Annotated in this window: 201 protein-coding genes, 1 pseudogene, 5 riboswitches and 1 other annotated feature (2 of these 208 cut by a window edge); of the genes and pseudogenes, 162 read left to right on the forward strand and 40 right to left on the reverse strand. The window is 28.5% G+C overall.

What is annotated here, in order from left to right:
- The 17 genes from rpsU to glyS form a co-directional block, all read left to right on the forward strand.
- Positions 1–12 carry the 3' portion of a 30S ribosomal protein S21 gene (rpsU, locus tag KGF46_RS04075; RefSeq protein ID WP_003416618.1) on the forward strand. Its footprint begins 168 nt before the window's first position, so the window shows 12 of its 180 coding nt (coding positions 169–180); the start codon falls outside the window, past its left edge; its stop codon occupies positions 10–12.
- A gap of 29 nt (positions 13–41) precedes the next feature.
- Positions 42–485, forward strand: coding sequence for a GatB/YqeY domain-containing protein (locus KGF46_RS04080; protein WP_227828215.1), 444 nt, complete (start codon positions 42–44; stop codon positions 483–485).
- 110 nt (positions 486–595) lie between these two features.
- Complete coding sequence (locus KGF46_RS04085; protein WP_227840729.1) at positions 596–1,093, forward strand: TspO/MBR family protein; 498 nt, start codon at positions 596–598, stop codon at positions 1,091–1,093.
- Between the two features lie 215 nt (positions 1,094–1,308).
- Positions 1,309–1,872, forward strand: a complete 564-nt coding sequence (gene hpf, locus KGF46_RS04090; RefSeq protein ID WP_227828217.1) for a ribosome hibernation-promoting factor, HPF/YfiA family — start codon at positions 1,309–1,311, stop codon at positions 1,870–1,872.
- A 215-nt stretch (positions 1,873–2,087) separates the two neighbouring features.
- Positions 2,088–2,324, forward strand: a complete 237-nt coding sequence (locus KGF46_RS04095; RefSeq protein ID WP_227432590.1) for a YabP/YqfC family sporulation protein — start codon at positions 2,088–2,090, stop codon at positions 2,322–2,324.
- Positions 2,325–2,336: 12 nt separating this feature from the next.
- Positions 2,337–3,680 (forward strand): sporulation protein YqfD, encoded by a 1,344-nt coding sequence (gene yqfD / locus KGF46_RS04100; RefSeq protein ID WP_227828218.1) that lies wholly within the window; start codon positions 2,337–2,339, stop codon positions 3,678–3,680.
- A 37-nt stretch (positions 3,681–3,717) separates the two neighbouring features.
- Entirely contained in the window at positions 3,718–4,734 is a 1,017-nt protein-coding gene (locus KGF46_RS04105; RefSeq protein ID WP_227482837.1) for a PhoH family protein, read from the forward strand.
- A 56-nt stretch (positions 4,735–4,790) separates the two neighbouring features.
- Positions 4,791–5,252 (forward strand): rRNA maturation RNase YbeY, encoded by a 462-nt coding sequence (ybeY, locus tag KGF46_RS04110; protein WP_227828219.1) that lies wholly within the window; start codon positions 4,791–4,793, stop codon positions 5,250–5,252.
- A 5-nt stretch (positions 5,253–5,257) separates the two neighbouring features.
- Entirely contained in the window at positions 5,258–5,977 is a 720-nt protein-coding gene (locus KGF46_RS04115) for a diacylglycerol kinase (protein ID WP_227828220.1), read from the forward strand.
- A gap of 118 nt (positions 5,978–6,095) precedes the next feature.
- The gene (locus KGF46_RS04120) at positions 6,096–6,497 is read left to right on the forward strand and encodes a cytidine deaminase (RefSeq protein ID WP_227432595.1); all 402 of its coding nucleotides are present in this window, start codon (positions 6,096–6,098) and stop codon (positions 6,495–6,497) included.
- A gap of 64 nt (positions 6,498–6,561) precedes the next feature.
- Entirely contained in the window at positions 6,562–7,455 is an 894-nt protein-coding gene (era, locus tag KGF46_RS04125; RefSeq protein ID WP_227828221.1) for a GTPase Era, read from the forward strand.
- Between the two features lie 11 nt (positions 7,456–7,466).
- The gene (gene mgtE / locus KGF46_RS04130) at positions 7,467–8,846 is read left to right on the forward strand and encodes a magnesium transporter (protein WP_227842148.1); all 1,380 of its coding nucleotides are present in this window, start codon (positions 7,467–7,469) and stop codon (positions 8,844–8,846) included.
- A 72-nt stretch (positions 8,847–8,918) separates the two neighbouring features.
- Positions 8,919–9,074, forward strand: coding sequence for a YqzL family protein (locus KGF46_RS04135; protein ID WP_227828222.1), 156 nt, complete (start codon positions 8,919–8,921; stop codon positions 9,072–9,074).
- Positions 9,040–9,813 carry a DNA repair protein RecO gene (gene recO, locus KGF46_RS04140; protein WP_227840734.1) on the forward strand — a complete coding sequence of 258 codons (774 nt, stop codon included), beginning with the start codon at positions 9,040–9,042 and terminating at the stop codon, positions 9,811–9,813. Before KGF46_RS04135 ends, recO begins: the two co-directional genes overlap by 35 nt.
- Positions 9,806–10,405, forward strand: a complete 600-nt coding sequence (locus tag KGF46_RS04145; protein ID WP_227842150.1) for a DUF4342 domain-containing protein — start codon at positions 9,806–9,808, stop codon at positions 10,403–10,405. Before recO ends, KGF46_RS04145 begins: the two co-directional genes overlap by 8 nt.
- A 159-nt stretch (positions 10,406–10,564) precedes the next feature.
- Positions 10,565–11,443 (forward strand): glycine--tRNA ligase subunit alpha, encoded by an 879-nt coding sequence (glyQ, locus tag KGF46_RS04150; protein ID WP_227432601.1) that lies wholly within the window; start codon positions 10,565–10,567, stop codon positions 11,441–11,443.
- Positions 11,443–13,509, forward strand: coding sequence for a glycine--tRNA ligase subunit beta (glyS, locus tag KGF46_RS04155; RefSeq protein WP_227861806.1), 2,067 nt, complete (start codon positions 11,443–11,445; stop codon positions 13,507–13,509). The genes glyQ and glyS overlap by 1 nt, the downstream gene beginning before the upstream one ends.
- A gap of 58 nt (positions 13,510–13,567) precedes the next feature.
- Here the strand turns inward: glyS and KGF46_RS04160 are convergent, their stop codons facing one another.
- On the reverse strand, positions 13,568–15,115 hold the full coding sequence (locus tag KGF46_RS04160; RefSeq protein ID WP_227856275.1) for a nitrite/sulfite reductase: 1,548 nt from the start codon (positions 15,113–15,115) through the stop codon (positions 13,568–13,570).
- Positions 15,116–15,392: 277 nt separating this feature from the next.
- Here KGF46_RS04160 and KGF46_RS04165 point away from each other — a divergent pair, with 277 nt between their 5' ends.
- The 25 genes and pseudogenes from KGF46_RS04165 to KGF46_RS04280 all read left to right on the forward strand — a co-directional run bounded on the left by KGF46_RS04165 (position 15,393) and on the right by KGF46_RS04280 (position 42,594).
- Entirely contained in the window at positions 15,393–16,160 is a 768-nt protein-coding gene (locus KGF46_RS04165) for an IclR family transcriptional regulator (protein ID WP_227828226.1), read from the forward strand.
- Between the two features lie 291 nt (positions 16,161–16,451).
- Complete coding sequence (locus KGF46_RS04170) at positions 16,452–16,649, forward strand: 4Fe-4S dicluster domain-containing protein (RefSeq protein WP_227432605.1); 198 nt, start codon at positions 16,452–16,454, stop codon at positions 16,647–16,649.
- A gap of 29 nt (positions 16,650–16,678) precedes the next feature.
- A complete protein-coding gene (gene vorB / locus KGF46_RS04175) occupies positions 16,679–17,755 on the forward strand; it encodes a 3-methyl-2-oxobutanoate dehydrogenase subunit VorB (RefSeq protein WP_227828227.1) in 1,077 nt (358 codons plus the stop codon).
- 2 nt (positions 17,756–17,757) lie between these two features.
- Positions 17,758–18,477: a thiamine pyrophosphate-dependent enzyme gene (locus KGF46_RS04180; protein WP_227432607.1), complete on the forward strand. Its 720-nt coding sequence runs from the start codon at positions 17,758–17,760 to the stop codon at positions 18,475–18,477.
- Between the two features lie 12 nt (positions 18,478–18,489).
- A complete protein-coding gene (locus KGF46_RS04185; RefSeq protein ID WP_227828228.1) occupies positions 18,490–19,029 on the forward strand; it encodes a 2-oxoacid:acceptor oxidoreductase family protein in 540 nt (179 codons plus the stop codon).
- 158 nt (positions 19,030–19,187) lie between these two features.
- A complete protein-coding gene (gene buk / locus KGF46_RS04190; RefSeq protein ID WP_227828229.1) occupies positions 19,188–20,246 on the forward strand; it encodes a butyrate kinase in 1,059 nt (352 codons plus the stop codon).
- Positions 20,247–20,263: 17 nt separating this feature from the next.
- Positions 20,264–21,157 (forward strand): bifunctional enoyl-CoA hydratase/phosphate acetyltransferase, encoded by an 894-nt coding sequence (locus KGF46_RS04195; RefSeq protein ID WP_227828230.1) that lies wholly within the window; start codon positions 20,264–20,266, stop codon positions 21,155–21,157.
- A gap of 28 nt (positions 21,158–21,185) precedes the next feature.
- A complete protein-coding gene (locus KGF46_RS04200; protein WP_227828231.1) occupies positions 21,186–22,394 on the forward strand; it encodes a PLP-dependent aminotransferase family protein in 1,209 nt (402 codons plus the stop codon).
- Between the two features lie 23 nt (positions 22,395–22,417).
- The gene (locus tag KGF46_RS04205; RefSeq protein WP_227828232.1) at positions 22,418–23,680 is read left to right on the forward strand and encodes an MFS transporter; all 1,263 of its coding nucleotides are present in this window, start codon (positions 22,418–22,420) and stop codon (positions 23,678–23,680) included.
- 649 nt (positions 23,681–24,329) lie between these two features.
- A complete protein-coding gene (locus tag KGF46_RS04210; RefSeq protein ID WP_227828233.1) occupies positions 24,330–25,793 on the forward strand; it encodes an alanine/glycine:cation symporter family protein in 1,464 nt (487 codons plus the stop codon).
- 376 nt (positions 25,794–26,169) lie between these two features.
- A complete protein-coding gene (locus tag KGF46_RS04215; protein WP_227828234.1) occupies positions 26,170–27,309 on the forward strand; it encodes a M20 family metallopeptidase in 1,140 nt (379 codons plus the stop codon).
- A 23-nt stretch (positions 27,310–27,332) separates the two neighbouring features.
- Positions 27,333–28,751, forward strand: a pseudogene (locus KGF46_RS04220) (YfcC family protein).
- A 315-nt stretch (positions 28,752–29,066) separates the two neighbouring features.
- The gene (locus KGF46_RS04225; protein ID WP_227828235.1) at positions 29,067–30,185 is read left to right on the forward strand and encodes a C45 family autoproteolytic acyltransferase/hydolase; all 1,119 of its coding nucleotides are present in this window, start codon (positions 29,067–29,069) and stop codon (positions 30,183–30,185) included.
- Between the two features lie 153 nt (positions 30,186–30,338).
- On the forward strand, positions 30,339–30,665 hold the full coding sequence (locus KGF46_RS20275; protein ID WP_413927274.1) for a helix-turn-helix transcriptional regulator: 327 nt from the start codon (positions 30,339–30,341) through the stop codon (positions 30,663–30,665).
- A gap of 41 nt (positions 30,666–30,706) precedes the next feature.
- Positions 30,707–31,210, forward strand: coding sequence for a GyrI-like domain-containing protein (locus tag KGF46_RS20280; RefSeq protein ID WP_413927275.1), 504 nt, complete (start codon positions 30,707–30,709; stop codon positions 31,208–31,210).
- Between the two features lie 379 nt (positions 31,211–31,589).
- Positions 31,590–32,135, forward strand: coding sequence for a PTS glucitol/sorbitol transporter subunit IIC (locus tag KGF46_RS04235; RefSeq protein WP_227828237.1), 546 nt, complete (start codon positions 31,590–31,592; stop codon positions 32,133–32,135).
- Positions 32,136–32,147: 12 nt separating this feature from the next.
- Positions 32,148–33,161: a PTS glucitol/sorbitol transporter subunit IIB gene (locus KGF46_RS04240; protein WP_227828238.1), complete on the forward strand. Its 1,014-nt coding sequence runs from the start codon at positions 32,148–32,150 to the stop codon at positions 33,159–33,161.
- Positions 33,162–33,381: 220 nt separating this feature from the next.
- Entirely contained in the window at positions 33,382–35,355 is a 1,974-nt protein-coding gene (locus tag KGF46_RS04245; RefSeq protein WP_227828239.1) for a BglG family transcription antiterminator, read from the forward strand.
- Positions 35,356–35,405: 50 nt separating this feature from the next.
- Complete coding sequence (locus KGF46_RS04250; protein ID WP_227828240.1) at positions 35,406–35,765, forward strand: transcriptional regulator GutM; 360 nt, start codon at positions 35,406–35,408, stop codon at positions 35,763–35,765.
- 28 nt (positions 35,766–35,793) lie between these two features.
- Complete coding sequence (locus tag KGF46_RS04255; RefSeq protein WP_227828241.1) at positions 35,794–36,150, forward strand: PTS glucitol/sorbitol transporter subunit IIA; 357 nt, start codon at positions 35,794–35,796, stop codon at positions 36,148–36,150.
- Positions 36,151–36,188: 38 nt separating this feature from the next.
- The gene (locus KGF46_RS04260; RefSeq protein ID WP_227432625.1) at positions 36,189–37,481 is read left to right on the forward strand and encodes an NAD(P)H-dependent oxidoreductase; all 1,293 of its coding nucleotides are present in this window, start codon (positions 36,189–36,191) and stop codon (positions 37,479–37,481) included.
- Positions 37,482–37,940: 459 nt separating this feature from the next.
- Positions 37,941–38,579: a helix-turn-helix transcriptional regulator gene (locus KGF46_RS04265; protein WP_227828242.1), complete on the forward strand. Its 639-nt coding sequence runs from the start codon at positions 37,941–37,943 to the stop codon at positions 38,577–38,579.
- 6 nt (positions 38,580–38,585) lie between these two features.
- On the forward strand, positions 38,586–39,428 hold the full coding sequence (locus tag KGF46_RS04270) for a pyruvate, water dikinase regulatory protein (RefSeq protein ID WP_227432627.1): 843 nt from the start codon (positions 38,586–38,588) through the stop codon (positions 39,426–39,428).
- Positions 39,429–39,491: 63 nt separating this feature from the next.
- A complete protein-coding gene (ppdK, locus tag KGF46_RS04275) occupies positions 39,492–42,119 on the forward strand; it encodes a pyruvate, phosphate dikinase (RefSeq protein ID WP_227828243.1) in 2,628 nt (875 codons plus the stop codon).
- Positions 42,120–42,348: 229 nt separating this feature from the next.
- Positions 42,349–42,594, forward strand: a complete 246-nt coding sequence (locus KGF46_RS04280; RefSeq protein ID WP_227432629.1) for a hypothetical protein — start codon at positions 42,349–42,351, stop codon at positions 42,592–42,594.
- Between the two features lie 165 nt (positions 42,595–42,759).
- On the opposite strand, the gene KGF46_RS04285 is transcribed toward KGF46_RS04280, so the two are convergent.
- Genes KGF46_RS04285 through KGF46_RS04295 form a run of 3 tightly spaced genes read right to left on the reverse strand, consistent with a single transcriptional unit; the run spans position 42,760 to position 48,458 of the window.
- The gene (locus KGF46_RS04285; RefSeq protein WP_227861807.1) at positions 42,760–44,076 is read right to left on the reverse strand and encodes a TolC family protein; all 1,317 of its coding nucleotides are present in this window, start codon (positions 44,074–44,076) and stop codon (positions 42,760–42,762) included.
- A gap of 22 nt (positions 44,077–44,098) precedes the next feature.
- Positions 44,099–47,230, reverse strand: a complete 3,132-nt coding sequence (locus KGF46_RS04290; protein ID WP_227861808.1) for an efflux RND transporter permease subunit — start codon at positions 47,228–47,230, stop codon at positions 44,099–44,101.
- Between the two features lie 4 nt (positions 47,231–47,234).
- Positions 47,235–48,458 carry an efflux RND transporter periplasmic adaptor subunit gene (locus KGF46_RS04295; RefSeq protein WP_227828246.1) on the reverse strand — a complete coding sequence of 408 codons (1,224 nt, stop codon included), beginning with the start codon at positions 48,456–48,458 and terminating at the stop codon, positions 47,235–47,237.
- Between the two features lie 254 nt (positions 48,459–48,712).
- On the opposite strand from KGF46_RS04295, the gene KGF46_RS04300 reads away from it, so the two are divergent.
- On the forward strand, positions 48,713–49,198 hold the full coding sequence (locus KGF46_RS04300; RefSeq protein ID WP_227828247.1) for a MarR family winged helix-turn-helix transcriptional regulator: 486 nt from the start codon (positions 48,713–48,715) through the stop codon (positions 49,196–49,198).
- A gap of 115 nt (positions 49,199–49,313) precedes the next feature.
- Here the strand turns inward: KGF46_RS04300 and KGF46_RS04305 are convergent, their stop codons facing one another.
- A complete protein-coding gene (locus KGF46_RS04305; RefSeq protein WP_227828248.1) occupies positions 49,314–51,554 on the reverse strand; it encodes a type IA DNA topoisomerase in 2,241 nt (746 codons plus the stop codon).
- 112 nt (positions 51,555–51,666) lie between these two features.
- Between KGF46_RS04305 and dut the strand changes: the two genes are divergently transcribed.
- Together dut and KGF46_RS04315 are read left to right on the forward strand one after the other, a co-directional pair.
- Entirely contained in the window at positions 51,667–52,098 is a 432-nt protein-coding gene (dut, locus tag KGF46_RS04310) for a dUTP diphosphatase (RefSeq protein WP_227828249.1), read from the forward strand.
- Between the two features lie 261 nt (positions 52,099–52,359).
- Positions 52,360–53,550, forward strand: a complete 1,191-nt coding sequence (locus KGF46_RS04315; protein WP_227861028.1) for a C40 family peptidase — start codon at positions 52,360–52,362, stop codon at positions 53,548–53,550.
- A gap of 256 nt (positions 53,551–53,806) precedes the next feature.
- Here the strand turns inward: KGF46_RS04315 and KGF46_RS04320 are convergent, their stop codons facing one another.
- Genes KGF46_RS04320 through KGF46_RS04330 form a run of 3 tightly spaced genes read right to left on the reverse strand, consistent with a single transcriptional unit; the run spans position 53,807 to position 54,883 of the window.
- Positions 53,807–54,379: a manganese catalase family protein gene (locus KGF46_RS04320; RefSeq protein ID WP_227828251.1), complete on the reverse strand. Its 573-nt coding sequence runs from the start codon at positions 54,377–54,379 to the stop codon at positions 53,807–53,809.
- A gap of 28 nt (positions 54,380–54,407) precedes the next feature.
- Positions 54,408–54,674: a spore coat protein CotJB gene (locus KGF46_RS04325; protein WP_021385274.1), complete on the reverse strand. Its 267-nt coding sequence runs from the start codon at positions 54,672–54,674 to the stop codon at positions 54,408–54,410.
- Positions 54,674–54,883, reverse strand: a complete 210-nt coding sequence (locus KGF46_RS04330; RefSeq protein ID WP_227432638.1) for a spore coat associated protein CotJA — start codon at positions 54,881–54,883, stop codon at positions 54,674–54,676. The genes KGF46_RS04325 and KGF46_RS04330 overlap by 1 nt, the downstream gene beginning before the upstream one ends.
- 268 nt (positions 54,884–55,151) lie before the next feature.
- Here KGF46_RS04330 and KGF46_RS04335 point away from each other — a divergent pair, with 268 nt between their 5' ends.
- From KGF46_RS04335 to KGF46_RS04360, 6 genes are all read left to right on the forward strand, one after another.
- A complete protein-coding gene (locus KGF46_RS04335; protein ID WP_227828253.1) occupies positions 55,152–56,012 on the forward strand; it encodes a tRNA 2-thiocytidine biosynthesis TtcA family protein in 861 nt (286 codons plus the stop codon).
- A 37-nt stretch (positions 56,013–56,049) separates the two neighbouring features.
- A complete protein-coding gene (locus KGF46_RS04340; RefSeq protein WP_227842160.1) occupies positions 56,050–57,087 on the forward strand; it encodes a 3'-5' exonuclease in 1,038 nt (345 codons plus the stop codon).
- A gap of 373 nt (positions 57,088–57,460) precedes the next feature.
- Positions 57,461–57,967, forward strand: a complete 507-nt coding sequence (locus tag KGF46_RS04345; protein ID WP_227842162.1) for a flavin reductase — start codon at positions 57,461–57,463, stop codon at positions 57,965–57,967.
- A gap of 360 nt (positions 57,968–58,327) precedes the next feature.
- On the forward strand, positions 58,328–58,999 hold the full coding sequence (locus tag KGF46_RS04350; protein ID WP_227861809.1) for a hypothetical protein: 672 nt from the start codon (positions 58,328–58,330) through the stop codon (positions 58,997–58,999).
- A gap of 158 nt (positions 59,000–59,157) precedes the next feature.
- A complete protein-coding gene (locus tag KGF46_RS04355; protein ID WP_227861810.1) occupies positions 59,158–59,664 on the forward strand; it encodes a 3'-5' exonuclease in 507 nt (168 codons plus the stop codon).
- A 127-nt stretch (positions 59,665–59,791) separates the two neighbouring features.
- Positions 59,792–60,802, forward strand: coding sequence for a biosynthetic peptidoglycan transglycosylase (locus KGF46_RS04360; protein ID WP_227829294.1), 1,011 nt, complete (start codon positions 59,792–59,794; stop codon positions 60,800–60,802).
- 560 nt (positions 60,803–61,362) lie between these two features.
- On the opposite strand, the gene KGF46_RS04365 is transcribed toward KGF46_RS04360, so the two are convergent.
- The gene (locus tag KGF46_RS04365) at positions 61,363–61,539 is read right to left on the reverse strand and encodes a hypothetical protein (RefSeq protein ID WP_227842167.1); all 177 of its coding nucleotides are present in this window, start codon (positions 61,537–61,539) and stop codon (positions 61,363–61,365) included.
- A 48-nt stretch (positions 61,540–61,587) separates the two neighbouring features.
- Positions 61,588–61,684, reverse strand: a riboswitch (cyclic di-GMP riboswitch).
- A gap of 698 nt (positions 61,685–62,382) precedes the next feature.
- Between KGF46_RS04365 and KGF46_RS04370 the strand changes: the two genes are divergently transcribed.
- From KGF46_RS04370 to KGF46_RS04380, 3 genes are all read left to right on the forward strand, one after another.
- On the forward strand, positions 62,383–62,757 hold the full coding sequence (locus tag KGF46_RS04370; protein ID WP_255612733.1) for a BlaI/MecI/CopY family transcriptional regulator: 375 nt from the start codon (positions 62,383–62,385) through the stop codon (positions 62,755–62,757).
- Entirely contained in the window at positions 62,750–63,775 is a 1,026-nt protein-coding gene (locus tag KGF46_RS04375) for a M56 family metallopeptidase (RefSeq protein WP_227861811.1), read from the forward strand. Before KGF46_RS04370 ends, KGF46_RS04375 begins: the two co-directional genes overlap by 8 nt.
- A 74-nt stretch (positions 63,776–63,849) precedes the next feature.
- Positions 63,850–64,443 carry a peptidoglycan-binding domain-containing protein gene (locus KGF46_RS04380; RefSeq protein ID WP_227861812.1) on the forward strand — a complete coding sequence of 198 codons (594 nt, stop codon included), beginning with the start codon at positions 63,850–63,852 and terminating at the stop codon, positions 64,441–64,443.
- A 209-nt stretch (positions 64,444–64,652) separates the two neighbouring features.
- On the opposite strand, the gene KGF46_RS04385 is transcribed toward KGF46_RS04380, so the two are convergent.
- On the reverse strand, positions 64,653–65,669 hold the full coding sequence (locus KGF46_RS04385; protein WP_227861813.1) for an alpha-hydroxy-acid oxidizing protein: 1,017 nt from the start codon (positions 65,667–65,669) through the stop codon (positions 64,653–64,655).
- 331 nt (positions 65,670–66,000) lie between these two features.
- Positions 66,001–66,183, reverse strand: coding sequence for a hypothetical protein (locus tag KGF46_RS04390; RefSeq protein ID WP_227829288.1), 183 nt, complete (start codon positions 66,181–66,183; stop codon positions 66,001–66,003).
- Between the two features lie 323 nt (positions 66,184–66,506).
- Here KGF46_RS04390 and KGF46_RS04395 point away from each other — a divergent pair, with 323 nt between their 5' ends.
- The 11 genes from KGF46_RS04395 to KGF46_RS04445 all read left to right on the forward strand — a co-directional run bounded on the left by KGF46_RS04395 (position 66,507) and on the right by KGF46_RS04445 (position 80,570).
- A complete protein-coding gene (locus KGF46_RS04395; RefSeq protein WP_227842174.1) occupies positions 66,507–66,926 on the forward strand; it encodes a DUF3785 domain-containing protein in 420 nt (139 codons plus the stop codon).
- A gap of 340 nt (positions 66,927–67,266) precedes the next feature.
- On the forward strand, positions 67,267–68,898 hold the full coding sequence (locus KGF46_RS04400) for a GGDEF domain-containing protein (protein ID WP_227854518.1): 1,632 nt from the start codon (positions 67,267–67,269) through the stop codon (positions 68,896–68,898).
- Between the two features lie 83 nt (positions 68,899–68,981).
- A complete protein-coding gene (locus tag KGF46_RS04405) occupies positions 68,982–70,808 on the forward strand; it encodes a diguanylate cyclase domain-containing protein (RefSeq protein WP_413894727.1) in 1,827 nt (608 codons plus the stop codon).
- A 12-nt stretch (positions 70,809–70,820) separates the two neighbouring features.
- Complete coding sequence (locus KGF46_RS04410; protein WP_227839279.1) at positions 70,821–72,821, forward strand: sigma 54-interacting transcriptional regulator; 2,001 nt, start codon at positions 70,821–70,823, stop codon at positions 72,819–72,821.
- A 261-nt stretch (positions 72,822–73,082) separates the two neighbouring features.
- Positions 73,083–74,342: an aminotransferase class I/II-fold pyridoxal phosphate-dependent enzyme gene (locus KGF46_RS04415; RefSeq protein ID WP_227842180.1), complete on the forward strand. Its 1,260-nt coding sequence runs from the start codon at positions 73,083–73,085 to the stop codon at positions 74,340–74,342.
- Between the two features lie 60 nt (positions 74,343–74,402).
- Entirely contained in the window at positions 74,403–76,190 is a 1,788-nt protein-coding gene (iorA, locus tag KGF46_RS04420; protein WP_227829282.1) for an indolepyruvate ferredoxin oxidoreductase subunit alpha, read from the forward strand.
- Position 76,191: 1 nt separating this feature from the next.
- The gene (locus tag KGF46_RS04425) at positions 76,192–76,767 is read left to right on the forward strand and encodes an indolepyruvate oxidoreductase subunit beta (protein ID WP_227829281.1); all 576 of its coding nucleotides are present in this window, start codon (positions 76,192–76,194) and stop codon (positions 76,765–76,767) included.
- Between the two features lie 53 nt (positions 76,768–76,820).
- The gene (gene buk, locus KGF46_RS04430) at positions 76,821–77,891 is read left to right on the forward strand and encodes a butyrate kinase (RefSeq protein WP_227829280.1); all 1,071 of its coding nucleotides are present in this window, start codon (positions 76,821–76,823) and stop codon (positions 77,889–77,891) included.
- Between the two features lie 217 nt (positions 77,892–78,108).
- Positions 78,109–78,810 (forward strand): YczE/YyaS/YitT family protein, encoded by a 702-nt coding sequence (locus KGF46_RS04435; protein WP_227829279.1) that lies wholly within the window; start codon positions 78,109–78,111, stop codon positions 78,808–78,810.
- A gap of 60 nt (positions 78,811–78,870) precedes the next feature.
- Entirely contained in the window at positions 78,871–79,377 is a 507-nt protein-coding gene (locus KGF46_RS04440) for an NUDIX hydrolase (protein WP_227829278.1), read from the forward strand.
- A 170-nt stretch (positions 79,378–79,547) separates the two neighbouring features.
- The gene (locus KGF46_RS04445; RefSeq protein ID WP_227829277.1) at positions 79,548–80,570 is read left to right on the forward strand and encodes an AI-2E family transporter; all 1,023 of its coding nucleotides are present in this window, start codon (positions 79,548–79,550) and stop codon (positions 80,568–80,570) included.
- A 141-nt stretch (positions 80,571–80,711) separates the two neighbouring features.
- Here KGF46_RS04445 and KGF46_RS04450 read toward each other — a convergent pair whose 3' ends face one another.
- From KGF46_RS04450 to KGF46_RS04460, 3 genes are all read right to left on the reverse strand, one after another.
- A complete protein-coding gene (locus KGF46_RS04450; protein ID WP_021385244.1) occupies positions 80,712–81,020 on the reverse strand; it encodes a DUF1540 domain-containing protein in 309 nt (102 codons plus the stop codon).
- Positions 81,021–81,081: 61 nt separating this feature from the next.
- Complete coding sequence (locus KGF46_RS04455) at positions 81,082–81,510, reverse strand: hypothetical protein (RefSeq protein WP_227829276.1); 429 nt, start codon at positions 81,508–81,510, stop codon at positions 81,082–81,084.
- A gap of 224 nt (positions 81,511–81,734) precedes the next feature.
- Entirely contained in the window at positions 81,735–83,192 is a 1,458-nt protein-coding gene (locus KGF46_RS04460) for a carbon starvation protein A (RefSeq protein WP_227829275.1), read from the reverse strand.
- A 420-nt stretch (positions 83,193–83,612) separates the two neighbouring features.
- Here KGF46_RS04460 and nadA point away from each other — a divergent pair, with 420 nt between their 5' ends.
- The 12 genes from nadA (at position 83,613) to saoL (ending at position 93,280) form a co-directional block, all read left to right on the forward strand.
- Positions 83,613–84,527 carry a quinolinate synthase NadA gene (gene nadA / locus KGF46_RS04465; RefSeq protein WP_227829274.1) on the forward strand — a complete coding sequence of 305 codons (915 nt, stop codon included), beginning with the start codon at positions 83,613–83,615 and terminating at the stop codon, positions 84,525–84,527.
- Between the two features lie 12 nt (positions 84,528–84,539).
- The gene (locus KGF46_RS04470) at positions 84,540–85,841 is read left to right on the forward strand and encodes an L-aspartate oxidase (protein WP_227829273.1); all 1,302 of its coding nucleotides are present in this window, start codon (positions 84,540–84,542) and stop codon (positions 85,839–85,841) included.
- The gene (nadC, locus tag KGF46_RS04475) at positions 85,822–86,658 is read left to right on the forward strand and encodes a carboxylating nicotinate-nucleotide diphosphorylase (RefSeq protein ID WP_227829272.1); all 837 of its coding nucleotides are present in this window, start codon (positions 85,822–85,824) and stop codon (positions 86,656–86,658) included. The genes KGF46_RS04470 and nadC overlap by 20 nt, the downstream gene beginning before the upstream one ends.
- Positions 86,659–86,940: 282 nt before the next feature.
- Positions 86,941–87,273 carry a DsrE-related protein SaoD gene (saoD, locus tag KGF46_RS04480; RefSeq protein WP_227829271.1) on the forward strand — a complete coding sequence of 111 codons (333 nt, stop codon included), beginning with the start codon at positions 86,941–86,943 and terminating at the stop codon, positions 87,271–87,273.
- An 86-nt stretch (positions 87,274–87,359) separates the two neighbouring features.
- Entirely contained in the window at positions 87,360–87,617 is a 258-nt protein-coding gene (saoT, locus tag KGF46_RS04485) for a thioredoxin-like (seleno)protein SaoT (protein WP_255287729.1), read from the forward strand.
- A gap of 26 nt (positions 87,618–87,643) precedes the next feature.
- Positions 87,644–88,729: an efflux transporter SaoE gene (saoE, locus tag KGF46_RS04490; protein ID WP_227829269.1), complete on the forward strand. Its 1,086-nt coding sequence runs from the start codon at positions 87,644–87,646 to the stop codon at positions 88,727–88,729.
- Positions 88,722–89,180 (forward strand): Cys-Cys-COOH (seleno)protein SaoC, encoded by a 459-nt coding sequence (gene saoC, locus KGF46_RS04495; RefSeq protein ID WP_227829268.1) that lies wholly within the window; start codon positions 88,722–88,724, stop codon positions 89,178–89,180. Before saoE ends, saoC begins: the two co-directional genes overlap by 8 nt.
- A 36-nt stretch (positions 89,181–89,216) precedes the next feature.
- Positions 89,217–90,305, forward strand: coding sequence for an ABC transporter substrate-binding subunit SaoX (saoX, locus tag KGF46_RS04500; protein WP_227829267.1), 1,089 nt, complete (start codon positions 89,217–89,219; stop codon positions 90,303–90,305).
- A gap of 4 nt (positions 90,306–90,309) precedes the next feature.
- Positions 90,310–91,107 (forward strand): ABC transporter substrate-binding (seleno)protein SaoB, encoded by a 798-nt coding sequence (gene saoB, locus KGF46_RS04510; RefSeq protein ID WP_255287728.1) that lies wholly within the window; start codon positions 90,310–90,312, stop codon positions 91,105–91,107.
- Positions 91,068–91,874 carry an ABC transporter permease subunit SaoP gene (gene saoP / locus KGF46_RS04515; RefSeq protein WP_255611287.1) on the forward strand — a complete coding sequence of 269 codons (807 nt, stop codon included), beginning with the start codon at positions 91,068–91,070 and terminating at the stop codon, positions 91,872–91,874. The genes saoB and saoP overlap by 40 nt, the downstream gene beginning before the upstream one ends.
- On the forward strand, positions 91,874–92,626 hold the full coding sequence (gene saoA, locus KGF46_RS04520) for an ABC transporter ATP-binding protein SaoA (protein WP_227829263.1): 753 nt from the start codon (positions 91,874–91,876) through the stop codon (positions 92,624–92,626). Before saoP ends, saoA begins: the two co-directional genes overlap by 1 nt.
- 12 nt (positions 92,627–92,638) lie before the next feature.
- The gene (saoL, locus tag KGF46_RS04525; protein ID WP_255287726.1) at positions 92,639–93,280 is read left to right on the forward strand and encodes a MerB-like organometallic lyase SaoL; all 642 of its coding nucleotides are present in this window, start codon (positions 92,639–92,641) and stop codon (positions 93,278–93,280) included.
- A gap of 136 nt (positions 93,281–93,416) precedes the next feature.
- Here saoL and yidA read toward each other — a convergent pair whose 3' ends face one another.
- Entirely contained in the window at positions 93,417–94,238 is an 822-nt protein-coding gene (yidA, locus tag KGF46_RS04535; protein WP_227829260.1) for a sugar-phosphatase, read from the reverse strand.
- A 508-nt stretch (positions 94,239–94,746) separates the two neighbouring features.
- Here yidA and KGF46_RS04540 point away from each other — a divergent pair.
- The 11 genes from KGF46_RS04540 to KGF46_RS04590 all read left to right on the forward strand — a co-directional run bounded on the left by KGF46_RS04540 (position 94,747) and on the right by KGF46_RS04590 (position 107,386).
- Entirely contained in the window at positions 94,747–96,441 is a 1,695-nt protein-coding gene (locus tag KGF46_RS04540) for a M3 family oligoendopeptidase (RefSeq protein WP_227829259.1), read from the forward strand.
- A 318-nt stretch (positions 96,442–96,759) separates the two neighbouring features.
- A riboswitch (glycine riboswitch) is annotated at positions 96,760–96,871 on the forward strand.
- A gap of 103 nt (positions 96,872–96,974) precedes the next feature.
- Positions 96,975–97,346 (forward strand): GrdX family protein, encoded by a 372-nt coding sequence (locus KGF46_RS04545; protein WP_227829258.1) that lies wholly within the window; start codon positions 96,975–96,977, stop codon positions 97,344–97,346.
- Between the two features lie 97 nt (positions 97,347–97,443).
- On the forward strand, positions 97,444–98,391 hold the full coding sequence (gene trxB, locus KGF46_RS04550) for a thioredoxin-disulfide reductase (protein ID WP_227432680.1): 948 nt from the start codon (positions 97,444–97,446) through the stop codon (positions 98,389–98,391).
- Positions 98,392–98,467: 76 nt separating this feature from the next.
- On the forward strand, positions 98,468–98,785 hold the full coding sequence (gene trxA / locus KGF46_RS04555) for a thioredoxin TrxA (protein WP_227432681.1): 318 nt from the start codon (positions 98,468–98,470) through the stop codon (positions 98,783–98,785).
- Between the two features lie 267 nt (positions 98,786–99,052).
- Positions 99,053–100,339, forward strand: coding sequence for a glycine/sarcosine/betaine reductase component B subunit (locus KGF46_RS04560; protein ID WP_227829257.1), 1,287 nt, complete (start codon positions 99,053–99,055; stop codon positions 100,337–100,339).
- A gap of 134 nt (positions 100,340–100,473) precedes the next feature.
- Positions 100,474–100,947, forward strand: a complete 474-nt coding sequence (gene grdA / locus KGF46_RS04565) for a glycine/sarcosine/betaine reductase complex selenoprotein A (RefSeq protein WP_227829256.1) — start codon at positions 100,474–100,476, stop codon at positions 100,945–100,947.
- Between the two features lie 31 nt (positions 100,948–100,978).
- Positions 100,979–102,289, forward strand: coding sequence for a glycine reductase complex selenoprotein B (gene grdB / locus KGF46_RS04570; protein WP_227829255.1), 1,311 nt, complete (start codon positions 100,979–100,981; stop codon positions 102,287–102,289).
- 253 nt (positions 102,290–102,542) lie between these two features.
- On the forward strand, positions 102,543–104,075 hold the full coding sequence (grdC, locus tag KGF46_RS04575) for a glycine/sarcosine/betaine reductase complex component C subunit beta (protein ID WP_227847085.1): 1,533 nt from the start codon (positions 102,543–102,545) through the stop codon (positions 104,073–104,075).
- A 10-nt stretch (positions 104,076–104,085) separates the two neighbouring features.
- Positions 104,086–105,231, forward strand: a complete 1,146-nt coding sequence (gene grdD / locus KGF46_RS04580) for a glycine/sarcosine/betaine reductase complex component C subunit alpha (protein ID WP_227829253.1) — start codon at positions 104,086–104,088, stop codon at positions 105,229–105,231.
- 353 nt (positions 105,232–105,584) lie between these two features.
- Positions 105,585–106,664: a M24 family metallopeptidase gene (locus tag KGF46_RS04585; RefSeq protein ID WP_227829252.1), complete on the forward strand. Its 1,080-nt coding sequence runs from the start codon at positions 105,585–105,587 to the stop codon at positions 106,662–106,664.
- 113 nt (positions 106,665–106,777) lie between these two features.
- Complete coding sequence (locus KGF46_RS04590) at positions 106,778–107,386, forward strand: hypothetical protein (RefSeq protein ID WP_227829251.1); 609 nt, start codon at positions 106,778–106,780, stop codon at positions 107,384–107,386.
- Between the two features lie 186 nt (positions 107,387–107,572).
- Here KGF46_RS04590 and KGF46_RS04595 read toward each other — a convergent pair whose 3' ends face one another.
- Entirely contained in the window at positions 107,573–108,445 is an 873-nt protein-coding gene (locus KGF46_RS04595; protein ID WP_227829250.1) for a LysR family transcriptional regulator, read from the reverse strand.
- Between the two features lie 355 nt (positions 108,446–108,800).
- Between KGF46_RS04595 and KGF46_RS04600 the strand changes: the two genes are divergently transcribed.
- The 9 genes from KGF46_RS04600 (at position 108,801) to KGF46_RS04640 (ending at position 120,221) form a co-directional block, all read left to right on the forward strand.
- The gene (locus KGF46_RS04600) at positions 108,801–110,204 is read left to right on the forward strand and encodes a hypothetical protein (protein ID WP_227829249.1); all 1,404 of its coding nucleotides are present in this window, start codon (positions 108,801–108,803) and stop codon (positions 110,202–110,204) included.
- Positions 110,205–110,230: 26 nt separating this feature from the next.
- Positions 110,231–111,775 (forward strand): acetyl-CoA hydrolase/transferase family protein, encoded by a 1,545-nt coding sequence (locus KGF46_RS04605; RefSeq protein WP_227829248.1) that lies wholly within the window; start codon positions 110,231–110,233, stop codon positions 111,773–111,775.
- Between the two features lie 31 nt (positions 111,776–111,806).
- A complete protein-coding gene (locus tag KGF46_RS04610; RefSeq protein WP_227829247.1) occupies positions 111,807–113,198 on the forward strand; it encodes an aldehyde dehydrogenase family protein in 1,392 nt (463 codons plus the stop codon).
- Between the two features lie 175 nt (positions 113,199–113,373).
- Positions 113,374–114,870 (forward strand): 4-hydroxyphenylacetate 3-hydroxylase family protein, encoded by a 1,497-nt coding sequence (gene abfD / locus KGF46_RS04615; RefSeq protein ID WP_227829246.1) that lies wholly within the window; start codon positions 113,374–113,376, stop codon positions 114,868–114,870.
- 127 nt (positions 114,871–114,997) lie between these two features.
- Complete coding sequence (locus KGF46_RS04620) at positions 114,998–115,273, forward strand: hypothetical protein (protein WP_227861814.1); 276 nt, start codon at positions 114,998–115,000, stop codon at positions 115,271–115,273.
- A 16-nt stretch (positions 115,274–115,289) separates the two neighbouring features.
- The gene (locus KGF46_RS04625) at positions 115,290–116,606 is read left to right on the forward strand and encodes an acetyl-CoA hydrolase/transferase family protein (RefSeq protein ID WP_413840205.1); all 1,317 of its coding nucleotides are present in this window, start codon (positions 115,290–115,292) and stop codon (positions 116,604–116,606) included.
- 19 nt (positions 116,607–116,625) lie between these two features.
- Complete coding sequence (locus KGF46_RS04630; RefSeq protein WP_227829244.1) at positions 116,626–117,744, forward strand: 4-hydroxybutyrate dehydrogenase; 1,119 nt, start codon at positions 116,626–116,628, stop codon at positions 117,742–117,744.
- Positions 117,745–118,027: 283 nt separating this feature from the next.
- Positions 118,028–118,945 (forward strand): 5-bromo-4-chloroindolyl phosphate hydrolysis family protein, encoded by a 918-nt coding sequence (locus tag KGF46_RS04635; protein WP_227829243.1) that lies wholly within the window; start codon positions 118,028–118,030, stop codon positions 118,943–118,945.
- Between the two features lie 118 nt (positions 118,946–119,063).
- A complete protein-coding gene (locus KGF46_RS04640; RefSeq protein WP_227829242.1) occupies positions 119,064–120,221 on the forward strand; it encodes a toxic anion resistance protein in 1,158 nt (385 codons plus the stop codon).
- Between the two features lie 77 nt (positions 120,222–120,298).
- Here the strand turns inward: KGF46_RS04640 and KGF46_RS04645 are convergent, their stop codons facing one another.
- Positions 120,299–121,798: an IMP dehydrogenase gene (locus KGF46_RS04645; RefSeq protein ID WP_227829241.1), complete on the reverse strand. Its 1,500-nt coding sequence runs from the start codon at positions 121,796–121,798 to the stop codon at positions 120,299–120,301.
- A 621-nt stretch (positions 121,799–122,419) separates the two neighbouring features.
- Between KGF46_RS04645 and KGF46_RS04650 the strand changes: the two genes are divergently transcribed.
- The 7 genes from KGF46_RS04650 to KGF46_RS04680 all read left to right on the forward strand — a co-directional run bounded on the left by KGF46_RS04650 (position 122,420) and on the right by KGF46_RS04680 (position 132,367).
- Positions 122,420–123,841, forward strand: coding sequence for a PTS mannitol transporter subunit IICBA (locus tag KGF46_RS04650; RefSeq protein ID WP_227829240.1), 1,422 nt, complete (start codon positions 122,420–122,422; stop codon positions 123,839–123,841).
- Between the two features lie 36 nt (positions 123,842–123,877).
- Positions 123,878–126,007 carry a BglG family transcription antiterminator gene (locus KGF46_RS04655; RefSeq protein WP_227861815.1) on the forward strand — a complete coding sequence of 710 codons (2,130 nt, stop codon included), beginning with the start codon at positions 123,878–123,880 and terminating at the stop codon, positions 126,005–126,007.
- Positions 126,008–126,037: 30 nt separating this feature from the next.
- Complete coding sequence (locus tag KGF46_RS04660; RefSeq protein ID WP_227432702.1) at positions 126,038–126,460, forward strand: PTS sugar transporter subunit IIA; 423 nt, start codon at positions 126,038–126,040, stop codon at positions 126,458–126,460.
- A gap of 18 nt (positions 126,461–126,478) precedes the next feature.
- Positions 126,479–127,630 carry a mannitol-1-phosphate 5-dehydrogenase gene (locus tag KGF46_RS04665; protein ID WP_227842202.1) on the forward strand — a complete coding sequence of 384 codons (1,152 nt, stop codon included), beginning with the start codon at positions 126,479–126,481 and terminating at the stop codon, positions 127,628–127,630.
- A 106-nt stretch (positions 127,631–127,736) separates the two neighbouring features.
- A riboswitch (purine riboswitch) is annotated at positions 127,737–127,838 on the forward strand.
- A gap of 187 nt (positions 127,839–128,025) precedes the next feature.
- A complete protein-coding gene (locus KGF46_RS04670) occupies positions 128,026–128,598 on the forward strand; it encodes a xanthine phosphoribosyltransferase (protein ID WP_227861816.1) in 573 nt (190 codons plus the stop codon).
- A 57-nt stretch (positions 128,599–128,655) separates the two neighbouring features.
- The gene (gene fsa / locus KGF46_RS04675; RefSeq protein ID WP_003423115.1) at positions 128,656–129,306 is read left to right on the forward strand and encodes a fructose-6-phosphate aldolase; all 651 of its coding nucleotides are present in this window, start codon (positions 128,656–128,658) and stop codon (positions 129,304–129,306) included.
- 136 nt (positions 129,307–129,442) lie between these two features.
- Complete coding sequence (locus tag KGF46_RS04680; protein ID WP_227861817.1) at positions 129,443–132,367, forward strand: sigma 54-interacting transcriptional regulator; 2,925 nt, start codon at positions 129,443–129,445, stop codon at positions 132,365–132,367.
- Between the two features lie 507 nt (positions 132,368–132,874).
- Here KGF46_RS04680 and KGF46_RS04685 read toward each other — a convergent pair.
- Positions 132,875–134,353, reverse strand: coding sequence for an arylsulfotransferase family protein (locus KGF46_RS04685; protein WP_227861818.1), 1,479 nt, complete (start codon positions 134,351–134,353; stop codon positions 132,875–132,877).
- A gap of 487 nt (positions 134,354–134,840) precedes the next feature.
- Between KGF46_RS04685 and KGF46_RS04690 the strand changes: the two genes are divergently transcribed.
- From KGF46_RS04690 to KGF46_RS04740, 11 genes are all read left to right on the forward strand, one after another.
- Positions 134,841–135,299: a PTS sugar transporter subunit IIA gene (locus KGF46_RS04690; RefSeq protein ID WP_227841403.1), complete on the forward strand. Its 459-nt coding sequence runs from the start codon at positions 134,841–134,843 to the stop codon at positions 135,297–135,299.
- Between the two features lie 67 nt (positions 135,300–135,366).
- Positions 135,367–135,642, forward strand: a complete 276-nt coding sequence (locus tag KGF46_RS04695) for a PTS sugar transporter subunit IIB (protein WP_021385190.1) — start codon at positions 135,367–135,369, stop codon at positions 135,640–135,642.
- Positions 135,643–135,699: 57 nt separating this feature from the next.
- Positions 135,700–136,974, forward strand: a complete 1,275-nt coding sequence (locus tag KGF46_RS04700) for a PTS galactitol transporter subunit IIC (protein WP_227482790.1) — start codon at positions 135,700–135,702, stop codon at positions 136,972–136,974.
- 130 nt (positions 136,975–137,104) lie between these two features.
- Entirely contained in the window at positions 137,105–138,157 is a 1,053-nt protein-coding gene (locus tag KGF46_RS04705; protein ID WP_227432710.1) for a galactitol-1-phosphate 5-dehydrogenase, read from the forward strand.
- Positions 138,158–139,189 carry a zinc-binding dehydrogenase gene (locus KGF46_RS04710; protein WP_227432711.1) on the forward strand — a complete coding sequence of 344 codons (1,032 nt, stop codon included), beginning with the start codon at positions 138,158–138,160 and terminating at the stop codon, positions 139,187–139,189. It begins immediately after the preceding gene.
- A gap of 91 nt (positions 139,190–139,280) precedes the next feature.
- Entirely contained in the window at positions 139,281–140,093 is an 813-nt protein-coding gene (locus KGF46_RS04715; RefSeq protein WP_227829233.1) for a transketolase, read from the forward strand.
- A gap of 2 nt (positions 140,094–140,095) precedes the next feature.
- Complete coding sequence (locus KGF46_RS04720; RefSeq protein WP_227829232.1) at positions 140,096–141,016, forward strand: transketolase family protein; 921 nt, start codon at positions 140,096–140,098, stop codon at positions 141,014–141,016.
- 139 nt (positions 141,017–141,155) lie between these two features.
- On the forward strand, positions 141,156–141,602 hold the full coding sequence (rpiB, locus tag KGF46_RS04725) for a ribose 5-phosphate isomerase B (RefSeq protein ID WP_227829231.1): 447 nt from the start codon (positions 141,156–141,158) through the stop codon (positions 141,600–141,602).
- A gap of 32 nt (positions 141,603–141,634) precedes the next feature.
- Positions 141,635–142,300 carry a ribulose-phosphate 3-epimerase gene (locus tag KGF46_RS04730; protein ID WP_227829230.1) on the forward strand — a complete coding sequence of 222 codons (666 nt, stop codon included), beginning with the start codon at positions 141,635–141,637 and terminating at the stop codon, positions 142,298–142,300.
- A 107-nt stretch (positions 142,301–142,407) separates the two neighbouring features.
- The gene (locus KGF46_RS04735; RefSeq protein ID WP_227829229.1) at positions 142,408–143,910 is read left to right on the forward strand and encodes a phosphomannomutase/phosphoglucomutase; all 1,503 of its coding nucleotides are present in this window, start codon (positions 142,408–142,410) and stop codon (positions 143,908–143,910) included.
- A gap of 392 nt (positions 143,911–144,302) precedes the next feature.
- Positions 144,303–144,977, forward strand: a complete 675-nt coding sequence (locus tag KGF46_RS04740; protein ID WP_227829228.1) for a diguanylate cyclase — start codon at positions 144,303–144,305, stop codon at positions 144,975–144,977.
- Between the two features lie 225 nt (positions 144,978–145,202).
- Here KGF46_RS04740 and KGF46_RS04745 read toward each other — a convergent pair whose 3' ends face one another.
- The 6 genes from KGF46_RS04745 to KGF46_RS04770 form a co-directional block, all read right to left on the reverse strand.
- On the reverse strand, positions 145,203–146,801 hold the full coding sequence (locus tag KGF46_RS04745) for a sensor histidine kinase (RefSeq protein ID WP_227861819.1): 1,599 nt from the start codon (positions 146,799–146,801) through the stop codon (positions 145,203–145,205).
- A complete protein-coding gene (locus KGF46_RS04750; RefSeq protein ID WP_227861820.1) occupies positions 146,770–147,486 on the reverse strand; it encodes a response regulator transcription factor in 717 nt (238 codons plus the stop codon). Before KGF46_RS04750 ends, KGF46_RS04745 begins: the two co-directional genes overlap by 32 nt.
- Positions 147,487–147,670: 184 nt before the next feature.
- Positions 147,671–148,471, reverse strand: a complete 801-nt coding sequence (locus tag KGF46_RS04755) for a PIG-L family deacetylase (RefSeq protein WP_227830472.1) — start codon at positions 148,469–148,471, stop codon at positions 147,671–147,673.
- A gap of 544 nt (positions 148,472–149,015) precedes the next feature.
- Complete coding sequence (locus tag KGF46_RS04760; RefSeq protein ID WP_227830471.1) at positions 149,016–150,215, reverse strand: hypothetical protein; 1,200 nt, start codon at positions 150,213–150,215, stop codon at positions 149,016–149,018.
- Between the two features lie 30 nt (positions 150,216–150,245).
- Complete coding sequence (locus tag KGF46_RS04765) at positions 150,246–150,848, reverse strand: DUF3794 domain-containing protein (RefSeq protein WP_227830470.1); 603 nt, start codon at positions 150,846–150,848, stop codon at positions 150,246–150,248.
- A gap of 26 nt (positions 150,849–150,874) precedes the next feature.
- On the reverse strand, positions 150,875–151,447 hold the full coding sequence (locus KGF46_RS04770) for a DUF3794 domain-containing protein (protein WP_227830469.1): 573 nt from the start codon (positions 151,445–151,447) through the stop codon (positions 150,875–150,877).
- A gap of 198 nt (positions 151,448–151,645) precedes the next feature.
- Between KGF46_RS04770 and KGF46_RS04775 the strand changes: the two genes are divergently transcribed.
- Positions 151,646–152,251: a DUF3794 domain-containing protein gene (locus tag KGF46_RS04775; RefSeq protein ID WP_227830468.1), complete on the forward strand. Its 606-nt coding sequence runs from the start codon at positions 151,646–151,648 to the stop codon at positions 152,249–152,251.
- Positions 152,252–152,760: 509 nt separating this feature from the next.
- On the opposite strand, the gene KGF46_RS04780 is transcribed toward KGF46_RS04775, so the two are convergent.
- Positions 152,761–153,558, reverse strand: coding sequence for a hypothetical protein (locus KGF46_RS04780; protein WP_227861821.1), 798 nt, complete (start codon positions 153,556–153,558; stop codon positions 152,761–152,763).
- A 165-nt stretch (positions 153,559–153,723) separates the two neighbouring features.
- Here KGF46_RS04780 and KGF46_RS19975 point away from each other — a divergent pair, with 165 nt between their 5' ends.
- Positions 153,724–153,858: a hypothetical protein gene (locus KGF46_RS19975; protein WP_255640444.1), complete on the forward strand. Its 135-nt coding sequence runs from the start codon at positions 153,724–153,726 to the stop codon at positions 153,856–153,858.
- A 217-nt stretch (positions 153,859–154,075) separates the two neighbouring features.
- Here KGF46_RS19975 and KGF46_RS04785 read toward each other — a convergent pair whose 3' ends face one another.
- Positions 154,076–154,252, reverse strand: a complete 177-nt coding sequence (locus KGF46_RS04785; protein ID WP_003416990.1) for a hypothetical protein — start codon at positions 154,250–154,252, stop codon at positions 154,076–154,078.
- A gap of 52 nt (positions 154,253–154,304) precedes the next feature.
- Positions 154,305–154,401, reverse strand: a riboswitch (cyclic di-GMP riboswitch).
- Positions 154,402–154,610: 209 nt separating this feature from the next.
- Here KGF46_RS04785 and KGF46_RS04790 point away from each other — a divergent pair.
- From KGF46_RS04790 to KGF46_RS04800, 3 genes are all read left to right on the forward strand, one after another.
- Positions 154,611–154,988, forward strand: coding sequence for a BlaI/MecI/CopY family transcriptional regulator (locus tag KGF46_RS04790; protein ID WP_227861822.1), 378 nt, complete (start codon positions 154,611–154,613; stop codon positions 154,986–154,988).
- A 667-nt stretch (positions 154,989–155,655) separates the two neighbouring features.
- On the forward strand, positions 155,656–156,348 hold the full coding sequence (locus tag KGF46_RS04795; RefSeq protein ID WP_227828911.1) for a response regulator transcription factor: 693 nt from the start codon (positions 155,656–155,658) through the stop codon (positions 156,346–156,348).
- A 195-nt stretch (positions 156,349–156,543) separates the two neighbouring features.
- Positions 156,544–158,631 (forward strand): sensor histidine kinase, encoded by a 2,088-nt coding sequence (locus KGF46_RS04800; RefSeq protein WP_255640445.1) that lies wholly within the window; start codon positions 156,544–156,546, stop codon positions 158,629–158,631.
- Positions 158,632–159,036: 405 nt separating this feature from the next.
- On the opposite strand, the gene KGF46_RS04805 is transcribed toward KGF46_RS04800, so the two are convergent.
- Positions 159,037–159,624 carry a DNA-3-methyladenine glycosylase I gene (locus KGF46_RS04805; protein WP_227828909.1) on the reverse strand — a complete coding sequence of 196 codons (588 nt, stop codon included), beginning with the start codon at positions 159,622–159,624 and terminating at the stop codon, positions 159,037–159,039.
- A gap of 313 nt (positions 159,625–159,937) precedes the next feature.
- Here KGF46_RS04805 and KGF46_RS04810 point away from each other — a divergent pair, with 313 nt between their 5' ends.
- The 3 genes from KGF46_RS04810 to KGF46_RS04820 are packed head-to-tail and all read left to right on the forward strand — an operon-like array spanning position 159,938 to position 161,703.
- Positions 159,938–160,360, forward strand: coding sequence for a hypothetical protein (locus KGF46_RS04810; protein WP_227828908.1), 423 nt, complete (start codon positions 159,938–159,940; stop codon positions 160,358–160,360).
- Positions 160,353–160,943, forward strand: coding sequence for a TetR/AcrR family transcriptional regulator (locus KGF46_RS04815; protein WP_227854519.1), 591 nt, complete (start codon positions 160,353–160,355; stop codon positions 160,941–160,943). The genes KGF46_RS04810 and KGF46_RS04815 overlap by 8 nt, the downstream gene beginning before the upstream one ends.
- Positions 160,936–161,703 (forward strand): DNA alkylation repair protein, encoded by a 768-nt coding sequence (locus KGF46_RS04820; RefSeq protein ID WP_227828906.1) that lies wholly within the window; start codon positions 160,936–160,938, stop codon positions 161,701–161,703. Before KGF46_RS04815 ends, KGF46_RS04820 begins: the two co-directional genes overlap by 8 nt.
- Before the next feature lie 329 nt (positions 161,704–162,032).
- On the opposite strand, the gene KGF46_RS04825 is transcribed toward KGF46_RS04820, so the two are convergent.
- Positions 162,033–163,121 carry a DUF2185 domain-containing protein gene (locus tag KGF46_RS04825; protein ID WP_227828905.1) on the reverse strand — a complete coding sequence of 363 codons (1,089 nt, stop codon included), beginning with the start codon at positions 163,119–163,121 and terminating at the stop codon, positions 162,033–162,035.
- A gap of 353 nt (positions 163,122–163,474) precedes the next feature.
- On the opposite strand from KGF46_RS04825, the gene KGF46_RS04830 reads away from it, so the two are divergent.
- From KGF46_RS04830 to KGF46_RS04845, 4 genes are all read left to right on the forward strand, one after another.
- Entirely contained in the window at positions 163,475–165,394 is a 1,920-nt protein-coding gene (locus tag KGF46_RS04830; protein ID WP_227842218.1) for a BglG family transcription antiterminator, read from the forward strand.
- Positions 165,395–165,406: 12 nt separating this feature from the next.
- Complete coding sequence (locus KGF46_RS04835; protein ID WP_227828903.1) at positions 165,407–165,685, forward strand: PTS sugar transporter subunit IIB; 279 nt, start codon at positions 165,407–165,409, stop codon at positions 165,683–165,685.
- A gap of 131 nt (positions 165,686–165,816) precedes the next feature.
- On the forward strand, positions 165,817–167,076 hold the full coding sequence (locus KGF46_RS04840) for a PTS ascorbate transporter subunit IIC (protein WP_227828902.1): 1,260 nt from the start codon (positions 165,817–165,819) through the stop codon (positions 167,074–167,076).
- Positions 167,077–167,078: 2 nt separating this feature from the next.
- On the forward strand, positions 167,079–167,819 hold the full coding sequence (locus tag KGF46_RS04845; protein ID WP_227861824.1) for an SIS domain-containing protein: 741 nt from the start codon (positions 167,079–167,081) through the stop codon (positions 167,817–167,819).
- Between the two features lie 252 nt (positions 167,820–168,071).
- Here the strand turns inward: KGF46_RS04845 and KGF46_RS04850 are convergent, their stop codons facing one another.
- Positions 168,072–168,494: a DUF3284 domain-containing protein gene (locus tag KGF46_RS04850; RefSeq protein ID WP_227828900.1), complete on the reverse strand. Its 423-nt coding sequence runs from the start codon at positions 168,492–168,494 to the stop codon at positions 168,072–168,074.
- 484 nt (positions 168,495–168,978) lie between these two features.
- Between KGF46_RS04850 and KGF46_RS04855 the strand changes: the two genes are divergently transcribed.
- The 9 genes from KGF46_RS04855 to KGF46_RS04895 all read left to right on the forward strand — a co-directional run bounded on the left by KGF46_RS04855 (position 168,979) and on the right by KGF46_RS04895 (position 178,970).
- Complete coding sequence (locus KGF46_RS04855) at positions 168,979–171,876, forward strand: sigma 54-interacting transcriptional regulator (protein WP_227828899.1); 2,898 nt, start codon at positions 168,979–168,981, stop codon at positions 171,874–171,876.
- Between the two features lie 31 nt (positions 171,877–171,907).
- Positions 171,908–172,354: a PTS sugar transporter subunit IIA gene (locus KGF46_RS04860; RefSeq protein WP_227828898.1), complete on the forward strand. Its 447-nt coding sequence runs from the start codon at positions 171,908–171,910 to the stop codon at positions 172,352–172,354.
- Positions 172,355–172,473: 119 nt separating this feature from the next.
- On the forward strand, positions 172,474–172,776 hold the full coding sequence (locus KGF46_RS04865; protein ID WP_227432742.1) for a PTS sugar transporter subunit IIB: 303 nt from the start codon (positions 172,474–172,476) through the stop codon (positions 172,774–172,776).
- Positions 172,777–172,977: 201 nt separating this feature from the next.
- Positions 172,978–174,384 (forward strand): PTS galactitol transporter subunit IIC, encoded by a 1,407-nt coding sequence (locus KGF46_RS04870; RefSeq protein WP_227828897.1) that lies wholly within the window; start codon positions 172,978–172,980, stop codon positions 174,382–174,384.
- Positions 174,385–174,735: 351 nt separating this feature from the next.
- Positions 174,736–175,794 carry a galactitol-1-phosphate 5-dehydrogenase gene (locus KGF46_RS04875; protein WP_227828896.1) on the forward strand — a complete coding sequence of 353 codons (1,059 nt, stop codon included), beginning with the start codon at positions 174,736–174,738 and terminating at the stop codon, positions 175,792–175,794.
- Between the two features lie 20 nt (positions 175,795–175,814).
- Complete coding sequence (locus tag KGF46_RS04880; protein ID WP_227856255.1) at positions 175,815–176,630, forward strand: transketolase; 816 nt, start codon at positions 175,815–175,817, stop codon at positions 176,628–176,630.
- A 2-nt stretch (positions 176,631–176,632) separates the two neighbouring features.
- Positions 176,633–177,550, forward strand: a complete 918-nt coding sequence (locus KGF46_RS04885) for a transketolase family protein (RefSeq protein ID WP_227861825.1) — start codon at positions 176,633–176,635, stop codon at positions 177,548–177,550.
- Between the two features lie 68 nt (positions 177,551–177,618).
- Complete coding sequence (gene araD, locus KGF46_RS04890) at positions 177,619–178,305, forward strand: L-ribulose-5-phosphate 4-epimerase (RefSeq protein WP_227828893.1); 687 nt, start codon at positions 177,619–177,621, stop codon at positions 178,303–178,305.
- A gap of 17 nt (positions 178,306–178,322) precedes the next feature.
- Entirely contained in the window at positions 178,323–178,970 is a 648-nt protein-coding gene (locus KGF46_RS04895; RefSeq protein WP_227828892.1) for a class II aldolase/adducin family protein, read from the forward strand.
- A 180-nt stretch (positions 178,971–179,150) separates the two neighbouring features.
- Here the strand turns inward: KGF46_RS04895 and KGF46_RS04900 are convergent, their stop codons facing one another.
- A complete protein-coding gene (locus tag KGF46_RS04900) occupies positions 179,151–180,518 on the reverse strand; it encodes an alanine/glycine:cation symporter family protein (RefSeq protein WP_227828891.1) in 1,368 nt (455 codons plus the stop codon).
- Positions 180,519–180,705: 187 nt separating this feature from the next.
- Positions 180,706–180,794: riboswitch (glycine riboswitch) on the reverse strand.
- 424 nt (positions 180,795–181,218) lie between these two features.
- Here KGF46_RS04900 and KGF46_RS04905 point away from each other — a divergent pair.
- Together KGF46_RS04905 and KGF46_RS04910 are read left to right on the forward strand one after the other, a co-directional pair.
- Complete coding sequence (locus tag KGF46_RS04905) at positions 181,219–183,336, forward strand: DNA topoisomerase III (protein WP_227828890.1); 2,118 nt, start codon at positions 181,219–181,221, stop codon at positions 183,334–183,336.
- A 107-nt stretch (positions 183,337–183,443) separates the two neighbouring features.
- On the forward strand, positions 183,444–184,697 hold the full coding sequence (locus tag KGF46_RS04910) for a flagellar protein FliS (protein ID WP_227828889.1): 1,254 nt from the start codon (positions 183,444–183,446) through the stop codon (positions 184,695–184,697).
- A 66-nt stretch (positions 184,698–184,763) separates the two neighbouring features.
- Here the strand turns inward: KGF46_RS04910 and ytvI are convergent, their stop codons facing one another.
- Positions 184,764–185,825 (reverse strand): sporulation integral membrane protein YtvI, encoded by a 1,062-nt coding sequence (ytvI, locus tag KGF46_RS04915; protein ID WP_227828888.1) that lies wholly within the window; start codon positions 185,823–185,825, stop codon positions 184,764–184,766.
- 290 nt (positions 185,826–186,115) lie between these two features.
- Here ytvI and KGF46_RS04920 point away from each other — a divergent pair, with 290 nt between their 5' ends.
- The 4 genes from KGF46_RS04920 to KGF46_RS04935 all read left to right on the forward strand — a co-directional run bounded on the left by KGF46_RS04920 (position 186,116) and on the right by KGF46_RS04935 (position 191,701).
- A complete protein-coding gene (locus KGF46_RS04920) occupies positions 186,116–186,856 on the forward strand; it encodes a tyrosine-protein phosphatase (protein WP_227828887.1) in 741 nt (246 codons plus the stop codon).
- Between the two features lie 11 nt (positions 186,857–186,867).
- Positions 186,868–188,646 (forward strand): BglG family transcription antiterminator, encoded by a 1,779-nt coding sequence (locus KGF46_RS04925; RefSeq protein ID WP_227828886.1) that lies wholly within the window; start codon positions 186,868–186,870, stop codon positions 188,644–188,646.
- 175 nt (positions 188,647–188,821) lie between these two features.
- Positions 188,822–189,739 carry a 1-phosphofructokinase gene (pfkB, locus tag KGF46_RS04930; RefSeq protein ID WP_227828885.1) on the forward strand — a complete coding sequence of 306 codons (918 nt, stop codon included), beginning with the start codon at positions 188,822–188,824 and terminating at the stop codon, positions 189,737–189,739.
- A gap of 39 nt (positions 189,740–189,778) precedes the next feature.
- Positions 189,779–191,701, forward strand: coding sequence for a PTS fructose transporter subunit IIABC (locus tag KGF46_RS04935; RefSeq protein WP_227861826.1), 1,923 nt, complete (start codon positions 189,779–189,781; stop codon positions 191,699–191,701).
- Between the two features lie 413 nt (positions 191,702–192,114).
- Here the strand turns inward: KGF46_RS04935 and KGF46_RS04940 are convergent, their stop codons facing one another.
- A complete protein-coding gene (locus KGF46_RS04940) occupies positions 192,115–193,509 on the reverse strand; it encodes a metallophosphoesterase (RefSeq protein WP_227828883.1) in 1,395 nt (464 codons plus the stop codon).
- Positions 193,510–193,851: 342 nt separating this feature from the next.
- Here KGF46_RS04940 and KGF46_RS04945 point away from each other — a divergent pair, with 342 nt between their 5' ends.
- The 6 genes from KGF46_RS04945 (at position 193,852) to KGF46_RS04970 (ending at position 202,853) form a co-directional block, all read left to right on the forward strand.
- Positions 193,852–195,378 carry an FAD-dependent oxidoreductase gene (locus KGF46_RS04945; RefSeq protein WP_227828882.1) on the forward strand — a complete coding sequence of 509 codons (1,527 nt, stop codon included), beginning with the start codon at positions 193,852–193,854 and terminating at the stop codon, positions 195,376–195,378.
- 32 nt (positions 195,379–195,410) lie between these two features.
- Positions 195,411–195,968: a hypothetical protein gene (locus tag KGF46_RS04950; RefSeq protein WP_227828881.1), complete on the forward strand. Its 558-nt coding sequence runs from the start codon at positions 195,411–195,413 to the stop codon at positions 195,966–195,968.
- Positions 195,969–196,483: 515 nt separating this feature from the next.
- The gene (locus KGF46_RS04955; RefSeq protein ID WP_227828880.1) at positions 196,484–197,716 is read left to right on the forward strand and encodes a hypothetical protein; all 1,233 of its coding nucleotides are present in this window, start codon (positions 196,484–196,486) and stop codon (positions 197,714–197,716) included.
- A gap of 110 nt (positions 197,717–197,826) precedes the next feature.
- Positions 197,827–198,969 (forward strand): peptidylprolyl isomerase, encoded by a 1,143-nt coding sequence (locus KGF46_RS04960; RefSeq protein WP_227828879.1) that lies wholly within the window; start codon positions 197,827–197,829, stop codon positions 198,967–198,969.
- Between the two features lie 461 nt (positions 198,970–199,430).
- On the forward strand, positions 199,431–200,822 hold the full coding sequence (locus tag KGF46_RS04965) for a peptide MFS transporter (protein WP_227828878.1): 1,392 nt from the start codon (positions 199,431–199,433) through the stop codon (positions 200,820–200,822).
- 237 nt (positions 200,823–201,059) lie between these two features.
- The gene (locus KGF46_RS04970) at positions 201,060–202,853 is read left to right on the forward strand and encodes an aminopeptidase P family protein (RefSeq protein WP_227828877.1); all 1,794 of its coding nucleotides are present in this window, start codon (positions 201,060–201,062) and stop codon (positions 202,851–202,853) included.
- Positions 202,854–202,938: 85 nt separating this feature from the next.
- On the opposite strand, the gene KGF46_RS04975 is transcribed toward KGF46_RS04970, so the two are convergent.
- Positions 202,939–204,321, reverse strand: a complete 1,383-nt coding sequence (locus tag KGF46_RS04975) for a peptide MFS transporter (RefSeq protein ID WP_227828876.1) — start codon at positions 204,319–204,321, stop codon at positions 202,939–202,941.
- A gap of 255 nt (positions 204,322–204,576) precedes the next feature.
- Here KGF46_RS04975 and KGF46_RS04980 point away from each other — a divergent pair, with 255 nt between their 5' ends.
- Positions 204,577–204,924, forward strand: a complete 348-nt coding sequence (locus tag KGF46_RS04980) for a cupin domain-containing protein (RefSeq protein ID WP_227437292.1) — start codon at positions 204,577–204,579, stop codon at positions 204,922–204,924.
- A 17-nt stretch (positions 204,925–204,941) separates the two neighbouring features.
- Positions 204,942–205,976 carry a DUF6398 domain-containing protein gene (locus tag KGF46_RS04985; RefSeq protein ID WP_227828875.1) on the forward strand — a complete coding sequence of 345 codons (1,035 nt, stop codon included), beginning with the start codon at positions 204,942–204,944 and terminating at the stop codon, positions 205,974–205,976.
- A gap of 50 nt (positions 205,977–206,026) precedes the next feature.
- Here KGF46_RS04985 and KGF46_RS04990 read toward each other — a convergent pair whose 3' ends face one another.
- Positions 206,027–207,076, reverse strand: a complete 1,050-nt coding sequence (locus tag KGF46_RS04990; protein WP_227828874.1) for a PTS transporter subunit IIC — start codon at positions 207,074–207,076, stop codon at positions 206,027–206,029.
- A 274-nt stretch (positions 207,077–207,350) separates the two neighbouring features.
- On the opposite strand from KGF46_RS04990, the gene KGF46_RS04995 reads away from it, so the two are divergent.
- A complete protein-coding gene (locus tag KGF46_RS04995) occupies positions 207,351–208,892 on the forward strand; it encodes a hypothetical protein (protein ID WP_227828873.1) in 1,542 nt (513 codons plus the stop codon).
- Positions 208,893–209,015: 123 nt separating this feature from the next.
- On the opposite strand, the gene KGF46_RS05000 is transcribed toward KGF46_RS04995, so the two are convergent.
- Positions 209,016–209,717, reverse strand: coding sequence for an aspartate/glutamate racemase family protein (locus KGF46_RS05000; protein ID WP_227828872.1), 702 nt, complete (start codon positions 209,715–209,717; stop codon positions 209,016–209,018).
- Positions 209,718–209,843: 126 nt separating this feature from the next.
- On the opposite strand from KGF46_RS05000, the gene KGF46_RS05005 reads away from it, so the two are divergent.
- A complete protein-coding gene (locus tag KGF46_RS05005; RefSeq protein WP_227850083.1) occupies positions 209,844–211,247 on the forward strand; it encodes a PLP-dependent aminotransferase family protein in 1,404 nt (467 codons plus the stop codon).
- A 379-nt stretch (positions 211,248–211,626) separates the two neighbouring features.
- Positions 211,627–212,895 (forward strand): glutamate 2,3-aminomutase, encoded by a 1,269-nt coding sequence (eam, locus tag KGF46_RS05010; RefSeq protein ID WP_227840801.1) that lies wholly within the window; start codon positions 211,627–211,629, stop codon positions 212,893–212,895.
- Between the two features lie 101 nt (positions 212,896–212,996).
- Here eam and KGF46_RS05015 read toward each other — a convergent pair whose 3' ends face one another.
- The 4 genes from KGF46_RS05015 to KGF46_RS05030 all read right to left on the reverse strand — a co-directional run bounded on the left by KGF46_RS05015 (position 212,997) and on the right by KGF46_RS05030 (position 216,228).
- On the reverse strand, positions 212,997–213,353 hold the full coding sequence (locus KGF46_RS05015) for a hypothetical protein (RefSeq protein WP_227828869.1): 357 nt from the start codon (positions 213,351–213,353) through the stop codon (positions 212,997–212,999).
- 152 nt (positions 213,354–213,505) lie between these two features.
- The gene (locus KGF46_RS05020; RefSeq protein WP_413926587.1) at positions 213,506–214,657 is read right to left on the reverse strand and encodes an AI-2E family transporter; all 1,152 of its coding nucleotides are present in this window, start codon (positions 214,655–214,657) and stop codon (positions 213,506–213,508) included.
- 146 nt (positions 214,658–214,803) lie between these two features.
- The gene (locus KGF46_RS05025; protein ID WP_227828868.1) at positions 214,804–215,502 is read right to left on the reverse strand and encodes a transglutaminase-like domain-containing protein; all 699 of its coding nucleotides are present in this window, start codon (positions 215,500–215,502) and stop codon (positions 214,804–214,806) included.
- Positions 215,503–215,538: 36 nt separating this feature from the next.
- Positions 215,539–216,228 carry a helix-turn-helix domain-containing protein gene (locus KGF46_RS05030; protein ID WP_227861827.1) on the reverse strand — a complete coding sequence of 230 codons (690 nt, stop codon included), beginning with the start codon at positions 216,226–216,228 and terminating at the stop codon, positions 215,539–215,541.
- Between the two features lie 393 nt (positions 216,229–216,621).
- Between KGF46_RS05030 and KGF46_RS05035 the strand changes: the two genes are divergently transcribed.
- The 9 genes from KGF46_RS05035 to KGF46_RS05070 all read left to right on the forward strand — a co-directional run bounded on the left by KGF46_RS05035 (position 216,622) and on the right by KGF46_RS05070 (position 230,085).
- Positions 216,622–217,737 (forward strand): 4-hydroxybutyrate dehydrogenase, encoded by a 1,116-nt coding sequence (locus KGF46_RS05035; protein ID WP_227828866.1) that lies wholly within the window; start codon positions 216,622–216,624, stop codon positions 217,735–217,737.
- A 319-nt stretch (positions 217,738–218,056) separates the two neighbouring features.
- On the forward strand, positions 218,057–218,878 hold the full coding sequence (locus KGF46_RS05040) for an AAA family ATPase (protein WP_227841159.1): 822 nt from the start codon (positions 218,057–218,059) through the stop codon (positions 218,876–218,878).
- A gap of 20 nt (positions 218,879–218,898) precedes the next feature.
- Positions 218,899–220,095, forward strand: a complete 1,197-nt coding sequence (locus KGF46_RS05045) for a vWA domain-containing protein (RefSeq protein ID WP_227828865.1) — start codon at positions 218,899–218,901, stop codon at positions 220,093–220,095.
- Between the two features lie 148 nt (positions 220,096–220,243).
- The gene (gene cspBA / locus KGF46_RS05050) at positions 220,244–223,642 is read left to right on the forward strand and encodes a bifunctional germination protease/germinant receptor pseudoprotease CspBA (RefSeq protein WP_227828864.1); all 3,399 of its coding nucleotides are present in this window, start codon (positions 220,244–220,246) and stop codon (positions 223,640–223,642) included.
- Positions 223,643–223,651: 9 nt separating this feature from the next.
- Positions 223,652–225,325, forward strand: coding sequence for a bile acid germinant receptor pseudoprotease CspC (cspC, locus tag KGF46_RS05055; RefSeq protein ID WP_227828863.1), 1,674 nt, complete (start codon positions 223,652–223,654; stop codon positions 225,323–225,325).
- A 100-nt stretch (positions 225,326–225,425) separates the two neighbouring features.
- Positions 225,426–225,629 carry a CDIF630_02480 family spore surface protein gene (locus KGF46_RS05060; RefSeq protein ID WP_413840240.1) on the forward strand — a complete coding sequence of 68 codons (204 nt, stop codon included), beginning with the start codon at positions 225,426–225,428 and terminating at the stop codon, positions 225,627–225,629.
- A 295-nt stretch (positions 225,630–225,924) separates the two neighbouring features.
- Positions 225,925–226,159, forward strand: a binding site (T-box leader).
- A 75-nt stretch (positions 226,160–226,234) separates the two neighbouring features.
- Entirely contained in the window at positions 226,235–227,632 is a 1,398-nt protein-coding gene (gene asnS, locus KGF46_RS05065; protein WP_227437264.1) for an asparagine--tRNA ligase, read from the forward strand.
- 211 nt (positions 227,633–227,843) lie between these two features.
- Positions 227,844–227,966, forward strand: coding sequence for a hypothetical protein (locus tag KGF46_RS19980; RefSeq protein WP_255640446.1), 123 nt, complete (start codon positions 227,844–227,846; stop codon positions 227,964–227,966).
- 184 nt (positions 227,967–228,150) lie between these two features.
- A complete protein-coding gene (locus KGF46_RS05070) occupies positions 228,151–230,085 on the forward strand; it encodes a YARHG domain-containing protein (protein WP_227861828.1) in 1,935 nt (644 codons plus the stop codon).
- Between the two features lie 279 nt (positions 230,086–230,364).
- Here KGF46_RS05070 and KGF46_RS05075 read toward each other — a convergent pair whose 3' ends face one another.
- Positions 230,365–230,686, reverse strand: the final stretch of a protein-coding gene (locus KGF46_RS05075) for a GGDEF domain-containing protein (RefSeq protein WP_227861829.1). 854 nt of this gene lie beyond the right edge of the window; only the last 322 of its 1,176 coding nucleotides appear in the window; its start codon lies off the right edge, out of view; the stop codon is at positions 230,365–230,367.

Here is a 230,686-nt window from a genome sequence, read left to right on the forward strand (position 1 = left end):
GCTAAAAAATAGTAGTAAATAAGAATAAAGAGGTGAAGGGGATGTCCCTTAAGCAAAAGTTACAAGAGGATTTGAAATCTTCGATGAAAAACAAAGATACAGTGAGAAAATCTGTAGTAACTTTAATAAGAGCTTCCATAAAGCAGTATGAAGTTGATAATAGAACTGAACTTAATGAAGATGGAATTATCGATGTAATAGCAAAACAATTAAAGCAACGTAGAGATGCATTAGTTGAATTTGAAAAAGCTGGAAGAGAAGACTTAATAAAAGAAACAGAAGCTGAAATTGAAGTTTTAAAAGAGTACCTACCTCAACAATTAAGCGAAGAAGAGTTAGAAGAAATTGTAAAATGTACTATATCTGAAGTAGGAGCAACATCTATGAAAGATATGGGAAAAATAATGTCAGTTATTCAACCAAAAGTTAAGGGTAGAGCTGATGGAAAACTTATAAATAAGTTGGTAAAACAAAACTTACAATAGATTGATATAGCCTAGAGAGAAATCTCTAGGCTTTTTATAATTTTTGAGAATAACAAGTCATCTCTAAGCATATCTATAATCAAAGAAAATTTTGAAAGAAGGGGAAAAATTTGATTATATCGGTAAAGGAAATTAGAAATTTTTTGATAAACATATCAATACCATTAATAATAGGTTATTTAAGTAGTATTTTGACCATGTTGATTAGTGGAACAGATATTTCAACGTACTATTTACAACTTACAAAACCAAGTTTTGCACCACCAGCTTTTATCTTCCCTATAATTTGGACTATATTGTACATATTGATGGGTATATCTTCATACCTAATATTAAAAAAAGGTTACAACTTGCCTAAAGTAAGAGATGCAGTATTTTATTATGGATTACAACTTGCATTAAATTTTGTCTGGAGTATATTATTTTTTGGATTTGGACTTAGATTTACAGCTTTAATAGACATCATAATAATGATTATGGTTTCTATAATAGTTATTTTGAAATTTTCTAAAATAGATAAGAGAGCTGGATATATAAATTTGGTTTATCTAATGTGGTTGGTTTATGCTGGATTTTTGAATTATTTTATATGGTTTATTAATAAATAGTTGTATGGTTTGTTAATAAATAGAATGTAAAGGTTTTGTAAATTACCCCGTACTTTTAATAATATCATATCAAATAAAAAATAAATAGACTATTAAAAATAATCATTTTCATATACAATTATATTAATTTAAATATAATAAATGTATCAAAAATATATTTAAAGATGAACATATTAAAGTATTAGAATTGGAAAGGCTCGAAGGGAGAGGTTTTTATGCAAATAATAGTATCTGGGAGACAAATGAAATTAACTGACGGAATAAAAGGATACGTAGATGGAAAATTAAGTAGGTTAGAAAAATACCTTGATCCTGAATCAGAAGTGAAAGTAACAGTAAGTGCGAAAAAGGATAGACAGAAAGTGGAGGTTACAATAATTCCTATTAGTGGTCAAATAATAAGGGCAGAAGATGTAGAAGAAGATTTATATGCAGCAATTGACATTGTTTGTGACAAATTAAGTAGACAAGTTGTAAAGTATAAGACTAAGGTTAAAGACAAAGTTCAAAATAATAAGAGCATAAGATTTGAAAATATTGACTTTATAGATAATAGTGGCGAATTTAATGATTATGATTATGATGATGAGGAAGATGAAAATATAGTTATAGAAAGAAGAAAGAAATTTAATGTAAAACCTATGAGTTCAGAAGAGGCAATTCTTCAGATGGAGTTGGTAGGACACAATTTCTATATGTTTAGAAATCAAGATAATTTTGAAATAAATATAGTATATAAGCGTAAAGCAGGTGGATATGGTTTAATAGAGCAAGACTAATAAAAAAATTGTATACTTTTTAGATTTTATATAAAAAAAAGTAAAAAGGTAATCATGTTGATTTTTATCAATATGATTACCTTTTTCTTGTTTAAATAATATATTAAATATTAGGTATTTACTGTCTAAAAAATTTTAAAACTACTCCATGATAGTATCAATAAAGTGCATAAATACCTATTTTAAGCATAAAATTAATTAAGGGGGTAATGCTCATGTTAGAAATATCCACTGATTTACAAGTAAATCAACCAGTTGTTACTGTTACAAGTAATACTTTTATGAGTATAGAAAATTATCTATCAATACTAGAATATGAAGTTGATTTAATAAAAATAAAGACTAAGGTAAAAACAATTAAAATATCTGGGGATAAACTTTCACTTAAGTATATTACTGACAGTGAGATAGGTATAAAGGGAATTATATACAATGTGGAGTATGTTGATTAGGAGGAGATACACTTGATAAGTTTTATAAGGGGATACTATGTTATAGTTGTGGAAGGAGTAGGGCTTGAACAATTTTTAAATCATCTTATAAGAAACGGGATAAATGTTTACAATGTAACTAGAATAAAAAATACTAAAATCGAGTTTAATATAAATAGACAAGATATAAAAGAATTTAAGAATATTTATAGAGGGAGTAAGTTTGATATTAAGGTAAAACAAAAAACAGGAGTTCCTTTTATTATTAAAAGAATTTATAAGCACAAAGGTATGTGGATTTGTGCTATTGTTTCTTTACTTTTATTGATGTCAACATCACAATTTGTAACGGATGTGTATATACAATCTCCAGAAGGTATAAAAAAAGAAGCTCTTAGAAGTGAACTTTATAAAGTTGGAGTGAGACCAGGAGTATACAAAAAGAGTGTTGATAGAAAAGAAGTTAGAGACCATATGATGTCAAAATTTAATGATGTTGCATATTTATCTATTAATGTAAAGGGAACCAATATATTTGTTACTGTTACAAAAAAGGCTGAATCCTTAAAATCTACAGACCAATCAAATTATTGTAATGTAATTGCTTTAAAAAATGGTATAATAGAAAAGGTAATCCCTAGAAGTGGTAAATCTGTTGTTAAATCTGGAGATATAGTCCAAAAGGGAGATGTCTTACTAAATGGTGCTAATACAAAATCAATACCAGAAGTATGGGCAAGTACTTTCTATGAATCTACTAAAAAGGCAAGCTATGTAGATACTGTAAATAAAAAAACTGGAGAAAAGAAAAAAGTACACACAATAAGTTTTTATGATAAAGAATTTACAATTAGAAAAAATATAAAATATAAGAATTATGTTGTTGAAAATAAAGAAAAAAGACTTTCAATGGGAGACTATACTTTCCCTATAAAAATAAAGACGAGTACTTTTTATGAAACCAAAAAAGTTGAAGTGAAAAAGAATAAAGAAGAGTTGAAAAAAGAACTATCTGAAAAAGCTTTAAAAGAATTAGAATACATAATACCAGCTTCGGCTAGAATAATAGATGTAAAACATAGCTATAAGGTTAATAAAAATATGTTAGAATATTTAATAACAGTTCAAACTAGTGAAAATATCGCTAAAATTTATCCTCTTAGTAAATCAGAGGCAGAAAGATTTATAAAGGAAGATAGTAAACCGAAAGAAGGAGAAGAGGAAGTTCCTTCTAATCCACAAAAAAGACCCATAAATGATATAAGAAATGAGTTTAATGAGGATAATAAAGATAATAACGACCAAAATAATTCTGATGGAAATAATAGCAATCAAAATAGTAACAATAGTCAAAATAATAATAGTAACAACAATTAATAAAATTTAACCTAAAACTTGAGGAGGATTAATTCAATTGATAATACAAAAAAAATTTACAATAGCAGATGGCAATTTTGAAAGAGAGTTATTTGGCAACTTTGATGAAAATGTAAAATTAATAGAGAAAACTTTAAATATAGATGTAATACTTAGAGAGGGTAATATAATTTTAATAGGAGAGGAAAAAAATGTAGATTCTGCATTAAAACTTATGAATGAATTGCATCAAACTGTATCAAATGGTAAGCATTTAGATAAACAAAGCATTTCTTATTCATTATCTCTTTTACTTGAAGGCAGTGAGCAAAAGATAAAAGAACTTGAAGGTACAATTGTTATAACTCAAAGAGGTAAAGCTGTTCAACCTAAAACTTTAGGGCAAAAAGAGTATATAAAGCTTATAGAAAATAATGATATAACTTTTGGTGTTGGACCGGCTGGAACAGGAAAGACTTATCTTGCTGTGGCTATGGCAGTGAAAGCTTTTAAAAGAGATGAAGTTAGTAGAATTATACTTACAAGACCAGCAGTGGAAGCTGGAGAAAGTTTAGGATTTTTACCAGGAGATTTAAAAGATAAAGTCGACCCATATTTAAGACCATTATATGATGCATTATTTGAAATGTTGGGCGCTGATAAGTTTAATAAATATTTAGAAAGAGGTACTATAGAAGTCGCACCACTTGCATTTATGAGAGGTAGAACTCTTGACAATTCTTTTATAATATTAGATGAAGCTCAAAATACAACTTCTGAGCAAATGAAAATGTTTTTAACTAGATTAGGATTTGGTTCTAAGGCTGTAGTTACAGGTGATATAACACAAACAGATTTGCCACAAAATAAAAAAAGTGGTCTTATACAAGCTACAGAGATTCTTAAGGGCGTTCAAGGGATAGGCTCTATAATGTTAACAGACAGAGACGTTGTAAGACATGAGTTAGTACAAAGAATAATAAGAGCTTATGAGAAGCATGATAAAAAAGAAGAATTTAAAAAAGAAGAGCGCAAAAAAATGAAAATACAGGAAAAGACTTTCAAAAGAAAGTAAAAGTGTAGTAATATAGATGTATAGCATTATTAATGAATAAAAAGTAGGTGTAATTAATGGATTTGATATTAGATGATAGACAAGATAAATTAGAAGTAAATGAAGAACTAATAGAAAAAATAAAAGATATAATTTTAGAGTGTTTGGATTATGAAGGATATGATGATAATTATGAAGTGAGTCTTTCTTTTGTAGATAATAAAGAGATTCATGAATTAAATAGAGAATATAGAGGGGTTGATAGACCAACTGATGTTTTATCATTTCCTCTTTTAAGTGATGATTTTGAAGATATTGAATTGGAAGAAGAATCTTTAGGAGATATAGTAGTATCTCTTGAGAGAGCTTTAGAGCAAAGCATAGAATATAATCATAGTTTTGAAAGAGAAGTATGTTTTTTAATATGTCATAGTATGTTTCATCTTTTAGGGTATGACCATGATACAGATGAAAATACAAAGGAAATGAGAGAAAAAGAAGAATACATATTAAATAAGTTAAACATAACAAGGGAGTAATTCTTATGAAAACAGGAAAAACTCGTCAAGGTATAATTAAAGCTTTTAACGCAGCTATAGAAGGAATATTATATACATTTAAATTTGAAAGGAATATGAAAATACATTACTTAGGTTCAGTTGCTGTGCTTATAATAAGTTTATTTTTTAACTTTTCAAAATTGGAAATGATAATGTTACTTATGTCTATCTGTTTAGTTGTAGTTGCTGAGATGTTTAATACAGCTATAGAAAAAGCAGTAGACTTGGTAACTGATGAATATCATGTACTTGCAAAAATAGCAAAAGATGTTGCAGCAGGTGGTGTACTAGTAGCAGCATTAAACTCAGTGGTGGTTGGATATATTTTATTTTATGATAAATTGACAGATATATCTGGGATTCTAATTTATAAGATAAGAGAATCAGAACTGCATATAACCTTGATATGTATATTATTGGTTCTTATAGCTGTAGTAGTAGTAAAAGCATTGACTTCAACAGGGACACCTTTAAAAGGAGGTATGCCAAGTGGTCATGCTGCTTTAGCATTTGCTATAGCAACTGCAATTACGCTTATGACAGAAAGAGTAGTTGCATCTACTCTTGCATATATAATGGCTGTATTGGTTGCTCAAAGTAGGATTGAGGGAAAAATACATACATTCTGGGAAACTATAGCAGGAGCTTTGTTAGGCGTGTTAATAGCAATATTAGTATTTCAGCTTGGAATGTTTTATAATTAAAATGAATGTACATAAAATATTTAAAATGAAACAAATCTGTGATAATTAAATTTTTATGATATAATGTAGAGTATTAAATAAAAAGAAATTCTAATAAGTGTATACAGGAGGAGATGTTGTGGACAACATAGAATTGTTAAAGTTGGCAGAAGATGCTAGACAACATTCTTATGCTCCTTACTCAAGTTTTAGAGTGGGTGCAGCTCTTTTAACTAAGAGTGGAAAAGTTTATACTGGATGTAATATAGAATGTGCATCATTAGGTGGAACAAATTGCGCAGAAAGAACAGCTATTTTTAAGGCTATATCAGAAGGTGACAAAGATATATATAAAATAGCTATAGCAAGTGATAACTCAGAAAATAATGAGCAAACATATCCTTGTGGAATATGTAGACAAGTAATTATAGAGTTTGGTTCTGATATAAAAATAATAACAGGATATACTAAAGGAGAGGTGTTTGAGCATGATATAAAAGATTTGCTACCAAACTATTTCTCTGGAAATGATTTAAAATAAATTAAAAAATTAAAATGAATTTAAAGTAGTTAAATACAAGAAGGTAAAAGTTAGGAGACAGTTAATGTTCAAATCAGGATTTGTCAGTATAGTAGGTAGACCAAATGTAGGGAAATCTACTTTAATGAATAATGTAGTAGGGGAAAAGATAGCTATAATGAGTGATAAACCTCAGACTACAAGAAATACAATACAAGCAGTCTATACAGATGAAGAAACTCAAATAGTATTTTTAGATACACCAGGTATTCACAAACCTAAAAATAAATTAGGTGAATTTATGGTAAAGGCAGCAACAGAAGCTTTTAAAAATGTAGACTTAATATTATTTGTAGTTGATGACTCTAAAAAAATAGGTCCTGGAGACAGAAAAATAATAGAGGATTTAAAATCTGTTAAGACACCAATAATTCTAGTTGTAAATAAAATAGACCAACTAGGCCAAAAAGATGAATTGTTTGATATAATAAAAATGTATGATAGAGAAGGTATTTTCAAAGAGATAGTACCAATATCAGCATTAAAAGGGCAAAATACAGATACTTTAATAAAAGTTATACAAAATTACTTAGAAGAAGGACCAAAGTATTTTCCAGATTATATGATTACAGACCAACCAGAGAGAGTATTAATAGCAGAACTTATAAGAGAAAAAGTTCTTCATTATCTTAATGATGAAATACCTCATGGTGTAGCTGTTGAAATTGAAAAAATGAAAGCAAGAAATGATAAAGAAATAGTAGATGTATCTGCTGTAATATATTGTGAAAGAGATTCACATAAGGGAATAATAATAGGAAAGAATGGTAGGAAGCTAAAAGGAATAGGTAAATCAGCAAGACAAGATATAGAATTACTTTTAGGTTCACAAATAAATCTCCAATTATGGGTTAAGGTTAAAGAAAATTGGAGAAATTTACAAAATTATATAAATAATTTTGGATATAATGATAAATAAAGGTGGGTTATATGGATAGGAAACTGGATGCTTCCCAAGATTTATTATATGAAGTAAAATCATTAATTGATAATAATAAAGTATTGGAGTTAAGAGAATTAATAGAGGAATATCATATAATTGATATATTCGATATAATGGAAAATTTAGAGGAAGACATGAAAATTCAACTGTTTGAAGTACTTCCTCTGGATATGGCATCTTCTATATTAGAAGAAGGTAGTGTAGAGTTTTTTATTAGTATTTTATCTAAGTTAGATGTAGAACACGCAAAAAACATACTTGAACTTATGTCTCTTGGAGATATGGCAGACAAACTTAGTGAGCTTGAAGAAGAAGAAAGAGAACATATAATAAATCTTTTAAATCAAGAAAACGCTGACTATGTAAAAGAATTATTATTCTATGATGAAGACTCTGCAGGTGGAACGATGACCACTGGATATATTTCTATAAATAAAGATATGACAGCTCTTGAGGCAATAGAACATATGAGAGAAGAAGCTGATGAAGCTGAGACTATTTATTATATATATGTAGTTGATGATGAAGAAAAGCTAGTTGGAGTATTATCGTTAAGAGAGTTAATAATAGCGAGAGATGCAAATATAGTAGAAGACTTAATGAGTGAAAATATAATCTCTGTTTATGTAGATGAAGATAGAGAAGAAGCAGTTAGGTTAGTATCGAAATACAATTTAATAGCAATTCCAGTAGTAGATAGACAAGAAAAGCTAAAAGGGATAATAACAGTAGATGATATAATAGATGTTATGGAAGAAGAAGCAACTGAAGATATGTATAAATTTGCAGGAAGTTCAGAGCATGAAAGAGAAGTGGCTGAAAAGGACAATCCTACATTAAAAGAGCAGACAATATCAGCTCTTAGAGGTAGACTGCCATGGTTAATTATTACATTAATTGGAGGTCTATTAGCTTCTTTAATACTTTCTAATTTAGATTATATAATGAATCCTATATATGCTCCGTTGGTATTTTTTATACCTGTAGTAATAGGTATGGGTGGTAATATTGGAACACAATCATCATCTGTTACAGTAATAACATTGTCTAACAAAGATTTGAATTTTAGCAATGTAGTAAGAGAAGGTATTGTAGGAATTATTACAGGCCTTTTGTGTAGTATAATAACAGGTATTGTAATTTACTTTGTCATGAAAAAATTAGATATTGTATTAATTGTTTCAATATCATTATTTATAAATATGGTTTTGGGTGCAACGATAGGTGCATTTATGCCTGTTTTATTAAAAAAGATGGATGCAGATCCATCTACAGTTTCATCACCAATTATATCTACAGCGCTTGATATAACTGGTATAGCAGTTTATTTTATAATAACGACAGCATTATTGTCAAAAATTGTTTAATAACTTTATGTATGATTTATCCTCTTCTTACTAAAAATATAAGTATAAATGTAAGAAGGGGGTTTTTTAAAAATGAACAATATCAGTTGGGAAGTTTTTAAAAAAACAGGTAGTGTAGATGCATATCTATATTTCTGTGATTGCAAAAACCTAAGTGAAGAAGTCGAAGAAGTAAGGGAGAAAAAAGAAGACGATGATAATCCTGAACACCCAGGGGATAGTACTTAAAGCTATAAGGTACAAGGAAAGTGATATAATACTTACTCTGTTTACGAGAAAGCTTGGAAAAGTATCTGCAATAGCAAAAGGAGCCAAAAAAAATAAGAGCTCTTTACTTTCATCATCACAGTTATTTTCTTATAGCAATTTTACTTTAAAAAAACAAGGAAATATGTACAAGGTTACCCAAAGTGAAATCATAAAAAGTTTTTATAATATATCCTACGATATAGAGGCATTTTCTTATGCTACATATATTACAAAATTAGTTGAAAATTCTATACTTGAAAATCAAACTAATAATAGGTTATTTATATTACTTGCACAGACGCTGTATTTATATACACAAGAGAATACAGATAATAGATTTGTAACAGCTGCATTTGAGTTAAAGTTCTTGGACTATATAGGATTTAAACCGATAGTAAATAAATGTATTAATTGCGGAAGTAAAATTTTGCAAAATTCTATGTTTAATATTTATGAAGGTGGTATACTATGTAGTAAGTGTAATACACTTTTTGATAATAATATAAAATTGGATTTAACAACTGTTAGTCTAATGGAATATGTATTAAGGAATGATATTTTAACATGTAGCAAAGCTAAAGTATCAAAATATATAACACATGAACTCGAAAATATACTAGAAAAATATTTGAAGGTTTATGTTGATAATATTAATCTAAAATCATTACACGTATTGCAAAGTGTAAAAAATAATAAGGGAGTGGATAATAATGAGTAGTAATATAACTATTGAAATGGTTGATTCAGTCTTTGAAAGAGTTCCAGGAGCAACTTATGCAGAAGCAAAAGAAGCATTAGTGGAATGTAATGGAGATGTAATTGAGGCAGTAATATATTTAGAAAATAAAAAGAATACTTGTAATTGTAAAGCTAAATCTGCTAAAGAAACTATGGAAGAAGTATTTGGTAAAGATGGAGAAAATATAAAATATCAATTAAAAGAACTTCTTAAAAAAAGTAGTGTTGTAAGAGTAATAGTTGAAAAAGATGGAAAAACTATGATGAATATTCCTTTAACAGTAGGAGTTGTTGGATTAGCTTTTGTACCATTAGCTACTCTAGTTGGTTTATCAGCAGCTGTTATAAGTAAATATCGTATAAAAGTTCAAAATGAAGAAGATGGTGAAGTTGTAGACTTAGGTGAATTAAATGAAGAAAAACTTCATGCTTTGAAGAATATGATAACTAATGCAGCTAAAGATGTAAAAGATGTAGTAGTTGATAAAAAAGAAGATGATAAAGACGTAACTGCTGATCTTATGAAAGAAGAATCTGAAAAGAATAATGAAAACGAAGACGAAAATAAATAGATATAAAGTGACTTTTAAAAAATGAAAAGAAGATAATTATAAGAATTATCACTAACATTGACAAATTTTATAGAATTTGATATTCTAAAAGTTGTAGAAGAACTATTAAAATAGCCTTTCGTGTAGACGAGAGGCTTTATTGTTATAGGAGGGATTTTTATGAATTTTCAAGAAATGATACTGGCATTGCAAAAATACTGGTCAAAGCAAGGTTGTATCATGATGCAACCTTACGATGTTGAAAAAGGTGCTGGAACTATGAATCCTAATACTTTTTTAAGATCATTAGGACCTGAGCCTTGGCAAGTATGCTATGTAGAGCCTTCAAGAAGACCAGCAGATGGAAGATATGGTGAAAACCCAAACAGATTATATCAACATCATCAATTCCAAGTTATACTAAAGCCATCTCCAGATAATATACAAGAATTGTATTTAGAGAGCTTAAAAGAAATTGGAATTGACCCAAGTGAACATGATATAAGATTTGTTGAAGACAACTGGGAAGCTGCTACAGTTGGTGCTTGGGGACTTGGATGGGAAGTTTGGTTAGATGGTATGGAAATAACTCAATTTACATACTTCCAACAAGTAGGTAATATTGAATGTGAGCTTGAGACAGGAGAAATTACATATGGATTAGAAAGATTAGCTATGTACATTCAAGAAGTTGATAGTGTTTATGATTTAAAATGGAATGATAAAATAACTTATGGCGAAGTGTTTAATAAAGCTGAGTATGAAAACTCAGTGTATGCGTTTGAATTATGTGATGCAGATATGTTGTTTAATCTGTTTGATATATATGAAAAAGAAGCATTAAGACTTATGGAAAGCGGTCTTGTAATACCTTCATATGATTATGTATTAAAATGTTCTCATGCATTTAATACATTGGATGCAAGAGGAGCAATAGGTGTTAGTCAAAGAGCTTCATTTATAGGTAGAGTTAGAAATATGGCAAAAACTGTTGCAGAAACTTTTGTAAAACAAAGAGAAGAAATGGGATTCCCTCTTTTAAAGGACGGTGACAAATAATGAAAAATTATCTTTTATTTGAAATCGGTGTTGAAGAAATGCCATCAAGATTTATGGGTAGTACACTAGAACAATTAAAAAACAATCTTAATAAATTATTTGAGGAAAATAGAATATCTTTTAATAAAATAGATGCCTATGGAACACCAAGAAGATTGACTTTAGTAGTTGAAGGCTTAAGTGATAAGCAAAGTGATTTAGAAGAAGAAATAAAAGGTCCTGCCAAGAAGATTGCTGTTGATGCAGAAAATAATTTCACAAAACCAGCTTTAGGATTTATAAAAAGTAAAGGATTAAGAGAATCTGACATATATTTTAAACAAGTTGGAAAAGATGAATATATTTTTGCTACTATAAAGCAAGCAGGGAAAGACACTTCAGAAGTGTTAAAAGAGATATTACCAGAAACTATAAAATCTGTAGTATTCCCAAAAGCTATGCGTTGGGGAGGAAAAAACCTAAAATTTGCAAGACCTATAAGATGGATAGTTACATTGTTAAATGATAAGGTATTAGAATTTGATTTAGAAGGAATAATATCTTCTAATGTAACAAAAGGACATAGATTCTTAGGGGAAAGTACAATAGAAGTTAATTCTATAGAAGAATATTTTGAAAAATTAGAGAAAAATTATATAGTTTTAGAACAAAATAAGAGAAAAGAAATTATAAGAAAACAATGTATAGAAGTAGCCAACTCTTTAGGTGGCGAAGTTGAGTTTGATGAAGATTTACTTGAAGAGGTAACTTACTTAGTTGAATATCCAACTGCTTTTTATGGCGAATTTAATACAGACTATATAAAACTACCAAAAGAAGTTATTATAACTCCTATGAAACAACATCAAAGATATTTCCCAGTACTTAAAGAAGGAAAACTGTTACCTAACTTTATAGCTGTTAGAAATGGAGACTCTTACAGAATAGATAATGTTAAAGCTGGAAATGAAAAAGTTTTAGAAGCAAGACTTGCTGATGCTTTATTTTTCTATAGAGAAGATACTAAGAGAAACTTGGAAAGCTACATAGAAAAATTAAAAACTGTTGTTTTCCAAGTAAAATTGGGTACTATTTATGACAAAACTTTAAGACTTGAGAAACTAAGTGCTGATATACTTGATAGTTTAGGATTAGCAGATGAAAAGGCAGACACTATAAGAGCTGCTAAATTATCTAAAGCAGATTTAGTTACTGGAATGGTAGGAGAGTTTGACGAATTACAAGGTTTTATGGGAAAAGAATACGCGAAGGTTGGAAGAGAAAATGATGTTGTAAGTGAGGCTATTTTTGAACATTATTTACCAAGATTTGCAGGAGATATTCTTCCTAAAACTAATGCAGGAGTAGCTTTATCAATAGCTGATAAATTAGATTCAATAGCAGGATTTTTTGCCATAGGAATACAACCAACAGGTTCTCAAGACCCATATGCTTTAAGAAGACAAGCTTTAGGTATACTTAGTATACTTATGGATAGAAAAGTAGCTGTAGACTTAAAAGTACTTATTGAACATGCTTTAGATAATTATTCTGAGTTAGATTTTAATAAAGAGGAAGTTGTTGAGCAAATAATGAACTTCTTTAATGAAAGAGTAAAAAATCTATTTAAAGATTTAGGGATAAGATATGATGTTGTTGATGCTGTTTTAAGCTCTGATATAAATGATATTTCTGATATGCATATGAGAGCTTTAGAGCTTAATAATTGGCTAGAAAAAGATGAATTAGTGGAAATGCTTACTGCATTTAATAGGGTTTCTACTTTGGCTCAAAAAGCAGAATGTGATAGAATTGATGAAAATCTATTAAAAGAAGATGCTGAAATTAAGCTCTATAATGAATTTAAGCAAGTAAAAGTAAGAGTAAAAGAATTATTAAAAGACAAGAAATACGGTACTGCTTTAGATGAGTTTGCATCTTTAAGACCTGTAGTTGATAACCTATTTGATTCAGTTATGGTTATGGATAATGATGAATCTATTAAAAATAACAGACTTGGTTTACTTAAACAAATATATGATACTATGCTAGAAATTTGCGATTTATCTAAAATAGTTTATAAATAAAATACAATTGATTATAAAAAATGAGATAGCGATAAGCTATCTCATTTTTTTAATCAATTTATATTTTATATTTATCAGTTATGTTATTTAATAAATCATCATTTAAATTTATCCATTCATAAAAATTTCCTGATGAAACCTCAACTATTTCATAAAGCATCTTTGGAAGGTCACTAGCTTTAAAATCTCCTAGAGATTTTCCTAGTTTAGTCTTACCTATTTCAAAACTACCTCCAACAAATAATTCAAATGCATCAGTAGATACACCATTGACATTCTTCTTTTTACCACATAATCCTATACTACCAATTTGGTGAACACCACATGAATTTAGACATCCTGAAATATATAATTTAGGAGCTTTGTTTAAAATTTCTTCATTGTTTTGTAATCTAAAATAATCTATTATCTCATGCAACATTTTTTGGCTATTTTGTATACCCATCTGACAAATAGGAACACCTATGCAGGAGATACTCTGTTCTAATTGAGAGTTGCAACTAATAGTCTTGCTTATTTCTAATATTCTTTTTGCTTCATTTCCATCTAAATTTAAGATGTACAATCCTTCTGTCATACCTAATCTAATCATAGGATTTTTAATATTATCTAACTCTTGAAGTAAAATTTTTAAATCTTTAGTCAATAATAGACCTCCTATTGGATGTATATATACAGTGTATAAGCCAGATTGTTTTTGATGGATTAATCTAGAGTCATGTAAATCTATCTTAATTCCAGGCTTAGAATAATCAATTTGTTCAACATTAAGTTCAAGATTACCTTTTTCTTTTTCTAATTTATAGTATTCTTTAAATTTTTCTAAAAACATCTCCTCTCCAAGAGTTTCAACCATATATCTAACTCTAGCTTTGTTTTTATTTTCATAATTACCATAAGCCATAAAGAATTTAATCATTCCTTCTACACAATATAATGCATCTTTAGGTTTTATAACTTCATCAAGTTCTAAAGCAACTTTAGGTTGTTTACCTAAACCTCCGCCTAAGAAAACTCTAAAATATGGTTCGCCATTTTTTAGAGTAGCTACAAATCCTAAGTCCTGTATACTACAATGGGCAGCATCTGTATAACAACTAGAATAAGAAACTTTTAGTTTCCTAGGCAAGTGATATGTAGTAGCATTTTTGATAAAATATTTATCAGTAGCAACTGCATAAGGAGTAACATCAAAAGCTTCGTCAGGGTCAACTCCTGATAATGGAGATAAACCTATATTTCTAGGATAGTTACCACCACCGCCTCTAGTGAAGATATCATTTTTTATTCCCTCTTCCATAACATCAACTATAGAGTCTATAGACAAGTCATGTAATTGTATAGCTTGTCTAGTTGTTAAATGTATCTTATCTAGCTTATGTTTGGTAGCCATTTGGTAAATTTTTTCAAGTTGAGATTTCGACAATACTCCAGCAGATACTCGAAGTCTTATCATAAATGATTTTTTGTCTCTTTGAGCATAAACTCCATATCCACCAGAAAATCCTTTGTATTGCATTTTATTTATTTCTCCATTCAATAATTTTAAAGAATATTCTTTAAAATTATGTAGTTCATTTAACAATGTCTCTTTTAAATTATCCATTATTTCACCTCATTATTAGACTTGTATAAAAATAAATATACTGTATAATTATATATATATTATTATCTAGATATGGTAAAAATATAACAGTAGAATACTATCAAAAGTCAAAATAAGGAAGATATACTGAGTATGACTCTTTATTTTGTTAAATAAGTATAATATTTTTGTTTTATAAAATATAATTAAGATAAATAGATAATTTTGTGATTTTAATATATAATATTTAGTATAGTGTTGAATAAACGCTTAATATTCGCAGGAGGAGTATTTGTATATGGGAGAAATAATAAATGCATTAGATAGAGCCCTAGACATAATTTTGCTATTATATCATGAAAAGAGAGAGATGGGAATAACTGAAATAAGTAAGGTTATGGGAGTATATAAGAGTACTGTACATAGAACTTTAGTAACTCTTGAAAACAAAGGTTTTGTTATACAAAACACTGAAAATGGTAAGTATTGGTTGGGAATAAATTTATATGCAATAGGTATGGTTGTGGGAGAACAAATGTCTTTGACTGAAATAGTAAAACCATATACGAAAAAATTAAATCAAGAATTTAACGAAGTGGTGAATGTGTCTATACTAGAAGAAAGAGCTCAAGATTCTCCAAGAAGTATCATAATACATAAAGAATATGGTTCAAATCAATTACTCTCAGTAAATCCGTCAGTTGGCTCCAGTAGTGAATGTTATTGTTCAGCAGTTGGAAAATGTCTTATGGCATTTAATGATTCTATAGATTTTGAAAAGTACAGAAAAACTCCAATACACAAATATACAGAGCATACAATTGATAATTGGGATGATATGATGATTTTTTTGGCAAAAATAAAAGAGCAAGGATATGCTCTAGATGACCAAGAACTAGAACATGGTTTAACTTGTATTGGAGCACCTATTTTGGATAAAAATAATAGAGCTATAGCAGCAATAAGTCTATCAGGTCCTACTATAAGAATGCAAGAAGGAGACCTTGAATATAAGATTAAAAGAGTTATAGAAACTGCAAAGAGTATATCTGAACTTTTTAGATAATTTTAAAAAATAAATTTGAATAATAAAAAGGGACTAAATTTAAATTGTTATTTGTAAATGCCAGTTTAGATAGGGTCTCTTTTTTATTGAATATAAAAATTAAATATTTTTAAAATTGAAAAAATTATTGAAATATATAAGCGAATGTGATATCTTTTAATTAAGCAATACAAAACAGAACAGTGTTCTAAAGAATAGAACAACAATGAAATATATATAATAAACCCACATAAATATTATATATTTAAAATTAAGTAAAAAAATTACTACATAAAAGGGGAGATTTGAAAAATGGAAAAAGTCAAGTTGAGTGTTGAAAGATGTAAGGGGTGTTATCTTTGTATTGAAGCTTGCAAAAAAGAAGCAATAAGTCTTTCTGATTACACAAATAAAAAAGGCTTTGTAACAGTCAAAGTCGATGAAGAAAAGTGTGTTCAATGTGGCGCTTGTTATACAATGTGTCCTGATTTAGTATTTGAGATATTATAAATAACTTTTTATTGGAAGGGAGAAAACGTATGCAAAGTTTATTAATTAAGGGAAATGAAGCCTTAGCAGAAGGAGCTATACGTGGTGGATGTAGATTTTATGCAGGTTATCCAATAACACCACAATCAGAAATATTAGAAATGATGGCTTGGAGACAAAAAGAGGTTGGAGGAGTATTTATTCAAGGTGAATCTGAAATAGCCAGCGTAAATATGGTTATGGGGGCAAGTGCACTTGGAGCAAGAGCTATGACGTCTTCATCTGGACCTGGATTTTCATTAAAACAAGAAGGAATTGCATATTGGGTATCAGCTGGTTTACCAGCAGTTGTAGCATGTGTACAAAGATATGGTATAGGAGATGGATTTATAGGAGCTGGTCAAGATAATTACTGGCAAGCTGTAAAAGGTGGAGGAAATGGAGATTATCATTTAATTGTATTGGCACCTAATAGTGTTCAAGAAAATATGGATATGGCATATGAGTCTTTTGAATTAGCTGAAAAATATATGCATCCAGTACTTATACTTTCTGATGCTACAATAGGTCAAATGGTAGAACCTTGTATGGCACCACCAATGAAAGAATATGATAAGGATAAAGCTCCATGGGCAGCAAAAGGAACTCCTGTTGGAGAAAAAAATAAAGTAATAACTGATATAACATATTTTGAAGACCAAGATACATGGCAAAAAGGTTATATAGAAAAAATGAGAAAAGTTCAAGAAAATGAACAAAGATGGGAAGAAATAGAGATAGAAGATGCAGATGTGGTATTTGTTGCATATGGAATTTCTTCAAGAATAGCAGAAGGTGCAGTTAGAGATGCAAGAGCAAGAGGTATAAAACTTGGATTAATAAGACCCAAAACATTGTGGCCTTACCCAAGAAAAGCTTTCAAAAAATTAAAAGATTCATTAAAAGGGCTTGTAACAGTTGAAATGAACATGATGGCACAAATGAAGGAAGATGTCATTATAGCATGTAATAATAGATTCCCAGTATATTCAGTAGCAACAGCTCAATATATGGCAGAAGTAAATCAATTAATAGATTTTGCTCAAGAGATTATAGATGGAAAAGCTAAGCAAGAGGAGGTATTTTAATTATGGCTAAAAAAGCACCAGCAATAATGATGTGTGAAAATATGTTCTGTGGAGGCTGTGGACACTCTATAGTCGATAGAATTATTGGAGAAGTATTAACAGAAATGAATATATGTCAAGATACAATTATATGCTCAGATATAGGCTGTAATCATATGTTTCAATTTAGTATGAATGTAGATGTTGTTGTTCCTCCTCATGGTAAAATGGGTGCAGCTATGGCAGCTATGAAAAGAGTTAGACCAGATAAATATATATTTACAATAGCTGGAGATGGTGGAGCTTATGCAATAGGGCTTGGAGAAACTATGTCAGCTGCTACTAGAAATGATAATGTAATATTTTTAGTTATGAATAATAATATGTTTGCAATGACAGGTGGGCAAATGGCTCCAACTACTGTACAAGGTCAACATACAGCTTCTACTCCAGCAGGTAGAACATATGAAGACCATGGTTCAACATTTGATGTTGTAAAAGTTATGGGAAATTTAGATATAGCATATTTGGCAAGAGGAACAATAACTAACCCTAAAGAAATAAATACAACAAAAAGATATATCAAAAAAGCACTTGAAAAACAAAAAGATAAGAAAGGCTTTTGCTTAATAGAAATACTTGTACCATGTCCAACAAACTGGGGATTAAAGCCAGTAGATGCTATGAAGAGAATAGAAAACGAACTTGTTCCAAAGTATCCACTTGGAGAATTTATTGATTAGGGAGGAAATAATATGTTAAATGAAATTATATGTGCTGGTTTTGGAGGACAGGGAGTTCTTACAGCAGGAAAAATTATAATGTATGTTGCATATAAGGCAGAAAAGAAGATTACATGGTTCCCATCTTATGGAAATGAGATGAGAGGAGGAAGTGCAAATTGTAATGTTGTTGTAAGTGATGAGAAAATTGCAAATCCTTGTGTAAAAAATCCAGATATATTATTGGGAATGAATAGTGTATCAATAGATAAGTATGAAAGTTTAATGAAAGCAAATGGTTATATGTTTGTCAATGAATCACTAGTAAATAAGGATAGAAAATATAGAGAAGATATTAATGTTATAAAAGTACCTGTTACTGAAATAGCTCAAAATTTAGGCAATGAAAAATCTGCTAATATTTGTATGTTGGGTGCTATGGTGAAGAATTTAGATTTATTTACAAAAGAAGAATTTGAAAGTGGTATGTGTGAGTACTTTGAAAATCAAGGTAAAGGAAAGTTTAATGCAAAAAATGTGGAAGCATTTGAAGCTGGATATGATTATGAGTGAATATTTTAAATATTTAAAATTATTATTGAAATACTCATTTTTATGTGTTAGTATTTAATTAATAAAATATAGAACGTCGTTCTGAGTGATAGGACGACAAAATTTTTAAAAAAATAACAGAACGACGTTCTACAGTATGAAACCGAGGAGGCGTTGAAGTGAAAATTTTAGTAATTAATCCTGGTGGTACATCTACAAAGATTTCTGTATTTCAAGATAAAGATGAAGTTTTGAAAAAAAATATAACTCATACAAGAGAAGATTTAAAAAATTTTTCTAAGGTATTTGATGAATACGATTATAGAAAGCAATTAATAGTGGATGTTTTAAGTAGTGAAAATCACGATATAAATTCTTTTGACGCAGTAGTAGGTCGTGGTGGACTTATGAAGGCTATAAAAGGTGGTACTTATATCGTAAGTAAAGAAATGATTGAGGATATGAGAAATGAAATAAATGGAGAACATGCATCAAACTTAGGTGCCTTGTTAGCTAAGACTATAGCAGATGAAATAGGAGTTCAATCATTTGTAGTAGACCCAGTTTCTGTAGATGAATTTGATGATGTATCAAGGATTACAGGTATATCAGATATAGAAAAAGCTAGCTGGTTGCATGCACTAAATCATAAAGCTGTCTCAAGAAAAATAGCACAAAAACTAGGTGGAAAATATGAAGATTACAATTTTATTGTAGCACATCTAGGTTCTGGAATATCAATTGTAGCACATAAAAAAGGAAAAATGATAGATGGAAGTGGTGGAAGGTCTGATGGTCCATTTTCGCCAGAAAGAAGTGGAGGATTACTTGCATACCCTCTTATAGAATTATGTTACTCAGGAAAATATACTCATGATGAAATGGTTGCAAAAGTAAGTTCAATTGGAGGTATGTACGATTATTTAGGAACAAAAGATATGATAGAAATCGAAAATAGAATTAAAGATGGTGATGAAAAAGCTAAACTTATAATGGATGCGTTTATCTATCAAACAGCTAAAGAAATTTCTATGTATGGAGCCTCACTTTCTGGAGATATAGATAGGATTATTTTAACAGGGGGAATATCACATTCGGAAATGGTAACTAAAGGAATAATAGAAAAAGTTTCATATTTAGCACCAGTAGAGATAGTGGCAGGTGAGATGGAAATGGAAGCACTTGCTCTTGGAGCTCTTAGAGTTCTTAATGGAGAAGAAATGGCAAAAACTTATTAATATTTAGGAGAAAAAATATGTTAAAAGATTTTAATAATTTATTAGAAGAAGCTAAAAAGCTTGAACCTGTTATTGTAAGTGTTGCTGTTGCAGAAGATGAAGAAGTGTTAAAAGCTGTCAAATCAGCAACAGATTTAAATCTTATAAAGCCAATTCTCGTAGGGGATAAAGATAAAATAGAAAATATATCAAAAGAGATTGGACTAAAAGCATATGAAATAATAGGATGTCAAAATCCTGATGAATCAGTTAAAAAAGCTGTAGAGGTAGTTAAAAATAAGGATGCTAAAGTTCTTATGAAGGGGTTAGTAAATACAAGTGTTTATATGAGAGCTATATTAAATAAAGAGTTTGGTCTTAGAACAGGAAGGCTTTTAAGTTTACTTGCAGTATATGAATTACCTCAATACCATAAACTTCTTTATTGTACAGATAGTGGGATAAATGTATCTCCAAATTTAAATCAGAAAAAGGATATAATGATAAATTCACTTCTTACTATGAAGAGTATAGGTATGGAAAATCCTAAAACTGCAATACTCACTGCAAATGAAATGGTAGACCCCAAAATACAATCTACAGTAGATGCTAATTCACTTGTAGATATGGTAAAATCAGGAGAAATACCAAATTGTATAGTAGAAGGTCCAATAGCCTTTGATGTTGCATTTGATGCATATGCAGCAAAGCATAAAGGTATCAAAAGTAATATTGCTGGCGATGTTGACTTACTTGTATTTCCAAATATAGAGGCAGGAAACATATTAGGAAAGTCATGGCTTAGATTCAATAAAGCTAAGTGGGCAGGGATAGTTTTGGGGGCAACAAATCCAATAATTTTAGGTTCACGTTCTGATACAGCCGAAATTAAAATAAATTCAATAGCATTAGCCTGCTTAGCATCACAATAAGAAATTATTTAAAAGGGGATGAATTATTATGAAATATGCAAAAAGAATGGATATGGTAAAGGCTTCAGCTATAAGAGACTCTCAAAAGAAGATAGCTCAAAAAGTGGCAAGTGGTGGAACTGTTATATCTTTTGCAGCAGGACTTCCTGACCCAAACTTATTTCCAATAAAAGAAATAAGTGAAGTAACTAAGCAAGTACTTGATGAAAGAGGAAAATTTGCTTTAGCTTATGGACCTACTAAAGGTGAAGATGAGTTGTTAGAAATAATAGCTAAGAGAATGAAAGAAGAAGAAAATATTGACACAAAACCAGAAAATATTATAATAACTACTGGTTCACAACAAGGTATAGCTCTTAGTGCTATGATTTTATTAGAAAAAGGAGATATAGTAGTTACAGAAAATCCAAGTTACTTGGGTGCAATAAATGCATTTAGACCTTATGAATGTGATTTTTTAGGAGTAGATACAGATGAAGAAGGAATGGTAACAGAAGATTTAGATAAATTATTATCTGAAAATTCAAACATAAAGGTGATATATGTAATACCAACATTCCAAAATCCTACAGGAAAAACATGGTCTCTACAAAGAAGAAAAGATTTTATGGAAGTTGTAAACAAGTATGATGTCATAGTAATAGAAGATAATCCTTATGGAGAGATAAGATTTACACAAGAACCACTACCTACACTTAAATCACTTGATACTAAAGATAAAGTACTATATCTAGGGTCATTTTCAAAAGTGTTATGTCCAGGATTTAGAGTTGCTTGGATGTGTGGGAATATAGATATTATAGATAAAGCAGAACTTTTAAAGCAAGGTATCGACTTACAATCAAATCAATTTTCTCAAGTACAAGTAATAGAATTCTTAAAGAAATATAATTTAAATGAACATGTAGAAAAAATAAGAGCTGAGTATAAAAAAAGATGCTTCTTGATGCTAGAAACTATGAAAAAATATTTTCCAGAAGAAGCTAAATATACAGAGCCAGATGGAGGTATGTTTATATGGGTTGAACTTCCTGAAAGTATAAATGTAGATAATTTACTAGATAAAGCTATTGATGCTGGAGTTGCCTATGTTTCTGGAGAATCATTCTTTGCAAATAATGGTCCAAAAAATACTATGAGACTTAATTATACAACAATGTCAGAAGAGCAAATAGTTGAAGGGATTAAAATACTTGCAGAAGTTATAAAAAAAGAACTCAATTATGCTTGTGAATAAATATTAAAAGTGAGGGCTTAATTATGGGAGAAAAAGGGAACGGGCTAAAGTTTGGAAAGTTAATGATTCAACTTGTTATCATAGCTATATGTTGGGAATTAGTTTATATTATACCATTTATCCAATACACATTGTATGATCCAATTTTAAAAGCATTACAGTGTTCAAATACTCAACTAGGTTTTTTACTTACTATTTATGGTTTAGGTAATATATTTGGAGCTCCTATAGGAGGATGGTTAGCAGATAGATTTGATTATAGAAAGATAATTTTAGGTTCTGTATTTCTTAATGGAATAGTATCATTTTTATTTGCATTTAACATGAACTATACATTTGCTGTTATAACTTGGGTAGGTTGTGCAATTACATCATTAGTTATGAACTATCCTTCTATGGTAAAGATACTTAGAGTTATAGGAAAAGAAAATCAAGGTAAAGTTTATGGATTTAATGAAGCTATGGTTGGAGTTTCTGGAGTAGTAATGGGAGCTATATTCTTATATATTTATACATTATTTTCAACTCCTGTTTTAGGTATGAGATGGGTAATGATATCTTTAGGAATATTATCTATAGTGATGTGTCCAGTATTATGGTTTGTCATTAAAGATGTAGATATTAGCGAAGAAAAAGAAGAAGGTAAAAATGAAAAAATGGCTGCTAGTGACTTTATGGTAGTTTTAAAATCACCAAATACTTGGTTAGTAGGTATAAGTATATTCTGTGTATATTCATTTACAGTTACAATGTCTTACTTTACACCTTATATAACCTCAGTACTTGGAGGTTCAGTCGCACTATCTGGAGCATTAGCTATAATAAGACAACATGGATTAAAACTATTTGGTGCTCCATTTGGAGGGTACTGTGCAGACAAAGTAAAATCACCTACTAAAGTGCTTTTACCAATATATGTACTTGGTATAGCAGTAATAATTTTATTCTTAGTATTGCCTTCATCAACGCCAATGACTTTATTTATAGCATTAACATTTGTAGTAGGTATATTAGGTTATATGGGAAAAGGTATATACTATGCAGTTCAAGAGGAAGTAAATGTTCCAGTTAAATATTCAGCTACTACTATAGGTATAGCAGCAGCTTTAGGTTTTTCACCAGATGTATTCCAATTTGCATTAATAGGGCATTGGATAGATACTTATGGTAACAAAGGATACACGTATACATTTATATTCCAAATAGCTATTTTAGTAATAGGAATATTATCTTGTTTATATATATTAAAAGTTAAAAAGAGAAGATTGGATAAGTTAAAAGTTTAAAAGTTTCATTTGATAATAGAGTATTTTTTTCAGTATAATCTACTGACATAAATACTGTATAAAAAGTAATACTAAATTAAAATTTATAGTTATATTTAATGAATAAAGTGTGGAAAAATTAAAATGTTATCAAGTGTTTTTAATATAGTTTTAGCATAAAGTTACCCCTAAAAGTATAAGATTGAGTAGCAATTATCACCTATTTGTATATTTACATAAGCTTGTTTAATATAAATTTTACATGGATTTTAGTAATAGATGATATTTGCACTCAATTTTATATCTAATAATGAATAAGAAAATTATGAAATCTAACTATATATTATCTAACCACGTATTAATAGTGTACTGTTTATGCTATTTATGTAGTAGAATTGGGCTTTCCTTATATGTATTTCAATTTATATTGTTTGATTGTTTTTCAAACACATATCGTTAAAAAATTTATATACTTATGTTCATGTATCAATTGATATTCTTAATTTTGGTAATAATTGCTGTAGTTTACATATTAGAAGATAGAAATAAGATAAATAAAATAAAAAATAAGTCTATAAGATATGTTGAGTTAAATAAAGTTTATACAAAATATTAATACATAGCTGTTTAAATTATTGTCTATAAATTAAAATGAATGGTGGTGAGTTGAGTGACCGATTTAGTTAACACCATTAATGGAATTGTTTGGTCACCTGTATTAGTTGCAATGTGCTTATGCATAGGATTGTATTTTTCACTGAAATTAAAATTTTTCCAAATAAAAGACATAAAAGAGATGTTTACTCTTTTACTTGAAGGAGATAGTTCTCAAGTTGGTATATCATCGTTTCAAGGGTTTGCTACATCAATGGCTGGTAGAATTGGAACTGGTAATATAGCTGGTGTGGCTGTAGCAATAGCAATGGGAGGTCCAGGAGCATTAGTATGGATGTGTATAATGGCTACATTAGGCTCGGCAACTGCATTTGTAGAATCTACTCTAGCTCAAATATATAAAGATGAACATGATGGGCAGTACAGAGGTGGTCCTCCATATTACTTTGAAAAAGGTCTTGGATGGAAAAGATGTTCAATTTTATTTTCAGTAGTTGCAATTATAAGTTATACATTTTTTATGCCTGGGACGCAATCAAATACTCTATACTTAGCAATGAATCAAGCATTTGGATTTTCAAGAATGACAATTGCAGTTGCATCTTCTATTGCATTGGGAATAATAATTTTTGGAGGAATTAAAAGAATTGGTTTATTTGCTGAAAAAGTAGTACCTATAATGGGTGGAGCATATCTTATCATGACAATAGTGATAATCATAGTAAATATAAATTTAGTTCCAGATGCTATTATAACGATGTTTAAATCTGCATTCGGGTTTGGTTCAATGTTTGGAGGCATGTTAGGTGCAGCAATATCTTGGGGAGTTAAAAGAGGTATATATTCAAATGAAGCAGGCGAAGGTTCTGGAACTTATGGTGCAGCGGCAGCAGAAGTAAGTCATCCAGCTAAACAAGGATTGGTTCAAGCTTTCTCTGTTTATGTGGATACATTATTAATATGTATGGCTACAGGTATTATGATTATAATAACAGGAAAATACAATGTTACAGGAGTTTTAACTGCACTACCAGGTGTAGAGCCAGGTCCACAATATGTGCAGAGTGCAATAAATACATTACATCCTCAATTGGGTGATATTTTTATAGCAATAGTTTTATTATTATTTACCTTCACAACATTATTAGCATTCTCATATATGATGGAGACCAATGTATCTTATTTGGTAACTAGAATTAAAGCACAAAAACATGAAAAGCACATAATAAATGTCTGTAGATTTATGCTTATAATATGTGCAGCAATGTGTTGTTTTATAGAACCACTTACAAGTTGGGCATTAGGCGATATATGTATAGGTGTTTTAACATATATAAATTTAATTGCTATCTTTACACTGCAAAAGCCAGCTATAAAAGCATATTATGATTACCTAAGACAGAAAAAATTAGGAATAAAGAGAGCTGATAGGATTTTTAATCCTGTTGAATTAGATATAAAAAATGCTGAATTTTGGGAAAATAGATGCTTAAAAGAGAGTGAGCATAAATTAAATTAATTATTTGTGAAGTATTTTATATAGATATTTTAATTAAATTTTCAAAATAGATATCACAGATATATAAGTTCAATATAATACATAATAGTAGAATTATAAGTTTTGATTGATATGTTTATATTTTTACTTATTAAATGTTTGATTTATACATGTAGAAATATATATTTATATTTAAAACTGTTATTTTAAAGGATAGTATATATAGTAAGATTGTTTATTTTAATAGATAAAATAATAGATAGAAAAATTTATACTGTTGAATAAGTCGTTAGGTTTTACAATAAGTGTAGAAATCGTTTTAATGCAGTAAATATAAATTTGTTCTATCTTATATGAATAAATATATAAATTAATTTTAATGGGAGGTAAGGTTGATATGAAGGAAAAAATAATACAAGTGGCGGATTTAAAGAAAGAAAAAGTTTTGGAGCTATGTCAATCTTTGTATGATGAACCAGAAATTGCTCTACAAGAGTATAAATCTGCTAAAAAAATATCAGAATTTTTAAGAGAAGAAGGTTTTGAGGTTGAAGAAAATTTAGCAGGTATGGCTACAGCTTTTAAAGCAACTAAGAAAAATGGTGATGGTCCAAGAATAGTTTTTATAGCAGAATATGATGCTCTTCCAGGAAATGGTCACGCATGTGGTCATCATCTGATAGCATCTATGGGAGTTGGAGCTGGAATAGCTCTTTCAAGTATATTAGATACTTATGAGGGAGAAGTGAGTATAATTGGAACTCCTGCTGAAGAAACTGGGGATGGAAAACCTTACTTAATAGAACATGGTGTATTCGATGGTTATGATGCTGCAATGATGATACATCCAAATTCAAAAACTTGTGTAAGTCCAGAAATTATAGCTATTGGTGGATTAGATTTTGTATTTACTGGTAAAGCATCTCATGCAGGAGCTAAGCCATATAATGGAATAAATGCACTAGATGCAGTTGTACTATTATATAACAATGTTAATGCGCTAAGACAACAGTTAGTAGATGGAACTAGAATCCATGGTATAATATTAGAAGCAGGAACCGCTGCAAATGTAATACCTGATAGAGGAAAAGTTAGATTAGAAATAAGAGCAAAAGAACAAGACTATTTTGATGAGGTTGTAGAAAAAGTAAAGAACTGTGCTAAAGGAGCAGCAATAGCAACTGGATGTGAACTAGATTTTTACCATTTTGAACCTACATGTCAAGGGTTGAATGAAAATAAAGTTTTAATAAATATATTTAAAGATATAATGCAAGAATTTGGGATTGTTGATGAAGAAGAACAAGTAATGCTTGGTTCTACTGATATGGGAAATCTCAGTCAAATTATGCCATGTATACATCCTTTGATAAAATTCTCTGAAAATGGTGAAGAACTACATACAAAAGAATTTTTAGAAGCAGCTATAAAGCCATATGCAAAAAATAGAGTAATTGATGGAATAAAAGTATTAGCTTTGACAGGATTACGTTTATTTGAAGAACCAGAAACACTAAAAAAAATGAAAGAAGAGTAAATTCTAACAAAGGGGATTAGGCTATGACTAATAAGAGTGAGAGCAAAAAGAAAAAATTAGCATTCCCAGATGCATATGTTTTGATGATAGGTTTAATTATATTTGCAGCAATTATGACCTATATTGTTCCCTCTGGAACCTATAACAGAATAGAAGATTTAAATAATGGAAATATGATTGTACAAGCGGGAAGCTTTACATATGGAGAACAACATCCAGTTAGTTTAATAGACTTGTTTAGAGCTATACCAAGTGGGCTTGGAAAAAATTCTGTAACAGTTTTCTTTGTACTTATTATTGGTGGTGCATTTGGTATAGTAAATTCTACAGGTTCATTGGACGCATTAATTGGAAGGGTTATCTCTAAGAGTCAGGGAAGTAAAAGAGGGGAAATTATTATTACTTGCTTAGTACTTACTTTTTGATTAGCTGGTGGAGTTGTAGGTATGTATGAAGAATGCATAGCATTTTTACCAATTTTGATGACATTATGTATAGCTTTAGGTTATGATGCTTTAGTGGCTGCGGCTATTCTCTTATTGGGACTTGCATCAGGATATGGTTCAGCTACAATTAATCCTTTTACAGTAGGATTAGCTCAAGGTATTTCTGGATTACCACTTTTTTCAGGAATGTGGTTTAGATGGATATTTTGGATTTGTACAATGATTTTACTTTCTGCATATATAATTTCTTATTGTAAAAAGATAAAAAAAGACCCAAGTAAAAGCTTAGTATCAGATATTGATTATAGTCACTGGCAAATTGATGAGTCTTCTGTTGGGGATAAGTTGTCTTCTGGAAATATTAGAGTATTAGTTACATTCTTTGGAGGGATACTCGTTCTGATGATATTGATTATAAAATTTTCTTTAGGAATGTCAGATTTATCAGCTTATTTCTTTGCTCTAGGAATTTTATGTGGAATAGTCTATGGTATGAGTCCAAATAAAATTGCTTCTGGATTTGTAAAAGGAATGCAAGAGATGGTCTATCCAGCTATTTTGATAGGATTTGCATCTAGTATAGTAGTTATATTAGAGCAAGGAGTAATTTTAGATTCGATAGTTCATGGATTGTCATTAGTATTAAATTATGTTCCTAGGATTTTTAGTGGAGGAGCAATGATGATTATGCAGTCTGTAATCAATTTCTTTATACCTTCAGGTACAGGTCAAGCTATGGTAACTATGCCACTTATGGCTCCACTTGCAGATGTTATTGGAATACCTAGACAAGTTGCAGTTTTAGCTTATCAAATGGGTGATGGATTTGCAAATGGAATAGTACCAACACTAGGAGTTCTTATGGCTGGAATATCTATTGCTCATGTCCCTTATACAAGATGGTTTAAATTTGCATCAAAGATAATACTTATGGAATTAGTTTTAGGGTTTGTATTTTTGATGATTGCAGTACAAATTAATTTAGGTCCTTTTTAGATAATAAATATTTTTATAGAGGCTTTAAAGAAAGAATATATTAAAAGTTGAGTCTTTTAAATTAAAATATATTTTGCTAAATTTAAATTAAATAGAATCTCGAAAATAAACGGTGAACTTTGTAAAGTTCACCGTTTTAGTTTACTATTTTTTATTTAAATGTGTATTTATAACTTTGACTAGTTTAGTAATGTCTATTAATTCAGAAATAAGTTCATTTATTATTTATAAATTTGTTATAGCAAAAAATATCATGAAAAGATATATTTTAGGTGCTAAAATCAAATATACATAGATACTAGAGGAGGAAGATATATGGAAACTTTAAAAGTAAGAAATATTGAATTATGTGGAACGAATTATGAAATAGGATATGAACTTGGAAAATCAATTGTAGATATACCAGAATTAATAGGAAGTCAAATTGGTAAACCTAATGTTTTAACTAAAGAAGAAGAAAAGTATATGAAAGAGATATTTGATAAATACTGCCCAGGTCTTAATGAAGAATTACAAGGTTTTGCTGATGCTATTCATGTAAATCAGAATCAAATTTTATACTATACTATGACATATCTTAGACCCGGTTGTAGTCAAGTTGCACTAGCACCAGAATTAACTGAAAGTGGTCATGTACTATTTGCACGTAATTTTGACTTTTCACACAAGATGGAGGATTTTGTGTTATGCGAAACTAAGGTAACTGGGAAATATGCACATATTGGGACTACAGTAATGCAGTTTGGTAGAACTGAGGGAATGAATGAATGTGGTTTAGGTGTAAGTCAGTCATCTTGTGGTTTACCTGTAGGTAATTCAGAAGGACTGAGAAAGCCAGCTATTGTAGGTTTACAATTTTGGGCTGTTATTAGATATTTGTTGGAAAACTGTAAGGATGTAGATGAAGCATTGGTGTATATAGAAGATATGCCAATAGCATATAATATTAATTTATTGATTGCAGATAAGTCTGGAAATATTGCACTTGTAGAAACTTTAGATGGAAGAAAAGAAGTAAATAGAATAAATAAGGCAGAAGACAAAAGAGAATCATTTTTACATTCTACAAATCATGTCCATATTGATGAACTTCATAAATTTGAGCCACAATCAATGAGCAATTCTATTCATAGATACAAATTAATTAAAGAATATATAGAGAGTTCTAAAAAGATTGGTGAGAGAGATTTAATGAATTTATTGACTTCAAAATATCCACAGGGTCTATCTTGTAATTATTATAATGATTTTTTTGGAACTTTAAAAAGTATAGTTATGGACTTAAATACGGGAAAATTTAATATCTTATGGGGGGGATTAGAAGATAATGGATGGAATAGTTACTATCTAAATGACAATTTTAAGTGTACAACGCAACTTATAAATATAAATATAGAGAAAGTACCAGCTGATTTTTTTAAATTAATTGAATAAGAAATATTCTAATTATCTTAGATAGTTATAGTATACAAAATAAAAGTGCTGTATTATGTTGAATTGTTTATTATATTTTAGTATAGTAAACAAAATAGTATTACTTGAAATATTATAATATTTGAGAATATTAAAGAGGATAGAGGTATAATATTGGATTACTTAAAATATTTTGAAAAAGCTATAATATATATTGAAAATAACTTAAAAGAAGATATAAGTGTAAATGATGTAGCAAAAGAATCTGGATACTCGTATTATCATTTAACACGTTTATTTAAGTCCATGTTTGGTGAGAGTGTAGGAAGCTATATAAAAAAAAGAAGATTAGTTAATAGCTCAAAAGAACTTTTATATAGTGATAAAAAGGTAATAGATATAGCAATTGATAGTGGTTTTGAATCTTCAGAAGCATTTAGTAGAGCATTTAAAGCTATATACAAGGTCAGCCCTATAGAGAATATAGAAAAAATAGAATAGATGTATTTGTTGGGAAGAAGAAAAAGCTAGAATTAGATTTTATGAAACACTTAGTCGAGAATGTAACAATCAAACCAGTTATAAAAAAGATAGATTCAATAAAAGTAATTGGTATAAGAGATAAAGTAATATTAGAAGATGACTCATTACCTAGCTTATGGGAAAGATTTAGAGAAATACATCATATGGTACCAAACACTTTGCCATCAAATAGAGCATTTGGAATTTGTGAAGCAGCTCCACAAATACATCTACTTAGTGAAACTATGGAATTTAACGAAATAATAGGGCTTGAAGTTAGTAGCTATGAAAGTATACCAAGTTTATTTGTTTCAAAAAATATTGATGGAGGAAAATACGCTGTATTCACTCATACTGGTAGCTTGGACAAGCTAGATAAAACTTATGAATATATATGGGGAACTTGGTTCTTAAGCACAAAGGAAGAAATTGATATAAGAGATGATTTCGAAATATATGATGAAAGATTTTTAGGACCTGATAATGTAGATTCACAGATTGATATTTGTATACCTATAAAATAACTGTAAATAAAACTAAAAATAAATTGAAATAGAAAATAGATGCTCAGAAAAGGGCATCTATTTTTTTATTTATATCAGCTATAAACGATTTTGATAATAAAATAAATAAAAACAAGTTCTTAAATTTTTAAGAAAAATTTAAAATATAGTCGAAATAAAATTTGTATATTTCTGAAAATTCTAATTAGTACAACTTTTTCCTTTGCAAAGTTGAAAAAAGATGTATTAATTTATCAAAAATATTATATTAAAATGATATTAATCAAACAAAAACATTTATAATAATAGTATATCTTACAGAAAAAGAATGTAATTTGTAGAATTAAAGCTGGTTAATCAAATTAAAAATTTAAAGAAATTATAGGGAGGTTATAATCTTATGGAAAACGTTATTACAGGTCTAAGTAAAGGTGCAGAGTGGTTTATTGGTTTATTTCAAAAGGGAGGAGAACAATTTGTAGGTCTTATTTCAGGCACTCTTCCAACCTTAATTGTTTTAATGGTAGCTATTAACTCATTGATTAAAATAGTTGGTGAAGAAAGAGTAAATAAATGGGCTTCTAAACTTGGAAGAAATGCTTTTACAAGGTATACTTTACTTCCATTAGTGTCAGTATTTTTCTTAGGAAATCCTATGTGTTATACATTTGGTAGATTTCTAAAAGAGGAACATAAAGCAGGATTTTATGATGCAGCTGTTTCATTTGTACATCCAATTACAGGACTTTTCCCACATGCAAATGCAGGAGAACTTTTTGTATGGCTAGGTATTTCAGCAGGTTTAACTACATTAGGTAAGGAAACAACTACATTAGCATTATGGTATTTTATAGTTGGTCTAATTGTGATTTTTATAAGAGGTGTAGTAACAGAAAAAATGTATGCATTTTTAACAAGAAAAAATAAAGTAACAAATAAGGCTTAGGAGGGATTTAAAATGGATGAAAATAGAATATTAAAAATAGAAAAGGGAACTTCTGGTTGGGGAGGACCTTTGTACATAAAAAAAGAAGCAACTAGAAATAAAATATTGTCAATGACTGCTGGTGGTATTCATGAAGTGACATTAAAAATAAAAGAATTATTGGATTGTGAGGTTATAGATGGATTTAAAACTGGAATTCCTGATGAAGAGGTGGCAGTAGTTATTATTGATTGTGGGGGAACAGCAAGATGTGGGGTTTATCCAAAGAAGAAAATACCTACAATTAATGTAAATCCAGTGGGAAAAACAGGCCCTTTAGCAAAATTTATAACTGAAGAATACTATGTATCAGATGTTAATACTAATTGCATAAGTATTGTAGATGGGGAAGAAACACCAAAAAAATCTCAAGAAAATAAAAATGAAAGCCAAAGCTCTATTAGAAAGCCTGATAATTATAATGAAGTAAAATCAAAAGCTCAAGAAGAATATGCGAAGAAAAACATAATACTTTCTATTGGACAAGGAGCAGGACAGGTAGTATCAAAGTTTTATGATGCAGGTAGAGATACTATCCAAATGATAATGAATAACGTAATACCATTTATGGCATTTGTAAGTATGCTTATGGGAATTATATTGGCATCTGGGTTAGGTGATTGGATTGCAAAGGTAATATCACCACTTGCAGGAAATATTGGTGGCTTGTTAGTTATATCAATAATTTGTACACTTCCATTTTTATCACCTATATTAGGCCCTGGAGCAGTTATAGCACAGGTAGTAGGTACTCTTGTAGGAACACAAATTGGTCTTGGTGCAATACCAGCATATTTAGCACTTCCTGCTTTATTTGCAATAAATGGGCAAGCTGGTTGTGACTTTGTCCCAGTAGGATTAAGTTTAGGAGAAGCAGAACCAGAAACCGTGGAATATGGTGTACCAGCATTATTTTACTCTCGTTTAATAACTGGGCCAATATCTGTCATTATTGCGTATGGAGTCGCAGTATTTGCATTGAGATAGTATTTAACATTACTATAAGATTTAAACTTGATTAATAAAATTGTAAATACAAACTTAAGCTAGTCAAAATTTTAGTTAATGAAAGACTAGCTTTTGTATTATTAATTAGGAGTGATTATTGATTTAGATTAATACTAAATTTTCCTCTAGCAAAGTGAAATTTTATGTATTAATTTGGTTTCAAGTTTGTACTAGAATGAAATCAAGGAGGAGATACAAAATGAATGTAACTGAGAAAATTCCTTCTATTGACCGCAAAATATTTAAGATATTGATTATGTGTAGTAAAAAAGAGTTTGTAAGTATTAATTCAATAGCAGACGAATTGAATGTTACAACTAGAAGTGTAAGAACATATATAAAGCAATTGAATAAAGATTTAGGAAGTGACATAGCAATAATAAAATATATAAAAGGTCAAGGCTATAAATTAGAGATAAAAGATAAGCGAATACTCAATAAGATTATTGATGTGAATAAAAAAAGTGTATTTTCATTAAATTCAAAGGAAGATAGGGCAGAGTTTATACTAAATTATTTGATAGAACTAGATGGATTTATTACACTGGATAGTCTAGCAGATGAGATGTGTATAGGAAGAACTACCTTGGTAAATGACTTTCAATATGTAGAAAAGGTATTAAATTCTTATAATTTGAATTTAGTAAAAAAGCAAAATACAGGAATGAAATTACATGGCAGTGAACTTGATATTAGGTTACTTATATTAAATCAGTTGTATAAAGACTCAAGAAAAGATTTAAATAATTCTAAGTACTTTAAATGTATTAAAAAAGAAGAAATTGTAAATTTAGAAGAAGAATTATTGACTTTATTTAAAAATAATAATTTTTATGTTACAGATGAAATGCTCAGAGAAATTTTTAATTATATAGTAGTTTTGATGTATAGAGTAAAAGAACAGAAGATAATAAAAGAGTACGATGTAAAATTTGATTTACTTAAGTCATATGATGAGTATCTTATTGCTAGGGAAATAAAGAATATTTTATCAGAAAAATTTGAACATATTTTAAATGATGAAGAAATTATTTATTTAACTATACCATTAGTAAGTGGAAATGCACCAGCATCAGAATGCGCTTTAAATAGTAGTAGAATTAATAAAAATATTGATGATTTAATGGAAAGCATATTTAATCAGATATATGTTGATATGGGTATTTTTATAAATGAGGATGAATTAAGGGTAGGACTTGGATATCATCTTAGTTTTACACTAAATAGGCTATTATTTAATATAAAATTAAAAAATGTCTTGTTAGAAGAAATCAAACAAAACTATATACTTCCATTTAAGCTGGCACAAATAGCAGGAAAAGTAATAGAGAAAAAATATAATCTAGAAGTCTCAGAGGATGAAATTGGTTATATAGCAATTCATTTCAGTGGATATTTAGAAAGAAATAGTAGTAGATTTTATTCAATTAAGAAAATAGCAATTATATGTGGGACAGGTCTTGGAACAGCAAAACTATTAAAAATAAGAGTTGAAAAGTTGATAGGAAATAATCCTAAAATTGATACTCTTTCAAGTTTTAACTTGAGAAATATTAATTTAGATGAATACGATATAGTTTTTACAACTATTGATTTAGATACATCAAATATAAATACAATAGTATTAAAAATCAATACAATATTTGATGAAAATAAATTGAGGGAAGAATTAAAAACAGTATTATGCCTAAGAGAAGGCAACATAGATACTACTGATTCTCCAAATTTACTAATAAATAATTTATTAAATGAAAATAACTTTATGATATTAAATGAAAAAACGATACTTGCTTCCTTAGAGAAAATGATGGACAATCTTATGGATTTAGGATGTATTGATGATAATTTTAGAAAAAATATAATCAAAAGAGAAGAAAAATCTCCTACAGTTTTTGATAAAGGTTTGTTATTTCCTCATGCTGTAAATGAAAAGTCAGATAAATTTTTAATGGCAGTTGGGATTTTAGAAGAGCCAATAGTTTATGCAAATAGAAGTATAAAAATAATACTTATGACGATGTTTCCATGTGAGGACAAGGTGGATTCAGATTTATTGGTAAAGATTTATGAAGAAGTTTTAAAAATAGGACAAAATGTAAAATTAACAAATAAGATAAGTAAATGTAGAAGCTTTGTAGAATTTAAAAAAGTATTGATTGAGAATATTATATAGGTTTTGTATAGGATTTAAAAAACAAATTAATTTATGAAAGGTGTGTAAATATGAAACTACTTATAATTTTATTTGTTGTTTATGTTTTAAATACTTTATTTGTAATGAAACAAAATAAACTATATTTCAAAGCTTTAAATAAAGCTAAAAAAATGGGCGATATAGTGTCTACAGGAAAAAAGAAAAGTTATTTTTCTAAAGGAAGTATAGCTATTATATCTTCAGATTCAGAGGGATTTATAAAGTGTGGAGAAATTTTAAAAGGTCGCACAGTAATGGCTAAGTTTAAAGAGATTGAAGATATAAAAGGATTAGATATATATAGTGCAGAGCAAAAATTTAAAGATGAAGAAAGTATTGTACAAGCTATAAAATTTATAAAAGAAAAAATAAATATTTCTTTTAATTAATCTAATATAAATTATCAGGAGGGATATCATGAAATATGAAGTTAAGATAAGTGGGATAGGCAGTTTAGTTGAAGAATTAATAAATGAAAGCAACTGTCTTATTATATACAATGAAACTATTAATGATGAAGATTTGAAAGATATATCTGTAATTCATTCAATATCAACATTAAAAAGTGATGTTGAAATAGGGGATACACTTACAATAGGAAATCGAGATTATTGTATAGTTTCAGTTGGTGATATTGCTCAAAATACTCTTAGAGAAATTGGTCACTGTACAATTAAATTTGATGGAGAAGATAAAGTAAATTTACCTGGAGAAATACATGTAGAAATTGGAAAACCAGATATAAAGATTGGAGATTTAATAACTATTTATTAATTTGAAAAAATAAAATTATTATAACAGGAGGAATTGATATGTTAGATTTAAACAGAAAACTTGCAAAGTTAGAAGAAGAAGGTAAAAAAATAAAAGTAGCTCTTATAGGTGCTGGTCATATGGGTAATGGAATGGTAAGTCAAATGGCAAATATGAAAGGAATGGAAGCATCTATTGTTGTAGATATAAATCTAGAATTAGCTCGTAAAGCATTTACTGATGCAGGTATAGAAGAAGAAATTATAGATAATGTAACAAATGAAACAGATGCAGAATTAAAATTACAAGAAGGAAAAGTATTAACATGTAATGACTTTCTTGTAGCTTGTAAAACAAAGTCAATAGATGTAGTTATAGATGCAACAGGAGGTATTGCAATTGGTGCAGAAATAGCACTAAATGCTATTTTAAATAAAAAACACATAGTAATGTTAAACGCTGAAACTGATTGTGTTGTTGGGCCAATACTTAAAAAATTAGCAGATGACGCAGGAGTAATATTTACAGGTTCTGCAGGAGATGAACCAGGGGCAGTAATGGGTCTATTTGATTTTGCAGATGCAATGGGATTTGAAGTTAGAGTAGTAGGTAAAGGTAAAAACAATAAATTAGATTTAGACTGTAATCCTGATACTGTTAAAGAAGAAGCAGAAAGAAAAGGAGCTTCACCTCATATGATAGCTTCTTTTAAAGAAGGTACTAAAACAATGGTAGAAATGGCTTTAATGTGTAATGCAACTGGATTTGTACCTGATGTAAGAGGTGGACATGGTATTGAAGCTACAGTTAATGAAGTACCTAAGAAATATGCATTAAAGAGCGAGGGTGGAGTATTAGATAATTATGGTGTAGTTGATTTTGTAAATGGTATAGCACCTGGTGTTTTCGTTGTAGTTGCTCATAAATTAAAAGCAGTTAATGATGAATTAAAATACTTAAGTATGGGTGATGGACCTAATTACATATTATATAGACCATATCATTTATGCAGTTTAGAAACTCCTTTATCAGCAGCAATGGCAGTTTTAGAGCATAAGGCTACAATAGTGCCTAAAGCTGGATTAGTTGCAGAAGTTATGACTATAGCTAAGAAAGACTTGAAAAAAGGTGAGTATATGGATGGATATGGTGCATATACATGCTATGGTACTATAGAAAAATATGATGTTGCAAAAGAAATGAATGCTGTGCCTATTGGTTTAATTAGTAAAAAGACTAAGGTTATTAAAGATATTAAAAAGGGTGAAGTTATAACATATGATATGGTAGAGATAGAAAAAGATACTACTTTATATCATTTAAGACAATTACAAGAAAAAATATTTGGATAAAATTTATTGCAGAATAATATAATATAGATGATGTTATTTAAAAGAGGGTTGATGGTTATTTTAAAATCAGCCCTTTTAAATTTTTTTATATTTTTTGAGAGGGTGTTTTACTAAATCTTATTTTATAGTTTGTTTACAGTTGCAAATCTTACTAGTAGGTTTAATTTAAATTAATTCTGCAATTTTATATTCATATTTAAGACAATATAATTAAAAATTTTAATATAAAATGAATTAAATTAGCCAATTATGTATTATAATATTAACTGTAATACTAATATAGTTCTATTAATTAAAGAAATATCCCCCATTAATATATAATAAATATCTTTAAGCAAAAGAACTTAGTAAAAAATATATCGTATTCAGTAAAAAATCTGTTTACAGAATGGTATATATAGTTATATAATATACTATATAAGATACAAAAAGATAAAAAGTATAGCACAATGAAAGAAGGTGATTATTATTCAGCTTAATGAAAGACAACTAAAAATAATAGATATAGTTAAGGAAAATGAACCAATAACGAGTGAAAGTATTGCCTCCAGCTTGAATGTGACTCGTGCTACACTTAGATCTGATTTAGCTATATTAACAATGACAGGAATACTAGATGCAAGACCAAAAGTTGGATATTTTTATTCAGGAGTTAGTGAAATTAATCTAATTGGTAAAAGTATAAAAGAAAAAACAGTAGAAGATATAATGAGCATGCCTGTACTAGCTAAGAAAGATGAAAGTATATATGATGTAATAGTCACTATGTTTTTATCTGATGTAGGGAGTATAGTTATTATAGATGAAAATGAAGAATTATGTGGAGTTGTCTCTAGAAAGGACTTATTAAAAGCAACTATAGGAGGTTCTGATATAAATAAGATGCCAATAGGTATGATAATGACAAGAACCCCAAACGTAGTTACTTTGAATAAGGGAGCGAGTGTTTTATTGGCTTCAAAAAAAATAATAGAACATGAAGTAGATTCGATTCCAATTGTTGAATATAAAGAAGAAGACAAAAATCATATGAAGGTTGTTGGGAGAATATCAAAAACCAACATAACTAAGCTATTTTTAGAAATAGTTGACAATTAAGGAGGTATGCTGGTGAAAAACCTAATTATATATGCAGTATCAGACTCAGTAGGGGAGACTGCACAACAAGTTGCAAAAGCATGTATGTCACAATTTTATGTAAATGAAACTTATGAAATAAAAAGATTTCCATATATGATTAATAAGGGAGTATTACTTGAAACGTTAGAAAATGCAAAAGCTGAAAACGCTTTGATTGTATATACATTAGTTGATGAAGAATTATGCAGTATTGTTGAAAGATATTGCGAAAGAGAAGGTCTTAGTTGTATAGACTTGATGACTGATATATTAAGAGAAATAAGTAAAAGAACTGGAAGAAAACCTAAAAGAGAAGCTGGTATAATCAGAAAATTAGATGAATCTTACTTTAAGAGAGTTGAGGCTATAGAATTTGCAGTAAAATATGATGATGGAAAGGACCCTAGAGGAGTTCTTCAAGCAGACATAATTTTAGTGGGAATATCAAGAACATCTAAAACCCCTTTAAGTATGTATTTAGCTAATAAAAATATAAAAGTAGCTAATGTACCATTAGTTCCAGAAATACCAATTCCTAAAGAAGTATTTGAAATAGAAACTAAGAAGATAATAGGTCTTACTAATTCACCTGAAAAGTTGAATGAAATAAGAACTCAAAGATTAAAAGCTTTAGGGCTATCTAGTAAAGCTAATTATGCTAACTTAGAAAGAATACTTCAAGAGTTAGACTATTCAGAAGAGATAATGAAGAAAATTGGATGCCCAGTAATAAATGTTTCAAATAAAGCAATTGAAGAAACTGCAGGTATAATTTTAGACATAATGAAAGAAAATGGTCTAAAAATATATAAAGAAATAGAAATTTAATAAAATGTCTAATAATAAAAATGATATAAATTAAAATAAAAAAGATTAATGGGGGATTTAACAATGGAAACTAAGTATGTTTATAGTTTTGGTGAAGGAAGCAAAGACATGAAATCTTTACTAGGAGGTAAAGGTGCCAATTTAGCAGAAATGACTAAGATAGGCTTACCTGTCCCTCCTGGGTTCACTATAACAACAGAGGCATGTAATGACTACTATGTTAATAATGAAAGTATAAGAGCAGAAATAATAAAAGAAATAGAAGCACATTTAGCTACTTTAGAAAAAGATTTAAACAAAACATTAGGATGTAATAAGAACCCACTATTAGTATCAGTTCGTTCTGGTGCAGTATTCTCTATGCCAGGAATGATGGATACAATACTTAACTTAGGTCTTAATGACAATAGTGTCATTGGTCTAGCAGAAGCTACACAAAATGAAAGATTTGCATATGATAGTTACAGAAGATTCATACAAATGTTTTCTGATGTTGCTATGGAAGTGCCAAAATACAAATTTGAAAATGTACTAGATAGAGTAAAAGAGGCAAAAGGATACACAGTTGATACAGAACTTACAACTGATGACTTAAAAGAAATAGTAAAAGAATTTAAGGCAATATACAAAAAAGAAATAAAAAGTGATTTTCCACAAGACCCAAAAGAGCAATTAATGCTTGCTATAGAGGCAGTGTTTAGATCATGGAATAACCCTCGTGCAATCGTATACCGTAGATTGAATGATATAGCTCATAATTTAGGAACAGCAGTAAATATTCAATCAATGGTATTTGGTAATATGGGAGAAACTAGTGGTACAGGTGTTGCATTTACTAGAAATCCAGCTACAGGAGAAAATAAATTGTTTGGTGAATTCTTAATGAATGCTCAAGGTGAAGATGTTGTTGCAGGTATAAGAACTCCTCAAAATATATCAACTCTTGCTGAAGTAATGCCAGCTGTATTTGATGAATTCGTAAAAATTACTCATATACTTGAAGGTCACTATAAAGATATGCAAGATATAGAGTTTACTATAGAAAATGAAAGATTATATATATTACAAACTAGAAATGGTAAAAGAACAGCAGCAGCAGCAATAAATGTAGTAGTTGATTTAGTTGAAGCTGGAATAATAGATGAAAAAGAAGCTATAATGAGAATTGAGCCTAATCAATTAGACCAGTTATTACATCCAAAATTTGAAGATAAAGCTTTAAAAGAAGCTAAAGTTATAGCAAAAGGTTTACCAGCATCACCAGGTGCAGCAAGTGGTAGAGTTTACTTCAATGCTGATGATGTAGTAAAAGCAAATGAAAAGGGAGAAAAAGTAGTTTTAGTTAGACTAGAAACATCTCCAGAAGATATAGAAGGTATGGTTAAGGCTGAAGGAATTCTTACAGCTAGAGGTGGAATGACATCACATGCAGCAGTTGTTGCTAGAGGTATGGGTAAATGTTGTGTTGCTGGATGTGGAGAAATAAAAGTTGATGAGTTTAACAAAGAAGTAAGAGCTCTTGATGATATAGTTATAAAAGAAGGAGAGTACATTTCTATAGATGGTTCTACAGGAAATGTTTACTTAGGAGATGTTAAGAAAACAGAAGTTTCTTTAACTGGAAACTTTGAAAAACTAATGCAATGGGTAGATAAGCATAAATGTATGATGGTTAGAACTAACGCAGATAATCCTAGAGATGCTCGTGCAGCTATAGAATTTGGTGCTGAAGGTATAGGTTTATGTAGAACTGAGCATATGTTCTTTGATGAAGACAGATTACCAGCAGTTAGGGAAATGATATTATCTAATACAGTAGAGCAAAGAGAAAAAGCTCTTGAAAAAATATTACCAATGCAAAGAGAAGATTTTGTAGAGTTATTCAAAGTTATGGATGGAAAGCCAGTTAATATAAGATTACTAGACCCACCACTACATGAATTCTTACCTCATGATGATGAAACTATAGAAGAGCTTTCAAAATCTATGGGAATAAAAGTAAGTGATATTAAGAAGAGAATAGTTGATTTAGATGAATTTAACCCAATGCTTGGACACAGAGGATGTAGACTGGCAATAACTTATCCTGAAATATGTGTAATGCAATCTAAGGCAATAATACAAGGTGCTATAGAAGCAATAAGAGCAGGTGTTAAAGTATCTCCAGAAATAATGGTTCCATTAGTTGGAGAAGTAAATGAGTTAAAGATAATAAGAAAAATGATAGTGGAAACTGTTGATGCTATAATAAAAGAAGAAGGAGTAGAAGTTCCTTATACTGTAGGTACTATGATAGAAATACCTAGAGCTTGTTTAACAGCTGATGAAATAGCACAAGAAGCAGACTTCTTCAGTTTTGGTACTAACGACTTAACTCAAATGGCATTTGGATATTCAAGAGATGATGCTGGTAAATTCTTAGGCCAATATGTAGATGAAGAAATATTAGAAAAAGACCCATTCCAAGTACTAGACCAAAATGGTGTTGGTAAGTTAGTTAAGATGGGAGCTAAATTAGGTAGAGAAGTTAAACCAGAATTAAAACTAGGAATATGTGGAGAGCATGGTGGAGAACCATCTTCAGTGGAGTTCTGTTATAGTGTAGGACTTAACTATGTATCTTGTTCACCATTTAGAGTGCCAATTGCTAGACTTGCAGCAGCTCAAGCATCTATAAAAAATCCTAGATAATAATATATTATAAATATATATAATTAAACTAAAATATTATATCCCCTATACATCAATGTATCAAATAGAGTATTTGTAAATTGAGTATAGGGGATTTTTATTTTATATTATTATAAAAAATATAATTTATATTATAGTAGGTGAAACGTTATTTAATTATGTTGCATATATTATTGTAAGAGAGAAATTTCAACTAATAATTAAATTGAGTTTACTGGAGGGGATAAAGTTGACAAAGTGTCCTAAATGTGGAAAAGAAGTATCATCACGTCCAGGTAGTATATGCCCACGATGTGGATTTAAAGTAGTAGAAGAGAGTCTTAAAATGAGATGCCCAGAACCTAGCTGTAGAGCATTAGTATCTAGGAAGTTAGACTATTGTCCTAAATGTGGATGTAAGCTGAAAGGATATAATATTTCAGAATTTGTTAACATGGTCAGATGTAAAATAGATGAAACATTTGATAAAAAGTAATTAAATTCAGCTTTAGACTTTATTTTGTGGTGAAGAATATATGTGTTCTTAGAATCAATGATATTTTAGTAAATAGAAAAAGAGTTGAACTAATAATAAGCCAACTCTTTTTCTATTTTATTGAGCAAATTTATTTTAGTAAATAAATGTTTCTATACAACAGTATTACTTTTTACTTCCATCACTAAGTATCCAAGGTTTTTCTATACCATTTTTTAATGAATTGTAGTTTACAATAAGTGTATCATAGCTATTTTTGGCATCTTCATTGCTTACTACTTGTTTTTTATAGTCAGTTAGAGTAATCAATCCTAAATCATATCTTAACTTAGTATTTTTTAATTGTTTTTCCGATAATTCAAGCTGTTTTTTAGTTGTTCCAATTGTATCTTCTAAAGCAAGTAATTGTGCATAGCTATCAATCAAGCCTTTTTTTAGAGCTTTTTTACTATCCTCTAGTGTAACTAAGCCATTTTCAGTATTATATTTTTGTTGAAGATAATTTGCATATGTAGTAAGTCCAGCAGCATAAGTCTGTCTTTCGTTGTTATACTCAGCAACATCTATTTTATATTGCTCTAAATCTTTTGCATATTTCTCCATAAGAACCTTATATTCATCATCAGTTAGACTACCTTGTTCTGGTTTTGTAGGAGCAACTGGTCTTGTAAGGTTAGGTCTATCTGGTAAATCTGCCTTATTTTCATCATCATCATTAAAACTTTCTTTTGTACGTTCTAAAATCAATTGGTCATACTTTAAGTATTCATTAACCTTACCTTCCATGTATGAATCAACTGAACCACCCACTCTAAAAGACTCAAAACGGTATTCTTTATCTAATTGATAGTTGTCTAAATTTATATTAGTCAACAACTTAAAATAATCTTGATTGTTTTTTAGTTCTTGAAGTTTAGCTTTTTGATTATTTTGCAATGTCTGAAGTTCAAGCTCAGCTGATTCAGTTTCTAATGATGTCACTAGACCTAAATCCTTTTTTAGTTTCATATCTTTAATTTCTTTAGCTTTTATCTCAAGATTATTTTTTATTTTATCTAACTCATTTTCTCTTGAGACTAAGTCATTGTACTTATTAGTAATATCATTAGCTATTTGGTCTTCCATAAAATATTTGGCCTGTTCGCTTTGATTTTTAAGAAGTCCAATTTGGTCATATGGAAATGAGTTATCGCTTCCAGTAAAACTATCAAATTCATCCTGTACTTCTAGTTTTTCTTTTAACATTTTTATTTCTTCTGATTTCATCTTTAATTTTTCGCTATTTTTAAGTGCAGCACTAACAGCATCTCTAGCAGTTAAAAGTTCTTTTTCAGCTGTTCTTTTAGTCGAGTCACTTAAGGTAGCATTATCAACTTTATTTATAGAAGAAGTATTATCATTTGCATAGGCTGGCATTAAATTAGCTGTTATTATACCAACACCACATCCAATTGCAATTATTTTACTAACTTTTTTATTCAATACAATCGCCCTCCATTTATATTTAAATTTTAGCTTTTAATTTTGGTTTTTTGAATATCTTTCCTTTTACATCTCCTATTTTATCTGTTATTTTACCAAATATTTTAGGCATCTTATCTGAAAACTTATTTTCCCACTTATCAAATATTAAATATATAGTAGGGATAAGTACTAGGGTTATTAGTGTAGATACAGTAAGACCACCCATTATAACTACGGCTAGTGGTTGCATTGTTTCTCCACCTTCACCAAGAGATAATGCTGTTGGTAACATACCTAAGATTGTCGTTGCTGTTGTCATTAAAACGGGTCTTAGTCTTGTAGCACAACCAATTGAAACCAATCCAATTAAATCATTGTTACGATTTGCTTTTCTAAGTTGCTCTATGTAGTCAATAAGAACTATACCATTGTTAACAACGATACCAATAAGTAAGATTATACCTAACATACCTACAGTACTTAAACTTTGACCAGTTACCAAAAGAGAAAGTACAACTCCAACAAATGCAAATGGAACACAGAACATTATTATAAATGGTTTACTAAATGATTCAAATTGGGCTACCATTACCATATAAACAAGTGCTATGGCTATAACCATTGAGAATCCAAGACTGGCCATAGATTCATTCATCATTTCTGTTTCTCCACCAACACCAATAGAGTAGTCTTTAGGGATTAGCATCTTGTTAGTTTTTTCTAATGCTAATTTTGTAGCGGTACCAGCATCTAAATTATCAAGTGTTGCAGTTATATTTACAGAAAAATCACCATCAGTTCTTGATATAGACTGTAAACCATCTACCATTTTTATGTCTGAGAAAGCTCCAAGAGGGACTTCATTTCCAGTTGCAGAATTTACTTTTAACTGTTTTATATCTTCTAAATTGTCAATACTATCTGCTTTGAACTTTAGATTTACATCGACTTTATAGTCATCAATAGTGGCAGTAGTGACTGAATCACCATTTATTGCAGTACGTAATAATCCTGCAATTTCTGCTGTATTTACACCGTATTCTTGAGCCCTATGTTTGTCTATTGTAAATTGAGCTTCTTGTGTTGTATCGGCAAGAGAAGTCTCTACATTTCTAAATCCTTTTATAGAACTGAATTCTTTTTCAACTTCTTTTCCTAATATCTTTAATACATCCAAATCAGGGCCCTTCATCTCTAATGTGAAGTCTGCTCCTGAAGTTCCGCCCATAACACTACTATTTTGACTTACATTTATTTTACAATCTGGAACAGTAGCAACTCTATCAATTATTTCTTTTTCTATTTCATCAGTAGTTCTCTTTCTATTTTTTTGAGATTCCAATTCAATTGCTATATTTGCACCATTATTATTTGAGTCTGATGTCAAACTTGTTATTAATGTCTTGACTTCTGGAATATCTGAAACTTTTTTCTCTGTCATAGACACATAATAATCATTAGCCTCTAAGCTAAGACCCTTTGGAAGTTCTATAGAAATAGCCAATTCTCCTTTATCTGCTGCGGGCATAAAGTCCATACCTATAAAGCTCATTCCAAATAGAGAAGCTACAAATATAAGTAAACTTGATATTACTACTAATTTCTGATGTCTTAAACATACACTTAGTAATCTTTTATATCCTTCACTTACCTTATCAAATATAGGGCTATCTTTTTCCTTCATTTTTTCACTACTTTTACCTCTACTTAGTTTTGCAAATACACTAGGAACAAGAGTAATTGCGCCTATAAAAGAGAAGGCTAGGGAAGCTATAAGTGTTTTACCTAAAGCCCCAAATGTTATTTTGGCTATACCTTCTGTAAACATAATAGGTAAGAAGATAGCTATAGTGGTCAATGTTGATGCTAATATTGCATTGGTAACAGTTCTTGTACCTTCAATAGCACAATCATCAATACTCAAACGGCCACTTTTCCTGTATTTAAATATGTTTTCAATTACAACTGTAGCATTATCAACAACCATACCAACTGAAATTACCAATGAACTTGCAGTGATAAGGTTTAAACTTTCACCTGTAAAATAGAGAACAGCTATTGCTCCTATTATAGAAATTGGTATTGCAACTGCAACAACTAATGAAGCCCTTACGCTTTTTAAGAAAGCAAAGATTACTATAAACGCAATAACTGCACTTATAAGTAAATTGCTCATTACACTGTTTATTGATTCGCTTATGTAAGCACTTGTATCATTAGCAATTTTAATTTTAAATTGTGGGTTTTCTTTATTCAATTCATCTACATATTTATATGCATCTTGCATAACTTTTACAGTATTTGCATCTTGTTGCTTAGAAATATCTATTACTAAACTGCTTTTTCCATTGTATCTATAAATACTATCTTTGTCTGCAAATCCATAATCTACACTACAAAGAGTATCTAAGTTAACTGTGTTTCCTCCTTTTACAGGAATTTGAATCTGTTTTATATCATCTAAAGATTCTAATTTATCAATTGATCTTAAGACTATCTTATCCTCACCTTGAGTAATTGAACCATAAGGGAATGTTTTATTACTAGATGATAAAATACCTTTTATAGTTGACAAACTAACTCCATAATTTGAAAGAACTGATGGGTCAGCTATTACATTAACTTGAGCTTTTTCTCCACCTTTAATGTCTGCTGATGTAGTACCATCTATAGATTCTATTTTAGGCTGAATTACATCTTCAGCGTATTTTCTTAGTGCTTGTGCATTATTGTTTCCACCAGATATAACAAGCTGACCTATAGCTTGTGCATTCATATCTAATTTTAGTACTGTTGGCTTAGCTGCATCATCTGGCAAGCTAGTTTGTAATGCATCTACTTTAGACCTAACATCGTTCATTATTTCATCCAAGTTGGTTCCAAATTCAAATTGAGCTACGACCATAGAAACACTTTCTTGTGAACTTGATATAGTAGAGTTTACATTTGAAACAGCTGATAAACTTTCATCAACTTTTTGGCTAACTTGTTCATCAACGTCCTGAGGACCTGCACCTGTCCAAGTAGTCATAACCATTACAACAGGTATTTCTATATCAGGCATTAGATTTATTGACATTTTTTTATATCCAATACCACCAAAAACTATTAAAACTAAGAAGACCATTATGATTGTGAGAGGACGCTTAACGGAAGTATGTGTTAAATTCATAATACTATTTCTCCTTTTCTACAGGAAATATCTTAGTTCCATCAGAAATAAGACTTATCCCTCCAATAACCACTGTATCTTTTTCACTTACACCACTTTTGATTGCTATTTTATCCTCTGTTACAATTCCAGTTTGAACTAATGTTTTCTTTGCTATGTTATCCTTAGTTGCTATGTATACATATTTTTTTCCATTTTCTTCAAATATTGCTTTTTTAGGTACTGTAACAGCTCCATTTTCTTTTTCAACACTTAAGTTTACTTGTGCAGACATTCCTGCCTTAAATTTGTTGTTAGTATTAGTAACAAGTATTTTAACAGGATATAAAGATGTCTGAGGGTCAACTACTGAGGGAACATAATCTATCTTTCCTAAAACTCTTTGATCTTCAATGACAACATCTACATTGCCATCTTTTTTAAATTTAGCTATATCTGCTTCTGCTACATTTAAGTCTACTTCTAATATATTAGGATTAGAAATAACAAAAGCTGGTTGTGATTGTGTTATCATCTCTTTTGAGTCAAAGTTTTTGGCTGTGATTGTTCCATCTACTGGAGCTTTTAATGTCAACTTATCTAAGTTACTCATTGCTAAATTATATGATACTTGAGCTTGGTCAAGTTGTTTTTTAGCAAGTGATTTAGCTTGAGGTATACTTTTTGAAGTTGCTGTATTGTATGCCCTTTGTGCAGAATCTAGTTGTTGTTTTGATTGCTCTAAAGCAACTTCTATTTTTTTAAATTGGTCTAAACTAATTACTTCCTGCTCGTAAAGAACCTTATTATTGTCATAATTTCTTTGAGATTCATCATATTGAAGTTTTGCGCTATCAAGAGCTGTTTTTGCTTGATTTACTTGAGCTTCTAATGCACCTCCAGTGGCACTTGCATAACTTGCTTTTGCTAAATCCAGTGATGCTTTAGACTGTTTTACACTGTTTTCTAGATCTTCACTGGTTATACTCAATAAATCATCACCTTTTCTTACATTTTGCCCAAGTTTTACATAAACTTCTTGAACTGTGCCAGCAGTTTGAGCAGTAACTGATGTCTCATCTTTAACTTTTGTAGTTCCTGAGAAAGCATTTGTATTTTCTATTTCTCCACCTACTGCCTTTTGAACAGAGACTGCTATAGGTTTTTCTGGTTCAGGTTCATCTGTTTTTCCACATCCAACTAAGAACAGTGAACTACACATTAAAAAAACTACTAAATATCTTTTCATATATCCTCCTATTATATTTTACACTAGCTTGTTGTAGAATTTAAAGTGTCTTATAATTTAAGTTTAGTTTTAGGCTAATTAAAAAACTTCCCTTTTTTGGCATTTTATAATTCTCTAATTTGATTATAAATTTATAATTATTATGAGTCAATAACTTTTTCTTGTTTTAAATTTATTAATAGTTTATAATTTATAATATATATAATAGAGAATGAATATTTTATTACAGTATTTATTGAAGGGATGTTACAAATATGGATAACGATAATATACTTAAAATAGCGGACTCTTTTTTAGACTTTTTATTTGTACTTCAAAATAATATATTCAAAGAAAACGATTTGTTAAAAAAATTTCAAAACAACTCAGATATGATGAAAGAGTATTTTGGAGAATGTCCAATGGCTCCATCACATGCAAAGGTAATTCTTTATCTTATGACATCAAACTCATCATCAATTTCTCAAATAGCTTCTAATTTAGGAATATTAAAATCAAATATGACACCAATTATTGATAGATTGGTAGAGCATGATTTAGTAAATAAATTTCCTGACCCAAAAGACAGAAGAGTTCTTAGAGTTGAATTGACAGATAAAGCATTTGAATTATTTGATATTGTACAATCTATTCTTAAAGAGTCTATAGTAAAAAAACTATCAAATCTTTCTGATGAAGAGCTAACTTTATTAGATGAACATACACTTAAACTATCAGAAATAGTAAAAAAATTAGTTTAAATGTACATAGGAGAAGCTATCATTATAAAGTTGAATTTTTACACAAAGCAGAAATAGCAGTAGTATAATATATCTAATATTATACTACTGCTATTTCTGCTTTTATGAATATTATTTAATTCTCAAATTCTATTTTCCAGTTGAAGTAGCCAGTATCTGGATTTTTGTTGTATTTTAATGTAGCATCAAATTTATTTCCATTTTTAGAAGTTAAAGATTTTACCTTGGTCTCACCTTTTTTTAAAATATTTTTGACCATAGTTTTATTAACTTTCTTTTTGTAGAGACTTAAGTATTTGTCATTTTTCCAAATAACGAACTTACACTCTTTATGATTTTTACAAGCAAATCCTTTATCAAACTCAAGGACATCACCTTGACAAATAGGACATTTACCAAGAGAAGTATTTTCATTATTAGTTTTATTTTCTTTTTTAATATCTGTATCCTTTGATACAGCAATTTCCTTTTCAGAATCAGTCAAACTTTTTTTTGAGCTATTTTTTGAATCTTTTGCTTTTACCTTAGTAAATTTTTTAGTTTTTGAATCAAAAGTATAAGCCTCTGTATTTATATTTTTTGAAGCATCCTGCTTTATGATATTAACATTTTGATATATAAAACTAATAATATGAGTAAGATATTCTTTTCTAGTGTATTTACCTTTTTGAATATCACTTAAACTTTTTTCAAGTTTACCAGTGTAGTCCACATCAAATAAGTCCTTAACAGGAAAAATTTCAACTAAATTTTTTCCAAGGTCTGTTATAAAGTAAGATTTGCCTTTTTTCTTTACATAGCCAACCTGACTTATTTTTTTTAGTACATCGGCACGTGTGGCTGATGTTCCTATTGAATATCCTGAAAGTACAGTTGTATCTTCTTCAGGTACATTTTTACCACAATTTTTCATAGCTTTTAAAAGTGTATCTTCAGTATATGATTTAGGGGGTGTTGTTTGTTTAGTTAATGGCTTTATCTCTAAGACATCAACAATATCATCTTTGTTTACAAATGGAAGTAAATCGTTTTTTTCTTCCTTATTATATACCTCAAGGTATCCCTTTGATTTAAGTACTTTTCCTTTTGTTAAAAAAGTGCAATCATCTACTTTAGTTTTAATTTCTGTGTTCTCATATTCAGCAGGAGGCATAAAATTTGCTATAAATCTATCTTTTATAGCATCATAAACCAATTGCTCATCTTTAGATAAATTTTTGGGTATTATATAAGTAGGAATTATAGCACTATGCGAATCTACCTTAGATGAATCAAAGACCCTTTTTGTTTTAGAAAATTTAATTTTATTTTCATATTCAAGACCAACTTTTAATTTTTCTAAGGTTTGAGAAGCCTTTGAAGCTAAACTTTCTTCTAAAAAAATAGAATCGGTTCTTGGATAAGTTATATACCCACCCTTACCATTACCTTCATAAAGAGATTGACAGACATTTAAAACTTTATCAGAGGTAAAATTAGAGTACTTAGAAGTTATATATCCTTGAAGTGATGTTAAACTAAAAAGTTTTGGTGCATACTCTTTTGACATAGTAACTTTTTTATCTAGTATTTTGCCAGTTTGAGATGTAATTGAAGCTATGATTTTATTTGCATCTTCAAGTGTATCAAATTTACTTTCTTTACCTTTAATATATTTACCTTTATATTCACCATTTTCAGCTTTAAAATGACCCTCTACCTCATAATAAGTTTTGGGAACAAAATTCAGTATTTCCATATCCCTATCATAGACTAATTTGACTGTTGGAAGAATTACTCTACCTATATTTAATAATTTTCCATTTCCATATTTTAATGTAGCAACAGAAGTGAAGTTTATTCCAATTAGCCAATCAGTAATAAGTCTTGTATATCCAGCAGCTTGAAGATTTCTCATTTCATCTTCATCTTTTAAGTTTTTTATACCCCTTGTAATGTCTTCTGGAGTCCATTCATTTACCAAGATTCTTTTTACTGGTTTTTTATTTTTTGCAAGTAAAAATATTAAAAATGCTATAAGTTCTCCCTCTCTGTCATTATCAGTGGCATTTATTACATATTCCACATCTTTTCTGTTTAAAAGTTTTTTTACAGTATTGAATTGTTTAGTTTTAGAACTATCAATTTTGAATTTAAACTTATTTTCAGGCACAAATGGAAAATTATTCATTTTCCAAGAGCCAGAATACTTATCTTTATCATAATCTTTCATATCATATAATGATACTAAGTGTCCAACTGCATAAGTAATTATATAATCATTTCCTTCAAAGTAACCATCTTGTCTAGTCTTTGCACCTAAAAATGATGCTATAGTTTTTGCAACGGATGGCTTCTCAGCAAGTACAAGTTTCATAAAAAATCCTCCTTTAAAACACTAATAATTATATTACCACAAAAAAATAAAAAACTTCAAGAGGCTGAAATTTAAGTTATAATATTTATAGGAAATTGAAAGGAGATATAAAATGTACAATTTAAAAGTAAAAAAATTAAATGACGACGCTATAATACCTAATTTTGCTCACAAAGGTGATGCGGGTATGGATTTGTATTCTATAGAGGAGGTTGTAATACCTTCTGGAGAGACTAAACTTATTAAAACTGGAATATGTATAGAACTTCCTGCTATGACAGAAGCACAAGTGAGACCTAGAAGTGGACTTGCTTTAAAACATTCAATTACTGTGTTAAATACACCAGGAACTATTGATGAAGGATATAGAGGAGAGCTTAAAATCATATTAATAAATCATGGAAAAAATGATTTTAAAGTTGAAAAACATATGAAGATTGCTCAAATGGTAGTAAAACCTATATACGAGATTAATATAGAAGAAGTTAAAGAATTAAGTGATTCTGAAAGAGGAAAAGGTGGATTTGGTTCAACAGGATTCTAAAAAGTTACAAAAAAGTTAAAAAATATAAAATTATTTAATAAGATATAGATTGGCTATATAACTGAGTTTTAAGCTCTTTATGATTAAAAAATATTTATGGTAATTTATGGTATAGAATTATTACTATAGACAAATAGTTACAAGTTTGTAATAATATTAATATAAAAGAAATAATTGATATTCAAAAATAGTGTCAGTTATTTCTTTTATGTTAGAAATAAAAAATAAATCTACTAGAAAAGAGGAGATGAGTGGAAAGTTATGAATTTTAATCAAAAGAGAGTAGCAGCCAGTATAATGGCTACCGCGATAATAATGCCTACAATGGGGAATTTAGCATATGCTAATGAGTCTGAAATAGAAAGTTCAACTGTAGAAAGTAGAACAATAACAGGGAATGCAGTAAATTTTAGAAAAGGACCAGGTACAAATAATGCATCTATAGGAAAGTTCTACAAAGGTGATAAAGTTGAGTACATAGGAAAAGATGGTTCTTGGGTAAAAGTTAAATATAATGGGAATACAGGTTATGTACATGAAAACTATGTATCAATAAATAGCCTAGGAAATAGTAATGAAAGTAATGATGCTTCAGTAAAATCAACAAAAGTTGTTACAGCAAAGGGATTAAATTTTAGAACAGGTCCAAGTACAGGAAGTTCTAAAATATCTACTTTGGGATATGGTACTGAAGTTGGATACATATCTGAGTCAAATGGATGGTCAAAAATAAGTTCTAATGGTAGAGTAGGTTATGTTTCAAGTAAATATTTAGGAACTAACTTAAGTGATTCTACAAGTGGAAATTCTGGAAACAGTTCAAGTAATCTTGTAAAGGATACAAAAGTTGTAACAGCAAAATCATTAAACCTTAGAACAGGACCAGGAACAGGACACTCTAAAGTGGCTACATTAAGTTATGGTACTGAAGTTGGAAGTATTTCTGAAAATGGAGGATGGACAAAAGTAAATCATGATGACCAAACAGGATATGTATCAAGTCAATATCTTGCAGAAAAAGGTTCTGTTGATACTTCAAGTCCATCTGATTCAACTAATTCTCCAAGTCAGGGAGCTGATAGTGTAATAAGCTTTGCAAAGACACTACTTGGAAAACCATATGTATGGGGAGCAGAAGGTCCAAATAGTTTTGACTGTTCTGGATTCACACAATATGTTATGAAAAAATCTGCTGGAGTTAGTATACCAAGAGTATCTAGAGACCAAAGTAAGTATGGAGCATATGTAAATAGAGGAGACCTTAGAAGTGGAGATTTAATATTCTTTGATACAGAAGGCTCAAATAATGGTTCTGTAAGTCATGTTGGAATATATATGGGAAATGGAGAGATGATACACGCATCTTCAGGTTCATCAAAAAAGGTAACAATATCTAATATAAATAGTAGTTACTATTCAAGTAGATATGTAAATGCAAGAAGAGTTTTATAATCATTTAGATTTAATTATAAAACTTTACAAATAGATATTTCTTTATTGCTTATAAAATAAAAGCAGGTATGATGTCAATAGTATTGTAGATTACTATCTATATTACTGTTGATTTAGTACCTGCTTTTTGTTGTTTATTTATTCTATCTGCGTATAGAAAATGGACAGTTCTTTATAGTTTTTTATATCTTTAAGCGGATTTAAGCTAAAAGAGTAAGTTAGTAAATCGTTGTAGTTTTATATATAAAGAAGAATTTTAGAATATTTTTTGAGATTCTTCTAAGTCATAAGCATCCATTAAAGCTTCACCAAATCTTTGATAGTGAATTATTTCTCTTTGACCTAAGAATTTTAGTACATTTATAACATCAACATCATCTGTTAAGTTTATAAGTTGATAATATGTTGCAAGTGCTTTTTGTTCAGCAGCCATATCTTCATGTAAATCAGTTACAGGATTTGACATAACCGCGATAGGTCTTACATCAAATGGAACTCCATTTGAATCTGTTGGATAAATTCCATATCCATTTTGTGCATAGTTTGAGCCAAGGCCAGCAGCTTTTAATTCTTCTGGAGTCACATCAGAAGTTAACTGATAAACCATAGTACATATAAGCTCAACGTGAGCTAGTTCTTCTGTACCAATATCTGTTAAAAGTGCACGCATATTACCAGTAGGCATTGTATATCTTTGACTTAAATATCTCAAAGATGCAGCAAGTTCTCCATTTGGTCCGCCAAACTGAGTTATAAGAAACTTAGCCATTCTTGGGTCACAAGTTTTTATATTAACTGGGTGTTGTAAAGTTTTTTGATATATCCACATGAATTTTCAATCCTCCAATACTTGATGTCTAATAATTAAATTCTCTGTCCCAAGGCCAAGGTTGCTCAGCCCATTGCCAAGGGCATCTACTTGGAGCATACCCAAAGTTAGTTAAAGGACCATATTTATTTTCGTAAGCATATCTAGCCTGTGCAAATTGGTTACACAATGAATTGTAAGTGTTGATAGCATTTTTATCATCAGGATGAGTGTCTAAATATAAGTTCATATCAACACATGCAAAAGATGTTTCCTGAATTTTTCTCATAAGTTCAGCTCTAGATGAATCTTTCATTATCTTCTACCTCCTCTTAATTTTTTTGGCTTAGCATATAATTCTTTGTTGTACATTTCAGATTCTAATAAATTTAGTTCTGGAAATATAGTTCCAAATTTTAATGCATCAGAAAGGCAGTACATTTCTGTGAAAATTTGATTATTAATATATGGTCTAGCCAAAGATGAACCACAATTTTTTTTAATGTCTCTAGTTTTATTTTCCAAGATGAAAACCTCCTTGTTGTAAATAGATAGGTAAGTCTATCTAGTGTATAATATTCATCCATTTAAAAATCGTTACTCATAATAAAATATTAAATGAGAAAAATAAAAAAGATAATAAAAGAAAGGCATTATTTATGTTATTATAAGTTTATGTGTTATTGTAAACTATAAAGTATTTATTAAAATTAAAGTAAAAATCATAGTATTTTATAGAAGTAGGTAGACTTTTTTGTAAAATATTATTAACATAAATATACGAGGTGATTAAATGAGTGAGCTATCAGGAAAAGGCTGTGAAATTATAGTTCCTTTTGAGGAAAGACTTTCACTAAGGGATATAGAAAAAAGTATTATAAAAAAATATAGAAAACATTTATGGTCTAAGTTTATAAAGGCAATAAGAGATTATAAATTAGTTGAAGAAGGGGATAAAATAGCTGTAGCAATATCTGGAGGAAAAGATAGTATTCTTATGGCTAAAATGTTTCAAGAATTAAAAAGGCATGGACAAGTTAATTTTGATGTTGAATTTATTGCTATGGACCCTGGATACCATGCGAATATAAGGCAATTACTTGTAGATAATTGTGAGTATTTAAATATACCAATACATTTATTCGATTCAAGAATATTTGAAATAGCTGATGAAATTGCAAAAGATTATCCATGTTATATGTGTGCAAGAATGAGAAGGGGAGCATTATATTCAAAAGCAGAAGAATTAGGGTGTAATAAACTTGCATTAGGTCATCACTATGATGATGTAATAGAAACAACTATGCTTAATTTATTATGTGCAGGAAATTTTAAAACTATGCTTCCTAAGCTTAATTCTACTAATTTTGAAGGAATAAAAATCATAAGACCACTTTATTATATAAGAGAAGAACATATCATAAGATTTATCCAAAATAGTGGTATATGGCCTTTAAATTGTGCATGTATGGTTGCTGCTAAAAAAACTGGAAATAAAAGATATGAGATAAAAGATTTAATAAAAAGTTTAGAGCCAAATTTTAAAAATGTAGAAAAATCCATATTTAAAGCAGCAGAAAATGTAAATCTTGATTCAATACTAGGGTGGCAAAAAGATGGGGAGAAACATTCTTTCTTAGAAAATTATGAATAAAAGTAATTAAAGGAATCACTATAAACAATTGGAAAGGGTGTTTATATTGAAGAGAGTATATATAGATTTTGAGATGAATATGCCAAATTCTAAATCAAAGAGAGATATATTAAATTCAGATATAATTGCAATTGGAGCAGTTATGTATGATGAAAAGACAAAAAATATTGATAAGTTTAAATCTTTAATAAAGCCAGTAAGTAATGCCCAGTTGTATCTTCATATACAAGAGTTGACTCATATATCTTCAGAAGAGTTAAAGTATGCACCAAGCTATGAAGAGGTCATGAGAAAGTTTAAAAAGTGGTTAGGCATATTTTCTGAGATTGAAGGAATATATACTTTTGGTAATTTAGATTTAACATGTTTCAATAACACTGATATGAGAAGTTCTAAAAAAAACAATCATCCAAGGTTCGTAAACAACATTAGAGAGTTATTTGTGGATATAAAAGAGAAATATATAGAGTGTGGTATAAAATGTATGAACTATATATCGCTAAAAAATTTACTTGAATTTGCTAATTTAGAGTTTAGTGGAGATGCACATGACCCATTAAATGATGCATATAATTTATTTATTTTAGATGAGGCAATTACAAATAATGTAGATATACAAAATATTTTAATAATGCTAGATATAATAAGACCTCCGTTTAATAACATAAATCCAGATTTAAATGATTGTTTTGATAAATTTAAAGAATCACTTTATAAAAAAGAAGGAAATTATGATATTGTAGATTTTTCTATTGAGATAATAAAAACTGTGAGAATGTACTTATTGACAATTATAAATATAAATATACAAAACATAGAAGTTATAAAAGATATAGATAAAAAATTGGATACTATAGATAAATTGAAGAATATAGAAGATGGTTATTTTTATTTATTAGAAGATGTGTATTTTGATATAAAAGATTTATTAGAAGATTTAATGCTTTATAGAGTACATGAAGATGAATACAAAAATGAAATAGAAAATATAATAAAGATGTTTGATGAAGATTTAGAGAGTGAGAAAATATATATTGATAAGAATAATAATTTAAATGTTATTAATAAAGTATAGAAAGTTACAACTAATAGAGCAAAATTTGATGATTATGATAGTTTTTGAATAAAAATAGATTTAAATGGAACTAAACTTCTATAAAAATATATAAAATAGTAATAAATGTAGAAAGTATATATGCTTTCTACATTTTTAATATTATAGTATTTTAAATTTAAAAAATGTATTATATGTTTTATAATTAATATATTTTATTGATATTTTATGATTGAAAAATATAAAAACTACTTCTTGCGAAAGTAATTGATTTGCTGTATTATAATTTACATGAATATGGAAGACAATCTTAAAAGCTGTATTATAAAAGTGCATATATTTAAATTTTTAACAAATAACTTATTTATTAAAAGATGAAGGGTAGGATGAAGTTATGGGATTTAAAGAAGTAAAAATTGAAGAGCTACAATTTAATCCATTCACTAAAATTGGTAAAGAGTGGTTACTTATAACAGCAGGAAACTCAGACAAATTTAATACAATGACTGCAAGCTGGGGTGGTGTCGGAGTGTATTGGAGTAAAAATGTTGTAACAACTTACATAAGACCACAGAGATATACAAAAGAGTTTGTAGATAATAATGACACATTTACAATTGCATTTTTTGATGAAAAATACAGAGAAGCTTTAAATATTTGTGGTACTATTTCTGGTAGAGATATAAATAAAGTAGAAAAAGCAGAACTTACACCATATTTTGTAGACGATACAGTAGCTTTTGAAGAGGCTAATATGATTATGGTTTGTAAAAAATTATATCATGATACTATGCCACCAGAAAACTTTGATGCTAAAGAAAATGATGAAAAGTGGTATCCAAAGAAAGATTATCATACTATGTATATATCAGAAGTTGTAAAGGTTCTTATAAAAGAATAGATAAAATAAATTTAAAAAATATGTTTAATAGTAAATAGGTATTTTCTTTTAATTACTATTAAATAGATATTTTTTTATTAAAAGATGAACTCTGTTTTCTAGCGTTCATCTTTTTTATTTCCTTATATAGAAATATTTATATGAAGTATTCAAGGATATTTCATATGTATCTATTAATTATCTGTGTTTATTGTACGTAGTCTATTTTAAGAGAGATTCTTTTAAAATGAGATTTACTTAATATATAGTCTTAAGAGTATAAATGCCAACTAATAAAAATATATATTATATTAGGTATTTTAAATCGGTATTTTAAATCGGTATTTTAAATAAATTTTGAAAATAAAAGGGTGATTTTTTATGGAAAATATAACTAGTTATTTTAGAACAATAGTATGTGTATTTATATGTTTATCGTCTGCATTTATATTTATTCAATTAGCTAGAGTTTTTATTAATAAGAAAAAAACTAGTATAAAAAATAAGTCAAAAAAAGGTTTTCGTTATGATAGATATTTAATTGAGACAAGGAGAGAAAAAACATATACACAAGATAGAAATAGTGATAAAAATAAGAATATTGATAAGAAATTAAAGGGAGAAAAAGTATTCAAATATGATAATGGAGATTTATATAAAGGTGAGTTTATTGATGGGAAGAAAAATGGATTTGGAACATATATTTTTTCAAGTAAGGAAAGATATGAAGGGTTATGGAAAGATGATAAGATGCATGGAATAGGTAAATATACTTATAGAGATGGTTCAATATATACAGGGGAATTTAAAGATGGTTTAAAAAATGGTCTAGGAAAATTAACTTATCCAAATAATGACATATATAAGGGCTATTTTTTAGATAATAAAAAAAATGGAAAAGGTGTATTATATAAAAGTGATGGAAATAAGCAGGCAGGAATATGGGAAAACGATGAACAATGTAAAAGCTTAGATTTTAAAGAATTAAACAATAAAGAATTAAATAATAATGTTTATCAAAATAGATTAAGTGATAATAAGATAAAAATTTAGTTATTATAGTAAAATAGTATTTATTCATAATGGAATATCTACTGTATATTTAGTAAAATTTGTAAAAATTTCATATATCATATAAAATTAAGTATTGATTAGTATATTGTATAAATATAGAATATAAATATATCCATTTGATAATAAGGAGAAGAGATATGAAAGAATATGTAGTTGTAGATTTAGAAACTACAGGATTAGATCCATATAAAGGTTGTGAAATAATAGAGATAGGAGTAACAGAAATAAAAAATGACGAAATTGTAAAAAACTATTCGAGGTTAATAAAACCTAAGGGTATAATTTCTTCATTTATAACAGAATTGACACATATAAGTAATGAAATGGTAGAAAAAGAGGAGTCTTTAGAGTTAGTTTTACCTAGATTTAGAAAATACATAGGTGATAGAACTATAATTGCACATAATGCAAAATTTGATTTAAAGTTTTTAAATTACTATCTTAAAAAGTTGGACTTAGAGCCAATAAATAATTATATATGTACACTAGAATTATTAAAAAAATGTAAAAGTTATAAAGGAAAAAATAAGAAGCTTGAAACAGCTTGTGCTTATTACAATATAGAGAATATAAATGCTCATAGAGCTGATAGTGACACTTTAGCAACTGCAAAGCTATTTTTAAAAATAAAAGATGAATATTAATCGCAAATATAGAGAAAATTAGTGAAAATATCCTTTATAAAATTGACCCTTAAACTTACAATTTTGTTCTTTGATTTATTTTGTGGAACAATGTATAATGTACCTTATATAAAGAAGGGAGACTAAAATGGGTTATTACAATGATGATGATAATAATAAAATAAGACGTAAAAAAGTCAGTAATAATAAAGATAGTAATAAAAAATCTAAACATTCTTATACTTCAACAAGTAAAAAAAATAAAAATTCTCAGACAGCCTCTAGTAAAAGAATGAATGAAAAGGTAGATTCACAAAATATTATAAAAAGAGATAGTTTTACAAGAGATAATGTAAGACCTTTAAATACAGATTATGGTCAAAGAGATAGACGAAGAGTTGAGTACAAGCAAAGAGATAGAAAGTTAAAAAGTAAAAAAAGAAGAAAGCAAAAGAGAATTAAAATAGCTAGAGCATTATTATCTGTTATGCTAGTGGCACTCATTATATTTTCAGTTGCAGGTGCAATTTTTACAGTTTCAGCTATAAAAGGTTCACCTGAAGTTACTAAGAAATTAATTAAGTCTAAATATATAAGTAGTGAGGTTGTCAGTATAAAACAAATGCCAAAGGACTTAAAACAGGCTATAGTTTCCATAGAAGATGAGAGATTTTATAAGCATAAAGGAGTAGATGTTATTTCTTTAGCTAGGTCAGTACTTAATAATGTGTTTACAGATACAACACAAGGAGGAAGTACTATAGATATGCAAGTTTCAAAAAATCTGCTTACAAGTGACGATAAAACTATGAAGAGAAAAATAAGGGACATGTATAATGCAAAGCAGATGAATAAGATTATGAGTAAAGATGAAATCCTTGAAGCTTATTTAAATAATATGTACCTAGGAAAAAATGCATATGGAGCTGCAAAAGGAGCTGAAGTGTATTTTGGTAAAAAAGTTGGAGAGTTAAACCTAGCTGAATGTGCTATGCTTGCAGGTATGACCAATAATCCTGCTAGGTATATTGACCATGGAGAGGCTAAAAAGAGACAGTTGACTGTATTGTATAAAATGCATGAACTTGGTTATATAACTGATAAAGAATACAGAATAGCAAAGGCTGATGATACTCCATTTAAGTCAGAGATTGATTAAATTTGTAAAAAATATAGTGTTGTCAATATATAGAATATAATAAAAGTTTGATTTGCCACCATATTGCTACTATAAGTTATAATTTGGTGGCAAATTATTTTATATATTCTTGAAAATATTTATAGTTTTATATTCTACAATCAATCTATTAATAAGAAATGAGTTAGAGAAATGAGTGAATTTTTATTTAGAGTGTTAGTTTAACAGTTAGATTTATATACCTTAGTATTGTTTCTTAAGAAATATATATTGTTTCTCAAAAAGTAAAAAGTCACTCTTAGTGAAAGAGTGATTTTGAGCTTGATATAAAAATTGAGTGTTATAAAAAATAGCTTACTACAGTTGATTATGAAACTTCACTCTAGAGCAATAGATTGTAGTTTCTTTTTTTGTTTTTGATATTATTTTACATCTTCATTATATATAATTTTATAAAAAATAAAACCATAAAGATTATAATATAAAAAATAAATATACTTGAATTAAATTTGTATCATTTATTATAAGATTATTTAAAAGTAGATAAAACTAAAAAGGATTTTCTAGAAAATAAAATCTATCTAATTATGCTTATTTACCAAGACCATCACTTGATATAAATATGATTCTACTACATTTTCTCCGTACTCTAGCATAAAATCATCTAGCAGTGTATCTATAAAATTACAATAATCATGTGAACTACTAATACAAGCAGTTAATACATGTGTACACGTATCTATTTTTTCCATAAACATTTTACATCCCCCTAAAAAACTTTCATAAAAACAAAAAGAAAATATCTTTTTGGCAACTGGCTGACATAACTCATAAGATACTTTATAAGTCTTAGTCCCTATAGCTTTGCGTCACTAAATTTCTCTAGTTTTGCCGATTTAGTTTTATTCTACACCTATATAATACTAGAATGTAATCCATTATTCAATATTATTATGAGAAAATAAAAAAAATTTTAAATTATGAAAAATATTTTGCTTCAAAAAACAAAATGAATGCATAAATTATATGGAAATACTTGTATGTAGTTGTGTATTAAAAAGCACCTATCATTAATTTAGGCTAGAGAAAATATTAGGAAATGATAGGGTATGAAAAAAGAAGAATTTAAAAAAACTTATATGGTAAAAATTGGATGAAAAGGTTTGCTTTAATTCTCTTGCATATAAGACTCTATTGAGATAGAATTTATTTATGCATAAATTGACTTACACTATAGTGTGGTAGTAAAATAAAGAAAGTATTTTAGCTTTGAAACAAGAGATTTTTAAAAAATATACATAAAAATTTAATATCAAAAGTAATTTAAAGATTAGTCTAGTTTATTTCCCCAAAAAGTATTATAATGTTCTTTGTGTGTAAAAAAGGAATATTCATATTAGATACTACTCAAGATAAAAATATTAATAATATAGTAAAAGATTTAATGAATTATGTTATTAAATCTAACTTTTAATATTTTAAAAAAGATTAGAAAATTAACATAAAATGTAAAAATTCACAATTTTTTCATAAAGTATTTGACTAAAAAATTCTCTTGTTGTAGAATTATGTTAGAAAGAGTTTTGGGGGAGGTGTAAATCATGATAAAAAAAATACCACAAGCAGAACTGAAAGTAATGAAATTTATTTGGAGAGTAGATGCTACGGTAACATCAAAAGATGTTATTGAAGCAATGGAGCAAGAATATGGATGGAAACAAACTACAACACTGACACTTTTATCAAGACTAGTAAAAAAAGAATTCTTACATGCTCAAAAAATAGACAGATATACACATTACACAATAGTGGTTAAGCACCAGGAATATTTAAACTTTGAGACAAAGGATTTCCTAAGTAATATACATAATGATTCTTTGGTAAGTTTAATTTCAGCTTTACATGAGGATGAAGTTATAGATAAAAATAAGCTGGATTTTCTAGAAAATTACTTTGATAATTTAAAGGATGAATAGTTATATGATACAAGTTTTTGAAAATCTTATACAGACAACTATTATATGTAGTATTGGTATTTGTCTATTATTATTTTTGAAAAGATATTTATTTAAGAATTTTAGTAAAAAGTTCAATTATTATATTTGGTTAATAATAGTCTTTAGGATGTTGCTTTTTCTGTTTAATTATACAATAGTGTATGAAGTAAAAGAATCTAAAAGCAATGCACCAGTAGGAAGTAATATTACAGAAATCAATGTTCCTACAGATAATAATTTTATGTTGTATTTAGCTTATTTATGGATATTTGTAGCTATAGTTATTGCAGTGTATACATTTATAAAGTATATAAAATTTAAAAATCTTGTTGTCGATGTATCTTATGATATAGAAGATGATGATATTGACTGTCTTTATAAAGATTTATTGAAAGAGTTAAATATAAAAAAGAAAATTGAATTAAGAGGTTCTGATGAACTGATAAGTCCAGCAGGTATGGGATTATTTAAATCGTACATATTTTTACCAGATTATCCTTATAGTAAGGATGAGTTAAATTGGATTTTAAGACATGAATTGATGCACTTTAAAAACAAAGATCTTTTAATAAAGTTTGCAGTATTATTTGTGAAAATAATATATTGGTTTAATCCACTTGTTTATATAATGAGCAATAGAATAAATATTGAGTGTGAATTATGTTGTGATGAAAGTGTTTTGAATGATTGTTCTCTAAAAGAGAAGAAAGAATATGCATTAGCACTTATAAAGTCAATTAAGATGAGTAAGAATTATCAAAGTGGAATTTTGACAACAGAGTTTAGTAAGACAAATTTAGAAAAGAGACTTGAGAGTATTATTCATAAAAAGTTTAAAAATGGCATTTTTGTAGTCATAGTCTTGTGTTTACTATCTTCAATGACATATTTGAAATTCGATATATTTATTTCAAAGCCAATGATTTATTCATTGCCTAAACCAAGTGTGCTTAATGATAAGTATATTTACAACACTGATGTTCAGGTTGAAAGATGATTTTAAACTGTATTAATAAATGTAAGAATTTAGTATTATAATTTAAATGAATAAAAATATTTTAGGAGGATTTTATGTTAAAAAAATTTAAGAATGCACTATCAATTGCTTGTTGCTTATTTGTATTAGGAGGAAGTGTATCTTTTGCAGATTTAAAAAATAATAATGAAATAAATGATAGATCTGTTGAGAATCCAATTTATGAATTTAATATTCAAGGTTACACATATACATATGAAAATGCACCACAAGATATTAAAGATGAATATGACAAAACATGTAGAGAATTAAATATTACGCCTTCTCCAGATACTGAAATATTTGTTCCAGCAGATGAAATACATAAATATACAGATGCTGTTCCTCTTGTTGAAATAGACAAATTCAATGTGAAATATTTTGGTTCACGCTTTGAAGTTACTGGTGCTAAAACGTATACAGTTGGAACTAGTACGTATGTGGGATATGGACATGTAACAAGTGGAAATCCAGTACACTTAACACAGCTTTTGCTGAAAAAATCTGGCTATTCTACAACGGTAGATAGTTTATTTGGGAGCTCTACATACAGTAAAGTTAAAAGTTTCCAAAGTAATTATGGATTAAATGCTGATGGTATAGTGGGATTAGGTACATGGCATAAGCTAGCAGAAGTTACTAATGCTTAAATAATTTATGTTAAACTTAAATAGTAAATTAGAACCAAAAACATGATATTATATAATATCATGTTTTTGGTTCTATCCTAAAAAAATTATATTTTTATAAAATAAGTTTATCTATAATTTTTTATATATAGGACTTCAAGTTAATAAATATATAAAAATAAACATATTCTTGAAAATTGCATTAAATTATTTAATTTAACACCTTATAATCACTTCCATATAATCTTACCATCAATATCCTTAACCTCTTGACAACCAGTCAAAATCATAGTCTCACATAACTCATTCCTAACCTTATCTATAAAAAACTCAACACCATTAAGACCACCGCCAAAAGAAGCAGTAACAAAAGGTCTTCCCATCAAAACAGCATCAGCACCCAAACCTAGCATCTTAACCACATCAACACCAGTTCTAACACCACCATCAGCAAGTATAGTTATCTTTCCTTTTACAGCATTAGCTATATCTGGAAGTACCTCACAAGTACCGGGAGTATAATCAAGCACCCTTCCACCGTGATTTGAAACAACAATAGCACTAGCTCCAGACTCTACAGCCATCAAAGCATCATCTACAGTCATAATTCCCTTTATTATAAAAGGCAATCTAGTCGCTTCAACCAACTCTCTAATCTCTTCAACTGTCTTAGGTGAAAAAGGATTTTCTTGAAGCTGATTATTAATCAATCCACAAGCATCAAGGTCTACACCAACTGCAAAAGCACCAGCCTCTTCAGACAATCTAATTTTTTCTATTATCTTTGAATTTTTCCAAGGTTTTATAAATACAATTCCATTTCCAGCATTATCTTTTAAAACATCTAAATTATTCAATAAAAAAGTATCTATATTAGTATCGCCAACCATGGCATAGATTCCAGAATTAGAGCAACCTCTAACAACAGGTTCGATATATTCTTTTTCAGAAATCTTACCACCCATATTTAACATAGTCCCTGATACAGGTGCAGCAAATATAGGAGCACTCATTTTTTTACCAAATAACTCGATAGTAGTATCTGGATTTGAAACATTATGTATTACTCTCATATTTATCTTTACTCTTTCCAAGCTTCTTCTATTTTCTATAAAAGAAGAGCCACTTCCTTTTCCTCCCATGCCAGGAACATTTCCAGCACAAGCTAATCCATTACAAATCTTACAGACTTTACACTTTCCATTAAAGTTCTCTCTAGCAGATTTTAATAATTCATTATAGTTCATATCAAATTCTCCTTTTCGTTATATTAAAATTGAGTATTACTATATTGAAAATATCTTAATTGTAAATGAAGAGATGATATTGTGATTAGTTAAACTGAATAATACATATTAGATATTTTTATTATTGTAGGTAAGTAAATTATAACATATAGGATAAATAAACTTAAATTATTTTGTTGATATAGTGGATGTATAAGATATTTATTAAAATTCAAAAAGGCTATATATAGATTTTTTTAATCTATATATAGCCTTTAAATTTATGTCAATTTCTTTTTTATTAATGAATAAATAATATAGAATACAATATACAAAAAAGTTGCTCAAAATGTTAGGCTAATCCCCATTTACAGAGCAACATCATTATGCTATGTAAATTTGAATCAACAATGTTTTCACCATACTTCAACATAAAGTCATCTAATTGTGTGTCTATAAATGAATAATATCCACTTATGCTATCAATATATGCAGTCATTAAGTGTATACATTCATCACTTTTATCTTTATACATCTGTATCTCCCCCTATACAATATATAAAATTTGATACTAAATCGTATCTTATAAAATAGTTAAGTGTGTTACATTTATATTCAATCTCTATATTTATATCCTTATATTAATAGGTAAAGTGAATTTTGACAATAGGTTTTGAAAAACTGGATGTTCAAAACGTAAAATTGGGTTTTAAGATAATTAAGCAAGTTATATGTATACAATATATATATAACTTACTTAATTACAAATATTATAAAATTATATAACAATTACTTTTATTAAGAATGTTTAAGTGGTAGAATAACTTGGGAGATTAATAATTATTAGGAGGATATAATATGAGTTCGTACAAGTTTATATATGAAGATAAGGAATATTCATTAAAAGAGGATAATTGCAGTGCTTTAATAAATGATGAAGAAAGTCCAATTCAAGGAATAAGTATTCCAAAAATAATTGAGATACTTAATGAATCAGAAGAGGTTGATTTTGATATAGAATACTATCAAGAAGCATGCCCATTATGCTTAGAGGGTGTAAAAGAAAAGAAGAAATTCTTTCCATTTTTAGAATATCATTTTTATATTTTTAGTAAAGATGGAAAATATGTAATAAGTAATATATCTAATGATTATAAAGGGATGTCTTTTAATAAATTATCAAGAGCAAATAAAGTTGATAATAGTTACATTGTAAGTGTGATAATTTGCGAAAATTGTCAAGATTATATAATTCAAATAGAAAATTGTATAGTTTAGGGTAACTTATGTCTTAATTTAGGAGAAATTTCTAAATTGAGACACCGACTTTTTTTAAAAATAGTATGGAAAATTACTAAATTTATGAGATAATGAAAGTCGGAGGTGGGTTACAATATATAATAAATATTTGGAAGATATAGATAGTATAATTTTAGACTCAATGTTTAAACTGACCTTGAATGAGAAACTATTAAATAATAATGACTTTTTTGAAAAAAGAATTGATGAAATTAACAATTCAATTAATTACTATAAAACTGAACAAAGTAGTTTAATGTTATTAAAATTAAATTTTTTGCTAGCTTTACTGTATGGGATTCAAGGATTTAGTGAAAGAATGAAAAAGTATATTTTGATTTCCTGTAAATATATTGAACAATACTTACCTAAAGATTATGTGTTTTTAGCACGATTTTATTCACAAATAGCCATTTTAAGTTTAAAGAATGAAGATGTAAATAGAGCAAATCTATATATAGATAAATTTAATCTTATTTGTAAGGATAGCAATTTTTTAGTTGAAGAAATTATTTTTGAATCTCAATTGATTTATATTAAAGCAAGTAAATGTATTGATTCTTCTATAATAATTAAGGAAATAGAAGACTTATATATAAAAGTAAAAGAAACTAATGATTTTAATTGTAAAAAAATATATTTTTTTATAATTGGGAAGATATATTTTTTATTTTTAGATGATGCATTAATTGCTAAAATGAATTTCTTAAAAGCAAGAAAATATGCAGACTTATCAAAAGATATAGAAGTATGCTCACTATGCAATATAAAGCTAGGGGAATGTGAATGTTCATTTGAAAATTATGAAGGAGCAAGAGAATACTTTAATGAAGTAATAAAGAATAAGAAATATACAAACGTAAATATGATTCAAAAGTATAGAGCATCAAATAATATAACTAAATTATTAATAAAAACTAAAGACTATTCAGGTGCTATAAATAATTTAGCAAAATCTGAAGTATATTTGGAAAAATTTAAGAATCAAGATTTAAAAGAAGTAGAAAAATTAGACTTATGTATAAATCTAGCTATGTACTATACAGAAAGTAATGAGAAATCATTTGAGCAATCAACTTGTTATTTAAATCGGGCTAAGAGTTTATTAAATAACATAAATAGTGTAGAGGAGTATATAATATATGATTTAGAATTAATTTATCATCAGGTTAATATATATTATATATTTGAAAATTATGAAAATGCTTTAATTACAAGCAAAAAGCTTCTTGAAAAGGCTAAAGAGGCTAAAAATTATAATTATGTAAAAGAAGCATATAAAACTATACACATGTGTTTTGAGAAGATACAAGATTATGAAATGAGTATGAAATACTTTAAAATGTACTATGAGTTAAAACAGATGTATATGAAAGCTAGGAATAGAAATTATATAGACTCTTTAAATTATAGACATGAACATATCGAAAAAGAAATAAATAATATGAAAAAAATAAAACTCGATTTAGATAAGAAAAAATATATTGACCCTTTGACAAATGCTTATAATAGGGTATATTTGAATAATTTTTTAGAAAAACAAGAGATTAGTGAATACAGTACTGCATTTATGATAGATGTAGATTATTTTAAGGAATACAATGACACTCATGGTCATTATAATGGCGATGTTGCTCTTAAAAATATAACTATGATAATAAAAAGATATTTAAAAGAGGACATGTCTGTTATAAGGTATGGAGGAGAGGAATTTTTAATATTGTCTATATGCAAAGATTATAGAAAAAGCAAGGTATTTGGAAAAAAGTTATGTAAGGTTGTAAAAAAATTCTTGAATGATAATTTGACGATTAGTATTGGTATTGATACATGTAAAAATAGTAGTATAGATATAAGTGAAATAATTGAAAATGCGGATAAAGCCTTATACAAAGCAAAACAAAATGGAAGAAATAGATGTTTGCATTATTATGATTTTAAGAATTTTTAATTGTTGAAATAGGATTGGTGATTTACTTGAAAGGGAGTTTAATAGAAGATTTAAAGAGAAATATAAAAAAGATAGAATATGATATGTTGACTAAGTTCTATCTAAATTTAACCGATTTAAACTACATCTTGGATTATCACAAAGACCTTTTAAATACAAAAATAGATGCTAAAGATAAAGTATATATTTTATATTTAATTAGTCTAATAAACTATGTAAAAAAAGATAGAGAAGCATCGTATAACTATTTGATGGATTCACTAAAAGATATTAAACAATTATCATTAAAAGATGATGCAGATATAATATCTAAGATTTATATTTATCTTACTCTATCTGCTATTTCTATAAAAAAATATGATAAAGCAAATCATTTTTATTTTTTAGCCAAGAAAATTATAAAACAACAACGTTTGAATGAATTATTGGTTTTGTTCAATATGAGTTTATGTGTAGAAATAAGTGCATTATATAAAACTAAATCTGAAGTAGTACTCTTAGTAGAGGAAGTATCTTTTTTTAAAAAATTAAAAAATAAAGTTCTTGTAAGTAGAGCAAATTATATATTTGGTAGGGTATATCTATACTTATTTAACAACTTTATAAAAAGTATGGAGTACTTGATTGAATGTCTAAGACTAGCCCAGGAAAATAATCTATATTCTATAGAAGCTTTTTGCAAATGTATAATAAGCCTCTGTTATTTAGAAAGTGGGAATAACAGAGAAGCTATAAAGTATATAAAAAATGCACTAGATGTTGCACATAATAATAATTCAGTATGTTCAACTGAAAGAGTAGCAATAAAAATAGACCTTATATGGGCATATTTAAGAGAAGATATGAATAAAGAAGCAGAAGTTGTTTTAGAAAAAACTATAAAACTGATGGATGTTGTTGAAGGTGTATATAAAGATTATTTGTATTCATTCATATTTTTATATTCAGCCGAAATTGAGTTAAAGAAAGATACTTGTAATTTTGAAAGAGTAAATGCATATTTGATTTTATCAAAAAACATATATAAAAGTTTTGGAGATGTTTTTATATATAATTCTAAATTAGATTATATTTATAAGTTGTATGGAGATTTATATATAAAATTTAACAATGTAGATGAAGGAATAAGATATTATTTAAAAGGTTTAAACTTAGTTAAAAAAAGCTCATTAAATCCTAAAAAAATGTCGATGTTTTATGGTCTAATAGCAAAAGGATATGAATTGAAAAAAGAGTTCAAACTAGCAATTGAATATTATAAAAGTATGGATTGGTATTCAGATAAGTGGGAAAAAAACAATTCTTATAAAACATCACAAGGTATTCATAAACAATATGAGTTAAGACAAAAACAAGAAAGTTTAAGATTACTTGTAGATGATAATAAGAAATTGGAAAATGATATTTTAACTGATGGACTAACTAGACTATATAATAGAAGATACTTAGAACAGCAATTGAATTTATTCAATGAAGGTAGAGATAAAAATATGATGGCAATATTGATTGATATAGATTATTTTAAAAGCTATAATGATAACTATGGTCATCCAGCAGGAGATAAAGTTATAATTAAAGTAACTGATATTATAAAAAATGTATTTATAGATATTACTGAACACATAATTAGATATGGAGGAGAGGAAATCTTAATATTAGTAGATTCTATAAAATCAATAAATGTTGAAGAAATCGATAAGATAGAAATATATATTAAAAGAGTTTTTAAACTTCTTGAATTTGAAGGAATTGAACATATATACTCTAAAGTAGAAAATTATGTGACTATAAGTGCTGGAGTAAGTATAAAAAGATGTTGTAGTAGAAAAGATGTCGAAATATTAATTGAAGATGCAGACAAAAACCTATATAAATCCAAAAAAGCAGGTAGAAATCAGTATATACTATAATTTAAAATTGAGGTGATTTTATTGCAAAAGAAGATAGGAATTATAGCCTCTGATATTGAATTAAAAGAAAGAATAGAAGAATTATATAGAGAAGATGTAGAAAATGGAACTATAATAATCGACATACTTAATCTTGATTTAATGGAAAATCAAGGACGTATACTTGTTGAGAAAGGTGCTCAAGCTATAATCGGTAGAGGTGGAGGTTATAGTTTAGTAATAGACACAGTAAGTGTACCTGTAATACCCATGAATATGAAATCAACTGACCTTCTAAGAGCAATAGAAATGGCAAAGAGATATTCTAAAAAAGTAGTATTAATACTTGGAGATAATGAAGTTTCTTTTGATTATGTTGGTTGGAGAAATGTCATAAGTACTGAAATAACTGAAGAATGGTTTGAATCCAAATACGAAATAAGAAGTAAGGTTATAAAATATAGAGACCAAAAAGATGAAGTTGTAATAGTTGGTGGAGGTTTGGCATGCTCCTTTGCAAGACAATATGGTATTGATAGTGTATTTGCAACTGCCAGTGACGAATCTATAAGAGAAGCTGTTGAGTATTGTAAGAAATTATTAGATACATTAGGCGAGGAAAAGTTTAATAATGAAGTATTGAGAAATATATTAGATGGTATAAAAGATGGAGTAATTGCTATAGATAGTAGCGGAAGTATAATTTTGTACAATGAAAGTGCAAAAAACATGCTTAAAGTAGAAAGGAAATGTGCACTTAATAAATATATTCTAGATGTATTTCCAAAAATGGGATGGCTATTAGATTGTCTACATGAAAAAGATGATGCAGAAGATAGAAAGATAAGGAATATAAACAACTTGATTGTTAATACTAGAACAACATTAATAAAAGTAGATGATAGCACTTATGGAGTTTTAGGAATAATACAAGATATAACTAAACTGCAAAATTTAGAAAGAAAAATAAGATTTGATTTAAATCAAAAAGGTCTATATGCTAGATATACTTTTGATGATTTTTTATTTAAAGATAAATTAACTAAGGAATTTATTGAAGAAGCTAAAAAAATCGGAAAAAGTGATTATACAACGCTACTTTATGGAGAAAGTGGGTCTGGTAAAGAAATTATAGCTCATAGTATACATAACATAAGCAAAAGAAAAGATAGACCTTTTGTGGCCATAAACTGTGCTACTATAGCAGAAAACTTACTTGAAAGTGAGCTTTTTGGATATGAAGAAGGTGCATTTACAGGTGCTAGGAAAGGTGGAAAAAGAGGGTTATTTGAACTTGCTCATGGAGGAACTCTTTTTCTTGATGAAATAAACAGTCTCTCATTTAATATTCAGACAAAACTATTAAGAGTAATAGAGGAACGACAAATAATGAGAATTGGCTCTGACTATATAATACCTTTGGATATTAGAATCATAGCAGCTACCAATGAATTTTTAACAGAAAAAATAGTTATGGGTACATTTAGAGCTGACTTATTTTATAGATTAAGTAGTCTAGAGATAAACATCCCTCCTTTAAGAGATAGAAGAGAAGATATAATACCATTGTTCAATAATTTTGTAAATGAAGTGCTAAAGGATGATGGTTTAAATGGAATAAACAGTATAGATGAAAATTTTGCTCTAACTAAGGATGAGATAGATGCGCTGTATAATTATAGTTGGCCTGGAAATGTGAGAGAGCTAAAAACAATAGCTCAAAAGTATGTTGTGACAGGAAAAATTAAATTAAGAAAAGAGCAAAACTTTAAGGCTAAAGAAGCAGTACCTAGTTCTAGTATAGAAGAATTTAATGTTGAAACAACAGCAAGTATGGAAACCACAGATAAAGTCATAGATATAAGTAAGATGAATGATGGTAAGGTAAGTATAGATATAAAAGAAGTAAATAAATATGTTGAAGAAAAAATAATAAGCATGCTTTTTGCTCAGGGGCTTTCCAAAAATGAAGTAGCACAAGTTCTTGGAATAAGTAGAACATCCTTATGGAAAAAATATAATAAAAATATTTAGATATAATTACATATAGATTATTTTGAAGTAATGTTAATTTTTCAGAACGAATGTTAAGAAAAATTAACATTATTTTTTTGTGGAATTTTATTTTTTCAGACAAGCACATAGATTTATAAGAAAAATAACTTAAATACTTAATTTTAGTAGTGAAAAAAATCAGAATTCTAAACAAAAGTAGTTTTACATAAAGTTAAATTTGTTGGCATGCTAATTGCTTGATATAAATGTGAGAGTAAATACAATTTTAGGGGTGATGGTATGAGTCAAAGTATGGTTGGTAAGCATGCAGTGTGGCCAAAAGAAAATGATGTTATATTTAGCTTATCTGGAAGAGCTCAAGCAGCAGAAAAAGCTTTAGGTATGGATAATGTAATAAATGCAACAATAGGCGCTCTAATGGATGACTCAGGAAAATTAATAACAATGAAAACTGTATATGATGAATATAAAGCATTAGATAACTGTGACATAGGTGCATATGCAGCTCTTGAAGGTCAGCCAGACTACTTAGAAGCAGTTAAAAAAGTATTTTTCAGAGATTACTTACCAGAAGGACATATAAGAGTATTAGCTTCACCGGGAGGAAGTGGTGCAATAAAACTAGCAGTATGGAATTATACAAATGAAAGTGACGAAGTTTTAACATCTGATTGGTTTTGGAGTCCATATGTTAGTATAGCTGAAGAAGCTAATAGAAAAGTAGTAAACTACCAATTGTTTGATGAAAATAGAAAGTTTAATTTTGATTCATTCAAAGAAAATTTTGTGAATATAGCAGAAAAACAAGGAAGAGTTTTTACAATTATAAATACACCAGCTCACAATCCAACAGGATATAGTGTTGCAGATGATGAGTGGGATAAAATATTAGACTTATCAAAAGAAGTTGCAAAAGATAAAGATAAAAAGATAATATTTTTCGTAGATTCAGCATATATTGACTTTGCAGGCGATGATGATGTATGTAGAAAATTCTTTAAGAAATTTTCTAACTTGCCTGAAAACGTTCTTGTATTAGTTGGTTTTAGTATGTCAAAAGGATTTACAGCTTATGGAATGAGAATGGGAGCTATAATTTGTATATCTTCAAGTGAAGATGTAGCTGAAGAGTTCCATTATTCATGTGTTCATTCATGTAGAGCAAACTGGTCGAATTGTAATAGAAGTGCTATGGCAGTTCTATCTAATATTGTGAATGACCCTAAAAAATTCAAAGAATATGAGGATGAAAAAGAAGTATACAAAAGAATGCTGACTAGAAGAGCAGATGTATTTGTAAAAGAAGCTGAAATAGTAGGATTAGAAATTCTTCCATATATAGCAGGTTTCTTTGTAAGTATACCATGTGATAATCCAAGAGAAGTATGTGAAGAGTTAACTAAACACAATGTATTTGCAATTCCATTGAAAATGGGATTAAGATTTGCAGTTTGTGCAGTTTCAGAAGAAAAATGTAAGAAAGCACCAAGTGTTATAAAAGAAGCACTTGAAAGTTTAGAAGTAAAAATAAATAATTAATTTCATTGAACAAATTGGGTGGACTATGAATTTAATAATTGTAGATGGAGGGAATTTTATATGAAACAATTGATGACAGGTAATGAGGCAATTGCACGTGGAGCATATGAGGCTGGTGTTAAATATGCATCTGCATATCCAGGTACTCCAAGTACAGAAATACTAGAAAATTTAGCAACATATAAAGATGCAATAGTTGCAGAATGGGCTCCAAACGAAAAGGTAGCACTTGAGGCTGCTATAGGGGGTTCAATTGCAGGAGCAAGAACTATGGCTTCTATGAAACATGTTGGTGTAAATGTTGCAGCGGATCCAATATTTACTTATGCATATACAGGCGTAAATGGTGGTATGGTACTTATTACTGCAGATGAACCGGGAATGCATTCATCTCAAAATGAACAAGACAATAGAATGTATGCAAAGTTTGCAAAGATACCTTTATTTGAACCATCAACTAGCCAAGAAGCTAAAGATATGATAAAAGAAGCTTTTGAAGTAAGTGAAAAATACGATACACCAGTTTTATATAGAGTTACAACAAGACTCTGTCACTCAAAAGGTTTAGTAGAGTGCTATGATAGAGAAGAAGTTGAAATTAAAGAGTATGTGAAAAATGCCAAAAAAATGGTTACTGTTCCAGCAAATGCTCAAATAAGAAGAGGCGTTGTTGAAGAGAGAATGGAAATTCTTAAAAAATTCTCAAATGAAACTGACTTAAACTACTATGAAATAAATGATACAAAAATAGGTGTTATAGCTTCAGGTATGTGTTGTAATTTTGCTAAAGAAGTATTTGAAAAAAATGCATCATATATGAAGTTAGGATTTACAAATCCATTACCTTATGAAAAAATAAAAGAATTTGCAGACAAAGTAGATAAAATATATGTAATAGAAGAAAACGACCCATTTATAGAAGAACAAATAAAAGCATATGGGATAGATTGTATTGGAAAAGATGTAATACCTCCATATGGAGAAATGACACCAGATGTTTTAAGAAAAGCTATATTTGGAAAAACAAATGATACTATAGAATATAAAGCTGAATTAGTAACACCAAGACCACCAAGTTTCTGTGCAGGATGTCCACATAGAGGATTCTTCTATGAACTTGGAAAGAGAAAAAATTTAATAGTTGGTGGAGATATAGGATGTTATACTCTTGGATTTGCTCCTCCATATAATGGAATAGATTATGTTGTGTGTATGGGTTCTGCTTTTGGAACTGCACATGGTGCTCAAAAAGTTCTTAATATGAAAGAAGGAAATGAAAAGAGATTAGTAGGTGTACTTGGAGATTCAACTTTCTTCCATACAGGAATAAATGGTCTTTTAGATGTAGTTTACAATAGAGGGAACTCTATATCAGTAATATTAGACAATAGAATAACTGGAATGACAGGACATCAAGAAAATCCAGGTTCAGGATATACTTTACAAGGTGATAAAACTAAAGATGTTGACATAGAAGGATTAGTTAAAGCTTGTGGAATAGAACATGTAAGAGTTATAGACCCTAATAATCTAAAAGAAGTAAATGAAGCTTTAGATTGGGCTTTGGCTATAGAAGATGAACCATCTGTAATAATCACAAGATGGCCATGTGTACTTAAGAAATTCTCTAAAGAAGATATAGAAGAGTTTGATAATCCATTTAAAACTAAGTGTAAGGTTGACCATGATAAGTGTATAGGATGTAAATTATGCTTAAAAACTGGATGTCCAGCACTATCATTTGATAAAGAAAATAAATTATCAAATATAGATAGAAATCAGTGTGTAGGATGTGGAGTATGTTCACAAGTTTGTCCAAAACAAGCAATAGTTAAGGAGGAAAAATAATATGACTAAGAGTATACTTTTGGTAGGTGTAGGAGGTCAAGGAACTATACTTGCTAGTAAATTATTAACTATGGGATTGATGGAAGCTGGATATGATGTAAAAATGAGTGAGATACATGGTATGAGCCAAAGAGGAGGTTCAGTTTCTTCACAAGTTAGATATGGAGATTGTGTTCATTCTCCAGTTATAGAAATTGGAGGAGCAGATATCTTAGTATCTTTTGAAAAGATGGAAGCTTTAAGATGGTTTAATTATCTAAAACCAGAAGGAAAAGCTTTAGTAAATAATCATAGAATAGATTCTATGACTGTTTTAATCGGAGGAGCTGAATATCAAGAAAAAGATATAGATGCGGAATTAAATAGATTAAATACAAAAGTGATAAATGCAGCAGATAAAGCTGAAGAGTTAGGAAATGCAAAGATAATGAATGTTATTTTATTAGGATGTCTAGTTAAATCTATGGAACTAGAATCTATTGACTGGGAAAAAATTATAAGTGAAAATGTTAAACCAAAATTTGTCGAGTTAAATATAAAAGCTTTCCATGAAGGTATGGAAATGATTGGCAAATAGTTTATAATATATATAGGATAAACTATAGAAATTAATGTGAAAGGAAGAAAAGTATGACTTATAGAATATTAGCCATAAATCCAGGTTCTACTTCTACAAAAATAGGAGTATATGATGGAGAAGAACAAATTTTTGTGAAGACGATAGACCATCCAGCTGAGGAGATTGCAAAATATAATACAATTCAAGACCAATTTGAAATGCGTAAAGAGGCAGTTTTAAGTATTCTTGAAGAAAATAATATAGATTTAAAATCTCTTAGTGCAATAGTTGGAAGAGGTGGAGTTTTACCACCAGTAAAATCAGGAGCATATTTAGTAAATGAAGAAATGATTGATGTACTTAAACATAGACCAGTACTTGAGCATGCTTCAAATTTAGGAGCAGTTGTTGCACATGCAATATCAGAACCACTTGGAATAAACTCATATATCTATGATTCTGTTGCAGTAGATGAACTTATAGATATAGCAAGAGTATCTGGGCTTTGTGGAATGGATAGAGCAAGCGCAGGGCATGCACTAAATACTAGAGCAATGGCTTTAAAATATGCTAAAGATAGAGGTAAAGATTACAAGAGTTTAAACTTAATAGTAGCTCATATTGGTGGAGGAGTAAGTATTTATCTTCATGAAAAAGGAAGAATGGTTGATATGTTATCTGATGATGAAGGACCATTTTCACCAGAAAGATCAGGAAGAGTTCCTGCTACAAAATTAGTAGCTGCTTGTTATTCAGGTCAATGCTCAGAAAGAGAAATGACTAAAAAGATAAGAGGTAAAGGTGGTATAGTTTCATATTTAAATACTGTAGATGCTAGAGAAGTTGAAAAGATGATAGCAGAAGGAAATGAAGAAGCCAAAATTATTTATGAAGCAATGGCATACCAATTAGCAAAAGGGATTGGGGAACTAGCAACTGTAGTAGATGGAAAAGTTGATGCTATAATTATAACAGGTGGAATTGCATATTCTGAAATGTTTACTTCAATGGTTAAAAAGAGAGTTGAATTTATAGCACCAGTAGAAATTATGGCAGGAGAAAATGAGTTAGAATCACTTGCTTTTGGAACTCTTAGAGTGCTAAATGGAGAAGAAGAAGCTAGAATTTATAGTGAAAATTAATTAAAGTAACTAAAAATGTTTAAATACTAGAAAAGTGGTATATCTGTTTTTTACACTAAAGCTTAGAATATAGGTGGGGATGTGTAAAATATGGATTGCCACTTTTTTTATAGTTGAAATTATATATTAAAATAATGAAAAATTCTGTAAAATTTTGTACTTATATATATATTTTATTGGTATTTATTGTTATTATTATTATGGGGAGTGATTTTTAATGGGAAAAATTAATTTAAAAAGTATGATAAGGTTGTTTTCGGGTTTTTTTATATTTGCAATTTCTTCGGTGCTTATGATTAATGCACATGTTGGTCTGATGCCTTGGGATGTACTCCACCAAGGTTTATCTATAAAATTAGGTATAACTATAGGTCAGGCATCCATAATAGTAGGTGTTATAATCGTTATATTGGATGCAGTTTTTGGCGAAAATATAGGATGGGGTACCTTGTTAAATATGACTTTTATAGGAATTTTTATTGATTTAGTAATATTTTCAGGAGTGATACCTCATGCAAGTAATACGTATATAGGAGTATTTATGGTTGTTATAGGAATTATATTAGCTGCTATAGCAAGCTTTCTATATTTAGGTGTTTGTCTTGGAAGTGGTCCAAGAGATGGTCTTATGATTGCCCTTCAGAAAAAAACTAATAGGTCTGTACGTCTTGTTAGAACAATTCTTGAAATATTAGCACTTGTGGCTGGTTGGCTATTAGGAGGTTCTGTAGGAATTGGGACACTTGTAAGTGCTTTAGGGTTAGGATATGTATTACAAATAGTGTTTAGGATATTTAAGTTTGATACAAAATCTCTTAAACATAGATTCATTATAGACGACATAAAAGAGTGGAAAGAAAAGAAAAGTGATACACATGAGTGCAAATCAAGCATTGTAATAAAAAATGAACAAAATTAATTATACTAAAATATATTTATATTTTATTTAAATTTATAATGAAAGTAAGGAGATTTGAAAGTGGAATTATGGGATTTGTATAATGATGATGGAAGTAAAACAGGAAATGTTATAGAGCGAGATAATTCTATTGAAGAAGGATATTATCATTTAGCAGTTGAAGTGTGGATTGTAAATAGTAATTCTCAGATTTTAATCCAGAAAAGGTCTAAAAACAAAAAGACATTGCCAAATATATGGGGAATGACAACTGGATGTATTGTTTCTGGAGAAGAAAGTTTAGATGGTGCAATTCGTGAGGCTAAGGAAGAAATAGGAATTGATATATCTAAAGATGAGATAAAGATTTTTAGAAGTATGATTCATGGAGATACTCTTTGGGATGTATATTTAGTTAAAAAAGAGTATGATGTATCAAATGCAATTTTGCAAAAAGAAGAAGTAAGTGATATAAAATGGGTAAGTACAGGTGAAATAAGACAATTGTTAAAAGAAGGCTTATTTTTTGAATATCCAGAGATATATGACTTACTATCTGATATAGATAATGGTGATTTAAATATATAATGTAGGAAGAATTAGATATAAGTATGTATTATCTAAAATTATCTTCTCTAAAATTTAATGTTTTATTAGGGAGAATTAATACATTATTTTTAATGTTATCCTAATTAGATTTTAGAATTAGAGTAATAAGTTTGATTGTTAAGTAGTAAAAATTTGGGGAGGATTATGATGTGGAGAATAACAAAGAATTGACATCTGATAGTTCAAAATATAAGATTGTTTCTATATCTGTGGTAGTGATTATTTTAATTACATTTTGGTATATGTTAAATATGGTGCTTTTAACATTTATAATGACTTTTGTTTTTTATAATTTATTGGTTTCCATAAGAAAAAGAATTAGGAAATTATTTTCTTTCTATATTCCTGATTCATTGATAATTATAGTGTTATATTCATTATTTGCTATATTATTAGTATTGATTAGTTATGCAGTTGTGCCAATAATTATAGTTCAACTTACAGAGTTAAGCAGGATTTTAAGTAATTTTGATGTAAATCAATTTGCTCAGTCTTTAGGGCCAAAGATTTATCCTATTGTTTCAAAGTTGGATTTTAATAAGTATATTTCACAGGCAGGGTTGTTAATAGCATCGGCAGCAACCAAAGTTGGAAGTTTTGGGGTAAATATATTACTAGCTTTTTTACTGAGTTTACTGCTTTTACTTGAAAAAAATGATATTAAAAAATTTGGAAATAAACTTGCAGAAAGTAAGATATCTTTCATCTATAATTCTCTTGTATTTTTTGTAAAAAGTTTTGTAAAAAATTTTGGTGATGTAATGAAAGTACAAGTAATGATTGCATTTATAAATTCTATTGTTTCTATGATTTTTTTAGGATTTATGGGTTTTCCTCAAATATGGGCTTTAGGGCTTATGATTTTTGTTTTGGGTCTTATTCCAGTAGCTGGAGTTATAGTGTCTCTAATTCCATTAACAGTAATAGCACTTAATATAGGAGGGGTAGCAAAAGTATTTGGTGTTTTGGCTATGATTTGTATAGTGCATGCAGTGGAAACATATATATTAAATCCTAAGTTGATGTCAAATAGAACAAAACTTCCAGTTTGCTTTGTTTTCATTATTTTACTTGTGGGAGAGCATTATTTAGGTGTATGGGGATTATTAATTGGAGTTCCAATATTTATGTTCCTTATGGATATATTTGGTGTGAAGTTTACCTCAAGATGATAACTTATATGATGTTAATTTACTAATACATAGTGATTTAATTGTAAAAAAGAACCTATAATAGATATCTTTTAAAAGGTGTCTGTTTTATAGGTTCCATTTTATTTTTTATAAACACTATATAGTTAAGTATCAATGAAATTATTTCATTTCAAAAGTTTCACAGCTTGCATTTCCTGAGTTTATATGAACTTTTTCAGCTTTGCAAAGTTCATTTTTGTTGTATTTACATTTTACAGCCTCACAGTGAATATTATCTGTATCAACTTGGTTAGTGTCATTAGAACGACTAGTTATACCAGATGTATATTTGTCTTCAAAAGAAGCACAATAAGTATTTCCTGTAGTAGTTGCTTGCATTCCATCTACTTTTATGCTACCAGCATAACAATATCCACTAGTATTATAAGCACAGTTAGTAGCGTCACAATTTAAATTATTATTTTTCATAAATAACCTCCTAAGTTTTTTATTTAAACTTATTATGTGAAGTTATTTAAATTTTATACACTTATTTACAATTACATTTCTTACATTTAACAATTACATCTTCAGAAGTTTCTCTTCCTAAATTTTTATTAACATGATACACATCAATATTTTCAGTTGAACCACATATAGAACATTTAAAGTTATTTTCTAGTAAAGCTCTTTCTCTAAACAACTTCCAATACATAGAATTAATATAATCATTATAGTTTACCTTAAGGCATGTTTCAAGAAAGTTTATGTATAGATTGTCTAAGTCTCCTGTATTTAAGTCTGTATATTCTGGTTCAAAATATTCACAGCATCCTCTAAAATCAGGTTTGGTATCTGAAATAACACATTTAATATCATATCTGTAATCTAGGCTAGGCCCCTTCAATGAAAGGTGTGTACAAAAAGAACAAGATGTTTCTGGTAAATTTTTTTCTAGTTCATGTAATTTATTATTCATAAGTATTCCTCCAAAAAATTATTTTGAGTATATAAACAAGTAGATTATTTTAAATCTTTTATTTATTTATATTAGATATATAGGATAAATATTCCAATAAAAGGTATCTGTTTATTTATTAATGTGTCTAATAAAAAAGAGGCTAATCTCTATTTTGAGACAGCCTCTTTTTATTGAGTTATTTAAAATTAAAAGTTTTAATAAAAATCTAATAATATTTATATTTAGCTAGCTAGATTTGTATCCGTTTTGTTTTTTAGTTTTCTACCATAGTATACAGTTAAAACCGCATATAAAACAGTAAAAATGGTAGCTAAAATATATGATATGTTTATACTTAGGTTGAATCCAATTTGAGCATTGAATATATAACTAGAAATTACAAAAGAATAAAACATACCTGGGATTAAGCTTATGATATAATTTTTTTCTTTGATTATAAGATAAACTGTAATCATAGCAAATGCGAATATAGCAATAGTTTGGTTACTCCAAGAAAAATATCTCCATAATATATTAAATCCAGAAGCGCTAAGTTTTGCAAATATAAGGATGGCTATAACAGGAATAAATATACAGATTGATAATATAACACGATGCTTCTTTTCTTTTTGGTCATAATGGAAGTAATCTGCAAGCATTAATCTTAAAGATCTTAAAGCTGTATCTCCAGAAGTTATTGGTAAAACAATAACACCTATTATAGCTATAATACCGCCAACAGAACCAAGTAAGTCTCTAGCAACTAAACCTATTACATCAGGAGAACCTATTAATTCACTAGGTATTCCTTTATTGTAAATACCCATAGCAGCTGCAGCCCAAATCATTGCAATTAAACCTTCTAAAATCATCATATTATAAAAAGTGCTCTTACCTTCTTTTTCACTTGAAACTGATCTTGCTATAAGAGTAGCTTGAGTTGAGTGGAATCCAGAAACAATACCACAAGCAACTGTAACAAAGAATGTAGGGATAAGAGGAATTCCATTAGGATGGATGCCCTTCCAGTTTGCTAGGCTTAAATTAGCTAAGTCATAACCTTGTGTAAATATTCCAATTCCAACGCCAGCAGCAGATAAAAGTAGAATGGCTCCAAATATTGGATATATTTTTCCTATTATTTTATCAATTGGAAATAGTGTTGCACATAAATAATATACAAAGATGATTCCATAAACTATCCAAACGACTGGATTATTGATAGTTGATTTCATATTTAAAATTTGAGTAACTACCAAATCTCCAGGTGTATAAATAAAAACTGCACCAACTAAAAGCATTAATAAGCAAAGGAAGATATTATAAACTTGAAAGACCTTATTACCTAAAAATCTGCTGATAAGAGAAGGCATCTGTGCTCCTTTTTCTCTTATACTAATCATTCCACTCATATAGTCATGTAAAGCTCCCCCCAATACACAACCAATAGGAATTAGTATAAATGCAATTGGACCAAATAAAATACCTTGTATAGGTCCTAAAATCGGTCCTGTACCAGCTATATTAAGCAACTCAATAAGACTATTTTTCCATTTTTTCATTGGAACATAGTCTACTCCATCACTTTGAGCAAGTGCAGGTGTTTTTCTGTCATCTGGGCCAAATACTTTTTCACAATAAGCGCCGTATAAAGCACCTCCTATTAGTAAAATAGCCAAACCAATTAAGAATGTTGTCATAACATCACCCCATTTATAAATTTTTTTTTGGATTCTGTATACATATTGTCTGAATGTGTAAGTTTTTATAAGATTTTATACTTAAAGTGCTTACAAATTCTATAAAGTATTAAAACTAATATAATTTCAGAAATAAATACATATACATAATCATGCACTTAGTATACATGTATTTGGAAAAAATTTCAATATTATAACAAGAAAGAATATAAAAAATATTCTGATAATATTCTACAAAAAATTAAAAAATACAAAAAAATAATTTAAATAGCTATGAAAAAATGATAAATCAATTGATAGTGTAAGTGTCTATATCTTAACAATATTAAGAGGTCTAAAATTCTTGAAGAAAAAATAGTCAAGTGATATAATGAATTTACAGGTGTATATACACTAGTACATATAGAAAGCGGTGCAATTATGGATAAAGATTTAACATATCAAATCAAAGAGCTAAAGAAAGAAAAAAATGCAATAATACTTGCTCATTTTTATCAACCACCAGAAATACAAGAATTAGCAGATGCAGTTGGAGATTCGTATTACTTAAGTGAAATTGCTAGAGATTGTAAAGAAGAAGTGGTTGTATTTTGTGGTGTGAGATTTATGGGAGAAAGTGCTAAGATATTATCACCTGAAAAAACTGTATTGATGCCAGTAAGTAACGCTGGATGTGCTATGGCAGATATGGTAGATGAAGAAGGCGTGATAAAACTAAAACAACAGTATCCAAATGCTTTGGTTGTATGTTATATAAACTCTACAGCTAAAGTTAAAGCACATTGTGATGTTTCAGTTACATCATCTAGTGCAATTAAAATATTAGAAAACATAGATAATAAAGAAATTATATTCCTTCCAGACAAGAACCTAGGAGGATATATTGCAGAAAAATTCCCTAATAAAGAATTTATATTTTGGGATGGATATTGTAAATATCACAACAATATAAAAATTGAAGAAATAATTGAATTGAAAGAAAAGTATAAAGATGCAGAAGTATTGGTACATCCAGAATGTAAAAAAGAAATAAGAGACTTAGGAGATTATGTAGGGAGTACATCAGGAATAATAAAATATGCTACTAACAGCAAAAATACAGATTTTATAATAGCAACTGAAGAGGGTATCTTACATGAATTAAAGAAAAACAATCCTAATAAAAATTTTTATATTCCAGGTGGAAGAATACTATGTACAGATATGAAAAAAACGACATTAGAGAATTTGTATAGTACTCTTAAAAATATGGAAAACGAAGTTATTGTAGAAGATGAAATTATGGAAAAAGCTTTAAGTTCACTGCTTAATATGCACAGATTAGCAGAAGGATAGAGGGATAGACTTATGAATTTAGAACAGGATGTTTTAATAATTGGAAGTGGTGTTTCGGGATTATATTGTGCATTAAATTTGGATAAAAATTTAAATGTGTTAGTAGTATCAAAATCTACAATTGAAAACAATAATACATATCTTGCACAAGGTGGAATTTCGACTGCTAGAAATATTGATGATATAGAGTCTTTTGTAGAAGATACAATGAAGGCTGGTCAGTATAAAAATAGGGTCGAAGCAGTCAAAGTTCTTGCAGATGAATCTATAGAAAATGTAGGTCAAATAGTAGACTATGGTATGCCTTTAGACAAAGAAAATGGAGAGATAGATTATACAAGAGAGGGAGCTCATAGCGTAAATAGAATAGTTCATAGCAAAGATAATACAGGAGAGGTTGTTTTTAAGACTCTATTAAAAGAAGCTAAAACTAGAGAAAATATAACTCTTATAGAAGATGCTTATCTTTTAGATATATTAAAAGATGGTAATAAGTGTGTAGGAGCTAGAATTTTTAAGTCTCAAAAAGAAATTCATATCTTTTCAAAGGTAGTAGTTTTAGCTACAGGTGGAATTGGTGGACTTTTTAAAAATTCTACTAATCAAAGACACCTTACAGGTGATGGAATTGCCATAGCATTAAGAAATAATATTAAAATAGAAAATTTAGAATATATTCAAATACACCCAACAGCTTTCTATGAAGAAAATAGTGAAGGCAGAAGGATGCTTATATCTGAATCTTTAAGAGGAGAAGGAGCTAAACTTTTAAACAAAAACAAAGAAAGATTTGTAGATGAACTTCTTCCAAGAGATGTAGTTTCAAAAGCTATTTTTGAACAAATGGAAAAAGATGATTTACCTTATGTATACTTAGATGCAACACACTTAGATAGTGAATATTTAATCAATAGATTTTCTTTTATATACAATGAATGTTTAAATAGAGGAACAGATATAACCAAAGAATACATAAAGGTATCTCCTGCACAACATTATTTTATGGGGGGAATACATGTTGATTTAGATTCAAAAACATCTATGGAGAACCTATATGCAGTAGGTGAAATTAGTTGTACAGGTGTTCATGGAGCTAATCGACTAGCAAGCAATTCACTACTTGAAGGTCTTGTATTTTCAAAAAGAGCAGCTAAAAATATAAACTCAGTTATAGGTAGTATAGAAGTGAAGTTTATAGATGTACCAAATATAGATGTGGATGTGGAAAAAGTAAAGGAAGAGAATAAAATATTAGTTATAAAAGAAATAGAAAGAACAAGTGAGGATTTTGGTGATGAATTATTTGATTATTGATAAAATGATACAAGATGCTTTAATAGAAGATGTTCCAAGTGAGGATATAACAACTAATTCTATTGTAGATGAAAATTCTAAGTCTACTGTAGATTTAATTTGTAAACAAGATGGTATAATAGCAGGTTTAGGTGTGTTTAAAAGGGTTTTTGAAATACTTGGAGATGTAGAGATAGAGTTGTATAAAAATGATGGCGATAGGGTAAATAATGGTGAAAAGATAGCTGTATTAACTGGAAATACTAGAAACTTACTTGTGGGAGAACGTGTAGCTTTAAATTATTTACAAAGAATGAGCGGAATAGCTACTACTACAAGCATGTATGTGGAAAAACTTGAAGGTACAAATACTAAACTATTGGATAGTAGAAAAACAATACCTAATCTTAGAATTTTAGATAAATATTCTGTAAAAGTAGGTGGAGGATGCAATCATAGATTTAATTTATCTGATGGAATATTACTCAAAGATAATCATATTGGAGCTGCAGGTAGTGTTAAAAATGCAGTTGAATTAGCTAGAAAAAACACTTCTTTTGTCAGAAAAATAGAGGTAGAAGTGGAAACTCTAGAGATGGTAAAAGAAGCTATAGAGGCTAAAGCAGATATAATAATGTTAGATAATATGAATTTGGAGACAGCAAAAAAGGCTGTAGAAATGATAGATGGGAGAGCAGTTGTAGAGTTTTCTGGAAATGTAAATTTAGATACAATAGAATCTATAGGAAAAATTGGTGTTGATGTTGTCTCTGTGGGAGCGCTTACACACTCAGTAAAAGCTCTTGATATAAGTATGAAAAACTTAAGAAATATATAAAAAAGTATTAAAATAGATTTAATTTAATAATATGATAAATAATTAAAATAGATTACTTAAATAAGTTAGATAAATTTAAGTAATCTATTTTTTATTTATTAAAGTTAACTGAAAAGACAAAATAATAAAAAAGTAATTGAATAAATATAGATAAACGCTATATACAACTTTCATAATATAGTTATTATCAATTTTACAGATAAATACGAATAAACTTATAATATAATTACATATGTAAAATTTTGTATAAAATTTAGATGAAAAAGTATAGGGGGAATAAAAATGAAAGTAGCTTATATTTTTAGTAGTACTAACGCACATAAAATTCTAGACAAAATGATAATACCACAATTAGAACAAGGAACTCATGGAGTAGATGTCTTAGGTATGTTTTTCTTTATGGATAACACCTTATTTTTGTCTAAAGATAATCCAGTAGGAGAAAGATTAAGTAAATTACATGAAAAGACAGATATGATAATAATGGCTTGTGACCAGTGTGCTATAGAAAGAGGTATAGAGGATAACTTGGTTGATGGAGCTACAATTGGATGTTTCCCAAATTTATATGCTTGTTTAGGTGGTGCAGGTGTGGACCAAGTTATAACATTATAAAATCTTGAGGTATACAATCCATAGAAAAAATTTTCTGTGGATTATTTTAAGTAAAAGATAAATTGTTTAGAGTAGGGGATGGACAAATGGCTAAAATTTTAGTTGAATTCATAAATACTTGACCATCTTGTGATGAGCATGGAGTGTTTATAAAAAAAATATCTGAGAAGTATACTGATAAATTAGACGTAAAACTTTACCAAGCAGGTAAGGATTTCTCATATGTCAAGAAGTATGGAATCATAACAAAAGGAACATTGATAATAAACCAAAAAAAGAAGTACGATAGATTAAATAAAGATACCATCGAAAAAGCAATAGTAGAAGCTATAAATAATAGTTAAAAGTTTAAAAATTAGGAGCAGTAAAAATGAATATATTAGAAATTGTTTTAAGTGGAGTGAAAAACACTATAGTAGCTTCTATAGTTACACTAAATGGAGCATCGGGATGGCTTATGATAAGTTTTGTATTGGCAGGAGTTCTTCACAATGTTTTAACGCCAAAAAGGTTTCAAAAACAACTTGGAAATAAGAATTTTTCTTCTTTGATTAAAAGCACTATTTCAGGGATGTTTTTACCAATTTGCAGTTGTGGTGTAATACCATTGGGGATAAGTATGTATTATTCGGGAGCATACTTAGGGCCAGTACTTGCCTTTATGACATCAACTCCAATAATAAATCCAATAGCTGTAGTTCTTTGCTTAGGCCTTTTGGGACCTAAAATCACAATCATTTATCTTATATCTGGATTTTTAGTACCATTTTTAGTAGGAGTTTTGGGGAATACTTTTGGAAAAGAAGAATTATTTCTGCAAAAGGGCTCAGATGAAGAAGCTATAGAATTAGAAGAAGAAAAGAGAAGTTTTATAGAAAATATGATTGATGGGCTTAAATGGTCTTTTGGAGAGTTAGCACTTACTATTAGTAAATATGTAATAATGGGGATGCTTTTTGCCGGATTTATAACAACAATTTTTCCAAATAGTATAATTCAAAAATATTTAGGAAATCCAGGTTTACTATCTCTTGGAAGTATCTCAATACTTGCATGTGTTATGTATGTATGTGCTGTAGGACATATTCCATTTATAGCAGCTCTTGTTGCAAGTGGAGCATCTCCTGGGATAGCCATAACATTTTTGATAGCTGGGGCAGCGACAAACTTACCAGAACTTATAAGCATGTGTAAACTTATTGGAAAAAGAACTGTTGTTATATATTCAGTTACGCTAACACTCTGTTCAATAATAATAGGTTATATAACAAATTTACTTTTGGCAAACAACAATACTGTGAATTTAGAGACAACAAATTCTTCAATACAATTAGCAAATAAACTAATGTTAAATATACCAGATAGTTTTGAATATATATGTACTATTTTAATTATTTTATTTGCACTTAAAGCAGTAATACCAAAGATGAAAGAGGTCATAGGAAATCATGCTTAAAAAGGTACTTATAATATCATGTGTAGTGATTGCATTAATAGTTTTATCAAGGGTAGTTGATGATAACCTTAAACAAAATGACTCTATTCCAAATGTAAATCAAGAAACATTAAAATATTTCAAGAAAAATTATAAGGAAGATATAATAACTTGTGCTGAAGAAGACTTAAACAATGATGGAAAAAAAGATTTAGTAGTTATATATAAAAAAGGTAATAATTCAAATGAAATGGTAGTGGTAGTTTCTGATAAAGATGGTCATTATATAACAAAACCAATACCAGCACCTATAGAGAATCAAACTATAACTTTTAAAAATATTGATGAGAAGCCACCAATAGAAGTAATAGTGTCAGGTTCTAAAAATGGCAATGTAGGATACGCTATTTACAGAGTAGAGGGTAAAAAACTTGTTGATTTATTTGGAGAAGATATGGACAAGTGTTGCTAAAAATAAAAATAATACATAATAAGGTGGGAAATTGAAATGAAAGTATCTAAAAAGATTCAAGCATTAATCTTAGTTAGTGTAATGGGAGCATCTATACTAACTGGATGTAGCAGTAAACCGAAAGAAGAGGGGAAAAAAGCTGGAAATGATGATTATGCGATAACAGTAGGGTATTATAATTGTGACCATATGACAGCTGGACCAGTAGCAGAAGCAGCAGGAATATATAAAGATTTAGGTCTTAATGTAAAAACTGTTGGGAATGGTAAAGTTCCTGAAGCCATGGCAGCAGGTAAGATGGATGCTGGTTATATAGGAACAAAGGGGCTAGTAGGAGCCATACCTAAAGGTTCACCAATAACAATAGCAGCAAATAATCACACAGGTGGGTCTGAATATCTAATAGTTTCAAATGATATAAAAGAGCCTAAGGATTTAGTGGGTAAAAAAATTGCAACAGATATGAGTGATTTCTTATGGACAAGTGATTATGGACCAGAAACAGGATTACCAACTGATTCATCAAAATATGAAGTTGTAAATATGGATTCAGATAAAGATAAATATTTAGCTCTTAAAACTGGAAAGATACAAGCATTTACATCTTGTGACCCTTGGGGTTCTGTAGCTGAAAATGATGGAGTAGGAAAAATAATAGCATCAACTCAATATAAAGAAAAAGCTAATGATAAAGAATATAACTGTTGCTCATTCTCATTGAATAAAAACTTTATAAAAGAGCATCCAGATTTAGCAAAACAATTGGTTTTAGCTCATACTAAAGCAATAGAATATATATATACAAATCCAGCAGAAGCAGCTAAAATATTTGCAAAATATTATAATGTAGAAGAAGAAGTTGCACTTAGAACTATTTATAAAAAGACAGTTGGAGAAGGTAGAACGCTTACTTGGAAAGTTACAGGAGAAGAATATAAAAACAATTTACAAATGTATAAAGATTTAAAGGCATTAGATGATATACCTAAATATGAAGATACAATTGATACAAGTTTATTAGATTCTTGTGGGGCAGACGATTTCGATAAGTTTATAAAAGAAAAAGTTAATCCAGAGTTTCCAGAAGGCATGAGTTATGAAGATTGGAAGGCAAAGGTATTATAAGTAAATGGAGAGAATAAAAAATATAATAATACTTTTTATCATTATTTTAGGAAGTATATTTATAATATTTTTTAATTTTGAAGATAAAGAAGAAATAAAAGGAAAATTAAGAATAGGGGTATCTGATGATACCTCTGGTTTTGTAATAAATTATATGATAAATAAAGATTACTTTGAAAACATAAAAGTAAGCGATGTAATGGAGACTTTTACAATTAATGATTGCTGAGCAAGTACAATGCAATGGGCTCTGAGTTCAGAGGAAATAGATATAGCAATCATATGTAAAGATGCAGCAAAGCAGTATGTAAATGCAACGAGTGAGTTTGAAATTGTTGGTACAGTAGTTCAAAATTCAGATATATTTTTATTAAAGAAGAACAATCCTCAAAAAATAGGAATAATTCAAAATAGAAATTATCAATCTGAATTAGTAAAAAAATACTATGAAAATATAAAAGTTTCTCCATTATTAGGGACAGCACTAGCATATGGACTAGAAAGTAATTTAGTAGATGGTGTTGTAATAGATTGCATAAAAGCAATTGGGTTAGAAGGCGAAAAAAAATCTACAGCTGAATTAGGTGACTATGATACATATGTATTAGTTGTGAATAAGGAGTTTAAGAAAAGCAAGTCGTATAGTGATTTTATAAAACTATACAATAAAAGTGTTGATGATTTAAAGCATGAAGCTATATTTAAGAAATCATTAAAAGAGTATAAGAATATAAGAAATATAGATATGGAGGAAATAAGAAGTTGGAAATTAAAATTTCTAAAGATAGAGGAGATAGAATAGCTAAGAAAAAATCTAAAAGTAGTATGGACATTTTATATAAAATAATACTCTTAGTTATTATATTTTTAGCCTGGCATTTTGCAGCAAAAGATATAGGGAGTTCTTTATTACTCCCAATGCCAGTAGATGTAATAAAAGGTTTCTTTTACTGTGTGACAGATGCAGAGACAGTGACTAATCTGTTTATAACATTGCAAAGAGTGCTTAAAGGATTTATGTATGCATTATTGTTTGGACTTCCAATAGGATTTATTATGGGATTTTCTAAGACTTTTGAAAAGCTTTTATCTCCAGTAGTAGATTCTGTAAGACAAGTTCCTATAATGGCATGGGTTCCTCTTACAATAGTATGGTTTGGTATAGGAGATGGTCCAACAATATTTTTAATAGCTTTTTCAGGTGTTTTTCCCATAATTTTAAATACTATTCAAGGTGTAAGAGCAATATCAAAGGATTATTATAATGCAGCTAGAAGTATGGGAGCATCACCAATTGTAATATTTGCAAATGTAATAGTACCAGCATCTCTTCCAGATATATTGACTGGTTCAAGAATTGCTATAAGTACAGGATGGATGTCTGTTATCTGAGCTGAGTTCATAGCTACGAGTGCCGGTCTCGGTTACTCCATGGTACAAGCTCAGACATTGATGCATACAGATGTATTAATTGGGCTTATGATATTTGCAGCTTTAATAGGATTTATAATAGATAGAGTACTAAAATTTATAAATAAAATCCTTTGTAGATGGAGGTTTGCAGATTAATGAAATTAAGTGTTAGAGATATAAATAAAACATTTGTAAATAGCAAAGTACATACAAAGGTTTTGGAAGATATAAGTATAGATATAGAAAATGGTCAATTTGTTTGTCTTTTAGGACCATCAGGATGTGGAAAAACAACTTTACTTACTATAATAGGTGGATTTCAAAAGGCAGAGAGTGGAGATGTTTTTATAAATGATAAAAAAGTTAAAAAACCAGGTATAGATAGAGCTTTTATATTTCAAAACTACGCTCTATTTCCGTGGAAGACTATAAGAGGCAATGTTCTATTTCCTATGAAACAACAGAAAATACCAAAAGAAAAGAGAGAAGAAATGTTGGAAGAGCTTTTGGTTATGTCTGATTTAAAAGGGAAAGAAAAGCTGTTTCCTCATCAATTGTCTGGAGGAATGAAACAAAGAGTTGCTATGATAAGAGCTTTAGCATGTAATCCTGAAGTATTATTAATGGATGAACCACTAGGAGCAGTTGATTTTCAAATGAGACAAAACTTACAAGAAGAACTTGAAAGAATATGGACAAAAAAGAAAATAACTGCATTAATGGTAACTCATGATGTTGATGAAGCTGTATATATGAGTGATAGAGTTATAGTAATGTCAAGGGATAAGGGAAGGATTCTTGACGATATAAATATAGATATTCCAAGACCTAGGGCTAGAGGGAGTCAAGAATATGAAGAATATAAGAATAAATTAACTGACATTTTGTCAAAATGTTATGATGTTTAAAGAGGAGTAGAAATGAGTCAAATAGAAAAATACAATAGTTTAGATGATACACAACGAAAAATAAGAATATATATTATGGATATGATAATAGATAAATGTTCTAGTGTTACACTTAAAGAAGTAATTGAACATATAAGTGAAAATTTAAATTTAGAAAAAGAATATCTAGAAACTACACTAAAACATTTTATTGATAAAAATATAATGGTTGTTGATGGAGATAGTATAAATTTTATATATCCAGTATCAGCATTACCTACTAATCATAAAGTTATATTAAGTGATAATCGAAGCTTTAGTGCAATGTGTGCTATAGATGCAATAGGAACTTCTTGTACATTTAATCGAGATGTGAGAATAAATTCTATTTGTAGTGCCACAGGTAAAGAAATAGAAATATTTATAAAAGATGAAAAAATTGAATATGTAAACAATCCAGATTTAAGAGTGCTTCATATAAACCTTGATAAGCATTCAAATTGGGCAGCAAGTTGCTGAAATGTAATGAATTTCTTCTGGACGAAGAATGATTTTGATGCGTGGACAAAAGAAGCAGGATTATCAGATGATGAAAATATATATTGTTTGGATATTAATGAAGCAATAGTAGAGTCATATAAAATATTTAAACTTGAACAAAAAGTATTAGTATAAGAATACATCTATCAAAAACTAAAAATATCCTTTAGACAAAAACACTATATAATATCAGTAATATACATTATTAGTATTTGACATATATACAAGATGGATTTAAATCTAAAGGGATATTTTTAGTTTTTTTAGGTATTTAGATAGCTTTATTAAGTATATATTTGTTTATAACCTTTGCAACTCCATTTTCATTGTTGGTATCAGTAACATAATCAGCAATTTCTTTTATGCTACTACGTGCATTTCCCATAGCCACACCAAGTCCTGCATATTTTATCATATGTTGGTCATTCTCTTCATCACCAACAGCAATAGCATTTTCTATAGGTATATTTAGATTATTACATAATGTTTGAAGTGCGGTACCCTTATTAGTAGTTTTACCTAAAAATTCTAAATAAAAAGGGGCAGACCTTACTATAGTATATCTATTGAATAAATTCTTAGGAAGTTGTTTTATAATTTCTTCTAATCTTTCTGGTTCATCAACTATCATAACCTTACAGATTTTAATAGATTTATCAATTTTATCTTTGTGTATATATTTAACTTCTATATCATTCAATTTAGCTTCATGAAGTGTGTACTTACCAGGAGTTTCGTTTGGCGTAACTAAATTTGTCATTGTATTTATGTGTATTTTGGTATTATATTTTTTACAAACATTGTTGTATATAAAATCAAAGTCGTCTAAAGTCATCTCTACATCATGTATTATTTTTTCACTTTTAACCTCTTGAATCATAGCTCCATTGAAGCATATAACATAATCACCTTCATCTGTTAGATTTAACTGATTTAAAAGTCCTTTGACACCAGGAAGGGGTCTACCTGTTGTTATAACTACTTTAGCTCCAGCCTTCTTTGCTTCTTGAATAGATTCAAATACTTCAGGAGTAACTTTTCTTTTTGTATTTAATATTGTTCCATCAATATCTAGTGCGATTAATCTGTACATATCAACCTCCAGTAAATTATATCCTCAATTTTCTAATGAAAACGTTGACACAGCTAGTGTTGAACAAAATTTCAGTAGAAAATTTAATGTGTATATTATTATACCAAGAGATAAGCAATTTAGAAAGTTTAATAGTATTAATTTTTTGATAAATTTATTATTTATATAACATATTCATGTAATATTGTATCTTTTATGAGTATATAAATGTTATCTATAAAAAATGGTATCGTTTGCATTTTAATATAGATATAAGCTTCTATTATAAAGGTTAATAGTTTTATATACAAACTTTATTAAAGTTTGTACAGTAATTAGTTTTATTCTATAAAATATTGTAATTACAATAATCATATGTTATTATTCAACATGATTACAATGTAAATGTTATTCAAAATAATGAGTTATAAAGTCATAGTAGTATGTAATACATGTAAATAATAGCATGTAATACATATAAAACTATATTTATAAATATAAAGAACAAATTTATAAAGGAGAGTTTTAAATGAAGTTTTCAGAGTTTAAGTATGAAAGACCAAATTATAATAGTATAAAAAAAGAGTTTTTAAAGTGTGTAGAAGAAATAGATAATTCTTGTTGTTATGATGAACAACAAGAAAATATACATAAAATTAATTTGTTGAGAAATAAAATAGAAACGTTGTCAAACATATCATCTATAAGATACAGTATAAACACTCTTGATAAACTCTATCAAGAGGAAAAAAATTATTGGGATGAATACATGCCTTTATATGAAGAATTAAATACATATTTTTATAATGCTATAGCAAATTCAAAATTTAAATCTAATTTGAAAAAAGAATTTGGAGAACAATTTTTTACAATAGTGGATTACTCTTTAAAAAGTTTTTCCAAAGAGATAATAAAGGAATTACAAGAAGAAAATAAATTGTGTTCAGAGTATACTAAACTTTTAGCATCTGCACAGATAATGTTTGTAGGAGAAGAAAGAAACTTATCTGGAATGGGAATGTTTATGTGTTCTAGGTCTAGAAAAACAAGAAAATTAGCAAATAAGGTATATTATAATTTCTTTGAAGAAAATGAATCTAAATTTGATGATATATTTGATAAATTAGTTAAACTGAGAGATAAAATAGCAAAAAAACTAGGTTTTAAAAACTTTGTAGAGCTTGGATATATTAGAATGATGAGAAGTAATTACAGAGAAGATAGGATTGAAAATTTTAGAAAACAAGTACTAAAATATATTGTGCCACTGGCTGATGAACTTTATGAAAAGCAAGCTAAAAGAATAGGTCTAGAATCTTTGAGTTACATAGATGAAGACTTAGAATTTTTAACAGGAAATGCAACTTTAAAGGGTAATTCAGAATACATAATTGAAAATGGAAAAAGAATGTATGCTGAATTATCTAAAGAAACTGATGAATTTTTTGATTTTATGTTGAAAAATGAACTTATGGATTTAGAAACAAAGAAAGGAAAAGGGGCTGGTGGATACTGTACTTATGTACCGGATTATAAGTCACCATTTATTTTTTCTAACTTTAATCAAACATCTGATGATATAGATGTATTGACGCATGAGGCAGGTCATGCATTTCAATTGTATATGTCTAGATGGATTGAAATGCCAGAGATTAATTTTCCTACACTGGATAGTTGCGAAATTCATTCAATGAGTATGGAATTTATAACATGGCCATGGATGGAGTTATTTTTTAAGGAAGATACAGATAAGTACAAGTTTACTCATTTATCATCTGCAATTAAGTTTATACCATATGGAGTAGTTGTTGATGAATTTCAGCATTATATTTATAAAAATCCTAATATCGACAAATCAAAAAGAAAAGAAATATGGAGATTTTTAGAAAAAAAATACTTACCACATAGAAAGTATGATGATAATTCTTTTTTAGAACGAGGTTGCTGGTGGTTTAAACAAGGTCACATATTTAAAAATCCTTTTTACTATATAGACTACGCATTAGCTCAAATTTGTGCATTACAATTCTGGAAAAAAATGATTAAAGACAAAGAATCTGGATGGAATGATTATATAAACATCTGTAAAGTAGGTGGAACAAAGTCATTTTTAGATATTGTAAGTATAGGAAATCTATATTCTCCATTTAATAATGACTGTATAAAATCTGTTATAGACGATGTAAAATCATGGTTTGATGAAATAAATGACATCAATTTGTAAAAAATTATGAGAAATTTATTCTGTAAGAGCAAAAATTTAAAAAAAATATCTTTCTTACAAAAATGGTTATATTTTTAATCAATATGAAATAATAAACCAAAAAAGATTTGTACTTAAAAAAAAAAGAAAATACAGGAAATATGTAATATCAACATTTGGAAAAAAAGGTAAAAATGTATACAAAATACATATAAAAAAACTATTGCAAATTTTATAGAATGTTTATATACTTAAGTCAACAGAGATAGAAAAAAGCTATTTATAGAAATAAAAGATAAATTGCTAACTTTTCAATTTTCTGAAAATATAATAATCCGGGCGAAGAGTATGGGAGACTGCTTTATAAAAAAGCGACCGAAGGGACAAATTTAATCTTACATACCCAGAAGATTAAATGAAATTCTCAGGTAAAGATGACTGTGCTTGGACGGGTCTCTGAAAATGATTTTAACAGGGAAGACAAATTGGGAGATTTGTTTTTCCTGTTTTTTATTTATCGAGTAATAAATAAAAGTTTGAAAGAGAGTAAAAAGATGATAATAATTACAAATAATCCAAAAGTAAAAGAAGAAGTTCAAGACAGAGAAGTTTTATTTAAAGATACAACTTATATTGGAATCTTAGAAACAAGTAGAGACTTGATACACGAAGGATATGAACTTTTATCTCATCCACTATATGGGAGTGTAAAACCAAATGAAACACCTTATAGAACAATTATACTAAAACAAGGAAATCGTTTGGATATAAACTCTTTAACCTTAATTGAAGAAGCAATCATCACTGCAAGTAAATTTCAGAATAATAAAAAGACTCCAGCATGGACAGAAAGCGTTCAAGATGACTTTAGAGTAATCGATTATGACATATTTTATAATACAATACAAAGAATGCAGTATGAATAAATGAATTTGTTAAAAAGTTGTTAAAATAGCCTAAATATTAAATCTGATTTAATATTAAATAAAAATTAAGAAATTTAATTGGGGAGGATAAGTCAAAATGGAAAATGTGTATGACTTAGTAATAATTGGTTCAGGACCAGCAGGGCTTGCAGCAGGTCTTTATGGAGCAAGAGCAAAGTTGAAAACTCTAATCCTAGAAAAAGATAAGACTGGTGGGCAAATTGTAATAACACATGAAATTGCAAATTATCCAGGGTCAGTTCCAAATGCAACAGGACCAAGTCTAATAGCTAGAATGGTTGAGCAATGTAAAGAGTTCGGAGCAGAAATGTTAAGAGACAATATTGTAGATACTGAACTAGATGGAGATATAAAAGTTTTAAAAGGACAAAAGGCAGAATATAGAGCAAAAGCAGTAATAATAGGAACAGGAGCAACACCAAGAAAAATTGGTTGTCCAGGAGAAAAAGAACTTACTGGTAAAGGGGTTTCATATTGTGCAACTTGTGATGCAGACTTCTTTGAAGACTTTGAAGTATTTGTTGTAGGTGGAGGAGACAGTGCATTAGAGGAAGCAATGTATTTAACTAAATTTGCTAGAAAAGTAACGATTGTACATAGAAGACAAGGATTTAGATGTGCTAAAAGTGTTGAAGAAAAAGCAAAGGCTAATCCAAAGATAGAGTTTTTACTAGATACAGTAATAGAAGAAATAAAAGGTGATGGAATATTAGAATCAGTTGTATTTAAAAACAAAGTTACTGGGGAAACTCATGAGTACTTTGCAGATGAAGAAGATGGAACAATGGGAGTATTTGTTTTCGTTGGATTAGATGCTCAAACTGATTTATTCAAAGGCAAAGTTGATATGGATGAAAAAGGTTATATAATAACTGATGAAGACATGAGAACTAATATACCAGGTGTATTTGCAGCAGGTGATTGTAGATCTAAGACTCTAAGACAGGTTGTAACTGCAACTAACGATGGAGCAATTGCATCTATAGTAGCTGAAAAATATATTGATGAAAAGTTTGAAAACTAAAAAGCTGTAAGGTAAAGTCAATGAATAATATTTAAAATATTAAAATAAAATAAAAATTTCAAGGGGGAACATGAAAATGTTAGATTTAGATAAAAGTACTTTTGATGAAGAAGTTTTAAATGCAGAAGGTTTTGTATTTGTTGATTTCTGGAGTGAAGGTTGTGAACCTTGTAAAGCTTTAATGCCAGATGTTCATAAATTAGCTGAAACTTATGGGGATAAAATAAAGTTCTGTAAAATGGATACAACAAAAGCTAGAAGATTAGCGATAAAACAAAAAGTATTAGGACTTCCAACTATGGCTATATACAAAGATGGAGAAAAAGTAGACGAAGTTACTAAGGATGATGCTACAATTACTAATATAGAAGACATGATTAAAAAATATCTTTAATATATTGATATAATATTAACAAAAACAAAGAAAAAATCTATTTGAGTCTAGAAGTAAAATAAAAAGGTTTTTATGTCTAAGTTTGTTAAAAAAATAATTTTAGATAAAATATTTTTTTTACGATAAAGAATTTTTAGTAATAAAACAAATATCAAGACATAAAAACATAATATGGAAACATCTTTAAAATAAGTTAGAAAATATTGATATAACTTTGAGAAAAACTCAAATGCATATATACAAAATTAAATAACAGGAGGTGCAAGTATGCGTCTTGAATTAGGAAAAATCTTTATAAAAGATATTCAATTTGGTGATGTAACAGAAGTGAAAGATGGAGTATTATTCATCAATAAGCAAGAGATGCTACAAGAAATTGGTGGAGATGAGCATATTAAGTCTATAGATATAGAATTAGCTCGTCCAGGTGAAAGCATAAGAATAACACCTGTAAAAGATGTTATTGAGCCAAGAGTAAAAGTTGAAGGTAATGGGGGAATATTCCCAGGTATCATATCAAAGGTTGACACTGTAGGAGAAGGAAAAACTCATGCTTTAAAAGGTGTAGCTGTTGTAACTACTGGAAAGATAGTAGGTTTTCAAGAAGGTATAGTAGATATGACTGGAGAAGGAGCTAAATACACTCCATTTTCTAAATTAAATAATGTAGTAGTAGTAGCTGAACCTATTGATGGTTTAAAACAATATGCTCATGAGAAAGCTGTTAGAATGATAGGATTCAAAGCAGCAATGTATTTAGGAGAAGCAGCAAGAAATCTTACTCCAGATGAAGTTTCAGTATATGAAACTAAACCTCTTCTTGAGTCAATAAAAGAGTATCCAGAACTTCCAAAAGTAGGATATGTTTACATGCTTCAAACTCAAGGATTATTACATGACACTTATGTATATGGTGTAGATGCAAAACAAATAGTGCCAACATTATTATATCCAACAGAATTAATGGACGGAGCAATTGTAAGTGGTAACTGTGTTTCTGCATGTGACAAAAACCCAAGTTATGTTCATATAAACAATGGAGTTGTTGAAGACTTATATGCAAGACATGGTAAAGATATAAATTTTGTAGGCGTAATTATAACTAATGAAAATGTTTACCTAGCAGATAAAGAAAGATCTTCAAACTGGACTTCTAAGCTATGTAAATACTTAGGATTAGATGCAGTTATAGTTTCACAAGAAGGTTTTGGAAATCCAGATACTGACCTTATAATGAACTGCAAAAAAATAGAAATGCAAGGTGTGAAAACAGTTATAGTTACAGATGAATATGCTGGACGTGATGGAGGTTCTCAATCACTTGCAGATGCAGATGTAAGAGCAGATGCTGTTGTAACAGGTGGAAATGCTAACCAAGTTGTAGTACTTCCTAAGTTAGATAAGGTAATTGGCCATTTAGAAGTAGTAGATGTAATAGCTGGTGGTTCTGATGGAAGTTTAAAAGCTGATGGAACTATTGAAGTTGAAATACAAGCTATAACAGGTGCAACTAATGAAACAGGATTTGGTCATTTAACTGCTAAAGGATATTAAGAGTTATTTCATTAAACGATTTAGTAATATTATGATTGAGTAATATCAATTAAAAAGATTGTAAATAAATCTATCAAAACATAATGAATGTTATAGATATATAAATAATTAGAAATATAATAAGGAGGATTATTATGAGTTTACTTAGTAATAAAAAGGTTCTTATAATAGGTGACCGTGATGGTATACCAGGACCTGCAATAGAAGAATGTGTAAAAACAGTAGAAGGAGCAGAGGTTGTTTTCTCATCTACAGAATGCTTTGTCTGAACAGCTGCTGGGGCTATGGACTTAGAAAATCAAAACAGAGTTAAAGAAGCTGCTGATAAATTCGGAGCTGAAAATGTTGTGATTTTACTAGGTGCTGCTGAAGCCGAAGCTGCAGGTCTTGCAGCCGAAACAGTAACTGCGGGGGATCCAACTTTCGCTGGACCACTTGCTGGAGTTGCCTTAGGATTAAGTGTTTACCATGTTGTAGAGGAGCAAATGAAAGAATTATTTGATGACACTGTATATGAAGATCAAATAAGTATGATGGAAATGGTTTTAGAAGTTGAAGAAATAGCAGAAGAAATGTCTGGTATAAGAGAAGAATTTTGCAAATTTTAATGCCTAAAAGCAAAAGGGGTGAAACTAAGAGATGGGAAAACTAAGAGCAGTACATTATATTAATCAGTTCTTTGCTGGTATAGGTGGAGAAGAAAAAGCTGATACTAAGCCACATGTGGCAGAAACTTTACCTCCAATAAGTTTACAACTTGATAAATTATTAGGTGAAGATATTGAAATAGTTGGTACAGTAGTGTGCGGAGACAGTTATTTCAATGAAAATATAGATAGTGCAAGTGAAGAAGTTTTAGCAATGATAAAAGGTTTTGAACCACAACTTTTCATAGCTGGGCCTGCATTTAACGCTGGTAGATACGGAGTTGCTGCTGGAACAATAACTAAAGTTGTAAAAGAGGCTTTAAATATACCAGCTTTAACAGGTATGTACATTGAAAATCCAGGTGCAGATATGTTCAAAAAGGATGTTTATGTAGTAGAAACTTCTGATTCTGCAGCAGGTATGAGAAAAGCACTTCCTAAGATAGCTAAACTTGCAATAAAACTTGCTAAAGAAGAAGAAATTGGAACTCCTAAAGAAGAAGGATACATAGCTAGAGGAATAAGAGTTAACTACTTCCATGAAGACAGAGGTTCTAAGAGAGCTGTTGACATGTTAGTTAAGAAAATAAAAGGTGAGCCATTTGAAACTGAATATCCAATGCCAAACTTTGATAGAGTTGACCCAAGTAATCCTGTAAAAGACCTATCAAAATGCAAAATAGCTTTAGTTACTTCTGGTGGTATAGTTCCTAAAGGAAATCCAGATAGAATAGAATCTTCTTCAGCTTCTAAATATGGAACTTATTCTATAGCAGGAGTTATGGATTTAACAGAAGAAACTTATGAAACTGCACATGGTGGATATGACCCAGTATATGCAAACTTAGATGCAGATAGAGTATTACCTGTTGATGTTCTTAGAGATTTAGAAAAAGAAGGTGTAATAGGAAAATTACATGAAACTTTCTATACAACTGTAGGTAATGGTACATCTGTTGCAAACTCTAAAAAATATGCTTCTGAAATTGGAGCAGCATTGGTAGCTGATGGTGTAGATGCAGTAATCTTAACTTCTACATGAGGTACTTGTACTCGTTGCGGTGCAACGATGGTAAAAGAAATAGAAAAAACTGGACTTCCAGTAGTTCATATGTGTACAGTAGTACCTATTTCGTTAACAGTAGGGGCTAACAGAATAGTTCCAACTATAGCAATACCTCATCCACTTGGAAATCCAGCACTTGACCCTACAGAAGAAAAAGCCCTAAGAAGAGGCCTTGTAGAAAAAGCATTAAACGCTTTAACTACAGAAGTAGATGGTCAAACAGTATTTGAAAAATAAAAATAACACACATATATATTATATAGATAAAAATATAAACACACACTAAAAATAAAAAATAACTATACACAAAAAAAATAATATAGATTTCATGAATGGGTAAATGTGAGTTATTCATTCATGAAATCTTAAAAAATACCAAAATACATAAAAAAAGAATAAAATCAAATATACAATAAAATAAAAATATAATAATTGAAGTCTTTAATGAAATTAAAATTAGGTGTTCATAAAATTTATGGAGGTGCACAAAATGACTTATCCAGTTTTAAAAGGGGCAGGCTATGTACTTATTCATACTCCAGATATGATAGTGCAAAATGGAAGTACTTGTACAGTTGAAAGAGCAACAAATCCAGATTCAGAATTTTTACAAGAAGTAGGTAATCATATAAGAAGTTACGAGGATGTAGTTAACTACATGCCAAATCAAGTTTACATAGGAAACAGAAGACCAGAAGAATTAAGAGATTTACCAATGCCATGGTGTGAACAAAAAGTTGAGGGAACTAGAAATGGTAAATTTGGTGAAATAATGCCTCAAGATGAGTTTATAGCTTTAATGCAAATAAGTGATGCATTTGACTTAGTAAAGTTGTCACAAGAATTTATTGATGAAGTAAAACCAAAAATCGAAAATAACTACCCTGAAATTGCACCATTTGTAGGGAAATTAAAGGGTGATGATATAGAAGAAGGTAAGGAATTAGTAGCAACACACATAGCAGAAGGATTATACCATGATGGAAAATTCGTTGGCTATGTAAAAAGAGCACATGATGTAGATGTTAACTTAAATGCCCATACAATGTTTGAAAATTTAGTAGTAAAAGCATCTGGAGTTTTATCTGCTATTCAAATGCTAAGACATAGCAAAATAGACCCTGCTGAAATAGATTATGTTATTGAGTGTTCAGAAGAAGCTTGTGGAGATATAAACCAAAGAGGTGGAGGAAACTTTGCTAAATCAATAGCTGAAATAGCTGGACTTCAAAACGCAACTGGTTCTGATACAAGAGGATTTTGTGCAGCACCAACACATGCATTAATTCAAGCTGCAGCTTTAGTAAAATCTGGAATACACAAAAATGTAATGGTAGTAGCAGGTGGAGCAAGTGCTAAACTTGGAATGAATGCTAAAGACCACGTTAAAAAAGGTCTTCCTGTACTTGAAGATGTTGTTGGAGGATTTGCAGTACTTGTATCTGAAAATGATGGTGTAAACCCAGTTATAAGAACTGACTTAACAGGTAAGCATACAGTGGGAACTGGTTCTTCACCTCAAGCAGTTATGACAGCACTTATAACTTCAGGTCTTGATAGAGCTAATTTAAAAATAACAGATGTTGATGTATATTCAGTTGAAATGCAAAATCCAGATATAACTAAGCCAGCAGGAGCAGGAGATGTTCCAGAAGCAAACTACAAAATGATAGGTGCACTTGCTGTTAAACGTGGAGACTTAGAGAAGAAAGAATTAAAAGATTTTGTAGCTAATAAAGGATTACCAGGATGGGCACCAACTCAAGGACATATACCATCAGGAGCTCCTTATATAGGATTTTTAATAGATGATTTAACTACAGGAGATAGAAATAGAGCTATGATAGTTGGAAAAGGTAGTTTATTCTTAGGAAGAATGACTAATTTATTTGATGGAGTATCTTTTATAGCTGAAAGAAATACAGGTGTTACTGAAGAGACTTCAGGAATATCTAAAGATGAAATTAAGAAGATAATAGCTGAATCTATGAAAAAACTAGCATTAGATATGTTAGAAGAATAGGGGTGAGGATATGTCAAAAAAAGTAATCGCAGATGTATTCTTAGAAGTAGCTAATGCAATAGAAAGCGGAGAATTTGGCAAAAAAATAAGAATTGGTGTGACTACACTTGGAAGTGAACATGGTGTAGAGAACATGGTTAATGGTGCACACTTAGCAAAATCTAATTTATTTGATATAGTACTTATTGGACCAAAAGTGGAAACTGACCTTGAAGTAGTTGAAGTTAATGATGAAAAAGAAATGCATGGAAAAATGGAAGAATTATTAGACTCAGGATATATAGATGCTTGTGTTACTATGCATTATAATTTTCCAATAGGAGTATCTACAGTAGGTAGAGTAATAACTCCAGCAAAAGGAAAAGAAATGATACTTGCAACAACAACAGGAACAAGTGCTACTAATAGAATAGAAGCAATGGTAAGAAATGCTATTTATGGTATTGCTACAGCCAAATCAATGGGAAATAAATGCCCAAAAGTTGGAATACTTAATGTTGATGGAGCTAGACAAGTTGAAAAAAGTTTAAAAGAGTTAAAAGATAATGGATATGATATAGAATTTGCGGATTCAATTAGAGCAGATGGTGGATGTGTTATGAGAGGTAATGATTTACTTGTAGGTGCACCTGATGTTATGGTTACTGATACATTATCTGGAAATATATTTATGAAAGTATTTTCTTCATATACTACAGGTGGAGACTATGAAGCTCAAGGCTTTGGGTATGGCCCTGGAGTTGGAGAAGACTATGATAGAAGAGTACTTATAGTATCGAGAGCATCAGGTTCTCCAGTAGTAGCCAATGCATTAAAATATGCTTATGATGTTGTAAAGGGAGAAATAAATAATATTGCAAGAAGTGAATTTGCAAAAGTTAAAGGTGCAAAATTTGATGATATTATAGCTTCTCTTACTAAAAAAGAAGTTAAAACTGAAAAAGTAGAAGTTAAAATGCCAGATAAAGAGGTTGTTACTCGTCAAATAGCTGGTGTTGATATAATGGATTTAGAAGATGCAGTATCTGAACTATGGAAAAATGGAATCTATGCTGAAAGTGGTATGGGTTGTACAGGGCCAATAGTTCTTGTAAATGATGCTAAAGGTGATTTAGCTGTTGAAACTTTAATCAAGGCTGGATACACTGCAAAATAAATATAAATTATACATGTAAATGAAGAACATATAGTTATAGTCTTTTAGGCTATAACTATATGTTCTTTTTGTTACTCAACTTATATTATTTTTATTACCAAAGTAAGGATATAAAGATAATTAAATATTTATAAATTATAACTTATAAAACAGAAATATCATGAATTTGTATCATAATAATATTTCTGTTTTATTTGTCGTTACTTATGCTAAGTAAAAAATCAGTGGAAATATATAAATAATATTAATAATATATGAAAAATTTTTAGAAGTAAAGTATCTATAAGATAAAAAATAACATTATTAGTGGTATAATATAATTAAAATAAAAAATATTTTTTGGAGGCAAAATCATGAGTAAAGTAGAAAAAGTAGTAGAATTGTTAGAAGCTAAGGGACTTGATGCATTATACTTAACAAAAAAAACGAATGTAAATTACATAAGTGGCTTTCCTGATGAAGAAGCATATGCAGTTATTTGTAAAGATGGAAATTTTTTAGTTACTGATAGTAGATATATGGAGCTTGCGGAAAATGTTTGTAAAGGTTTTGAAATTGTAAACTGGCATAATTTTGATAGAAGTGTGGCAAAAGCTGTAAAAAGTGTATGTGATAAAGTAGGTATAAAAAAGCTTGGATTTGAAAGAACAAATATCGTATTTGATAAATATGAAGAACTTAAAAATCTAGTTGAACAAGATGGAGGAGAATTGATACCTACAGAAAATATTGTAGAGACTCTTAGATATGTAAAGGACGAAGAAGAAATTAAAAATACAAGGAAAGCTTGTGAAATAGCTGATAAAGCGTTAGAAGAATTGGTTCCACATATAAAAGCTGGAGTTACTGAAATAGAATTAGCTACAAAACTAGAATATTTTATGAAAATGAATGGAGCTCAAAATATAGGATTTGAAACTATATTGATATCAGGAGCAAAAACTTCATTACTTCATGGTAAACCAAGTGACAAGGTTATAGAAAAAGGTGACTTTGTACTTATAGATTATGGAGCTATGTACAATGGATATATTTCTGATACAACTAGAACTTTTATAGTGGGAGAAGCATCTGAAAAACAATTAGAGATTTATAATTTAGTTAGAGAAGCACAAGATGTTGGAGTTGAAAACATGAAGGCTGGTGTACATGCTACAATTCCAGATGCAGAAATAAGAAAAGTTGTTAAGAAATATGAAGATTACTATTATCAAGGGATAGGACATGGGGTTGGAAGAGATGTTCATGAAGAACCTTTTATTGGTAATTATGGTGATAAAATAATAGAAGAAGGATGTATAATAACAATGGAACCAGGTATTTACTTCCCAGGATGGGGAGGAGTTAGAATAGAAGATACTGTTTTAATTACAAAAAATGGACCAGAAAGGTTAACTAAATTCCCTAAAGATTTGATGATTTTAGACAAATAATTTGATTTTTATATAATTTTTTACACAAAATAATATTGTAATCTCACCATTAAGCCCTCTCTACATATCTTAGTAAAGAGGGCTTAATTTTATTATGTGAGGTGATAATATCTATGAATAAAAAACATAAGTTTATGAAAAACATAAAAAAAGCCTGGTATAAAATTAAATTAATAGATAGATGTCTTATAATTGTCATGGCAATACTCATGTTTGAATCTATATACAATTTGTTTGTAAATGAAGTTAATTCACAAGATACTAGCACTATTGATGTAGTAGTAAGAACTACTTCAGCAGCGATATTTGGATACTTTTTAAGTGCTAATTTTATAAGTAGAGCTTCAAGAAAAGTTACAAATACGGATGCATATTCAAATATTTTTATAGATGATAATTCTTCTAATAAAGGTCAATTACCAAGTCAAAATAATATAATGAATGTGAAAAATACTATTGGATTTGAATTAGAAAGTGACAATTATCAAAATAATGATAAAAAAGTGACTGTTAATAATGGTGAAGAGATTGAAGAAGGAGAAACTAGTGAATTACAAATTGTTATAGCTACTGTGATTTGTGTAGTAGCATTAATAGTACTTTTTATTGTGAGAAATTTTACAACACCAGCAACCGCATCTCTAGGAACTATTTCCCAGATGAGAGATTTTGTATCTGGATGTGTGGGTTTTTTGTTAGGTTGTCCAAGTAAACCTAATTAAAAATATGAGTATTAAAATAGATAAAATTAATATTAAAGGTATCAGTATAATAATATTTAAGTTATGAGTGTATATCATTGTAATTCTTTTAAGATAATATATTTTATTGTTATACTGATACTCAAAAATACTTATAATATTTATCAAAATATGTATAATGCTGTATTTACATAATATGTAGAAATATTAATTTATATGAATAGAAGCCATATATTCAATAAAAAGTTTCATACTATGAGATATATATTGATGTTTTCTCCAAAGAACACCAATATTAGCAGTAATTGCACGTTCTAAAGGAATTGAACAGAGATTTTCGGTATTTTGAAATATTTCTTTATATAGTATCGTTGAAGCTAAATCATTTTCTAATAAATAACGAATAGTAGAAAGCTGATTTGAGTGTAAAATTATATTTGGTTTAACCTTCTCAAGTCTTTTTGTAATAATTTTGTAGTGATAAGAACCTTCAGATAGTATGACAAAAGGAATATTTTTCAACATATAGTTTGAAATAATGGACTGTTTTGCTAATTCATTTTTAGGATTTGTAACTAAATATAATTCTGTTTTATAGATTGTTTTTGAATCTATATCATCATAAATATCACTATCAATTATACCAATGCAAAAATCAAGTGTAGATTCTTCAATCATTTTGGCACCAACGAAGGTTGGAACTTCAAAAATTTTAAGCTCAATATCTGGATAAATTACATTAAATCTAGGTAGTATCTTTGAAAGTAAAAAAGTACCTAAAACTGTAGGAATTCCTATTTTAAGAGATGCTTTTCTTTTTTTTCCTAAATCTAGTGCATCACTTTGAAAATCTTCAAATTGTCTCGTGAAATTTTTTGCCTTATCTAAGAAGAGCTTCCCCTCAGGAGTTAAATCTATTTTATTACCTATTCTAAAAAAAAGTTCAAAACCGAGTTCTTTTTCCAATTCTTTAATAGCTAAGGTTATAGATGGTTGAGAAATATGAATACTTTCTGCTGCTTTAGTCATGTTTTTATATTTACAAACAGTCTGGAAATAATATAGATAATTTATGTTCATTGGTTAATAGTTCCTTTCATTTATGTAATTAGTGACAAGTATATAATTAACAACAATATAAGTTTTGTATATTATTGTAAAAAAATAGAATAGTTTTAAACTATCATATCATAAGTTTTTGATATTTTCAATCTATTAAGAATAGTGCTATTATTAAATTAACAAAAGATAACAGCTGACATAATTTAAGTAACAACTATTTGAAACGTAGTTATATCAATGAATATTAAAAATTTAACTATCTAAAAATAATTAGTATTTATGTAATTTAATTGTCAACTAAATTGTAACATAAAAAACTAACATTAGAGAGATGAAATTTTTTTAATCAGAAATGTTAATTTAATAACAAAAAATGAAAGGGAGTGGTTTGGTGAAGTTTGAGTTAATGGATTTTTTAATGAACCCTTTTGTCCTTATGTTTGCTGCTGTAATTACAGGAATATTATTTGGAAAAATTAAATTTGGGAAGTTTAATTTTGGAGTGTCAGGAGCATTATTTACAGGATTATTTATTGGATGGTTTGTGTATAGCTTAGGAAATTCAGTAATAGCAAAAGGAGAGACAACAGCAGGGTATAAGGCAGCAACTATCATGATGGGTAATGGAATTATTTCTTCTGATTTCTTTGATTTTTTTCTAATTATATTTGTTGCAGCAGTTGGTTTATTAGCTGCTAAGGATATGAAAGCCGTACTTAAGAAGTATGGGGCTAGATTTGTAGTTTTAGGAGTTCTTATAACTTTTATAGGAGGCTCTATGACTTATGCAATGACTTTGTTATCAAGCAATAAAGGAAGTAGTGCGTATGAGGTTTCTGGTGTTTATACAGGAGCATTAACAAGTTCACCTGGTCTAGCTGCTGCTTTAGAAACAGCTGGTAAACATGCAGAAGATGTATCAAAAGAGTTTGAGAAAGCATCAATAGAAGATAAAAAAGAAATATTAAAAGTAGTTGACCCAGAGGGAAAATTGGATGTAGCTACAACTACATCACTAACTCAAGAGCAAATAGATAAGTATATCGCATATGCTGAAGCAGGTGTTGGTATAGGGCATGCAGTTGCATATCCTTTTGGAGTATTAATAGTAATTTTAGGAGTAAATTTCCTTCCTAAAATATTTAGAATGGACCTTAGAGAAGAAAGAAGAAAATATGAAAAAGAAATGAAAGAAGCTAGAGATAGTGTTGGTGGTAAAACGATACCAGAAGTTCCATTTAATATAATAACATTTTTCTTAACATGTCTTGCTGGATATTTGGTTGGAGGAATACACGTGTTCATGGGACCATTAGGATACTTTACATTAGGGGCAACTGGTGGTTCTCTAATTGTATCTCTAGTACTTGGATATGTGGGTAAGATAGGTGTAGTAAATTTCAGAATGGAAGAAAAAGTATTAAATATTCTAAAACAAATAGGGCTAGTATTTTTCTTAGCAATAGTTGGATTAAGATATGGTGGTAAAGTGGTTGATTCAATTATGACATCTGGTATGCATCTAGCTTTAGTAGCCATAGTAGTAGGAATTACAGCTATGATGATTGGATTTTTAGTTGGTAAGTATGTATTCAAACTAAATTGGATTTTACTATCAGGAGCTGTCTGTGGTGGTATGACATCAACACCAGGGCTTGGAGCTGCTGTTGATGCTCTTGATAGCGATGACCCAGCAGCAGGATATGGTGCTACATATCCATTTGCACTGTTAACTAAAGTTATATTGGTTATAGTTTTACACAAACTTCCAATGTAAATAAGACTTTATATGGGGGGATATTTATGAATAATGAAGGAGTATTTGAAGAATTAAGCGAAAGATTAAGAAATAAAAAATTATGTGATTTAATTATGAATGCAGATGAGGCTGCCAAAATTATAAATGATGGGATGGTTGTTGGACTTAGTGGATTTACACCTTCAGGTTACCCAAAAGCAGTACCATTAGCGGTTTCAGAAAGGGCTAAAAGTGGAGAGAAGATAAAATTGACTGTGTATTCAGGAGCATCTTTAGGTCCAGAAGTGGACGGAGCATGGGCAGAAGTAGGTATAATTGAAAGAAGACTTCCTTATCAGACTAATTCAATACTTAGAAACAGTATTAATAAAGGTGATGTCAATTATATAGATATGCATCTAAGTCATTCTACTCAATTTTTAAATTATGGGACTATACCTAAAGTAGATGTAGCTATAGTAGAAGCACTTGCAATAACTAAAAATGGGGATATTATACCTACTAGTGGTATAGGAAATTCGCCATCTTTTATAAAAAGTGCAGATAAAGTGATAGTTGAAATAAATCTTGCAAAACCAATGGAAATGGAAGGAATGGCAGATATATATATCACAGAAAATCCTCCAAACAGGAAACCTATAGCAATAAATCATCCTAAAGATAGAATTGGAACAACATATATACCTTGTGGATTAGATAAGATTGCAGGTATAGTAATCACTAATATGCAGGATAAGACACGTCCATTGGGTATTGTAGATGAAGCTTCAAAAAAGATATCAAATAATATTATTGCTTTTCTGAAAGAAGAAGTAAAATCAGGTAGACTGTCAAAAAATTTACTTCCTCTTCAATCTGGTGTAGGAAGTGTAGCAAATGCAGTTTTATATGGACTATGTGAATCTGAGTTTGAAAATTTAACTTGTTATACAGAGGTTGTGCAGGATTCAATGTTGGATTTAATAAGAATGGGTAAAGTCACAATGGCATCAACTACATCCGTAAGTCCATCACCTGAAGGATTAATAAAATTTGAGAATGATATAGATTTCTTTAAAGATAAGATTATATTGAGACCTCAAGAAATTAGTAATAACCCAGAAATAGCTAGGAGAATTGGTGTAATTGCAATGAATACTGCAATTGAGGTTGATATTTACGGAAATGTAAACTCAACTCATATCATGGGGTCGAAGATGATGAATGGAATCGGTGGTTCTGGTGATTTTGCTAGGAATGGAGCAATAACTATATTTAGTACTGAATCAATTGCAAAAAACGGTGATATATCGTCAATAGTACCTATGGTATCTCATGTAGACCACACTGAACATGATGTAATGGTAATTGTAACAGAGCAAGGGTATGCTGATTTAAGAGGTCTTGCACCTAGAGAAAGAGCTGTTAAGATAATAGAAAATTGTGCTCATCCAGATTATAAAGAGCAACTTATGGATTACCTAAATAGAGCATGTCAAAATGGAGCAAAACAAACTCCTCATATATTAGATGAAGCTTTATCATGGCATAGTAAATTTATGAGTACAGGTACAATGAAGAAGTCAGAAACTTTTAAAAGTGCATTATAAAAATATTTAATAAATTGGAGGAATATTAAAAATGGAAAAAGCAGTAGAAAACTTTGAAGATTTAAGCAAAGAATATATTAATGGATACATTGAGAGAGCTAGAAAAGCTCAGAGAGAGTTTGAATGCTATACTCAAGAACAAGTGGATAAAATAGTGAAGATAGTTGGAAAGGTAGTATACTATAACGCTGAATATTTAGCTAAACTTGCAGTAGAAGAAACTGGAATGGGTGTATATGAAGATAAAGTAGCTAAAAATAAAAGCAAAGCGAAAGTTATATACAATAATTTAAAAGATAAGAAATCAGTTGGTATAATTGACATAGATAGAGAAACAGGAATAACAAAGGTAGCTAAACCAATTGGTGTTGTAGCAGCAATAACTCCTTGTACAAATCCAATAGTTACACCTATGAGTAATGCTATGTTTGCATTAAAGGGAAGAAATGCAATTATTATAACACCACATCATAAAGCAATTGGATGTAGTACTAAGACTGTTGATATGATTAATGAAGAATTAGAAAAAATCGGAGCACCAGAAAATCTAATACAAATACTTGACCAACAATCAAGAGAAAATACGAGAAATTTAATTTCATCAGCAGATGTAGTAATTGCTACTGGTGGAATGGGAATGGTAAGAGCTGCATATTCAAGTGGAAAGCCAGCTCTTGGTGTAGGAGCAGGAAATGTCCAATGTATCATAGACAGAGATGTAGATATTAAAGAAGCAGTACCTAAAATCATAGCTGGAAGAATATTTGATAATGGTATAATTTGCTCAGGTGAGCAATCAGTGATAGTAGCAGAAGAAATGTTTGATAAAGTAATGGATGAATTTGAAAGTAACAAAGGTTTTATAGTTAGAGATAAGGCACAAAAAGAAGCTTTTAGAAATGCCATGTTTGTCAATAAATCTATGAATAAAGATGCAGTAGGGCAATCAGTTCATGCAATTGCAAACATTGCAGGTGTTGAAATACCAAAAGATACAAAAATAATAGTGATAGAAGCAGATGGGCCAGGTGAAGAAGACATACTTGCAAAAGAAAAAATGTGTCCAGTTATATCTGCATATAAATATAAAGACTTTGAAGAAGGTGTAGCTATTGCAAAAGCAAATCTAAATGTAGAAGGAAAAGGACATAGTGTATCTATACATTCAAATACAATTAAGAATATAGAATATGCAGGAGAAAATATAGAAGTATCAAGATTTGTAATCAATCAATGTTGTGCTACAAGTGCTGGAGGAAGCTTCTTTAATGGTCTTGCACCTACAAACACTTTAGGTTGTGGTTCTTGGGGAAATAATAGTATTTCTGAAAATCTTGATTACAAACATTTAATTAATATTTCTAGAATTGCTTATTATATGCCAGAAAATGAAGTACCTACAGATGAAGAGCTTTGGGGATAAAATTCAAGTATAAAAAAGTATTCATTCTAAATTAAAATAGAAATATATTTTAATCTAAAATGAATCTAAACTAAAAATGAATTTAATTTAAAAAATTGAGAGATGAACAAAAGAAGGAAGTATTATAAATTAACATAAATAAAAATTATTATAAAAAAGAAGGAGTGGTTTTATTATGGCATTAATGACAGGAGCTCAATATATTGAAAGTTTGAGAAAATTAAATACTAAAGTTTATATGTTTGGTGAAGAGGTTAAAAATTGGGTTGACCATCCAATGATTAGACCATCTATAAATTGTGTAGCAGCTACTTATGATTTGGCACATGACCCAGAATATGCAGATTTAATGACAGTTACTTCAAATATTACAGGAGAAAAAATAAATAGATTTGGTCATCTTCATCAAAGTACTGATGATTTGATAAAAAAAGTTAAAATGCAAAGACTATGTGGTCAAAAAACAGCTTCTTGTTTCCAAAGATGTGTAGGTATGGATGCTTTTAATGCGGTATATTCAACAACATTTGAGTGTGATAAAGCACATGGAACTAATTATCATGATAATTTTGTAAAATACTTAACTTATATACAAGAAAACGATTTAGTAGTTGATGGAGCTATGACTGACCCTAAAGGAGATAGAGCATTATCACCTAGTGCTCAACCTGACCCAGATATGTTTCTTCATATAGTTGAAAGAAGAGAAGATGGAATAGTGGTAAGAGGAGCAAAAGCACATCAAACTGGCTCAATAAATTCACATGAACATCTTATAATGCCTACTATAAGTATGACTGAAGCAGATAAAGACTATGCTGTATCATTTGCAGTTCCTTCAGATGCTGAAGGTGTGTTTATGATTTATGGAAGACAATCTTGTGACACTAGAAAATTAGAAGAGGGAGCAGATGTTGATTTAGGAAATAAGGAGTTTGGAGGACAAGAAGCTCTAGTAGTATTTGATAATGTATTCGTTCCAAATGATAGAATTTTCTTATGTGGAGAGTGGGATTTCTCTGGTATGTTAGTGGAAAGATTTGCTGGATATCATAGACAAAGTTATGGTGGATGTAAAGTTGGAGTAGGTGATGTAATAATAGGAGCAGCAGCTTTAGCAGCTGATTACAATGGAGCAAACAAAGCTTCTCATATAAAAGATAAATTAATAGAAATGACTCACCTTAATGAAAGCTTATATTGTTGTGGTATAGCATGTTCATCAGAAGGACATAAGACAGAGGCTGGAAACTATCAAATAGATTTACTTCTTGCAAATGTATGTAAACAAAATGTAACTAGATTCCCTTATGAAATAGTAAGACTTGCAGAAGATATAGCTGGTGGGCTTATGGTTACTATGCCTTCAGAAAAAGACTTTAAATCAGATGTTAAAGTTGGAACAAGTGGAATGACAATAGGTGAAGTATGTAATAAATATTTTAAAGCTTCTTCAGTAGCTTCAACAGAAGAAAGAATGAGAATATTAAGATTCTTAGAAAATATATGTCTTGGTTCAGCTGCTGTTGGTTATAGAACTGAGTCAATGCATGGAGCAGGTTCACCACAAGCACAAAGAATAATGATTTCAAGACAAGGAAATATAAATCAGAAGAAAGAGTTAGCTAAGACAATTGCAGGAATAAAAAAAGAGAAAGCTCTAAATTTATAAAAAGTTGATATATAAATGGGAAGATATATCGACTTATACTAATTAATGAAAAAATATATCGTATAAGAATAATTATGAAGTAGTAGTTTGAGTTATAAAAAGAGATTTTTAGAAGGAGAATTTACACATGACCTGTGGAGTTAGATTTTGTGGGGGCTGTAACCCTAGATACGAAAGAGGGAAGGCTCTTGCAATAATCAAAGAGCACTTCAATGGTAGAGTAGATTTTAGTGTAGCAGAAGAAGATGTAGAATATGATTTATTACTTATAATTGGAGGATGCACAACTTTATGTGCATTCTACCAACAATATAAAGTTAAAAAATCATATATTAAAATTTGGGATTTTAGTCATATAGAAAGAGCTATAAATATAATAGAATCAGCAATTTGTGAAGCTTAAATAAGAGTTAGATGGGGTGATTTCATTGAATTGGCGAGAATTGTATCAAAGTAAGTTATGTACTGCTACAGACGCTGTAAAGCATATTAAAGATGGGGATACAGTAGTATTTGCACATTGTGTAGGTGAGCCTCCTGTACTAGTAGAGGCTATGATTGAAAATGCAAAACAGTATAAAAACGTTGAGATTAAGCATATGGTAAGTCTAGGGAGTGGTGGATATACTGGCGAGGGAATGGAAACTCACTTTAGAGTAAATCCAATGTTTGTAAGTGGAAATGTAAGAAAGGCAATCGAAAATGGAGATGGAGATTTTACTCCTGCATTCTTTCATGAAGTACCAAAATTAATTAGAGAAAAAAGATTAAAATGTGATGTTGTTTTAGCACAGGTAACTCCACCAGATGAACATGGGTATTGTAGTCTAGGGACATCAGTTGACTATACCTACGAAGCTATTAAAACTGCTAAAACAGTAATTGTTCAAGTAAATGACCAATTTCCTAGAACTTATGGTGAAGTAGTTCATATATCAGAGTTTGATTATATAGTTGAAAAGTCACAACCTTTATATGAACTGCAACCTGCTAAGATAGGAGAAGTAGAAGAAGCAATAGGTAAAAATTGTGCTTCTCTAATTGAAGATGGTTCTACTTTACAACTTGGAATTGGTGGAATTCCAGATGCAGTTATGCTATTTTTAACAGATAAAAAAGATTTAGGAATTCATTCAGAAATGATTTCAGATGGAACCTTAGCTCTCTATGAAAAAGGTGTTATAAATGGTAAATATAAAAATTTTGATAAAGAAAAAATGACAGTTACATTTTTAATGGGAACTAAAAAATTATATGATTTTGCTAATAATAACCCAGTAGTTGAAGTAAAGCCTGTAGATTATGTAAATCATCCAGCAGTTATAATGAAACAACATAAAATGGTTTCTATAAATTCTGCTATACAAGTTGATTTGATGGGACAGGTAGTTGCAGAGGCAATGGGTCTTAGACAATTTAGTGGAGTTGGAGGTCAAGTTGACTTCATACGTGGAGTATCTATGGGAGAAGATGGAAAGGCAATTATAGCCATGCCTTCAATAACGACAAAAAAAGATGGTACAGTAATTTCAAAAATTGTTTCAATTGTTGATGAAGGTGCTCCTATAACAACATCTAGAAATGATATTGACTATGTCGTAACAGAGTATGGTATAGCAGAACTAAAAGGGAAATCTCTTAGAGAAAGGGCAAGAAATTTAATCAATATTGCTCATCCAAGTGTAAGAGAAAATCTAGCATTAGAGTTTGAAAAAAGATTTAAGGAGAAATATTAATAGTAGAGGGGTGTTAAGAATGGAAGCACTTAGAGTAGTTCCAAAAATATTTTATTTTGATACATTTAAAGAATTCAACGAAGAATTTAAAATAGGAAAAAATGATTTAGTAATTACAAATGAATTTATATATGAACCATATATGAAACCTCTTGGAATAGATACCAATCTAATTTTCCAAGAAAAATTTGGAACAGGTGAACCATCTGATGAAATGATAGATTCTATGACAAAAGAAATGAAGAAATACAATTTCGATAGAATTATCGCCTTTGGAGGAGGTACAATAGTTGATATATGCAAGATATTAGCACTTGATGTTCCAGAGAAGTCTATTGATTTATTTGAAGGAGAAGTAGCACCTAAAAAAGTAAAAGAATTGGTGGTAGTTCCTACAACATGTGGTACAGGAAGTGAAGTAACAAATGTAGCCATTGCAGAGTTAAAATCTAAGCATACTAAAAAGGGTCTTGCAGTAGAAGAAACTTATGCAGATTATGCAGTATTAATTCCAGAATCAGTAAAAGGATTGCCTTATAAATTTTTTGTAACAAGCTCAGTGGACGCTCTTATACATGCTATTGAGTCTTATCTATCTCCAAAGGCAAGTCCATTTACAGAAATATATTCTTTACAGGCTATAAAAATGATTATGGATGGATATAAAAAGATTGTGGCTAAAGGAGAAGAAGAGAGATTCAATCATCTTAAGGACTTTGTACTTGCATCAAACTATGCAGGAATTGCTTTTGGAAATGCTGGTTGTGCAGCAGTGCATGCTTTATCTTATTCGATAGGTGCAGCTTTCCATGTTGCACATGGTGAAGCAAATTATCAGTTCTTTACTGAAGTATTTAAGATGTACTCTAGAAAAAATCCTAATGGAAAGATTACACAATGTACAAAAATTTTAGCAGATGCTCTTGAATGTGACCCTAATTGTGATGTTTATGGAGAATTAGAGAAATTCTTAAACAAATTAATAGCTAAGAAATCTTTAAGAGAATATGGAATGGTGGAAAGTCAGATAGATGAATTTACTGATAGCACAATAGCAAATCAACAGAGATTACTTGCCAATAATTATGTAGAACTTAGTAGAGAAGAAATAAGAGAGATATTTGCAAATCTTTATTGATACAATTTTTTATTTATATTAAGTATAGATGATATAAATAATGATAATTATATAAATATAAAAAGTAAGAGGACTTAAATTTACTTAAAATTAAGTTCTCTTATTTTTGTATAGCATTAAATGTAAGTACATTTTTAGTTAGAAAATGTACTTACATTTAAGTCTATTACCTTATTTGAAATAATTTGTAGAATTTCAAATTCCTTGACAGTAATAAGTAAGTAATTGTATAATCAAACTGAAATATAATAATAATATTAGTAAAAATGAAAGGATATAAATCATGTATAAACCAGAGAATTTTTCTAAAAAATCTGTATTAATAAATTCGTTTTTAAGTAAATTTTTAAAGATAGTTGGATGGGGTTTAGTAGGTTTATTCACACTATCAGCTTTAGTATTGTCAACTATTTCAATTATAATTGGGTGGGCAGTTATACTTCCTATTCAAGTATGTGCTTTATTTTTAATAATAGGTGGAGTTTGCATTTTTAAAGGTAAAAGATTAGGAGACCAAATTTCTCGTTACAAAAAATACTGTACAATCATAAGTAATAAAAATATTATTCCAGTAGAACTTATTGCAGAAAGCACATCTAAATCATTAAAATTTATAATAAAAGATGTGCAAAAGATGATAGATAAAAATTACTTTATAAATACTTATATTGATAAAAGAAACAATCAAATTGTCTTGACAAATGAAGATGGAATTCCACCAGTGTATGAAGATGTAGTGTGTGAAGTTGAAGAAGATGAAGTTGAGAATAGTAATGAAGTTGATATGATTATTAAAAAGGGAATGGACTATTTGAGACAAATAAAAGAAGCTAATGAAAATATTAAATCAGAATCAATGTGCAGCAAAATTGTACAAGTAGAAGATGTTACGAGTAAAATATTTGATGTTGTAAAACATGACCCATCAAAACTTACTCAGATACAAAAATTTATGGATTATTATATTCCAACTACTTTGAAGCTTTTAAATTCATATCATACATTGGAAGAACAAGGCATAGACAGAGAAAATATAACAACAACTATGGAGAGTATTGAAAGTACAATGAGTACAATTGTAGTGGCTTTTGAGAACCAACTGGATTCTCTATTTGAGGATGAAGCTATTGACATATCTACAGATATTACTGTCTTAGAAAATATGTTAGTTCAAGAGGGATTAACAGGTGGAAAGTTTTAACTGTAATATAAAAAATATTCTGTTATTTTTGAACAGTTAATTAGTTATAAAGGATAAAAATGTGCAAGATATAAGTATATAATTAGTACTTTATGAAGGAAGAGGAGAGAAGTATAGGATGAATAATTTAGATGATATACCAGTTATGCCAACACTGACACTTGACCCATTTGGTGAAGAAACAAAAACAAATGATATAAATAATTCTGACCTATTAATGAAAAAGAATGAAAAAGACCCAGAAGAAGAAAAACTATCAGAAGCTGAACGTAAAATGGTAAAAGAGTTTGCAGAAAAAATAGATATTACAAATACAAATATGATTTTGCAATATGGAGCTGGGGCTCAAAAAAAGGTAGCAGGATTTTCGGAAACCGCTTTAAAGAGTGTTAAAACTAGAGATTTAGGCGAAGTTGGTGATATGCTTACAAATCTAGTTACTGATTTAAAATCATTTTCAGCTGATGAAAAAGAACAAGGTGGTTTTTTAGGGATTTTTAAAAAGGCAAATAATAAAATTTCAAATTTAAAAACTAAGTATGATAGTGCAGAAGTAAATGTAGACAAAGTAAGTAAAGAACTTCAAAAGCATCAAGTTAAAATATTGAAAGACATAGCAATGCTTGATAAAATGTATGAATTAAACTTAGCTTATTCAAAAGAGCTTACAATGTATATTATAGCAGGGAAACAAAGGCTAAAAGATATGAAAGAACTTGAGATGCCAAAATTAAGAGAAAAAGCAAGTCTGTCTGGTTCAACAGAAGATGCTCAATCTGTAAATGATATGGTTTCACTTTGTGACAGATTTGAAAAGAAGATTCATGACTTAGAATTAACTAGAATGGTGTCACTTCAAATGGCTCCACAGATAAGATTGGTTCAAAATAGCAATAATCTAATGGCAGAAAAAATTCAATCTACTATAGTAAATACTATTCCATTATGGAAAAATCAAATAGTACTTGCTCTTGGAATATCTCATTTGAATCAAGCTATGAAAGCACAACGTGAAGTTAGTAACATGACAAATGAACTTCTACTAAAGAATGCAGAAACATTGAAAATGGGAACAATAGAAACAGCTAAAGAATCAGAAAGAGGCATTGTAGATATAGATACAATTAAGAAAACTAATCAATCTTTAATATCAACTATTGATGAAGTAGTTAAGATACAAAATGATGGTAGAATAAAGAGACAAGAAGCAGAAGTTGAATTATCAAAAATAGAAAGTGAACTAAAAAGTAAGCTTCTTGAATTTACAGTTAAATAATAACTTATAAATAATAACTTATATTAAAATAAAAAGTGTAGTTGATTGTTTTACAATTAACTACACTTTTATTTATATTATAAGTTTCTGTTATCTTTTAGCATAACATCATGAGCTCCACCTTCAACTATACTAGTAGAAGATACAAGTGTTAGCTTAGCATTTTTTTGAAGTTCAGGAATACTAAGAGCACCACAGTTGCACATAGTAGAACGAACTTTACTTAGAGAAAGTGTCACATTGTCTTTTAAAGAACCAGCATAAGGAACATAAGAGTCAACACCTTCTTCAAAAGAAAGTTTCTTATCTCCACCAAGGTCATATCTTTGCCAGTTTCTAGCACGTGCAGAACCTTCTCCCCAATATTCTTTCATGTAACTACCATTTATATTAACCTTATTAGTTGGACTCTCATCAAAACGAGAGAAATATCTACCAAGCATTATAAAATCAGCACCCATAGCTAAAGCTAAAGTTATATGATGGTCATAAACAATACCACCATCAGAACAAATTGGAATGTAAATACCTGTTTTTTCAAAGTATTCATCTCTAGCTTGAGCAACTTCAATTATAGAAGTAGCTTGTCCGCGTCCTATACCTTTTTGCTCACGAGTGATACATATAGAACCACCACCAATACCAACTTTAACAAAGTCAGCACCAGCTTCAGCAAGGTAAAGGAATCCTTCACGGTCAACTACATTCCCAGCTCCAACCTTAACTGTATCACCGTATTTTTCACGAATAAAATCAAGAGTTATCTTTTGCCACTCAGAAAAACCTTCTGAAGAGTCTATACATAAAACATCAGCACCAGCTTCAACTAAAGCAGGAACACGCTCAGCAAAGTCTCTAGTATTGATACCAGCTCCAACTACATATCTTTTAGAAGAATCTAAAAGTTCAAGTGGATTTTCTTTATGAGAAGAGTAATCTTTACGGAACACCATATATACAAGATTACCATTATCATCAAGTACAGGAAGAGAATTAAGCTTATGGTCCCATATAATATTGTTTGCTTCTTTTAAAGTAACATCTTTGTTAGCATAAACTATGGATGACATAGGAGTCATAAATTCACTAACTTTAGTATCTAAATCCATACGACTTATACGATAATCACGACTCGCAACAATACCTAATAATTTACCAGTTGAAGTACCATCTTCAGTAACAGCAACCGTAGAATGTCCAGTTTTTTCTTTTAGTTCAAGTATGTCTTTTAATGTATTGTCAGGTTTAATATTTGAATCACTCACAACAAATCCAGCCTTATGAGATTTAACACGTGCTACCATAGCAGCTTCACTTTCAATAGTTTGAGAACCATATATAAATGAGATACCGCCTTCTTTAGCAAGCGCAATAGCCATCTTGTCATCAGAAACAGATTGCATAATAGCAGAAGTTAAAGGTATATTCATATGAATATCTGCTTCCTCGCCCTTTTTAAATTTAGTAACAGGTGTTTTTAAACTTACATTAGCAGGTATACAATCAATAGAAGAGAAACCTGGTACAAGTAGGTACTCACTGAAAGTATGCGATGGTGTATCAAAATAAAACGCCATTTTTTAATCACTCCTTAATATTTTTATACTTTATTATAATTGATAGTATTAATTATAACTTATTCTTTAATTTTATTAAAGTATTTTGTCAGATATTGAGATTTTTGAAAAATTTAAACTATTTTAACTGAATTTGTTTAATATATGTTGCTTTACACAATCAAACTGTATATTAAATAAGGTTTTATTTAATGTAGTAGCTAATTTGAAGTTAATTCTTAGTATATAATCTCTTGCATTATGTTTATATACTCCTGTTACTAATATTGGGTATAGAGCATTTTTTATTGAAAGTATAAATTAATTAAATCTATATTAGTATGTCCAAAAGTATCCCTAAAAAATTTATTTCGTAAAATTCTTAATCACTTTTGTATAAGGTTTTATGATATTCATCAAATACACAAGTACTTTATAAATATAGTATTATTTATAAAGATTGATATTCTAAAATACTACATAAATAAAATTAAACAAAAACTAAAATGAAAAATGTCATTATCGTAAGTGACATAGAAACGATTTCTTAAAGTTGTTACTATAAAATATAAACTCTATAATAAAAGTATAACAAAAGGGAATCATATCGATATAGAATATAATTCAAATGGAGGTAAAATTATGAGCAGTTCTAATCAATCGACAATAAAGACATCTATACAGCGAGTAGGTAAATTTTTAAGTGGTATGGTAATGCCAAATATAGGAGCTTTTATAGCATGGGGTCTTATAACAGCATTATTTATACCAACAGGATGGATGCCAAATGAAAAATTAAGCACTATAGGCGATCCAATGATAAAATATCTTTTACCACTGTTGATAGCATATACTGGTGGTAAAGCTATAGCAGGACAAAGAGGGGGAGTAATAGGTGCAGCAGCAGCTATGGGAGTAATCGTTGGAGCTGATATACCAATGTTTATTGGTGCAATGATAATGGGCCCATTTGCAGGATGGGTAATCAAGAAGTTTGATAAACTTGTAGATGGAAAAATACCAACAGGATTTGAAATGTTAGTAAATAACTTTTCAATAGGTATAATAGGTATGCTTCTTGCAATATTAGGTTTTTATGCAATTGGACCAGCTATAGTAGCAGGTACAGCTCTTATAGAATCAGGAGTGCAATTTATAGTTAGTAAAAGTTTATTACCTTTAGTCTCAGTATTTATAGAACCTGGAAAGGTACTGTTCTTAAACAATGCAATAAACCATGGTATATTAGGTCCTATAGGTATAGCTGAAGCAAAAGAAGCAGGTAAATCTATAATGTTCTTATTAGAAAGTAACCCTGGACCAGGATTAGGTGTTCTATTAGCATATTGGATGTTTAGTAGAGGAAGTGTAAAACAATCAGCCCCAGGAGCAGTAATAATACATTTCCTTGGTGGTATCCATGAAATTTACTTCCCATATATATTAATGAATCCAGTTTTAATATTAGCTACAATGGCAGGTGGAGCAGCAGGAATATTAACTTTTTCAATATTAGGAGCTGGACTTGTAGCAGCACCATCACCAGGAAGTATATTTGCACTTATGGCACTAGCACCAAAAGGAGGATTACTTCCAGTATTAGCAGGGGTTGCAGTTGCGACAGCTGTATCATTCTTAGTGGCAGCACCATTTGTTAAGAGAGCTTCAGCAAATCAAAGTGAAGAAGATGGTACTTTAGAAGAAGCTAAAGCAAAGATGAGTGATATGAAATCTGCAAGCAAAAGTTCGGATAAAAAAGTTGAAGAAAAGCAACTTGAATTAAATGAAATTAAGAAGATTGTGTTTGCATGTGATGCAGGAATGGGTTCTAGTGCAATGGGAGCTTCTAGATTTAAAAATAGAATAAAAAACTTAAATTTAGATATAGAAATTACAAACTCATCTGTTGATAATCTTCCAGATGATACACAAATAGTAGTAACTCACAATACATTAGTTGAAAGAGTTGCCAAAAATAATTCAAATGTTGAGATAGTCTCAATAAATAACTTTTTAAATGACCCAAATTTAGATATACTGTTTAAAAGATTAGAATCTAAATAAAAAATAAAAAGTACCACTGATTAGGAGTGGATAAATTTGAAAAAAAAGAAGATTACATCCAGACAAAAAAAGATAATACTCATGATAGTAGAAAATTCTAAAAAGAATATTCCAATAACCATTTCTGAGATTGCAGGAGAGTTAGAGCTAAGCTCAAGAACTGTACTTAGAGATATGTCAGGAATTGAAAAATGGTTTGATGAAAATGATTTTAATTTTGTAAAAAAACCAGGTGTAGGTTTGATTTTAGAAGAAAATATAGAAAATCAAAATTTTATCATTGAGTTGTTAGAAGAAGAAAAAATAGAAAAAGAATACAGTAAAGAAGAAAGAAATTTAATTATATTATCAAAGCTACTAGTTTCTAATGAGCCAGTAAAATCTTATTACTTTGCAAAAATATTAAAGGTATCTGAAGGGGTACTAAACAATGATTTTATATTAGCAAGTGAATGGTTAGAAAGATTTGATATTGAGCTTATTAGAAAACCAGGGCTTGGTGTGTATCTCAAAGGTCAGGAAAAAAACTTTAGAGAAGCATATGTAAACCTTATATATGACTCATTTAATGAAAAAGAAATATTGGACATGGTTAGAAATATAAGTGAGAATATACAAACTGATAAAGCAATAGAAATTTTAAGTGAAAATAGACTTTTAAATTTAATGGACAAGTGCATAATAAGAAAAGTTGAAAGTACATTAACAAAGAAGCTTTCTGAATTAGATGTAAATTTAGCTGATAGTGCATATATAGGTCTTGTAGTTCATATTTCACTAGCTTTACAGAGGATAAAAAATGGTGAGAATATAACCATGGAGAATGATTTTCTAAAGGAATTATCTTTAACCGAAGAGTTTAAATTAGCGCAAGAAATCGTAAAAGGTATGGCAGTTGATTTTAGTATGGATATACCATTAGATGAAGTTGGATATATAACTATGCATATTAGAGGTGCAAAGCAAAGGTCATCTTCAAGTCATAAAGAGTTAAACTTAGATGATATAGAAGTGATGGACATTACAAATAAAATGATAGATTTAGCAGAAGATGAATTTAAGATAAGTCTTAAAAATGATGAAAGATTATTTAAAGACCTAGCAAACCACCTGGGACCTTCTATAAACAGATTGAATATGGGATTAGAAATAAGAAATCCTCTTTTAGATGAAATAAAAACTAAGTATTCATATGCTTATAATGGAGTTGAAAAAATTTCTAAAATCATAAAAGATAAGCTAAATATAAATTCAATACCTGAATCTGAAATAGGATATATTGCAATGCATTTTGCATCAGCCATAGAAAAAAATCTAATGATGTATACTAATCTGAATATTGTTGTAGCATGTCCAACTGGAATAGGTACTTCAAGGTTTTTATCCACTAAAATTGAAAATAAATTTCCCAATCTAAATATACTTGAAACTATTTCAGCTATAAACATAGATGAAGAATATTTAAAAGAAAAAGAAGTCGATTTAATTGTATCTACAGTGGAACTAAATACAAACTTAGATTATATATGTGTAGGTCCATTTATGAGTTCAGATGATGAGTTGATAATCAAAGAAAAAATAAAGTCTATAGCTCAAAACAAATTAATGGATTTAAAAGTAAAAGATGATACTAAAAATAAAAATAAAGTATATGAACAGATAATAGAAAGTATGAACATAGGAAGAGATATTCTTAAGTTTTTAGATGAAATTCAATTTAAAAAATTTAAAAGTAAAAACTTAGATGAACTTATTATGGATTCATCAAAAATATTTGTAGAATCTAGTGAAGATGTAATATCTATAAAAGAATCCTTAGAAGAAAGATTAAAAATATCAATTCCATATATAGAAGAATCAAGGATTTTATTATTACATTGTATGAGTGAAAGAATAGATATTATGAAGTTAGCAATAATAAGATTAGAAAATAACATAAAACTAAATTCCAAGGAAGAAATTGAAAATGTGGTTTTTATGTTACTTCCTAAAAATTCACCAAGTTATCAAAGACAAATAATGAGTGAAATAAGTGGCTCATTAATAGATAATTTTGTTTTTACTAATAAAATAAACAAATTTTCTATACAAGAGATAACATTAGAAATAAAAGGTATAGTTTTTAATTTTTATACAAATAAATTAAGAACATTAATAGATAAATAAAATTTACATTAAAAAAGGAAGGTTGATATTATGAGTAAAGTATTAAATGAGAATAATATATTTTTAGGATTAGATAGTGTTTCAAAGGAAGAAGCTATAACTTTAGCAGGAAGAAAATTATTTGAAAATGGATATGTAAAAGAAGAATATATACCAGCAATGTTGGAGAGAGAAAAGGTAATGACTACATATATGGGAATGGGTGTCGCTATTCCACATGGTGTAAATGAAGCGAAAAAAGAAATATTATCTTCTGGAATAGTGATACTACAATTCCCTAATGGTATAGACTTTGATGGAGAAAAGGCATATTTATTAATAGGAATAGCTGGTGTTGGAGATGAGCATTTAGAGATACTATCGAATATAGCAATAGTTTTAGATGATGATTTAACAGAGAGACTAAAAAATTCAAATGACAAACAAGCTTTTATGGAAGCTTTTGCCAACTAATCTTAGGAGGAACTTAAAATGAAAAAGGCAATCCAATTTGGAGCAGGAAATATTGGGAGAGGATTTATTGGAGGTTTGTTAGTTAAGTCAGGTTATCATGTTGTATTTGCTGATGTTAATGAAGAAATATTAAATTCAATAAATAAAGATAAAAAATATACTATACATATAAGAGATGTAGAATGTGTAGATGAAGTAATTGATAATATAAGTGCAGTTTCATCTATAAAAGAAGAAATAATAGACGAGATTGTAGAAGCTGAAATAATAACCACAGCAGTTGGTCCTTTAGTTTTAACTAAAATAGCACCTACAATTGCTAGAGGTATAAAAACTAGAAAAGAAAAAGGATTAACAAATAATTTAAATATAATAGCTTGTGAAAATGCGATATATGCAAGTTCTTCTTTAAAAGAGGAAATACTTAAGTGTCTAAATAAAGAAGAAGCAGACTATTTAGAGAAATATATTGGTTTCCCTAACTGTTCAGTTGATAGAATAGTTCCTCCTGGTAAAAATGAGAATCCTCTTGATGTAACCGTTGAAAATTTTTATGAGTGGAATGTTGAAAAGCAAGGATTTAAAGGAGAAATACCTAATATAGTTGGAATGAATTTAGCTGATAACCTTATGGCTTATATAGAACGTAAGTTGTTTACACTAAATACAGGCCATGCTATAACTGCTTATATAGGGTACTTAAAAGGATACAAAACAATAGAAGAAAGTATAAATGACAAATATATTTGTAATATAGTGAAAAATGCAATGACAGAAAGTGGAGAAGGATTAATCAAAAAATATAATTTTGATTCCGAAGCACATTATAAATATATTGATAAGATTTTAAACAGATTTAAAAATCCATATCTTAATGATGATGTAGTCAGAGTTGGAAGAGAGCCACTTAGAAAATTAAGCGATAAAGACAGATTGATTAAGCCTCTAATGACAGCAAAATCATATGGTTTAACAGTTGATAATTTAATTCTTGGAATAGGTGCAGCACTTCATTATAATAATAGTGAAGATGCTCAAAGTGTAGAATTGCAAGAACTAATAAAGTCTAATGGAGTAAAAAAAGCTATTGCTAAAATAGCTAATATAAACAATGATGAAGTACTTCTAGATAATATAGAAAAAAGTTATATCTTTATGGAAAATCTATAAGTTTACTTAAAAAGGTTGGATTTTGTCAAGTAACTAATGAATGTTTTATTCTACACAGTCTGAATTATTTGTTGAATAATAGAGAATTATAATATATAATTAAAAAGAATAAATTAATATGTTTACCTGTATACTTTTGATAATATGGTTCAAATGTTTCTACTAAGCTACCAATAATAGCTTAACTACAGGAGTGAAGATGATATAGTTTATACTTATTTTAAATTATATATTAAGTTGGTTACTTTGAATTTTAAGCTCCTGTCTATGATATAGACAGGAGCTTTTTTAGTATTCTAAGATAAAATACAAGCAATGTAGATAGTAAAATTAAAGAGAATATAATTTTTTTTATTAAGATTAATATAATTTAGAAAGGTTTAGGTGGGAGTACAATGAAGGCTTTAGAGGAAAAGATATTAAGAGAAGGTAGTGTTTCAGGAAATGATATACTAAAAGTTGATAGTTTTTTAAATCATCAAATTGATGTAGCTTTTTTAAATGAAATAGGAAGAGAGTTTAAAGAGAGATTTAGTGGAGAAAAAGTGGATAAAATATTTACAATAGAGGCTTCAGGGATAGCTATAGCATCAATTGTTTCACAATACTTTGATAATGCGCCTGTAGTTTTTGCAAAAAAATCAGAATCTAAAAATTTAGATAAAGATGTGTATGAAACTAATGTATATTCATTTACTAAGGCAAAAGAATATGCAGTAAAAGTTTCTAAAAAGTATATAAACGAAGGTGAAAACATATTGATAGTAGATGATTTTTTAGCTAATGGAAGGGCAGCTCTTGGGCTTAAAGATTTAATTGAGCAAGCAAATGCAAGCTTAGTTGGAGTAGGGATTGTTATTGAAAAAGGATTCCAAGCTGGAGGAGCACTTTTAAAGGCCAATGATGTAAGATTAGAATCTTTAGCAGTAGTTGAATCTATAGATAATGGAACTGTAAAATTTAGATAATTTATGATATTATATACTTGTGTTTAGCACATATTCTAATTATGGAGGATTTTTTAAATGAGATTTTTTATAGACACAGCTAATATTGAAGAAATAAAAGAAGCAAATGATTTAGGTGTAATATGTGGAGTGACTACAAATCCATCTCTAATAGCTAAAGAAGGTAGAGATTTTATAGAAGTAGTTAAAGAAATTAGTGAGATAGTAGATGGGCCGATAAGTGCAGAAGTAATAAGTTTAGAGCACAAGGGTATGATAGAAGAAGCAGAAAAATTATCTAAGATACATAAAAATATAGTTATAAAAATACCTATGACAGCAGAAGGTTTAAAGGCAGTAAAAGTACTATCTAGTAAAGGTATAAAAACTAATGTTACACTTATATTCTCTGCTGGACAAGCTCTTTTAGCTGCTAGAGCTGGAGCTACATATGTAAGTCCTTTTGTTGGAAGATTAGATGATATATCACAAAATGGTCTTGATTTAATTGAAGAAATTGTTGACATATTTAGTGTAAATAGTATTGAGGCTCAAATAATAGTTGCTAGTGTTAGAAATCCAATACATGTTTTACAAGCTGCTAGAATGGGAGCAGATATAGCAACAGTTCCTCTTAAAGTTATAAACCAAATGATTAAGCATCCTTTGACAGACAAAGGAATAGATAGCTTTATGAAGGATTGGGAAGGTGCTTCTTTAAAATTATAATTATAGAAATATGATTATAAGTATAAGAGAAGTTCTTATGGAAATTCTAAGCAATAAGGCTAGGCTATTTTGCCTAGTCTTATTTTGGTGTATAATATATTGAAATAAACTAAAATTTAAAGTAAGGAGGCGAAATATGGATAAAATATTAAGAGAGATACAAAGAGAAGACAAGAAAAATCCATACACTGACCAAGAACTTGCTGAAATATTAAATGTAGCTAGGTCTGAAGTAATAGCAGTTAGAAAAAAACATAATATTTTAGATTCAAGAGAAAGAAGAAAACAAATCTTAATAAAAGATATATCTAAGATTGTAAATGAGAATCCACAAATGTCTGAAAGAAAAATAACTGAAATTTTAACCGAAAATGGCTATAATATATCAAGAAGTGCAGTATCAAAATTACTAAAAGAAGAAAATTTAAGCCAACCGAAAGCTGAAATAAAAGATAAAGAACTAGTATCCTCTGGAAAGCATGTAAAAGTTAGTAAGGCTGTAGAAGAGGATGGGTTTGAAGAATTAATAGGTATAAAAGGTAGTTTGAAAGAGAAAGTAAACCTAGCTAAATCAGCAATAATGTATCCTCCTAATGGTCTTCATACTATAATATATGGGGAAACAGGTGTAGGTAAGAGTGAGTTAGCTACATGTATGTACAAATATGCTGTGAAAAATAATATCAAAGAAGAAAATAGTCCATTCATAGTATTTAACTGTGCAGATTATGCAGAAAATCCTAACCTATTGATAGCTCAGCTATTTGGAGTAGTAAAAGGTGCATACACAGGAGCAGATGCAAATAGAGAGGGTCTTGTAGAGCAAGCCAATAATGGAATTTTGTTTTTGGATGAAATTCATAGATTACCTGCTGCTGGTCAAGAGATATTATTTTCTTTAATAGATAGAGGTGAATTTAGGAGATTAGGAGAGAGTAGTTCTAATAGAAAGGCAAATGTTCTCATAATAAGTGCTACAACAGAAAATCCAGATTCTAATTTACTTCAAACATTTAGAAGACGTATACCAATGGTAATAAATTTACCTAATATGAGTGAAAGACCGAAATCTGAAAGATATGAAATAATAATAAAATTCTTTGAAAGAGAAGCAAAAAGAGTAAATAAAAACTTTATAATAACTAAAGAAGTGATGTGTGCACTTATGAATTATAAATGTACTGGGAATATAGGGCAGTTAAAGAGTGATATACAAGTAACTTGTGCTAGAGCTTTTAGTAAGGCAATATTTTCTAGTGACAAGGTAATTATAGATTTAGATAGCTTAAGAGATTATATAAAAAGTGGATATTATGATTGTAATTGTGAAGATGAAAAGTATTCTGAGTTTTCAGTTGAAGATATATATATAGATATTAGTGAGTTAGTAAGTGGAAAAAATAGAATTTTGTCTGATAATGAGATAAGTGAAATATACAATTATGCAGAAAAAGAATTGAAGGTTCTAGAAAGTAAGTGTTTTTCAGAAGAAGAATTAAAAAATGCATTTATAGAAAAATTAGATAATAAATTTAATGCTATTAAAAACAATAAAAACTTGTCTGATAGAAGAAGTCGAATAGATTGGGGAGGACAGTTAAAAGAATACACACTAGAGATAATGGACAAAGTAATTGTATTTATTAAAGAGCAATTTAAACATGTAAATCAAGGGTTGTATTTAGCTTTAGCGATTCATATTGAGCATGCTATAGATAGAATAAAAGATGGAAAAACTATAATAAATCCAAGTTTGGATAAGATAAAAGCATCAATGCCAATGGAATATGAATTATCCAGATATGTAATGGGAATAGTGGAAGATTTAACACAAGTTACATTCCCAGAGGATGAACTTGGATATTTAGCATATTATATAAATAAATTTTGTTACAATGAAGAAAGTATAAAAGATAAAGTAAAAGTAGTTATAGTTACACATGGTAAGGTTGGAATTGAAATGTCTAATGTTGTAAATCATATCCTTGGTATAGAATGTACATTGGGTATAGAAATAGCACTTACAGATTCACCATCAGAAGGAATAGAACATGTATTAGAAGAACTTAAAAAGATAGAAGCACAAAAAGGAATTTTAGTTCTAATTGATATGGGTTCTTTAGTAATCCTTGGTGATGAGGTTGAAAAAAGACTTGGTATTAGATGCAAGACTGTAAATAGGGTGGATACATTATTAGCAATGGAAGCAGGAAAATTGGCTACAATTGAAGGAAAAAGTTTAGATGGTATAATAGCGGATTTAAAGAAAAATAAAAATTATGCTATGGTAAACACAAATAAATTTAGTTATAGAAAAAATGAATATGGAAAGAAAAATGTAATTATTACATTATGTTTAAGTGGGGTAGGCACAGCTTTAAACTTAAAGGAACATATAGAAAAGCAAATTGAGGAATATGATGCTTCAATTGAAGTAAAGCCAATTGCTTTTTTAAATAACAATTTAGAAGATGAATTAAATGACATTGAAGCTGAATATAATATTATTGCTATTTGTGGCACAATTGATATAGATTATAAAAATGTACCTTTTATTTCTTATAATGAGGTACTTGGAAAAAATGGAATTAACAAGGTATTAGAACATTTAAATAATAAACAACCATCTTTGAGTAGCGATAATCAATTGAATAATTTAATACATGAAGATTTGATTTTATATGATTTTGAAGGAATCTCAAAGGAGTATATAATCGATACTCTTGTATCAAAGCTTGAAGAAGGTGGGTATGTAGACTCAAAATATATATTAAGTGTGTATAAAAGAGAGGCTATGGGAAGTGTTGTAATGGCTTCAAAAGTTGCTGTACCACATGGACTTCCAGAAAATGTTATAAAGCCAGCAATAGCTATAGCAAGATTAAATAAGCCCATAGTATGGGACAATAAATTTATGGTAGATTTAGTGGTACTACTGGCACTTAAAGAAAATAATAAGAAAGAAATACGAAGCTTATTTTCAAAGATTAATGACCAACATACTTTAGAAGTTTTATTAAATACTGAAGATAAAAACGAAATAAAAAAGATATTAAGTTAACTAAGTATAGAAAAGATAGACACAAAAAATTTGCTTTAGTATAAAATTTAAAATTATTTAATTGCTAAGTAGTTAATTACTTGATATAAGGCTAATTCTATGAAATTGATTTATATGATTTTATAGGATTAGCCTTCTTTATTGATAAATAGAATATATAAACTATTTTAAAACTAAAATATAGAAGATATAATAAGGATAAGTTATTATGTTAAAAAATTACAGAGTGGTCATCATAATTATTTAGAAAATAATTTCATACAAGAAGATGATAAAAAGCCTGTTTTCTAAGGGAAGAATCTCAAGACAAGTACATTTCAAGTAAAGGTTGATGAAAGTGGAACATATAAAATTACTGCTACAGGGAAGAAAACTAAAGGAAGTGTGAGTTTTATAAAAAATACTGATTGATGAAAAATGAATAATCCTGCAGGTAAACATGGACATTTTCATTGTTATTGCAGGATTTATTGTATATTTTAGAGATTTATATTTTCTAAATATGTGCTACTTGATTTTATAACATCTATACATGCTTTCACCACTTTTGAATGAAAACTTAAAATAAACTTTATCATTAGAAAAATCTTTTTCCATAGCCACTAAGTCTTGTTCTTCTCCAGCCTTTCCACCAGTTCCAACTAAAAACACATCTTTTTCACTATCTATTTCTTGAACTGACCCCATATATTTGTAGTAGTCATTTATGTTATATGAGTGATATTCAGTAACTTTTTTATTTTCTTCATCTAATTTTATTTTAATAACTCTTGTAGATTTATTTTTTACACCATTATCATATAAAGTTATATATCCATCATCTGTAATTCTAGCATTATGTTGTCTTGAGAACTTTTGATTATCTGTTAAATCAAACTCATCACCCAATCCTCCTAAAGTCCAAATAATTTCTCCTGTTTTTCTATCTAATTTAATAACTTCATCTAAATTTCTAAATGAGCAGATTAGATTTCCGTCTTTTGGGTCGATAGTCATAGAATTAAAATGTACATAATCTAAGGATGTATCACTTTTTTCGCTAAAATTATTTTGTTCAACACTTTCTGCATATAGATTTTCATGGTCAATGCTTTCCCATTGCCATACAACTTTTCCATCCTTTATTTCTTGTAATACACTATTTACTACATAAGGAGAATTTCCTTTACTCAATTTTGAAGGAATATTTGTCGCCTTAGTCTTTTGATAACTAGAAACAATATAGTGATTATCATCTATGTATATAAAGTCATGGTTTTCTAACTCAGTACCAGATTCTATGTTTTTACTTTTCTCCATAGTAATTTTATTTATTTCATTATAATTTTCATCTAATATTACAAGATATGTTGGTGAGTATCCAACAGAACTTATTCGCTTTGTTGAGTCTTTATCTTGAAGTAAATATCCATATCTAACTTTACCATCATCTGTAGTTATTTTTTTAAAATCAAAAGGATTTGATTCGACTTCCTTGTAAAAAATTATATTTCCTTGGTTATTTAATTTAAATACAAAATTATGTTCTTCATTGTGTGTAGTAAGATAATAATCACCATCATAAGGGCTGTTTGCAGTAACAGTATACTTTGGAAAATCTTTTGAAAGAGAGTTTATATAATAATTTCTATATGAGTTTTCACCATTATACATTACAGATATTTTTACCTTAGAAGAGCTGTTGATTTCTTTCAATTTAAAAGTAGATTTATCATTTACATTAATTTCTTTATCATCTATTTTGACACTGTTTACACTTTTAGGATTTTTTATTGTTATACTATTTTGATTTGTTGAATTAAGTTGCTTTACGTTTTGACTATTAAAAATCCCTTCCTTAGATAGTGTTACATCATAACCATTTACAGTTATATTAAGTGTTTTTTTCGAATTACTTTGAGATGCAAAGACTTGTTTTACGAAAATACCAGAAACAAATAAAATACTACATAAAAATACTACCTTTAATAAATTTTTTCTTTTCATTCTTAATCCCCTTTTCATATTAAGTTTTTTATATTTTCATATTGATTTTATTATATAAATAAAAACATACTATGAATTTAATTATGCATAACGTGAATTTTGCTAGACAATTACATGAAAATTCATTCACAGTAAAATAACTAAACAATAAATATGAAAATTAATGCTATTTGGATTGAATAATTTTATAAAATAGCTAAGAAACAGAAAAAACCATTCATAAAAAATAAAAAAACCATTCCTGTAACAAAAAAAACCACGAAAATAAAAAAATATATGGATAGTTAAGTGCTTAACAAGTAAAAATTAAAATAAAAATTAAAAAAAATTTATCTATGAAAGTTGGCTAAAATCCTACAATTGAACATTGTTTTTGGGAAAATGTTTTCTTTTATTTCACAAAAAAAGCCACTTTTTGGCACGGTATATGCTTTATATAAAGACAAGAAAACAAGATATGAGATAAGAGCAATTAGGAGGTGCAAATATGGAGTTTATAAATTTTGTAAGTGATAAAGTTATAAACCTTAAAATGGATTGTAAAACAAAAGAAGATTTCTTTAAGGAAATACATAATAAAGTTTTTGAATTAGGCTTTGTAAAAGAAGAATTTGGAGAAAAAATACTAGGAAGAGAAAATGTATTTCCAACAGGCTTAAACTTAGGTGATTATGGAGTAGCAATACCACATACAGATGCAGAATATATTAAAGAACAATTTATAGCAGTCTGTACTTTTAATGAACCAGTAGTATTTAGTTCTATGGAAGACCAAGATGAAAAAGTATCTGTAAATTTGGCTTTCGTTTTGGGGCTTAATCAACCGCACAGTCAATTATCTGTATTAACAGAATTGATGGGGATTATGCAAAATAAAGAATTAGTTGAGAAGCTAATGGATTCTACTGATAAAGAAGAAGTTTTAAAGACAATAAAGTCTTTATAAAAAATAAAAGAATAAAAAGTACTAACAATAAAAATAAGAAAATAAAAATTATTAGGAGGAAATAAAAATGAAAAAAATATTAGTAGCATGTGGAGCAGGAATAGCAACATCAACAGTAGTTTGTGACAAGGTAGAAAGATTAGTTAAAGAAAATAATATACAAGCAGAAGTTATACAATGCAAAATAGCTGAATGTGCAACAAAGCAAGATGGAGCAGATTTAATAGTATCAACAACTATATTACCAACAACTTATAATATACCAGCAATAAAAGCAACAGCATATATAACTGGAGTAAATACAGCAGCATTAGATAAGAAAATACTAGATGCTTTAAAATAATCCTAGCATAAATAAATTGAAATCATATTTAAAAAACAGAAAAAGGAGGATTTATAAATGGATAAATTATTAGCAGTAGTACAGTATATTTTAAATATGGGACCAACAGTAATACTACCAATAACAATTGTAGTCTTAGGAATGATATTTAGAATTAAGTTTACAAAAGCTTTAAAATCAGGTCTTACAATTGGTATAGGGTTTGTGGGTATAAACTTAGTTGTAAACCTATTAACTTCAACACTAGGGCCAGCAGCTCAAGGAATGGTTGAGAGATTTGGACTTAATTTAACAGTAATAGATGTTGGTTGGCCAACAACAGCATCAGCAACATGGGCTTCACCAGTTGCACCAATATTAATACCAGTTTGTTTATTAGTAAACTTACTATTATTATACTTCAATAAAACAAAGATATTAAACGTTGATATATGGAATTATTGGCACTTTATAGTAGCAGGTGCAGTTGGATATATAGTAACAGGAAGTTATATCTGGGCTATATTCTGTGCGATATTAATGGAATTATTAGTACTATTTATTGCAGAAAAAACAGCCAAGAATGTTCAGGAGTTTTATGATTTGGAAGGTATAGCATTACCAACTGGTTCAACAGCTTCATTTGCTCCACTTGGATATTTAGTAGGTAAATTTGTTGAAAAAATACCAGGAATAAATAAAATACAAGCAGACCCAGATTCTATACAAAAAAAATTCGGTATATTTGGTGAACCAATGATGATGGGGATTATACTAGGGATAATACTTGGAGCGCTTGCTGGATACGATGTAGCAGGAATATTCAATGTAGGTATATCAATGGGTGCAGTAATGTTACTTATGCCTAGAATGGTTAGAATATTGATGGAAGGTTTAATTCCAATTTCAGAATCAATAAGAGATTTCTTACAAGCAAAATATGGAGATAGAGAACTTTATATAGGTCTAGATGCAGCAGTAGCAACTGGACATCCAGCAGTTATATCAACAGCTCTTATACTTGTTCCTATAACTTTATTCTTAGCAGTTATATTACCAGGAAATAAAGTTTTACCATTTGGTGACTTAGCAACAATACCATTCTATATGGCATTTATAGTATGTTTTAGAAAAGGTAATATAGTTCAATCAGTTATAACAGGAACTATAGTAATAGCTATATCACTTTATATGGCTACAAATTTTGCAGATGTTCATACGCAATTATTACAACAAGCAAATATGATGCCAGAAGGAACAACAATGGTTACAAGTATAGATACAGGTGGTAACTTACTAAAATGGGGAATATTGAAATTATCTCAATTAGTTTCTTCACTTGGAATATTCTAATATTTAGTTAATAGAGATTACTCTTTTTTAGTAAAGTATGCGAAAATTTAACATTTAGCAGCTACTAGAAAAGAGTAATATTTTTTATAAATTTTTAAAAAATACAAAATACAAAAGGAGGAGATTTATCGTGAAAGCAGCAGTATTACATGGCACAAATGATATGAGATTTGAAGATATAGAAATAAAACCATGTGAAAGTGATGAAGTAAAAATAAAAGTTATGGCAGCAGGAATATGTGGGTCAGATCCTCCAAGAGTATTAAAACATTGGAAATATCCAGTTCCAGCTATACCAGGGCATGAATTTTCTGGAGTAATTGCAGAAGTTGGTAAGGATGTAAAAAATGTAAAAGTTGGAGATAGAGTAGTTGCAATTCCTTTTATACCTTGCAATGAATGTGAATATTGTAAGAGAGGGTTATTTTCATTATGTGATGACCATGGTATGTTAGGAGCTAAAACTTTTGGAGCTTTTGCAGAATATGCAAACATAAAAGCTACAAATGTTTTACCAATAGGAGACATGGATTTTGAAGATGCTGCTATGATAGAACCACTTGCAGTTGCTATGCATGGAGTACTTAATATAGGTATCCAAGTTGGAGATACTGTAGCTGTAATGGGTAGTGGAACAATGGGTCAACTAGTAATACAAGGACTTAAGATAGCAGGAGCTGGAACAATTATAGCAGTTGATATATCTGATAATAAATTAAGAGAATCAAAAGAATTAGGTGCTGATATAATAATTAATGCTAAAGATGTAAATCCAGTAGAAAAAATAAAAGAACTTACTGGTGGAAAAGGTGTTGATATAGCACTTGAATGTGCAGGTTCTAAAATAACTCAGGAACAATGTTTACTTATAACTAAAAAGAAAAGTAAAATAGGATTTTTAGGAATAGCATATTCAGATATAACTTTATCTGAGGAAGCATTTGAAAATATATTTAGAAAAGAACTAGAGTTAAAAGGTTTCTGGAATTCTTATTCTGCACCATTCCCAGGACAAGAATGGACTAAAGGAATCACTTTAGTTAATGAAGGAAAAATAAAATTAAAAGAAATGGTATCTCATAGATTTTCACTTGAAGATACTTATAAAGCATTTGAAATGATAAGAGATAGAAAAGAAGAATTTAATAAGATATTAATTTTACCACAAGGGGTTGAAAAATAAATGAAGGCAGTAGTTAAAACTAAACCAGGTTATGATAATGTAGAAGTATTAGAGGTAGAAGAGCCAAAAGCTACAGGAGATAAAGTTAAAATAAAAGTAGAATACAGTGGTATATGTGGTTCAGATATACATTCATTTAAAGGTGAATATGCAAATATAAAAGCTCCAGTAACTTTAGGTCATGAATTTTCTGGAATTGTCGTAGAAATTGGTGAAGATGTTAAAAATATAAAAGTAGGAGATAGAGTTACATCAGAAACTACTTTTGCAACTTGTGAAAAATGTATATATTGTGCAACTAAAGACTACAATTTATGCCCAACTAGAAAAGGTATTGGTACTCAAGCAGATGGAAGTTTTGCTGAGTATGTATTATCAAGAGAGGAAAGCATACATGTACTTCCTGAAAATGTATCTTTATTATCAGCAGCTCTTACAGAGCCACTAGCTTGTTGTGTTCATGCAGCTCTTGAAAAAACTACTATAGAAAGTGATGATACAGTATTAATAATAGGACCAGGGCCAATAGGTTTATTATTAGCTCAAGTTGTTAAATCTCAAGGTGCTACAGTTATAATGTCTGGTGTTACAAAAGATAAAGAAAGATTAGAAATAGCTAAAAATCTTGGAGTAGATAGAACTGTAAACGTAATGGAAGAAAGTCTAGCAGATGTAGTAAATGAAATGACTGATGGAAATGGAGTAAATAAAGGATTTGATTGTTCTGGATTTATGCCAGCAGTTAATGAAGCTTTAAGATTACTTAGAAAGAAAGGAACTTTCGTACAAGTTGGAATATTTGCTAAAAAACTAAATGAAATGGATCAAGAAGCAATAATTCAAAGAGAGTTACAATATATTGGAAGTAGATCACAAAAACCAAGTTCTTGGATTATAGCATTAGATTTAATGGCTAGTGGAAAAGTAAATACAGAAGCATTAGTTACAAGAACTGTTGGTTTAGACGAATTTAAAGAGGGTATTACAGCTTTAATGAACGGAGAAGAAATAAAAGTTGCAGTAAAATCTTAAAAAAACATTTGTATTATTTTAAAAAAAATTGTAAAATCTACTGTAGGATAAAAAAATGTAAGGTCTTAAAAAATAACAGGAGGAAAAAAGTATGAGCACTCTTAGAGATCATTCTAATAATATTAGAAAAAACATAATAAAAATGGTTGCAGAAGCTAAAAGCGGGCATCCAGGTGGTTCATTATCAATAGCTGATATGTTAACAGTGTTATATTTTGATAAAATGAACATATGTGTAGAAAATCCAAAAATGGATGATAGAGATAGATTTGTTCTATCAAAAGGTCATGCAGCACCAGCTTTATATGCTACATTAGCAGAAAAAGGATTTTTCCCAGAAGAAGAATTATTGACACTTAGAAAATTTGGTTCTAAGTTACAAGGACATCCAGACATGAAAAAAGTAGCAGGAATAGATATGTCTACTGGTTCTCTTGGACAAGGTTTATCTGCTGCAAATGGTATGGCGCTAGCTGGTAAATTAGACAACAAAGACTACACAGTGTATACTATATTAGGTGATGGAGAAATCCAAGAAGGTCAAGTATGGGAAGCTGCAATGACAGCATCACATTATAAATTAGATAACTTAATTGCATTTGTTGACTTAAATGGATTACAAATAGATGGTTCTAATGAAGAAGTAATGAATGTTAGTCCAGTAGATGACAAATTTAAATCTTTTGGATGGAATGTAATAGTAATAAATGGACATTGTTTTGATGAAATAGGAAATGCAATAGATGAAGCTAAAAAAGTTACAGGAAAACCAACAGTAATAATAGCTAAGACTGTAAAAGGTAAAGGTGTTTCATTTATGGAAAACAATGCTGCATGGCATGGAACAGCTCCAAATGCAGAACAAGCAGAACAAGCATTGAAAGATTTAGAAGGAGGTCTATAGGAATGGGAATAGCAACTAGAGAAGCTTACGGACAAGTATTAAAAGAACTTGCAGAAAATAAAGATATAGTAGTATTGGATGCAGACTTAGGAAAAGCTACAAAAAGTATATCATTTAAAGAAGTTGCCCCAGATAGATTTTTTGATATGGGGATAGCAGAAGGTGACATGATTGGTACAGCAGCAGGTCTTGCTACTTGTGGAAAGATACCTTTTGCAAGTACTTTTGCAATATTTGCAGCAGGTAGAGGCTATGAGCAAATAAGAAACTCTGTAGCATATCCAAACTTAAATGTTAAAATAGCAGCTACTCATGCAGGAGTAACAGTAGGAGAAGATGGAGGAAGTCATCAAGCTATAGAAGATATATCTTTAATGAGAGGTATACCAAATATGGTTGTATTAAATCCAGCAGATGCTTTAGAAGCAAGACAAGCACTATTTGCATCTATTGATTATAATGGACCTGTATATATAAGATTAGGTAGAGCTGCAACTCCAGATGTAAACAGTGAAAACTATAAATTTGAAATAGGAAAAGGAACTGTTTTAAGAGAAGGCTCTGATATAACAGTAATAGCTACAGGAATAATGGTAGCAAAAGCATTAGAAGCAGCAGAAGAACTTGCTAAAGAAGGTGTAAATGTAGAAGTTGTTAATATATCTACAATAAAACCTTTAGATGAAACATTAATAAAAGAAAGTGCTAAGAAAACTGGAAAAGTAGTTACAGCAGAAGAGCACAGTATAATTGGTGGTTTAGGTTCAGCTGTATGTGAAGCTTTAGCAGAAACTAAAGATGTAGTAGTTAGAAGAATTGGTGTTAAGGATGTATTTGGTCAATCAGGTACACCAGCAGACTTATTAAAACATTACGGATTAACTACTGAAGATATAGTAAAAAATATAAAAGAATTATTATAGATGTAAATATCATTGAATAATAAATTGATTTGATATAAATCAATTAAAGCTGTCTTAAAAATAGAAAGAAATTTCTACAATGGGACAGCTTTATTTTTACGATAATTGTAAAATATTATATAAAAAGGGGTGCTTTTTAATGAAAATATCTATTGGGTGTGACCATGGTGGTTACGAGTTAAAGGAATTTATAAAAGAAAACTTAATTAATAAAGGTATAGAAGTTGAAGATGTAGGAACAAATTCAAAAGAAAGTGTAGATTTTCCAATATATGCAAAAAAAGTAAGTCAAAATGTTCAAAGTAAAAAATCAGATTTAGGTATACTTTGTTGTGGTACAGGAATAGGTATGTCTATTGCCGCAAATAAATTTAAAGGAATTAGAGCAGCAGTTGTGTCAGATTGTTTTTCAGCCCAAGCTACGAGAGAACACAATAATACAAATGTACTTTGTTTAGGGGAAAGAGTTATTGGAAAAGGATTAGCAATGAGAATTGTTGAAGAATGGTTAAATTCAAGTTATAATGGAGAAAGACATGCAAGAAGATTACAAATGATTGATGATATAGAAAATGAAAACTTATAAATAATGAAAATTTATGACTAAGGAGGAAAGTTATGTCTATTATTTGTGCTTCAATAATGTGTGCAGACCAAATGAACTTAAAAAAAGAACTAGAAGCTCTTGAAGAGGCTGATGTAAAATTGCTTCACTGTGATGTTATGGATGGAATATTTGTCAAAAACTTAGCCATGGGACCAGAACTATTAAAGTCAATAAGCGAAAATACAACTATACCTTTAGATATTCATTTAGCTACAGAAACTCCAAATAAGTATATTGATATGATGTCTTATATAAAGCCAAAGTATATTTCTTTTCATGTGGAATCAAGCACAGATGTAAAAGCTGATATACAAAAGTTGAGAGATTATGGAATAGGGCCAGTGTTAGCAATAAGTCCCCAAACTAGTGTAGATAAAATAGAAGAATATATAGGTTTAGTTGAGGGTATCTTAGTAATGACAGTAAATCCAGGATTTGCAGGTCAAAAGTTTAATCTCTCTGTTTTAGATAAGTTAGATAAGCTTACAGAGATATTAAAAGATTATGATAATCCTCCATTTATAGAAGTTGATGGAAATATAAATAAAGATACTATTAGACTTATGAATGGCAAAAAAGTCGATATATATGTTGTTGGTACATCAGCTTTATTTAATGACAAGCCTCCAATTTCATATAAAGAGAAGATAAGAGAGCTAAAAGAAAGTATAAAATAGTTAATAATAAAATTATAAAATTTGTATATTTAGATAATGTAAATTTTAAATAAGTTAGGAATTTTATAATATTTAATAAAAATTTTAATTGAGTAAGGAGAATGTTTATGGGTGACATATACAAACTGCAAAATGGGACAGATATTAGAGGAATAGCATATAAAAATGATTCTAAGGAAGTTAATTTAACTGTAGAAGAAGTAAAAAAAATAGCTAAAGCATTTCATATTTGGTTAAAAGAAAAAACTAAAAAAGACAAAGTAACTGTTGCAATAGGAACTGATTCTAGAATAACAGGGAGTCAATTTAGAAACACTGTTATTGAAACTTTAATCAATGATAATTGTAATGTAATTGATTGTGAGATTGCTACAACACCAGCAATGTTTATGACAACTATTATGGATGGATACCACTCTGATGGGTCAATTATGATTACAGCTAGTCATTTACCTTATTACTACAATGGATTAAAGTTTTTTACAGAAAATGGTGGTCTAGAAAAAACAGATATAAAAGAAATGTTGGATATAGCTGTTAAAAATGATAGTGTACAGTCTGAAAGAGTAGAAAAAAAAGGTACAGTTGTAGTAAAAAATTTAATAGAAGATTATTCTAATTTATTGATAGATAAAATTAGAATAGGTGTAAACTCAAGTAAAAACTATGAAAAGCCTTTTTCTGGACTTAAAATACTAGTTGATGCAGGAAATGGAGCTGGAGGTTTTTTTGATGAAAAAGTTTTACACATCCTGGGAGCAGATACAACAGGTAGTCAATTTTTGAACCCAGATGGTATGTTCCCAAATCATATACCAAATCCTGAAAATAAAGAAGCAATGGAAAGCATCTGCAAAGCCGTATTAGATAATAAGAGTGATTTAGGAATAATATTTGATACAGATGTAGATAGAGCTGCTATTGTAGGTAAAAATGGTAAACCAATAAATAAAAATGCTCTTATAGCTGTTATATCATCAATAATATTAGAAGAACATCCAAATACAGCTATAGTAACTGATTCTATTACTTCAGAAGGTCTTGCTAAATTCATAAGCGAATTAGGAGGAAGACATCATAGATTTAAAAGAGGATATAAAAATGTAATAAATGAAGCTATAAGATTAAATAGTGAAGGTGAAGAGTGCCATTTAGCTATAGAGACATCTGGACATGCTGCTTTAAAAGAAAATTATTTTTTAGATGATGGAGCATATTTAATAGCTAAAATTTTAATAAAAGTTGCAAAACTTTCTTTAGAAGGAAAGACTATAGAAGAATTGATAGAAAACCTTGAAGAAGCAAAGGAAGAAAAAGAAGTTAGAATAGGCATCAATAAAGAAGATTTTAGACCATATGCAGAAGATATATTAAAAGAATTAGATTCTCATATTAATGATGTTGATGGATGGTCTGTTGCACCAAATAACTTTGAAGGTATAAGAGTTAATTGTAATGAAGCAAATGGAGATGGTTGGTTTTTACTTAGAATATCATTACATGAGCCATTGTTAGCTTTAAATATTGAATCAAATAAAGTTGGTGGAGCAGAAGAAATTTACTCTGAATTAAAACTTTTCCTAGAAAAATATGACTTAAAAGGTCTTTAGGATTAATAAAAAGCATATACTTATATTAAAGAATGGATGTAAATTTATACCTAAGATTACAAATATTACAAAATTGTAATCTTAGGTAACAGATATGTAACTGATTATGGAAATTCTATGTGATATTATAAATACAGAGAGATGAAATACATGATGATTTATAGAGAAATATAATTTAAAATGTATTAATATCGCACTAAAAGGTATAATCAAATAAATATGTAAATATAAACCCCAACATTTAGAAAGAGACCTCCAAGGAGGTTTTTTTCTTGTTTACTCTTAAAAAGCATAAAAAATAATTATGTATAGATATAAAATTTTTTCTTTAAACAAATACACAATGTCATTATATAATAACTTTATTAGAACGATAAGGGGATAATAATATTATGTTTAAGGACAAATATGTTGAACGTGTTGAGCAGTTTATAAATGCATATTTTGTAGATAGGGATGTGAAAAAATGTATGTCTTTTTTTCACAAAAATATATGTTGGATTGGTACTGGAAAGTTTGAAGTAGGGAATAGTATTGAAAAAGTAGAGTATTTATTAGAAGAGTATGTAAAACAATCACCAGATAGTTTTATTTTAGAAAAGTTATGGTTAGATAGTAAAGAATATTCAAAAAATTTACATGCTGTATTTGGAGAGTATCTAGTTGGTAAGAAAACTAAAAAAGGTTATAATTTTCAAGTAGAAATAAGAATAACATACTTATGTGTTGAATGTGAGGGAGAAATATTAATAAGTAGTGTTCATACTTCTGTTGCAAATGATTTACAAAAAATAGGTGAGTATTTTCCGATAAGTTTAATGGAAGCTGAAAATGATAATTATGGGCATTTAGTGGGAGATGAGGTTATAAGAGTGATGGCCTACATCATTCAATCATTTAGAGATTACTATTTATTTGCTGGTAGATACGGTGGAGATGAATTTATTGTTTTGACAGAAAATATAGAAAAAGCAATTCATATTGAATCTAAAGTTCATAATAGTCTACTTAAATATAAATTTAAAGACCTTGACTATAAAATAACTGTAAGTATTGGAATTTCTTAATGGATAGACTTTGACTCTTTTGAAGCATTTTTAAGTGAGGCAGATAAAAAACTATATAAAGCTAAAAAATCAGGAAAAAATAAGACTATATATTAGAGTAAGTATATAAGTATATTAAAAATAGTTTTATGATTTTAATAAGGTTGTAAATTGCAAGTTAACCATTTATAGCATGTAATTTAAAATAAAAATTATTTTGAAATTTACAACCTTATGTATTTAATATTAATTAATTTTTTTAAAAGAAAGGGCTACTTTAAATAAATCAGCATCTATAATTATTTCCATAGCTGCATTTTGTAGTTCAATTATATTTTGAGAAATTGATAAGCCCAGACCGGAGCCATCTGTATTTCTTGATATATCACCTCTTCTAAATCTTTCTATTAATTCTTCTGGTTTTAGATTTAGTTTATCATTTGAAATATTTTTAAATGTTACTATTATATCTTCATCCTTTATAAACATATCTATGTAAACTCTAGTATTTTTCATAGAGTATTTTAGTATATTGCCAATCAGGTTTTCAAATACCCTCCAAGTCTTTTTTCCATCTATCATAGTAAATACAGATTCTTCAGGTGTTTCTATTATAAAATCTAAATTACTGTTTTGAATTTTATCTTCAAGTTCTACTATACTTTGAATTAAGAGCTCTTTTATATCAGTTTTTGTTATATTAAATTCCACATCACCACTACTAAGCTTAGAAGCTTCAAATATATCCTCTATTAATAATTTTAATCTTTGTGATTTTTTATCTAAAATATTTATATAGTCGTTTATTGTTTCTTTATCAAAGTCATTATTTTTTAACATATCAACATAGCTTAATATAGATGTAAGTGGAGTCTTTAAATCATGAGATACATTTGTTATAAGCTCTGTCTTCATTCTTTCACTTTTTATATTAGCATCTACAGCAGCCTCAAGACCATCTGTTATACTATTTATGCTTTTGGATAAATCAGATATTTCATCGTCTCCTATCACTTCCAACTTATATTTTAGATTTCCATTTTCAATATTTTTTATATTTTTCGAGATATTATTTATGTAATTAAACTTAGTAGATAAAAAGTTGTATATAGAAGAATAAGAAATTATACTTACAAGTGTGAATAAAACCTCTATAACTATTGCCTCCGCATAATATACACGCATAAATAATACTAAAACTATGTACTGAATAATTGCTTGTATAACTATAGAGATTAAAAAAGTTATAGCTAGTTTCTTATTTATAGTTTTTCTATTATATATGCTAACAAGGTCTGAAAAGAATCTATATGTTATAGACATATCTTTTGGATTATAGCCACCATGTTTTATATTTTCATATATTATATAAATTACAGATAGAATAAGAAAATTAAATACAATTAAATTGGCATTGTAGAACATTTTAGTATTTGTAAATATGTAAAATCGTAATACTAGAAGTATTAAAATTAATATAAGTATAATTTCAATTTTTATCTTAGAAAAGAAAGTAATAATGTTTTCTAAGAGTTTAACTTTCTTTTGGCTATTTTTTTTATATAATATAAGAAATAACACAGATAATAAACAACTTGCTAATGTAATACCTTCACAAATAAACTTTAAATTTGCTTTTGGTAAGGATAAAGGCGTACCAAAATAATAGAAATAAGGTATAATCTCCTCATTATAGAAATAATTATACTGATTAATATCAATAAAGTTATTATTTAAATCGTATATTGTTTCAAATAATGTAGAAAAGGAGAGAAATAATAGTAATAATAAAATAAATTTTGCTCTTGAATCATTAATAATTAAGTTTTTCAATTTTGTAACCAATTCCCCACACCACCTTTAAATATTTTGGTTCTTTTGAGTTTACTTCAATCTTTTCTCTAATTCTTCTAATATGAACAGCAACAGTTCTTTCACAGCTATAAGCATCTTCATTCCAAACTTTTTCATAAATCTCATGAGAGGAGAATATTTTTCCTTTTCGTGATAGGAGAAGAGCAAGTATTTTATACTCAAGAGGTGTCATTTTAACTTCTTCACCATCTAAAGAAACTATTTTTGTATCTGTATTTAGCTCAAGACCTCCACTTTTTAAAACATAATTAGTATCGTTTGAGCTATTTGTATTACTAAAGTCTCCTAAGTTTATATATCTTCTAAGTTGAGATTTTACTCGTGCAGTAAGTTCTAGTGGATTAAATGGTTTAGTTATGTAGTCATCAGCGCCCATATTAAGACCTATAATTTTATCCATATCTTGTGATTTTGCATATAGAAGGATTATAGGAATATTCTTTTTTTCTCTTATTTTGAGTGTAGTTTTAAGACCATCTAAATTAGGCATCATTACATCCATTATTATTAATTTAATATCATTTTCAATTAATATATCCAAAGCTTCTAAGCCATCGTATGCTTTTAAAACATTAAGATTATCAGGTCTTAAATAGAATTCTATAGCATCTACTATTTCTTTATCGTCATCTACGACCAATATATTTTGATTCACTTTATTATTCCCCCTCGAAATTTTATTTTTAATCAATCTTTATTTTATACTAAAAATTGGTTTCAGAAAATAGTAAGTATATTAACTGATTAGCTCTAAAAATATATTAACAAATATAAATAACAAAGGAGTTTCATAATTATTAAGAATTTATAACAAATATTTATTTTAAAATAAATATTTGTTATAAATTAGGGGTGTGGAGTATAGAAGGAACATTTTTATCATTTAATAATTTATCAAAAGACTTGTGGTCAGATTTATAACCAATACCTTCTCTGCATTCTGATTCATCAATAAGTTTGTATTGTTCACACGCATTTTTTACTTTTTCATAATCCTCAATAGAATGAGCTTTATAAACTATTTTGTTGTTAAAACTTATTTCATGAGCAAACTTAGGTTTTACAAAGTATTTGGCATCTTTGATTTGACCAGAGTTATACAGACCTTGAATGACAGAGCCATTTTTTATATGTTGTAAATGGTCATCTAACTTATAAGTATGTGCTATATGGGTTACACTTTTAAATTTTTTTTCAAAAGTAATTGCAATTTCTTCCATAGAGTTAAAATTAGTAGTACCATTTACATTTTTTTCTGGCAATATTATTATATTTTCTCTTTTTACTCCTAGATTATTAAGAGAAGCTAAGAATTCTCTATTTCTATATTCTGATTTTTGGCTATCTGTAAGAGTTTCATATTTTTTATATCTATCGAAAACAGATATACCACATCCAGTAGATACTAAAACCACAAATACATGATTTTTTCCTCTTTCTTTTACAGCGTTTACAATAGCACTGCCAGCCCACAATACTTCATCATCTTGATGTTGAACATAGAAAACAACATAATCTTTAAATTTTCTATGACTATAATTAATATAGCTATTAAAACCTGTTAAAATCAAGCATAAAACTAAAATGATAGATAAAATTCCATACTTATTTATAGTAAACTTCTTGTTTTTAAGAGTCATTTAATCATCTCCTGAAAAGCTGTCTTAGTTATATTATCAATCAAAGTATTAAAAATTATTTCTTAAAAACTAAAAATTATAGAGTAGATTAATGGAATAAATTTTTTTTGTGCTAAAGTAAAATTAAAAAAATTTTATATATAAGTAAGAAAAAAGAAGGGATGGTTTAGATGGTTGATATCCTATGATTGCCACCTTTGGATTATCAAATTTATTTTTTATAAACTTAGGAAAATTCTTTTCACATATTTCTGGTTAATTATTTTTACAGTGAATAGTTTTATCTATCATATTGAGATATTTTATAACAGCATTTAATGACGCTATAAAAATGCTTCTATCTTTAGTATATCTTCTATCTGCATCATTTTAGACAAGTGATTAACCCTTTTTTCATTGCTTTAATTTAGTGCGGTGTTAAGTATTTAAACTAAATTCAAAGGCGTAGATTTAGTATTATTAACGCCTTTGAAAATTTAGATACTGTTATAATTTTGTTTGTTTATACTCGTTTATATAGTATACTAGTAAAATAGTATTAACATTAATTACACAACGATTTTAATTGTGCTTTTAAGAATAATGTTATATTTTTAAATATAGTTCTTTTATCAAGGTCATTTACATATATATCTTCAATGCATGAATCTACAATAAATTCCTCACATAAATCCACTTCTATGTCTAATTTAGGATTATATCTGTAACCATTTATTGTAACTATTGGTTTTCCAGGTGGTGAAATAACTATTCCTTCTTCATATGTCAAGCATTCAAATTTGGCATATGGAATTATATATGCTAAAAATGGTACTTCATAATGTGCAGAATGAACTGATTGTTCATCTACTAGAGCAGTATATACTATTTTCTGTTTTAATAAGCCATTCACTATTAGTTTTCTTCCATTTAAGCATGTTCCTTCAGCATTTTGTAGTATTGTAAATGCACTAGTATTTTCACAATCAATTGGTATTCTACTTAAACTTTCAACAAGTACAATTAATACACCATTTTCTCCAATTAATATATCAAATGAAGGTGTAATGATATTATTAATTATTGTTTGTAAAGTTGTTATTAATATTTCTATTAATGGTCCTTCAAGTGTACTAACTGTTTCAAATATATCATTGATAACAATTTGTATAGATTTTAGTAATCTTATTAAATCGTCTGCTCTACATATTATAGAATTAAGAGATTCGCATACTATTCTTGCTATATCAGTTTGAATTGTATTTAACAAATCATCAATATCAAATAAAAGAGAATTTACAGATGGTTGAACTAAATCTAGTAATCTTTGTAGTTTAGCTAATAAAGGATTTATAATCTCGCCTAATCCAGGTATTAAAGGTATTGCATCCTTAATTGTTGATATTAAATCATTTATTCCACCAATCAATGTATTAATTGTTGTCTGTATATTTGTTTCTAGAAACTCATCTAATATAATTTCTATTCTATTCAATATATCTAAGCTAATATATAAATTATATGATTTATATGCAAATGGAGTTTCTATAAGTTTTACTGAAGTAATTGTTGCGCTTGCATAAACTTGATCTATATTTTCTATATCAGGTTTTAATCTTGGGATGGGAAGTATCTCAGGAATTGAAATCTCTGTCCAATTTAAGTTTTCCTTTTTACATCCATTCATATTTAATTTTGATACATCACATATACCTAAAGTTTTGATATTAAAGTCACATTCACAAGTTTTTTTATTACATCCCATTTTTATTCCTCCTCATTTTATTTAAATTACTTAACATATTTTTGATGCCTTTATAAAAATAGTTGTATTTTTAAAGACACTTCTTTCTGATAATACACATGCATATATATCCTCTATATATGCTGTTATCTTAAATTGTTGGTATAGTGGTGTATTTTTGTCTATTATTATAAATACTGAAAATGGTATATTAAAATGTGCAGAATGAACTGATTGTTCATCTAGCGCTGCTGTATAGATTATTTTTTGTCTTAGTAGTCCTTCTATTATTAATTTTCTTCCTGTCAAATTTGTACATTCTCCATTTGGTATAGTTTCTCCTGGTATAGAGTTTCCATTACATGAGATGTATCCGTTTACCAAAGGTGTTTTTATTACTCTTTGAGATATTATATCTACACAAGAATGTACCTCTACTATATCTTCTATATTTGGCTTTTGTGATGGTATATCTACTGTTTCTGATACAAAAAACTCTGTCCATTTGTTTTTATCTTCAGGACAAGGGCATTGTAAAACTTTTTCTATTTTTGATTCTGGATAGACACCAACAATATTTAATATCTTATCATCGCAACCGCATTTATCATGGAATTGATAAGATGTGCCATTTGTATAATTAGAATTTAACATTTCCTCTACTCCTTATTTTTATAATTTTATAATGTATTTCTTGGTATTGCATATAATAATAGTGTTGTATATTTCGATATAGTTCTTGCATCTAATAGGCTTACAGACAAATCTTCTATACACGCATTTACTTGATAATCTACATCAAGTGAGTCTAATTTCATTAATTGTGTGGCATTATTAAAAGTAATTTTCTGTGGTATAACTATATAGCTTGAAAATGGTACATAAAAATGTGCAGAATGAACTGGTTGAGATTTTTCATCAGCTGTATAAGATATTTTTTGACACAATTCACCCTCAACAATAATTTTTCTTCCTGTAGAGATTTTTCCTTCTAAGTTTGGTATAAAATCACAATTAGCATCTAAAGGTGATACAGGTGTCTTCACTACTTTTGTTCTCAATATATTTACTGATACATTAACTGAGTTTATTTGTTCAATATCTGGTTTTTGTATTGGGATATTTAAGGTTTCTGGTATATACATCTGAAACCAATAAGGATATTGACTTATAACCTGTGTAACATCGTCTGTGTCACATAAACCACTTATATCAATTAAATCCATATTACAAGCACATGCATTACTATTCATATTTATCTCTCCTTATATAATTTATTGAAAGTTTTTAGCTCTCAATATAATCTATTTAAATTTCGACTTTTTGTTACAAGTTTTCGAATATTTTTATTTTTTTAGTCTTTTTATAACAATATATGATTTTATATCATATATAAAATGTATATAGAAACTTTAATCTCTATATAATTATAAAATTAAGGAGATGTTTATATGAATGAAAGTATTTTAAAAACTGGAATTACCCCCTTAGAAGATTATCCAGATAACAAATGTATGAAATACTATAAAGAATTTATAGAAGATGATATACTATGTGTTCCAACACAAAAACCAGATATAGAATGTATTAATGAAGTAAGTGTAAAGATATGCATAGAAGATAAGGAGATTATTAACACGATACTAGGGCCAAAATTAGTTATAAAAGGATTAAAAAATATTAAGATTATATATACTGGAGATAATTGTCAGCAGTCTCTTCATTCTGCACATTGGAGTATACCATTTTGTCAATTTATTTTGTTAAAAGATTTGAGATATGATAAGTGTGATAATATTATAGAAACTATTTTTATTGGAATAGAGAATATTTGTGTAAAACACTTTGATTGTAGAATGATTGATTTATCACTATTATTTATAATTTGTCCACAACTTCATAATTGTAATAATTGTAAATGTTGTAGAAGTTATTGTATGCATAATCCAAATTTATGCTATTACGATAATGATACCTGTTCAGATAGTTGTAATAATGTTACACCATGTAAATATAGTCTTGGGGATAAATATAATAGCAAAATGAGATACAAATAAATATTTAAATAAGAGACAATAAGTATATTTACATATATTTATTGTCTTTTTATTCAATGAAAGTAAGTTTCTATAAGAGAAAATTTAATAATCATTATAAATAGATATATAATAAATTAATATAATATCGTATTATTAAACTTTATAATTGTTACTATTTGAGTTAAAATGTTGGAAAAAATTATATATCAGTAAATTTAAGATAATAAAAAAAGACCTCAATTACATGTAAAAATAAGGTCTTTTTATGGGTTTCAAAAAAAGTAAAAATATTATAGATTTTTACTTATACAAAAGAAGTTATCTATTTTAGATTTTAAATCCATTGAGATAACTTCGTTTGTATTATAGTTTGCATCTTATTATAAAATATTTCAAATAGCCAAAAAATTATATTATTTGTATTATTTAATATATTTAGCTATCAAAATATATTAGATTAAAATAATATACTCTATTATACTTAACATAGTTTTTGAAAGCTTTTGTTTTTTATAAAAATAAGATTTTTAGTAGTTTCTATTACATTTTTTTGTATAGCATTGTTTTTTGTACTTATCAAAACATTCTTGTATATTATCTTCATAGTTGTTTATATAAGGTGAGTTTTCATAATAAACATTATAATAGTCACATCCATGATGTTCATTATGATTACATTTTTTTGAACCACATTTTATAAATGCAATAGCTAATTTAATTAGTTCATCAATTAACTCCTCTATTTGATCCAATTCTTTTTCTAAATCACAAATTAGACAATCACAGAAAGAAGATTTTACATCTTTTTCATCATTGCATGAAATACAATCACTACAGAATATTAATAGTATAATTATTTTAGCTATAATAGATATTATTAAAAGTATAATTTGTACTAATAAGCAAAATAATTTTCCTACTAAAAATTCACATTTATCATTACAGTTTATTTGTCTTATAGCTTCAGCTAAACACTCAGATAATCTAAAAGCTCTTTTTAATTCTTCTCTAAGTTTGCAATTTTTTACATAGTTAGAATCTATTAGAGATTCTAATTCTTCGGAAAGTTCATTTAATATGCCATTATCTAAATTGAAATTTAAATCTTTCTGAAAATCTAATTTAATTTTTGCATCAGATAAATCATAACTTTCGCCAACTAAAAAATATTTTATTATTCTCCATATTTGACAAGGTGTTAAATAAGCTCTTGTATTTGTATTTAAATATTCTTCTTTTGTCAATCCAATTACTAATTTCATTAAATCACTAGAACATGATTCTAAATTATTCTTATAATATTCTAAACTCTTTGTATTATCCATTCTTTACCACTCCTATACATTTATTAGGATAAATTCAATATCCTAATATATATATATGACTTGGGTACATTTATGATACAAATAAAAACAAAATTTTACATTAATATATATAAAAATACTATTTTTACTTGAATTATATAATTTTTTTATATTTTGTGTAAATATATGAATGAACATGTGAAAGAACTTTTATGTAATAGAGGTATAATAAGAGTATTGGATTCTATAAGTAGATTAAAAGAATTTTTACATAAACTAAAAAATCGTCCTGATAGCAATCAAGACGATTTTAATGAATAAATCATTACTTAAATTATTTTGAATTTGAAACTTCGCTCTAGACTAATAGATTGTAGTTTATTTTTTGTTTTTAATACAGATTCACATCTTTATCATATTGTACTTTAACAAAAAATAAAACTTTGAATGCTAGAAATATATTTTAGTTAATTTTTTAACAAAATATTATTTAAAAGTAGATAAAACTAAAAAGGGGGTTTTAGAAAATAAGGTTCATTTAATTATACTTACTTACTAATACCATCACTTGATGCAAACAAGATTCTACTACATTTTCTCCGTACTCTAGTATAAAATCATCTAACTGTGTATCTATAAAATCACAATAATCATATGAACTGCCAATATAAGCAGTTAACATATGTGTACATCTATCCATTTTATCTCTAAACATATATTATTATCCCCCTAAAAAACTTTCATAAAAACAAAAAGAAAAATATCTTTTTGGCAACTGGCTGACATAACTTATAAGATATTTTACAAGTCTTAGTCCCTATAGTTTTGCGTCACTAAATTTCTCTAGTTTTGCCGATTTAGTTTTATTCTACAACTACAATAATATAACAGAATTAGTTATTATTCAACATAATTATTTGAAAATTGGATAAATTTATAAATATGAACGTTATTTTACTTCAAAAAAATAAACTAAACGTATAAATTATATGGTAAAAATTACCTGTATCAATTGTGATTAGAAGCTTCTATTATTAATTTGAGCTAGACAGAATTTGAGGGAGTGACAAAACGTGGAAGAAGAAATATTAATAGAAGGGTTAGTAAGAGCAGAATTTGTGGTAATGAACTATCTATGGGAAAAAGGTTCCTTGATATCTAAAAAAGAAATAATAAGAGACATAAAGCAGATGTATGGATGGCATAAGAGTACTATAAAAATAGTATTAAAAGGATTAATTTGTAAGGATTTTTTAGCTAGAGAGATTATAAGATTTCAATTGCATTATAAAATAATAATAACTAGTGAAGAGTATGATATTTTTAATAAAAAAGTATTAAAATCTACTAAGAACAGAAAAATTATACATTCTCTTACGACGATACATAAGCCCGTGAGTAAAGAAAAACTAGATTATTTAGAAGAGTATTATAGGAATTTAGAAGAATAATTTAGTATAAATTGGAAATATTATTTATACAAATTTTCTTGTTTTAAAAAATTTGTTGATATAGACTTTATCTATATATAAATTAATAGTTTAAAAGATGAAAATGATAGGTAATTACATAATAAAAACAATGAAGGTATGAAAGTATAACTTTTTGTACCTTTATTTTATTTATTATTCTGAACATATTTTAAATTATTGAATAGGCTCACTTTTGATTTATATAAATTTTAGTAGAATATTTATATAATATAGATTGATAGGGAGAAAAACAAAACTTGTATAAGTGCCTAGTATCATAGTAAAATAAATACTTGAAACTATATTTCTTCCACCATTCTTCCACCTATGAAAAAAACTACTCAATAAGAATTAATATACATCAATTCAGCTTAATCTAATAAAAACACTTAAATTAAAGTAATTTGAAAAAAGCATAATTTAAATCAATTAATTCAAATAAACCTTAATTTAATGAAAATCTTAAGAAATATTTAAGATTTAGGATAATATTTTCTTAAGATTTATATTCTATTATATAGATATAAAGAAAAATTATAAAAATGTAAGATAATACAATATAACAATTTAGTCATTATTGAGAAAGGGAGTGAAAGATATTGTATAATAAATATAAGGATTATTATACAATAGAGGAAGTGAAAATATGTACAATATACTAGTAGTAGATGACGATAAAGAAATTGTTGATTCAATAGAGATATATCTTAAATCAGAAGGATTTAAAATACATAAAGCATATGATGGAATGAAAGCATTAGAAGTAATAACAGAAAATGATATTCATCTAATCTTAATGGATATAATGATGCCTAAATTAGATGGAATCAAAGCAACTGTAAAAATACGTGAAGAAAGAAATATACCAATAATTTTAATTTCAGCAAAAAGTGAAGATACAGATAAAATAATGGGATTAAACATTGGAGCTGACGATTATATAACAAAACCATTTAATTTATTAGAACTTGTAGCTAGAGTAAAATCAAACTTAAGGCGATATGTAACTTTAGGTAATTATGAAGATACATGCAAAGAAATTTTAAAAAGTGGAGCTCTAGAGCTAAATACATTGACAAAAGAAGTTAAGATTGATGGCGAAAATATAAAAATGACACCAATTGAATATAAGATAATTGAACTTCTTTTAGAAAATAAAGGACGAGTCTTCTCAATAGATGAGATATACGAAAAAGTATGGAATGAAGAAAGTTTTAATTCAGAAAATACAGTAGCAGTACACATTAGACGAATAAGAGAAAAGATTGAAATAAATCCAAAAGAACCAAGATTTTTAAAGGTGGTGTGGGGAGTTGGTTATAAGATTGAAAAATTTTAGCGGAAAACTTATGAAAGAAAAGAGTTTAATATTCAATTGCATTTTGATTTTAGTCGTTTTTACTTTTACACAAATATTAGGAATTCTTATATGTTTTAACTTCTTCTCAAGTAGCTTAATGTACTCTATGGGAATTATGCTTGTATTGAATTTTATTTTATATAAGATATTGACGATGTAGATGAGGTGAACAACTTGGAAAAATATAGAGCATTAAAGTTAGTAGCATTAATAATAGTATCTATTTCGTTTCCATTAGCTATACTATTTGCATCAATAGGATTTGCTGAGCCTAAACACAATATACAAAAAACTTCTACAAGTAGTGGAATTGTTCGAATATCTGATGATTTTTATGACAGCAATATATTTGATGAAAGTACAATACAAGAGATATTATACAATTTGAAACTATCTGTAAGTAGTGAAAATAACAAAGAAGAAAAACTGAAATTAAATGATATTTATTTTAACGCAGGAGGAAAGGGCAAAAATATTGCTTTAGACAACGATTATGGTTACTTTAATAATTATGATGAACTTGTAAATAATAAGCTATCATCTATAGAATATTTAAACTCTTTGAAAAATATAAAAATGTATATTAGAAATACATATACAGGAGAGTTTTATACTAACACAATATATGATGATTTAGATGAATTTAAGCAAAAAGTAAAGGGTTATTGTGATGTAGAAATAGTAGTAGGAGTAGAAAACGATTCTTATACTAAAAAACTAAATGGGAAAAAATTAAAATTAAATAATATCGATTTAAAACTGAATAGTATAGATGAGGCATTTAAAGCTTATGTATCCTTTCCTAAAGAACTAAGTATAGATGATGGAGTTGTATACAATAACTTTGAAACATTTAAGCAAGCTACAGAAAAAGTGAAATTATTTTTTGTAGCTAGTTTAGTTTTAGCTATTATATGTTTATTGTCTATGATATTATGTAAACGAATTAAATGTAAGGCATTAAAGAAAGACAATGTATTTTTATTAATATACAATAAAATACCTATGGAATTTAATGCAATAATAATAGTTATCTCAATAATACTTCTATTTATGTATGTTATTAATACATCCTATGATACTTATGTTATATTACTAATTTCTATAGCATCATTACTAATTTCAAATAATATATTTTTTATAACTGTTCAGTTAAGCTATTTGGAAAATAAAATGTGTATATTTAAATCAAGTGTTATAGTTAGAATGATTTTATGGTTAATAAAAACTGTAAGGGAGGTCATTAACGCTATAAAAAAAGTATCTTTAGCAAGAAAAGTTATTGGTATAGTAATAATATCTTTGGTTTTAATAATTATAATCAGCGCTCAAAGTGTGAGCCTAGGATTGTTATTTTCTATATGTATATTTTTAGGTTTTGCACTTTATATAACCAAAAGGCTTTCTTATTTGAGTTATGTTATAGAGGGTACCGAAAAAATAAAAGATGGTGAATTAGACTATAAGATAAAAATTAGTGGAAATGATAATTTTACATCTTTAGCAGAAAATATAAATAATATTGGAGAAGGTCTAGACAAAGCAATAGAAGAACAGGTAAAAAGTGAAAGAATGAAATCTGACCTTATAACTAATGTATCTCATGATTTAAAAACTCCACTTACCTCTATAATAAATTATGTAGATTTAATTAAAAAAGAAGATTCTATACAACCAGACTATATAAACGATTATATAAATGTACTAGAATCAAAGTCAAAGAGGTTAAAATTATTGATAGAAGATTTATTTGAAGCGAGTAGAGTAAGTAGTGGTAATATAGAGTTACAAGTTAGTAAAATTGATTTGGTACAACTATTAAGACAAAGTATAGGTGAGCTTGAAGAAAAATTGTCTAAAAATAATCTAAATATAAGACTGAATGTTCCAAATGAAAAAGTGTATATATGGGCAGATGGAAGAAGAATGTATAGAGTTTTTGAAAATCTACTGTCAAATATAGATAAATATTCTTTAGAAAGTACTAGAGTTTATATCGATGTTTATGAAAATGGTGACAATGTAAAGGTGGTTATGAAAAACATATCTTCATATGAGTTAAATTTTGACCCAAGTGAGATTATGGAAAGATTTAAAAGAGCTGATGAGTCAAGAAATACTGAAGGTAGTGGATTAGGGCTTGCTATTGCAAGGGATTTAGTAAATTTACAAGGTGGAAAATTCTATATAGAAATAGATGGCGATTTGTTTAAAGCAAATTTAGAATTTCAAAAATGTGAAGAAGAAATAAAGATAGATTAAAATAAAATTTCAAGATATAATATAATTTTTACAGAAAAATTAAGATATTGAAAGGTTTCCTATAAAACAATTATGTAGATACTTTTAAAGAAAGGAATACTTTTAATTAATTTTATGAGAATGTAGATAGATTTGTGTAAATATATTTTTTCTTATTCAATATTACTGGAAATTTTGATATGCTCCCTTTATAGTAGACAGTTGAAATAATAACAACTGATGCTATGAAGAGAGTATATTTTTATGTTACGAAAATCTAAAATAGATTTTGAAACAAAAATTAAACTAGTTGAAATGTATTGTACAATTAGCTATAGGAGATAGGAAAGTTGAAAAAATTTCAGATAAGTCTTTAAATCAACTATTTTCCATTGTATTTTAAAATAATTGTGCGTTTTCAGTTTTCTAATCATAAGAATACTCTTTTAATATTTCTGTATAAGCAAAACACTCTGTAATATGGTCGTTGACCATGCCTGTAGCCTGCATGAATGCATAAACTGTGGTTGAGCCGAGAAATTTAAAACCCATCTTTTTCAAATCTTTGCTTATCTTATCAGAAAGTGGAGTTGTTGCAGGTAAATCTTCAACTTTTTCCCAATGTCCCACAATAGAAGTATTATTTACATATCTCCAAATCATCTTATCAAAGCTGCCATGTTTATCCTTAATTTCAAGAAATACCTTAGCGTTGTTTATAGCTGAATTAATTTTCAAACGATTTCTTATAATGCCCTCGTTTGCCATGAGTTCGTCAATCTTTTTATCATCATAAAGGGCTATCTTATTTGGATTAAATCCATCAAATGCTTCCCTGTAGGACTCCCTTTTTTTAAGTATGGTTATCCACGAAAGCCCTGCCTGCATGCTTTCTAAAATTAGCATTTCAAATAGCTTATCATCATCATGTACAGGGCGTCCCCATTCGTTGTCATGATAATCTGTATATATTTGGGTATTTCCTGACCAAGCACATCGGATTTTTTCATTCATGTTATATTATCCTTTCTGTTTTATAAATAATCTACATTAATTCTGCCTTACAAAGATATTATACATTTATTCAACATCTCACACAATCAAATCTTTTTAATTTTAACTAAGGCTGGCAATAAGAAGCATTCCCAGAAATGGTACGTTTCCTACCTGCTCTTGTTGTTCCAAAATGATAATAACTGCAAGCTTATAAAATAATTTATATCTTTCTTTTAAAACAAATTCTCAATCGCCTTTATTCAAAGTTATTTGACATACATACAGTACGTATGTTATGTTGATGTTACCAAATATAAAGGAGATTATTTTTATGAAAAATAGTTTTTACCCTGTACTAATGTGCAATGATATAAGAAAAGAAGCAGATTTTTTTATAGAATTATTTGACTTCAGGGAAGTATTTAATAGTGATTGGTATATTAGCCTAAAAGACAATGATGACTTTGAGTTGGCATTGATTGATAGTACACATGATACAATACCTAAACTGTATAGAAAACAGTGTGAAGGCCTTATTCTTAATATTGAAGTTAACGATGTGAATACTGTATATTCAGAAGTAATTAGTAGAAAAAAATCATCGCTTTTGTTAGATATAAAAAATGAAGAATTTGGTCAAAGACATTTTATTATTGAAACTCCAAGTAAAATTTTGGTTGATATTATTCAAATAATTCCGCCATCAAATGATTATCTCGAAAATTATAAGAAATCAGGTAAAGAAAATGACTAAAAATAAAAAAGAATTAGCATCTATAAACACTACAAAAAATTTGATTGCTATTGCACGTAATCATTTTTCTACGTATGGCTATGAAAAGACCTCATTAGAAGCTATCGCAGAAGAAGCTAATATGACTAGAGGTGCAGTATATCACCATTTCAAAAATAAAAAAAACCTATTTAAAGCAGTTTTAAGTCTTGTTCAGTATGAAGTTGGACTAAATGTAGAAAAAGAAGCTATGGCATCTGAAGATATATGGGAACAGTTAATTTTAGGTTGTGTTGGATTTGTACAATCAGCTACTTTAGACTCTAACAAAAGAATATTATTAATCGAAGCACCTAATATTATAGAGTGGACAGAGTGGAAAAAAATGGATAATGACAATTCTGTTTTACTTTTGGAAGAACAACTCTTAATTGCACAAAAAAACGGAAAATTAATAGAGTTTGATATTCATGTGATTTCACATATGATTTCTGGTGCATTAAATGATTTATCTATTTTTCTTGCAGAAGCCAATACTTTAGATAAAAATCAAGTTTATAAAGCGATTTCTCATTTACTGAAAGGGTTTAGAAAAGATGGCTAAGAAAGTGAAAGACTACTATGACATTGAATATGTAAACTTCTTAGCTGAAAAAATAAAATCAGTATATCCAGAATTTATTATTAATAAGTTCTTTTCACTGATAAAACCAACTATTGAATTATTAGAATTCAATGAAAGGCAAGAGTTATTGGCAAATGCTTTAAAAGAGTCTATCAATTTAAATTATTCGGAGACTATTAATGTTTTTGAGAAAATACTAGGTCCAGAGTTAGAAGGTAGTTTAGGCATGTTTACAGAAGGTTATTGGTTATGGCCTATTGGAAAGTATGTAGAGAAGTTTGGTGGAGAAAATTTTGAAGTAAGCACAACTTTCAGTAAGGAGTTAACAAAAAGATTTACTAGTGAATATTGTATGCGTACCATAATAAATAATTTTCCAGAACAGTCTATGGCTTTGCTTTTGGAATGGAGTAAAGATAGTAATAAAAGAGTTCGTCGATTAGCTAGTGAATGTCTCAGAATACGATTGCCATGGGCAAAAAAAATGTATGTTGCCTTAGACTATTTTGATACTTATTTTGAATTATTGTCTAATCTAAAAGATGATACAGATAAAACAATTCAAAAGAGTGTAGCAAATAATCTAAATGATTTATACAAAGAAGATAAAGACAAATTTGAATTAATTATTTCTAGTTGGCAAACAGAAAATATAACAAAAGAATGTAAATGGATTATTAGGCATGCTTCAAGAACAAAAAATAAAAAGCAAGAAAGTTATTCTAATATTAAAGTCTAAGGGTATTAGGAGGAAGTGTTTTGTGGCTGATGGTAGCAACTTTTTTCTTTTTTATATTGTTGGTCTTTAGAAGTCTTTTTGTTGGAATTTTTAAGGATATTCATCATTTTAGAAGAGGGAAATTCTCAAAATGAGCAATCAATAAAAGAAACAAATGAAAAAGGGTAATATGTAAGTAAGAAAATGGCAGGATGATATCTTTCTAATGAAAAAAGTGTAATTAAAAAGTAGTTATAAAAAAACTCTATAAGAAAATTGTATTTTTCAACATGTTTTCTTATAGAGGCAAACATATATTGTATGTAATAACTGATAATCAATCTAATATCTTAAAAATATATTGGATTCATAAATGGTATTACAAGTTCTGTGACCTCTCCATCTGCATCAAGACCCCAATATCCGCTGTAAATACCATCGCCCATACCGCTTGTGAACATAATTAATTTGTAGAATGTTTGTGGTAATTGCCAAAGTAAGAAATTGCCACCTTCATTCTGTACATTGGGGTGCATTTCATAGCTTTTTTGAAAAAGTGTTGCAAAATAATCATTATATTTGTTTTTGTCTGGGTTTTCACTTTGCCATTTTGTGATAAAATTACTATACTCTTTTGCAACTTTTGCGTCTGAAAAACAGGCTAATCCTGTATCTACACCAAAGAAAGTCCATGCTCCTGCTTTTCCAAAATCTTCGGTTTTCTTTCCCTTTGGCATGGCAATTTCATATTTGATAGGTTTTTTGTCATTGATAATTAATCTTGCTGCTACAATTCTAAGTCCTGCAATTTTAGAATGGCAGATAGAAATTTCTACTGAATAACTTCCAACAGGTATTTTTCTTTCTAAATAAGTCATATATTCACTACCTAAATACGCAAGAGGGTCTGCAAGGACAATTTCTCCACTTGGGAAATCTGCTTTTCCTATTATGAATGGTTCCAGTTTCTCACTTTTTTGAAACAATCCTTGAAAGAATTCTATTGAATAGTTTTCCTGATTTAAAAATTTTAGGTTCTTTTCAAATGCTATTTGTGCAGGATGTTTAACTTGTTCTCTAATTTCTTTTCCTGTATTTGTATCAATAAAATATTTTCCGCTTTTATCAGAGTGAAACTCTAAATCAGTTCCTATTGGCATATAAAAAATATTCAAAGCAGTTGGTTCAATATTAATAAGTGTATTGAAATCTACAACTTCCATGTTCTCAGGATTATTTACATACTCCTGTGTATCCTTATCACCAAAAGCAATCCATCCATTTCCAAATTCACTATGTTCTCTAAAAAGCCACTTTAGTTTTGATGTTCCATTGAGAATCGATTTGCTGACAATACAGCCACCTGCACCAGTAATATACTGTTTTATTTCTGATTTTTCGACTTTTGTTTCTTTTTTATTTTCGCTAAATAATTTCATGTAAATTCTCCTCATCTTTTTAAAATTTTTTTGATAATCAACACAATAGATTCTGGAAGTATTTTACTAGTCTTTCAACTTGTATGGTAATAATTGTATTTGATTGTATAAAATCAGTACAGTACTATTTATTTAAGTAGACATAATTTGGGGATTTTTTATTCGGTCTAGCTTGTTTTTTGAAAAAATAATATGTGTCACTGCCATATTTTTTTAAAAATACTTTTTAGTATCGTATATCTTTTAGATTAGAGTGAAACTGTGCAAAATTATAAAATAAGGTAAAATCGTGTGCAATTATTTGGTATGGCACTATGTATGTAAAATATAGATAATAAAATTAAGGAGGCAGTATGAAGGAAAGGGCTAAAAAAATATTAGATTTTATTATTAAAAATAACAATGTAACATCACAAGAACTACAAGAAAAGTTCAATGTATCAAAGAGAACTGTTTACTATGATATCTTAGCTATAAACGAAGAATTAGGGAAAAGAGGTAATATAAAAAATATAAAACACAAATTTATATTTGAAGGTAACTTAGGTAATGTAAGAAAAATAATTTCGGCTGAAGAAGATAAATTTTTAGATAGTGAATATAGAAAAACTTTTATATTGAACAAAATATTACATGATGAAAAAATATCAATAGAAAAACTAACAAATGAAATGTTACTTTCAAAAAACACAGTAGTACAAACAATAACCGATATAAAAAAGTATCTTCAAACAATGGGACTAAAATTAGAATACAAGGGAAAGTACAAAGTAATAGGTGATGAATATGTTATTAGAGAACTTTTCTTGCTACTTACACAAGAAAATGTATTAGAAATTAATTCTATAAGTAATGAAGTAACTAACTTTGATACAAAGGGATGCATAAATCTTACAGATTACTCTTTATTAAATTTAACTAAGTTTACAGAGTTTCTAAATAAAAGAATAAGAGTTGGGAAAACCTTGTACTCTTATAAATATCTAAATGAAGCTAAAAAAATTAGTTACTTTAATAATTGTAAAGACCTTTTATGTGAAGAAGCTAATGAAAATGAACAAGCCTATGTGTGTGCTTATGTAAGTTCACTTCCTAGTTTAAATAGTGAAGTTAAGGAAGATGTTGTCGAAGCATATGTAGATAAACTTATAGACAAGTTTGAAGTAAATACAGCAATAAAATTAGAAAGTAAGCATGAGTTTAAAAAAAATATTTTAAGGCACCTGCATTCTTCTTACAATAGAATAAGATTTAAGTTTCCTATTAGCAACCCTATGCTAGACGAAACTAAGTATAAACATAAGTCACTTTATAAGATTATAAAGTCAATTATAGAAAATGAAGAAGAGTTTCCTGTATTTGAAGGTATAAGAGAAGAAGAAATAGGATTTATAGCAGCATATTTTGGAGGATACTTAAGAGGTTCTAGAGATAATGGTCTAAGAAAAAATAAAGTCTTACTAGTTTGTCCTAATGGTCTTATGGTATCAAAGAGTTTGGAAATACAGCTATACAAATACATACCAACTATAGAAATAGTAGGTATAGTATCTATTAAGCAACTAAAAGAAGTAAATATATACTATGATTACATAATTACAACCATAGACATACAAAATGTAAGTAATGTAATAGTTGTAAATCCTCTTTTAACAACATCAGACATTCAACTACTTATGAACAAACTCATAAGTGTAAAAGAAAATGAGAAGTATTTCAATCTTGAACTGATAATACAGGCTATAAGAAAAAATGGAGTTATTAATAACGAAGAATCACTAAAAGCTGACTTATTAAACATAATACATAAGATAGATGAAGGAGAGATGTATCAACCAATGTTAAAGGAATTAATTAATGAAGAGAGGGTCAACATAATAAGAAGTGTTAAAGACTGGAAAGAAGCAATAAAAATAGCCTCAAAACCATTGTTAGAAGACAACTCTATTGAAGAGTTGTATATAGAAAATATGATAAAGTCAGTTGAAAAGTATGGACCGTATATTGTTTTAGCTGATAGATTTGCTCTACCACATGCAAGCTCTAAAGAAGGGGTAAACAAACTTGCCATGTCCTTACTTATAGTAAAAGATGAGGTTGATTTATTAGGAAAGCCAGTGAACATATTTATGGTACTAGCTGCTATAGACAATACTACTCACATCAGAGCATTAGCATCGCTGTCGGAGATGATGTATGAAGAAGAAAATATAAAAGTAATAATTAATGGAGACAAAAGCTCAATACTAGAACTTATAAATAAACAAAATTAGGAGGAATTTAAAATGAAAATATTGGCAGTCTGTGGATTTGGTGTAGGTTCATCAATGGTATTAAAAATGACGATACAAAAGGTTCTAAAGCAGTTAAGTATAGAAGGGGAAGTAGAAAATACAGATATAAACTCAGCTAGAGGGGCTGATTGTGACTGTATATTTACAAGCCAAGAATTATTAAATGAATTAAAAGGAACTTGTAATGTACCAGTATATCCAGTTAAGAAGTATATGGATTTAACAGAAGTTACAGAAGTTGTTCAAACTTTCTTAAATGATAAGAAATAGTATAAATTTTAAAAAGTAAATTTAAGTTAACCGACATAAACTAAAAACTTACTAAAATTAAAAATAGTAAGAAAGAGAGGGGGAATTTAGTGATAGAAAACTTAAATAGTTAACCTATCACTAAAAAAATAATGCTTGATTTTATTTCAAATAATATTTTACGTAATCCGTCCATGCTAATTGGATTAATAGCAGCGTTTGGCCTTATACTACAGAAAAAGAAAGCATCAGATGTTATAAAGGGGTCATTGCTTGCAGCTTTTGGCATAATAATTATGGAAACTGGAACAGGGATGTTAGTTAGTTCAATAGCACCGATTAATGGAGCTTTCCAAAGTATAAGTGGTGGTGCAGTAACAAAAGGTTTGAGTGATGTTACTTTTACTGCAAGTTATGGAGGAATTATAGGTTTATCAATGTTTATAGGTCTAGGCCTTCACTTAATGATAGCCAGATTTACACCTATTAAGACAATCTTCTTAACAGGTCACATGCTCTACTGGTTCCCATTTATATTTGTAGCATCAGGAGTTGAAACTGGATTAGATGGTGGAGTATTAATAGCTTTTGCAGCAGTATTATCAGCACTTTACTGGTCAATAATGCCATGGTTATTAAGAAAATATGTATTTGACGTTATTGGAGATGACTCATTTACACTAGGACATCCATCAGGTTGTTTAGCACTTATATCAGGATTTGTTGCTAAGTTAGTAGGAAATAAAGAAAAATCTACAGAAGATATAAACATACCTCAAAGTCTGTCATTCTTTAGAGAAATATCTATAAGTGGTGGAATGGCAGTATTTTTAATGTTTATAGTGGTTGGAATAGTAATACCAGATGCATTTAAAGATACTAATGAGTTTATTGGAACATATGCAATAAAGCAAGGTCTTTCTTTTGGAGCAGGTCTTATAATAATGCTTCATGGGGTAAGAATGTTAATAAATCAAATAATGCCTGCATTCCAAGGTATATCAGAAAAAGTTGTACCAAATGCACTACCAGCTTTTGACTGTCCAATACTATTTAACTATAAGCCAAATGCTGTATTAATAGGATTCTTAGTTGCCATGTTAACATCTACAGCTATGATTTTAATATGTAACTACTTTAAAGTATTTAACATGTTACTTATACCACTTGTTATAACTTCTTTCTTTGAGTGTGGAACAGCATCAGTAATAGGCGAATCACAAGGTGGTATACGTGGAGCTATAATAGGTACAGCTGTAGCTGCAATATTTATGGTAGCTTTGGTAGGAATATCTGCTGTAATTTACTCAGGAACTATTCAAAATTGGATACTAATATTTGGTGGTAACGACCTTTCACTATTTGGTATAATCAGTAAGTTTATAGGTTCATTATTTGGAGGAGTATTATAAACATGGAATTTAAATACATAAATGAGATAAAAAGATTAATTGATATAATAGAAACTGAAGAAAAATCCAATATGGAAAACGCAGTACAAATACTTGTTGAGGCAATAAAAAACAAAAGTGCTATATTTTCGTTTGGGGCTTCACATGCAGGAATACTAACAGAAGAATTATTTTATAGAGCAGGTGGCTGTGTTCTTATAAATCCAGTGTTTGCAAAGTCTCTAATGTTAGACACAGCTCCTATAACTCACACTAGCAAGATGGAAAGACTAGAAGGATATGGTGTGGCTCTAGCTGATAAGACTCCAATTAAAGAAGGAGATATAGTTATAATTCACTCAGTATCTGGTAGAAATCCAGTAAGTATAGAATTTGCTATGGAAGCTAAAGAAAAGATGGCAACATTAATATGTATAACTAATTTAAGCTACTCAAAGAGTGTATCTTCAAGACATTCTTCAGGAAAAAATCTTTATGAGGTGTGTGATTTAGTAATAGATAATCATGGTCAAAAAGGAGATGCCTGTGTAGAAATAGATGGTCTAAATCAAAGAGTTAGTCCAACTTCTACTGTAATTGCAACTACTGTGATGAATTCTATTATAGCTCAAGTTACTCAAGAGTTAGTTAATAGAGGGTTAAAGAATCCACCAATTTTTTATAGTGCAAATATAGATGGTGGAGATGAGTTAAATAAGAAGATTTTTGATGAATATAAAGATGTAATTCACTATGAGTATTAAGGTGAAGAAAGTATTTTAATAAGGTCAAAAATGTCTTAATAATTATATAAATAAGTAGCATCGATTAAAAGCTGTAGGTAAAATCTACAGCTTTTATTATTTGGTAATACATCGAATGAAGATAAGTAAGAACCTCTTTTTTATTAATTAAAAGCATTCCTTATTTATTTTATAGTATAAAATATTAAATTATTTAATTTCTATAATAAATATATTTAATTGTTTTTAAGTATATTAGTATCTAATTTACATTTATGAATTAATCTTTTTATTTGCTAGTTCTAGCTCTAAGTTTTTTATAAAATTATTAAACTCATCTGGTTGTCTTTTTCCAAATAAGATTCTTACAATAACTGAATTAATTTTTCCAAATATATTTCTATCACTTTCACTTTCAGTGAAAATAAGTTTTGTATTTTCTAAATCAATGTGTATAAGTTCATATCGAGTAACAAAACTTTCTCTGTTATTGCTTGTTTTTATCTCATATATTCTATTCTTCTCAAAATTAGTTATTTCAACCTTAAATCTTTTATTATTTTTTTGTTGTACAAATGTACCTACTGCCCTTTTCTCATTAAAATTAGGGAAATTTAGTCTTGCAGATTTTATAAATATATTAAATATATCTTTTGCAGAGTATTTCAATAAAGCTTCAGATTTAAATGTTTTCATATTATTTTCCTCTCTGTGTGTAATTTTAATACTTGTAAATTATTTTTATAAATAAAATAGTATAATATGTCATATAAAGTCATATCTAAGTTAGAGATATGATTAAATTACTGTGTATATGAGCGTTTAATAAAATACTACTATATCGAATTAAAATTTAAAAACAGAAAGTGTTAAAAGCATAAAGGATTATAAATTTTTTTGTTGAGTAGATATATAATATTATATCTAATTAAATAAACTTTTCAATCCTAATTTTATAACTAATTTATATGATAATCTATATTATGAATTATAATATTATCAATCAAAAACAGTTAATACATTTAGTAAATTACTAAATGTACAAAAAGTAAATGTTTATCAAAATGTATGAATGTTTATGAAAACGTAGTCATGTACAAGTGTTGCAAAGAAAAAAAGTATTAAAATAAGTATGGCACGATAGTTGCTTATATATTTATCAAGAAAGGAGTTATCAAGCATGGAGTTGAGAGATAAACTTGTAAACATTATAAATACAGAAAATAAAAAAGACCCACTAACAGATGTTCAAATAGCAAAGTTTTTAAATACAACTAGAGAAAATATAACTAATCTAAGGAAAGAACTCAATATAAGTAATTCGAGACAAAGAAGATATCCCTATTTAAAGTCAGCGATTTCAGCAATATTGCAAAACAGTAAGGATATTTCTATTTCAGAAATTACCAGAGAGTTGATGACAGAAGGATTCAATATATCAAGAAGAGTTGTAGAGGAAATATTACCTAAGGAAAGTATAGAAATGGAAATAGTAGAGGTAATTGAAGAAAAATCAAGCGACCCGTTTGAAACTTTGATTGGAAATAAGGGAAGTCTTAGAAATGCTGTAGAACAAGCAAAGTCTGCTATATTGTATCCTCCAAAAGGTCTTCCCACTTTAATTGTAGGAGAAAGTGGAGTTGGTAAGAGTTTATTTTCTAAACATATGTATGAGTTTGCAAAGAAAAAGAAGGTAATAAAAGAAAATTCTAATTTTGTTGTATTTAACTGTGCTGATTACAGTGATAATCCACAATTATTGTTATCTTTATTATTTGGATATAAAAAAGGCGCATTTACAGGGGCTGAATATGATACACCAGGTCTTGTAGAAGAAGCTGATGGAGGAGTTTTATTTTTAGATGAAATTCATAGATTACCTCCAAAAGGTCAAGAAATACTATTTTCTATTTTAGATAGAGGCAAATTTAGAAGATTAGGTGAAACTAATGCTGAAAGAAAAGTAAGCATGATACTGATTGGAGCAACTACTGAAAACGTAGAGACTAATTTATTATTGACATTTAGAAGAAGAATACCAATGCTAATAACATTACCATCATTACATGATAGACTGTTAAAAGAAAAAATAGACCTTATATACAATATCTTTCAACAAGAGTGTAACAGAATAAATGCAAAAATATTTGTAGATAAAAATGTGATTGAAATACTTGCATTAAAAAAGTTTAGTGGAAATATAGGACAATTACAAAATATGATTCAAGTTCTTTGTGCAAGAGCTTTTATGAAGTTTATAAATTCTAAAGATGAAGATTGTGAATCAATAGTAGTAGTAGATATAAATGAAGTTTTAAAACTTAAGGATTCTTTCAAAGATGCTGCTTTTCAAGAGGTTGAATACACAGAAATAAGAAAGTATTTAAAAAATGCTATATTTATACCATTTAATTTAGAGGAATCTTCAATAAAAGAAAATGTTGTGAGTGATGAGTACATATTACCAGAGGATATATATAAAACAATTGAAAAGAAATATTATGATTTAAAGTCTTTAGACATTGAAGATATTGACATAGAAAATATTTTGTGGACTTTTGTTTTAAATAGATTTGCTGACATAAAGTTTAATCTAGAAAACGATGAAGAAATCTTCTCAATGAGTGATTTAAATAGCTTTGTAAGTGATAGTCTAGTAAAACTGGTAAAAGAGCTAATGAATAATATAATTGAAAAAAATACTAATTTAGAAGTAAATAAAAATGCATTTAAATATCTAGCAATACATTTAGAAGAAGCAATAAAAAGGATTAAACTAAATCAAAAGATAATAAATGTAAACTTAGAAAAAATAAAAATAGATTTTTCAAAAGAATATGAAATAGCAAAAAACTTTGCAATTAAAATTGAAGATATAAATGAAATTAAGATTCCAGAAGATGAAATTGGATTTATAACACTTTATATAAAATCAGCCCTAAAGAATGAGGTAAAAAAAGATAAAGTTGGATTAATAATAATCTCTCATGGTCGTATAGCTACAGAAACTGTAAATGTTGTTAAAGAGCTTTTGGGAGTAAAATTTCCTGTGGCTATAGATATGCCTTTAGATGAAAAACCAATGAATATATATAACAAGGCAGTGGAGTTGTCAAAAATAATTGACCAAGGAAAAGGAATATTATTTCTAGTTGATATTGGGTCACTTACAAATATAGGACAAATAGTAAATAAGAGAACTAACATAAATACTAAAACTATTGATAGAGTAGATCTTTTAATGGCATTAGAAGCAACTAGAAAAGTTTCTATGGGAGATGAAGAACTCGATGAAATGTTTTTTTCTCTTGTAAAAGATAGGATGGGATATAACTATGAACTGGAAAAACACATAGATAAATCCAATGCAATTGTGACTTTATGTCTTACTGGAGAGGGAACCGCTAAGTACATAAGTAAAACATTAGAAGAAAAGTACAACAATACTAAATGTTATCAAATGAGTGCTTTGGATGAGAATATTTCCTATAAAATTGAAAAATTAAGAGAAAAAAACAATATATTAGCCATTGTTGGAACAATAAATCCCAAAATACCGGGTATAAATTTTATTCCATACAATAAAGATGTTTTTAAAAACCTAGATATATATCTTTCAAAAAAACAAGATGATAGTCAAATTAAAGGATATGGAAGAATGCTTGATGATGATTTAGTAATATTTGAGCCTGATATATATTTTAAAAAGGATTTACTAGAATATGTATGTTCAATTCTTATCAATAAGGGATATGTGGAAAAAGATTATTTGGATTCAGTTCTTCATAGAGAAGAAATGCTTCCAACATATTCTAAAGGGGCTACAGGTGTACCTCATGGAGATTCTTCTACGGTAAATAGTACAAGATTTGTTTTTATTAAATTAAAAAACCCTATTGACTGGGGTGTTGGTAATGTGAATTTTGTATTTATGCCAGTTTTTAAGACTAATGATAAAGATATTGTTAAGAATGTTCTTGAAATTTTAAAAGATGAAAAGTTTATGAATAGTGCTAAACAGTGTTTTGATAAAGAAGGTTTTAAGAAGATTATATTTGATAAATTTAAAAATATATAGATATAGCAACAATTTGAGAGGAGTTAGAGTAATGAATGTAGATTTAATATCATTAGGCTTAGAAGCTAATGATTATGAAAGTATTATCAGAGAATTAGGAAATAAAATGTATCAAAAAAAATATGTAAAAAATACATATATAAATGCAGTTTTGGAAAGAGAAAAAACATTACCTACAGGTCTTAATATTGGAGAAATGTGTGTTGCGATTCCACATACAGACTCACAACACGTAAATGAATCTAATGTAGCTGTAGGAATATTGAAAAATCCAGTAAAATTTAATTCAATGATAGACCCAACAGATAATTTAGATGTAGAGCTTGTATTTTTACTAGCAGTAAAGAATCCAGACTCTCAAGTAAAATTATTAAAAGATTTAATGTCAGTTTTTCAGAATATAAAGCTATTAAGAGACATAAAAAATGCATCAACAAAAGAAGAAGTAGCTGAATTGTTAAATTTTATAGAAATATAATGACAAGATGTTTTAGAGGTAAATAATAGAACATTAAAAACTTAAAACCAGTATTAACTTCTGAGCAATTTAATTTATATAAAATAAAAACTTAAATATAATATTAGGAGGAAATTATTATGAAACAATTTAATGTATTATCAGTATGTGGTTCAGGAACAGTTACATCATCAATGGTGGCAGGTAAATTAAAAGAAGTCTTAGGAGATAAAGGAATATCTATTACAACTACAGAGGCTAGACCAACAGAAGCATTAAATTTGGCACAATCAGGAAGATTTGATTTTATAACATTTACAAGCCCACTTCAATCAGGTGATTATGGAATACCAACTATAAATGCATTTGCTTGTCTTACTGGTATAGGAGAAGATGCATTCTTTGAAGAAGTTTTAAAGGTTATTGATAGTTTAAATAAATAGTGTTTAGAGTATAAATTATAGTATTTAAATCAATAATTTAGATACTATAATAGACTACTATTCAAATAACTACTATCAAAATAAATTTAATTAAAGTGACATCATTTAAGAATTTATTAGAATAAAAAATGACAACGAAAAGATATTTATTTAGACGTATTTAATTAATTTGATAAATGTTTAGAAATAGGAGGATAAAAGATGTTAACATTTATGAAATCTATAATCGATACATTTGGTTCTGCAATTATAGTTCCAATTATAATATTCATAATAGCAAAAATATTTAAAGTAACTACTAAGAAATCGTTTCTTTCAGCTGTATATGCAGGTGTTGCTTTGCAAGGTTTTACATTAATATTAAATTCATTTACACCAATAATAACACCAGTAATTAATAGAATGGTAGATAGTACAGGAGTAAATTTACCTGTGTTTGATGTTGGTTGGCAAGCTACATCATTAGTTGCATTTTCAACAAGTGCAGGTATGATATACTTAGGTCTTGGAATATTATTGCAAACTATTTTATTTTTAGTAAAGTGGACAGATGTATTCCAACCATCAGATTTATGGAATAATTATTCTTATATGGTCTGGGGAGCAATGGTAATAGGAGTGACAGGCAATTTCCCTTTAGGTATAGGATGTATGGTCTTGTTAAACTTATACAGTTTATTAATATCAGAATTAGTTGCAAAGAGATGGTCTAGTTATTATAGATATCCTAATTGTACAATAATAGCTATGCACAATGTTGAAGCTTCTGTCTTTGCAGTATTTGCAGACCCTATATATAACAAACTTGGACTAAATAAAATAAAGTTAAACCCTAAAGAATTAGAAAAGAAACTAGGATTTTTAGGTGAGCCGATTACTCTAGGTCTTTTCTTGGGTATGTTTATTGGTATACTAGGTAATATGACTAGAATAACTACTATGGAAGCTTGGGGAGAAATAATGAAAGTTGGTATATCTACAAGTGCTGTTATGGCAATATTCCCAAAAGTAGCAAGTATGTTTGCTCAAGCATTTGCACCTATAACAGAAGCAGCTAGAAAGATTATGCAAAAAGCTGGAAATCGCGAGTGGTATATAGCAGTAAATGATGCTGTGGGATATGGTGAACCTGCAACTTTAATATCAGGTCTTATCTTAATTCCAATAATGCTTGTAGTAGCTATGATACTTCCAGGTAATCAAGTATTACCAGTTGTAGACTTACTTGCAATTCCATATATGGTACAAGGTTTAGTTGCAGTACATAATGGTAATATACCAAAAGTAATAGTTTCAGGTATAATATGGTTTGGATTAGGATTATATATATGTACATCTACAGCTCCATTATTTACAGATATGGCTACAAGTGTAGGTGTTGCTATACCAGCTGGAGCTATGCTTATAACAAGTTTCAATATACTAGGAAAACCTTTAATGGGGTTAGTGTTCTTTGCATTCTTAAGTGCAAATCCACTTTATATAGGATTAGCAGTTGTAATTTACTTTATCCTATGGGCATTATTTAGAAAGAATAAAACAAGTATACTTGAATATTTAGAAAAACAAGCACTTAAAAATGTAGCAGAAGAACCTGTAGTAGCATAGTTTAAGTTTATTAAAATATAATAATACAATAAATTAAGAAATCTATAGTTGATTTTATAGAAGTGTCAGAGATTATCTGAAAAGCTATAAATGAAATGTAGATTTCTTTTTATTTTGATAAATATTAGGATTCTGTTTTATTGCACTCAACTATCAATTTTATGGATTTTATTTTGTTATTTAAAACATACTTTTTTACATTTATACAATAATGTAATTTGATTTTATAAAATGTATTATATATTGTCAAAATGCTTTGTATATAAGGTATTTGCAGAGATGAATTATTTGTTTTTTGTATGGCATAAATATTGCTATATATAAGTGTATAGCATGAAGGGAGAGGTTTATATGGCAAATAAGATGAGAGCATCAGTACTATACGATATAGGTGATGTTAGATATGAAATGGTTGATATACCAGAAATAACAGATGGAGAAGTACTTGTAAATGTTAAATATGTTGGAATATGTGGCTCGGATTTACCTAGGTCTATGGTTAGTGGATTGAGTGGAGGTACAGCATATCCATTAATTTTAGGTCATGAGTTTTCTGGCGAAGTTGCTAAAATAGGGTCAAAAGTAAAGAACATTAAAGTAGGTGATAGAGTAGCTGTTGCTCCATTAGTTCCTTGTGGAGAATGTGGTTATTGTAAAGAAGGGAATTTTGGATTATGTAATGACTACAATATAATTGGGACAAGAGTAAATGGAGCTTTAGCGGAGTATGTGAAAGTTCCTGAAGAGCATATTTTAAAATTACCAAATACCTTAGATTATGAAACTGCTGCTGGGATTGAACCAGCAACTATAGCATATCACGGGATTGCAAAAGCAGATATTAAGGTAGGAGATAGTGTAGTTGTACTAGGGTGTGGTCCAATAGGTCAGTTTGCTTTACAATGGGCAAAGGTTTTTGGAGCATCTAAAATTATAGCTGTTGATATTTTTAATGAAAAGCTAGAACTTTCTAAAGGTTTAGGAGCAAACTATATAGTAAATTCAAAAGAAGTAAATGCAATTGAAGAAATAAAAAAAATAACTAATGGTGGCGCTGATGTTGTCATAGAGACTGCTGGCAGTAGGTTTACTCAAGAGCAATCTCTACTTATAGCAAAAAAAAGAGGAACTATAGTATTTGTAGGAATTTCGCACACAGAATTACCACTTAGTGCAAAAGCTGCTGAGAGTATATTACGTGGAGAGCTTACTTTGAAAGGTTCTTGGAATTCATATACAAGCCCTTATCCTGGAAGAGCATGGACAGCAACATTAGATTTTATGGGAAAAGGAGATATTATTTTTACACCAATGATTTCACATAAAATAGGTCTTAATGAAGTAGGAGAATTTTTGCGTAAAATGGCAAACAGAGAAATAAATTTCAATAAAATCCTAGTAGAAATATAAAAATTTAAGAGGTATAAAAGATGAATGAAAAATTAAAACAAATAGCTAAAAACATAAGAATAAGTATTATAAAAAGTATAGCAGAAGCGAAGTCTGGACACCCAGGAGGTTCACTGTCAATAGTAGATATCTTAACTGTATTGTATTTTGAAAAATTGAATATAGACCCTATAAAATTTAATGATGAAAATAGAGATAGATTTGTATTATCAAAAGGTCATTCTGCACCAGCATTATATGCAACTTTGGCAGAAAGAGGTTATTTTGAAAAAAATGATTTAATGAGTTTAAGAAAATTTGGTTCTAAGTTGCAAGGGCATCCAGACATGAAAAAAGTAGCAGGAGTAGATATGTCTACTGGTTCTCTTGGACAAGGTTTATCTGCTGCAAATGGTATGGCACTAGCTGGTAAATTAGATAATAAAGACTATACAGTATACACTATTTTAGGAGATGGCGAGATTCAAGAAGGACAAATATGGGAAGCTACAATGACAGCATCACATTATAAATTAGATAACTTAATTGCATTTGTTGACTTAAATGGATTGCAAATAGATGGCTCTAATGAAGAAGTAATGAATGTTAGTCCAGTAGATGACAAATTTAAATCTTTTGGATGGAATGTAATAGTAATAAATGGACATTGTTTTGATGAAATAGGAAATGCAATAGATGAAGCTAAAAAAGTTACAGGAAAACCAACAGTAATAATAGCTAAGACTGTAAAAGGTAAAGGTGTTTCATTTATGGAAAACAATGCTGCATGGCATGGAACAGCTCCAAATGCAGAACAAGCAGAACAAGCACTGAAAGATTTAGAAGGAGGTCTATAGGAATGGGAATAGCAACTAGAGAAGCTTACGGACAAGTGTTAAAAGAACTTGCAGAAAATAAAGATATAGTAGTATTGGATGCAGACTTAGGAAAAGCTACAAAAAGTATATCATTTAAAGAAGTTGCCCCAGATAGATTTTTTGATATGGGGATAGCAGAAGGTGACATGATTGGTACAGCAGCAGGTCTTGCTACTTGTGGAAAGATACCTTTTGCAAGTACTTTTGCAATATTTGCAGCAGGAAGAGGCTATGAGCAAATAAGAAACTCTGTAGCATATCCAAACTTAAATGTTAAAATAGCAGCGACTCATGCAGGAGTAACAGTAGGAGAAGATGGAGGAAGTCATCAAGCTATAGAAGATATATCTTTAATGAGAGGTATACCAAATATGGTTGTATTAAATCCAGCAGATGCTTTAGAAGCAAGACAAGCACTATTTGCATCTATTGATTATAATGGACCTGTATATATAAGACTTGGAAGAGCAACTACTGAAGATATACATAATGATGATTATAATTTCAAAATTGGAAAGGGTGAGATTCTTAGACAAGGTTCAGATGTAGCTATAATTGCAACTGGAATAATGGTTTCAAAAGCTATTAAATCTGCTGAATTATTAAGTGAAGAGGGAATTGAAGCTATAGTAGTTAATATATCAACTATAAAACCAATTGATAGTGAACTGATAGTAGAAGTAGCTAAAAATACTGGAAAGGTAGTAACTGTAGAGGAACATAGTGTAATAGGTGGATTGGGTTCTGCAGTTACAGAAGTGTTAAGTGAAAAATATCCTGTTGTAGTAAAGAGAATAGGTGTAAATGATGAATTTGGTCAATCAGGAAATCCAGAATCTCTATTAAATTATTATGGATTGACTGTAGAAAACATAGTTAATACTGTAAAATCATTTTAAGTAAATATAATCAATAATAAAAGTAAACTAAACATAAATTTTATCAATAAAATATGGGAGGAATCAGAATGTTAGAGACTCTAAAAGAAGAAGTATTAAAAGCAAATTTGGAATTACCTGAAAGAGGATTAATTACTTATACATGGGGAAATGTAAGTGGAATAGATAGAGAAAAGGGTCTAGTAGTAATAAAACCAAGTGGTGTTGAGTATGATAAGATGACTGTAGAAGATATGGTAGTAGTTGATTTAGATGGGAATATAGTAGATGGTAAATTAAGACCTTCTTCTGATACTCCAACTCATCTAGTTTTATATAAAGAGTTTGAGGAATTAGGAGGGATAGTACATACACATTCAAGTTGGGCTACAACTTGGGCTCAAATAGGTAAATCTATACCAGCATGTGGGACTACTCATGCAGACTATTTTTATGGAAGTATACCATGTACTAGAAAAATGACTCGAGAAGAAATAAGCAGTGAATATGAAAGAGAAACTGGTAATGTAATTGTTGAAGAATTTATGGGAAAAAATCCAATACACTGCCCAGGAGTAATTGTAAATGACCATGGCCCTTTTACTTGGGGTAAAAATGCAAAAGAGGCTGTTCATAATGCAGTGGTTTTAGAAGAAGTTGCAAAGATGGCATATTATACAGAATTAATGAGTCCAGAGAATACTATGGATAGAGTACTTATGAACAAGCATTTTTCAAGAAAACATGGTAAAGATGCATACTATGGCCAAAAATAACTGTCTGGAGGTAAATTATGCTAGAATCTTTAAAAGTTAAAATTGTGGAAGTAGCAATTAAAGCAGAGAATTATGGTTTGTGTAAAGAAAAAGCTGGTAATTTTAGCATTAGAGATAAGGATACTGGATATATACTTATAACACCTTCAGGTATAGGAAGAGAAGAATTGAAAACAGAACACATTTGTGTATTAGACCTGGATGGGAATGTAATAGAAGCTGAGAAAGGTATTAAACCCAGTAGTGAGGTGCTAATGCATATTGAAATATACAAAGTGAGAGCAAATGTAAATGCCGTATCACATACACATTCTCTATATGCAACAGCATTTTCAGTGGCAAATAAACCAATTATACCAATTGTATATGAGTCAGTTAATTATGGTGGTTATGTAGACATTGCTCCATATGAAAGACCAGGGACTTTAGAACTAGCCAAAAGTGTTTCAAAGTTATTATTAGATACGGATGCATGTTTATTAGAAAGACATGGATTGACAACTGTAAGTAATGACCTTGAAGATGCTTTGTTAAAATCGAGATATGTAGAAGAAGTAGCAGAAATATACTATAGGTCTTTAGTATTAAATCAATTTAAAGAACCTAAGGCAGTAGATATTGATGAATTTGCAGAATGGAAATATCCAGAGGAAATAAAATTTTAATTAGGATGATTTGAATTAAAGAGATGAATTAAAATAGATATTGGCTTCTTTATATAGTGTAGTATTTCTTAAGAAATATATTTAATTTGATATATTCATTTAAAACAAAAAGAATATAGAACCCTAAATCAATTCTTGTATTGGTTTGGGGCTCTATATTTTCTATTTACACATTTCTATTTATGCATTTCTTTTTATTTGATTTTCTGGTGAATTTATATGTTCAAAGTATTTTTTAGTCTCAGATACTATTATAGGTGATAGTGCAAGTAAAGCTATCAAGTTAGGTATCGCCATAAGTCCATTTACAATATCAGCAATTACCCAAACTACTTCTAATTTTAAGAATGCACCTAATAATACCATAGCTACAAATACAGTTCTATATCCATTCATACCTTTTACACCAAATAGGAATTCAAAACATCTTTCTCCATAATAACTCCAGCCCAAAATTGTAGTGAACGCAAATAATGTTAAGCTAACTGTAAGTAATATTGGTCCAAATGTAGGAATAGCGCCATCAAAAGCTGCTTGAGTCATAACAGCACCATTTAAGTCTGAACACCAAACACCTGATATTACAAGAGAGAATCCAGTAAGTGTACAGATTATAATAGTATCTATAAAAGTTCCTGTCATAGATATAAGCCCTTGCTCTGCTGGCCACTCAGTTTTAGCTGCAGCCGCTGCTATTGGAGCACTACCTAAACCAGATTCATTTGAAAATACACCACGAGCGATACCATTTCTAATTGCTAGTGACATAGTTGCACCTAGAAAACCACCAGTTGCAGCAGTAGGTGTAAATGCACTTTTAATTATTAATACAAAAGTTTCAGGTATTTTATTCCAATAAGATATTAAAATGATTCCACAGATTACAATGTAGATAACTGCCATAAAAGGTACTATCTTAGTAGCGACATTAGATATACTTTTAAGACCTCCAAATACAACTAAAGCTACAAATACTGCTAGTACAACACCTGTAATTCTAGGGTCTACTCCAAAGCTACTATTGATAGCGTCTGTTATTGAATTTACTTGAGTAAAAGTACCTATACCTAAAAGTGCAACTAATATACCACTTATAGCAAAGAATATTGCAAGAGGTCTCCATTTTTCACCCATACCATTTACTATGTAGTACATAGGTCCACCAGATACTTGACCATTTTTATCTTTAGTTCTGTATTTTATTGCAAGGACACCTTCTGAGTATTTAGTAGCCATCCCAAAGAATGCAGCTATCCACATCCAAAAAAGTGCACCAGGTCCACCAGCTTTAATAGCTGTGGCAACACCAACAATATTACCAGTACCAACTGTAGCAGCCAATGCAGTACATAAAGCTGCAAAACTTGAAACATCACCACTACCTTTATTTTCAGCAGCGAATATTAACTTAAGGGCACGTGGAAGTTTTGTTATTTGTACAACTCCAAGTTTAACAGTAAGTAATATACCAGTACCAACTAGTAGTACCAATAGGGGCGGTCCCCAAATAAAAGCATCAACTTTGTTTAAAATATCAATTAGATTCATAAAAACACTCCCTCATTTTTTTGCTTTACACAATCAATAGAATTTTTAATGAAGTAATTGACAGGAAATTAGTATAATTTATTAATAATTTCTAGTGTAATAAAAAAAGCTAAATCTAAAATAGATTCAGCTCTGGATATACACTAATTAGCAACCAAAATAAAAGTATTAATAATACTAGTTTTGGTAGATAATCCCTGTCCTTTTGCCTGAGAGATTGAGCACAAATGCCTTGCCCCTTCGGCGCCCATAATGGGTCTCTCCAGAGTTCCGTAAATTTTACAGTCCTACTTTAAAAAGTACCTGAGAGTGTTACTCCTTCGGTGTGCCATATGGCAACTCTTCTATAAAATCTTAACCGGATATTGATTTGTCATAGCTTATTGTATTAATAATAGTAATATAAGTTTTTGTGTTTTGTCAACTAAAAAATTTAAAAACAAGGAAAAAATATAAAAATATAAGTCTAATTACGAATTATAAACTTATAAATGAAAAGAATATACGTGAAAACAAACAAAATAGAAGCTGTATAAATTAAGTGAAATATAAGTTTAGAATAAAAAAACAAGAAAATATTAAATAATTAATTAGAAGTGTTTTAATTATGGTAATATTATAGTTACAATATTAAGAAAGCCATTTATTTAACTTTTAAGTATAATGTAAGATTGAATGAAGAGAAAGGAAGTATTTTAAAATGGGAAAAATATTAGTACTAGCAGAGAAACCTTCTGTGGGAAGAGATATAGCAAAAGTTTTGGGTTCGAAAAATGAAAAAAATGGATATATAGAGGGGCCAAAGTATGTTGTTACTTGGGCACTAGGTCATTTGGTTACACTTGCTGACCCTGAAAGTTATGGAGAAAGATACAAATCATGGAGTTTAGAAGACTTACCAATACTTCCTAAGTATCTAAAGACTGTTGTAATAAAAAAAAGTGGAAAGCAGTTTAATACAGTGAAGGCTCAAATGAACAGAAATGATATAGATGAAATAGTTATAGCAACAGATGCAGGGAGAGAAGGAGAACTTGTAGCAAGATGGATAATAGAGAAGTCTCAAGTAAAAAAACCTTTAAAACGTCTTTGGATTTCTTCAAGTACAGATAAAGCAATAAAAGAAGGTTTTGCAAAATTAAAAAGTGGCAAAGAATATGAAAATTTGTACTATTCAGCAATAGCACGAGCAGAAGCCGATTGGATTATTGGAATAAATGCAACTAGAGCTTTAACAACAAAGTATAACGCACAACTTTCTTGTGGAAGAGTGCAGACTCCTACTCTTGCTATGATACTTAAAAGAGAAGAAGAAATAAGAAATTTTAAGCCTAAAGAGTATTATGGATTGGAGATAATTGCAACAAAGGGCAATTCAGATATAAAGTTTATTTGGAATGATAAAAACAATAGTTCCTCAACTTTTAGTAAAGAAAAGATAGAAAGTGTCTCAAAAAAAGTAAAAGATTTAGATATTAAAATATCTGAAGTAAATAAATCATATAAGAAAAAATATTCACCTGCACTTTATGATTTAACAGAATTACAAAGAGATGCAAATAAAATGTTTGGATTTTCAGCAAAAGAAACATTATCTATAATGCAAAAACTATATGAACATCATAAGGTACTTACTTATCCTAGAACTGATTCTAGGTATCTAACTTCGGATATTGTTGGAACATTAAAAGATAGAATAAAAGCTGTAAATGTTAGTGATTACTCAAAGGTTTGTAATAAATTATTGAAAAGTAATATTATAGCTAATAAGTCTTTTGTTGATAATTCAAAAGTAACAGACCATCATGCTATAATACCAACAGAGCAAAAAGTGTTTATGAGTGATTTTACAGATAAAGAAAGAAAAATATATAATCTTGTTGTAAAAAGGTTTTTGGCAGTATTAGGTCCTCCTTTTGAATATGAACAGACAACTATAAATGCAACTATAGAGGGTGAGACATTTAAAACTAAGGGCAATAAAGTAATAAATCTAGGCTGGAAAGAAAGCTATAAAGATATGGATGATGAAGATGAGTATGAAAGCATTCCAAATGTGTTGGAAAAAGATATTCTTAAAGTTAAAAGTTTAAAGATGACTTCAGGAAAGACAAATCCACCACCATACTTAAATGAGGCCACACTTTTAACATCTATGGAGAAAAGTGGACTTGGTACAGTTGCTACTAGAGCAGATATAATAGAAAAATTATTCAATTCATTTTTGATGGAAAAGAAAAATAAAGATATATATATAACATCAAAAGGAAAACAACTGTTAGATTTAGTTCCTGTGGACTTAAAGACACCAGAACTTACATCATCATGGGAAAAGAAATTATTAGATATTTCAAAAGGTAAGCTTAATAAAAATACATTTATAAATGATATGAAAGATTATTCAAAAGCTATTGTATTAGAAGTAAAAAGCAGTGATAGCAAATTTAAACATGATAATTTAACTAAAAATAGATGTCCAGAATGTGGAAAATTTATGCTAGAGGTAAATGGTAAGAAAGGTAAAATGTTAATTTGTGAAGATAGAGAGTGTAATACTAGAAAAACTATATCACAAACAACTAATTCAAGATGTCCTAATTGCCATAAAAAATTAGAGCTTCGTGGTGAAGGTGAAGGAAGAATTTTTACTTGTAGCTGTGGGTATAGAGAAAAATTATCCTCTTTTAATAAAAGAAAACAAGAAGAAAAAAAGAAAGCATCAAAGAAAGATGTTAATCAATATATAAAAAATCAAAATAAAAATCAAGAAGTATTTAATAATCCATTTGCAGAAGCCTTAGCTAAGTTGAAAAAATAAATAGTTTTCATGGTAATATTATACACAATCACAACTTTAACTATATATTAGTTATATGTACTGATATAATATAGGGTATAGTTTAGACATGAAAGTAGGGATGTCAAATGAGATTAAATTATATGTTTAAATACTATTGTGACGAATGTAAAGATATATGGAATAATTCAAGTATTGAATTATGTAAAGAAATAGAAACATATAGTGAAGAGTCACAAAAAAAGTGTGAAAACGAATTAGATAAATTGATAGATAAAGTATCAGTTCATTTAGAAAAGTATCCAAGTGATGTTGTTTTAAGAAAAATGTGGATAAAAAAAGGTGAAGCTTTTTTGCAAAAAACACTAGAAAAAGAGAATATTTTTAAATTAGAGAAAATGAATGTAGAAGATAGAAAAAAATTCTTAGAAATAACAAAACAATTTATCAGAGATGCTAGAGGATTTGATGATGATTTACCTATAGAGGATATTATGCAGGCCATGAGGAATGTATGGATTTCAAATGCGCTACAATTATTATTTGGAAAAGATGTTTATTATTCAAAAGCAAGTTTTGCATATAGTATGTTATATCCATATACAGACAATTATTTAGATAATACAAAGACAAATGAAATAGATAAAACTTTATTCAATAGTTGGTTAGAAAAAAGACTCTTAGGAGAACAAATTAAACCTAATAACTGTCATGAAAGTAAAGTATCTCAGATGATAGATTATATTGAAGAGGTTTATCCTAGAGAAGATTTCAAAGAAATATATGAGTCACTGTTATTAATATTTAGAAGCCAAGTAAAGAGTTTAAAACAGCAGGATAAAGAGACTTATTTGCATAAAGATGAAATATTATCCATTTCTGCTGAAAAGGGAGGTTCATCTGTTTTAGTAGATGGATATTTAATAAATGGGCTTATGACAAAGGAAGAGATAAAGTTTTGTATTGGTTATGGATTTTTATTACAAATATCTGATGATTTACAGGATATAAAAGAAGACTTAAAGTATAATCATAAAACTATTATGACAGAGATGTCAAAAGAGGGGTTATTGGATGAAATTGCAAATAAGTTAATAAACTTTACTATTGAATTAATAGATAACTTTAAAATTAACAGTAGAAATGAAGCTATAACAGATATGATAAAAAATGATTGTTTAATGTTGATTTTGTTTTCTATAGCTTATAATGCTGAATTTTTTTCTATAGAATATATAAAAAAAATAGAGAGATTTCTTCCATATACGATATCTTATTCATTGGAAATTAAAGAGAAGATGCGAAAAAAATTTAAAAATATTGATTTTTTAAATAATGAAAATGAATATAAAGAAATGATTGATACTATATGTGCAAAGTAGAAAAATAGTGAGATGTGTAATACATATCTCACTATTTTAAGTTTAAATAAAAATATTGATTTTAAGTTATTTAAATGCAGTAATAATCTCATTATCATGTAGGTTTTTAATGATTGTAGCTGCGATAGGAAATCCAAATAATCCAGCTATTCCGAATAGTTGAGCACCAACAAACATACACATTAGGGTTATTAAAGGATACAGACCAATTTGTTGTCCTACTACTTTTGGCTCCAATATTTGTCTAACAACAGTTATGATTATGTATAGTATTAAAAGTCCTATTGCCAAATGTATATTACCATTGATTAATGAAATAATCATCCAAGGAGTTAAGATACTTCCTGTACCTAATACTGGTAAAATATCAACAAGCGCAACGATGACAGATATAGTAAATGCATTTTCAACTTGTAGGATATTAAGACCAATAAGAAGTTCTACAAATGTTACTGATAGTAGTATGGCATATGCTTTTAGCAATTTTAAAATAGCATTGATACTACTATTTTTTATATTGATTATCATCGACTGACTCTTTTCTGGAAACTGTCTTAAAATAAAGTTTACTATTTTTTGATAGTCAAATGTAAAGAAAAAAGAAGCAATTAAAGTTATAATAAGTTTCAACATAAATGCAGGGGTTTTACTTGCAACACTTGCAATAGCATTAAGTGCATTTGTTGAAATAGAGGCAACTAAAGACATCATAGATTGACTGATATTATCCCAACCAAGTATCAATGCTAGATTAACATTAGGTGTACTAGCATCTATCTTAGAAAATAAAGTATTTAGTGTTGGCTGTATACCTGATTTATATATGTCAGGAAGTCTAAAAAATATGTCGCTTATACTTGCAAATATTTTTGCACCAAAACTAATTAATAAAAAGATTCCTAATCCGTAAAAGGCTAAAAGTACTACCGCAGAAATAAATGTACGATTTAAGTTTGTATTATCTGTAATAAGTTTTATAATAGGTCTTAAAATAAAGGCAATGATAAAACTAATCACAAAAGGCATCAATAATGGAAATAAGAATTTTAACACAACATATATAATACTTGCTATTAAAACTACATATGTAAATTTAATTATAAAGCTCTTTTGTTTTTGAATGTCCATAATATAAAACCTCCAATGTATTTAATAGTACTCTAAAATATGTCTTATTTATATAAAATACTACTGTATATTGATTATAAACTATAAAGCTTCTATGTAGTAAATAAATTATGTAAAATTTAGGTTAATTTTGTATAAAGATATACTTTTGTATTTTACAATTAATAAGCAGATAGGAAAAAATATTTTAAATAAATAGCATAAAATTGTGATAAAATTAATTTATAATGTTTGAGCTAAATATAGTAGATAACTTATCATATGATAGATAATTTTTAAGAGGTGGTAAGATGAAAAACTTTAGAGATTTAGGTGGAAATAAAACAGAGGATGGTAGAACTGTAAAGTATGGTTTATTTTATAGGTCTGCAAAATTATCAAATTTGAGTAAGAACGATATAAAGGTTTTAAAAGAATTAAATATCAAATACGTATTTGATTATAGAAGTGATGAAGAGGCTCGTAAACATCCATCAACAATAATATCAAATATAAAAAATATAAGAATTCCCGCAATGAGAGAATTAGAAGAATCAGGAGGTCGTTTTGGTTCTATAGAAGATATGATTGATGGCTTATTTGAAAAAGATGGTGCGTTTAATATGCTAAATAATAGCTATTATAATCTACCTGTAAATAACCCTTCATATAAAAAACTAGTAGAACTTATAAAAGATTACTCTAATTTGCCAATACTAAATCATTGTACAGCTGGTAAGGATAGAACTGGTGTAGGAAGTGCTATAATTCTTATGATTTTGGGTGTATCAAGAGAAAATATAATGAAAGATTATCTAAAAAGCAATGAGTTTGCAGACAAGGAAATAGAAAGGTTTATAGAATATAAACCTAAATTTAAACATATTCCAAAAGCAAGATTAAATTATATATTTGGTGTAAATGAAGAATATATGAAGACAGCTTTTAGAAGAATTGATGAGGAATACAATAGTGTAGAAGAGTATCTATATGGAGAATTTAATTTAAATAAAGAAGAGATAAAAAATTTGAGAAATCAATATCTAGAGTAAAAGGTGATTTTATGAGTTTAAATATAACCGCTAGACAGATAAATATAATAAAGATACTGTTAAATTCAAAAGATACAATGAGTGGACTTGCCTTAAGCCAAGAAATAGGGTGCTCTTCAAAGACTATACAAAATGAAATAAAGGATATTAACAAACAACTTAAAAATGGTAAAATTTTATCAATAAGAGGTGTTGGTTATAAGTTAGAGGGAAGCTTTGATGAAGTGAATTTAAATAGTAACCTTTATGATGATGTAGATAGGGTAGAATATATAATCAGAAAAATACTAACTTTAAGCAATGAAGAAAAAAATACTATAAGGCTTGAAGATTTAGCAGATTCTATGTATGTAAGTGTTTCAACAGTAAAAAATGATTTAAAAGAAGTAAAGAGGATATTGGATAAGTATTCAATTTCCGTTAAATCTAAGCATAAACAAGGTATATGTATTTCTGAAAATGAAGATAAGATATTAAATTGTATAATTGATTTAAGTAATAAGAGAGACAATCAACTCAGTCTAAATGATTTTTTAAATGATGATATAAAAGAAAAAAAGTTAATAATAAAAAAAATACTATTAGATGTATTAAATGAAAATGGATTAGTACTAACTGATATAGAATTTAAGAATGTATTAAATAATATATTAGTTATTTTGAGCAGGCATAAGTATGATGAAAAAGAATTTATAAAGGAATATGTAGAAACCTATAGCTACAAGAGAAGTTCAATATTAGAAAATGAACAGTACAAAGAAATTATAATAAATTCAATAAGAACGTTTTGTAAAAATTTAAAGCTAGCTACATCAATAGATATAAGTCATGATGATATATTTGAAGAATATCTATATAAGCATATCAGTAGCTTGTGTAAGAAAATAAAGTTAGGCATGAATCAATCACCTATAATAGCACAAGATATTAAAATAAAGTATCCATTTGCGTTTGAATTAGCTAATATAGCTAAAAAAACAATAGAACAAGATTTAAAAATAGAAATCAACGAAGATGAAGTTGCAAATATAGCTCTACATATAGGAGGTGCTATTGAGAGAGCATCCTATAATAATAAAGATAAGGTTTTCAAAGCGATAATAGTTTGTACATCAGGTATAGGCACCTCAATGTTAATAAAAGCTAAATTAGATAATATATTTAGAGAAAAGCTAGAAATATTAAAAATTATTCCTTCATATCTAGTTGAATATGTAAAGGTTATAGATGTTGATTTTGTAATATCTACTGTACCTATTGAAATAGGTGATATACCAGTAATAAACATATCTCCAATGTTGAGTGAAAAGGAAATTAAATTAATTGAAAAATATATAGAAACAGGCAATGTATATTTGGATTTAGATATAAAAAACTTATTTGATAGTGAGTTGTTTTTTACTGATTTAGATTTTAAATATAAAGAAGAAGTTATAGATTTTATGGCAAGTGAACTTGTACAAAAAGGTTATATAGATGATGATATGAAAAACTCTTACTTTGAGAGAGAAAAAATAGCAACAACAGAAATAGGCAACATGGTATCTATACCACATGGAGCTATTGGAAAGGTTTTTGATAATAAAATAGCAATTGGAATACTAAAAAAACCAATTGCTTGGGAAATATCAGATGTGCGCTTAATAATAATGTTGGCACTTGATAAAGATAAAATATTAGATTATGAAGTTATATTTTCAAACATATACAAAAGAGTGGATTCTATAGCAAAAGTTATAAGCATATGTGAAAATAGCAATTTCGAAAAATTTGTAAACATGTTTAAATAGAGATATATACAACATGGTGCTGTATATACACATGTAAATTTGGATAATATAAAACTAAATAAGATGAAAACGATAAATTTCTCTTTTAATTAAGAGAAATTTTTTGACTTTCAGGAATATTAATATGGAGTTAAGATATTAAACATAAGATAAATAAATAAAAAGAGGTGGCAAAATGATTTATACAGTAACATTAAATCCATCAATAGATTATATAGTTAAATTAGATGAATTAAATACAGGAAGCACAAATCGTGTAAATGAAGAATACGTTTATCCAGGAGGAAAAGGTATAAATGTATCTTGTATACTTAAAGAACTTGGACATGACAATACATCATTAGGTTTTATAAGTGATTTTACTGGTGAATATATAGTAAAGACATTGGAGGAAAAAAAATTAAAGACAGACTTTATAAAATTGAAAAACGGTTTTTCAAGAATAAATGTAAAAATAAAAGTGTCAGAGGAAACCGAAATTAATGGACAAGGACCCAATATAAGTGATGAATATATCAACCTATTATATAAAAAACTTGATAAATTAAATCAAGATGATATTTTAATATTGGCAGGTAGTATACCGTCCACTTTGGATGAAAAATTATATGAAAATATAATGTCTAGGCTAGAAGAAAAGAATATAAAAATTGTTGTAGATGCAACAAAAAATCTTCTTCTTAATGTCTTAAAATATAAGCCTTTCCTAATTAAACCTAATAATGATGAACTAGAGGAAATGTTTGATGTCAAATTAAATTCAAATGAAGATATAGTAAAGTATGCTAAAAAGTTAAAAAAAATGGGAGCTGTAAATGTTTTAGTATCCATGGGTAAAGATGGAGCATTATTGATTACAGAAGATAATGAAGTATTTATAAGTGATGTACCTAAAGGAACTGTAAAAAATTCTGCAGGAGCAGGAGACTCTATGGTAGCAGGATTTATATCTGGATATCTAAGTACTGGTGAATATGATTATGCTCTTAAATTAGGTGCAGCCTCAGGGAGTGCAACTGCTTTTTCATATGATTTAGCTGAAAGAAAATGTATTGATAAATTAGTAAACGAAATATCTGTTAAAAGATTTTAAAAATAACCCAAAAAATATATAGAGAGGAAATGAGAACTTATGAAAATTATAGATTTATTAGATGAAAAATCAATTAAATTAAATTTAAAGTCAAAAAACAAACCAGAAGTAATAGAAGAACTAGTTGATTTAGTTGCAAATAGTGGTAATTTAAATGATAAAGAAAACTATAGGAAAGCAATTTTAGCCCGTGAAGAGATGAGTACAACAGGAATTGGAGAAGGTGTAGCTATTCCTCATGCTAAGACTACATCAGTTGACAAAGCTTGTATAGCAGCTGCGGTATCAAAGGAAGGTATAGATTATGAATCTTTTGATGGAAGTTTGTCAAATTTATTTTTTATGATAGCTGCACCAGATGGAGCTAATAATACACATCTTGAAGTATTATCAAGATTATCTACAATACTTATGGATGAGGATTTTAGAAATAAACTTATAAATTCAAATTCAGCAAGAGAATTCAAAGAAATAATAGATAAAAAAGAAAGAGAAAAATTCAGTGAAGAATATCAGGATGAAGAAATTAGTAAAGAAGATACTGTAAATAATAAAGATAAAAATATTAGTAAATATCCTCAAGTTTTAGCAGTAACAGCGTGTCCAACAGGAATAGCACATACATTTATGGCAGCTGAAAGTTTAAATAAAATGGCTGAAAGTAAAGGTATCTCTATAAAAGTAGAAACTAATGGCTCAGCAGGAGTTAAGAATAGACTTACAAAAGAAGAGATAAAAAATGCTACATGTATAATAGTAGCAGCAGATAAAAATGTTGAAATGGCTAGATTTGATGGCAAAAAAGTTATAAAAACTAAGGTTGCTGATGGTATACACAAAGCGGAAGAACTTATAGATAAAGCTGTAAATGGAGATGCTCCAATTTATCATGGAGTAGGAGAAGGAAGTCACAACGAATCAGGTGAAGAAAGTGAAAGTGGATTTAGAAAAGTATACAAGCATTTAATGAATGGTGTATCTAATATGTTGCCATTTGTTATTGGTGGAGGTATACTTATAGCTTTAGCATTCTTACTTGATGATTACTCTATTGACCCTTCACATTTTGGTTCAAATACACCAATAGCAGCATTTTTTAAGGGAATTGGGGATAAAGCATTTGGATTTATGTTACCTGTACTTGCAGGTTATATAGCATATTCTATATCTGATAGACCTGCATTTGTTGTAGGTTTTGTAGGAGGAGCTCTTGCAGGAGATGTTGGTTCAGGTTTTCTAGGGGCACTACTTGCAGGATTTATAGCAGGATATTTAGTAGAAGGACTTAAGAAAATATTTAACGTATTACCAACTTCATTAGAAGGAATAAAACCAGTATTATTATATCCTTTATTTGGAACTCTTTTGATGGGTGTTATAATGACATTTCTAGTAATACCTCCAGTTACAGCAATTAATAATGCTATGGTTGGATTCCTAAATAGTTTAGGTGGAACTTCAAAAATAGTTTTAGGATTAGTGTTAGGCGGAATGATGGCTGTAGATATGGGTGGACCTGTAAATAAAGCAGCTTATGTATTTGGTGTAGCATCGCTTGAATCAGGGCAATTTGAAATAATGGCAGCAGTAATGGCTGGTGGTATGGTTCCACCACTTGCGATAGCTCTTGCAACTACATTTTTCAAAAATAGATTTACAAAAGAAGAAAGAGAGTCTGGTAAAGTTAACTATGTAATGGGGTTATCATTTGTAACAGAGGGAGCAATACCTTTTGCAGCTGGAGACCCACTTCATGTTATACCAGCTTGTGTTGGAGGTTCAGCAGTAGCAGGAGCACTTAGTATGTTATTTAATGCAGCTCTTCGTGCACCTCATGGAGGCGTATTTGTTATACCAGTAGTTACTCATCCTCTTGGATATATAGTAGCTATAATTGTAGGTGCTATAGTTGGAATGATGCTTTTAGCACTGCTTAAAAAACCATTGAATCAAAGAGCATAATAACTAAAATCTGTTTAATAAATAAAAATATGACTTTTTATAAAATTTAATACATTACTGAATTATCCTAAGATAAGGGTTTATATAAAAAAGTGAGTTAAGTCTGATATACAGAGTTTACTCACTTTTTTTAGAATAAATATATTACTTAGAATATTATAATTAACAAAGATTAAAATTTTTCTGATGGTTTCAATTTTATTATTAAATTATCTACACATTACATATTTTGTTTAATTTTATTCATATGTAAATTTAAATAATTTGGTGTATTTATATTTTTTAATTACATTTATTTGTTTCAAATCACTCATTTTAATTTTTCACAATATATTATAAGTTATGTCAGCTAGCTGACATAACTTATAATATATTTTAGTAGTCTTAGTCACTAGAGTCTTGCTAATTTAGTTCTACTCTATATGCTCTAAATCAATACCATATTTTCTTTCACCTTTTATAACTTTGAATTTATCATTTTTATTAGGATAAATAGTCACAACATTGTCTTTATACTCTGATTCATCACATTTTATACTAAGTGGCATAAGCTCTGATTCTCCATATAGATAAGTAACAGGCTTATTATTGTTCATAACAACAATTTGTACCATATCTCTATCTTTTGGAGAAGATATATTTCTCCATTTATATCCTACAGCTTTATATATATCGTTTGCTGATGTTCCAGACTTAAAGATAAATATTTTATCCCATTCAGGAGGCATTACCTTTGCTAGTCTTATTTCATTGTTGTTTTCACTAGCTTTCATAAGTGAAGAAGCGAATTGTCCGAATTTCTCATCTTCTTCATTTTTCTCAAATTTAACTAACTCACTAGATTTGTCAACTACACTCCATTTATCTTTATTTTTTTCTAACTTAAAGTTAATTTTAGAAATACATTCTCCATGTTTTCCTGGTTCAGTAACTATAACCTTTTCTCCCGATGTGTTTTTATAATCGTGTTGTTCAATTTGAACATGATTATGTCCTGCAACTATCGCATCAATACCATCAATTTGTTGAGCTAAATCCTGTATTCTATTACCTGGATTTTTAGGTTTTTTAGGCTTTTCACCTGTGTGTGCAACAGCTACTATTATATCTGGATTTTCTTTTTCCATGATTTTTACCCACTTTTTGGCATCTTCTACTAAATCATTCATATATAGTTCACCATCATAACCTTCTTGGTCTTTTAGCTCTAAAGATTTAGAATCCACAAGTTCTCCATTTTCATTTAGCTGTTTTCCTTCACCAACTTCTTTTATAGTAAGTCCAAGAATTCCTAGCTTTACATTTCCTTCTGGTGTATCAATATTTTTTATTATGTATGGTTTTGTATAGCTATCCCCATTTTTCTTATAAGTATTAGCTGATAATACATCTATTTTTTGTTTTTCAAAATCAGATATCATATTATCTAAATGATATTTATTAAGGGAGATAAATTCATGATTACCAAGAACTACAGCATCATAACCGACTTCTTTCATGTCCTTTGAAATAGGAGTTTCAATATAGCTTTCAGTTTTGTTGTTGTTATCTTTAAGCATAGCATTAGAATAATCATCCATACTACTACCTAAAGCTACTCCACGGTCAAAGAAGTCTCCAGCATCTACTAAAGTTATATTTTTATCTTTTTCTCTTTGTTTCCTTACATAAGAAGTTAACTCATAAGGGATGTTACCATGTAAATCGGTAGTGGCTAATACATTTATTTCTGTTGTATGTTTTGAAGTACACCCAGACATTAGCAATATAAATAAACAAGTAATGCCTATAATTATTTTGTTTTTCATAAAACCTCCATTTTATTTTTTTGAATATTTGTTTTAGTGTCATTAACTACATAATCCTCCTACAATATCAATGGTAATATATTACTATATAAAAATCAACTATATATTTCATAGACATATAAATTGATAGAGAGAAAAATAAACCTCCTTAAAGAAAAATCAATTAAAAGTAATCTCAAAAGAATTTTAAATTATATAATAAGATTGGTTAACTATAGCATCTTTGAGAACATGATAAACAAATAATCTATAGTCTTGTGTTTATTTTTTTATATTATTTATAATAAATAAACTCTATGATGGAAAAACTATTATTATTTAACATGTAAAGGAGTATTTAAAATGAATGAATCGTATTGGGTTTTAAATTCAGGTCCCAAAGAATATAAAAAATTAGGTGAGAATATAAAAGTAGAATGTCTAGTAGTAGGAGGAGGAATAACTGGATTAACAACTGCATATCTATTAGCAAAAGAAGGTAAAAAAGTAGCGCTTGTTGAAGCTGATAAAATAGGATATGGAACTTCAGGAAGAAATACTGGTAAAGTAACTTGTCAACATGATATAGTATATTCTAAAATAGAGAAAAAATATGGATTAGATAAAGCTAAATCATATTATAATGCAAATAATGAAGCTTTAAAATTGATTGAGAAAATAATCAGTGAAAATAATATAAAATGTGATTTCCAAAGGATTCCATCTTTTGTTTTTACAGAGAAGGAAGAAGCTATAAAGGATATTAAAGATGAATATCGTACATGTAAAAAAATAGATATAGATTGCGAATATCATGAAACTATAAATGATATTCCATTAGATGTAAAAGGAGCTATTCGTTTTTCTAATCAAGGTCAATTTAATCCAAAGCAATATGTTGATGGTCTGGCAGAAGTAGCAGTAAATTTAGGTCTAAAAATATATGAAAATACGCCAATAGTAGACCTAGAAAAAGGAGCTATATGTAGAGTTAAGACTAGAGATAATAATATAATAGAAGCTGAAAATGTTATAATTTCATCTCATAGTCCATGGTATGATGGATTGAATTTTTATTTTGCAAAGGAATATGCAGAACGTGCTTATTTAATGGTTGCAGTCCTACAAAATGAATTGCCAGAGGGTATATTTATAAGTATAGATGACCCAGCAATAACTTTTAGACAATGTAATGATGAAAGTAACAGCTTATTAATCTTTGGAGGAGGAGACCACAAAGTTGGTCAAGGTGGAACTGAAGAAGAAATATTTGATGATTTAGAGCGTTATGGTAAAGAAGTATTTAAGGTGGAAGATTTTAAATATAAATGGTCTGCTCAAGACAATATGAGTTTTGATAATGTTCCTTATATAGGTTATATCAATAAAAGAGAGAATAATATTTATGTAGCTACAGGATTTTCTAAATGGGGAATGACTAATGGAACTGCTGCAGGAATAATAATAAAGGATTTAATAATAAATAAAACTTCTGACTATAAAGATACTTTCAATCCTTCAAGATTAGGTAGTTATTTTTCAAAGGACTTTATAAAGGAAAATGCAAATGTAGCAATGAATTATGTCACTGGAAAGTTAAAAATAGGTAGTGGAGATATGCCTAAAAGTAGTGGTGAAGGAAAGATTGTTAACATTGATGGAAAAAGATATGGTGTTTACAAAGATGATAGAGGAGATTTTTATATTGTAGATACCACATGTACTCATTTAGGATGTGAACTTAATTTTAATAGTGAAGAAAAAACATGGGATTGTCCATGTCATGGTTCAAGATTTGACTATAAGGGAAATATACTTGAAGGTCCAGCACTTAAGCCATTAAAACTTTATGGTCATGGCGATAATGATGTTAATCCTAAGTTATTATAGAATATAGAATGTTTTGGAAAGGTAAATTATTTATGAATAAACTTTTAAAGCCAATAACCATTTTACTTTATATAGTATATGTTTTATGTGCCATATTTTTTGCTACAAATAGAGCTTTTGGAAGTGTAGGTTTAGTAGCAATCAGCTTAATTGGTACTTTTATACTGAGTATTTTAAATAGGCAAAATAAAAGACTTTTGAGCAATGAATTATATATTGTACTTGCATTATTTATAATGTTTGCATCATTATTAGGGACTTGTTTTAATTTTTATGACATAAATTATTATGATGATTTTTTACATCTATGGTCGGGTATAATATCATGTATTGTAGCATTTTCTACAATTAAATATTTTTATATACAGAAAGATGTAAGTAAGATGAGTAAAATATTTTTAGTTATATTTGTATTTATGTTTAGTATGGGAGTGGCTAGTTTGTGGGAAATAGGTGAATTTCTAATGGATACTTTTATTGGGACTACTACACAAGCTGGGGGACTAGAAGATACTATGATTGATATGGTAGATGCTTTAATAGGTACAATTATAACTATTCCTTTTATAATAAAAAAATCAAATGCATAGTTTAAAATTAATTACAATGGATTTAATTAGTCATATGAAGTTTAAGAAATTATATGACTAATTAAATCCATTCTTTATTGTATGTAAAGTTTACGTTTCGCATTTTTTATAAATTTTACTCCATAAATAGAAAGTATTTTATCCTATTTTACTATCCATAATTTACAACATCTAGTATTGTCACACTTGTGTTAGTATACTGTTGTTATTTGATAAAATATATTATAAATTGTATCTTTAATAGTATTAAGAAGTAAAAAATTTAAAAAAGATAATATATTATAAAAACATGATATAATTACTATGAAATAAAGGCTATATTTTTGGCTGATAAAAGGGTTTTATAAAAGTTTTATGGTTACAGATGTTGATGAATTTTTGACAAGTAATTAAAAATAAATTATATAAATATAATTTTTATATTTGTAAGTAATTAAAAATTAAGGAATTGTTAAAAATAGTAATATTTTATGTGATAATATAAAGAGTAGATAAAGTATTAGGAGGAACATTGAGTGTTAAAAAAGTGGTTTGGTATTATGAAAAAGAGACAAAAAGTTGAGGAAGCAAAAGAAGAAGGTGAAATAATATTAAAAAATGAAAAAATTTTATATGAAGAAAATTTAATTGATAACGAAAAAAAAGTATTATACTGTAAAGAGGAAGTTATAAGTAAAGAAAATGAGTCTTTAAACCAAGAAGAACATTTGTCTGATAAAGAAGATGAAGTGTTAAGCAAAGAAGTAGTATATGATAATAAAAACAAAGTCTTATCTAAAGAAGAATTAATAATAAATAATGACAAAGAAGAATTAATAGTTAATGATGATGATATAACTTTAAATAAAGTAGAAATAGAAACTGATGATACGGAAATAGCAGAGAAAAGTATAAATAGCGAAGAAATACTAATTAATAAAAATACCACAGAATTAGATAAAAAAGAAGTGTTTATTACTGAGGAATTTATCAAATTAAATAAAAAAGAAATACTGCTTGAAAGTAAAAAAACAGATTCTAAAGAACTTGAAGAAATTGACCAAAGTGAAAATAATATTCTAGTAACAGACACTATTGAAGTTGAAGAAAAACAAGTAAGTGATACAAATGAATACTTGACAAAAGAAGATTTAAATTACATAAAAGAAATAAAAATAAGACGAGGAAGAAGTATAAAAGCAATAAACCTATATACTAAAGAAGAGAAGATTTTTGATACTCACATTCAATGTAGTAAAAATCTTAAGGTACCACTTGGCTACATAAGAGAAAATTTAAAATATGGATATATGGATTACTTTGGAGAAGCTATAAATTATTTAAGTAAAGTGTTAAAGGTAGAAGAATACTGTAAAAATGAATGGAGCTATCTAGAAAATAGTAAATCTCCATCTGAGATATTTAATATTCTTAATGACAAAATATTTAGTACAAGACTTTCTGATAAAAAGAGAAATGAAATTTTAACTAATGATAAGATTGAAACAATAAAAATGAATTATAAGTTTGAATGTATTGATGAAGAATACGATGAATACTTTAAAAAATATAAGTCTATAATCAAAAGAGGTGGAAAGAAAAAGATTGAATTAGTAAATAAAAAAGGCGAAGTATTAGAGATATTTAAGTCTTTAGAAGAATGTTCTATTTATTTGCAAAAAGAAAAAAATGAAGTTATACAAATGTTAAAGTATGGAGATACAAAAATAGGAAGAAATTTCATAAGATATAGTTTAAGAAATATTTAATTTCATTTTAAATTCATGAGAGTTTCATTTCTGATTCACACATTTAATATTATTTTAATGTAAAATAATAAAAGTGAAGTATTGTACAATTAAAATTAAGGAGGATATTAATGTCTGAAGAAAAAAATTCAAAAGAGAATACATTGAATGAAATTAAAAATTCAGAAAATGTAAGTTCTAAACAAGATGATGTGTCAGGTGAAACAAATACTGACAACAAAGTCAAGAAAAGAGAAATAAAATTAAGTAGTAAAAAACTTAAAGCAGTTATAGCAATTGTTGCAGTAGGGGCAATTTGCTTGGGTGGAGGCTATGTCTCTGGAAAAGAAGCTGGAAGAAAATTACCAGCTACTTCAAAGCGTTATAATAGTAATGAAGTAGTAGCTACTATTGGGGATAAAAAAATTACAGGGGAAATGTTAAGAAAAAGAATGGAGCCATTATTTTATTTAAATGCAAAAAATACTATGAGTGATGATGAAATACGTTCGTATGAATCAAATATGATTGAGACTATGATTACATCAGATATATTATCCTCAGAAGCAGCAAAAGAAAAGATAAGCATAACTGATGACGAATTAAATGCTCAATATGATAATCTAATGTCTAGTATAGAATCTGCAATGGGAATGACAAAAGAAGAATTTCTAAAGCAATTTGACTTGACTGAGAAATATATAAAAGACGATATGAAAAAAGAACTAATAGCATCCAAATACTTAAATGAAGCATCAAAGGTAACAGATAAAGATGCACAAAGTTATTATGATAAAAACAAGAGCAATTATTTACAAGTTAGAGCTTCACATATTTTAATAAAAACTGTTGATGATAAAGGTAAACAGGTCAGTGATAGTAAAAAAGCTGAACTTAAAAAACAAGCAGAAGAAATACTTAAAAAAGCAGAAGCTGGAGAAGATTTTGCTACTCTAGCTAAAAAGTATTCTGAAGATAGTAGTGCAGAATCAGGTGGAGATTTAGGATTCTTTGGGAAAGGTCAAATGGTAGAATCTTTTGAAAAAGCTGCATTTGCTTTGAAAAAAGGAGAAATATCTAGTAAGCTTGTAGAAAGTGATTATGGATACCATATAATTAAGAAAATAGATGAAAAATATCAACCATTTGAAGAAGTAAAATCAGATTTAGTAAGTACTTTAACATCAGAAAAGCAAAACTTACTTATAAATGATTTAAAGGAAAAATACAACGTAAAACTTACAGATAAATATCAAATGAAAGCAAAGCAATAGAATAAGTCAATTTATTAAAAAGAAGAAAATATTAATATATATATCTAAAAGCTGTTTTTGTTCTTAAATAGAGAACTTAAACAGCTTTTATTATTTTTCCATAAAATTAAATCGCTCAAAAATGAAATTATAAAAAAATAACATGCATAAATTAACGATGAAAACGTATTTTGAATTTAAATTATTTGATTGAAAATCTATATAAAATATAAAAAAAATAAATAAAAAAATTTAAAAGCTAAAAAAATACTATTCAAATATATATACTAAAGTTATTCTTTAAAAATACTTAAAAAATAATATTTTTCATAATTTTAAAAATAATAATAAAAAAATGAAAATATTAACAATAATCTATTGAGTAATATAAAAAAAGATGCTATTATAAGTATGTGTTAAAATGATTAAGCTAATCTTATGTACTGAATTTAACTATAAAAATAATAAGGGGGCGTTTTTTTATGTCAAATACTGAAAGCGTATCTAAAAAAGCTAGTCATCCGAAGAGTTTTTGGCTTGTTTGTATGACAATTTTATGGGAAAGATTTAGTTATTATGGATTAACAGCTTTGTTGGTATTATTTTTTACAGCGAGTGTAGCTCAAGGTGGTCTAGGACTTTCTACTCAAGAAGCAACTTCAATGTTTGGTTTGTTTACAGGTCTTATATATCTTACACCATTAATTGGTGGTTGGTTGGCAGATAAAGTTTTAGGTCAACAAAAATGTATATCTATAGGTGCACTTTTAATAGCAATAGGTGACTTTGTTTTGTTTGCATCGTCTACATCTATTAGTATGGTTTGGGTAGGCCTATCAATAATCATTTTAGGAAATGGTTTTTTTAAATCAAGTTGTTCCAATATAGTTGGTGATATATATCCTAAAACCGAGGTATCAAGAAAAGACGCAGCATATAGTTTATTCTATATGGCAGTAAATGTAGGTGCATTCATAGCTCCAATCATATGTGGATTGCTTTCTGATAATGTATTTGCAGTAAGAGGAGTAAACGGAGATATAGTGTCTTATGGATATAAGATGGCATTCTTAGTTTGTGGTATAGGTATGATGCTTGGTATGATTATATTTACACTTCTTGCGCCAAAGCTACTAAAAGAAGTTGGAAAACATCCAGTTACTAAGGGAAATAAAGGTGAAAAAATTGAGTATGGGCCACTTACTAAATTAGAGAAAAATAGAATAGTAGCAATGGTTGTGTTATTCTTATTTGTAGTTTTATTTTGGACAGCATACTATCAAACACAAAGTTCATTTATGATTTATGTAAGAGATAATGTAAATAGAACTCTATTTGGATTTGAAATGCCAGTGGCATGGCTTACATCATTAAATGCTATATTATGTGTAGCGTTATGCCCTGTATTAGCTACTTTGTGGGTTAAATTATCTAATACTAAAAGAGGCGATTTTTCTATTCCAGTTAAAATGGGATTAGGAATGATAATAATGGGTCTTGGTTTTATAGTTATGGTATTTGCCACATTAGCCAATGGTTCAGATGGAACAATAAAGGCTAGCATACTTTTTATAGTAGTAACCTATATATTTACAACTGTAGGGGAGTTATTTTTGTCTCCTATAGGTCTTGCAATGTTTAATAAGTTAGCTCCAGCTAAATATGCTACATTGTCTATGGGTGCATGGTATCTGACAAGTTTTTTTGCTAGTTTGTTATCAGGAAAAATTGCTGGATTTACAGCTACATTAGGTTTTTTACAAATCTTTGGAGGAATAGCAGGAGTCTTAATAATCTTTGGTTTAATATTACTTGGATTAAGAAATATGTTGACAAAATTAATGGCAATGGATTTGTTAACAGAAACAAAATAATCCATACTTAATTAGTGAAAATAAAGGAAATTACATTTGAATATAAAATCAAACGTAATTTCCTCTTTAATTATGAAAAAAAAGCTTTACACAGATAGATATTGTAATTAAAATTATAATTGTGATAATTAGAGTGTATAAGATTTATATAGATTATATAAAAGGAAAATTTATGTAATGAACTTTACATACTTATATATTTAGTTATTCAAACTATTATTTTGAGGAGGTCTTGTTGTGAATATAAAAGACAGAGTAAATGAATTAAGAAGACTTATGGAAGAAAAAAATATTGATGCTTATATGATTCCGTCTTCTGACAATCATCAAAGTGAATATGTAGGAGATTACTTCAAATCAAGAGAGTTTATATCAGGATTTAATGGTTCAGCTGGAACAGTTATTGTGACTAAAGATGAAGCTGGATTATGGACAGATGGAAGATACTTTATACAAGCAGAATCTCAATTAGAAGGAAGTACAATAAAATTATTTAAAATGGGACAAGAAGGTTGCCCAACTACTGATGAATATTTATATACAAATATTCCAGAAGGTGGAACTTTAGGTTTTGATGGTAAAGTTATATGTGCTAAAGAAGGAGCTACATTAGCTGAAAAATTATCTAAAAAAGGTATAAAAGTAGAATACCAATATGATTTAATAGATAGCATATGGCCAGATAGACCAGCTTTATCAGATAGTAAAGCATTTTTATTAGATGTTAAATACTGTGGAGAAAGTTTTAGTTCAAAGTTAGCTAGATTGAGAGAAAAAATGAGTGAAAAAGGTACTTCTACTCATGTAATAACTACTCTTGATGATATAGCATGGTTATTTAACATAAGAGGTGGAGATGTTAAATACAATCCAGTCGTACTTTCTTATGCAGTGATAACTTTAAAAGAAGTTTATTTATTTGTTGATGAAAGTAAATTAAATGAAGAGATATTAAATGAATTGGCTAAAGAAAATGTACAAATAAGACCATATAATGATGTATATGATTTTGTAAAACATATAGATAAAGATGAAAAAGTTTTAGTTGATGGAACTAAGATTAACTATGCAATTTACAATAATATACCTTGTGGAGTTGAAAAAGTTGATGAGTTTAATCCAGTAATGTTCTTTAAGGCTCAAAAAAATGAGGTAGAATTAGAGAATATAAGAAATTCACATGTTAAAGATGGTGTAGCTTTCACTAAATTTATGTACTGGTTAAAGAATAATGTAGGTAAGATGGAAATAACTGAAATAAGTGCTACTGAAAAATTAGAGGGACTAAGAAGAGAACAAGAAGGATTCTTTGAACCAAGTTTCAATACAATTGCTGCATATAAAGAGCATGCTGCTATGATGCACTATAGTGCAACTCCAGAATCAAACTATAAGTTAGAAGCTGAAGGACTATTCTTAGTAGATTCAGGTGGACAATATTATGATGGAACTACTGATATAACTAGAACTACAGTATTAGGACCTATAAGTGATGAATTAAAATTACATTTCACTTCTGTAGCAAGAGGTATGATAAATCTTTCTAAGGTTAAATTCTTACATGGTTGTAGAGGGTACAACCTAGATATATTATCTAGAAGCTGTATGTGGAATATGGGAATAGATTATCAATGTGGAACTGGACATGGTATAGGATTTGTATTAAATGTTCATGAAGCTCCAAATGGATTTAGATGGAGAGTAGTTCCTGAAAGATTTGATAGCGCAGTTCTTGAAGAAGGTATGGTAACTACTAATGAACCAGGTATATATATAGAAGGTTCTCATGGTATAAGAACAGAAAATGAAATAGTAGTTAGAAAAGCTGAAAAGAATTTTTATGGTCAATTTATGGAGTTTGAAGTTGTTACATTAGCTCCTATTGATTTAGATGGTATAGTTCCAGAATTAATGAATCAAGATGAAAAAGATTATTTAAACTGGTATCATAAATTAGTTTATGATAAAATATCTCCTTTCCTAACTGGTGAAGAAAGAGAATGGTTAAAAGTTTATACTAGAGCTATATAGTTTTGTAATTGAATACTATAAATAAATCGAGGCATTTTAATGCCTCGATTTTTGATATCTTATCTATTAAACTTAAACATAGTTTTTACTTTGATAATTCTACAAGTTTTTTATTCATTATAAGTAATATAATTCCAAATAGCAATAAGAATGAAGGGATTACTATAAATACTTGTAACATACCAAGGTGGTCTATAATAGTCTGTGTATAACCAGACAATTTATTTGCTGCAAATTTACCTAAGAACCAAACACCCATTAGGAATGAAATATATTTTTCTGGTGAAAGTTTATTTACCATGCCATATCCAACTGGAGAAAAACAAATCTCTCCTATACTTTGGAATGTTAAAAATCCAATTACCCAAAATACACTTGCTTTCTGAAGTGAATTAGGGTCAGTTCCTGTTTGTATAACTGCGACTATCATAAATAAAAATGCCACAGCTAATAGTATAAATCCTAGACTCATTTTTGAAGGTACACTTAAATCACCTTTTTTAGTCTGAGATAATTTTACCCAGATTAAAGCAGATATAGGACCAAGGATGACGCATAGAAGACCATTATATGAATCTATCCATGAGGTTGGTATTTGAAAATTACCAACAGTCAGATTTATGTGTTCTTTTGTATACAAAGCTATAGACATAGAAGCCTGGTTATATGCTATCCAAAAGAATACTGTAAAAAAAGCTAATATTAATATTACTATTATTCTTTTTTTCTCAACTGAAGTTAATGGTTTTGAAGCAAGTAATTTCTTATATTCTAATGATTTCTTTATAGTTTCTTTTCGACTACTAAATTCATTACTTGAAGATTTATAAAATTTTTTGTGACCAAATATAAAGAATAACAAACCTATTAAAACAGTAATTGAAGCAAATAAAAATACATATCTGTAACCATACATATTTATAGAAGTACCATTTTTCATAGCAAACCATTCATTAGCGACCAAACCACAGATTAAAGGGCCAAATAATGTTCCCAGATTAGTAGACATATATGTAATAGAAAAAGCCCCATCTTTTCTTGGGTCATCATTAGTATATAAGTTTCCAACTAAGGTATGTAAGTTTCCCTTATAAAAACCTATTCCTAATCCAGACAAGAATATCATGACGTTTACATCCATTTTGCTATTTGCCAGATATCCTAAAAAGTAGCCAATTGAAACCATTATCATTCCAAGCATAATACAATTTTTTGGACCTAAAAATCTATCACTAACCCATCCACCAATAACAGGAGAAAAATAAGTCCATGCTAAGAAAGATGCAAGCATTGATGCAGATTCTGCTGGTGTTAACCCTAAACCACCTTTAGATACTTGTTCAGCCAAAAATAATAAGAGTACTAATTTCATACCATAGTATGCAAGTCCTACAAATGTAAATATTGAACAACAAAAATATAAATCCTTAGGCTGTTTAAGTTTTTCTTGAGTTTTTAAAACTGACATATGTCGAGAACCTCCAGACCAATAATTTAACAAAATTTTTCCATACTATATGAGTATATGTTTTTTTTATAAAGACGTCAACTTATGGCATAAAAAAATAAAGCCTTAATAATATGTAAAAATAGCATTATTTTATAGATTCAGTAATATTTTTTTATAAGAATATATGTTATTATTATATTAAAATACAACATATTATGGAAAGGATATGCCAATTTAGTAGTTAGATTGATTGTTTGGCAGGTGGGATGAGCTATGATAAGAAAGAAATCTGAATTACAAGTAGAAGTAAAAGAAAATTTAACTGGTGGTGTTGGAAAAGTTAAGCTTGAAAACATATTACAAATTGATGAGCTTAAAGGAAAAGGAAGATTATTTAAAAGGATAACTTTACCAGTAGGAAGTTCAATTGGTGTGCATGACCATACAACTGATTTTGAGGTATATTATATATTAAAGGGGAAAGGTAAAGTTTTTGATAATGGGGAATTTGTAGAAGTAAATGAAGGTGATGTAATATATACTGCTGATGGTGAAGAACATTCTATAGAGAATATAGGGGAAGAAGAACTTGAATTTGTAGCAGTAGTTTTATATGTGTAAAATATGGAGGAGGAGTTATGACAAGCAAGATAGAAGAAATTAAAGACAAGATAAATAGATTTTGCAACTCCAATTTAAATCAAGAATATAAAGATATAAGTTTTAAAATCTTGCAAGACCTTTTAGATAATAATAAAGAGATAATTCATTCTTCTAGAGCTGATATATGGTCTTCAGCTATATTAAACATAGTTTTGGAGCAAAATCTCTTATATAATAAGAAGCATCCATTACATATAACCAAAAAGGAATTTTCAAAACAAATAGGTGTTTCTTTAAACACTATAAACAATAAATCATCATTGATAAAGGAAGTCTGTAATATTGACTTTTTAAATCAAGATACTATTGCTATCTCTAATATTGAGTTTTGGGTAAGAGAGAGTAATTCTAAATCCAAAGCCATAGATTTAGAGTTAGAAAAGAAAAAAATACTTTATAAAAGATATATTAAACTATCACAAGAAGCTAAAAACCATATTGAGTCAATTAGGTATATGGAAGAAGCTGTAAATATTGGGAAAAGCATGATTACTAAAGAAGATAGACAACTTGGATTTTGGAAAGGTATATCTACTAGAGCTTATATGGTAGCACTTGAGTCTCTTGCTAGGAAGTTAGAGAGTATTGATAATTTAAAAGAAGCTAGAAAGGTATTAGAGTATTTAATAGAAATCAATCCTGATGATGAACAAGGAATAAGGTATAAATTGTTCAATGTATTAATTAGGTTAAATGATAGAACAGCAATAAATAATTTATTTGAAATGTATAAAGAAGAAAAGTCTGCTACATGGATGTATAGCAAAGCTCTTTATTATTTTAAAAATAAAAATATGTTTTTAGCAAGTGATGCTATTAAAAGTGCTAAAAATAAAAACAAATATATTGGATTATATTTAATAGATTGGCGAAATGCCTTTGGTAGAGAGTTTGTTACAGCAGAAGAAAAGGGAGAAGCTGTCTATTACTATGATGAAAATATAGTACTGTGGAATGAAGTTAAAGGTTCTATGGATTGGTTATTGAAAAAAATGTTGGAATTTTCATAAAAAGAACTACTCCTTATTACTGATAAAAAAATAAGGAGTAGTTTTTTTATTTATACATCTAATTTTAAATCGCCTGGTTTTATCATACCTTTTTTTCTCATAAATTCTGATATTATTAGAGTTATAATAGCAGGAAGTACAAAGTTAAGTAAAAGTATACCAACCCACATCGTTATGCCACCTTTTCCAGCACTTTGCATGGCAGTTACTGTTCCAAATTGTCCAACTAATCCACAAGTTCCCATACCAGAGCCAATAGGTATATTTTCCATTTTAAATATTGTTGTAGATAATGGGCCAAGTATTATTGAAGCTATTGTAGGTGGTATCCAAATTTTCCAGTTTTTTATTATATTGGGTACTTGGAGCATGGATGTACCAAGTCCTTGAGCTACAAGACCTCCTACTCCATTTTCTCTAAAACTCATAACAGCAAAACCTATCATTTGGCAACAACAACCGACAGTTGCTGCTCCACCAGCAAGCCCTCCCAAACTTAACATCATACAAATAGCTGCACTACTTATGGGTAGTGTAAGAGCTATTCCGACAAGTGCAGAGACAATAGCTCCCATTATTATAGGTTGCATAGTTGTTGCTTGCATTATTATGTTTCCAAATGAAGTCATAAATGCAGAAACTGCTGGTCCAATAAGTTCTGCCACAAGTACTCCTATTAGTATTGTTACAGCAGGTGTAACTAATATGTCTACCTTTGTTTCTTTTGAAACTAATTTTCCAATTTCTACTGCAAAAAGTGTAGCGACAAATGCACCAACAGGTCCTCCTAATTCATTACCACAAGCACCAACAAGTGCACAAGAAAATAGTACAAGGGGAGGAGCTTGAAGTCCATATGCAATAGCTACTGCAATAGCTGGACCTGTAACTTGCTTAGCAAGTGGGCTTATAACTTCAGTAAAAAGAGATATGTTAAAGTTATCTCCTAATGTGTTAAAAATTGTTCCAATTAAAAGGGAAGAAAAAAGGCCGAGTGCCATATAACTTAATGCGTCAATAAGATACCTTTGAACAGAAATTTCAATATTTTTACTTTTAGCAAATGATTTAAAATTTCTTTTTTTGCAATTGATTTCCAATTTAAAATCCTCCTCATATAATACAAATATAATTTCTTTTTAATTAATTATATAACTTTTCAGCTGACAAGACAAATGTTATTTCACTAATTTAAAAGTATTTTAATAGCAATAAAATAACAGTAAATTTAGTTTTAAATTTTAAATTTATGGTTTATAATTAGTATAGGGATATTCTGAAATATAATAATTTTCCAGTTTATCCCAATATTTAACTTAGGTAGATTGCTTATAAAACAAATGATCATATACTAGGCTAAAAGGAAGTGGATAGATGAGATTTGTAGAAAATAAGAAATACAGAAAAATTGCCATAATTATATCTATTCCTATATTGCTTGTTGCGCAGTACTACCTTTTTAAATTTGGAATATTTAGACCAATGGTAAAAGGAGTAGAAATTGAAATTGTAGATGGGGAATATGTTAAAGATATAGATAAATATGTAGTAAAATTAAACGAAACAGTTACCTTGTCTACTGGTGAATATATTAAAGTTCCTTCATATGCTAAAGATCCAAATATTTGGTTTAATGTTTTAGATAATTCAGGGACTCTAAAAATAGAAGGAAATAAGATGACAGCATTAAAGGTTGGGTATTCTTCTGTTGGTATTATGAAAAATTCGAGAGTACTAAAAAAAGCTACTATAAAAGTAGTAGACCCAGAAGTAGAATCTTTAGATATGGAAATTAATGGAGAGTTAAAACATGTTGGTGATAGTGCCACTATAGAGAGTACAATAGAGGTTGACTATGAGAAGTTTAAAAAATCATATAAACCAATTTACAAAAGTAGCAACGAAGATGTTTTAAAAATTAAAGGAAACAAAGTAAGTGCAGTTGGAGTTGGAAAAGCTGTAATATATGCTAAGTGTGGAAACAAAGAAGTTGAGAGAACTTTTAGAATCCAAGCTAAAGTTGCTGAGATAAATATGAATAATATAAAAATAGAAGTTGACCAAAATGAGAAACTAAAACCAGATATAATAACTTCTCCACCAGGCTTAGAACCACCAAAAATACACTATGAGTTGGCTGATTCAAAATTACCTGTAGAAAGAGCTATAAGTCTAAGTAGTGATGGAAGTGTAGTAGGTCTTAGAGAAGGTAAAGAAAGAGTAAGGATAACTTGTGGAGATAAGTCTAAGATAATAACTGTAACAGTAGTCAAAGAAACTATAACTAATGACTATATACAAAATTTAGTAGGTTCACATAAAATAGTAAATAACAAAGTTATTATTAAACTTGAATGGGATTATATGAAAGATGTTTTTGACTATGATATATATCTTAAAGACAAATTATCAGGAGAATCATTTAAGAAAATTAAATCTATAACTATAAATGAGCGTGATTTAGGTAAATCCCAAAAGATATATGCTACTATAGAAATTGATGTAAAAGATAGTCAGAGTATAGATTATGATATTTATGTTCTAGGTAAGAAAGACTCAGATACAACTAAGCCAAGTAATGTAATAAACATTACTAATGTGAATGGTAATGGCAACTCAGATAATAATGATAGCATACAAAACATGAAGGTTGAAAATATATCAGCTAATGTTGACAGAGATAACAATGTTATTAGAGTTAACTGGAGTAGTGTATCTCATAAAGAATGTACCTATAGTATATATGTAAAAAATAATACTAATGGAGATGGTGAGTTTACTTTGTATCAAAGTGACATACAAGGGAATGAACATACTATAAGTATTCCTGAAGGAGATTTAAATTTAGATATCTATGTAGTTGCAAATTACAATGGACAAAATTCTAAAAATAGTGATGTTATAAATGTAAGATAAATTTATGATTTATTGAGAAATTAAATCATTATAAGAAGAGGATAGTATGGGGGTAATCATACTATCCTTTTTATTTTATTGAAATATACTGGTATTAAATTTTTAGTGTAAAAATATTTATTGCTAGTTAATATCATCTACAATTGAATCTAATGCTGCCTGTGTTGCATGTATTAGAGTTGTATCAAATAGTGGAACAGAAGTATCATTTTGCTGAATTAGAAGACCTATTTCTGTACATCCTAAGATAACGCCTTCTGCTCCTTGGTTAACAAATTTATCTATAATAGATAAAAAAGATTTTTTAGAGGATTTAGATACAATTCCTAAGCAAAGCTCATTGAATATAATGTTATTTACTATTGAACGTTCTTCTTCATTTGGTATTAAAACCTCAATTCCACTATTTATAATTATATTTTTATAAAAATCTTGCTCCATTGTATACTTAGTACCCAATAAAGCTACCTTTTTGATTTTCTTTTCTTTTAACTCATCAGCAGTCACATTTGCGATGTGTAAAAGTGGAATAGATATATTTTGTTGAATTTTATGTGCAACTTTATGCATAGTATTAGTACATATAACAATAAAGTTTGCTCCTGCGTCTTGTAAATTAATTGCAGCATCAGATAAGATTTTGGCACTTTTTTCCCAATTTCCGCTAGATTGACATTCTTCAATTTCTTGAAAATCTACACTATAAAGTATACATTTAGAAGAATGTAATCCTCCTAATTTTTCCTTGATTACTGTATTTATAACTTGATAATATGTAATGGTGCTCTCCCAACTCATTCCCCCGATTAAGCCTATAGTCTTCATATTCATCACCTTTTCATTCTATTTATTTTGTAATAGCTATTTACAAATACAAGTATAGCATCTAAAATATAAGCATACAATGATAAAATTGTATGGAGGACAATTATCTTTAAAAGGAGTAATTATATGCCAATAAATTCATTTGAAAATTATCCAATGACATGGAAACCACAATTAAACAATCGAAAACCACCAATATATAAAACTTTAGCAATGTTGTTAGAAGAAGACATTGAAAAAGGAAATTTAAATCCTGGAGATAAATTACCTCCACAACGAGAATTAGCAGATTTTCTCGATTTAAATTTAAGTACAATAACACGGGCATTTAAACTTTGTGAAGAAAAAGGATTAATATGTGCAAAAGTAGGAAAAGGGACCTTTATTTCTTCTGATGTAAATTTAAGCAATACATTGCTTTATCAAACAGAATCAAAAGGTATAATTGAACTTGGTACAGTACATCCTCCTTATGAACAAAATACATATATTATCAATTTTATTAAAAATGTATTAAAACAACCAGAAATGGAAAAATTTCTTCAATATATGTCTCCATCAGGTACACACATGCAAAAAAAATCAATTGCAAAATGGTTAGAAAGAAATAATATATATACTAAAGAAGAAAATGTACTTTTATCTACAGGTGGACAAAATGCTATATGCGCTACTTTATTAGGATTATTTAAGGCTGGAGATAGAATTGCAACAGATTCATTGAGTTTTTCTGGAATCAAGTCAATAGCTAAAATGATAGGCATTCAATTAGTTCCAATTCCCCAAGAGAATAATGAAATGTCAATCGAGTCTCTTGAAAATTATTGTAAAAATGAAAACATAAAAGGTATATATATCATTCCAGATTATCATAATCCAACAACACATTCTATGTCTAACTTATCACGTAAGAAAATAGCAGAGATAGCAAAAAAGTATAATATCATAATTATTGAAGATGCTATAAATAGTATTTTTAAACCGGATTTACAAGCTCCAGTATTTTCTTTAGCTAGTAATAATACTATATATATTCTTAGTACATCTAAATTTATCTGTGCTGGGCTTAGAGTAGCGTTTGTAGTTGCTCCAAAACGTTATATAGGAAGTCTAGAAAATGCATTATATAATATGAATTTGATGGTTTCCCCATTTAATGCAGAAATAGTACATCGTTTACTGCATTCTCCTATTATAAATAAGATTATTGAAGAAAGAAAAGATGAAATTATAAAAAGAAATGAAGCTACTAATAAGATTTTATCTGATTATAATTTAATTGGTGATAAAAATTGTAGTTTTCGTTGGTTGATTCTTCCAGATGAATGGGATGGAAAATCATTTGAGATATATGCAAAAAATTTAGGTGTTCAGGTATATTGTGCTGAACGTTTTTCAGTTGGTAATTCTATTGTGCCAAAAGCTGTTCGTATTTGTGTAACAGCTCCAAAAGATGTAGAAGAATTAGAGAAAGGGTTGAATACAATAAAGTCACTTCTTAAAAATCAGAGAGATTTTCCTATAATTTAATTAAATAAATAAAAATGCGGAGAAATTTATTATAATAAACCTCCGCTTTTATTATTTGATGAAATACTTTACTTTCTATTAAAATTTTAACTTTAATCATCTTGAAAATATAATCATTTTATGGTAAAATAATTCTTAAAAATAGAAATAATTAATCATTTGTTAAAAAAAATGCATAATAAATTGTAATTTATTGACGATAGTGGGAAAATATTCATAAATGTATAAAATAACAGAAAAAATGCAAAAATAAAATCAATTTCATATGTTATAAAATCTATATGGCAAAATTAAATTTGCCTATCAGAATGATATAAACACACCAGAAAGGAGGATGCTATCAATAATGGAAATTAATTAATTTTGGTAGCTAAAAATTATGAATGAACAAACTAGAATATCCTTAGAGAGAGCTGCTGAACTAAAATCAAAAATTGATGATTATATTCAGGCTAGGAAAACAATTAACAGAGGTCTTGAAAAAGAAGAAGAGATAAATAAACGAAAACAAAAGATATTAAGCATATTAAATGGAACAGAAGAAGACTGGAATAATTACAAATGGCAATTATCAAATAGAATCACAGATGTAGATACTTTATCAAAGATTATTAATCTAACTAAAAAAGAAAAAGAATATATAGAAGAAGTTGGTACTCAATTTAGATGGGCAATATCTCCATATTATCTGAGTTTGATAGACCCAGATGATATATGTGACCCTATAAAATTACTTTCTATACCAACACATATAGAATTGGAAGATGAACAAGATGATTTAGACCCAATGGGAGAAGAGTATACAAATCCAGCAGGATGTATAACTAGAAGATATCCAGATAGATTAATAATAAATGTAACAAATGAATGTGCTATGTATTGTAGACATTGCCAAAGAAGAAGAAATATTGGTCAACAAGATTCTCATAAGTCAAAAGCTGTTATACAAGAATCTATAGATTATATTAGAGAAAATGAAGAAATAAGAGATGTATTAGTAACTGGTGGAGATACTCTTACATTAAAAGATGATTATTTAGAATGGATTCTTAGCCAACTTAAAGAAATACCACATGTTGATTATGTTAGATTAGGAACTAGAACTCTTGTTACAATGCCACAAAGAGTTACAGATGATTTTTGTAATATGCTAAAAAAATATCATCCTATATATATAAATACACATTTTAATCATCCAATGGAAATAACTAAAGAATCTAAAGAGGCATGTGAAAAATTAGCAAATGCAGGTGTACCATTAGGAAATCAAGCAGTGTTATTAAATGGTATAAATAATGATAAATTTGTAATGAGATGTTTAAATCAAGAATTGCTTAAAATAAGAGTGAAACCTTACTATATATTCCAAAGCAAACATGTAAAAGGAACAAAACATTTCAATACATCAGTAGATGATGGTCTTGAAATAATGGAATATCTAAGAGGATATACATCTGGAATGGCAATACCAACATATATAGTTAATGCTCCAAAAGGAGGTGGTAAGACTCCATTACTTCCACAATATCTTGTATCAAAAGGAACAGATTATGTGATGCTTAGAACATGGGAAGGAAAAGTTATAAAAATGGAAGATGAACCAGCTGTAGATATAAAGAAACTTATAAAAGAGCAAGCGCAGGATTAATAAAATATTTAAATATACAAAAAGAAACAACTTTAAAATAAAAATAAAATGGATGCTAAATTTATATCAATTTGCATCCATTTTTATATTAGTTATTTATTTTATTTATTATTTTGTTGTTGATTAACCAATTCAAGGTATCCACTTGGATGGAAGTAATATATCTCAGAAGTATTTTCATTTACAAAGTAACCAATGTCACCATCTGCATCTGGTAAAAATACATATCCATTAAGATTTTTAGCTTTTAATGCTTCAAAATCGCTAGCATTTCCTTGATATATGTAATCAACTTTATTGTTGTATTTTACTAAAAGTTCTTTAGCTTGTTCTTGAGTCAATTTAGTATCTTGACTTACAGGAATATTCTTTTGAGAATCAGCATAAGAAGATTCATTTACTGGTGCAGTTAATAACAAACAAGATAAAACTAATAAAGATATAAGTGCTTTTTTCATACTAAAACCCTCTTTCGTAATTAATTATATAAGATATTTATTACTTAATAATATTATATGTTTTCTATAATTAAATATTACCATTAAAGAGGATAATATTACAGTTACACAGCTGTAACCTTTGATTACAAAATCGTAATTAAATTGTATTTTTATTCCATTTGTATTTTATCATGTCTACGATTAACAAATTCACAAAAATATATTTTTATAACGCCCATAACAGGAGCTGATAAAATCATACCAGGTATTCCAAAAAATCCTCCACCAACAGTAACTGCTAGTATTGTAAAAAATGGACTAAGACCTAGTTGTCCACCTACGATTTTTGGTTCTATAAATGTAACTTCAACTTGTTGAATTATTATTAAGTAAATCAAGCAAGTTAACGCAGTTGTAGGATTGTAGAATAAGTTAATTACTACAACTGGTGTCATACCTATTACTGGACCAAAGTATGGAACCATATTCATAATACCCATTAGTGTACCAAACAATAGTGCATATTCAGACTTTAAAAAGTATAGACCAATTCCAGAAAGTAGTCCAACTATAAAAGAATCTAAAATCTTACCTGTAAAGTATTTACCAATATTTAAGTTCAAACTTTGACACAATTCTATTATAAAGTCTCCATATTTTTTACCTAAAGAAATATAAATAACTTTTTTTGTAAATGATAAGAACTTTTCTTTTTCTAATAATAGATAGAAACAAATTATAAAGCCTAAAAGGAATTGTACTATAAATTTTCCAACAGAGAAGGTAGTACTAAATATTCCTCCAAGTGAACCAATAAGTAAGTTACTAAACTTAGGCATTACACTCATAATTTTGTCACCATATTCTTTTAATGTATTAGGGTCTACTGATTGCAAACTTTTACCTAAATCAAATAAGAATTGTTCCGTTTTATCTATATATATAGGAACTTGAGTTACTAAGTCAGCTAAACTGTTTACTATTGATGGGACTGTAAATAGTATAAAAGATACTAGTATAACTATTAGCACACCATAAGTAAGAAGTAAAGAATATATCCTTTTAAAATTAAGCTTATTTTCCAAAAATTTTACTAGTGGATTAAATACATATGCTAATACAAATGCTATTATAAATGGAGTTAGTAATGACATCAGTAAACTTATTACTCCAAAAAAATATTTGTAATTATCAATAACTTTAATCAAAATATATGAAATAACTACAGTAAGTACAATATTTAAATAAATTTTTTTATCCTGCAAAACAACACAACCTTTCTTATATTTATTAAGTTTAGATTTACTTAAATTTAAAATCAAGTTAATATTTATAGCTTATTATACAATAAAAAGTAGTATTAATATAGTATGATTAATATGAAATTTGATAAGTGTACAATATATTGAAAGTTTTATCTAAATATTATTTTTATTTTCTTAAATTTACATATTACAAATATAAATAATTACAATTCGTTTCTAATTCTCTGTACATTTCTATTTATATAGTGCCTTCCAACATGTTTATATAAAAAATTTTTATACCATCCTATCTTTTGACTATATTTATTAAAAAAATTATCTGGAGTATCAAAGATTCCCAAATCATCAATTATTCCTTCTTTTTGAATAAATGTATGATTTACATTCCAAGATATTTGAGGATTTTGAAAATCTTTAGTGGCAATACCCCATCCATAAAATGAGCCTTGACAGTTATTGTATTTCTGCTGAATACTTGTAAGATAATTTTTGTCTAAAATAAGACCTTCTAATTTATACCATTGCTTTTCATAGTATACTTCTGTCCATGTGTGAATGATTTCTGTAGGTGCAATTTTGTAAATAATTCCTAAGAGTTCTAATTGAACTCTTTTGTCTAGAGTAAAACCATGAATCCTACATGGAATGCCAACTCCTCTTAAAAGTGCCATAGCAAGTATAGTTTTTGTATTACATTGTCCATATCCATCTTTTAGTATTTTACTTGCAGATATATTGTCACTTGCATTGAAACCAAAGTTGATGTCATCTCTAATAAAGTTATAAATTTGTTTGATTTTATTAAAATTATCTAATTGATTCCAATTATGTTTGCTAATAAGTTCTTGAATATTTCTTGCTCTAAAGTCTAATAATGTACTTTCTGATAAATATCTTTTCATAAAATAGAATTCTCCTTTATCTAGTGTAACTATATTTTATACCTTAGAGTAATTTGAAACTTTCAAAAACTTGCTGTTTTTTAATATGCCAGAAATATTCATACCAGTCATACATTTGTTGGTGTATGCTAGATGTGAAGCACTGTCAAAACCTGCCATCATAGCAGCATCAGTTATAGAGTATTTACCAGATAAAAGTAAAAAATATGCTTTTTGAATTTTATGTAGGAGAATGTAACTTTTTAATGGCATTCCTGTTTGTTCTTTGAATATATGGGACAGTCTGCTTGGCGAAAGAAAGACCATATCAGAAATATTTTTTATAGAATGATTATGACAGTCACACTCATTAAGTCTTTGCATTATTTTATGAATTCTTTTATCAACTATTGTGTAATTGTCTTGAGCAACATTAAGATATTTGAACACAGAATTTGTAAAATTTAAATAACCTTCTTTATCATGATTTTTTAAAAATTTAAAATATTTTTCTTGTATATGTTTAGTATTATGAATATCTATAATTCCATAACCCTTAATTTTGTCAATATATTTTGATTTAAGACTTAATGCAAGTGATGATGTTGGTTCAATTAACATAGTAAAACATACTTTTTCTCCTGTTGAAAAACAATGTTCTATATTACTATCTACAATAATGCATTTACCTTCTATATCATTGCCATCTATAGTTATATTTAAATTATCTTCAATTCCTATAAACAATTGTAACATCCAATGTTTATGCTTCTTTGATTGAATAGAATTTGTAAACGAAGAAATATGATTATTTGACATAATTATATAATTAATAAAATTACCTCCAAACATTTTTCTTATTGAGGAAATACAGGTTAAATGTACAGTATTTTTCAGTAAGATTAGTGAAATTTTTATTTTATTATACTTTAGATTTTAATTTTGTTCAATTATTTTAAAGTTAGATTACTTTTATAGTGAATTAATTTTATTTTATAGAATATTGGACCTATATTAAGATATTTTAAAATATAAATTACCTATGGTAAAACTTGCATATAAAAAATAAAAATTTTATAATTATATTACAGATTATTTAAAATAAAACATCAAGTTATAAGTTGAAGAAAAGAGGATGTCATGAAGTTATTTCAGCAAAAAACACAAGTTCATAAATTTGAAAATTCAAAAGAATTTATAGAAGAATTCAAGATTTGTAAATCAGATTTTATATTAACAAGTAAAAATGCATATGATACATATTTTAAAAGCTTTGGTTTGGATGCACATGTAGAATATAAAAGTAAGTATGGAACTGGTGAACCTGATGATATAATGATGGATAAATTATTGGATGATTTTTCAAAAACTAATTGTACAAGAATTATTGCTATTGGTGGGGGAGCAGTTATTGATATGGCAAAGTTGTTAGTACTGAAAGATGGAAAGAAATCAAGTGATTTATTTCAAAAAAAGGTTCCTTTAGAAAAAATAAGAGAATTAATAGCTGTTCCTACAACTTGTGGAGCAGGTTCAGAGGTGTCAAATATTTCAATTGCAGAAATAACAGAGATGAATACGAAATTTGGATTAGCTGTAGATGAATTATTTCCAGATTATGCAGTTTTAATTCCAGAGTTATTACTAGAGCTTCCATATTCATTTTTTGCTACAAGTGCAATTGATGCTTTAATACATGCTATAGAATCTTTTGTATCTCCAAAGGCAAGTATTTATACAGAAATTTTTAGTACCAAAGCTATAGAGATGATTTTAAATGGATTTCAGCAAATTGTGTTAAATGGAAAAGATTATAGATTTGATATTATAGAAGATTTTTTGGTTGCAAGTGATTTAGCTGGTATTGCTTTTGGAAATGCTGGGACAGGAGCAGTACATGCACTTTCATACCCATTAAGTGGAGTTTATCATGTTACTCATGGGGAAGCTAATTATCAGTTTTTTATAGAAGTGTTTAAAACATATAATAGATTATCACCAGATGGTAAATTAGCAAAAATAAATATGCTTTTGAGTGAAATAATGAATTGTAAAGTATCAGAGGTATATGAAAAAATGGAAGAGCTACTTAATAAAATTATTACAAGAAAAAGTTTAAGAGAATATGGAATGAAAGATTATGAGATAAATAGTTTTGCAGACAGTGTCTTGGATAGTCAACAAAGGTTATTAAATCAAAGTTATGTTAAACTTAATAAAGAAGAAATAGTAAATATATACAGAATTTTATATTGATAACCCAAATCTAAAAGTTAATTGCTTTATATTTAGCTATAACTCAAATTTATGAAAAGCGATGGTTTTAATTAAATCATCGCTTTTTATGACTGATATTTTTATAAGATAATGTATCTTGTACTTATTAAAAAATATATATTTCATTTAATTATGACAAATAAAGATAAAATTTAAATATTTTAGAGGTAATTTTATTTATATATAGAATTTTAGAGTAATGATATACAAATGTATTATATTACTATTTTATATCAAAAATAGTAATATAATAGTCATATACATTTAGAAAATTTATTGTTTAAAAGGAGTAGAACTTATGATAAAAAAAGAAATGGGTAATTTTAAAGGAAGTAGTGATTATGTAGTATCACCAGAACTAATGGCATCAGTTAATGTTGCTATAGCACTTGAAAAACCACTTTTAATTAAAGGAGAACCTGGAACAGGAAAAACTATGCTTGCACAAGCAATTTCAAATCAACTACAAAAAGATTTAGTAATTTGGAACATAAAATCAACTACAAAAGCACAGGATGGACTCTATGTATATGATACTGTTCAAAGACTTTATGATAGTCAATTTGGAGGTGAAGGAGTAGATGATATTGGTAAGTACATAAAATATGGTAAATTAGGAGAAGCATTTAGTTCACAGCAACAAGTAATTCTTTTGATAGATGAAATAGACAAGGCTGACTTAGAGTTTCCAAACGACCTACTTTGGGAATTAGATAAAATGGAGTTTTATATAAATGAAACAAAAGAAACTGTAACAGCAAAACAAAGACCTATAGTGATTATAACTTCGAATGCAGAAAAAGAGCTTCCAGATGCTTTTTTAAGAAGATGTATATTTCACTATATAGAATTTCCTGATAGAGATATGATGGAGGAGATAGTCAAAGTACATTTTGATAAAGTTGAAGAACATTTATTGGAACAAGTAATGACTACTTTTTATTGGATTAGAAGTTTAAGAGAGATACAAAAGAAACCTAGCACATCAGAATTAATAGACTGGATACAAGCATTGACTTTAAGTGGAATTCCAATTGAAAAAATAGAAAAAGAGGTTCCTTTTGCAGGGATACTGCTTAAAAATAATGAGGATATTGAATCTATGCAAAAACGTTTGTAGTCAATAGGAGCTGAATAATTATGTTTATTAAATTTTTTTATTTATTGAGAGCAAGAGGTCTAGATATATCTTTAAATGAATGGATGACTTTAATTGAAGCACTGGACAAAGGGCTTTGTTATTCAAATTTTTCTAATTTTTACTATCTTTGTAGGATGATTTTAATAAAAAGTGAAAGTAATTTTGACAAATTTGATGCAGTATTTTTGGAGTATTTTAAAGGTATAGAACACAAAGAAGAAATTCCAGAAGAGATTATGAACTGGCTTAAAAAGCCAAATGTTGATTTAGAAGGATTTGAAAGATTAGAACAAAATCCAAATATAAACCTTGATGAATTGAGAGCTAAATTAGAGGAACGTATAAAAGAACAAGACTCTCCACATAATGGAGGAAATTACTGGATAGGAACAGGAGGTACTTCTGAATTAGGTCATTCAGGCAAAGGTCAAACTGGTATACGTATAGGTGGAACTTCAACCTATGGAAGGGCTGTTCTTGAAGTTGCAGGAGAAAGAAAGTATAGAGATTTTAGAGATGATGAAGTTTTAAATATGCGTCAATTTCAAGTTGCATTAAAAAGACTTCGTCAATTTTCTACTAGAATAGATGCTCCAAAGACAGAACTTGACTTAGATAAAACTATTGAAGAGACTTGTAATAATGCAGGGTATTTAAAATTATTCTTTGAAAAACCAAGAAAAAATACAGTGAAGCTTTTGCTACTTATAGATTCAGGGGGTTCAATGAGAGGATATAGTACTTTATGTAATACATTATTTCAGTCTGTAAGTAAATCAAATCACTTTAAAGATGTAAAAGTATACTATTTTCATAACTGTTTTTATGATAGATTATTTACGACACCAGAATGCTGGCTAAGTAAGTCTATTGATACTGAATGGATATTACAAAACATAGATAAAAACTATAAAGTTATAATCGTTGGTGATGCCTCTATGGCACCTTCTGAGTTACTTCATATTGGTGGTAATTATAGAGGTCCATATAATGATACACCTGGGATAGAGTGGCTTAAAAGATTCAAAAGAAAGTATAGTAAAATTGTGTGGCTAAATCCAGAACTGAGAGATGGATGGGATTCAATCAGTTATTGGTATCAGACTCAAAGGTTAATACAAAGTGAGTTTAATATGTATCCATTAACTGTAAAAGGATTGGAAAAATCATTGAAAAATTTAATGGTTGCGAAATAATATAAAAAATGATGGTACAAATTATCTAAAAGATGTACCATCATTTTTTATATTATAAATTGTATAATTGAAATTTAAAAATTATGTAGCCTAATACATTTTAGACTTACAAAAAACATATACATTAATAATAATTTTAGAAATTGAGGTGATTATAATAAATTATGAATTAATCGTAAAATACAATGGAGATATATTAAGATTAGAGCAAGAATTAGGTGTTTCAGTAGAAATACTTAATTCTTCATATGCAATAATAACATCAAGTAATGAAGAAGATATAAATAGATTACTGACTTATCCAGAAATAGAGTTTATAGAAAAACCTTTTATATTACAAACCCAAGACATCCAAAGTTTTTCAAGCACAGGGATAACAGGTTTTAAAAATAGAACAGGATTAACTGGAAAAGGGACTATAATTGGTATAATTGATTCGGGTATAGATTATACTTTGCCTGTATTTAGAGATAGTGATGGAAGGTCTAAAATATTATACTATTGGGACCAGTCTATACAAGGAAATCCTCCAGCAGGTTTTAAAGAAGGAACATTATATACTAATGAAGATATAAATAATGCAATAGCTGGTAATACATATATACCTATTTCAACGACTAGTCTACATGGTACACATGTTGCAGGTATTTGTTCAACTATTGCAAGTGATGCTAGGATAATAGTAGTAAGAGTTGGAAATATACAGACAGATGTTTTTTCAAGAAGTACAGAGTTTATGAGGGCGATTAAATTTATTTTAGATAGGGCATTAGAATTAAGAATGCCTGTTACATTAAATATAAGTTATGGAAGTAATGAAGGTTCGCATAGAGGAACTTCTTTATTTGAGCAGTATATAGATGATATGTGTTTATTTTGGAAAAATAATATAGTGGTAGCGGCTGGTAATAATGCAGATAAGGGTGGTCATAAAAGGATTAGACTTCAAAATAATACTACAGAAGAAGTTGAGTTTGTAATTGGAGAAGGAGAACGTATATTAAATATAAACATATGGCCAGATTTTATTGATGATTTTAGTGTACATTTAGTAAGTCCATCAAATAGTCAGACACAATCAATTTCTCTAACTTCAGGTGAAATAAGAAATACTTTAGGAGAGACAAGAATTACTGGTTATTTTTATCCTATAGCACCATATTCTCTTACTAGAAGAGTTACTTTGCAGTTAAGTTCAAATACACAGATAAATCCTGGTTTATGGAGAATTGTATTTGAGCCTATAGATATTGTAACTGGTAATATAAATATATATCTACCAACTTCTGAGGGATTAAATAGAAACACGAGATTTTTGATTCCAACTCAAGAACTTACTGTTACAGTTCCTGGAACAGCAAGTAGAGTTATAACTGTAGGTAGTTTCAATTCAAGAACAGATATAGTATCCATATTTTCTGGCGAAGGAGATACACAATTAGGAGTGTTTAAACCAGACTTATTAGCTCCAGGCGAAGATATAATATCTTTTTTACCAGGAGGTACAAGTGGAGCATTAACTGGAACTAGCATGGCTACTCCTCATGTCACAGGAGTTTGTTCGTTGTTTATGGAGTGGGGAATTGTAAATGGAAATGATTTATTTTTATATTCACAAAAGTTAAGAGCATTACTTCTTAGGGGAGCAAGAAGACTAAGTAATCAGCAATATCCGAATAATTCATCAGGATTTGGATTTTTAAATTTATCAGACATAGATTTGTATACTTTATCTAGTATAAATCAAGATTTAGAAACAGAAAACATTGGATATAGAAGCATTAATAAGTCATTTAAAGATGAAGAAAATAATTATAAAATTATAGAAAGTTATAATGCTCAAAGAAATAATGACTTAAATTTGGAGGATTTTCTAAGTGAAAATATGGATAGACAATCAGGAACATTGGCAGGAATAAATGTAATTCATACTCCTGAATTTGAAGACGAGTTAGCATCATTGGGTATGAGTCAAGAATTTCTTAAGTTAAGTGACTCATTTGGTGTATTATCTATAAACACTACAGACTATAATAGTATACAACGAGTTTTGGAACTTCCATCAGTTATAAGGACAGAATCAACTATAAAGATGACACTGCTTGGAGAGATTAATCAAGGTACTTTTGGTGGTGTAGTTGCAACCGAAGAAATAGGTGTAAATTTTTTTAAAAATAATCCAAATATAACAATAACAGGAAGAGGTACTCTTATAGCAATTGCTGATACAGGAATAGACTATCTACATAAAGACTTTATATATGCAGATGGAACTTCAAAAATAGCTTTTTTATGGGACCAAACAAAGGATGGAACTCCACCTGAAGGTTTTTACATTGGTACAGAATATACACGAGAAGATATTAATAGAGCAATTGCAGAAAATGATGCTAGTCTATCTCAAGATGAAGTTGGGCAAGGTACTATGATAAGTGGTATATGTGCAGGTCTTGGTAATGTAAATAAGGAATATGCAGGAATAGCTGAGGATGCTGAATTAATAATAATAAAAACTGCTAAGATAGAAGGATTTTATAATAGTGCAATGTTATTTGCTGCGTCTCAGTATGCATATAAAAAATCTTTTGAACTTGGGAGACCATTAGTAATAAATATATCTTTGGGTAGCAATAGTTTAGTTGGATTGACCAATAGAAGTAATAGTGAAAAAGCATTTTTTACTAGAGGATTGTGTATAACAGCAGGAGCTGGAAATGAAGGGAACACTCAGACACACACATCTGGAAGAATACCAAATGTAGGAAGTGCTGTTGAAGTCGAGTTGGAATTAAATGAAGAAGAAGAAGAATTATCAGTTGAGCTTTGGTTGAATAAACCAGATAAAGCAGATGTAATAATAGTGTCTCCCACTGGTGAAGAAAGTAAAAGTGTTGGAATATCAAGTTATAATAGGGTAACAGGTTTATTTGATTTAGAAGGAACCGAGTATTCTATAACATATGTATATCCAACTACTTTTTCAGGTCAGCAGTTTACCAATGTTACCCTGAGAAATGCTAAAAGAGGAGTGTGGAAGATTAGATTAGTAGGGGTTTACATTGTAAATGGAATATATAACTTGTATCTTCCAAATAGAGCTCTTTTAAAAAGTGGAACTAGATTTAGAGAGGTTGACCCTTTTTATACTATAAATTATCCTGCTGTTCAGGACGATTTAATAACTATAGGAGCTTACAATACTATTAATAATAGTTTGTGGCAAAGTTCATCAAGAGGGCCAACTATTGAAGATAGATTAAAGCCAGACTTAGTAGCACCAGGAGTTAATATAATAGCTGCATATCCTGGAAATACATACGCAACTATAACTGGTACAGCAGCAGCTAGTGCACATGCTGCAGGAGCTGCTGCGATGTATTTTCAATATACTTTTGTTGATAGAAGATATCCAAATCAAGCATACGTCCAAAAAATAAAAACTTTTATGCAGGCTGGAGCTAGAAAAAATCAAACTACAGAGTATCCAAATACAAGTGTTGGATATGGAACTTTGGACGTTAGAGGTATGTTTGATGTGTTAAGATAGGAGGGATTTATGGAAAAATCTTATTGTATAATTTATCAGGGTGATATAGAAACTGCACTTCAACAAAATGGAATAAATAGATATATGGTTTTAAATAGTCAGCTTGCAGTAATATATGTACCTATGGACTTTGATGAAACTATTTTAAATAATATACTACAAGTTGCTTGGTGGGAAGAATCTGCTCCAATGAGTAGTTTAATTGAAATAACTAATAATATGAATAATGGAGAAACTATTACAACAGCTACTGAATCAGAGTATATTTATGAGAATCCATATAATGATATAACAGGAAGAGGAATTTTATTAGCAGTTATAGATTCTGGTATAGATTATTTACATCCTGATTTTGTGAACGCAGATGGAACAAGTAAGGTTTTACGATTATGGGATCAGGAAGAAAATACAAATCCACCACCAGAAGGATTTATTTTTGGGAGTGAATTTACAAGAAGTGAATTAAGTTTAGCTATAAGTAGAAATGATGGAAGTTTAAGTCAAGATAATATAGGTACTGGAACTTTGGCTTCTGGTATATTAGTAGGAAATGGAAGAGTAAATTCACAATATAGAGGTATAACTACAGAGTCAGATTTGATAGTGGTTAAATTAAAATCATATACAGATACCTATTATGCTGGAAGGATAAATTATAGTGTTTCAGATTTTTTAGCAGCTATAACATATGTTACTAATATAGCAAAAACAGAAAATAAGCCTATAATAATAAATCTTACTATCGGAGTTAAGTCAGGTGCTGTAGCAACTACTTCCATATTAGACACATTTAATATATTAAGTAGTGCTGGTGTTGTATTAGTAAGTGGCGCAGGTAATCAAGGTAATACAGATATTCATTATGCTGGAAGATTTAGTAGTTTAAATGAAGTCCAAGATGTAATAATACAAGATGGTGACGATTACGCACTTGATATAACACTCAATACAAATGGCCCAGATAAGATAGGGGCACAAATAATATCTCCTTCAGGTGAAGTTAGTCATGATATAAGATATTCCCCAGACTTTTATGTATATAGAGGAAAGTTTAATCTGGAAAATACTACTTATTCAATGAGATTCATCTATCCATATATCACTTCTGGAAATGAAAGTCTAGAGATAAGACTGAGAGATATAAAACCTGGTGTGTGGACGTTGAGGCTAACTCCAGAACTCCTAATAGGAGGAGAGTATGACATATATTTACCAAATAAAAACTTGATAGCACCAGATACAAGATTTTTAGACCCAGACTCAGTGGCTACAATAACTATGTATGCTGCTGGTGATGATGTAATTACAGTTGGTACATTTAATAATAAGACTGATAGTATGTGGATTGGTTCATCAAAAGGGCCAATTAGAGGAAGAGGAATTAAGCCAGATATAGTAGCCCCAGGAGTAGATATAATATCTACATATAAAAATGGAACATACAATACAGCAACAGGTACAGGCGTTAGTAGTTCTATAGTTTCTGGAGTCTTGGCCTTATTAATGGAATACTTGGAAAAACAAGATAATATCCCAAGGTTATCATTGTTTACACAAGTTTTAAAAACATATTTAATATTGGGAGCTACGAAGCTCGATATATATACATATCCAAATGTTTCACAGGGATATGGGATTTTAAATTTAAAAAATACAATTCAACAGATAGCAAATACTTTATAAATAAAAAATATGTAAATAATGGCATTTTATCTGTTATAAATTTTACTTATGAATTTAATTTGAAAAATTGCTAAAACTATTACAAAATAAATATATAGAGGTGATAGTTTTGGAAAGTAAAAAAGCAAGAGCATTAAAAGGTAAAGATAACAAAAGACTTAGAAGTCCACTTCTAGTTGGAAATGAATCAACAGCAGCTTGGGCAGATGTTGAAAAATTAAAACCTCATAGTAAAGTTTCAATACCTTCACTTAATAGTGTTGAAGAAGCAAAAGATTGGGTTGACAATGGAAGTAAACTGTAAAGACTTCTATACTTGATAACAAAAATAAATAATTTATTGTATTTAAGTAAAGTAGTATTAGTTTAAAAAGCTTAAAGTTAAACTTAGGCTAATAAACAGTATACTACTTTACTTTTTTTATAAATGTCAGAAGGCAAAATGTAATTTATAAACATTTGAAAGGGAAATATAAATTTTTGAATATAAATGTTTATATTATAGATTATATAAGACTAGTAAATATCAATTGTATAAACTTATTGACTAAAAATTTATAAATTGGTATAATTTTGTTAATTAGCGGAAATAATAGAAGATAAATACTGTGAAGAGAAGAGTAGATATAAAATGTAGTTTTAGCGAGTTGAGGATGGTGAAAGCTCAATACAAGTTTTATATTGAAGAACATCTTGGAGTTTCTAATCGAAAGCTTATTTAGCAAGTAGACTTAGACGGAAGGCACCGTTATAGGCTTTAAGCATTGCTTAACTAAGAGGTCATTTATGACAACTAGGGTGGTACCGCGAAAGTAATAGTCTTTCGTCCCTTTATACAGGGATGAAGGGCTTTTTTTATGGAATTATATTTAGAAGAAATTACTAAAAATTAAACTAGGAGGCTTTAAAATGCAAAAGGAATTTATAACAGTAAAAGAATTGTACAGAGATAAAGAACAGTACATAGGAAAAACTGTCAAAGTAGCTGGGTGGATAAGAACATCTAGAGTATCTAAAAACTTTGGCTTTATAGAATTAAATGATGGAAGTTTCTTTAAAAATATGCAAATAGTATTTGATGAAAAAGTTGAAAATTTTAAAGAGATAGGTAAATTGGCAATAAGCTCATCTATACTTGTAGAAGGTGAGTTGGTATCTACAGAAGGAGCTAAACAACCAGTAGAAATACATGCAAAAAATATAGTTGTAGAAGGTGAATCAGATAGTTCATACCCACTACAAAAGAAAAGACATACACTTGAGTATTTAAGAACAATAGCACATTTAAGACCAAGAAGTAATACTTTTTCAGCTGTATTTAGAGTAAGATCAATAGCTGCATATGCAATACACAAATTCTTTCAAGAAAGAAACTTTGTATATGCCCATTCTCCAATCATAACAGGTAGTGACTGTGAAGGTGCAGGAGAAATGTTTAGAATAACAACTATGGATTTAAATGATATTCCAAAAACAGAAGATGGAAAAATAGACTATACACAAGATTTCTTTGGGAAAGAAGCTAATTTGACAGTTAGTGGGCAATTAAATGCTGAAATAATGGCACTTTCTTTTAGAAATGTTTATACTTTTGGGCCTACATTTAGAGCTGAAAACTCTTATACAGGAAGACATGCTTCAGAATTTTGGATGATAGAGCCAGAAATAGTTTTTGCAGACCTTGAAGATAATATGGAACTTGCAGAAGATATGATAAAATATGTTATAAACTATGTTTTAGAAAACGCTCCAGAAGAAATGGAATTCTTTAATAGTTTTATAGATAAAGGATTGCTAGAAAGACTAAATAAAATAGTAAACTCTGAATTTGTTAGAATAACATACACTAAAGCAGTAGAGTTATTACTTGAATCAGGACATGAGTTTGAGTATCCAGTAGAATGGGGATGTGATCTTCAAACTGAACATGAAAGATATATAACAGAACAAATATACAATTCTCCAGTATTTGTTACGGATTATCCAAAAGATATAAAAGCGTTCTATATGAGAATGAATGAAGATGGCAAAACTGTTAGAGCAATGGATTTATTAGTTCCTGGTGTTGGAGAGATAGTTGGAGGTTCTCAAAGAGAAGAAAGAGAAGATGTACTATTAGATAGAATTCATGAAATGGGATTAAATGAAGAAGATTACTGGTGGTATTTAGAACTTAGAAAATTTGGTACTGCTACTCACTCTGGATTTGGTCTTGGATTTGAAAGAATAATTATGTATATGACAGGTATGTCTAATATAAGAGACGTTATACCTTTCCCAAGAACTCCTAAAAATGCTGAATTCTAATAATTGTAACCTATAATATGATTATATAATTTTTCTATATAATAAATAGCTTGTGTGCTATCTGATTTAGATACATACAAGTTATTTTTATTGTGTTTACAAATATATGTAGTTTGCTTATTCATATTTTATTATACAATGTAATTATAAGTTACTTATACTAGGAGGATAAATAATTGGACTTGGCGATTATACAATAGAAGGTTGTGAAATGATTGGTGAACAAACTGCTAAACTTTATTTTAATCCTATTGGGTATCCTTATGATGGAAACAAAGTGCTTCAAGAGGCACTAAAAGCTTTTGGAGTGACAATAGTGAGTGTGATTGGATAACGTTTATTGTGCTATACTATAACTAGTAGAGTAATTTTTTGGAAGTTTAAATATAAATTATATTTAAGCATTATCTTTATGTAAATAGTATAAAAATATATAAGGTAATTTAAATCTAAAAAATTATTGAATAGTATATTTATTACACAAAAAGTTTTATCATTATCATGAGGGGGAAGTAATAATGTTTAAGAAAGGGTTGTTTATAGTTTTAAGTTTGGCACTTATATGTACAGGCTGTAGTTCAAAAAATGGTTCTAAAGGTAAGCAAGCAGACAGAGATAATTCTCTTATACTATTAAAAAATGATGAGAATAACTCAGACGATATGACAGATGTATATATAAAGACAGAAGGTAAGGATGAAGAAAAAATAGCATCAGATGTACCTACATATACTAAAAAAGATTATATAAATGGAGAACAATCAATATTAATTCAAGATAAAGGAAATAATTTATATAAGTATAACCTAAAAAAAGAAAAGGAAAAAATAGCATCAGATTTATCTTCTGATGAAATTAATTCATATGAATTTATGCCTTCTTCAAACACTATAGCATATATATCATCAGAAAAATCTTTGTATGTAAAATACGATGGAAAAGATAAAGAAAAAATAGCTAATGATGTTGTATTGTATAGGATGTCTACAGATGGAAAATTCATATATTATATGAATACAGATGAAGAGTTATATCTATATAAAGAAGATGGAAATAAAGAAAAAATATCTACTGATATACAGAGCTTTGATATTGTAAATAATAAAGGGGATGTAATATTTATAAATAATGATGACAATTTATATTTAAAAAGTACAGATAAAAATGATAAGGTCAAAATTAGTTCAGATGTATCAAATTTATGGGGGGTAAAATCTAATGATGAAGAAATTATGTATATAAGTGAGTATAATTATAAGGATTTGAAAGGTGAGTTATATTTGTATAAAAATAATGTTAGTGAAAAAATAGCATCAGATATTAGGTCTTATAAATATAGAGATAATAAATTTTATTTTATAAATAGTGATGATGAATTGTATGAGAAAGAAATAGGTAAAGAGGTGTCTAATAAAATAAAAGCAGACATTAATTATGTAAGTTTTATTAAAGATGGAATTGTATTTACAAATTCTGATGGAGATATATATATTAAGAAAAATAATAAAGAAGACGAAAAAATAGGCAATGATATGAAAGAAAATTCTAATGTATCTATTATTAATGATGAGGAATTACTTTATATTAAATCAAGTGGGGAGTTATTTTTAGATAAAGACAAGATAGCAAGTGATGTTGTTGGCTATTCATTTAATTCAGAGAATATAGCATATTCTACTAAAAATAAGGAAATACATTTTTATAATTTAAAAACTAGGAAAGACAATATAGAAATAAACAATGTAGGGAAATATTCAGAAGTTTATTTAGGGAATAAGTTGATTTACTCTAAAAATTTGGAGCCAAAAGATTTAAATGGTTTTTGGAAAGCTGATGAATATAATATATTTGAATTTGAAGAGCCAAATAAGATAAAACTTTATAGTAAAAGTGAAGAAGAAAGTAATTATACAGTTAAATATGAAGTAGAAAGTTCAGATAGTAACAGCATAGTATTAAAAGGAAAAGATACTTTATCAAAGGAAAAATTTACTATAACTAAATTTACTAGTAATGAAATTTCATTGCAAGCTAATAACGTGAGTGGCACACTTAATAAGATTTCCAAAGAAGAAGCTGAAAAATTTATTAAGAGTATAAATAACAAGGAAAATAGTGAAAATACTGATAAAAAGAGCAATAAAAGTGATTCAGGTTCAAGTTCTAATACGAAAAATAAGGAAGTAAGTTATGATGATGATTATATTATATATGATAGTGATTCTAGAGTATTAACTAAAGATGAACTTGGGCTTTATAGTAAAGAGGAGTTGGCCTATATAAGAAACGAAATATTTGCAAGGTATGGATATGTATTTAAAGAAGAACCATATAAGAGTTATTTTAGTAATAAGTCATGGTATCAGCCAGATTATAGTATAGGAGCTGATACAGATGTTTTAAATTCTGTAGAGAAACAAAATGTATCATTGATTAAGGAAATGGAAAATTAAGTAATAAGAAAATTTAAAATACATGTCTAAATGTAGTATAAGATAGTCTATAAACATTAAAATTGAAATGTGAATTAATTTTAAACATGAATTAATTATATATAAAATTATTAAATCTATAAGTTAGACTTAAGCATAACTTATAGATTTAATAATTCATGTATGAATCTAAAAAGCTAATTTATAGGTTTACATAATATTATCTAAATGTTTTGAACAAAATAAATTTCTTATTAAGAAAATATAAATATAAGGATTGATACTTTTATTTCTATACTTTTAATAAAATGCAACACAATTACGACCTTGTTCCTTTGCAATATATAAAGCTTTATCACAATAACTTATAAATTCATTTAAAGTTATTAATTCTTCGACTTTCTTTGTATGAACTCCGATGCTAACAGTCACACATTTTGAAGGAACATCATCACGTTCAAAATTACAATACTCTATAATCTTACGTAAACATTCGGATTTAAGTTTAGCATTCTCCTCATCACAATTGAAAATACATATAAAAAATTCTTCACCACCATAACGGATAGCATGTGCATTTTCAGAATTTGTAAAATCTAAAATTACTTTAGCAATATTTTGT

This window comes from Clostridioides sp. ZZV14-6153 (assembly GCF_020657855.1).
In the GTDB taxonomy this organism is placed as follows: Bacteria; Bacillota; Clostridia; order Peptostreptococcales; family Peptostreptococcaceae; genus Clostridioides.

What these genes read in the sequence shown, in the direction of transcription:
- glyQ (WP_227432601.1), top strand. Translation starts at nt 10,565, where the DNA reads ATGAATTTTCAAGAAATGATACTGGCATTGCAAAAATACTGGTCAAAG.
- KGF46_RS04415 (WP_227842180.1), top strand. Translation starts at nt 73,083, where the DNA reads ATGAGTCAAAGTATGGTTGGTAAGCATGCAGTGTGGCCAAAAGAAAAT.
- KGF46_RS04685 (WP_227861818.1), bottom strand. Translation starts at nt 134,353, where the DNA reads ATGAAAAGAAAAAATTTATTAAAGGTAGTATTTTTATGTAGTATTTTA.
- KGF46_RS04365 (WP_227842167.1), bottom strand. Translation starts at nt 61,539, where the DNA reads ATGTTTATGGAAAAAATAGATACGTGTACACATGTATTAACTGCTTGT.
- KGF46_RS04295 (WP_227828246.1), bottom strand. Translation starts at nt 48,458, where the DNA reads ATGAAAAGATATTTAGTAGTTTTTTTAATGTGTAGTTCACTGTTCTTA.
- KGF46_RS04315 (WP_227861028.1), top strand. Translation starts at nt 52,360, where the DNA reads ATGAATTTTAATCAAAAGAGAGTAGCAGCCAGTATAATGGCTACCGCG.
- KGF46_RS04405 (WP_413894727.1), top strand. Translation starts at nt 68,982, where the DNA reads ATGTTGACTAAGTTCTATCTAAATTTAACCGATTTAAACTACATCTTG.
- vorB (WP_227828227.1), top strand. Translation starts at nt 16,679, where the DNA reads ATGCAAAGTTTATTAATTAAGGGAAATGAAGCCTTAGCAGAAGGAGCT.
- KGF46_RS04630 (WP_227829244.1), top strand. Translation starts at nt 116,626, where the DNA reads ATGGAAGCACTTAGAGTAGTTCCAAAAATATTTTATTTTGATACATTT.
- KGF46_RS04290 (WP_227861808.1), bottom strand. Translation starts at nt 47,230, where the DNA reads ATGAATTTAACACATACTTCCGTTAAGCGTCCTCTCACAATCATAATG.
- cspC (WP_227828863.1), top strand. Translation starts at nt 223,652, where the DNA reads ATGGAAAAATCTTATTGTATAATTTATCAGGGTGATATAGAAACTGCA.
- KGF46_RS04845 (WP_227861824.1), top strand. Translation starts at nt 167,079, where the DNA reads ATGGAATTTAAATACATAAATGAGATAAAAAGATTAATTGATATAATA.
- KGF46_RS04645 (WP_227829241.1), bottom strand. Translation starts at nt 121,798, where the DNA reads ATGGCGTTTTATTTTGATACACCATCGCATACTTTCAGTGAGTACCTA.
- KGF46_RS04895 (WP_227828892.1), top strand. Translation starts at nt 178,323, where the DNA reads ATGCTAGAATCTTTAAAAGTTAAAATTGTGGAAGTAGCAATTAAAGCA.
- KGF46_RS04690 (WP_227841403.1), top strand. Translation starts at nt 134,841, where the DNA reads ATGGAGTTTATAAATTTTGTAAGTGATAAAGTTATAAACCTTAAAATG.
- KGF46_RS04360 (WP_227829294.1), top strand. Translation starts at nt 59,792, where the DNA reads ATGGGTTATTACAATGATGATGATAATAATAAAATAAGACGTAAAAAA.
- KGF46_RS04830 (WP_227842218.1), top strand. Translation starts at nt 163,475, where the DNA reads ATGAAGGAAAGGGCTAAAAAAATATTAGATTTTATTATTAAAAATAAC.
- KGF46_RS04250 (WP_227828240.1), top strand. Translation starts at nt 35,406, where the DNA reads ATGAAACTACTTATAATTTTATTTGTTGTTTATGTTTTAAATACTTTA.
- asnS (WP_227437264.1), top strand. Translation starts at nt 226,235, where the DNA reads ATGCAAAAGGAATTTATAACAGTAAAAGAATTGTACAGAGATAAAGAA.
- KGF46_RS04785 (WP_003416990.1), bottom strand. Translation starts at nt 154,252, where the DNA reads ATGTTTAGAGATAAAATGGATAGATGTACACATATGTTAACTGCTTAT.
- KGF46_RS04350 (WP_227861809.1), top strand. Translation starts at nt 58,328, where the DNA reads ATGGAAAATATAACTAGTTATTTTAGAACAATAGTATGTGTATTTATA.
- trxB (WP_227432680.1), top strand. Translation starts at nt 97,444, where the DNA reads ATGGAAAATGTGTATGACTTAGTAATAATTGGTTCAGGACCAGCAGGG.
- KGF46_RS04920 (WP_227828887.1), top strand. Translation starts at nt 186,116, where the DNA reads ATGAAAAACTTTAGAGATTTAGGTGGAAATAAAACAGAGGATGGTAGA.
- KGF46_RS04855 (WP_227828899.1), top strand. Translation starts at nt 168,979, where the DNA reads ATGGAGTTGAGAGATAAACTTGTAAACATTATAAATACAGAAAATAAA.
- KGF46_RS04225 (WP_227828235.1), top strand. Translation starts at nt 29,067, where the DNA reads ATGGAAACTTTAAAAGTAAGAAATATTGAATTATGTGGAACGAATTAT.
- trxA (WP_227432681.1), top strand. Translation starts at nt 98,468, where the DNA reads ATGTTAGATTTAGATAAAAGTACTTTTGATGAAGAAGTTTTAAATGCA.
- KGF46_RS04380 (WP_227861812.1), top strand. Translation starts at nt 63,850, where the DNA reads ATGTTAAAAAAATTTAAGAATGCACTATCAATTGCTTGTTGCTTATTT.
- KGF46_RS04805 (WP_227828909.1), bottom strand. Translation starts at nt 159,624, where the DNA reads ATGAATGAAAAAATCCGATGTGCTTGGTCAGGAAATACCCAAATATAT.
- KGF46_RS04730 (WP_227829230.1), top strand. Translation starts at nt 141,635, where the DNA reads ATGTCTATTATTTGTGCTTCAATAATGTGTGCAGACCAAATGAACTTA.
- KGF46_RS04345 (WP_227842162.1), top strand. Translation starts at nt 57,461, where the DNA reads ATGGGATTTAAAGAAGTAAAAATTGAAGAGCTACAATTTAATCCATTC.
- KGF46_RS04740 (WP_227829228.1), top strand. Translation starts at nt 144,303, where the DNA reads ATGTTTAAGGACAAATATGTTGAACGTGTTGAGCAGTTTATAAATGCA.
- KGF46_RS04770 (WP_227830469.1), bottom strand. Translation starts at nt 151,447, where the DNA reads ATGAATAGTAATGCATGTGCTTGTAATATGGATTTAATTGATATAAGT.
- KGF46_RS19975 (WP_255640444.1), top strand. Translation starts at nt 153,724, where the DNA reads ATGAATGAACATGTGAAAGAACTTTTATGTAATAGAGGTATAATAAGA.
- KGF46_RS04635 (WP_227829243.1), top strand. Translation starts at nt 118,028, where the DNA reads ATGTATAAACCAGAGAATTTTTCTAAAAAATCTGTATTAATAAATTCG.
- KGF46_RS04910 (WP_227828889.1), top strand. Translation starts at nt 183,444, where the DNA reads ATGAGATTAAATTATATGTTTAAATACTATTGTGACGAATGTAAAGAT.
- ytvI (WP_227828888.1), bottom strand. Translation starts at nt 185,825, where the DNA reads ATGGACATTCAAAAACAAAAGAGCTTTATAATTAAATTTACATATGTA.
- KGF46_RS04665 (WP_227842202.1), top strand. Translation starts at nt 126,479, where the DNA reads ATGAAAAAGGCAATCCAATTTGGAGCAGGAAATATTGGGAGAGGATTT.
- KGF46_RS04715 (WP_227829233.1), top strand. Translation starts at nt 139,281, where the DNA reads ATGAGCACTCTTAGAGATCATTCTAATAATATTAGAAAAAACATAATA.
- KGF46_RS04755 (WP_227830472.1), bottom strand. Translation starts at nt 148,471, where the DNA reads ATGACTCTTAAAAACAAGAAGTTTACTATAAATAAGTATGGAATTTTA.
- KGF46_RS04600 (WP_227829249.1), top strand. Translation starts at nt 108,801, where the DNA reads ATGAAAGGGAGTGGTTTGGTGAAGTTTGAGTTAATGGATTTTTTAATG.
- KGF46_RS04660 (WP_227432702.1), top strand. Translation starts at nt 126,038, where the DNA reads ATGAGTAAAGTATTAAATGAGAATAATATATTTTTAGGATTAGATAGT.
- KGF46_RS04240 (WP_227828238.1), top strand. Translation starts at nt 32,148, where the DNA reads ATGGATGAAAATAGAATATTAAAAATAGAAAAGGGAACTTCTGGTTGG.
- era (WP_227828221.1), top strand. Translation starts at nt 6,562, where the DNA reads ATGTTCAAATCAGGATTTGTCAGTATAGTAGGTAGACCAAATGTAGGG.
- fsa (WP_003423115.1), top strand. Translation starts at nt 128,656, where the DNA reads ATGAGATTTTTTATAGACACAGCTAATATTGAAGAAATAAAAGAAGCA.
- KGF46_RS04400 (WP_227854518.1), top strand. Translation starts at nt 67,267, where the DNA reads ATGAAAAAGTATATTTTGATTTCCTGTAAATATATTGAACAATACTTA.
- KGF46_RS04320 (WP_227828251.1), bottom strand. Translation starts at nt 54,379, where the DNA reads ATGTGGATATATCAAAAAACTTTACAACACCCAGTTAATATAAAAACT.
- KGF46_RS04620 (WP_227861814.1), top strand. Translation starts at nt 114,998, where the DNA reads ATGACCTGTGGAGTTAGATTTTGTGGGGGCTGTAACCCTAGATACGAA.
- KGF46_RS05040 (WP_227841159.1), top strand. Translation starts at nt 218,057, where the DNA reads ATGATAAAAAAAGAAATGGGTAATTTTAAAGGAAGTAGTGATTATGTA.
- abfD (WP_227829246.1), top strand. Translation starts at nt 113,374, where the DNA reads ATGGCATTAATGACAGGAGCTCAATATATTGAAAGTTTGAGAAAATTA.
- KGF46_RS04180 (WP_227432607.1), top strand. Translation starts at nt 17,758, where the DNA reads ATGGCTAAAAAAGCACCAGCAATAATGATGTGTGAAAATATGTTCTGT.
- KGF46_RS04145 (WP_227842150.1), top strand. Translation starts at nt 9,806, where the DNA reads ATGAGTAGTAATATAACTATTGAAATGGTTGATTCAGTCTTTGAAAGA.
- araD (WP_227828893.1), top strand. Translation starts at nt 177,619, where the DNA reads ATGTTAGAGACTCTAAAAGAAGAAGTATTAAAAGCAAATTTGGAATTA.
- ybeY (WP_227828219.1), top strand. Translation starts at nt 4,791, where the DNA reads ATGGATTTGATATTAGATGATAGACAAGATAAATTAGAAGTAAATGAA.
- KGF46_RS04585 (WP_227829252.1), top strand. Translation starts at nt 105,585, where the DNA reads ATGAGTAAAGTAGAAAAAGTAGTAGAATTGTTAGAAGCTAAGGGACTT.
- glyS (WP_227861806.1), top strand. Translation starts at nt 11,443, where the DNA reads ATGAAAAATTATCTTTTATTTGAAATCGGTGTTGAAGAAATGCCATCA.
- KGF46_RS04670 (WP_227861816.1), top strand. Translation starts at nt 128,026, where the DNA reads ATGAAGGCTTTAGAGGAAAAGATATTAAGAGAAGGTAGTGTTTCAGGA.
- KGF46_RS04195 (WP_227828230.1), top strand. Translation starts at nt 20,264, where the DNA reads ATGTTAAAAGATTTTAATAATTTATTAGAAGAAGCTAAAAAGCTTGAA.
- KGF46_RS04985 (WP_227828875.1), top strand. Translation starts at nt 204,942, where the DNA reads ATGACAAGCAAGATAGAAGAAATTAAAGACAAGATAAATAGATTTTGC.
- KGF46_RS04355 (WP_227861810.1), top strand. Translation starts at nt 59,158, where the DNA reads ATGAAAGAATATGTAGTTGTAGATTTAGAAACTACAGGATTAGATCCA.
- KGF46_RS04870 (WP_227828897.1), top strand. Translation starts at nt 172,978, where the DNA reads ATGTTAACATTTATGAAATCTATAATCGATACATTTGGTTCTGCAATT.
- KGF46_RS20280 (WP_413927275.1), top strand. Translation starts at nt 30,707, where the DNA reads ATGAAACACTTAGTCGAGAATGTAACAATCAAACCAGTTATAAAAAAG.
- KGF46_RS04925 (WP_227828886.1), top strand. Translation starts at nt 186,868, where the DNA reads ATGAGTTTAAATATAACCGCTAGACAGATAAATATAATAAAGATACTG.
- KGF46_RS05070 (WP_227861828.1), top strand. Translation starts at nt 228,151, where the DNA reads ATGTTTAAGAAAGGGTTGTTTATAGTTTTAAGTTTGGCACTTATATGT.
- KGF46_RS04775 (WP_227830468.1), top strand. Translation starts at nt 151,646, where the DNA reads ATGAATGAAAGTATTTTAAAAACTGGAATTACCCCCTTAGAAGATTAT.
- KGF46_RS04700 (WP_227482790.1), top strand. Translation starts at nt 135,700, where the DNA reads ATGGATAAATTATTAGCAGTAGTACAGTATATTTTAAATATGGGACCA.
- KGF46_RS04260 (WP_227432625.1), top strand. Translation starts at nt 36,189, where the DNA reads ATGTTAGATTTAAACAGAAAACTTGCAAAGTTAGAAGAAGAAGGTAAA.
- KGF46_RS05035 (WP_227828866.1), top strand. Translation starts at nt 216,622, where the DNA reads ATGAAGTTATTTCAGCAAAAAACACAAGTTCATAAATTTGAAAATTCA.
- KGF46_RS04270 (WP_227432627.1), top strand. Translation starts at nt 38,586, where the DNA reads ATGCTGGTGAAAAACCTAATTATATATGCAGTATCAGACTCAGTAGGG.
- KGF46_RS04650 (WP_227829240.1), top strand. Translation starts at nt 122,420, where the DNA reads ATGAGCAGTTCTAATCAATCGACAATAAAGACATCTATACAGCGAGTA.
- KGF46_RS04425 (WP_227829281.1), top strand. Translation starts at nt 76,192, where the DNA reads ATGACTAAGAGTATACTTTTGGTAGGTGTAGGAGGTCAAGGAACTATA.
- KGF46_RS04885 (WP_227861825.1), top strand. Translation starts at nt 176,633, where the DNA reads ATGGGAATAGCAACTAGAGAAGCTTACGGACAAGTGTTAAAAGAACTT.
- KGF46_RS04305 (WP_227828248.1), bottom strand. Translation starts at nt 51,554, where the DNA reads ATGAAACTTGTACTTGCTGAGAAGCCATCCGTTGCAAAAACTATAGCA.
- KGF46_RS04605 (WP_227829248.1), top strand. Translation starts at nt 110,231, where the DNA reads ATGAATAATGAAGGAGTATTTGAAGAATTAAGCGAAAGATTAAGAAAT.
- KGF46_RS04435 (WP_227829279.1), top strand. Translation starts at nt 78,109, where the DNA reads ATGGGAAAAATTAATTTAAAAAGTATGATAAGGTTGTTTTCGGGTTTT.
- KGF46_RS04325 (WP_021385274.1), bottom strand. Translation starts at nt 54,674, where the DNA reads ATGAAAGATTCATCTAGAGCTGAACTTATGAGAAAAATTCAGGAAACA.
- KGF46_RS04850 (WP_227828900.1), bottom strand. Translation starts at nt 168,494, where the DNA reads ATGAAAACATTTAAATCTGAAGCTTTATTGAAATACTCTGCAAAAGAT.
- KGF46_RS04965 (WP_227828878.1), top strand. Translation starts at nt 199,431, where the DNA reads ATGTCAAATACTGAAAGCGTATCTAAAAAAGCTAGTCATCCGAAGAGT.
- KGF46_RS04335 (WP_227828253.1), top strand. Translation starts at nt 55,152, where the DNA reads ATGAGTGAGCTATCAGGAAAAGGCTGTGAAATTATAGTTCCTTTTGAG.
- saoX (WP_227829267.1), top strand. Translation starts at nt 89,217, where the DNA reads ATGAAAGTATCTAAAAAGATTCAAGCATTAATCTTAGTTAGTGTAATG.
- KGF46_RS05025 (WP_227828868.1), bottom strand. Translation starts at nt 215,502, where the DNA reads ATGAAAAGATATTTATCAGAAAGTACATTATTAGACTTTAGAGCAAGA.
- dut (WP_227828249.1), top strand. Translation starts at nt 51,667, where the DNA reads ATGTACAATTTAAAAGTAAAAAAATTAAATGACGACGCTATAATACCT.
- saoC (WP_227829268.1), top strand. Translation starts at nt 88,722, where the DNA reads ATGCTTAAAAAGGTACTTATAATATCATGTGTAGTGATTGCATTAATA.
- KGF46_RS04115 (WP_227828220.1), top strand. Translation starts at nt 5,258, where the DNA reads ATGAAAACAGGAAAAACTCGTCAAGGTATAATTAAAGCTTTTAACGCA.
- KGF46_RS04375 (WP_227861811.1), top strand. Translation starts at nt 62,750, where the DNA reads ATGAATAGTTATATGATACAAGTTTTTGAAAATCTTATACAGACAACT.
- KGF46_RS04610 (WP_227829247.1), top strand. Translation starts at nt 111,807, where the DNA reads ATGGAAAAAGCAGTAGAAAACTTTGAAGATTTAAGCAAAGAATATATT.
- KGF46_RS04900 (WP_227828891.1), bottom strand. Translation starts at nt 180,518, where the DNA reads ATGAATCTAATTGATATTTTAAACAAAGTTGATGCTTTTATTTGGGGA.
- KGF46_RS04945 (WP_227828882.1), top strand. Translation starts at nt 193,852, where the DNA reads ATGAATGAATCGTATTGGGTTTTAAATTCAGGTCCCAAAGAATATAAA.
- rpiB (WP_227829231.1), top strand. Translation starts at nt 141,156, where the DNA reads ATGAAAATATCTATTGGGTGTGACCATGGTGGTTACGAGTTAAAGGAA.
- KGF46_RS04235 (WP_227828237.1), top strand. Translation starts at nt 31,590, where the DNA reads ATGGAAAACGTTATTACAGGTCTAAGTAAAGGTGCAGAGTGGTTTATT.
- saoA (WP_227829263.1), top strand. Translation starts at nt 91,874, where the DNA reads ATGAAATTAAGTGTTAGAGATATAAATAAAACATTTGTAAATAGCAAA.
- saoD (WP_227829271.1), top strand. Translation starts at nt 86,941, where the DNA reads ATGAAAGTAGCTTATATTTTTAGTAGTACTAACGCACATAAAATTCTA.
- KGF46_RS04245 (WP_227828239.1), top strand. Translation starts at nt 33,382, where the DNA reads ATGAATGTAACTGAGAAAATTCCTTCTATTGACCGCAAAATATTTAAG.
- KGF46_RS04720 (WP_227829232.1), top strand. Translation starts at nt 140,096, where the DNA reads ATGGGAATAGCAACTAGAGAAGCTTACGGACAAGTATTAAAAGAACTT.
- nadC (WP_227829272.1), top strand. Translation starts at nt 85,822, where the DNA reads ATGAATTATTTGATTATTGATAAAATGATACAAGATGCTTTAATAGAA.
- buk (WP_227829280.1), top strand. Translation starts at nt 76,821, where the DNA reads ATGACTTATAGAATATTAGCCATAAATCCAGGTTCTACTTCTACAAAA.
- nadA (WP_227829274.1), top strand. Translation starts at nt 83,613, where the DNA reads ATGGATAAAGATTTAACATATCAAATCAAAGAGCTAAAGAAAGAAAAA.
- ppdK (WP_227828243.1), top strand. Translation starts at nt 39,492, where the DNA reads ATGGAAACTAAGTATGTTTATAGTTTTGGTGAAGGAAGCAAAGACATG.
- KGF46_RS04170 (WP_227432605.1), top strand. Translation starts at nt 16,452, where the DNA reads ATGGAAAAAGTCAAGTTGAGTGTTGAAAGATGTAAGGGGTGTTATCTT.
- KGF46_RS04385 (WP_227861813.1), bottom strand. Translation starts at nt 65,669, where the DNA reads ATGAACTATAATGAATTATTAAAATCTGCTAGAGAGAACTTTAATGGA.
- KGF46_RS04695 (WP_021385190.1), top strand. Translation starts at nt 135,367, where the DNA reads ATGAAAAAAATATTAGTAGCATGTGGAGCAGGAATAGCAACATCAACA.
- recO (WP_227840734.1), top strand. Translation starts at nt 9,040, where the DNA reads ATGATAATCCTGAACACCCAGGGGATAGTACTTAAAGCTATAAGGTAC.
- KGF46_RS04950 (WP_227828881.1), top strand. Translation starts at nt 195,411, where the DNA reads ATGAATAAACTTTTAAAGCCAATAACCATTTTACTTTATATAGTATAT.
- KGF46_RS04560 (WP_227829257.1), top strand. Translation starts at nt 99,053, where the DNA reads ATGCGTCTTGAATTAGGAAAAATCTTTATAAAAGATATTCAATTTGGT.
- grdD (WP_227829253.1), top strand. Translation starts at nt 104,086, where the DNA reads ATGTCAAAAAAAGTAATCGCAGATGTATTCTTAGAAGTAGCTAATGCA.
- KGF46_RS04300 (WP_227828247.1), top strand. Translation starts at nt 48,713, where the DNA reads ATGGATAACGATAATATACTTAAAATAGCGGACTCTTTTTTAGACTTT.
- KGF46_RS04865 (WP_227432742.1), top strand. Translation starts at nt 172,474, where the DNA reads ATGAAACAATTTAATGTATTATCAGTATGTGGTTCAGGAACAGTTACA.
- KGF46_RS04135 (WP_227828222.1), top strand. Translation starts at nt 8,919, where the DNA reads ATGAACAATATCAGTTGGGAAGTTTTTAAAAAAACAGGTAGTGTAGAT.
- grdC (WP_227847085.1), top strand. Translation starts at nt 102,543, where the DNA reads ATGACTTATCCAGTTTTAAAAGGGGCAGGCTATGTACTTATTCATACT.
- KGF46_RS05005 (WP_227850083.1), top strand. Translation starts at nt 209,844, where the DNA reads ATGCCAATAAATTCATTTGAAAATTATCCAATGACATGGAAACCACAA.
- saoE (WP_227829269.1), top strand. Translation starts at nt 87,644, where the DNA reads ATGAATATATTAGAAATTGTTTTAAGTGGAGTGAAAAACACTATAGTA.
- mgtE (WP_227842148.1), top strand. Translation starts at nt 7,467, where the DNA reads ATGGATAGGAAACTGGATGCTTCCCAAGATTTATTATATGAAGTAAAA.
- KGF46_RS04995 (WP_227828873.1), top strand. Translation starts at nt 207,351, where the DNA reads ATGAGATTTGTAGAAAATAAGAAATACAGAAAAATTGCCATAATTATA.
- KGF46_RS04980 (WP_227437292.1), top strand. Translation starts at nt 204,577, where the DNA reads ATGATAAGAAAGAAATCTGAATTACAAGTAGAAGTAAAAGAAAATTTA.
- KGF46_RS04470 (WP_227829273.1), top strand. Translation starts at nt 84,540, where the DNA reads ATGAATTTAGAACAGGATGTTTTAATAATTGGAAGTGGTGTTTCGGGA.
- KGF46_RS04860 (WP_227828898.1), top strand. Translation starts at nt 171,908, where the DNA reads ATGAATGTAGATTTAATATCATTAGGCTTAGAAGCTAATGATTATGAA.
- KGF46_RS05000 (WP_227828872.1), bottom strand. Translation starts at nt 209,717, where the DNA reads ATGAAGACTATAGGCTTAATCGGGGGAATGAGTTGGGAGAGCACCATT.
- KGF46_RS04455 (WP_227829276.1), bottom strand. Translation starts at nt 81,510, where the DNA reads ATGAATAATAAATTACATGAACTAGAAAAAAATTTACCAGAAACATCT.
- KGF46_RS04735 (WP_227829229.1), top strand. Translation starts at nt 142,408, where the DNA reads ATGGGTGACATATACAAACTGCAAAATGGGACAGATATTAGAGGAATA.
- KGF46_RS04810 (WP_227828908.1), top strand. Translation starts at nt 159,938, where the DNA reads ATGAAAAATAGTTTTTACCCTGTACTAATGTGCAATGATATAAGAAAA.
- KGF46_RS04395 (WP_227842174.1), top strand. Translation starts at nt 66,507, where the DNA reads ATGAGTTCGTACAAGTTTATATATGAAGATAAGGAATATTCATTAAAA.
- KGF46_RS04370 (WP_255612733.1), top strand. Translation starts at nt 62,383, where the DNA reads ATGATAAAAAAAATACCACAAGCAGAACTGAAAGTAATGAAATTTATT.
- KGF46_RS04840 (WP_227828902.1), top strand. Translation starts at nt 165,817, where the DNA reads ATGCTTGATTTTATTTCAAATAATATTTTACGTAATCCGTCCATGCTA.
- KGF46_RS04205 (WP_227828232.1), top strand. Translation starts at nt 22,418, where the DNA reads ATGGGAGAAAAAGGGAACGGGCTAAAGTTTGGAAAGTTAATGATTCAA.
- KGF46_RS04165 (WP_227828226.1), top strand. Translation starts at nt 15,393, where the DNA reads ATGGGAGAAATAATAAATGCATTAGATAGAGCCCTAGACATAATTTTG.
- KGF46_RS04935 (WP_227861826.1), top strand. Translation starts at nt 189,779, where the DNA reads ATGAAAATTATAGATTTATTAGATGAAAAATCAATTAAATTAAATTTA.
- KGF46_RS04880 (WP_227856255.1), top strand. Translation starts at nt 175,815, where the DNA reads ATGAATGAAAAATTAAAACAAATAGCTAAAAACATAAGAATAAGTATT.
- KGF46_RS04450 (WP_021385244.1), bottom strand. Translation starts at nt 81,020, where the DNA reads ATGAAAAATAATAATTTAAATTGTGACGCTACTAACTGTGCTTATAAT.
- KGF46_RS04765 (WP_227830470.1), bottom strand. Translation starts at nt 150,848, where the DNA reads ATGTTAAATTCTAATTATACAAATGGCACATCTTATCAATTCCATGAT.
- hpf (WP_227828217.1), top strand. Translation starts at nt 1,309, where the DNA reads ATGCAAATAATAGTATCTGGGAGACAAATGAAATTAACTGACGGAATA.
- KGF46_RS04545 (WP_227829258.1), top strand. Translation starts at nt 96,975, where the DNA reads ATGATAATAATTACAAATAATCCAAAAGTAAAAGAAGAAGTTCAAGAC.
- KGF46_RS04875 (WP_227828896.1), top strand. Translation starts at nt 174,736, where the DNA reads ATGGCAAATAAGATGAGAGCATCAGTACTATACGATATAGGTGATGTT.
- KGF46_RS19980 (WP_255640446.1), top strand. Translation starts at nt 227,844, where the DNA reads ATGATTGGTGAACAAACTGCTAAACTTTATTTTAATCCTATTGGGTAT.
- KGF46_RS04835 (WP_227828903.1), top strand. Translation starts at nt 165,407, where the DNA reads ATGAAAATATTGGCAGTCTGTGGATTTGGTGTAGGTTCATCAATGGTA.
- KGF46_RS04160 (WP_227856275.1), bottom strand. Translation starts at nt 15,115, where the DNA reads ATGGATAATTTAAAAGAGACATTGTTAAATGAACTACATAATTTTAAA.
- KGF46_RS04975 (WP_227828876.1), bottom strand. Translation starts at nt 204,321, where the DNA reads ATGTCAGTTTTAAAAACTCAAGAAAAACTTAAACAGCCTAAGGATTTA.
- KGF46_RS04710 (WP_227432711.1), top strand. Translation starts at nt 138,158, where the DNA reads ATGAAGGCAGTAGTTAAAACTAAACCAGGTTATGATAATGTAGAAGTA.
- KGF46_RS04760 (WP_227830471.1), bottom strand. Translation starts at nt 150,215, where the DNA reads ATGGGATGTAATAAAAAAACTTGTGAATGTGACTTTAATATCAAAACT.
- KGF46_RS04595 (WP_227829250.1), bottom strand. Translation starts at nt 108,445, where the DNA reads ATGAACATAAATTATCTATATTATTTCCAGACTGTTTGTAAATATAAA.
- KGF46_RS04795 (WP_227828911.1), top strand. Translation starts at nt 155,656, where the DNA reads ATGTACAATATACTAGTAGTAGATGACGATAAAGAAATTGTTGATTCA.
- KGF46_RS04255 (WP_227828241.1), top strand. Translation starts at nt 35,794, where the DNA reads ATGAAATATGAAGTTAAGATAAGTGGGATAGGCAGTTTAGTTGAAGAA.
- KGF46_RS04780 (WP_227861821.1), bottom strand. Translation starts at nt 153,558, where the DNA reads ATGGATAATACAAAGAGTTTAGAATATTATAAGAATAATTTAGAATCA.
- KGF46_RS04905 (WP_227828890.1), top strand. Translation starts at nt 181,219, where the DNA reads ATGGGAAAAATATTAGTACTAGCAGAGAAACCTTCTGTGGGAAGAGAT.
- KGF46_RS04095 (WP_227432590.1), top strand. Translation starts at nt 2,088, where the DNA reads ATGTTAGAAATATCCACTGATTTACAAGTAAATCAACCAGTTGTTACT.
- KGF46_RS04820 (WP_227828906.1), top strand. Translation starts at nt 160,936, where the DNA reads ATGGCTAAGAAAGTGAAAGACTACTATGACATTGAATATGTAAACTTC.
- KGF46_RS04940 (WP_227828883.1), bottom strand. Translation starts at nt 193,509, where the DNA reads ATGAAAAACAAAATAATTATAGGCATTACTTGTTTATTTATATTGCTA.
- KGF46_RS04185 (WP_227828228.1), top strand. Translation starts at nt 18,490, where the DNA reads ATGTTAAATGAAATTATATGTGCTGGTTTTGGAGGACAGGGAGTTCTT.
- eam (WP_227840801.1), top strand. Translation starts at nt 211,627, where the DNA reads ATGAATGAACAAACTAGAATATCCTTAGAGAGAGCTGCTGAACTAAAA.
- iorA (WP_227829282.1), top strand. Translation starts at nt 74,403, where the DNA reads ATGAAACAATTGATGACAGGTAATGAGGCAATTGCACGTGGAGCATAT.
- KGF46_RS04200 (WP_227828231.1), top strand. Translation starts at nt 21,186, where the DNA reads ATGAAATATGCAAAAAGAATGGATATGGTAAAGGCTTCAGCTATAAGA.
- KGF46_RS05045 (WP_227828865.1), top strand. Translation starts at nt 218,899, where the DNA reads ATGTTTATTAAATTTTTTTATTTATTGAGAGCAAGAGGTCTAGATATA.
- KGF46_RS04640 (WP_227829242.1), top strand. Translation starts at nt 119,064, where the DNA reads ATGAATAATTTAGATGATATACCAGTTATGCCAACACTGACACTTGAC.
- KGF46_RS04390 (WP_227829288.1), bottom strand. Translation starts at nt 66,183, where the DNA reads ATGTATAAAGATAAAAGTGATGAATGTATACACTTAATGACTGCATAT.
- KGF46_RS04460 (WP_227829275.1), bottom strand. Translation starts at nt 83,192, where the DNA reads ATGACAACATTCTTAATTGGTTTGGCTATTTTACTAATAGGAGGTGCT.
- yidA (WP_227829260.1), bottom strand. Translation starts at nt 94,238, where the DNA reads ATGTACAGATTAATCGCACTAGATATTGATGGAACAATATTAAATACA.
- KGF46_RS04960 (WP_227828879.1), top strand. Translation starts at nt 197,827, where the DNA reads ATGTCTGAAGAAAAAAATTCAAAAGAGAATACATTGAATGAAATTAAA.
- KGF46_RS04680 (WP_227861817.1), top strand. Translation starts at nt 129,443, where the DNA reads ATGGATAAAATATTAAGAGAGATACAAAGAGAAGACAAGAAAAATCCA.
- KGF46_RS04825 (WP_227828905.1), bottom strand. Translation starts at nt 163,121, where the DNA reads ATGAAATTATTTAGCGAAAATAAAAAAGAAACAAAAGTCGAAAAATCA.
- KGF46_RS05015 (WP_227828869.1), bottom strand. Translation starts at nt 213,353, where the DNA reads ATGAAAAAAGCACTTATATCTTTATTAGTTTTATCTTGTTTGTTATTA.
- KGF46_RS04080 (WP_227828215.1), top strand. Translation starts at nt 42, where the DNA reads ATGTCCCTTAAGCAAAAGTTACAAGAGGATTTGAAATCTTCGATGAAA.
- KGF46_RS04590 (WP_227829251.1), top strand. Translation starts at nt 106,778, where the DNA reads ATGAATAAAAAACATAAGTTTATGAAAAACATAAAAAAAGCCTGGTAT.
- KGF46_RS04815 (WP_227854519.1), top strand. Translation starts at nt 160,353, where the DNA reads ATGACTAAAAATAAAAAAGAATTAGCATCTATAAACACTACAAAAAAT.
- KGF46_RS04215 (WP_227828234.1), top strand. Translation starts at nt 26,170, where the DNA reads ATGAAGGAAAAAATAATACAAGTGGCGGATTTAAAGAAAGAAAAAGTT.
- KGF46_RS04540 (WP_227829259.1), top strand. Translation starts at nt 94,747, where the DNA reads ATGAAGTTTTCAGAGTTTAAGTATGAAAGACCAAATTATAATAGTATA.
- pfkB (WP_227828885.1), top strand. Translation starts at nt 188,822, where the DNA reads ATGATTTATACAGTAACATTAAATCCATCAATAGATTATATAGTTAAA.